Source organism: Roseateles subflavus (assembly GCF_030285365.1).
In the GTDB taxonomy this organism is placed as follows: Bacteria; Pseudomonadota; Gammaproteobacteria; order Burkholderiales; family Burkholderiaceae_C; genus Roseateles_B; species Roseateles_B subflavus.
Genome location: NZ_JASVDS010000001.1, coordinates 549,501 through 775,010, shown reverse-complemented (window position 1 = coordinate 775,010; position 225,510 = coordinate 549,501). Strand labels below are relative to the sequence as shown.

201 protein-coding genes and 1 other RNA gene (2 of these 202 running past the window's edge) are annotated in these 225,510 nt (G+C 69.1%); 93 read left to right on the top strand and 109 right to left on the bottom strand.

What is annotated here, in order from left to right; genetic code table 11:
- Positions 1-330: the final stretch of a TonB family protein gene (locus QRD43_RS03575; protein WP_285981097.1), read on the top strand. 1,596 nt of this gene lie to the left of the window's left edge; only the last 330 of its 1,926 coding nucleotides appear in the window; its start codon lies off the left edge, out of view; it ends in the stop codon at positions 328-330.
- A gap of 76 nt (positions 331-406) precedes the next feature.
- On the opposite strand, the gene QRD43_RS03570 is transcribed toward QRD43_RS03575, so the two are convergent.
- Positions 407-3,109 carry a TonB-dependent receptor gene (locus QRD43_RS03570; protein WP_285981096.1) on the bottom strand — a complete coding sequence of 901 codons (2,703 nt, stop codon included), beginning with the start codon at positions 3,107-3,109 and terminating at the stop codon, positions 407-409.
- A gap of 323 nt (positions 3,110-3,432) precedes the next feature.
- On the opposite strand from QRD43_RS03570, the gene QRD43_RS03565 reads away from it, so the two are divergent.
- Genes QRD43_RS03565 through QRD43_RS03540 form a run of 6 tightly spaced genes read left to right on the top strand, consistent with a single transcriptional unit; the run spans position 3,433 to position 9,935 of the window.
- Entirely contained in the window at positions 3,433-4,674 is a 1,242-nt protein-coding gene (locus tag QRD43_RS03565; protein ID WP_285981095.1) for a cyanophycinase, read from the top strand.
- A gap of 53 nt (positions 4,675-4,727) precedes the next feature.
- The gene (locus QRD43_RS03560) at positions 4,728-5,846 is read left to right on the top strand and encodes a succinylglutamate desuccinylase/aspartoacylase family protein (protein WP_285981094.1); all 1,119 of its coding nucleotides are present in this window, start codon (positions 4,728-4,730) and stop codon (positions 5,844-5,846) included.
- Between the two features lie 28 nt (positions 5,847-5,874).
- Complete coding sequence (locus tag QRD43_RS03555) at positions 5,875-7,263, top strand: YfcC family protein (protein ID WP_285981093.1); 1,389 nt, start codon at positions 5,875-5,877, stop codon at positions 7,261-7,263.
- Between the two features lie 13 nt (positions 7,264-7,276).
- Positions 7,277-8,260: a GlxA family transcriptional regulator gene (locus QRD43_RS03550; RefSeq protein WP_285981092.1), complete on the top strand. Its 984-nt coding sequence runs from the start codon at positions 7,277-7,279 to the stop codon at positions 8,258-8,260.
- Positions 8,257-9,276 carry an arginine N-succinyltransferase gene (locus QRD43_RS03545; protein WP_285981091.1) on the top strand — a complete coding sequence of 340 codons (1,020 nt, stop codon included), beginning with the start codon at positions 8,257-8,259 and terminating at the stop codon, positions 9,274-9,276. The genes QRD43_RS03550 and QRD43_RS03545 overlap by 4 nt, the downstream gene beginning before the upstream one ends.
- Positions 9,276-9,935 (top strand): arginine N-succinyltransferase, encoded by a 660-nt coding sequence (locus QRD43_RS03540; RefSeq protein WP_285981090.1) that lies wholly within the window; start codon positions 9,276-9,278, stop codon positions 9,933-9,935. The genes QRD43_RS03545 and QRD43_RS03540 overlap by 1 nt, the downstream gene beginning before the upstream one ends.
- A 44-nt stretch (positions 9,936-9,979) precedes the next feature.
- Here the strand turns inward: QRD43_RS03540 and QRD43_RS03535 are convergent, their stop codons facing one another.
- A complete protein-coding gene (locus QRD43_RS03535) occupies positions 9,980-10,138 on the bottom strand; it encodes a hypothetical protein (protein WP_285981089.1) in 159 nt (52 codons plus the stop codon).
- A 91-nt stretch (positions 10,139-10,229) separates the two neighbouring features.
- On the bottom strand, positions 10,230-10,655 hold the full coding sequence (locus QRD43_RS03530) for a hypothetical protein (RefSeq protein ID WP_285981088.1): 426 nt from the start codon (positions 10,653-10,655) through the stop codon (positions 10,230-10,232).
- Positions 10,656-10,765: 110 nt separating this feature from the next.
- Between QRD43_RS03530 and QRD43_RS03525 the strand changes: the two genes are divergently transcribed.
- The 5 genes from QRD43_RS03525 to QRD43_RS03510 all read left to right on the top strand — a co-directional run bounded on the left by QRD43_RS03525 (position 10,766) and on the right by QRD43_RS03510 (position 21,214).
- Positions 10,766-11,644, top strand: coding sequence for a LysR family transcriptional regulator (locus QRD43_RS03525; RefSeq protein WP_285981087.1), 879 nt, complete (start codon positions 10,766-10,768; stop codon positions 11,642-11,644).
- Positions 11,641-12,258, top strand: a complete 618-nt coding sequence (locus tag QRD43_RS22710) for a demethoxyubiquinone hydroxylase family protein (protein ID WP_350339827.1) — start codon at positions 11,641-11,643, stop codon at positions 12,256-12,258. The genes QRD43_RS03525 and QRD43_RS22710 overlap by 4 nt, the downstream gene beginning before the upstream one ends.
- A gap of 594 nt (positions 12,259-12,852) precedes the next feature.
- On the top strand, positions 12,853-14,730 hold the full coding sequence (locus QRD43_RS03520) for a hypothetical protein (RefSeq protein ID WP_285981086.1): 1,878 nt from the start codon (positions 12,853-12,855) through the stop codon (positions 14,728-14,730).
- Entirely contained in the window at positions 14,730-16,022 is a 1,293-nt protein-coding gene (locus QRD43_RS03515) for a hypothetical protein (RefSeq protein ID WP_285981085.1), read from the top strand. The genes QRD43_RS03520 and QRD43_RS03515 overlap by 1 nt, the downstream gene beginning before the upstream one ends.
- Before the next feature lie 68 nt (positions 16,023-16,090).
- Positions 16,091-21,214, top strand: a complete 5,124-nt coding sequence (locus tag QRD43_RS03510) for an FtsK/SpoIIIE domain-containing protein (protein WP_285981084.1) — start codon at positions 16,091-16,093, stop codon at positions 21,212-21,214.
- Positions 21,215-21,300: 86 nt separating this feature from the next.
- Here the strand turns inward: QRD43_RS03510 and QRD43_RS03505 are convergent, their stop codons facing one another.
- The 3 genes from QRD43_RS03505 to QRD43_RS03495 form a co-directional block, all read right to left on the bottom strand.
- Positions 21,301-22,917 (bottom strand): DNA cytosine methyltransferase, encoded by a 1,617-nt coding sequence (locus QRD43_RS03505; RefSeq protein ID WP_285981083.1) that lies wholly within the window; start codon positions 22,915-22,917, stop codon positions 21,301-21,303.
- Positions 22,918-23,297: 380 nt separating this feature from the next.
- Positions 23,298-24,449 (bottom strand): hypothetical protein, encoded by a 1,152-nt coding sequence (locus tag QRD43_RS03500; protein ID WP_285981082.1) that lies wholly within the window; start codon positions 24,447-24,449, stop codon positions 23,298-23,300.
- 97 nt (positions 24,450-24,546) lie between these two features.
- Complete coding sequence (locus tag QRD43_RS03495) at positions 24,547-25,431, bottom strand: hypothetical protein (RefSeq protein ID WP_285981081.1); 885 nt, start codon at positions 25,429-25,431, stop codon at positions 24,547-24,549.
- A 168-nt stretch (positions 25,432-25,599) separates the two neighbouring features.
- On the opposite strand from QRD43_RS03495, the gene QRD43_RS03490 reads away from it, so the two are divergent.
- From QRD43_RS03490 to QRD43_RS03470, 5 genes are all read left to right on the top strand, one after another.
- Positions 25,600-25,968 (top strand): hypothetical protein, encoded by a 369-nt coding sequence (locus tag QRD43_RS03490; protein WP_285981080.1) that lies wholly within the window; start codon positions 25,600-25,602, stop codon positions 25,966-25,968.
- Positions 25,969-26,201: 233 nt separating this feature from the next.
- Positions 26,202-27,398, top strand: a complete 1,197-nt coding sequence (locus tag QRD43_RS03485; protein WP_285981079.1) for a tyrosine-type recombinase/integrase — start codon at positions 26,202-26,204, stop codon at positions 27,396-27,398.
- Positions 27,395-28,936 (top strand): site-specific integrase, encoded by a 1,542-nt coding sequence (locus tag QRD43_RS03480; protein ID WP_285981078.1) that lies wholly within the window; start codon positions 27,395-27,397, stop codon positions 28,934-28,936. Before QRD43_RS03485 ends, QRD43_RS03480 begins: the two co-directional genes overlap by 4 nt.
- Complete coding sequence (locus QRD43_RS03475) at positions 28,929-30,977, top strand: integrase (protein ID WP_285981077.1); 2,049 nt, start codon at positions 28,929-28,931, stop codon at positions 30,975-30,977. The genes QRD43_RS03480 and QRD43_RS03475 overlap by 8 nt, the downstream gene beginning before the upstream one ends.
- The gene (locus QRD43_RS03470) at positions 30,970-31,422 is read left to right on the top strand and encodes a hypothetical protein (RefSeq protein ID WP_285981076.1); all 453 of its coding nucleotides are present in this window, start codon (positions 30,970-30,972) and stop codon (positions 31,420-31,422) included. Before QRD43_RS03475 ends, QRD43_RS03470 begins: the two co-directional genes overlap by 8 nt.
- 235 nt (positions 31,423-31,657) lie before the next feature.
- Here QRD43_RS03470 and QRD43_RS03465 read toward each other — a convergent pair whose 3' ends face one another.
- The 4 genes from QRD43_RS03465 to QRD43_RS22705 form a co-directional block, all read right to left on the bottom strand.
- Positions 31,658-34,225, bottom strand: coding sequence for a S8 family peptidase (locus QRD43_RS03465; RefSeq protein ID WP_285981075.1), 2,568 nt, complete (start codon positions 34,223-34,225; stop codon positions 31,658-31,660).
- Between the two features lie 135 nt (positions 34,226-34,360).
- Complete coding sequence (locus QRD43_RS03460; RefSeq protein ID WP_285981074.1) at positions 34,361-35,371, bottom strand: AAA family ATPase; 1,011 nt, start codon at positions 35,369-35,371, stop codon at positions 34,361-34,363.
- A 121-nt stretch (positions 35,372-35,492) separates the two neighbouring features.
- The gene (locus QRD43_RS03455; protein WP_285981073.1) at positions 35,493-35,807 is read right to left on the bottom strand and encodes a helix-turn-helix domain-containing protein; all 315 of its coding nucleotides are present in this window, start codon (positions 35,805-35,807) and stop codon (positions 35,493-35,495) included.
- A 261-nt stretch (positions 35,808-36,068) separates the two neighbouring features.
- Positions 36,069-36,347 (bottom strand): helix-turn-helix domain-containing protein, encoded by a 279-nt coding sequence (locus QRD43_RS22705; protein ID WP_350339828.1) that lies wholly within the window; start codon positions 36,345-36,347, stop codon positions 36,069-36,071.
- 115 nt (positions 36,348-36,462) lie between these two features.
- Here QRD43_RS22705 and QRD43_RS03450 point away from each other — a divergent pair, with 115 nt between their 5' ends.
- From QRD43_RS03450 to QRD43_RS03435, 4 genes are all read left to right on the top strand, one after another.
- A complete protein-coding gene (locus tag QRD43_RS03450) occupies positions 36,463-37,254 on the top strand; it encodes a hypothetical protein (protein WP_285981072.1) in 792 nt (263 codons plus the stop codon).
- Between the two features lie 166 nt (positions 37,255-37,420).
- On the top strand, positions 37,421-37,819 hold the full coding sequence (locus QRD43_RS03445) for a hypothetical protein (protein ID WP_285981071.1): 399 nt from the start codon (positions 37,421-37,423) through the stop codon (positions 37,817-37,819).
- 568 nt (positions 37,820-38,387) lie between these two features.
- Positions 38,388-40,997, top strand: coding sequence for an antiviral RADAR system adenosine triphosphatase RdrA (gene rdrA, locus QRD43_RS03440; protein ID WP_285981070.1), 2,610 nt, complete (start codon positions 38,388-38,390; stop codon positions 40,995-40,997).
- A complete protein-coding gene (locus tag QRD43_RS03435) occupies positions 40,997-43,729 on the top strand; it encodes an amidohydrolase family protein (protein WP_285981069.1) in 2,733 nt (910 codons plus the stop codon). The genes rdrA and QRD43_RS03435 overlap by 1 nt, the downstream gene beginning before the upstream one ends.
- Before the next feature lie 498 nt (positions 43,730-44,227).
- Here the strand turns inward: QRD43_RS03435 and ssb are convergent, their stop codons facing one another.
- The gene (ssb, locus tag QRD43_RS03430) at positions 44,228-44,776 is read right to left on the bottom strand and encodes a single-stranded DNA-binding protein (RefSeq protein ID WP_285981068.1); all 549 of its coding nucleotides are present in this window, start codon (positions 44,774-44,776) and stop codon (positions 44,228-44,230) included.
- Positions 44,777-44,961: 185 nt separating this feature from the next.
- On the opposite strand from ssb, the gene QRD43_RS03425 reads away from it, so the two are divergent.
- From QRD43_RS03425 to QRD43_RS03410, 4 genes are all read left to right on the top strand, one after another.
- Positions 44,962-46,479, top strand: coding sequence for a methyl-accepting chemotaxis protein (locus tag QRD43_RS03425; protein ID WP_285981067.1), 1,518 nt, complete (start codon positions 44,962-44,964; stop codon positions 46,477-46,479).
- A gap of 87 nt (positions 46,480-46,566) precedes the next feature.
- Positions 46,567-47,694, top strand: coding sequence for a sensor histidine kinase (locus QRD43_RS03420; RefSeq protein ID WP_285981066.1), 1,128 nt, complete (start codon positions 46,567-46,569; stop codon positions 47,692-47,694).
- Positions 47,691-48,458 (top strand): LytR/AlgR family response regulator transcription factor, encoded by a 768-nt coding sequence (locus tag QRD43_RS03415; protein ID WP_285981065.1) that lies wholly within the window; start codon positions 47,691-47,693, stop codon positions 48,456-48,458. Before QRD43_RS03420 ends, QRD43_RS03415 begins: the two co-directional genes overlap by 4 nt.
- Entirely contained in the window at positions 48,455-49,195 is a 741-nt protein-coding gene (locus QRD43_RS03410; protein ID WP_285981064.1) for a head GIN domain-containing protein, read from the top strand. Before QRD43_RS03415 ends, QRD43_RS03410 begins: the two co-directional genes overlap by 4 nt.
- 12 nt (positions 49,196-49,207) lie before the next feature.
- On the opposite strand, the gene QRD43_RS03405 is transcribed toward QRD43_RS03410, so the two are convergent.
- Positions 49,208-49,711, bottom strand: coding sequence for a cupin domain-containing protein (locus tag QRD43_RS03405; RefSeq protein ID WP_285981063.1), 504 nt, complete (start codon positions 49,709-49,711; stop codon positions 49,208-49,210).
- A 161-nt stretch (positions 49,712-49,872) separates the two neighbouring features.
- Between QRD43_RS03405 and recQ the strand changes: the two genes are divergently transcribed.
- Complete coding sequence (recQ, locus tag QRD43_RS03400) at positions 49,873-51,759, top strand: DNA helicase RecQ (RefSeq protein ID WP_285981062.1); 1,887 nt, start codon at positions 49,873-49,875, stop codon at positions 51,757-51,759.
- On the opposite strand, the gene QRD43_RS03395 is transcribed toward recQ, so the two are convergent.
- Complete coding sequence (locus tag QRD43_RS03395; RefSeq protein WP_285981061.1) at positions 51,720-51,866, bottom strand: hypothetical protein; 147 nt, start codon at positions 51,864-51,866, stop codon at positions 51,720-51,722. The genes recQ and QRD43_RS03395 overlap by 40 nt on opposite strands.
- Before the next feature lie 279 nt (positions 51,867-52,145).
- Positions 52,146-52,376, bottom strand: coding sequence for a hypothetical protein (locus tag QRD43_RS03390; protein WP_285981060.1), 231 nt, complete (start codon positions 52,374-52,376; stop codon positions 52,146-52,148).
- A gap of 177 nt (positions 52,377-52,553) precedes the next feature.
- On the opposite strand from QRD43_RS03390, the gene QRD43_RS03385 reads away from it, so the two are divergent.
- Entirely contained in the window at positions 52,554-54,251 is a 1,698-nt protein-coding gene (locus QRD43_RS03385; protein WP_285981059.1) for a DUF885 domain-containing protein, read from the top strand.
- Positions 54,252-54,363: 112 nt separating this feature from the next.
- Here QRD43_RS03385 and QRD43_RS03380 read toward each other — a convergent pair whose 3' ends face one another.
- On the bottom strand, positions 54,364-56,439 hold the full coding sequence (locus QRD43_RS03380) for a S46 family peptidase (protein ID WP_285981058.1): 2,076 nt from the start codon (positions 56,437-56,439) through the stop codon (positions 54,364-54,366).
- A 107-nt stretch (positions 56,440-56,546) separates the two neighbouring features.
- The gene (locus tag QRD43_RS03375; RefSeq protein WP_285981057.1) at positions 56,547-58,010 is read right to left on the bottom strand and encodes a cyanophycinase; all 1,464 of its coding nucleotides are present in this window, start codon (positions 58,008-58,010) and stop codon (positions 56,547-56,549) included.
- Positions 58,011-58,272: 262 nt separating this feature from the next.
- Here QRD43_RS03375 and QRD43_RS03370 point away from each other — a divergent pair, with 262 nt between their 5' ends.
- A complete protein-coding gene (locus QRD43_RS03370) occupies positions 58,273-61,005 on the top strand; it encodes a TonB-dependent receptor (protein WP_285981056.1) in 2,733 nt (910 codons plus the stop codon).
- A 12-nt stretch (positions 61,006-61,017) separates the two neighbouring features.
- Here QRD43_RS03370 and QRD43_RS03365 read toward each other — a convergent pair whose 3' ends face one another.
- From QRD43_RS03365 to QRD43_RS03355, 3 genes are all read right to left on the bottom strand, one after another.
- Positions 61,018-61,872 carry a substrate-binding periplasmic protein gene (locus QRD43_RS03365; RefSeq protein WP_285981055.1) on the bottom strand — a complete coding sequence of 285 codons (855 nt, stop codon included), beginning with the start codon at positions 61,870-61,872 and terminating at the stop codon, positions 61,018-61,020.
- 53 nt (positions 61,873-61,925) lie between these two features.
- The gene (locus QRD43_RS03360; RefSeq protein WP_285981054.1) at positions 61,926-63,881 is read right to left on the bottom strand and encodes a hypothetical protein; all 1,956 of its coding nucleotides are present in this window, start codon (positions 63,879-63,881) and stop codon (positions 61,926-61,928) included.
- Positions 63,882-64,139: 258 nt separating this feature from the next.
- Complete coding sequence (locus QRD43_RS03355) at positions 64,140-65,360, bottom strand: hypothetical protein (protein WP_285981053.1); 1,221 nt, start codon at positions 65,358-65,360, stop codon at positions 64,140-64,142.
- A 181-nt stretch (positions 65,361-65,541) separates the two neighbouring features.
- Between QRD43_RS03355 and uvrA the strand changes: the two genes are divergently transcribed.
- Entirely contained in the window at positions 65,542-68,472 is a 2,931-nt protein-coding gene (gene uvrA, locus QRD43_RS03350; RefSeq protein WP_285981052.1) for an excinuclease ABC subunit UvrA, read from the top strand.
- A gap of 110 nt (positions 68,473-68,582) precedes the next feature.
- Here uvrA and QRD43_RS03345 read toward each other — a convergent pair whose 3' ends face one another.
- The 13 genes from QRD43_RS03345 to QRD43_RS03285 form a co-directional block, all read right to left on the bottom strand.
- Positions 68,583-69,299 carry an MHFG family PEP-CTERM protein gene (locus QRD43_RS03345; RefSeq protein WP_285981051.1) on the bottom strand — a complete coding sequence of 239 codons (717 nt, stop codon included), beginning with the start codon at positions 69,297-69,299 and terminating at the stop codon, positions 68,583-68,585.
- Positions 69,300-69,608: 309 nt separating this feature from the next.
- Positions 69,609-70,028 (bottom strand): SWIB/MDM2 domain-containing protein, encoded by a 420-nt coding sequence (locus tag QRD43_RS03340; RefSeq protein WP_285981050.1) that lies wholly within the window; start codon positions 70,026-70,028, stop codon positions 69,609-69,611.
- Positions 70,029-70,297: 269 nt separating this feature from the next.
- A complete protein-coding gene (locus tag QRD43_RS03335) occupies positions 70,298-71,722 on the bottom strand; it encodes a sulfite reductase subunit alpha (RefSeq protein ID WP_285981049.1) in 1,425 nt (474 codons plus the stop codon).
- Positions 71,719-72,729 carry an FAD:protein FMN transferase gene (locus tag QRD43_RS03330; protein ID WP_285981048.1) on the bottom strand — a complete coding sequence of 337 codons (1,011 nt, stop codon included), beginning with the start codon at positions 72,727-72,729 and terminating at the stop codon, positions 71,719-71,721. The genes QRD43_RS03335 and QRD43_RS03330 overlap by 4 nt, the downstream gene beginning before the upstream one ends.
- 11 nt (positions 72,730-72,740) lie before the next feature.
- Entirely contained in the window at positions 72,741-73,565 is an 825-nt protein-coding gene (locus QRD43_RS03325) for a DUF4198 domain-containing protein (RefSeq protein ID WP_285981047.1), read from the bottom strand.
- A gap of 11 nt (positions 73,566-73,576) precedes the next feature.
- Positions 73,577-74,116, bottom strand: coding sequence for a DUF2271 domain-containing protein (locus QRD43_RS03320; RefSeq protein WP_434063819.1), 540 nt, complete (start codon positions 74,114-74,116; stop codon positions 73,577-73,579).
- 56 nt (positions 74,117-74,172) lie between these two features.
- Entirely contained in the window at positions 74,173-74,817 is a 645-nt protein-coding gene (locus QRD43_RS03315) for a PepSY-associated TM helix domain-containing protein (protein WP_285981046.1), read from the bottom strand.
- Positions 74,814-75,491, bottom strand: a complete 678-nt coding sequence (locus QRD43_RS03310; RefSeq protein ID WP_285981045.1) for a Fe2+-dependent dioxygenase — start codon at positions 75,489-75,491, stop codon at positions 74,814-74,816. Before QRD43_RS03310 ends, QRD43_RS03315 begins: the two co-directional genes overlap by 4 nt.
- Before the next feature lie 43 nt (positions 75,492-75,534).
- Positions 75,535-77,865 carry a catecholate siderophore receptor Fiu gene (locus QRD43_RS03305; RefSeq protein WP_285981044.1) on the bottom strand — a complete coding sequence of 777 codons (2,331 nt, stop codon included), beginning with the start codon at positions 77,863-77,865 and terminating at the stop codon, positions 75,535-75,537.
- Positions 77,866-78,043: 178 nt separating this feature from the next.
- Positions 78,044-79,147 carry an alpha-hydroxy acid oxidase gene (locus tag QRD43_RS03300; protein WP_285981043.1) on the bottom strand — a complete coding sequence of 368 codons (1,104 nt, stop codon included), beginning with the start codon at positions 79,145-79,147 and terminating at the stop codon, positions 78,044-78,046.
- The gene (locus tag QRD43_RS03295; protein ID WP_285981042.1) at positions 79,144-79,929 is read right to left on the bottom strand and encodes an energy transducer TonB; all 786 of its coding nucleotides are present in this window, start codon (positions 79,927-79,929) and stop codon (positions 79,144-79,146) included. The genes QRD43_RS03300 and QRD43_RS03295 overlap by 4 nt, the downstream gene beginning before the upstream one ends.
- Positions 79,930-80,197: 268 nt before the next feature.
- On the bottom strand, positions 80,198-80,911 hold the full coding sequence (locus QRD43_RS03290) for an autoinducer binding domain-containing protein (protein WP_285981041.1): 714 nt from the start codon (positions 80,909-80,911) through the stop codon (positions 80,198-80,200).
- Between the two features lie 120 nt (positions 80,912-81,031).
- Positions 81,032-81,433 carry a DUF4902 domain-containing protein gene (locus QRD43_RS03285; protein WP_285981040.1) on the bottom strand — a complete coding sequence of 134 codons (402 nt, stop codon included), beginning with the start codon at positions 81,431-81,433 and terminating at the stop codon, positions 81,032-81,034.
- A gap of 299 nt (positions 81,434-81,732) precedes the next feature.
- Here QRD43_RS03285 and QRD43_RS03280 point away from each other — a divergent pair, with 299 nt between their 5' ends.
- Positions 81,733-82,386 carry an acyl-homoserine-lactone synthase gene (locus QRD43_RS03280; RefSeq protein WP_285981039.1) on the top strand — a complete coding sequence of 218 codons (654 nt, stop codon included), beginning with the start codon at positions 81,733-81,735 and terminating at the stop codon, positions 82,384-82,386.
- Between the two features lie 109 nt (positions 82,387-82,495).
- On the opposite strand, the gene QRD43_RS03275 is transcribed toward QRD43_RS03280, so the two are convergent.
- A complete protein-coding gene (locus QRD43_RS03275) occupies positions 82,496-83,461 on the bottom strand; it encodes a TerC family protein (RefSeq protein WP_285981038.1) in 966 nt (321 codons plus the stop codon).
- Positions 83,462-83,782: 321 nt separating this feature from the next.
- Here QRD43_RS03275 and QRD43_RS03270 point away from each other — a divergent pair, with 321 nt between their 5' ends.
- On the top strand, positions 83,783-84,142 hold the full coding sequence (locus QRD43_RS03270; RefSeq protein WP_285981037.1) for a phage holin family protein: 360 nt from the start codon (positions 83,783-83,785) through the stop codon (positions 84,140-84,142).
- Between the two features lie 4 nt (positions 84,143-84,146).
- Here QRD43_RS03270 and QRD43_RS03265 read toward each other — a convergent pair whose 3' ends face one another.
- Positions 84,147-85,715, bottom strand: a complete 1,569-nt coding sequence (locus tag QRD43_RS03265; RefSeq protein ID WP_285981036.1) for a M48 family metalloprotease — start codon at positions 85,713-85,715, stop codon at positions 84,147-84,149.
- Positions 85,716-85,880: 165 nt separating this feature from the next.
- On the opposite strand from QRD43_RS03265, the gene moaC reads away from it, so the two are divergent.
- Positions 85,881-86,363 carry a cyclic pyranopterin monophosphate synthase MoaC gene (gene moaC, locus QRD43_RS03260; RefSeq protein ID WP_285981035.1) on the top strand — a complete coding sequence of 161 codons (483 nt, stop codon included), beginning with the start codon at positions 85,881-85,883 and terminating at the stop codon, positions 86,361-86,363.
- Positions 86,364-86,383: 20 nt separating this feature from the next.
- Here moaC and QRD43_RS03255 read toward each other — a convergent pair whose 3' ends face one another.
- The gene (locus QRD43_RS03255; RefSeq protein ID WP_285981034.1) at positions 86,384-88,138 is read right to left on the bottom strand and encodes a PglL family O-oligosaccharyltransferase; all 1,755 of its coding nucleotides are present in this window, start codon (positions 88,136-88,138) and stop codon (positions 86,384-86,386) included.
- 148 nt (positions 88,139-88,286) lie between these two features.
- Between QRD43_RS03255 and QRD43_RS03250 the strand changes: the two genes are divergently transcribed.
- The 5 genes from QRD43_RS03250 to QRD43_RS03230 are packed head-to-tail and all read left to right on the top strand — an operon-like array spanning position 88,287 to position 92,881.
- Positions 88,287-89,414, top strand: coding sequence for a glycosyltransferase (locus QRD43_RS03250; protein WP_285981033.1), 1,128 nt, complete (start codon positions 88,287-88,289; stop codon positions 89,412-89,414).
- A gap of 12 nt (positions 89,415-89,426) precedes the next feature.
- On the top strand, positions 89,427-90,182 hold the full coding sequence (locus QRD43_RS03245; RefSeq protein WP_285981032.1) for a class I SAM-dependent methyltransferase: 756 nt from the start codon (positions 89,427-89,429) through the stop codon (positions 90,180-90,182).
- Entirely contained in the window at positions 90,179-91,069 is an 891-nt protein-coding gene (locus QRD43_RS03240; RefSeq protein ID WP_285981031.1) for a lysylphosphatidylglycerol synthase domain-containing protein, read from the top strand. Before QRD43_RS03245 ends, QRD43_RS03240 begins: the two co-directional genes overlap by 4 nt.
- Positions 91,050-91,772 (top strand): class I SAM-dependent methyltransferase, encoded by a 723-nt coding sequence (locus QRD43_RS03235; protein WP_285981030.1) that lies wholly within the window; start codon positions 91,050-91,052, stop codon positions 91,770-91,772. The genes QRD43_RS03240 and QRD43_RS03235 overlap by 20 nt, the downstream gene beginning before the upstream one ends.
- Entirely contained in the window at positions 91,769-92,881 is a 1,113-nt protein-coding gene (locus tag QRD43_RS03230; RefSeq protein ID WP_285981029.1) for a glycosyltransferase, read from the top strand. Before QRD43_RS03235 ends, QRD43_RS03230 begins: the two co-directional genes overlap by 4 nt.
- Here the strand turns inward: QRD43_RS03230 and QRD43_RS03225 are convergent.
- From QRD43_RS03225 to recA, 17 genes are all read right to left on the bottom strand, one after another.
- The gene (locus QRD43_RS03225; RefSeq protein WP_285981028.1) at positions 92,850-94,007 is read right to left on the bottom strand and encodes a DegT/DnrJ/EryC1/StrS family aminotransferase; all 1,158 of its coding nucleotides are present in this window, start codon (positions 94,005-94,007) and stop codon (positions 92,850-92,852) included. The genes QRD43_RS03230 and QRD43_RS03225 overlap by 32 nt on opposite strands.
- Positions 94,008-94,074: 67 nt before the next feature.
- Positions 94,075-94,932: a glycosyltransferase family 2 protein gene (locus QRD43_RS03220; protein WP_285981027.1), complete on the bottom strand. Its 858-nt coding sequence runs from the start codon at positions 94,930-94,932 to the stop codon at positions 94,075-94,077.
- A gap of 50 nt (positions 94,933-94,982) precedes the next feature.
- Positions 94,983-96,800, bottom strand: coding sequence for a hypothetical protein (locus QRD43_RS03215; RefSeq protein ID WP_285981026.1), 1,818 nt, complete (start codon positions 96,798-96,800; stop codon positions 94,983-94,985).
- Positions 96,801-96,802: 2 nt separating this feature from the next.
- Positions 96,803-97,231 (bottom strand): pilin, encoded by a 429-nt coding sequence (locus tag QRD43_RS03210; RefSeq protein WP_285981025.1) that lies wholly within the window; start codon positions 97,229-97,231, stop codon positions 96,803-96,805.
- 87 nt (positions 97,232-97,318) lie between these two features.
- A complete protein-coding gene (locus QRD43_RS03205) occupies positions 97,319-97,729 on the bottom strand; it encodes a pilin (RefSeq protein WP_285981024.1) in 411 nt (136 codons plus the stop codon).
- Positions 97,730-98,171: 442 nt separating this feature from the next.
- Positions 98,172-98,948, bottom strand: a complete 777-nt coding sequence (locus QRD43_RS03200) for an MBL fold metallo-hydrolase (RefSeq protein ID WP_285981023.1) — start codon at positions 98,946-98,948, stop codon at positions 98,172-98,174.
- 235 nt (positions 98,949-99,183) lie between these two features.
- Entirely contained in the window at positions 99,184-99,837 is a 654-nt protein-coding gene (locus tag QRD43_RS03195) for an FHA domain-containing protein (protein ID WP_285981022.1), read from the bottom strand.
- A 79-nt stretch (positions 99,838-99,916) separates the two neighbouring features.
- A complete protein-coding gene (locus QRD43_RS03190; RefSeq protein WP_285981021.1) occupies positions 99,917-100,705 on the bottom strand; it encodes a Stp1/IreP family PP2C-type Ser/Thr phosphatase in 789 nt (262 codons plus the stop codon).
- Positions 100,702-101,820: a serine/threonine-protein kinase gene (locus QRD43_RS03185; RefSeq protein ID WP_285981020.1), complete on the bottom strand. Its 1,119-nt coding sequence runs from the start codon at positions 101,818-101,820 to the stop codon at positions 100,702-100,704. The genes QRD43_RS03190 and QRD43_RS03185 overlap by 4 nt, the downstream gene beginning before the upstream one ends.
- A gap of 18 nt (positions 101,821-101,838) precedes the next feature.
- Positions 101,839-102,570: a TerC family protein gene (locus QRD43_RS03180; RefSeq protein WP_285981019.1), complete on the bottom strand. Its 732-nt coding sequence runs from the start codon at positions 102,568-102,570 to the stop codon at positions 101,839-101,841.
- A 55-nt stretch (positions 102,571-102,625) separates the two neighbouring features.
- Positions 102,626-103,348, bottom strand: coding sequence for a TerC family protein (locus QRD43_RS03175; protein ID WP_285981018.1), 723 nt, complete (start codon positions 103,346-103,348; stop codon positions 102,626-102,628).
- Between the two features lie 187 nt (positions 103,349-103,535).
- Complete coding sequence (gene sucD / locus QRD43_RS03170; protein ID WP_285981017.1) at positions 103,536-104,429, bottom strand: succinate--CoA ligase subunit alpha; 894 nt, start codon at positions 104,427-104,429, stop codon at positions 103,536-103,538.
- Between the two features lie 20 nt (positions 104,430-104,449).
- Complete coding sequence (gene sucC / locus QRD43_RS03165) at positions 104,450-105,610, bottom strand: ADP-forming succinate--CoA ligase subunit beta (RefSeq protein ID WP_285981016.1); 1,161 nt, start codon at positions 105,608-105,610, stop codon at positions 104,450-104,452.
- Positions 105,611-105,634: 24 nt separating this feature from the next.
- The gene (locus QRD43_RS03160; RefSeq protein WP_285981015.1) at positions 105,635-106,189 is read right to left on the bottom strand and encodes a DUF2889 domain-containing protein; all 555 of its coding nucleotides are present in this window, start codon (positions 106,187-106,189) and stop codon (positions 105,635-105,637) included.
- Positions 106,190-106,412: 223 nt separating this feature from the next.
- On the bottom strand, positions 106,413-107,408 hold the full coding sequence (locus QRD43_RS03155; protein ID WP_434063818.1) for a regulatory protein RecX: 996 nt from the start codon (positions 107,406-107,408) through the stop codon (positions 106,413-106,415).
- A 77-nt stretch (positions 107,409-107,485) separates the two neighbouring features.
- Positions 107,486-107,956, bottom strand: a complete 471-nt coding sequence (locus QRD43_RS03145; protein WP_285981014.1) for a nuclear transport factor 2 family protein — start codon at positions 107,954-107,956, stop codon at positions 107,486-107,488.
- Positions 107,957-108,216: 260 nt separating this feature from the next.
- On the bottom strand, positions 108,217-109,272 hold the full coding sequence (gene recA, locus QRD43_RS03140) for a recombinase RecA (protein ID WP_285981013.1): 1,056 nt from the start codon (positions 109,270-109,272) through the stop codon (positions 108,217-108,219).
- A 170-nt stretch (positions 109,273-109,442) separates the two neighbouring features.
- Here recA and QRD43_RS03135 point away from each other — a divergent pair, with 170 nt between their 5' ends.
- Entirely contained in the window at positions 109,443-110,114 is a 672-nt protein-coding gene (locus tag QRD43_RS03135; RefSeq protein ID WP_183105499.1) for a response regulator, read from the top strand.
- A gap of 76 nt (positions 110,115-110,190) precedes the next feature.
- Entirely contained in the window at positions 110,191-111,708 is a 1,518-nt protein-coding gene (locus QRD43_RS03130) for a sensor histidine kinase (protein ID WP_285981012.1), read from the top strand.
- Positions 111,709-111,719: 11 nt separating this feature from the next.
- On the opposite strand, the gene rodA is transcribed toward QRD43_RS03130, so the two are convergent.
- The 6 genes from rodA to QRD43_RS03100 all read right to left on the bottom strand — a co-directional run bounded on the left by rodA (position 111,720) and on the right by QRD43_RS03100 (position 117,741).
- Positions 111,720-112,877, bottom strand: a complete 1,158-nt coding sequence (gene rodA / locus QRD43_RS03125; RefSeq protein WP_285981011.1) for a rod shape-determining protein RodA — start codon at positions 112,875-112,877, stop codon at positions 111,720-111,722.
- A complete protein-coding gene (gene mrdA / locus QRD43_RS03120; protein ID WP_285981010.1) occupies positions 112,874-114,976 on the bottom strand; it encodes a penicillin-binding protein 2 in 2,103 nt (700 codons plus the stop codon). Before mrdA ends, rodA begins: the two co-directional genes overlap by 4 nt.
- 19 nt (positions 114,977-114,995) lie before the next feature.
- Positions 114,996-115,517 carry a rod shape-determining protein MreD gene (gene mreD / locus QRD43_RS03115; protein ID WP_285981009.1) on the bottom strand — a complete coding sequence of 174 codons (522 nt, stop codon included), beginning with the start codon at positions 115,515-115,517 and terminating at the stop codon, positions 114,996-114,998.
- Positions 115,514-116,542, bottom strand: coding sequence for a rod shape-determining protein MreC (gene mreC / locus QRD43_RS03110; protein WP_285981008.1), 1,029 nt, complete (start codon positions 116,540-116,542; stop codon positions 115,514-115,516). The genes mreD and mreC overlap by 4 nt, the downstream gene beginning before the upstream one ends.
- Positions 116,543-116,563: 21 nt before the next feature.
- A non-coding RNA gene (locus QRD43_RS03105) (sX9 sRNA) lies at positions 116,564-116,648 on the bottom strand.
- A 49-nt stretch (positions 116,649-116,697) separates the two neighbouring features.
- Positions 116,698-117,741, bottom strand: a complete 1,044-nt coding sequence (locus QRD43_RS03100) for a rod shape-determining protein (protein WP_183102363.1) — start codon at positions 117,739-117,741, stop codon at positions 116,698-116,700.
- 364 nt (positions 117,742-118,105) lie between these two features.
- Between QRD43_RS03100 and gatC the strand changes: the two genes are divergently transcribed.
- The 3 genes from gatC to gatB are packed head-to-tail and all read left to right on the top strand — an operon-like array spanning position 118,106 to position 121,349.
- Positions 118,106-118,405, top strand: a complete 300-nt coding sequence (gatC, locus tag QRD43_RS03095) for an Asp-tRNA(Asn)/Glu-tRNA(Gln) amidotransferase subunit GatC (protein WP_285981007.1) — start codon at positions 118,106-118,108, stop codon at positions 118,403-118,405.
- A complete protein-coding gene (gene gatA, locus QRD43_RS03090; protein ID WP_285981006.1) occupies positions 118,402-119,889 on the top strand; it encodes an Asp-tRNA(Asn)/Glu-tRNA(Gln) amidotransferase subunit GatA in 1,488 nt (495 codons plus the stop codon). Before gatC ends, gatA begins: the two co-directional genes overlap by 4 nt.
- 2 nt (positions 119,890-119,891) lie before the next feature.
- Positions 119,892-121,349, top strand: coding sequence for an Asp-tRNA(Asn)/Glu-tRNA(Gln) amidotransferase subunit GatB (gatB, locus tag QRD43_RS03085; RefSeq protein WP_285981005.1), 1,458 nt, complete (start codon positions 119,892-119,894; stop codon positions 121,347-121,349).
- A 115-nt stretch (positions 121,350-121,464) separates the two neighbouring features.
- On the opposite strand, the gene QRD43_RS03080 is transcribed toward gatB, so the two are convergent.
- From QRD43_RS03080 to QRD43_RS03070, 3 genes are all read right to left on the bottom strand, one after another.
- Positions 121,465-122,205 (bottom strand): hypothetical protein, encoded by a 741-nt coding sequence (locus QRD43_RS03080; RefSeq protein ID WP_285981004.1) that lies wholly within the window; start codon positions 122,203-122,205, stop codon positions 121,465-121,467.
- Between the two features lie 20 nt (positions 122,206-122,225).
- Positions 122,226-122,897, bottom strand: a complete 672-nt coding sequence (gene pyrE, locus QRD43_RS03075; protein WP_285981003.1) for an orotate phosphoribosyltransferase — start codon at positions 122,895-122,897, stop codon at positions 122,226-122,228.
- 144 nt (positions 122,898-123,041) lie between these two features.
- Positions 123,042-125,297, bottom strand: a complete 2,256-nt coding sequence (locus QRD43_RS03070; RefSeq protein WP_285981002.1) for a TonB-dependent receptor — start codon at positions 125,295-125,297, stop codon at positions 123,042-123,044.
- Between the two features lie 205 nt (positions 125,298-125,502).
- Here QRD43_RS03070 and QRD43_RS03065 point away from each other — a divergent pair, with 205 nt between their 5' ends.
- The gene (locus tag QRD43_RS03065) at positions 125,503-126,297 is read left to right on the top strand and encodes an exodeoxyribonuclease III (RefSeq protein ID WP_285981001.1); all 795 of its coding nucleotides are present in this window, start codon (positions 125,503-125,505) and stop codon (positions 126,295-126,297) included.
- Positions 126,298-126,475: 178 nt separating this feature from the next.
- Complete coding sequence (locus QRD43_RS03060; protein WP_285981000.1) at positions 126,476-128,848, top strand: DUF7151 family protein; 2,373 nt, start codon at positions 126,476-126,478, stop codon at positions 128,846-128,848.
- A gap of 33 nt (positions 128,849-128,881) precedes the next feature.
- Here the strand turns inward: QRD43_RS03060 and QRD43_RS03055 are convergent, their stop codons facing one another.
- Together QRD43_RS03055 and QRD43_RS03050 are read right to left on the bottom strand one after the other, a co-directional pair.
- Positions 128,882-130,054 carry an HPP family protein gene (locus QRD43_RS03055; RefSeq protein WP_285980999.1) on the bottom strand — a complete coding sequence of 391 codons (1,173 nt, stop codon included), beginning with the start codon at positions 130,052-130,054 and terminating at the stop codon, positions 128,882-128,884.
- Positions 130,051-130,569 (bottom strand): Cd(II)/Pb(II)-responsive transcriptional regulator, encoded by a 519-nt coding sequence (locus QRD43_RS03050; protein WP_342399031.1) that lies wholly within the window; start codon positions 130,567-130,569, stop codon positions 130,051-130,053. The genes QRD43_RS03055 and QRD43_RS03050 overlap by 4 nt, the downstream gene beginning before the upstream one ends.
- A 43-nt stretch (positions 130,570-130,612) precedes the next feature.
- Here QRD43_RS03050 and QRD43_RS03045 point away from each other — a divergent pair, with 43 nt between their 5' ends.
- The 4 genes from QRD43_RS03045 to QRD43_RS03030 all read left to right on the top strand — a co-directional run bounded on the left by QRD43_RS03045 (position 130,613) and on the right by QRD43_RS03030 (position 136,962).
- On the top strand, positions 130,613-133,000 hold the full coding sequence (locus QRD43_RS03045) for a heavy metal translocating P-type ATPase (protein WP_285980998.1): 2,388 nt from the start codon (positions 130,613-130,615) through the stop codon (positions 132,998-133,000).
- A gap of 289 nt (positions 133,001-133,289) precedes the next feature.
- The gene (locus tag QRD43_RS03040) at positions 133,290-134,645 is read left to right on the top strand and encodes a peptide MFS transporter (RefSeq protein ID WP_285980997.1); all 1,356 of its coding nucleotides are present in this window, start codon (positions 133,290-133,292) and stop codon (positions 134,643-134,645) included.
- A gap of 181 nt (positions 134,646-134,826) precedes the next feature.
- On the top strand, positions 134,827-135,774 hold the full coding sequence (locus QRD43_RS03035) for a type 2 periplasmic-binding domain-containing protein (RefSeq protein ID WP_285980996.1): 948 nt from the start codon (positions 134,827-134,829) through the stop codon (positions 135,772-135,774).
- 66 nt (positions 135,775-135,840) lie between these two features.
- A complete protein-coding gene (locus QRD43_RS03030; protein ID WP_285980995.1) occupies positions 135,841-136,962 on the top strand; it encodes an MBL fold metallo-hydrolase in 1,122 nt (373 codons plus the stop codon).
- A gap of 8 nt (positions 136,963-136,970) precedes the next feature.
- Here the strand turns inward: QRD43_RS03030 and QRD43_RS03025 are convergent, their stop codons facing one another.
- Genes QRD43_RS03025 through QRD43_RS03015 form a run of 3 tightly spaced genes read right to left on the bottom strand, consistent with a single transcriptional unit; the run spans position 136,971 to position 138,353 of the window.
- A complete protein-coding gene (locus QRD43_RS03025) occupies positions 136,971-137,210 on the bottom strand; it encodes a DUF2798 domain-containing protein (RefSeq protein WP_285980994.1) in 240 nt (79 codons plus the stop codon).
- Positions 137,211-137,226: 16 nt separating this feature from the next.
- A complete protein-coding gene (locus QRD43_RS03020) occupies positions 137,227-137,793 on the bottom strand; it encodes a flavodoxin family protein (protein ID WP_285980993.1) in 567 nt (188 codons plus the stop codon).
- 47 nt (positions 137,794-137,840) lie between these two features.
- On the bottom strand, positions 137,841-138,353 hold the full coding sequence (locus QRD43_RS03015; RefSeq protein ID WP_285980992.1) for a DUF2938 family protein: 513 nt from the start codon (positions 138,351-138,353) through the stop codon (positions 137,841-137,843).
- 109 nt (positions 138,354-138,462) lie between these two features.
- Between QRD43_RS03015 and QRD43_RS03010 the strand changes: the two genes are divergently transcribed.
- Positions 138,463-138,948 carry a helix-turn-helix domain-containing protein gene (locus tag QRD43_RS03010; RefSeq protein WP_285980991.1) on the top strand — a complete coding sequence of 162 codons (486 nt, stop codon included), beginning with the start codon at positions 138,463-138,465 and terminating at the stop codon, positions 138,946-138,948.
- A 31-nt stretch (positions 138,949-138,979) separates the two neighbouring features.
- Here QRD43_RS03010 and QRD43_RS03005 read toward each other — a convergent pair whose 3' ends face one another.
- Together QRD43_RS03005 and QRD43_RS03000 are read right to left on the bottom strand one after the other, a co-directional pair.
- Entirely contained in the window at positions 138,980-139,999 is a 1,020-nt protein-coding gene (locus QRD43_RS03005) for a GGDEF domain-containing protein (RefSeq protein ID WP_285980990.1), read from the bottom strand.
- 107 nt (positions 140,000-140,106) lie between these two features.
- A complete protein-coding gene (locus QRD43_RS03000; RefSeq protein WP_285980989.1) occupies positions 140,107-140,790 on the bottom strand; it encodes an NUDIX hydrolase in 684 nt (227 codons plus the stop codon).
- A 162-nt stretch (positions 140,791-140,952) separates the two neighbouring features.
- On the opposite strand from QRD43_RS03000, the gene QRD43_RS02995 reads away from it, so the two are divergent.
- Both QRD43_RS02995 and pncB read left to right on the top strand, forming a co-directional pair.
- On the top strand, positions 140,953-141,789 hold the full coding sequence (locus QRD43_RS02995) for a cysteine hydrolase family protein (RefSeq protein ID WP_285980988.1): 837 nt from the start codon (positions 140,953-140,955) through the stop codon (positions 141,787-141,789).
- Positions 141,790-141,800: 11 nt separating this feature from the next.
- Positions 141,801-143,006: a nicotinate phosphoribosyltransferase gene (pncB, locus tag QRD43_RS02990; RefSeq protein ID WP_285980987.1), complete on the top strand. Its 1,206-nt coding sequence runs from the start codon at positions 141,801-141,803 to the stop codon at positions 143,004-143,006.
- Between the two features lie 16 nt (positions 143,007-143,022).
- On the opposite strand, the gene QRD43_RS02985 is transcribed toward pncB, so the two are convergent.
- The 3 genes from QRD43_RS02985 to QRD43_RS02975 form a co-directional block, all read right to left on the bottom strand.
- The gene (locus QRD43_RS02985; protein WP_285980986.1) at positions 143,023-143,445 is read right to left on the bottom strand and encodes a hypothetical protein; all 423 of its coding nucleotides are present in this window, start codon (positions 143,443-143,445) and stop codon (positions 143,023-143,025) included.
- Between the two features lie 304 nt (positions 143,446-143,749).
- Complete coding sequence (locus tag QRD43_RS02980) at positions 143,750-144,946, bottom strand: acetylornithine transaminase (protein WP_285980985.1); 1,197 nt, start codon at positions 144,944-144,946, stop codon at positions 143,750-143,752.
- Positions 144,939-145,556, bottom strand: coding sequence for a DJ-1/PfpI family protein (locus QRD43_RS02975; protein WP_285980984.1), 618 nt, complete (start codon positions 145,554-145,556; stop codon positions 144,939-144,941). Before QRD43_RS02975 ends, QRD43_RS02980 begins: the two co-directional genes overlap by 8 nt.
- Positions 145,557-145,687: 131 nt before the next feature.
- Between QRD43_RS02975 and QRD43_RS02970 the strand changes: the two genes are divergently transcribed.
- The 4 genes from QRD43_RS02970 (at position 145,688) to QRD43_RS02955 (ending at position 149,005) form a co-directional block, all read left to right on the top strand.
- Complete coding sequence (locus QRD43_RS02970) at positions 145,688-146,668, top strand: GlxA family transcriptional regulator (RefSeq protein ID WP_285980983.1); 981 nt, start codon at positions 145,688-145,690, stop codon at positions 146,666-146,668.
- A gap of 123 nt (positions 146,669-146,791) precedes the next feature.
- Positions 146,792-147,007 carry a hypothetical protein gene (locus tag QRD43_RS02965; RefSeq protein WP_285980982.1) on the top strand — a complete coding sequence of 72 codons (216 nt, stop codon included), beginning with the start codon at positions 146,792-146,794 and terminating at the stop codon, positions 147,005-147,007.
- A 113-nt stretch (positions 147,008-147,120) separates the two neighbouring features.
- Entirely contained in the window at positions 147,121-147,687 is a 567-nt protein-coding gene (locus QRD43_RS02960; protein WP_285980981.1) for a YceI family protein, read from the top strand.
- 181 nt (positions 147,688-147,868) lie between these two features.
- A complete protein-coding gene (locus QRD43_RS02955) occupies positions 147,869-149,005 on the top strand; it encodes a hypothetical protein (RefSeq protein ID WP_285980980.1) in 1,137 nt (378 codons plus the stop codon).
- Positions 149,006-149,021: 16 nt separating this feature from the next.
- Here QRD43_RS02955 and QRD43_RS02950 read toward each other — a convergent pair whose 3' ends face one another.
- Both QRD43_RS02950 and QRD43_RS02945 read right to left on the bottom strand, forming a co-directional pair.
- On the bottom strand, positions 149,022-149,990 hold the full coding sequence (locus QRD43_RS02950; RefSeq protein WP_285980979.1) for a hypothetical protein: 969 nt from the start codon (positions 149,988-149,990) through the stop codon (positions 149,022-149,024).
- Positions 149,991-149,998: 8 nt separating this feature from the next.
- A complete protein-coding gene (locus QRD43_RS02945) occupies positions 149,999-151,312 on the bottom strand; it encodes a hypothetical protein (protein ID WP_285980978.1) in 1,314 nt (437 codons plus the stop codon).
- Positions 151,313-151,672: 360 nt separating this feature from the next.
- Here QRD43_RS02945 and QRD43_RS02940 point away from each other — a divergent pair, with 360 nt between their 5' ends.
- A complete protein-coding gene (locus QRD43_RS02940) occupies positions 151,673-152,722 on the top strand; it encodes a Tle-like phospholipase domain-containing protein (RefSeq protein WP_285980977.1) in 1,050 nt (349 codons plus the stop codon).
- Positions 152,723-153,017: 295 nt separating this feature from the next.
- Here QRD43_RS02940 and QRD43_RS02935 read toward each other — a convergent pair whose 3' ends face one another.
- Both QRD43_RS02935 and QRD43_RS02930 read right to left on the bottom strand, forming a co-directional pair.
- Positions 153,018-153,383: a hypothetical protein gene (locus QRD43_RS02935; protein ID WP_285980976.1), complete on the bottom strand. Its 366-nt coding sequence runs from the start codon at positions 153,381-153,383 to the stop codon at positions 153,018-153,020.
- An 82-nt stretch (positions 153,384-153,465) separates the two neighbouring features.
- Entirely contained in the window at positions 153,466-153,930 is a 465-nt protein-coding gene (locus QRD43_RS02930) for a DUF4275 family protein (protein WP_285980975.1), read from the bottom strand.
- Positions 153,931-154,409: 479 nt separating this feature from the next.
- On the opposite strand from QRD43_RS02930, the gene QRD43_RS02925 reads away from it, so the two are divergent.
- The 3 genes from QRD43_RS02925 to QRD43_RS02915 all read left to right on the top strand — a co-directional run bounded on the left by QRD43_RS02925 (position 154,410) and on the right by QRD43_RS02915 (position 156,623).
- The gene (locus QRD43_RS02925; protein WP_285981530.1) at positions 154,410-154,892 is read left to right on the top strand and encodes a GreA/GreB family elongation factor; all 483 of its coding nucleotides are present in this window, start codon (positions 154,410-154,412) and stop codon (positions 154,890-154,892) included.
- 56 nt (positions 154,893-154,948) lie between these two features.
- The gene (locus QRD43_RS02920) at positions 154,949-155,698 is read left to right on the top strand and encodes a glutathione S-transferase (RefSeq protein ID WP_285980974.1); all 750 of its coding nucleotides are present in this window, start codon (positions 154,949-154,951) and stop codon (positions 155,696-155,698) included.
- A 274-nt stretch (positions 155,699-155,972) separates the two neighbouring features.
- Entirely contained in the window at positions 155,973-156,623 is a 651-nt protein-coding gene (locus QRD43_RS02915; protein ID WP_285980973.1) for an MBL fold metallo-hydrolase, read from the top strand.
- 182 nt (positions 156,624-156,805) lie between these two features.
- On the opposite strand, the gene QRD43_RS02910 is transcribed toward QRD43_RS02915, so the two are convergent.
- The 7 genes from QRD43_RS02910 to QRD43_RS02880 form a co-directional block, all read right to left on the bottom strand.
- Positions 156,806-158,209 carry a sensor histidine kinase gene (locus QRD43_RS02910; RefSeq protein ID WP_285980972.1) on the bottom strand — a complete coding sequence of 468 codons (1,404 nt, stop codon included), beginning with the start codon at positions 158,207-158,209 and terminating at the stop codon, positions 156,806-156,808.
- Between the two features lie 5 nt (positions 158,210-158,214).
- Positions 158,215-159,600, bottom strand: a complete 1,386-nt coding sequence (locus tag QRD43_RS02905) for a sigma-54-dependent transcriptional regulator (protein WP_285980971.1) — start codon at positions 159,598-159,600, stop codon at positions 158,215-158,217.
- A gap of 76 nt (positions 159,601-159,676) precedes the next feature.
- The gene (locus QRD43_RS02900) at positions 159,677-160,891 is read right to left on the bottom strand and encodes an ABC transporter permease (protein WP_285980970.1); all 1,215 of its coding nucleotides are present in this window, start codon (positions 160,889-160,891) and stop codon (positions 159,677-159,679) included.
- Between the two features lie 10 nt (positions 160,892-160,901).
- Positions 160,902-162,206 (bottom strand): ABC transporter permease, encoded by a 1,305-nt coding sequence (locus QRD43_RS02895; RefSeq protein ID WP_285980969.1) that lies wholly within the window; start codon positions 162,204-162,206, stop codon positions 160,902-160,904.
- A complete protein-coding gene (locus tag QRD43_RS02890; RefSeq protein ID WP_285980968.1) occupies positions 162,206-163,513 on the bottom strand; it encodes a TolC family outer membrane protein in 1,308 nt (435 codons plus the stop codon). The genes QRD43_RS02895 and QRD43_RS02890 overlap by 1 nt, the downstream gene beginning before the upstream one ends.
- 9 nt (positions 163,514-163,522) lie before the next feature.
- Complete coding sequence (locus QRD43_RS02885; RefSeq protein WP_285980967.1) at positions 163,523-164,251, bottom strand: ABC transporter ATP-binding protein; 729 nt, start codon at positions 164,249-164,251, stop codon at positions 163,523-163,525.
- Between the two features lie 44 nt (positions 164,252-164,295).
- Entirely contained in the window at positions 164,296-165,567 is a 1,272-nt protein-coding gene (locus QRD43_RS02880; RefSeq protein ID WP_285980966.1) for an efflux RND transporter periplasmic adaptor subunit, read from the bottom strand.
- Positions 165,568-165,993: 426 nt separating this feature from the next.
- Here QRD43_RS02880 and QRD43_RS02875 point away from each other — a divergent pair, with 426 nt between their 5' ends.
- Entirely contained in the window at positions 165,994-166,764 is a 771-nt protein-coding gene (locus QRD43_RS02875; protein WP_285980965.1) for a helix-turn-helix transcriptional regulator, read from the top strand.
- A gap of 956 nt (positions 166,765-167,720) precedes the next feature.
- Positions 167,721-168,362: a Crp/Fnr family transcriptional regulator gene (locus QRD43_RS02870; RefSeq protein ID WP_285980964.1), complete on the top strand. Its 642-nt coding sequence runs from the start codon at positions 167,721-167,723 to the stop codon at positions 168,360-168,362.
- A gap of 57 nt (positions 168,363-168,419) precedes the next feature.
- On the opposite strand, the gene QRD43_RS02865 is transcribed toward QRD43_RS02870, so the two are convergent.
- The gene (locus QRD43_RS02865; protein ID WP_285980963.1) at positions 168,420-169,373 is read right to left on the bottom strand and encodes a M48 family metallopeptidase; all 954 of its coding nucleotides are present in this window, start codon (positions 169,371-169,373) and stop codon (positions 168,420-168,422) included.
- A gap of 124 nt (positions 169,374-169,497) precedes the next feature.
- Entirely contained in the window at positions 169,498-171,108 is a 1,611-nt protein-coding gene (locus QRD43_RS02860; protein ID WP_285980962.1) for an AmpG family muropeptide MFS transporter, read from the bottom strand.
- 150 nt (positions 171,109-171,258) lie between these two features.
- Here QRD43_RS02860 and QRD43_RS02855 point away from each other — a divergent pair, with 150 nt between their 5' ends.
- Positions 171,259-172,179, top strand: a complete 921-nt coding sequence (locus QRD43_RS02855) for a TraB/GumN family protein (RefSeq protein ID WP_285980961.1) — start codon at positions 171,259-171,261, stop codon at positions 172,177-172,179.
- A 14-nt stretch (positions 172,180-172,193) separates the two neighbouring features.
- Here the strand turns inward: QRD43_RS02855 and QRD43_RS02850 are convergent, their stop codons facing one another.
- Complete coding sequence (locus tag QRD43_RS02850) at positions 172,194-172,640, bottom strand: hypothetical protein (RefSeq protein WP_285980960.1); 447 nt, start codon at positions 172,638-172,640, stop codon at positions 172,194-172,196.
- Between the two features lie 182 nt (positions 172,641-172,822).
- On the opposite strand from QRD43_RS02850, the gene QRD43_RS02845 reads away from it, so the two are divergent.
- Positions 172,823-173,371, top strand: a complete 549-nt coding sequence (locus QRD43_RS02845) for a flavin reductase family protein (protein ID WP_285980959.1) — start codon at positions 172,823-172,825, stop codon at positions 173,369-173,371.
- Positions 173,372-173,458: 87 nt separating this feature from the next.
- Here QRD43_RS02845 and QRD43_RS02840 read toward each other — a convergent pair whose 3' ends face one another.
- Complete coding sequence (locus QRD43_RS02840) at positions 173,459-174,319, bottom strand: ParB N-terminal domain-containing protein (protein WP_285980958.1); 861 nt, start codon at positions 174,317-174,319, stop codon at positions 173,459-173,461.
- Between the two features lie 147 nt (positions 174,320-174,466).
- A complete protein-coding gene (locus QRD43_RS02835; protein ID WP_285980957.1) occupies positions 174,467-176,377 on the bottom strand; it encodes a potassium transporter Kup in 1,911 nt (636 codons plus the stop codon).
- Between the two features lie 237 nt (positions 176,378-176,614).
- Between QRD43_RS02835 and QRD43_RS02830 the strand changes: the two genes are divergently transcribed.
- On the top strand, positions 176,615-178,168 hold the full coding sequence (locus tag QRD43_RS02830; protein ID WP_285980956.1) for a methyl-accepting chemotaxis protein: 1,554 nt from the start codon (positions 176,615-176,617) through the stop codon (positions 178,166-178,168).
- 28 nt (positions 178,169-178,196) lie between these two features.
- The gene (locus QRD43_RS02825; protein ID WP_285980955.1) at positions 178,197-178,802 is read left to right on the top strand and encodes a chalcone isomerase family protein; all 606 of its coding nucleotides are present in this window, start codon (positions 178,197-178,199) and stop codon (positions 178,800-178,802) included.
- A gap of 27 nt (positions 178,803-178,829) precedes the next feature.
- Here the strand turns inward: QRD43_RS02825 and QRD43_RS02820 are convergent, their stop codons facing one another.
- The 6 genes from QRD43_RS02820 to QRD43_RS02795 all read right to left on the bottom strand — a co-directional run bounded on the left by QRD43_RS02820 (position 178,830) and on the right by QRD43_RS02795 (position 184,280).
- On the bottom strand, positions 178,830-179,006 hold the full coding sequence (locus QRD43_RS02820) for a hypothetical protein (RefSeq protein WP_285980954.1): 177 nt from the start codon (positions 179,004-179,006) through the stop codon (positions 178,830-178,832).
- 111 nt (positions 179,007-179,117) lie between these two features.
- The gene (locus tag QRD43_RS02815) at positions 179,118-179,810 is read right to left on the bottom strand and encodes a response regulator (protein ID WP_285980953.1); all 693 of its coding nucleotides are present in this window, start codon (positions 179,808-179,810) and stop codon (positions 179,118-179,120) included.
- Complete coding sequence (locus QRD43_RS02810; protein ID WP_285980952.1) at positions 179,807-181,411, bottom strand: sensor histidine kinase; 1,605 nt, start codon at positions 181,409-181,411, stop codon at positions 179,807-179,809. The genes QRD43_RS02815 and QRD43_RS02810 overlap by 4 nt, the downstream gene beginning before the upstream one ends.
- 75 nt (positions 181,412-181,486) lie before the next feature.
- Positions 181,487-182,959 (bottom strand): hypothetical protein, encoded by a 1,473-nt coding sequence (locus QRD43_RS02805; RefSeq protein ID WP_285980951.1) that lies wholly within the window; start codon positions 182,957-182,959, stop codon positions 181,487-181,489.
- Positions 182,956-183,885, bottom strand: a complete 930-nt coding sequence (locus QRD43_RS02800) for an ABC transporter ATP-binding protein (RefSeq protein WP_285980950.1) — start codon at positions 183,883-183,885, stop codon at positions 182,956-182,958. The genes QRD43_RS02805 and QRD43_RS02800 overlap by 4 nt, the downstream gene beginning before the upstream one ends.
- Positions 183,882-184,280 (bottom strand): GntR family transcriptional regulator, encoded by a 399-nt coding sequence (locus tag QRD43_RS02795; RefSeq protein WP_285980949.1) that lies wholly within the window; start codon positions 184,278-184,280, stop codon positions 183,882-183,884. Before QRD43_RS02795 ends, QRD43_RS02800 begins: the two co-directional genes overlap by 4 nt.
- A gap of 618 nt (positions 184,281-184,898) precedes the next feature.
- Between QRD43_RS02795 and QRD43_RS02790 the strand changes: the two genes are divergently transcribed.
- From QRD43_RS02790 to QRD43_RS02780, 3 genes are all read left to right on the top strand, one after another.
- Positions 184,899-185,207 (top strand): DUF6980 family protein, encoded by a 309-nt coding sequence (locus QRD43_RS02790; protein WP_434063817.1) that lies wholly within the window; start codon positions 184,899-184,901, stop codon positions 185,205-185,207.
- Between the two features lie 79 nt (positions 185,208-185,286).
- Positions 185,287-185,997, top strand: a complete 711-nt coding sequence (locus tag QRD43_RS02785; RefSeq protein ID WP_285980947.1) for a M23 family metallopeptidase — start codon at positions 185,287-185,289, stop codon at positions 185,995-185,997.
- 26 nt (positions 185,998-186,023) lie between these two features.
- Positions 186,024-186,230 (top strand): hypothetical protein, encoded by a 207-nt coding sequence (locus QRD43_RS02780; RefSeq protein ID WP_285980946.1) that lies wholly within the window; start codon positions 186,024-186,026, stop codon positions 186,228-186,230.
- Between the two features lie 130 nt (positions 186,231-186,360).
- Here QRD43_RS02780 and QRD43_RS02775 read toward each other — a convergent pair whose 3' ends face one another.
- Positions 186,361-187,374, bottom strand: coding sequence for an NAD(P)/FAD-dependent oxidoreductase (locus QRD43_RS02775; protein ID WP_285980945.1), 1,014 nt, complete (start codon positions 187,372-187,374; stop codon positions 186,361-186,363).
- A 130-nt stretch (positions 187,375-187,504) separates the two neighbouring features.
- Between QRD43_RS02775 and QRD43_RS02770 the strand changes: the two genes are divergently transcribed.
- A complete protein-coding gene (locus QRD43_RS02770) occupies positions 187,505-187,726 on the top strand; it encodes a TIGR02450 family Trp-rich protein (RefSeq protein WP_285980944.1) in 222 nt (73 codons plus the stop codon).
- Positions 187,726-188,433 (top strand): SDR family NAD(P)-dependent oxidoreductase, encoded by a 708-nt coding sequence (locus QRD43_RS02765; protein ID WP_285980943.1) that lies wholly within the window; start codon positions 187,726-187,728, stop codon positions 188,431-188,433. The genes QRD43_RS02770 and QRD43_RS02765 overlap by 1 nt, the downstream gene beginning before the upstream one ends.
- Before the next feature lie 21 nt (positions 188,434-188,454).
- Here QRD43_RS02765 and QRD43_RS02760 read toward each other — a convergent pair whose 3' ends face one another.
- The 4 genes from QRD43_RS02760 to QRD43_RS02745 are packed head-to-tail and all read right to left on the bottom strand — an operon-like array spanning position 188,455 to position 190,478.
- Positions 188,455-188,913: a hypothetical protein gene (locus tag QRD43_RS02760; RefSeq protein ID WP_285980942.1), complete on the bottom strand. Its 459-nt coding sequence runs from the start codon at positions 188,911-188,913 to the stop codon at positions 188,455-188,457.
- 40 nt (positions 188,914-188,953) lie between these two features.
- Positions 188,954-189,352 carry a VOC family protein gene (locus QRD43_RS02755; RefSeq protein WP_285980941.1) on the bottom strand — a complete coding sequence of 133 codons (399 nt, stop codon included), beginning with the start codon at positions 189,350-189,352 and terminating at the stop codon, positions 188,954-188,956.
- A gap of 53 nt (positions 189,353-189,405) precedes the next feature.
- On the bottom strand, positions 189,406-189,831 hold the full coding sequence (locus QRD43_RS02750) for a hypothetical protein (RefSeq protein WP_285980940.1): 426 nt from the start codon (positions 189,829-189,831) through the stop codon (positions 189,406-189,408).
- Positions 189,828-190,478 (bottom strand): class I SAM-dependent DNA methyltransferase, encoded by a 651-nt coding sequence (locus tag QRD43_RS02745; RefSeq protein WP_285980939.1) that lies wholly within the window; start codon positions 190,476-190,478, stop codon positions 189,828-189,830. Before QRD43_RS02745 ends, QRD43_RS02750 begins: the two co-directional genes overlap by 4 nt.
- Before the next feature lie 131 nt (positions 190,479-190,609).
- Here QRD43_RS02745 and QRD43_RS02740 point away from each other — a divergent pair, with 131 nt between their 5' ends.
- The 4 genes from QRD43_RS02740 to QRD43_RS02725 all read left to right on the top strand — a co-directional run bounded on the left by QRD43_RS02740 (position 190,610) and on the right by QRD43_RS02725 (position 192,840).
- Positions 190,610-191,014, top strand: a complete 405-nt coding sequence (locus tag QRD43_RS02740) for a hypothetical protein (protein WP_285980938.1) — start codon at positions 190,610-190,612, stop codon at positions 191,012-191,014.
- Between the two features lie 8 nt (positions 191,015-191,022).
- Positions 191,023-191,376 (top strand): winged helix-turn-helix domain-containing protein, encoded by a 354-nt coding sequence (locus QRD43_RS02735; RefSeq protein ID WP_285980937.1) that lies wholly within the window; start codon positions 191,023-191,025, stop codon positions 191,374-191,376.
- A 109-nt stretch (positions 191,377-191,485) separates the two neighbouring features.
- Positions 191,486-192,157 (top strand): molybdate ABC transporter permease subunit, encoded by a 672-nt coding sequence (gene modB / locus QRD43_RS02730; RefSeq protein ID WP_285980936.1) that lies wholly within the window; start codon positions 191,486-191,488, stop codon positions 192,155-192,157.
- On the top strand, positions 192,154-192,840 hold the full coding sequence (locus QRD43_RS02725; protein ID WP_285980935.1) for a sulfate/molybdate ABC transporter ATP-binding protein: 687 nt from the start codon (positions 192,154-192,156) through the stop codon (positions 192,838-192,840). Before modB ends, QRD43_RS02725 begins: the two co-directional genes overlap by 4 nt.
- Here the strand turns inward: QRD43_RS02725 and QRD43_RS02720 are convergent.
- From QRD43_RS02720 to QRD43_RS02695, 6 genes are all read right to left on the bottom strand, one after another.
- Complete coding sequence (locus QRD43_RS02720) at positions 192,837-193,475, bottom strand: HD domain-containing protein (protein WP_285980934.1); 639 nt, start codon at positions 193,473-193,475, stop codon at positions 192,837-192,839. The genes QRD43_RS02725 and QRD43_RS02720 overlap by 4 nt on opposite strands.
- Entirely contained in the window at positions 193,472-194,368 is an 897-nt protein-coding gene (locus tag QRD43_RS02715; RefSeq protein ID WP_285980933.1) for an alpha/beta fold hydrolase, read from the bottom strand. Before QRD43_RS02715 ends, QRD43_RS02720 begins: the two co-directional genes overlap by 4 nt.
- A 33-nt stretch (positions 194,369-194,401) precedes the next feature.
- Positions 194,402-194,593: a hypothetical protein gene (locus QRD43_RS02710; RefSeq protein ID WP_285980932.1), complete on the bottom strand. Its 192-nt coding sequence runs from the start codon at positions 194,591-194,593 to the stop codon at positions 194,402-194,404.
- A 104-nt stretch (positions 194,594-194,697) separates the two neighbouring features.
- Entirely contained in the window at positions 194,698-196,383 is a 1,686-nt protein-coding gene (locus tag QRD43_RS02705) for an ABC transporter ATP-binding protein (RefSeq protein WP_285980931.1), read from the bottom strand.
- Between the two features lie 129 nt (positions 196,384-196,512).
- Positions 196,513-197,571: an ABC transporter permease gene (locus QRD43_RS02700; protein WP_285980930.1), complete on the bottom strand. Its 1,059-nt coding sequence runs from the start codon at positions 197,569-197,571 to the stop codon at positions 196,513-196,515.
- A gap of 163 nt (positions 197,572-197,734) precedes the next feature.
- Positions 197,735-198,673, bottom strand: a complete 939-nt coding sequence (locus QRD43_RS02695; protein WP_285980929.1) for an ABC transporter permease — start codon at positions 198,671-198,673, stop codon at positions 197,735-197,737.
- A gap of 248 nt (positions 198,674-198,921) precedes the next feature.
- On the opposite strand from QRD43_RS02695, the gene QRD43_RS02690 reads away from it, so the two are divergent.
- Both QRD43_RS02690 and QRD43_RS02685 read left to right on the top strand, forming a co-directional pair.
- Positions 198,922-200,784 (top strand): ABC transporter substrate-binding protein, encoded by a 1,863-nt coding sequence (locus tag QRD43_RS02690; protein WP_285980928.1) that lies wholly within the window; start codon positions 198,922-198,924, stop codon positions 200,782-200,784.
- A 91-nt stretch (positions 200,785-200,875) separates the two neighbouring features.
- Positions 200,876-202,714, top strand: coding sequence for an ABC transporter substrate-binding protein (locus QRD43_RS02685; protein WP_285980927.1), 1,839 nt, complete (start codon positions 200,876-200,878; stop codon positions 202,712-202,714).
- Positions 202,715-202,741: 27 nt separating this feature from the next.
- Here the strand turns inward: QRD43_RS02685 and QRD43_RS02680 are convergent, their stop codons facing one another.
- Together QRD43_RS02680 and QRD43_RS02675 are read right to left on the bottom strand one after the other, a co-directional pair.
- Positions 202,742-203,212: a carboxymuconolactone decarboxylase family protein gene (locus tag QRD43_RS02680; RefSeq protein WP_285980926.1), complete on the bottom strand. Its 471-nt coding sequence runs from the start codon at positions 203,210-203,212 to the stop codon at positions 202,742-202,744.
- 36 nt (positions 203,213-203,248) lie between these two features.
- Positions 203,249-203,746 carry a GrpB family protein gene (locus tag QRD43_RS02675; protein WP_285980925.1) on the bottom strand — a complete coding sequence of 166 codons (498 nt, stop codon included), beginning with the start codon at positions 203,744-203,746 and terminating at the stop codon, positions 203,249-203,251.
- 98 nt (positions 203,747-203,844) lie between these two features.
- Between QRD43_RS02675 and QRD43_RS02670 the strand changes: the two genes are divergently transcribed.
- The 8 genes from QRD43_RS02670 (at position 203,845) to QRD43_RS02635 (ending at position 213,961) form a co-directional block, all read left to right on the top strand.
- Positions 203,845-204,450, top strand: coding sequence for a TetR/AcrR family transcriptional regulator (locus QRD43_RS02670; RefSeq protein WP_285980924.1), 606 nt, complete (start codon positions 203,845-203,847; stop codon positions 204,448-204,450).
- Between the two features lie 91 nt (positions 204,451-204,541).
- Positions 204,542-204,667: a hypothetical protein gene (locus QRD43_RS02665; protein WP_285980923.1), complete on the top strand. Its 126-nt coding sequence runs from the start codon at positions 204,542-204,544 to the stop codon at positions 204,665-204,667.
- 4 nt (positions 204,668-204,671) lie between these two features.
- Positions 204,672-205,547, top strand: a complete 876-nt coding sequence (locus tag QRD43_RS02660) for an alpha/beta hydrolase (protein ID WP_285980922.1) — start codon at positions 204,672-204,674, stop codon at positions 205,545-205,547.
- A gap of 237 nt (positions 205,548-205,784) precedes the next feature.
- Complete coding sequence (locus QRD43_RS02655; protein WP_285980921.1) at positions 205,785-207,074, top strand: solute carrier family 23 protein; 1,290 nt, start codon at positions 205,785-205,787, stop codon at positions 207,072-207,074.
- Between the two features lie 104 nt (positions 207,075-207,178).
- Entirely contained in the window at positions 207,179-209,251 is a 2,073-nt protein-coding gene (locus QRD43_RS02650) for a GGDEF domain-containing protein (RefSeq protein ID WP_285980920.1), read from the top strand.
- Positions 209,248-211,359, top strand: coding sequence for a diguanylate cyclase (locus tag QRD43_RS02645; protein ID WP_285980919.1), 2,112 nt, complete (start codon positions 209,248-209,250; stop codon positions 211,357-211,359). Before QRD43_RS02650 ends, QRD43_RS02645 begins: the two co-directional genes overlap by 4 nt.
- 71 nt (positions 211,360-211,430) lie before the next feature.
- Positions 211,431-212,303 carry an MBL fold metallo-hydrolase gene (locus QRD43_RS02640; protein WP_285980918.1) on the top strand — a complete coding sequence of 291 codons (873 nt, stop codon included), beginning with the start codon at positions 211,431-211,433 and terminating at the stop codon, positions 212,301-212,303.
- Positions 212,300-213,961, top strand: a complete 1,662-nt coding sequence (locus tag QRD43_RS02635; RefSeq protein WP_285980917.1) for a SulP family inorganic anion transporter — start codon at positions 212,300-212,302, stop codon at positions 213,959-213,961. Before QRD43_RS02640 ends, QRD43_RS02635 begins: the two co-directional genes overlap by 4 nt.
- A 34-nt stretch (positions 213,962-213,995) precedes the next feature.
- On the opposite strand, the gene QRD43_RS02630 is transcribed toward QRD43_RS02635, so the two are convergent.
- Positions 213,996-214,652, bottom strand: a complete 657-nt coding sequence (locus tag QRD43_RS02630; protein ID WP_285980916.1) for a LysE family translocator — start codon at positions 214,650-214,652, stop codon at positions 213,996-213,998.
- Positions 214,653-214,866: 214 nt separating this feature from the next.
- Here QRD43_RS02630 and QRD43_RS02625 point away from each other — a divergent pair, with 214 nt between their 5' ends.
- The 4 genes from QRD43_RS02625 (at position 214,867) to QRD43_RS02610 (ending at position 220,420) form a co-directional block, all read left to right on the top strand.
- Positions 214,867-218,847, top strand: a complete 3,981-nt coding sequence (locus QRD43_RS02625) for a two-component regulator propeller domain-containing protein (protein ID WP_285980915.1) — start codon at positions 214,867-214,869, stop codon at positions 218,845-218,847.
- A gap of 22 nt (positions 218,848-218,869) precedes the next feature.
- Complete coding sequence (locus QRD43_RS02620) at positions 218,870-219,526, top strand: glutathione S-transferase N-terminal domain-containing protein (protein ID WP_285980914.1); 657 nt, start codon at positions 218,870-218,872, stop codon at positions 219,524-219,526.
- Between the two features lie 61 nt (positions 219,527-219,587).
- On the top strand, positions 219,588-220,121 hold the full coding sequence (locus QRD43_RS02615; protein ID WP_285980913.1) for a GFA family protein: 534 nt from the start codon (positions 219,588-219,590) through the stop codon (positions 220,119-220,121).
- 8 nt (positions 220,122-220,129) lie between these two features.
- On the top strand, positions 220,130-220,420 hold the full coding sequence (locus tag QRD43_RS02610) for a helix-hairpin-helix domain-containing protein (RefSeq protein ID WP_285980912.1): 291 nt from the start codon (positions 220,130-220,132) through the stop codon (positions 220,418-220,420).
- A 12-nt stretch (positions 220,421-220,432) separates the two neighbouring features.
- Here the strand turns inward: QRD43_RS02610 and QRD43_RS02605 are convergent, their stop codons facing one another.
- Positions 220,433-221,947, bottom strand: a complete 1,515-nt coding sequence (locus tag QRD43_RS02605) for an FAD-binding oxidoreductase (RefSeq protein WP_285980911.1) — start codon at positions 221,945-221,947, stop codon at positions 220,433-220,435.
- A gap of 164 nt (positions 221,948-222,111) precedes the next feature.
- Here QRD43_RS02605 and QRD43_RS02600 point away from each other — a divergent pair, with 164 nt between their 5' ends.
- The 5 genes from QRD43_RS02600 to QRD43_RS02580 all read left to right on the top strand — a co-directional run bounded on the left by QRD43_RS02600 (position 222,112) and on the right by QRD43_RS02580 (position 225,335).
- Positions 222,112-222,516, top strand: a complete 405-nt coding sequence (locus QRD43_RS02600) for a hypothetical protein (RefSeq protein ID WP_285980910.1) — start codon at positions 222,112-222,114, stop codon at positions 222,514-222,516.
- Between the two features lie 109 nt (positions 222,517-222,625).
- Positions 222,626-223,192: a GNAT family N-acetyltransferase gene (locus QRD43_RS02595; protein WP_285980909.1), complete on the top strand. Its 567-nt coding sequence runs from the start codon at positions 222,626-222,628 to the stop codon at positions 223,190-223,192.
- A 43-nt stretch (positions 223,193-223,235) separates the two neighbouring features.
- Entirely contained in the window at positions 223,236-223,631 is a 396-nt protein-coding gene (locus QRD43_RS02590) for a VOC family protein (RefSeq protein ID WP_285980908.1), read from the top strand.
- Positions 223,628-224,128 carry a GNAT family N-acetyltransferase gene (locus tag QRD43_RS02585; protein ID WP_285980907.1) on the top strand — a complete coding sequence of 167 codons (501 nt, stop codon included), beginning with the start codon at positions 223,628-223,630 and terminating at the stop codon, positions 224,126-224,128. The genes QRD43_RS02590 and QRD43_RS02585 overlap by 4 nt, the downstream gene beginning before the upstream one ends.
- Before the next feature lie 70 nt (positions 224,129-224,198).
- Complete coding sequence (locus QRD43_RS02580; protein ID WP_285980906.1) at positions 224,199-225,335, top strand: acyltransferase family protein; 1,137 nt, start codon at positions 224,199-224,201, stop codon at positions 225,333-225,335.
- Positions 225,336-225,404: 69 nt separating this feature from the next.
- Here the strand turns inward: QRD43_RS02580 and QRD43_RS02575 are convergent, their stop codons facing one another.
- Positions 225,405-225,510, bottom strand: partial view of an AMP-binding protein gene (locus tag QRD43_RS02575; protein ID WP_285980905.1) — the final stretch only. Its footprint extends 1,583 nt past the window's final position; only the last 106 of its 1,689 coding nucleotides appear in the window; the start codon falls outside the window, past its right edge — the gene reads right to left on this strand; it ends in the stop codon at positions 225,405-225,407.

Genomic DNA, 225,510 nt, shown 5'->3' with positions numbered 1-225,510 from the left:
CGCAGCGACCCGAACCCCGACCTCGTGGCCTACGGGGAGGCCTGGGCGCGCAAGATCCAGCTGGACACCGCCAGCTTCGAGCGCCTGCGCGAGCCGCTGCGCCAGCCGCACTTCGACGCCCTCGTCACCGTGGCGGTGCGGGCCGACGGCTCGGTGGAGTCCGTGAGCTTCGTGCGCTCCAGTGGTTCCCCGGCGCTCGATGCGGCCATCGAGCGCACCGTACGGGACCTCGCCCACTACCCGCCCTTCCCCGAGAAGCTGGCCCGCGACTACGACGTCATCGAGATCCGCCGCAGCTGGCACTTCGACACCGGCATCCGCCTGTACTGACGCGGGAAGCCCATGAAAAAAGCCCCGGGGCCAGGGCGGCACCGGGGCGACGTCGCGTCGGCCGACGGGACGAGGATCAGCGCAGCTTGTAGTTCAGGCTGACGAAGAAGTTCCGGCCCCGGGGATCGGTGTAGGTCGGATCGAAGGTCGAGAGGAAGTAGTAGGACTGGTTCGAGAAGGGCGGCGCCGTGTTCAGCAGGTTCTGGAGGCCGGCGCGCACGCTCAGGCGGTCGTTGAAGCGGTAGCTGCCGCTGAGGTCCCACAGCGAGTAGGCCTTGACCTGGCGCGGCTCGGTGCCCGGCAGGTAGCTGTCGTCGGTGTAGGCCGAGAAGTAGCTGTTGGCCAGCGTCAGCGAGAGCGGGCCGAAGTCCCAGTCCGCCGACACGCGATGGCGCCAGCGCTGGATGACCTGGTCCTGCAGGAAGCGACCGGCGTTCTCCAGGTAGGGCTCGTCCGCGCCGAACTGGCGCTTGTAGTTCATGACGTAGGTGCCGCTGAAGTTCAGGCCGAAGCGGCCGGCCTCCGTCGTGGCCGAGCGCCAGCGGGCCTCGAAGTCCAGGCCGGAGGTCTTGAGACCGCCCTGGTTCTCCTTGCGCAGGACCAGCGTCGGGTAGTCGTCGGCCGGGTCGCGCTTGATGTAGGAGGCATAGCGGTCGGCGTTCTCCAGGATGATCTTGCCGGAGAGATCGCTGATCACGTCGGTCTTGTGGATCTGCCAGTAGTCCACGCTCACCAGGCTGGTGCTGCTGGGCTCGAAGGCGATCCCGAAGGACAGCTGGCGGCTCTTCTCGGGCTTGAGGTTCGGGTTGGCGATCTTCTCGGTGGGGTACTGGTCGAAGGCGTCGTAGACGGCGTCATACAGGAAGGCCGGGCTCGTGCCGTAGGTCGTCGGGCGATAGAGCTCGCTGAAGGTCGGGGCCCGGAAGCCGGTGCCGGCGGAGCCACGGATCACCACCGCCTTGCTCGGCTGGTAGCGCAGGCCGAGCTTGGGATTCACCGAGCTGCCCACCTTCTCGTAGTGGTCGGCCCGCAGGGCCGCCTGCAGCTCCAGCTGCTTGGTCAGGGGCGCGCTGATTTCGGCATAGGCGGAGGTGATGTTGCGGCCGTAGCTGGTGGCCTGCGGCGCGGGGCTGGTGCCCGTGCTGTCGCGGTCGCCGCCGATGTTGTTGCTGATCAGCAGCGCGGACGGGGTGAACTTCTGGGTCTCGCGACGGAGCTCGGCGCCGACGGCCAGGCCGATGTCGCCGCCCTCCAGCGCGCCGAGGCTGCCGGTGAGCTTGAAGTCGAGGCCGGAGGTCGTGCCCTCGCTGCGGCGGGCGACGTCGTCAACGCGCAGGGAGTCGATCAGGCCGCGGCTCGATTCGGGCGAGGGGCCGAAGGGGTTGATCTTGCCGGCGCGCACGGCATCCAGCAGCTCGTTGAACTTGAAGTAGCCGTCGACGTAGCGGTCGGCCACCTTGTTCTGCGCATGGCTCAGCGCGGCGGTGTAGTCCCAGTCGCCGAACACGGTGCCGGTGGTGCCCACGACCACGCGATTCGCGTCACTGCGGACCTCGTTCGTGCGGTTGCCCAGCTCCTTGGCGCGGAAGCGGATCTCGAAGGTGCGCGCATTGCTGACCGGCTTGGGCAGGAAGGCGTTCACGGCGGACCAGCTCATGCCGCTGAGCGTCGTCGGGTTGGGCGAGAGCACGTACTCGGTGTCGGCGCGGGCCAGCAGCACTTCGCCGAAGACCTGGCGGCCTTCCCCGATCGACATCACGCCCCGCGTCAGGAAGGAGGTCTTGTCCGATTTCGGATAGATCTCGGTGTCGGCCATGTAGTCGTAGCCGCAGGCCTCGGCACCGATCTGGGTCGGCGCATAGACGGACGCCGGCGGGTTGCAGGCGGGCGCGAAGAGGTTCAGCGTGCGCTGGGTGTAGGGCTTGCCGTTGAAGGTGTAGCCCGCGGCATTGATGGCCGCGAGCTGCTCGGCGCGGGCCGAGGCGCTGCTGGCCAGGCGGATGTTGCCGGGGTAGGGACGGCTGGAGAGGTAGTAGGGCACGGTGTCGGCCAGCGGGCGCTCCTGGATGAACGCGCGCTGCGTGGAGCGCAGCGAGTCCAGGGCCTGCACGTCCAGCGTGGCGAAGACGTTGTAGCCGTCGCGCTGCAGGTCGCCCGTGCCGCCGGAGATGGTGAACGTGCGCTTGCCCGCGCCGCCCTCCTGCGTGCCGGAAGCGTAGGCGGACATGTCGATGCCCTGGTAGTCCTGGCGCGTGATGAAGTTGATCACGCCGCCGATGGCGTCGGTGCCGTAGATGGCGGAGGCGCCGTCCTTGAGCACCTCCACGCGCTGGATGGCGCCGGCGGGGATGCTGTTGAGATCGACGCCGGCAGAGTCGCCGGGCGAGGCGAAGTTGGCCAGGCGACGGCCATTGAGCAGCACCAGCGTCGAGGACACGCCGACGCCGCGCAGGTTGGCGCCGTTGAAGCCGCGCTGGCCGCCGGTGTTGTCCGAGATGGACGCGCCATCGCCCAGGTTGGCGGCCGCGGCGCTGATGTTCTTCAGCAGCTCGGCGGCGGTCGTCACGCCGGCCTTGGCGATCTCCTCGCGCTTGATGGTCTGCACGGGCAGGGCCTGCTCGCCCTCCAGACGCTTGATGCTGGAGCCGGTGATCTCCACACGTTCGAGCTTGGGAGCGGCGTCCTGGGCCACGGCGTGGCCGAGCAGGGCGGGAGCGGCCAGCGCCAGGGCGGCGGCGCGGGCCAGGATCGTCAGGGACGGTTTGCTTGCACGGGTCATGAGAACCTCAATGAAGGGAAGAGCGAGAGGAAGAGGATCGGGACGCAGAGACGGGGGGGAGCGGCAGGGTTGCGGGACGCGGATCGCTGCGGTGCTGAAGTCACTCTAGGGACGGGCCTCGTGACTTGCCTATGGGGTTTTGGCGCGGCGGTCGCTTGCAGGCAAGTGCCTGTCGCTTCCGGGCAAGCGCGCGTCGGCGGCGGCCCACGCCCGCGGCGGCCTCTTGCACCGATGCGACATGCACTTGCGTGGAAGGCGCGCCACAGGCCCGATCGAGGCCCAACCCGCTGGCTGGCCAGCCGACAGCCTGACAAGATGAAGTCATGCAACTCTCACGACTTCTTCTGAGCCTCGGCCTCGGCCTCAGCCTGCACGCAGCCCACGCCGGCACGGCCGTGGTGATCGGCGGGGCCCTGCGCACCGACAACACCGCGGTGTGGCAGCGCGTGGTCAGCGAGGCCGGCGGCCCGGGCGCACGCATCGCCGTGTTCGCCACCGCTGCGGCGAATCCCGAACGCAGCGCGCAGCAGATCGTCGCGGCCCTGCAGCGCGAAGGGGCCGATGCCCGCTTCATCCCCGTCGCGCCCCGGCTCGCCGGCAGCGACCTGGCCGCTCGGCTCGCGGACCCGGACCTCCTCGAGCAGGTGCGATCGAGCCAGGGCGTGTTCTTCTCGGGCGGCGCGCAGGAGCTGATCGTGGACACCCTGCAGCCCGGCGGCGAGCCCACCGCGATGCTGCGGGCCATCCGCGAGGTCTTCGATCGCGGCGGCGTGGTGGCCGGCACCAGCGCCGGCGCCGCCATCATGAGCCGCATGATGTTCCGCGATGCGCAGGACAACCTCGGCATCCTGCGCGGCCAGTGGCGCGAGGGTCGCGAGTACGACCGCGGGCTGGGCTTCGTCGGTGCGGACCTCTTCATCGACCAGCACTTCCTCAAGCGCGGCCGCATCGGTCGCCTCCTGCCGGCCATGCAGCGCCTGGGCTATGTGCTCGGGCTGGGCGTCGAGGAGAACTCGGCCGCGGTGATCAAGGACCGTCTCGTCGAGGTGATCGGCGCGCGCGGCGCCCTGCTGGTGGACCTGCGCGAGGCCCGCAGCGATGCGAGGCTGCCGCACTTCAATGTGCGCGGCGTGCGGCTGAGCTACCTGGACAGCGGTGACCGCTACGACCTCGCCCGCCACGTCGCCACCCCCGCGGCACACAAGCTGCGCGAGCCACGCATCGACCCCGCCGCCAGCGACTACAAGCCCTATCTGCCGCGCAGCCACTTCTTCGGCGACATCCTGGGCGACGGCGCCATCGTCACGGCCATGGCCCAGCTGCTCGACAGCCCGGCGCAGGAGGTGCGCGGCCTGGCCTACGAGCCGCCGGCCGCCGCACGCAACCGCAGCGCCCGTCTCGGCTTCGAGTTCCGCCTGTACAAGGCCGAGGGCCTGACGGGATGGTTCAGCGGCTCGCTCGGGGGCGAGGACTACACCGTGCTCAATGCGCGGCTGGACGTGCTGCCCGTCACCGTCGCCCACCCGCTGTACGTGCCCCTCACCGTGCCCGCGTCCCGCCCCTGAGGCCTCTTCCCGCCTGCGGGCGCCGCGTCCCCCGGGCGCCGCCCGCCCACGCCATGCTGACCCACCACCATCTCCTTCCCGCCGCCCATGCCGGCACGCAGCGGCAGCTGCGCAGCCTGCACTTCGGCCTGCGCCAGTCCGGGCGCAAGGCCTATCTGCAGGCCTCGCTCCATGCCGACGAAGTGCCGCCCATGCTGGTGGCTCAGTCCCTGATCCACCGGCTGAAGGCCCTCGAGGCCGCAGGCGCCATCGCCGGCGAGGTCGTGCTCGTGCCGCTGGCCAACCCGGTCGGCCTGTCCCAGGACCTGCAGGGCAGCGCCCTGGGCCGCTTCGACCTCGCCACCGGCGTGAACTTCAACCGGCACTTCCGGCATCTTGCGGACGAGGTCGCGCGGGCCGTCGAGTCCCGGCTGGGAGAGGACCGGGCCGCCAACACCCGCCTCATCCGCCAGGCCCTCGGCGAGCAGCTCGCGGCGTGGCAGCCCGCCACCGAGACCGAGGCCCTCAAGCGCCAGCTGCAGTGGCTGGCCCATGACGCCGACCTGGTGCTGGATCTGCACTGCGACAACCAGGCCGTCGTGCATCTGTACGTGGGCACGCCGCAGCTCGAAGCGGCGCGCCCGCTGGCGGGCTACCTCGGCGCACAGGCGCTGCTGCACACGGCCGTGGCCGGCGACGAGCCCTTCGACGAGACGCTCGCGCGGCTGTGGTGGGAGCTCGCGGCGCGCTTCGAGGGGCGACATCCCGTCGATCCCCACGGCGGCGTTGGCGTGACCGTGGAGCTGCGCGGCGAAACCGACGTCACCCATGCTCTGGCCGAGCAGGACGCCGACGCCCTGGTGGCCTACCTCCGCCAGCAGGGCCATGTGGCCGGCGAGCCGCCCCCGTCGACGCCCCCCTGCGAGGCCACCCCCCTGGAAGGCGTGGAGCCCGTGACCGCCCCCTGCGCCGGCATCGTCGTCTTTGCCAAGGCGCCCGGCGACTGGGTGCGCCAGGGCGAGCTCATCGCCGAGATCATCGACCCCCTGACCGACGAGCGCACGCCGCTGCACGCCCGCGCCAGCGGCCGCTGCTTCGCCCGCACCGCCCGTCGCTACGCCAGCCGCGGCATGCGTCTGGCCAAGATCGCCGGCGACCAGGCCTGGCGCAGCGGCAAGCTGCTGTCGCTCTGATCCCCACCACGCGCCTCCGGACATCCCCATGAAGCTCCGACTCCCCAACACCTACGTCCTGCTGGTCAGCCTCCTGGCGCTCATCGCGCTCGCCACCTGGGTCGTGCCCGGCGGCCGTTTCGAGACGGCCCTGGTCAACGGCAAGACGTTGATCCTCCCGGGCACCTTCCATCTCGTGGAGGCCCGTCCCCAGGGCCTGGCCGCCTTCCTCACGGCGCCCATCAAGGGCTTCGTGGAGGCGGCGCTGATCATCGGCTTCGTCCTGATCGTGGGCGGGGCCTTCGCGGTGCTGCAGAAGACCGAGGCGATCGACGCGATGATCAAGTCCGTCGCCCAGGCCCACCAGCGCTCGGCCGTGGTGCGGGCCCTGCTCATCCCCGTGTTCGTCACGCTGTTCTCGCTGGGCGGCGCGAGCTTCGGCATGGCCGAGGAGGCCATCCCCTTCGTGCTGATCTTCATCCCCCTCGCGCTGGCCCTGAAGCTGGACACCCTCACCGGCGTGGCCATCCCCTTCGTGGGCTCGCAGATCGGCTTCGCGACGGCCTTCCTGAATCCCTTCAACGTCGGCGTGGCCCAGGGCATCGCGGGGCTGCCCCTGTTCTCGGGCCTCGGCTACCGCGCGCTGTGCTGGTTCCTGGCCACCGGCATCACCATCGCCTTCCTGCAGTGGTGGGCGGCGCGCATCCGCCGCAACCCCGCCCTGAGCCCCACCTTCGAGGCCGACCGCGCCCGCCGCGCCGAGATGGACCTGGCCGCCTTCGAGCAGTTCCCCGGCATGACCCGGCGCCACAAGACCGTGCTGGCCCTCTTCGCCGGCGCGCTGCTGGTGATGATCGGCGGCGTGGTGCGCCTGGGCTGGTACATCGAGGAGATCGCCGCGCTGTTCCTGGTGATGTCGGTCAGCGTGGGCCTGGTGGCCCGGCTGTCGGCGGACGAGTTCATGGCCGCCTTCCTGCATGGCGCCCGCGACCTCGTCGGCACGGCGCTCGTGATCGCGCTGGCCAAAGGCACCGTCATCCTGCTGCGCGAGGGGCAGATCATCGACACGCTGCTGAACGCTCTGGCGCCGCTGGTGGCCTCGGACCAGCCGGTCTTCGCGGCGCACAAGATGTTCCTGATCCAGTCGGTCATCAACTTCTTCATCCACTCCGGCACCGGGCAGGCCGCGCTGACCATGCCCATCATGGCGCCGCTGGCCGACCTCGTGGGCCTCACGCGACAGACCGCCGTGCTCGCGTTCCAGCTGGGCGAGCTGACGACGCCCATCATCCCGACCTCGGGCATCACGGTGGGCGTGCTGGCGCTGGCCAGGCTGCCGCTGGGCACCTGGGTGCGGTGGATGCTGCCGCTGCAGGGCCTGTACCTGCTGATGGCACTGGCCGTGCTGAGCTGGCCGGCGCTGCACGGCTGGACTTGATTACAGTCCACGCATGCCGCCCACCTCCCACGCCATCGGATGCCTGCTGCTGCCAGGCTTCCCGCTGCGTGCGCTGGGCGCCTGGACCGACGGCCTGGCCACGCTCAACGCCCAGCAGGCGCAGGCGGTCTACGACGTGACGATGCTGGCGCTGGACGACGGCGTCGTGCCCGCCAGCGCGGGCGCCGCGGTCCTGGCGCGCCCGCCGGCGGCGACGGACCGCTGGCAGGCCGTCGTGGTCATCGGCGGCGAGCTGCCGGCGCCGGATCCCCGGGTCATCGCCCTGCTGCAGGCCTGGGACCGCGAGGGCGTGCTCCTGGGCAGCCTCGGCGGCGGTGCCGCGGCGCTGGCGCAGGCCGGCCTGCTGGATGGGCAGCGCGCCTGTGCCGACTGGCGCTGGCTGGATGCGCTCACCGCCGCGCATCCGTCCGTCGCCTGGTCCCAGGGGCTGTGGGACCTGTCCCTGTCGCGACGCCGGTTCAGCGCGGCCTCGACCGCCGCCGCCGACCTCGTCGGAGCCTGGGCCCAGCAGCTGCACGGCGAGCCCGTGCAGCAGGAATGGATGCTGGCCATGGACCTGCGCCAGGGTCGCCCCGCCGACGAACGCCAGCGGCGCGAGCGCCTCGAATCGCGCGATGTCGCCAACCCCAAGCTCGCCGAGGCCCTGTCGCTCATGGAGGCCAACCTCGCCGAGCCCCTGCCCACCGAGGAGGTGGCCCGCCTGGTGGGCGTCTCCCGCCGGCAGCTGGAGCGGCTCTTCAAGCAGCACCTGGACTCGCTGCCCTCGCGCCACTACCTGTCGCTGCGCCTGGAGCGCGCCCAGCACCTGCTGCTGCAGGGCACGCAATCGATCCTGCAGGTCGGGCTGAGCTGCGGCTTCGCCTCCGGCCCGCACTTTTCCAACGCCTACAAGGCCCATCACGGCCACACACCGCGCGAGGAGCGCAGCCGCCGCACGGGCTGGCTGGTCCGGACGCCCCAGGGAGACATGACATGAACGGCTGGGTCCTGCGACCGGTCGCCGCCAGCGACCTGCCCGACATGCAGCGGATGGCGGCGGCCAGCGCCGACGGCATCAGCTCGCTGCCCAATGACGAGGGCAAGCTGCGCGCACGCATCGAGGCCTCGCTGCAGGCCTTCGGCAGCCCGGACGACGCCAGCGGCGAGGAGACCTATCTCTTCGTGCTCGAGGACCGGACGGCGGGGCGCCTCGTGGGGTGCGCCGGCATCGCGGCCAGCGCCGGCTTCTTCGACCGCTTCTACAGCTACCGCAACGAGTTCGTCGTGCATGCCAGCGCCACGCTGGGCATCTCGCAGCGCCTGCACACGCTGCACCTGTGCCATGACCTGACAGGCGCGACGCTGCTGACCTCCTTCTACCTGGAGCCGAGCCACGAGCACACGCCCGCGGCGCAGCTGCTGTCGCGCGCCCGGCTGCTCTTCATCCAGGCCCATGCGGAGCGCTTCTCGGACCGCATCGCCGCCGAGAACCCCGGCCTCACCGATCCGCAAGGGCAGAGCCCGTTCTGGGACGCGGTCGGCCGGCAGTTCTTCGGCATGGACTACCCGCAGGCCGAGGCGGTGATCGGCGGGCGCAGCAAGGCCCTCATCGCCGACCTCATGCCGCCTTCGCCCATTCCCGTGGTGCTGCTGCCGGCCGCGGCGCAGCTGGCGCTGGGGCAGCTGCATCCGGTGGGCGAGGTGCCCTTCTCGGTGCTGATGGACGAGGGCTTCGATGCCGACACCTATGTCGACATCTTCGACGGCGGGCCGACGGTGGAAGCCGCGCTGGCCTCGCTGCGCAGCATCCGGCATCACCGGGCGCTGACGGTGCAGCCGGGCGCGTCTGCGGGGCCGCGTCGATGGCATCTGGTGGTGCGGCCGGCGCGCGCGGCCTTCGCCGCGGTATTGGCCGAGATCGGCGAGACGGCGCACGTCGAGGACCTCCCGGCGCTGACGCCCCGCATCGGCGAGACCCTGCTGTGCACGCCGCTGTGGCCGGAGGAGACGTGATGAGCGCACTGGACATCCAGACCCTGGCGGACGGCGTGTCGCTGCGCCTGCCGGAGGGCCGCGGCGGCCTGACGCTGGTGCCCCGGCTGGGCACGCAGCTGCCGCGTTATCACTTCCGCCTGGGGCGCGTCGTGCATGCGGCGCAGGAGCTGGGCCTGTTCCGCGTGCAGCAGACCCTGCTGCTGGGCAACGATCACACGGGCGAGACCGAGCTCACCGGGCTGTGGCTTGACGAGACGCTCGACACGGCCGGCCGCGAGGCCGCGCTGGCCGCGCTCGTGAACGGCGCCCGCGCCTGGATCGCCGAGCACCGCGCCGCGTGTGGAGACTGGCTGATTCTCGAGCTGCCCGGCTGGCGCACGCATGAGGGCCGTTCGCCGTTCTGGGAGGCGCTCGGCGCCCGCTTCCATCCGCGGGATGCCATCGCCGCGAAGGCCCGCTGGGGCGCCGCCTGGTGCAGCCATCTGGCCGCGCTGCTGCCGCGCCAGACGCTGTACCTCTCGTTCCTGGGGGACGCCGCCCAGCAGGCGTGCGGCCGCACGGATGCGGCGCACGAGCAGCTGCTGCCGGCGCTCCATCGCCTGGGCTTCCTGCCGCCCCTGCAGGTGCGCATCGATGACGGCGGCCCGGTGCTGAGCTGCCCGCTGCCTCGCGACTGACGTCGCCGTGCCGGCACGCGCACGTCCCGCAGGCGCGGCCCGGCCTACAGCGCCGCGGCCAGGGCCGTGCCCAGCCCCAGCGCCCCGCTGAAGGCACCCAGCAGCGCGACATCGCGCTTCTCATTGCCCATGCGCCAGGCCTGGAAGGTGACGCCGATCAGCGCGAGAGTCATGAGGCCGAGGAGAAGGGTCGGGGAGTCCATGCGATGTGGTCCTGATGGCGTGAAGCAAGGGGTGAGTCGGTGAACGGGTGAACGGGTGACGGAAGCCGGCGGCGTCCGCGGAAGGGACGGCTCAGGGCGCCGCGACCAGGACCCGGTTCTGGCCAGGGCCCGCTGCGGGCCGGTCCCGGCGCCACAGCGCCACGAGCCCGTGCAAGGCCGCCCCGAGGACCATCAGCACGAAGGCGCCCAGCCCCCAGACCAGCCAGGCCGCGAGCGTGAGGCCGCCCGCCAAGGCAGGCATCGTCTCCAGCAGCTGCTGCACGAGCGGCCCCAGCGTCGAGAGGGCGCTCTGCAGCAGCGGTGCCCAGCTCTCGGGCAGCCACGGGGCCAGCCAGTCCGGCAGGGCAGGCAGTGTCGCGGGGGCGCCGGCCTCGGGCGTGGCGAGGCCCCCCGCCTGCGTCAGCACCCAGGTGCCCAGCGCGTGCAGGGCCCAGAGCGCCAGCGACCACACGGCCAATAGCAGCGCGACGACAGACCAGCTGAGCGCATAGAACATGACAGGGCCTCCGGGATCGAAAAACGTGGAGCGAGTGTGGGCAAGATGGAACTTCGGATAAACCAGCTTCATTCGCACCTACGATTCGACTTTCCCGCACCGGAGTTCGCATGCTCAACTACCGCCACCTGCACTATTTCTGGGTCGTCACCAAGGAAGGCGGCTTCGCCCGCGCCGCGGAGCGCCTGGACATGGCCGTGCAGACCATCAGCGCCCAGGTGCGCGAGCTGGAGCGCGCGCTGGGCCATCAGCTGCTCAAGCCCGCCGGGCGCGGCGTGGCGCTGACCGAGGCCGGGCAGGCCGCCTTCGCGCGCGCCGAGGAGATCTTCCAGCTCGGCCAGGGCCTGGCGGACGAGGTGCGGGAGGCTGCCAGCGGCAAGGTGCAACGCCTGGCCGTGGGCCTGTCCGACGGCATCTCCAAGCTGGCCGCGCATGCGCTGCTGGCGCCCATCCTCGAGACGCCGCACCTGCGCCTCGTCTGCCACGACGGCGAGTTCGAGCAGCTCATGAGCGAGCTGGCCCTGCACCACCTGGACCTCGTGCTGGCCGGCCAGGCGCCGCCGCGCAACCCCAACCTGCGACTGGCCTGCGTGCGGCTCGTGGAGACGCCCATCGAGTGGTACGGCCCCACGCGCCTCGTCGGCAAGGCCGAGCAGGCGCGCTTTCCCGAATGCCTGAACGAGCTGCCCGTGCTGCTGCCCACCACGCATGCGGCGCTGCGGGGCAAGCTGGAGCACTGGTTCGAGAGCGAGGGCCTGCGCCCCCGCATCGTCGGCGAGTTCGAGGACAGCGCGCTGCTGGCCGTCTTCGCCGCGCGCGGCCTGGGCGTCTTCCCCGTCAGCCAGCTGGGCACGGGCGACCTCGGCATGCTGCGCGGCCTGCGCCGGCTGGGGCGCTGCGAGAGCGTGAAGGAGGAGCTCCACGCGCTGCACTCGCGGCGGGGGCAGCATCATCCGCTGGTGAGGCGGGTGATCGAGGCGGCGGGGTGAGCGCGCTGCCTGCGCGCGCCCAGGCCGCCAGGCACCCCGCACAGGGAAGCGGGGCTTGGAGACGGCCACCGCCGCTGCGGTCGGCGCTCCCATGGGTGAGCGCATCCTCGCGCTCCACCACGCGGGGGAGCACGGCGCGAGCAGAGCCCTGCCGCCCGGATGCGCGTCGCCCGCCTGACGACACCCGCCCTGGTCCTGGGCTCCTGGCGTTCAAGTCGCACGAGAAGCGCCGTCGAGCCCTCTGCTGGACGGAACTCCAGCAACGTGGCCGGCCCCGCTGCCCCAGCGGCCGGCTCTGCGGGTGGGGCGGGCGGGGGCGAAGCGTCGTGACGGCGCGGTTCGGCCGCTCAGCGATCGCGGCCACGACGCTCGCCGTGGAGCGCGTGGTGCGGCGTCATCAGCGCGCGCTGTGGGTGATACGGCGGGAAGTTGCCCCACGGGCAGCCGACGCCGTCCGTGCGCTCATGGACGATGAGCGGCGGCACCACGATCCGTCCGACGCCCGTCTGCCGAAGCCGCACGGGTGGACGTGCCTGCTTCAGCCGTTCGTCGCCTTGTCGACAGCAGCGTTCCTTGGGCTGGGCCTGAGGCTTTGCGCGAGAGCGGCTGGCTGACGGCCGCCGGCGCACGACCGCGCGGCATCGCGGGCCGCCCCCCTGCGCCGCAGAGGGGGCCCTGGGTCCTGCCCATGAAAAAAGCCCCGGGTGCGGGGCACTCAGGGCTTCTTGATCCGGTCAGCGGGATGACGGGGGGTCAGCACGCTTGTGTTGATGTTTGGGTTGTAAACAGCGAAAAGTCATTTTCTTTCAATCACTTGTAGAGCTGCGCGCTATTCATTGTCTACAAAGCTCGACCCAACTGCTGCGAACGCAAAGCGCATTGCTTTCTGAGCAACTTGCCTCCGTCACCCACGACTGACCATCGTCTTCCATACAAACCGTTCCTCGCGCGCTGGAGAGTTCAAACTCATGGGACTGACGCCGCCAATGGTTGAGCCCGTGCGCCGCCTTCAAATTCGCTCCAATTCAATCGTCGTCAAAAGTCTCTGCATTTGCGACCAAAGTGCGACTGAAACATTGTCGAAATAGCAGACCGCCTCCCGTGCGCGCCACGTCTTAAGCTGGTGGTCAGACTCCCTCTCTCTTTTTGCCGGCTCTGAGAGTGTTACAAATACGCTCCAGCGATTACATGAGCACAGAGGGAGACTGATGCCAGCGATTACCAACAGTCACGTCGTACGCTTACACCGCTTCTTACCTTTTAGCGCTGCGCACGATCAGATCTACGAGGAATACCAGACTGGGGAGGACAATCTCGACCTCGCCACGGTGGCCATTTCCTATGCGGCAGAAGCGGTCAGGGCAGGCGCTCGTTGCGTAATACTTACTGGAGACGCTGGTCACGGAAAGACCCATATGTGCAGACGGCTGATCGAGGCCGGCCTGCTGGGTCATGATGCTGCCAGCGCAAGGAGGTATCTCCTTGACAGCTGTGATGGCAGCTCAGCGATTCCCCCGGCGAGTGGCGTGGATTGCGTTCCACTGCGCATCCACAAGGACCTCTCAGAGATACAGCCACCTTCGAATGCCGTTCAGCTCCTAGAAGAGGCAGGCTCTCGAAGTGACGAAGCGCTCGTCGTTTGTGCAAACGAAGGGCGGTTGCGAGCGATCATCAATTCGGGCAATGCCGGCCCGGTCTGCCGGTCAATCTCCGCGCTATTCAAGGAATCATTCGAGCGCGGCGTTACGGCAAACGCTGCAGGCACGATTCACATCATCAATCTCAACTACCAGTCGGTAGCGGCTCGAACGAATGAGCGCCGTGGCAGCTTGCTCCGGCGAGTCCTGTCCAGCTGGGTATCCGACGGTCGACGTTGGGGCGAGCGTTCATGCGGCTCATGCGTTCACGAACCGCTGTGCCCAATCCGCCGTAATCGAACCCTACTCGCGGAACAAGGTGCGACCTCCGAATTGCGCATCAAGCGTTTGGAGGAAGTTTTCGAGGTGCTGGAGCGGCTTGGCCATGTGGTCACGATCCGCGAAATGCTGATGCTTGCGGCATACCTTATTACCGGTGGATTGACCTGCTCTGACGTGGATAGGCGCCTTGCATCCGGCAACCACACGAAGGGATGGCAGCATGCGTGGGCCTTCTACAACCTGCTGTTCCAAGCGCCGCCAAACCTACCAGTCGACCGCGCTGACAAGGGCATTCCGCTACTGGCCGCGCTTAGACGCCTAGATGCTGGCGCCGTCGCTGTACGTCGGGTCGACGAGAGGATCCTGAATCGCGGCGAGGTGTTCGAGCCAGACCAACTAGATTTGCAATTCCTTGCAGGTTCGTCCAATCGCGTCGCTCTTGTAGACGCGGCTCTGGGGATTGATGACTTCAATGGGAACCCTCAGACGCGTGCTGATTTGGTGCGCGAAGCCGAGACAACAGGCCTAGCGGTTGCTGCCCTAAGACGACGGGCCTTCTTCGACGATATAGACGGCGGGGACAGCGTCATGCTCAAGCTGGGCTTCAAGTTTGGTGACATGTTCCTCAAAGTGCTCGAAGGCCAGCTTCCGCCGCAGGACCGGGTCCGAGTCAAGAACACCATGATCGCCGGCTTGCATTCAATCCAGGGGCTGAGAATTGGCCGAGCCGAGACAATGCTCTACCTTGTCGACCCTGCATTCGGAAAGGCCAGCGCCGACGCTGCAATCGTGGCGCGACAGGTGCCTAGCAGCCGCATAAACCTTCACCCGGCCAAGGCCGCGTGGCTGGGTGGGCAGGACGACCGATGGTTCATGCCACGCTCAGTCGACTGGATAGACAGAAGTGTCATCCTGCGAGTCGATGAGCGGCTTGGTTCGCTCAAGGACCTTCAACTTGATCTGTTGTCGTTCGAATGCATTGGCCGCGCGGCTTCTGGCTATGTAAGCGAAGAGTTCTATGCCAATGAAATTCGGCGAGTTCGAACATTTTTGGGACAGCTCGCCGAAGGCGCAACCGAAGAGTCGGCGCAAATCACCGTCTTCACGCGCGGTCAGCTCCAGAACGTCTCTCTCGATCAGGGCGTCATTCAGGTTGGAGGCGAGTAATGGCGACTGCGTCTGTCCGTGCACCGGATATCACCACGAAGCTCTTCGGCGGCGTTTTCGACGTCGACGGATCCGGCCACTATCCTGGGCTGGAACTGATCAACTTTGTCGTCTGTTGTGCTGAAGGCACCTTGCCTGATACCCCAAAGGTTCACGTCCATCGTGCCGCGCATGACTTCGCACGACAGCTGATAACAGAACAATTGGACCCAGCGCGTAAGGCATCCGTCCTATTGAATGAGCACACCGCCGTTGCTGTTGGCCACCTTTTGCGCTGCCTAGAGCTTGAGGTACCTAATGCAGTTAAGGCCAAAGGGTGGGAGCGCACGCACTTCTTTCCGTACACACGGTCACTCGTGCATTGGGATGCCAGAAAGGGCCGCCAGGCCGGAGTTGACGTGCAGATCGAGCGGCGGTACTTGCGCGGCGCTGGTGCCTATGCGTTTGCGGTCCTTCGGCGGGATCCTGACCAGAACCGGCTACGGGCAATGCGGGAAGGCTTCGATGCCCTGTATCCGCGGGACCGAGACTCGCCGTTGGAACTTCTGGCAGCGACCCTTCGTTCAAAGGGCAGATGCGACCCCGAAGATGCCCCGTCTTTGGATCAAGTCGAAGCTGCAACAGAGGTACGCAACGATTCCTGGGAGGAGCTCTTCAGGGATGGCATGCGGAACATCCTCGGTCACATAGGACAGCCCGCTGTTCAGCGCGCTAGGGCAGTCATGGCATGGACGTCCATATGGCTCGCGTTAGTCCAAGCATCACGAGCGCTGGCACTTCAGGGAGGGGCCGGCATGGCCATTGTGGTCGACTGTGCCGGTACCCATCCCCAGCTGCGTCGAGCCGCTCAACGATGCCTGAAGGACATCGTTGGTGTTGTAGAGCAGGTGTCACGCGAAGAAGGTGAACGCCAAGGGCACCTCAGCGGTCAGCAGCTCGGCAAGATCCGCGCCTTCTTCGGAAATACGGCTGCCGCCGGAGGGCTGCTGAACTCTTGGAAAGGGCGACGCCACTTCACTCTGAAGCTTTCGGCGATCGAGGCGCTCGTACTCGCTGCGGTACCCGCGGGCACTGAGCTGGAATTCGAGAAATTCATGACTCAATGGCTGTTTGAAAGATGCGGCATCGTCGCTGGCCGTGAGGGGGCAGCTCGTGCGGGCATGCTGATGGCATTTGACGGAACCATCTTCGAAGAAAACGAACGACGCTTGGCGGACCAGATGCGCGCAGCTGGCCTGCTGAAGGTATTTTCAGATGCCACAAGGATGGTGTCTCCGGGAGGGCGTAACTGATGTCTAGGACTCTTGCAAAGGTGGCCGCCAGAGTCGCCACATTGGCACTAACGCGTGATCGTGCCGCCATGCACCAATGCTTCAGGATAAAGAATCTACACGCTGACGAAGTTGTTCAGTTTGTAGAGGCTTGGCCAGAGGCTGCTCGCACAGCACAGCTTGAACAAGTTCGTCTGGTTGTCGCAGATGGCTTGGACGGAGCCCTCCCCCCGCAGTTCGTTGCCGAATCGGGATACTCGATCACTCATTACCGGAATCACAACCCAAACGGTCTTGTCTACATCGAGAGCAGTGTCCAGAGCGACGAGCAGGGTCTGAAGGACATATTCAGCCTCCGCGACAGCAACTTCCTCGACGGCAGCTTTGACGACTACGCAAGGACGAACCGCGGCATTCCTGGCTTACTGATCGAGGAGGCTTGGCATAGCGCTGGCGGTACGAGTGGTGTTCCGCAACTCCTGCTCGAGCGCCTCTTACTGGTAATCCGGCTCGTGCATCCGGAAATCGAACCTGTTCCAGTGCGTCGCTACGTCGCATTCGTCGAATCGGTCTGTGCAAAGTGGCTCGGTCACGATAGGGTCATTGACGAAGCGCAGGCAGACCGTATCGTCGGGAGTTCACTCTGGGCAATGGACATGTTCCCAGACGAGCGCTGGAATGAAGGCGGTGCAGAGGCACGGTGCCGCCGCAGGCTAGAAATGAACGCTCGGCACGCCGACTTGCTTGATGGCACGACCGAGCTCGCTGCGGAAGAGGTCGCCGCTAGGTCCTTGGCGGCACGGTTCAAGCTGTCCGATGGCAGCCCGATGCCAACCTCCGACGCGATCAATTGGCGAGAGCTCTGCTCCAACTATGGATTGACGCCAACGGACGAACTCCGCAAGCAGATTCCCTACGAGATCTTCTGCCAGCTGTTTATTCGGGACACGGCAGGCCTTCGCCTAGGTGAGCGTGTTCGAGCCGAGCTCGAAAGTTCCGCACCCGGCCGTCTTGGAGAATTTGACGCCCTCGACGTGACCGCTGGATTGAACGCCAGGAACAGCCTAGACGCGAATCGTCTGCTTGAAGCGGTGCCCGCAGAGGGCACAACCTCCCTAATCGATGCCCTCACGGCCAGCACACGAAAGTCTGTCGAGCGGCTCGCCGCTCCACCGAGGAGACAGTTCTTCAATCCCGCGATCGAGATTGTGCGGCTTGTGCAGCGTGTTCGCACGGATGCGACCGCAGCCAGGGTGGCCAGTATCTCGATGGAGATTGGGCGGGAGGACGCATCTGGACAACCGATACATGGACTTTTCGCCTTTCTCTTCGGCGACACGCTGCGCTCCATTGCGGCGGGACTCGAAGGGCTGCCGGACGCCTGTCTGCTCGAGCTTTCTGACGAGCTAATCCATCCGCTCCCAGTGCCTCCGTTGCTAGACGACCAGTCTGACGAATCCGAAGATGTTGTGCAGCAGTACAGCTGGGACCCGCTCCCTTTGCGCTTTACGCTTCGCGATTCGAATGGCAAGACGCTAGAGGTCATCGACCAGATGGAGTGGCTGCCATCTGCTGTTGAGCAGTTTGCGCTCTTCTGGTTCCTAGCGGCCGCGCCAGAGTCGCCTGCACTGGATCTGCCAGGGACATTGAGGATCAATCAGCCCACAGACGGAGACGACTGGCGAACGCCGTTGGCATATAGAGAAGCCGGTCTGGATGGACTGACGCTGGACCCAGCTCATCGCCCCGAAACTAGTAGCCCTGTACTGGAAGAGCTTCTTGCATTGCGCCACGAGCTCCGCGACGCATTGCGTGAGCTTGGTCTAGCCGCCGATCGCATTCAGTCGTTTCTGGATAGCTGGCTTGCGCTCCTTCAACGAGCTCGCGAGCACTTCGTCCCAGATGGATCCCGTAGCAGGGAGTTCGATGCTTTCCTTGGCACAGATCTGGCTGCCATCGTCGGCTCCGAGCGGCGCCTGATGCTCCCCCTACACCCAATACGCCTGCGGTGGATTTGCAGATACCTGGAGCAAACAAGGCGACTAGCGCATGAGTTCCTTGCTGGCACTGCTAGTTTCTCCGACGGCGAGGGCGAGTTCTATCTCGACTGGCTTGAGAAGCTTACACCCCGTGAATCGCCACCGATTGCGGCTGGCAGCATGGGCCAGCTCCTATATTCCCGCTCCGAGTCCGGTTGGTGGGAGGACTTTTCTCCGCTCGAGGCAGTCAATGGAGACGTCTCGTTTGATGCAGCGGCCGTCGGATCGATCGCTGCTCGCATCGTCAGCTACCTCGATGCGCACCCCTACAAGCGAGACGGACTGTCACTTCTGGTCGTATTGCCCACCAATGACTCAATGCCAGCGGAGATCCTCCGTCGGATTACGGCGAAAGCAAATCGATATCTGCGCATCTCAATGCACGTGGCAGCTCCAAAGAGCAGATGGGAGGCAATCGCGAGGGCTGTAGAGAAGGTATCTGACGGGGGAGAAAGTAGCCCTCAAGCACGCCTGTTCCCTGACAAGGATCTCGCCCTGATCGACTACAAGGCAGGTGACAGTCTCGCCGGATTGTTAGCGGATCTCCAGCTAGACATAGCTGTGGTTACCCACGTCCTACAGGAGCAAATAGTCAGCCAACAGAACACAGAAGCGCCAGTTGAACGCCCCGGCGTTTTTGACCCCCTTCAGCACAGGCCCCTGCGCTTGGAGGCTGGGGGAGGCGGCGGGGCGATCTCGCTCGTAATGCTTCCAAAGTACCCAGACCCGGTACTTGAGTCATGGAGCACTTTGACGGTGCGAGCCAACCGGTCAAGGCCTGTCGCGCCTGGTCAACCGGAAAACACCGATTTGGTTGAACTGCGCGTGAACTTCCAAGACTCTGCTAGGCTCTTCAAGGACTTGCATGAGCACTGCCACTGGGTGATCACGCTAGAGCGGCAGATATCACGCGAGCAGATTGAATCTGCCGAGGCTGGCGCACCCGACGTCTTGAGCATTGAAGACGGCGTTGGTGCCAACCGCCTCAACACGCTGGTAGTTTCTTCGCGATCTGGACGCGAGCTGATTCAAGCACGCCTAGCCAGAAAGCTGCGACGGCTGATTCCACAGCAAACACTGTCTGGGGCTTCGCACGACTTGTTAGATCGACTTGCTGAAGGCATCTACGACTCTACTAGGCGACTAGCACCAAGACTCGCGCTGCAGGCACTGGGCGTAGCTCGCGTGACCGAGGAAATTATCGGGCTTACGGTTGCACGGAGCCTGGCAGAGGAAATCTACCCGGCCCGCTTGAGGAGCGGGCTTGTCGCGTGGATCAGTCTTGATGAACACACGGACTGGTTTGGCGGCCACGCTCAGGTGCGGGCTGATATGTGCCGTCTTTCACTGGAACGAGGCGACGACGGTGTCATAGACGTGGACGTCTTGGTAGTTGAGGGAAAGCTGCGCCAGCTATACGACGGCCACGGCGTTGTTCAGGTCCAGCGGACCTGTGAATTCTTCCGATCTGTGCTGGCTGCATCCGGCACCGATGCAGCGCGCAACGTGGACGAATCCATGTGGCGCGAGCAGATCGCGTCCGCCGTAGAAAACCTTCCAGTAGGCGCAATTCAACTTGTGGGAGCGGAGTCAAACGACAGCCGAAATGCGAGTCCCGACCTAATGCATCTCACGATCGCTGACTTGCGATCAGGATCAATCCGCCTTCGGTCTGTCAATGGTGTCTACTCGGCATGTCTGTGGGACACCGAGAGCCAAGATCTCCAACGATCGGATGTAGATGGGATCACTGTGCTCAGGTCAACAAGATTCCACTTGGTCGACCATGTTCAGCGCAGCGAGGGAATTACGACACGTCAAGCATCTGTCGAGCCCCCCCATCGTTCGCTTCAGAATGAAGGCGCCCCGTCCCAAGGACCGCTGCCCCTTGGCATTCCCGTGGCCTTCGAATCCGAGCGAAATGGGGCTGTAGCTGAGGCGGATCATCCGGTCGAGTCGGCTGTGCCTGAGCCTGCATCGGAGGGTCTCTCTCAAACGCTAGCTACCAGTGGGCAGATGTCTGCTCCGACAGATGGCACCGGAGCTTCGGATTTGCCTTTGGCGACCAGTCGTAACCGCGGGTTGTCGAACGAGGTTCTCCGGCGCACCTACGAGGACATTCTTGGCTGCTTCGCGATTCATGGAATCACCGTTTCGGCGGCGCAGGATGAGGAGCTTCCGTTCGTTGAGGGACCTGCTTCGATACTCTTCAAGGTTAGGCCAGGTCCGGGTGTTGACCCTCGCAAGCTCTCAGAGAAGGGTGCCGCATTGAAATTGGTTCTGCAGCTCGAGCAGGACCAAAACGTCACTTTCAACATCGACCGCGGGTTCGTGACCATTGACGTACCGAAGCGTGCTGAGCAGCGCTATTTCGTTGATGCTGTGGAAACTTGGTCCAGGTGGAGGCGACCACCTACCGCACTGACCGTGCCAATCGGAGAGGATCGCTTCGGCCAGCTCGTCGAGCTGAATTTCTCCTCGTCCAATAGCCCTCACCTCCTGGTCGCCGGCACTACCGGAAGCGGCAAATCGGAAGCTCTCAATACGATCTTGTTCGGCTTGACTCGACACTATCGTTCCGACGAGTTGCGCCTGATGCTTGTCGACCCAAAGGGCACAGAACTTGCGCCTTTCGACGGTTCCTCCTATCTCGAAGGGAGTATTGGTTGGGACGATGCCGACGCGATCGAGCTCCTCAAGACCGCCGTCGAGGAAATGCAACAGCGGTACCAAGCCTTCAAGAACGCCGGGAAACGGAATCTTGCCGAGTTCAATGCCGGAGTACCCGCCGCGGATCGACTGCCATGGTGGCTCGTCGTGCTCGATGAGTACGCCGACCTAACACACGATCCGATGGGAAAGAAAGAGATCGAGGCGGAACTCAAGCGGCTTGCTCAGAAAGCTCGCGCCGCAGGAATTCACGTCATCATTGCGACGCAAAAACCAAGCGCCGAAGTCATCAGTACGAACCTACGCAGCAACTTGCCCGCCCAGCTGGCGCTGCGGGTTAAGAGTGCGACGGAGAGTCGTGTCGTCATCGACGAGGCAGGTGCCGAGAATCTCAACGGCAAGGGCGACGGGTTACTGAAAGCTGATGGACGCCTTGTTCGTGTTCAATGCTCTCGCGTAGATCCTTCAGCATGGCCAGCAGCCCTGTCGGGCCCGGCAGCTTGAAGCTGCTGGAGCAGTAACGAGACACCCGTGTCCCCTGGCTAGAACCCGATTCGGCCTTCCTTCAGGAGACACGGGATTAGCCGTCATTAGGTAAGACCGGCCTGATTGAGGACTCGGGCAACTACATCTGCAATCTGATTGGCGAGCTTGGGGGGTACTGCATTGCCGACCTGCGTGTACTGTGAGGTCCTGTTCCCAAGAAAAACATAGGTATCAGGAAAGGTCTGCAAGCGCGCCGCCTCCCGCACCGAAAGACTTCGGCATTGCTTCGGCTTGTAGTGGATAAACGCGTGACCGTCCTTGGCGATATGGCTCGTGACAGTCATGCTGTGTCTGCTACCCACTTGCACCCTGAATCGATCTTTGAAGATCGAGTCTTTGACATTGTCGGGGTCGACATTCTTGTGCGCCGGCAGAAGGCACTTGGGAAAGTCGGCAAGCCTTGGGCTAGCCTCGGTCACTTTCCCGAATGCCGATACAAACATGTACCGCACTAGATCGCTCGGCATGTGAGCCCGGCTCTCATGGTTGGTGAGCAGTGACGTGTCGCGATCCCTATACCAATCTGCCAAGGCAGGGGCCTTCTTGCGCCGGTCAATCTGCCGGATGCGCGTCCGCTCGCCCCCCGACCCGGGTTCATACTGCCGGGCCATTAGTTCATCACGACATTCGCTCATAACGGCAGCGATTGCGCAGCTTGCATCTGAGCCCTCTAAGGTCAGCTCACGGATCGCTTGGTCAAAGATCGGCATAGAGAGCGCATCCAACCATGTCATGCCCTGGCCTTTGCGGGAGATCTGAGGACTGATGGCAGGCAAGTCGCCCAGTACCTGATGTACGGAGGGTGGGTCGGAGGCCTTGAGACCGATGAACTTATCTAGCTTGGCATGAACGTCCTTTCGGATGCCAACGATGATGACCCTATGACGTGCCTGAGGAATTCCAAACTCTTCGGCTTTGAGAATGAAGTCCGTCGGATCAGATGCTGCCTCAGTGGTAACGGTCCCGAGCGGCATCAGAATGTATTCCACCGGATCTCGCGAAAGTTCGGCGCATCCAGGCTGCTTAAGGTCAGCCATGATGCGCTCGAAGATGCGTCCGTCATCGACTCGCGACGAGAGAATTCCCTTGACGTTCTCCATGACGAAGACTGCCGGCCGGAACTCGGCAATGACGTGCAGGTATTCCTCATAGAGAAAATGTCGATGGTCCTTCTCAGCAACGTATTGCTTGGTGCCCTTGTTGCGCGAACGACCAACCACCGAATAGGCTTGGCAGGGTGGACCTCCGATGAGCACGGCATTGTTCGGCAGCTTTCCGCCCTTCAGATACGGCTCAAGTCGCTTTCGGATCTCCTTCGAAACCTCTTCCCGATTGCTTGGTCCGAGTTCGAGTTGATGGGCTTCCAGTTCGGCATGCTTGCATGCTTCGCGGATCAATGGGCTTTCGCAGCCTTTCAGTGAACTGAAGAGAATGTTCCAAGGCTTCGCTTCGACCATCTGGTCCCACAGATGCCAGTCCTCTTTGGTCGTTCTTGGATTCCGCTGCAATTCGCGATGAGCCGCGCGCAGCCTCAGCGTCTCGTGTGCCATTCCGTCTTTCTCAATGGAGATGGCAATCTTGAAGTCGGCACTCCGGGACTTCGAGAAGCCTTCTCCCAAGCCTCCTGGGCCGGCAAATAAGTCAATTACAGGAATGGTCATATGTAGTCGTTCTGGGACGCGCCTAATGGGAGCGTCGTTCCTACCCAGAATGCTACCAGGCTGTACGCACAGTTACCTCCGCTGGCGCCCATGGTACGAATGAGTTGCTAGCGGTAGACACTGTTGTGCCCACCGTTTGGTCAGGGTGAAGGGCTCTCCTACTGAGCGCGATACCAATCCTCATAGGAGGGGACCGTCTTGCTGCGTGTGGTCTAAGGATCTGCTTGCACGGAACCGACGGAACCTATCCTTTCCAAGTCGCCGGAGGTGCTGCAACCGTGCACGGATGCTCTTGGCATCCGCATTGGGTATCGGAGCGTCGAGCATCTGCGTGTGCCGAGGGAACATCAGGAGCAGGGAACGATTACCGCGGGCTCGAATTAGCCAATGATCTCCGCAAGGCTTGCCTTGAGCGGATCTAGACTGTCGGCCACCTGCATGGCACGCTCCGCCCATTGGCGAAAGTCATCAGCTCGCGGCCCTGCCACTTCTGGGTGCCGGCTCAAGGCCGTGACCAAGGCGCGGATCTCATTCGCTTGCGCCTGACGGTTTGCTAGCCCGACGATCTCATCACGGATCCTGGCCAGTTTCATGGCCGCCGCCGCTTGCCTCTGCTCTTCCTCTGCGCGCAATCGGGCCAATTCCGCCAAACGGTCGGCTTCACGCTGTTGAACCAAAAACTCATGGCGTGCGTATGCGGCCGCACGGAAGGACTCCTCTGCCCGCCACAAGAGGTATCGCGTGATTTCGGTGAGCTGGTCCTCCAACTTCCCCGCGTCGGAGTCTGTCCACTGCCTCGTGCCACCATGGGAACCCTTATGACCGACTTCGAGCGTGGTGGTCTTGACCGCTGACCAGTCGCGAAGGCGCTTGCTGTCGGTCGGTTCCCGGAACATCAGCCGCATGCCAGCGCCGCCAAAGTTCAGGCAAAGAGCGAGCCGGTGTACCGTGCCGAGACCCCGGATCCATTCGTCTTCTGACACGACAGCCTGGACTCCGTACAAAGGACGAAGCGCACGCGCCAAGCTGTTGAACAGCCGCAGTTGGCGTTGAAACACTGGCTCATCAAAGTGAGGCTTCTCGTAGCTCCAGACCCTATCCGGCCCCCGCCGCTTCTCATCAGCGGCGAGGAGCTTTGACAAGGCAGGGTCTGGAGCTTCCAGATCCCTGGTGCGGACAACCTTGCCAATGCGAGCAGCCGCGGCCGCCACCTGCGCGTCCAAGTCTTCCGAGAACGTTGGCGGGACAAGAGGCTCGTCCGATTGGGTCGGCCGGCGCCAATGGCCGATGTTCTCTTGCCCGATCACCACCCAGCAGTTTTGGCCGGGCAATCGCAAGGGAAGCGGTACTTGCTGCACCTTGCGGCCGACCTGCCGCTTTGCCCAGTAGCCCGGCGGCGGCGCAGGGATGTTCGCGCGTAGGCAATGCTTGTTGATCGCAACATTTGAAACACCGAACTCTTTGGCCAGTTCAGTGCGCGGCTTGGACCAGACCAAGTCATACAGGGCGTGACGGGATAGGGTGACGGGCATCTTGACTCCTAAAGGCATCAAACGAAGACTTGGCTCTCCCTAGCCGTAGCACTTGCGATGCATCACTCATACGGCTCGCTCTCCGCAAGGTGGCCCATCAGCCGCGCTCCCGTTCAATTCCATACCGCCAGAGTTGCGCAAAGAAATGACGTCGACTTCGCTCGGTGCGGCACGCCTGTGGAAGCCGCCCTCGCCGCTGCTCAAGATCCCAATGCTGCTTGAACATCCGCGAGAAGCGGTCGCCGAACTGAAACTCCCCCGCTGGGCTGTCCTCCCCATCCAACCCCATTGAATGGTCAATCAAGGCCATCAAATAGGTCAGTCGCACCCGATCCGTGCCGGCGGCACAGTGCATCCATAGCGGATCGTCCGGGTAGAGCACCGGCAACAACCAAAGAACTCGATTGAGCGCCGTTCTACGTGACGGCGTCGCTCGGGATGATCTCCGCTCGGCGGCAAACAGCATCAGGGCATCCAGGTAGCCCAGCTTGTCGAGGCGGAGCTCCTCCACCAGCCAAAGAGAAGGCTGCAACTCACTTGTCGGCATAGCCGACAGGGCAACGCCCAACGTTCGCCAGTAGTCCGGCATCGTTGCCTTGTATCTCCTGATCGTGCGCTCATCCAGATCCCGTTTCTCCAACCAAGCCAGCATGGGATGGTGAAGATCCAGGTGGAGGCCTGGGAAGACGCGCCGCACCTCCGCCACGACGGCCGGTCCAGGAATGTGCTCACCTCGTGACCGCGCATACCAAACGCGCAGGGCTTTTGCGTAGTCGTCGGCTGGCACCACCTTGCGCACAACTTCCGCGATGGTCTGCTCGCCTCCCTGCGCCCAGACTTCGGCAAAGAACGCGCGGACCAATTCGCGGCGAAAGGCCACGGCAAACACCTTGCGAAACTGATCAGCGGTCAGATTCTTTGCAGTCGAAATCGGCGCTTCACCAATGGCCAAGGGGGACATCCAGGTTGCAGCAGTCATCATGCGAAAGGCACAGGGCGGACACGCGGGCTTGAATCGACAGAGGGCAATGCGCTTCATAGCATCGCACTTGCCAAGCGATTGACCTATCGCTGTCAAGAGATTGCCCCGTTGACCAACTCCACACTTCGTTTCCCTGGCGTGCTGCGGACCTTTCGGGTCCGCCAGGGAATGCTGCAGAAGACCTTTGCGCATAGCCTGCGGCTCGATGCCGGGCAACTGTGCGCTGTCGAACGCGGCACGCGAGGACCATTGGATGCCGCGTCTCTGGAACGGGCCGCTGCGCTGCTAAGCCTGTCGGCTTCAGAAAGACGTGAGCTCGAATGGGCTGCTCGTCATGATCGGCTGGTGAAGCATGCGATCCGCGAAGGTGCATGGCGTGACGAGGTCGAGCTGTACTCCCTGTGCCTGGAAGCACTTCACAACCTGCGCCCGGAGCAACGAATCGGGCTGGTTCAACTTGTCCGAAGGTTCAACGACAGCGCCAAGGAGTTGGCATCCCTGACGCCTGTGAACCGAGACATGGAGGATCTCCCATGACCTAGAAGAGAAACGGCGGGCCACTGGGGCCCGCCGTCCTGGTTCGGTCGAGATTGACCTTGGTGTTGGCGCAGCAAGTGTCTTCCGGACTCGGCCGGTTCGTCAACATGCCTCGGCCCCTCTTGGCCTCCCATGCTCAAGTTGTAGACGTCGCAAAGGGAAGCTCACTCCGGTGATGGGACGACGGCATGCCACTCAGGCCCACCCCGCTTCGGCTGGGCCGGGGAAGACTCATGCCTTTTCAAATTCGGCTGCTCGTCATGGCGAGCGGTGAACGACTGCCACTTCTCTGCGATGCAGCAGGCCAGCCGCTTGACGCGCCCCTCCTGTACACCCTGACCGAGCTACGAGCCCGGGGCCTCTCCACAGCCACGATCCGGCATGCAGCGCATGCGATCAAGGTGCTCCTTCAAACCCTCGACCAGCAGAACATCGTTCTCGAGTTGCGCCTGATGCGGGGGGAATTCGTCCAACTGCATGAGATTGATCTCGTGGTCCGCGAAGCAGCTCAGGCAGCTGATTCGAGATCAGCAGACCTCGAGCGAAACATCTGCTCAACGTCAGCTGCCACGCGGCTGCACTACATGCATGCCTACCTCAGATGGTTGGGGTATCGCTACCTGCTGCGCCTCGAGCCTCAGGGCACACGCTACCTGGAACTGCGCGATCGCATCGACAAGGCATGCAAGGCCCTGCGGGCGCGGGCGCCAAGCGTTGGCGTCCGGAGCGACATCGATGAGCGTCAAGGGCTGGATGAGGCGGCGCTCGAACGCGTGGTCAATGCCAGCACGGGTTCGAACGAAGTCCGACTCTGGTGCCGCGCCCATGCTGAACAGAGAAACCGACTCATCCTCCGCTGGCTCATTGAACTGGGCGTACGTCGCGGTGAATTGCTGGGCGTTCGTGTCAGCGACATCGACTTTCAGCAAAACCAGGTCCTGATCGCTCGGCGGGCTGATGACCCCGATGACCCGCGTCCGACCCAGCCCCTGACAAAGACCAAGGCACGCATCCTCCCCTTGTCAGACGATCTGGCCGCGGCCACCCACGACTATGTAATGGGAGAACGCTTGCGCCAGAGAGGCAGCGGACGCCACGGCTTTCTGTTCGTCTCCGGAGGCTCAGGCGCACCGCTTTCCATCGCGGGACTGAGCAGGGTGTTCGCCGAAATGCGCAGGTCAGATCCCGCCTTGCCGGCAGAACTGACGCCTCACGTACTGCGGCACACATGGAACGACAGCTTCAGCCTGCAGATGGAAAAGCTCGCCGTGGACCCAGAGACTGAAAAGCGTATGCGCTCAATGTTGATGGGTTGGAGCATGACCTCGGATACCGCATCGACGTACACGAAGCGCTTTGTGCGCAAGGCAGCCTCCCAGGCCATGACGGCGATGCAGGAAGTCCTGAAATTCAAGGGGAGCACCCGATGACGCAGCCGAAGCGTGCGCCAGAAAAGGCGCAAACAGCGATCCCGGAAGAAGTGCGATTCACGCGCCTCGGAACAGCTTACCGATTCCATGAAAAGTCATGGCGCATCAGGGAGGGAGTGAGCCACGTTCACTTCAATTTCGGCCTCGTGGAAGCCTCCGTCACTCCCAGCGTCTTGGCAGGGCTGAAGCTGACCTTGTCTTGGCTGCTCGCCAACAAGGCCTCTGCAACTTCGTACAACACGTACAGTTCTTTCGTTCACATGCTGCGCGAGACAGCCCGCACTCCGTCCAAGCCCTTGAGTCAGTTGACGCGGTATGACCTGATGTCGTATCGCGCTGCTCTTTCGGACAAACAGGTCAACCGTCTCCACACCCTGGCAATCCTGGTGCGGAAATGGCGGGAGTTGAATGACGTCAGCGTGGCGCGTGATGCGATTGAGTTCCTGGATGCCATCCGACTCAAGACGCCGCCGCTCGGAGAGCCTGTCCGTACGCTCTGCCCCTTCCGTGGACCTCTGACAGCAGTTGAGGACGAAGCGTTCCAGGCGGCCTTGAACTCGGCCTTTGCGTCTGGACAGATTGGCGAGGACGCATTCTTTGCTTCGTGGCTGACCCGCGCGATTGGCCAGCGGCCCTCGCAGACGGCTGCACTGAAAGTGTGCGACCTGGTTGCCGAGCAGCGTGCTGATGGAGCGTTCAAGTACTCCCTTCGCGTCCCTCGCGCCAAGAAGCCGCATATGAAGCACGCCCGTGAGTCTTTGAAAACACGGCCTCTGGTGCGCCAGATCGCCGAGCCACTCCAGAGCTACCTCAAGGCAGTCGCTGAACGGTTCTCCGACTTGATGGACGATCCGACTCAAGCGCCCATGTTTCCAAGATCCACGCTCGCGTCCCCAGCAAGCGGCGAATTCGCATGGCACCGCACAGGTGACGAGTTAGCAGACCTCCTGGTGAAGACAGCCAAGAGCTTGGGGGCCCACTCTGAACGCACTGGCGAAGTGCTGCACGTCAGCCCTACACGGTTGCGCCGCACCGTTGGCACCCGAGCAGCGCAAGAGGGGCACGGTGAGATCGTCATTGCGGAAATTCTTGATCACACGAACACCGCAAGTGCCAGGTACTACGTTGCCAACGTGCCGCAAATCGTCGAACGAATCGATGCCGCCGTGGCGAACGCCCTGGCTCCGCTGGCTCGCGCATTCCAAGGCTTGCCACCCGCCTCAAGGCAGGAGCAGGGGCCTGATGTCCCCAACGAGATTCTGGACATGCGCAAGGACCAAAGTGACCGCGCCATGGGTCAGTGCACTGGCGGCGACTGCAGGTTCCTCGCTCCAGTGGCTTGCTACACCTGCCGTCATTTCAAGCCTTGGATTGATGGCCCGCACCAGGAGTTCCGCGACGAACTCATTGCACAGCGCAATGATCAACTGGTGCGCAATGCACCCAGAGTTGCAGCAGTTCATGACCGGACCATCCTGGCGATAAGCCAGGTCATTCAGATTTGCAACGGCCTGTCGAAGGAGAGTCGCCGTGACTGAGCTTCTGCATTTTTCACCTCGAGCACACCTCACGGCCCAGCAGAACCTGGACGACTTCGTTCTGGCCAATGAGCAGCAGTCGACCGTATTTGGCCCTGAACTGGATTTTGGCGCCGATGCTTGGGATGTATCGGCCTCTCTTGCGCCCAAAGCAAAGAGGTGTTCGACCAGGCTTCACTTCACACGATGGCACAAGAACCGCAACTTGCGAGGCACTCCCATGACCGAGCCCTTCAAGAGCTTCGCGAAGGCCTACATGCGGTACCAGCAGGGGCTGCGACCATCCAAAAGCTTGGTGGGCCGCCTGATCGCGCTACGGGCACTTCACGATGCAGTTTGCGATCCGCCCCTGAACGGCAGCCCAACGCAACTCCTGCCGCTGCACTTCAATCGCGCGGCTCAGCTGATTGTTGGCAGGGTTGCCATGAGCTCCGCTTACCAATACGGTGTGCAGCTGGAGTTGATCTACAGGACCATGGCTGATTGCCGGCTACTGGCCCATCCGCAGACGTGGCGGTCACCGATTCGCCGAGTCGAGGATGTTTCCAAGGTGGGGCCTGAGTTTGATGAGCGACGTATCTCGCGCCTGCCCAGTCCTGAAGCGTTGGCAGCCTTGGCGGCAATCTTCAGGGTTGCTTCGACGCCCTCCGATGTCATGGTCACCTCTGCTGCAGCGATCATGTGCGCAGCACCGGAACGAGTGAACGAGGTTCTTCGTCTCTCGATCCATTCCGAGGTGATAGCAGACGACGGGCCTGGCTCCAATGCTTACTATGGCCTGCGGTGGTACCCCTCAAAGGGCGCCGATCCACAAGTGAAGTGGGTTGTGCAGTCCATGGCAGATGTTGTGCAGCAGGCTATCGTCAAGGCGAAAGCTGTTTCCGCGCCAGCAAGAGAACTGGCCCGCTGGTACGAGTTGAATCCAACGAAGGTCTTCTTGCCAAAGGAGCTGGAGTACCTGCGCGCCCAAACCTGGCTCAACATGGCGGAACTCACGTCGGTCCTGTTCGAAGGAACGCCGCGCAGAACTGTCGCTCGACTGTGGTGCCAGACATATGGCGTGCCGACCGAACTTCGCGGCGGCAAGACCTACGTGCGATTCAGTGACATGGAGAGAGCGGTCATTGGCATGCTTCCGCGAGGATTTCCCTTTGCATATGCCGCACAGAAGTTGCGTTACTCCGATGTGCTTTTCATTGCCAGAAAGCACGAGATGCACGCGAACCGCGCGACCTACCAATGCATGTTCATCTGGGTCAGCCTGACGGACATCTACAAACGCCTCGCCTCTCGTGAGGACATCGGTCGAACGCTGTTTGAAGAATTCGGATTCCGTGAAGCTGACGGATCTGCCATACGGGTTCGAACCCATCAGCCGCGGCACTACCTGAATACCATCGCGCAGACCGGCGGGCTGTCGCAACTCGAAGTTGCCGTTTGGTCGGGCAGGAATCGCGTCAGTGACAACAAGGCCTACGACCATGTCTCCAACAAAGATGTGCTGGCGAAGTACCGCGAGCTGACCGCCGCGCAGAACCCACCAAGTGCCTTGCCTACGAAGGTCGATTCGCACGGCATGGTGCTTCGCGATCACTTCCCGAAGCTTTTTGTCCGCGCGGCACATACAACGGACTTCGGCTACTGCGGTCACGACTTCTCGATGCTTCCCTGTCAGGTGCACCAGGACTGCCTCAACTGCGACGAGCACTTCTGCCGCAAGGGCGAAACCTCCAAAGAGCAGCGCCTGTCGACGCTCCTTGAGGAAACCGAGTCGTTGCTCAAGCGCGCAGAGCAGGCCGTGAGCAGTGGGCTGTCCGGCGCGGATCGATGGGTCGCTCATCACCAAGGGACGATTCAGCGCATCCGAGACCTGCTGCAAATCGTTCAGGACCCGACGGTCGCCACTGGCGCATTGATCTGGATTGGCGCACCCCAGATGCCCTCGCCACTCGCAATGGCCCTGCAGGACCGACAGCGCTTGCTGGAGAGTTCACTGCAAGCAATTGGAGCGGAGAAGCAGGGGAGACTTCCGAATGCGTAAGCGCGGCCGGAACCTTGCCGACACGGATGTCGACATGATCGTGGGTATGCTCGATGGCTGGTCGGGCCCCTTGAGCTGGCAAGGGCTCATCGATGCAGTGGAAAAGCGGCTGTTCTGTGGCTACACCCGTCAAGCTCTCAGCAAGCACGACCGAATTGCCCAGGCTTTCCGGCTGTCCAGGATTCGGCTCGCTGAGGCTGGCGCGGCTCGAGGCCCAAAAAGAGCATTGACGCCCACGGAACAGGCTCTCTCCGAAAGGCTGACCCGGCGGGAAGCGGAAGTGACGCGGCTCAAGGCAGAGAACCAGCGCCTGCTCGAGCGGCATGTGCTGTGGCTCTATAACGCGCAGGCTCGTGGGCTCACATCGGCTGAGCTTGAACAGCCGTTGCCGCCGGTTCATCGGGGGCAGACGAAGGCAACGCTGCGTAGGGCTGGCGGCGGGTGAGCTGCGCAAGGGTCTACTGCGGTTGGAGGGCAAGGAAGCCTAGTTTGGACTTCTCTAGGCTGTTTGCTGACGCTCTAGCTGAATCGATTGTGTGACTGCACCTGCGCACGGGGCGGCCCATCGTGGTGCTCGCTGTAGCTGATGGCGATCCTTGTCAGGCACCGGGTATCGAAGATGCTTGTCGCTTCTCGACGTCACCCAACGCTATCTCCCATTTTGGTTCTGCACCCTCGCGTCACTCAGTCGCTTCGACTTCCACTTCGACCTCGTTGCCCTCGATCTCGGCTTCTGTTTGGGCCTGAAGTTCGGCGATCGCTGCGCGTAGCGGTTCGTAGATCGTGATTTCTCCGCCTAGGATTTCAAAGGTCACTGCGAGCACATAGCGCGCCGTCGAATCCGGATCATGGCTCCAACCTTGATGGCCCACCACGGCGATGCAGAAGTGGTCGGGCAGGCTGTTCGAGCGGACGACCGCCCAGTCTTTCTGCACCGTCCCGCTGTTGCGTTTGAAGTCTCGGATCAAGCCGTCCTGGGGCTTGTCATGCAACGTCCAAGGCAGTGTGGTCCCCGGCAGCGGCGCCTCGCCTTTCGATGCGTCCTTCATGGCGCGAACGCGGAAGTCGTGCAGCCCCTCGCCCAGCTTGCTGGCTTTCCAGTCCACCCAGGTCGAGAGATAGCGGCGCAGGTTGCGGCGCGTGCGCCGCGGCTGGGCAACATACGACAGGGTCACGTCGATGCGGATATCGAACTCGTCGGCCTGCTGACGCAACTCGGCCGGAATCGGCACTTGGTAGACATGGCACTCGCCGGCATGGATTTCGGTGTCGCCGCTCGTGATGAGCGTCGTTCGATGATCTGTGTTTGTGGTGGCCCGCGCTTCATCGGGGATGCCGAAGCCCAGGCAGCGAAAGGCGCTCGACGCTGCGGCGAACAGAGCCTGTTTTTCCCCAAGCGTCATGCCGGGCGGTGGATTGCGCAAGCGCGCCAGCAGGTCTTCTGCCCAGGCCGGCCACTGCGCCGATTGCACAACGAGGGCGCGATACAGGAGCGCCGGCTCGGCAGGCAAGACACGTTGCACTTGCGCCGCAATTCGCGCAACCTTGGGCGTTGCATAGGAGGTGCCGGCGGTGTCGCGATCAGCTGCTGGCCCGGGGCCATGCAGTGTCGAGCGGACCAGGTTGGGGCAAGCGGCAGGGATGACGCCACCGGCCTGGATGTCTGGCGGCGCGTTGTTCGTGCGCGCGGCGTCGCCGCCGTACTCCACAACTTCGGGCTTGATGACGTTCCAGATGCCGGGGCCTGTCCGCGAGAACGCCGAGGGGCCTGCGGGCTGTGTGGCAAAAGTACGCCATGCCCCCTGCTCGGCGGCGTCGTAGGCGATCGAGCCGACGGTCAAGGCCTGCAGGCTCTGGCCCGGGTTGGCGATGCGGGCCGCATTTTCTGCGAGATAGGCGGGATAGTCTCGGCCTGCAGTCAGGTGGTCGGCGATGCCAAGAAATGGGGGCGAGCCTTGCAGCGGCAGGTTGCCGGCGCTTTGCACGATGAGAATATCCCGTTCGCTGCACAACTGGTCGATCTCGGCTGCCCAGGACGACATATAGCGCGTGCGACAGTAGCTGCGCGCATTGATCGAGTGATTGAAGATACGGGTCTGGCGTGGGCCGTCGTTGAAGCGTTCGACGGCCTTGCGCAGCGCTTCGGGCGGGAACAAATCAACCGGCATCGTGTTCTGGGCGTCGAGCACGCGAGCGTTCTGAATCCAGAACGGTAACTGCGGTGCGCCGGCGACCGGCACCTTCTCGCCATACAGCACGGCGCCTGCGACGCGCGTGCCGTGGCCGCCCGGCGCGACTTCATCGGCGACTGCCGTCGCGGCCTGGCCCGGTAGAAAGCAATGGGACGTGGCCTGGTCGACGCCAGGCTGTAGCAGGACGTGCTCCTCTTGGATGCCGCTGTCAATGACGCAGACGGCTGGAGCGTCAGCATCGGGTGCGACCGGCGCGACAGCGGGCGCCGCTTGCGCGCCTAGCTGGCCTTGGTTTTGGGGCAGCGCGATGTCTTCCGGTTCGACGACCTCGAAGATGTAGGGATAGTTGAGGACGAAGTCCTTCAGCCCCTTGCCCGAGATCTTCAGCCGGACTGTGAAACTGTCCGGGAGCACGCCTGCATCGAAGTCGGCGCTGTCCCTCATATGGAGGATTTCGGCTTGATAGAACTCGGTGACCTTCTGGATGGAATTCTCGCGTTCGATCTTGATGTCGTCCCACTCGCTGTAGGCGCTGGCCCGCCGCTCCGACCACTCGTACTCTTTTGCCGCCCACTGGGCGTCGGTCGCGCGCTTGCCGCGCACTGGGCGCGGCGGAATTTCCTGAGTGCCGGCGCAGGCGATGCCGATATCGACGATGTAGAGCTGGTCTTCGTCGATATAGCCCCACGACGCCATCAACTGGTCGGAAAGAATGCGACCCAGCCGGTCCGTCTGGTTGGGATCGGTGAACAGCGTATGGACCTCAGCGATGGTCGCCGAGCCATGCACGGTGACAGCAAACCCTTGGGCCATGTTGCGGAACGCCGTCAGCTGAATGTCTTCAGACGCCACGATCACGTAGCCGTCTTCCTGCTCCGCCACGATCTCGAAGTCGAACTTGGCGCGCAGCGCGTCGAGGTCGAGTCCGGTGTCAATTTGCAGCAGGATGGGAATGCCCGCGGGGATGTCCGGTAAGGCCTGGCCTGCCGCCCGGCGCTGCGCCTTGCGGGCCTGCCAGTTCGCGCTAAGCGCTTGGGCCGCGGAGTCCAGCGCCACGCTGTGCGCTTGGCGTTGCGCTCCCTTGTTGGCTAGCGTTTGTGGCGACGGATCGCCGCCCCCGCGCAGGCGCGCCTTGCCTAGGTAGCGTAGCAGTAGCGGCAGGTGTTCAAAGCTGTGCGCCCCCGGCATGGCTTACGCCCTTTGTGCCGCGTCGTGCCGCTGCAGCTCTTCGACGGCCTTCAGCAGCTTGTCTTGCGACAGGGACGGGCGGCCGGCCAGCACAGCAGCCTTGGCGGCGTCCTGGGCGGCCTTTACGACCATCGCGGCCGACGAGCCTTCGAGTTTGGCGACTAGAGGCTCCCAGGCGATGGGCCTGTCCATCCGCACGCTGGACAGCGTCATCTTCAGCAACCTTTCGATCTCGGCCTTCCCGGGCAGCGGGATGGCGAACACATCGTCGAAGCGCCTGAACAGTGCCGGGTCCAACGCGGACTCCAGGTTCGTCGTCGCGACAAGCAGGCCAGGGGCGTCGTACTCCTCCATGAGCTGGAGCAGCGAATTGACGATGCGGGACACCTCGCCAATGTCCTTGGAGGCCGTGCGTGAACGTGCTATGAAGTCACATTCATCGAGTAGAAGCACGCAGGGCTTTTCGCGGGCACTGCTAAAGATTGATCGCAGGTTCTGGGCTGACTCCCCGAAGAACGAGGAGATCAGCACGTCGAACCGCACCTTCATTAGCGGCAAGCCGGTATTCCAGGCCAGCCGCTTGGCGCCCAATGATTTGCCACAGCCTGGCGGGCCGTAGAGCAGCACGGTCTTGCGGGGCTTGAGCCCAAAGGTGCGCAGTCGGTCACGTGCCGCGTACTCGGCTTCGATGCGGGCGAAGCGTTGTTCAACAACTTCTGGCAGCACCATGTGGTGCTCTAGTTGGTCATGCGGGATGAGCGTGGCCAGCGTCTCCCCGTGACGCCGGCTCATGGGCAGCTCTTTGAGCGTGCGCTCAAGCTCAGCTGACGGAGTCGGCAACGGCTGTGCACGTTTCGTCTTGGGTTGCTTGAGGATTGCCTCTAGCTGCTCAGCCAGTCTGACGTGGCCTGTCTTGCGTTCTGCTTCGACGATCTTGCCGGCGAGCCGGTCCAGATCGGATTGCGAACCATCGGCAATGGCTCGTACTACTCTCTTGAGAATATCGGCGTTCATGCGATATCACCTTTACTTGCGAGCCGTCGGACGAGTGGTAGCACGCCGACAGACTGGATTCCATTGCCCAAGCCTGGGCTGCATCCTTGCGGCTGGATCGAGTGCTGTAAGAGCATGGCAGTCATGCAACGGCTTCTAGGCCGCGTTTCTGAACCAGATGCAGCAGCTTGAGAGCAGTTCCCGCGGGCTTCTTCTGACCGATCTCCCACTTCTGTACCGTCGAGAGGCTCGTGTTGAGCAGACGCGCAAAAACCGCTTGGCTGACGTGCGAGCGTTCTCGGATGCGCTTGATCTCAGCGGGCTCCAACGGACCCACCGGTGACAGCCAGTGCGGGTCGAATTCACGCAGCGTGACCTGATCCATCACGCCAGCCTTGTGCAGTCCTTTGGCTGTGTCGCGCACGGTTTCAATGATTGGCGACCTCGTCTTGCTCATTGCAGTCAACCTCGGCTGGCCCGACGAAAGAAATGGAGAAGACTTCGCAGTTTATAGCACTTGGTGCTACGGGATCCCTGATTGGAGGGTGTCTGCCCTGCCGTAGATACGTCGTAGGTCTCGCCGAAAATCTCACGAGCCTTCGCGTGCCGGACGCTTCGAACGACCGGTGTTCTCTTGAGCGGTCTCTAGTGGCTTCCAGGCAGGGCGACAGCAACCGCTGTTTTGCTGAAAGCCGGGAGGAGCGTTTCGGGCGGAGGTCTAAACCGCAGGCACAACTGACCTCTTCCGCTTCAGCTGTCGATACCGCTCATCGATACGCCCCGCCAACTCAGCAAAGCTGAGATCAAGGCCCGTGGCCAACGCATGCAGGACGCTCAGGGACGGCGTCTTCTTGCCTGCCTCGAGCCGGGAGATGTAGGCCCGGTCAATGTTCGAGCGGAGGGCCACCTCCTCCTGGGAGCACCTCAGTTCCTGGCGGCGCGCGAGCAACTCCGTCGCAAACGCTTGAACCAGAACTGGATTTCCACTTGCCCGCATGTTGGGCAGCAGTCTTCCGCTTTTGTACACTTTAGACAGGTGGCCAAAATACACAAAATGACTGGGCGTTGTCCTTATGAAGAAAACCGTACGTGGCGCGAGATCTAAGAAAGGCATGTGGCTGGTCGCTGGGCTTGCAGGTCTCCTGGCCGGGTGCGGTACAACGAATCCGCCAACGCCCAAGGTGGACAGCGGCACAGCACTGAGCCGGCTTCAGATCCAACTGTCTGAAAAGTTCCCAGAAGCGAAGCCTTTCGATCAGTCAGGCGCTTCGACCCCTTTGAGTCGGTCGCTTGGCTTCGACGCTTGGGGCGATGCCGCGTACGCCCATGCAGCCTCGTCGTTCACCACCTGGTGCAAGTCAAGCCGGGGCGCTCTGTATGAAGTGCCGTTGAGGGGCCAAGTTCCCGCGCACGTGCGTGACGACATATCGGCGGCCGAACTTCGGTATCGGAATTCAGCACCGGGCCGCTCCCAAAGCCTGGAAGTGAGCGCCTGCGAGATCGCCGGGCAAACCTTCACGATGGCAAGTGGCGTTGATGCGAGCCGTCGACGCCTGGTTGCCTGGTTTACACCAGGGGAAGTGGAGCAATACCGCTCCGCAGCCAGGGCGCAGCGAGAAGCGGCCGATCGCCAGCGAAGAACAGAGGACGAACGGATCGCAAGGGAGAAGCGGATCCAGTTCCTTGCGGACTCACCGATTGGCACCCAGACCACCTGCTCGCAAATGCAGTTGGACGATCAAGTTCTGTCAGCCATGACCTATCGCTGCGACCAGCACCTGGTCCAGTTCAGCGAACTGAACAGGCATGGCTGGCGCGTCGTTTCGCAGACCATCATTCCGGAGCCGACCTTGGTAGGGCTGCGAAGGAATCGCGTGACGCTGCTCATCGAAAAGGTCCGCTGACCTCCACTCCGCATCGCCAACGCGCTGCATTCGAAAGTCCCCCGGCCACGCCAATGGCCATGGGTCGCCCTGCGCTCCAATTTCCTCGCCTATGTTCGTCTCACATCCCAGCTTCGAGTTCCCAATGCCGCCGGATCACAGCCAGCCCGGTGTGCAGCATTGGCGAATGCTGGAACTCACGCTACAGGCACCATGGTTCCTGCTCTCCGAGGAAGTCGGCGCGCCTGAATTCAGCGCAACCCAGACGCTCTGCATTGCGTGGGAATACGACCTGGCAGACGTCCTTCAAACGATGGATCCATCCCGTGTGAAGGGTCTGGTCTGCATGATGCCCGCGGAGCAACCTGACGCCCCTCCATGGTCTCCACGCGAGATTCAGGAGGTCTGGGTGCACAGCTCTGCAATGGGCCGGCATGTCGTGCTCAGCGACATCGCAGGCAATCAGTTCACTTGTGGTCTGACGCCTGACCATGTGGGCCCGATCAGGAAAGAGCTTTTGCTACGGCTGGCTTCAAGGCCGCTGTGCAAGCAATCAAGCAAACTGCGTGCGAGCAGAGCCAACTAGAGTAGAAGACGTATTCACGCTCCTAAGCACGCTGCAAAGGCATCCGTAGAGCATTGGCTGATCAGTACGCTTGTTTCAATCAATCAGGTCACTCCTACTACCCGAGTGGCAGCTATGCAGCGGGAGCGGTCGTACTTCGCGCTAGCCATGCGAGTCCGCAGTCAGCCAAGACCTGATGCTCACGAAAGTCAGCTTCGCCGCATGTTCTTTGCGCGCTGCGAAACCTGAGTATCGGCAAATGCGCGCTATCACTGCTTGACCGCGGTGCGGTTGGCCTCCACTCCCCCGTCGCTCTGGTTCATCTGCTGTACAGCGGCGAGCCCAGGCACTTGGTTGTCTCGGCCGGACTTACGATGTCTGCGACCAATCAGTGTCCGGCCTGTTCACGGGATGCTTGATCGAACGGCCGGTCCCTCGGGTACTGCTGCCATTTGCAATGGCTCGATGCGCCACGAGGAAAAGCCCACCTAGCTATCTGTTCGGCCTATCGCGGCGGGGTATGGGTGATGCAATCTGATGCGGCCACATAATCGCCGACTCACGAAGAAGTACGATTTAGGGAGATCGCATGTCGGAGAGCCAAGCGCCTATCTACTTTCCACTCGGCCAAGGTGAACGAGCCAGCCACCTGAGGGTCAATCAGTTGCTCGCGCGGACGGTGTACGAGCGCTTGGCACAGATGCTGCACGATTCCCTGCCTGAGAAGAGCGGCGAGGCGAGTAGCGAAATCGAGGAAGAGCGCTTCCAGAGAGAGCGCGCACATTCCACGATCTTTCTGGATGGTGACCGGGGAACGGGCAAAACAACCGTAATCGTGAACCTGCGGCGGTACCTGGAATCGCCGGAGGTGAAGGAACAGTTCCCTGAACTGGCAAACGACGTCCACATCTTCCAGTCCATAGATCCGTCACAGCTGGAGGACGGTGACAACCTGTTCCTGGACGTTGTCGTGGCGGCAGTGTTAGGAGACAAGCAGGTCAACGCGCAGCGAGATCATAAGCAGCAGGAGTGGCAGCTGCTGCACGGCAGTTTGCAAAGGCTGGGCAACGCGCTGCAGGGGAGCGAAACGCAGAATGTTGGCTTCGGGCTGGACAAGTTGCGTGCGTTCATGGGGTCGCGGGAACTGGCGGGCGCCGTCCACGAGTTCTTTTCCAGAGCAGCGACCTTGCTTGGCAAGCGTCTTCTCGTGTTGCCTATCGACGATGTCGACACGACGCTACACCGGGCGTTCGAGAACCTTGAGGTGGTGCGGCGCTACCTGGCGAGCCCGGTTCTGCTGCCTATTGTCTGTGGGGACTTGAGCTTGTATCGCGAGGTCACCTGGCGAGATGCGTTCAAGCGACTGACGAAGGACACGGCGGCCTATCACGAACAGGCAAAGCCCTTCGCCGACGAGCTGGCACGCGAGTATCTGCGCAAGATCCTGCCACTGCATCGCCGCGTGCCGATGCCCGGGGTCGACGATTTACTAAAGAACGAAGGGATCCTGCTCGGCACAGAAGACGAGGCGGCTACTGAGTCACTGCTGACCTTGCCGCAGTTCGGGGCCTGGCTTCAGGCTCTCCTGGCAGGCGCGGTGAACGGTCATGAGAACAGTAAACTTCTCATCCCGATCCCGACCGTGCGGGCGCTGTCGCAGCTACTGTTCCGGGTGCGCAACGAAATCCCCGAGCTTGAGCGGATCCTGGAGACCGCGCGGCAGCCCCTGCCGGAAACAGATTTGATGCGACGCATCTTCTCTAGTTCGATGGGTGCAACGCCAACCAAGGTAAGCATTGCAAAACCGCCTGACCACGACTATCACCCGAATCACGCGGAGTGGCTGCAGACGTGGCGCAATGCGCTGCTAGGCCATTTCGTGTACGAGGCGCGTGCGGGTGCCGTCTGCTTGGTGCTGATGGCTGCGCAGCATTGGCAGAACAAAGTCGCCTCGGTGTTGGCGACGCCACTGTTCGAACCCTTGAAGCAGCTTAATCAGCCGGCGCTGCGCTACATCGAAACAAGAACCGCACTCAATTGGAAGGCAGACCTAGAACTGCGCCTGCCCACACCGTGGGTGCACTCATTGCCCGACGAATCCGTGCTCCCCTTCGCCACGCCGGAGATAGGCCGCGCGGTCAGGCTTGAGCGCCGGAATCCGGACCTGATTGAGGCTGGCGGGCGAGTTCTCCAACTGGTGCTCGACCTAACGACCCACCGGAACTTCTACGCATCGTCCAAGCAGGCGACGCTGATTTGCAGTGGCCGCATCCTGGAACTGGTCGTGACAAGCCTCGTCCGCGACCCTACGTGGCGGGACATCGAACGAATTCAGAATAGCCCGCCCTTCCACAGCGCGGCTGCGGTTGCCGCGACGAAGCCCGTGCTCATCGACAACGATGAGGAGGAAGATGATCCAAACCTGGCTGCCGAGGAAGGGAATGAGGCCTTCAGGCGTGATGTAAACCTGCGTGTCTTCGTTGACGAAATTGTTGCTTGGCGAAAAAAGCATCGAATCAACGAGTGGGTGCAATCCCCTTGGCTGATCTACTGCGCGCTCAATAAGACGTTCAACCAGGCGCCATCCTTCAACAAGCCACTATCCGTGGGCCAACAACCCACGACCGAGCGCACGAGCCTCGTGGTGTCGTCAAGTCTTGCCGCCTTCAACGCGTTCTGGGCGGCCGTGGCGAGTTTCGAGAAAGGCCCCCTATTTAACCTGCCCTTGCAGCTTTCGAACGTGAACCTCAATCCTGAGAGCGACTTTGAAAGCAATGAACTGTTCCTGCAGAACATCGGCCCGCTCCTACGACATGAACACCTTGACGAAACAATCGAAAATGAGAGGGTCATCTCCGTCGCCCGGGCTCTGGCCCAACATCCACTCAGGGCGAAGTTGAATGAGTTGGCAGCGCTCTTGAAGAGGGCCGAGCCACCCCCTCCTTCGCGTCAGTCCCGGCAGGAGCCCTTGTTGACGGCGCGGGAGCGCTTAATTTCGGTCCTTGGCCTGCGCAAGGATCTCAAGCAGCTCAGGGTGGTCACCCTAGTCAAAGCAATTATCGCGCGGGCGGAAGCCAACAGCATGGAGGTGCGGGACTTTGCTAGGCAGGTCTACGACCTTATGGATACCCATCATCGCGGCGAGCCTCTGATGCACAACCTCGAGTCCGCTATGAGAGAGCTTAGCAACAAGCCCTGATGCTGCGCCGTTCCATTCCCGAGCGCGCCCTGGGTGCGCTGTTTGGCGGTGATCTGGCAGCCACCGTGCTCCGTCGCCACCTGGCCGGACTGCTCCGCCCCGACCAATGCCAGCTCAAGATGGCAGCGCTGAGACGGGACCTGAGCGTAGCGATCCAACAGGACATCGATCACCGAACAGGTGGCGTTCTTCGCCTGAACGAGACCTCGCCCGCTGTGCAGAGCTTGTGCGACGAGGCCCTGCTGCACGCCCCGGACATACCAACGCTTGACGCCGCATTTGACGCCGTACTCCAGTTCACCCCTGACGGCGCAGTCGAGTTCAAGGACGTCCGCGTCCAGCAATACGCGCAGACCTTGGCAGAGTTGGATCCCACCGTCCTGGTCGCCTGGCGACTGGTGTGCAGGTCTGAAGCGAAGGGCAACGGGAAGCAGGCGAGCCTTGAAACCGCCGTTGATCGACTCCGCCCGCTCTTCGTAGGCCCGCACTTCGACGGGCAGCCCTTTGCCGAAAATCACGTGCATCTGGCGGGTGTCACGGGAAGCGAACTTGTGCTGGCCCATGTCGTCCTAGGCCAGACGATCCCGCAGGCAAAGTCCGAGCACAAGGATGTGCTGCGGCGGGTCAGGAGAATCCGCCGGGTGCTCTCTTCGCTGGCGACCGACTTGTGGCCGGCGAATGGGGATGTCGACAAGGAGCTGATTAAGCGGTGGGTAGCCCAGGTCCTGCCAGCTATCCCGGACGGTGACAAGGAAGCCGTGCCGGACTCGCATGTGGACTGGGGAACGCTCGCCAGAGGCCTTTCCTCCAACGGAAACGGCCAGGCACAAGTGTGTAGCAACTGGCTGGTGTGGAAGCTGGGGGATACCGCATCTAGGGATCAGTACCAGGCCGCCTGGATTTGGCTGTTCATCGCGTTGTGGCGAACTTATCGCAGCGACAAGATGAACGTGACCGCCCGGGCTGTCATCTTGCTCGTGATCTCTGACATCATGGTGCTACGTCGCCGACTGCTGATGGATGGCAATGGCCTGCGCCGCTTCACCACTCAGTGTTTCGAATCTCCAGTACGCGACGTAGCGAAGCAGCGCGCGCGGTGGGAAGAGTCTTCCTCCGAGGAAACTGCGAGGCGGATATTTGCTCGGCGGGGCGACAAGGCTGCAATCAAGGTCAGGTTGGACAGCCTTGGTAAGGCATGGCTGCCCGCACTGGCGTGCAATGCGAACAAGGTCATCCGCATGCACGAGTGCGACTCGGCTCTGAGCCACGAGCAATCGCGCAACTACTGGCATCTCTGCGCCCACTTCAATCGCGTCAAGGAGGAGCAGCCGCGCCGCCAGCTCTGGGAGCTGGCGAAGACGCTTAGAGACGATCTGCACTCGTACCAAGCTTGGCCGATCACGAGGCCTGCAGGCCACGACGGCAATGGGCTTGAGCCGGAATTCGAGGTGTTCCCCTCGCAGATCATCCGCGGCCTCGACGTCGTTGGCGACGAGACACGTTGGCCCATCGAGCGCTTTGCGCCCATGCTTCGATGGCTCCGAAGCCCTGAAGCCGCCCCTGGGATACCGCGCAAGCTCCCTGAAGGGCCTGGGCAACGGCCCGAGCCTCAACTTCACCTCAGCATCCATGCGGGAGAGGACTATGCGCACCCGCTCTCAGGCTTGCGACATGTAGACGAAACCGTAGACTTTTGCGAAATGGGCGCTGGTGACAGACTGGGCCACGCGCTCGCCCTGGGCATCCCCCCGGACGAATGGCTGCGACGGCACGGCGACGTAACGCTGCCGTTGGACGAACATGTCGACAACCTTATATGGGCATGGCGTCGGGCCGTGGACCTGGGCGACCCGGAGGCCTCCAATCTGGACGAGGCAAGGTGCGTCCTGCCCAGGCTCAAGAAGCGCATCGAGCGCCTGTTGCCGCACGTCTCTTGGTACCCACCTGCCGGTGGCGACGCGCCGCTTACAGAGAAGCACTTGCAGCATCTGCACGAAGCCTGGGCCCTGCGAAAGAACTGCCCCTACAAGGTCCTCCAGCAAGCTGGCAATATCGTTGTTGAGGATACGGATCTGGCAATCGGGGCGCCCGACTGGTTACGCCTGCGGGCCGCACTGGACGGCGCTACCACGGACACAGCGGAAGGCCTGTACGTCCTGCGGGCGAACCACGAGGCGAACCCTTTCCTGGCCGAGAAGAAGCCGGCGTGGCGGGTATGCGTCGCTGCACCGCGGCATGGCCACGTCACGCGGCGCCAGCACGAACTGGAGAATCTCTCTACCGAGGCGATTACGGCAGAAGCCGAGATGCCCATCCCCTGCCTGCACGACCACGACGACGCCGACGACCTGCGCTTCATGCTCGCCTTGCAGGACGCATGCCTGGAGCGCTACGCGCAACTGGGCCTCGCTATCGAAGCCAACCCGAGCTCCAACGTTTACATCGGCCAACTGCAGACGCACAGCGACCACCCGATCTACCGCTGGAATCCACCGGACGCGGCGGACTTGAACAAGGGGCGTTGCTTTAACCTGTTTGGTCTCCGCTCCAAACCTATGCCGGTCACAATCAACACCGATGACCCCGGCATGATCCCGACTACCCTGCGCCTGGAGCACCACCTCATTCACGAAGGGGCAATCGACCGGGGATACTCAGAGCAAAAGGCAGCCGCTTGGATCGAGAAGTTGCGGCAGTTTGGCCTAGATCTGTTCGACGCGGCGCACAAGTAGTTCGCAAAATTTGCGCCGACCTATCCAGATGTGCTCGCTGCCTAGCTTCGTTCTCTTGAGCGCGCGCTGGTTTTGATCTGAGCGGACAAGTGCTGCGTTCACTACCGGAATGACTGGTTTTCGGGCGGCGAATCGGTGATTCGAAGCTCTGCTCAGGCCCGAAAGCTGTCGGCTGCTAAGCCCGCCTCAAGCGACAGCTTGCAGCCTAGTGAAGCCCTTTCGCACCTAGTTGCGACTCTGAGCAAGCAAGCAATGCGAGCAGTACGAACCGAACCTGTTAGTCAGCGTGGCCGGTACCAGCAGGAGGCAGGTCAGTTCCCTTGGCATTCACTGCTGCCTTCAAAAACCAGTGCAGCTGCGCCAGAAGTTGACACTTTCCCAAAGGTAGCCGCCAACAACCCAGAGGCTTCATTGGGCACTACTCATGAGCAACAAGAAAATAGCCCCCAGCCATGGGGGCTGGGGGCTCTTTGTTTACCGTTCAGGTAAAGGTAGATCCTAGAAGGGAATATCGTCATCCATGTCATCAAACCCGGTGGCCGGACGCTGGGCCGGAGCCGGCGCCGGACGGGGAGCCGGGGCGCGAGGCGCCGCGGCGCGCGGGGCGCGGGCTTCGCCGCCGCCGAAGTCGTCGCCACCGCCCTGCGGGGCGCTGCGCTCGCGGTTGTAGCCGCCACCGCCGCCACCGCCGAAGTCGTCACCGCCGCCGCTGTCACGGCCGCCCAGGAGCTGCATCTGCTCGGCGATGATCTCGGTGGTGTACTGGTCGCGGCCTTCCTTGTCCTGCCACTTGCGGGTCTTCAGGCGGCCCTCGACGTAGACCGGGCGGCCCTTCTTCAGGTACTCGCCGGCAATCTCGGCCAGGCGGTCATAGAAGACCACGCGGTGCCATTCGGTCTCTTCCTGGCGCTCACCGCCTTCGCGGCTCTTCCAGTTGCGGGTGGTCGCCAGGCTGATGTTGCAGACCGCGGCGCCGCTGGGGGTGTAGCGAACCTCGGGGTCACGACCCAGGTTGCCAATGAGGATGACTTTGTTGACGGATGCCATGGAAGCGCCTGCGGACTAAAGATTCAAAGCCCCGATTATGCCTGCCCCCTTCCAGACGGCAGATGCGGGAATCCGTCCGGTTCAGGAGCCTTTGAGGGGGCCTCGTACCCGCCGCGCAACACCGACGGCCGCCCCCCCCGCCCTACACTGGAACGCTCCATCTAGGTGCAAGTGAGGCCGGCGGCATGACTGCGATCGAGGCGTTTTCCCTGTGTGTCTGCGTGGCTCTGGGCGCGGTGGGACTGTGCTGCCTGAGCCTCTGGCGCCGCCTGGACGACCTCGTGTTCCGGCACTTCGCCATCGTCTGTCTGATCGGGGCCGCCTTCTACGCCGCGGACCGCGCCACGCTGCCGACCAGCCCCCGGCCCAATCTGCTGGCGGCCGCCATCGGCCTGGCCATGGCGCTGGCGCTGCTGTGGGGCACGGCCCTGACCCGTGCGCACCGCACCCCCCGACTCGTGCTGCAGACCCTCGTCCTGCAGGGTGTGATCGCCGTGGCCTGGTGGACCGCCGCCGCCCTGAGCAGCATGGACCGCCCCACCTTCTTCCTGGGCTACAGCCTGATGTTCGTCGCCCAGGTGGGCCTGTGGGGCGTCCAGCAGGGCCTGCGCTCGCTGATCGCGCACTGGCCGATGACGGCCGCGCTGCTCATGGTGCCGATCAGCGTGGGCTGGTCCTTCCTGACCCAGCAGGATCCCATCGTGCTGCGCTACGTCATGGGCCTGGCCGGCTTCCTGCTGGGGCTGGCCGTGATGGTCAACCGGATGCTCGGCGAGCGGCACGCCGCCCACCGCAATCTGCGCTCGCTGCGGTCCACGCAGGAGCAGCTGCACTCGGTGGTGGCGGCCATGGCCTCCGGCTCGGACGAGGTGGCGATGGCCGGCGAGCGCATGTCGCAGGGCGCCCAGCAGCTGGCGATCCGCACGGACCAGCAGACCGCGAGCCTGCGCTCGCTGTCGGAGTCCGTGCAGGGCTCGGTGGACCAGGTCCAGAGCACGGCCACCAACATCACCGCGGTGGACCGCCAGTGCGCTGAGCTCAGCACGCAGGCCCGCCGGGGGACGGACGTCGTCCAGACCGCGGTGCAGAGCATCGAGCTGATCAGCCAGCGCTCGTCGGAGATGCGCGAGGCGCTGGCGCTCATCGAGTCCATCGCCTTCCAGACCAACATCCTCGCGCTGAACGCCGCCATCGAGGCCGCCCGCGCCGGCACGGCCGGGCGCGGCTTTGCCGTGGTGGCCAGCGAGGTGCGCAGCCTCTCGGCCCGCACCACGGAGGCCGCCGGGCAGGTGAAGGGGCTCATCGAGCGCGCCACCCGGCAGTCGCAGCAGGGCATGGACCAGATCATGAGCGTCCAGCAGCAGCTGCGGGCCGTGCTGGAGGGCGTCAGCACGGTGGCCGAGCACACGCGCACGCTCTCGACCGACGCCCAGACCCAGAGCCAGGAGCTCGTCCAGATGATGCAGGCGCTGCGGGACCTCGCGGCCCTGACGGACGACAACGCCTCGCTGGTGGCGGAATCGGTGATGACGGCCGACAGCATGAACCAGAGCGCCTCGGCCCTTCGCAGCATGGTGGCCGGGCTGCAGCAGGCGGAATCAGGCCCCCACGGCGCCTCCCGCGCGGCGGCCGCGGCCCCGAGGCCGGCCCCCCAGCCCCCTGCGCCGCCCCCGGCCGCCACCAGCGCCGTGGACTTCTTCTGAAGCGGTCGCAGTCGCATCCGATGCCTTGATTCCCGCATTTGGGCCCGCCGCCCGCCCGCCGGGCCCGGCGCTGCCTAAGATGCCGGCATGGATCCCCTGATCGCCTCCGCCCCGCCGTCGCCCGCCGCCGGTGCCGCCGCGCCCGGCTCGCGCCGGCTGTGGCTGGGCTATGCCGGCATCTGCGCCTTGACCTGGGGGCTCTTCGTGCTGGCTGGCACGGAGTTCCAGCGCGGGCCGTGGAAGGTCTGGGAGGCGCTGCTGCAGGCGACGATGACGCTGTGGGCGCCCGCCCTGATGGGCGCGGCCGTCTATCCCTGGATGCGCCGGGTGAGCCGCCGCAGCCGGCCGGCCTGGCTGCTGGGGCTGATGCACGCCGGCGCGGCGGTGCTGTTCGCCGGCGTCTGGCTGCTGCTGGACTACGCCCTGGCGCGGGCCCTGTTCGGCAGCGAGCACGCGGATGCCCTGCTGGCCCAGTACATCCTGTGGCGCGCCATCTGGGGCCTGATCGTCTATGCCGCGCTGGCCACGGGCTTCGGCGCGGTCTTCAGCGCCCGACGCGCCCGGGCCCTGGCCGTCGCGGCGGCGCAGGCGGAGTCGGCCCTGGCACGCGCCGAGCTGTCGGCCATCAGCGGCAAGCTCAATCCGCATTTCCTCTTCAACACGCTCAACTCGCTGATCGCCCTCACGCGCAAGGACGCCCGGGCCGCCGAGCAGGCGCTGCTGCGCTTCGCCGGCATGCTGCGCTACGTGCTGGACAGCAAGCGCAGCGCCACCGACCGCGTGGACCTGCAGCAGGAGCTGGACTTCGTGCGCGACTACCTCGCCCTCGAGGCCCTGCGCCTGGGCCCGCGCCTGCAGGTGAGCTGGGCGCTCGACGAGGCCGTGCTGCAGGACGAAGTGCCGCCGCTCACGCTGCAGCCCCTGGTCGAGAACTGCATCGTGCATGGCCTGGCGCCGCGCGTGCAGGGCGGCACCATCCGCATCAGCGCACAGCGGGACGCCCTCAACGGCGGACTGAACCTGTGCGTACAGGATGACGGCGAGGGCTGCGACCCGGCCCGCCTGGACGCCGAGCGCCCCGGGCGCAGCGGCATCGGGCTGGGCGCGCTGCGCCGCCGCTTCGCGCTCGACTACGACGGCCGCGCCCGCCTGCGCGTCCACACGCAACCCGGCGCCGGTTTCCGCGTCGACCTCTGGATCCCGCAAGCCACATGAACGCTTCCCCCATCCGCACCCTCATCGCCGAGGACGAGCCCCTGGCCGCCGAAAGCCTGGCCGAGTGGGTCCACGCCCTGCCGCAGCTGGAGCTCGTGGCGCAGTGCAGCGACGGCCCGGCGGCGCTGGAGGCCGTCCGGCGCCTGCAGCCGGGCCTGGTCTTCATGGACATCCAGATGCCCGGCATGACCGGCCTGCAGGTCCTGCGCGCGCTCGGCGAGGCGGGCCTGGCCCAGAGCCCGGCCGTGATCTTCACCACCGCCTACGACGAGCACGCCCTGGCGGCCTTCGAGCTGCACGCCGTGGACTACCTGCTCAAGCCCTTCTCGCAGGAGCGCTTCGAGGAGGCCGTGCAGCACGCGCTGCAGACGGTGGGCCACCTGCAGCAGTGGCAGGGCGCGCTGGAGACCGCGGCCCTGCCCGGCGCCGAGCTGGAGCCGCTGCAGCGCATCCTGGTGCGGGACCAGGGCAAGATCTTCCCGCTGCAGGTCGAGGCCATCGAGTACCTGCGCTCCGACACGAAGTACACCGCCGTCGCCAGCCGCGGGCGCCAGTTCCTCGTGCGCCTGCCCATCACGGCCTTCGAGCAGCGGCTGGATCCGCTGCGCTTCCTGAAGCTGCAGCGCAGCTGCATCGTCAACCTCGACTTCGTCGAGTCCATGAGCCCGGACGAGAACTCCCAGCTGGTGGTCCAGATGCGCGACGGCACGCGCTTCACGGCCAGCCGCGAGGTCTCCAAGCGTTTGCGTGAGCAGTCGATATGAGCGCCTCCCACCTGCCCCTGTCTCTGGCCTCCCGGTGCCTGGCCCTGGCCTGCGCGCTGGCCGTCCTGCCCTTGGCGGCCCGCGCCGACGAGCCCGAGGGCCGGCTCTACACGCCCGGCCCCTTCGACCGCCTCGAGATTGCCGGCACCGCGCAGCTGCGCCTGGTGCAGGGCCCGCGGGACCAGGTCTTCATCGTGGGGGACGCCGAGCTGCAGAAGGACGTCACCGTCGAGCTGCAGAACGACAAGCTGCTCATCCGCCCATCCGGCACCTGGAAGTTCTGGAACAGCCAGCGCCTGCTGGTGGACGTGAGCATGCGCAATCTGCGCCAGCTGGTGATCTCCGGCGCGGTCGACCTGCGGGCCGCGGAGCCCGTCCGGCTTCAGCGCGTGGCCATCCATATTTCAGGTGCGGGGCAGGTGCGCTTCGACGACCTCGTGGCCGAGCAGCTGAGCTTCGGCATCTCGGGCTCGGGCGAGGGGCAGCTCAAGGGGCAGGTCCACGAGCTGAACCTGCAGGTCACCGGCAAGGGCAAGCTGCTGGCCGAGCAGCTGCGTGCCGATCAGGCCACGGTGGCCATCAGCGGCATCGGGCAGGCCAATCTGTGGGTCACCGACGAGCTGCGGGTGAGCGTCTCCGGCATCGGCACGGTCGAGTACTGGGGCGCCCCGGAAGTCAAGCGCCGCACGAGCGGACTCGCCAAGGTCAATGCCCTGGGCGAGAAGCCGCCGCGCTGAGCGCCCGGCCGCTCAGGGCTCGCCGTCCCAGTAGTCCAGGCCGGCGTCGCGGCGCTGCAGGAAGGCCGAACCCTTGCTGGAGAAGACGCCGATCTTGTCGGAGTCCGGGTACTCGCACACCTCCGGCCGCTCCTGCGTGCTGATCGACAGATAGGTGAGGTCCGCTGCCGAGGTGTTGAGGAGGTGGTGCGGGTAGTCCGGGCCGCAGGGGATGAAGATCACGTCCCCCGCCTTCACGGGCAGGCGCTCGCCGGCCACGCGCAGGGTGCCCTCGCCGGCCAGGATGATGAACATCTCCTCCTGCGTGTGGTGGAAGTGGTAGGGGCAGCTCTGCTTGCCGGGCGGCACGGTGTCGATGCCGCAACCGAGCTTGCGCGCCAGGGTGCCGTCCGACACGCCGGCCACGCGGCTCTCGTACAGCGGCGCGCGCTCGAACAGCTCGCGCGGCACCTCCTGGTGGTTGCGGATCAGCTTGCGGCGCAATTCGGCGGCGCGGTCGGGATCGGTCTCGCTCATGGCAACACTCCAGGCTGGCAAGCGGCCCATCTTACGCAGCCGCAGCGCCCGGCAGCGCCCGGGACAGGGCCGCGGAAGGCGCGCATTTCCGGCGGTTTGCCCCGCTCCACCGCCTTGCGGACGGGCGCGACGGGCGAAGCGCGTACCATTGCGCGCTTGCCATGCCCGCACCCGTCCCGTCCTCCCTCCCCTTGACCCTCCTGCAGGAGGTCTTCGGCTACAGCGCCTTCCGCGGCGAACAGGCCGCCATCGTCGACCATGTCTGCGCGGGCGGCGACGCGCTCGTGCTCATGCCCACGGGCGGCGGCAAGAGCCTGTGCTACCAGGTCCCGGCCATTGCCCGGCACCGCCAGGGGCACGGCGTGGCGATCGTCGTGAGTCCCCTCATCGCGCTGATGCACGACCAGGTCGGCGCGCTCGAGGAAGCCGGCGTGCATGCCGCCTTCCTCAACTCCAGCCTCAGCAGCGAGGAAGCCCAGCACGTCGAGCGCGAGCTGATGAGCGGCCGCCTCACGCTGCTCTATGCCGCGCCGGAGCGCATCACCACGCCGCGCTTCCTGGCCCAGCTCACCCACCTGCAGGAGAAGGGGCTGCTGAGCCTCTTCGCCATCGACGAGGCGCACTGCGTGAGCCAGTGGGGCCACGACTTCCGCAGCGAGTACCTCGCCCTGTCGACCCTGCACGAGCGCTTCCCGGAGGTGCCGCGCATCGCGCTCACCGCCACGGCCGACGAGCTCACGCGGGCCGACATCATCGAGCGCCTGGCCCTGCAGGACGCGCGGGTCTTCATCTCCAGCTTCGACCGCCCCAACATCCGCTACGCCATCGTCGAGAAGGAGAAGCCGCGCGAGCAGCTGCTGCGCTTCATCCAGGACGAGCACGAGGACGAGGCGGGCATCGTCTACTGCCAGAGTCGCAAGAAGGTCGAGGAGACCGCCGCCTGGTTGACGGGCGAGGGCATCCGCGCGCTGCCCTACCATGCCGGCCTCGACGCCGACCTGCGCATGCGCCACCAGGACCGCTTCCTGCGCGAGGAAGGCCTGGTGATGGTCGCGACCATCGCCTTCGGCATGGGCATCGACAAGCCCGACGTGCGCTTCGTCGCCCACCTGGACCTGCCCAAGAACATCGAGGCCTACTATCAGGAAACGGGCCGTGCGGGCCGTGACGGCGAGCCCGCCGACGCCTGGATGGCCTACGGCCTGGCCGACGTGGTGAACCAGCGCCGCATGATCGACGAAAGCCCCGCCGGCGAGGAGTTCAAGAAGATCCAGCGCGGCAAGCTCGACGCCCTGCTCGCGCTGGCCGAGGCCACCGACTGCCGCCGCGTGCGCCTGCTCGCCTACTTCGACGAGACCTACTGCGACCCGCAGGGCCGCCCGCTGCAGCAGTGCGGCTTCTGCGACAACTGCCTGCACCCGCCGGCGACGTGGGACGGCACGGAGGCGGCGCGCAAGCTGCTGTCCTGCATCTACCGCTTCCACCAGAACGGCGGGCAGCGCTTCGGCGCCGGGCACCTGATCGACGTGCTGCGCGGCAAGATGAGCGACAAGGTCGCGCAGTACGGCCACCAGCACCTCAGCACCTGGGCCATCGGCGCGGACCTGAGCGAGGCCCAGTGGCGTGGCGTGCTGCGCCAGCTCGTCGCGCTGGGGCATGTGTTCGCGGAGGGCGAGTACAGCACCCTCGCACTGGCCGACAGCGCACGCCGCGTGCTGCGCGGCGAGGTGAGCATCCGCCTGCGGGTGGCCACGCAGGCACCGAAGCGGGGCAAGGTCAGCCGCAGTGGCGGCACCGCGGCCAAGGGCGCGCCGGTGGACCTGGAGCCCGCCGCCCTCGCCCGCTTCGAGCTGCTCAAGGCCTGGCGGGCCGAGGTCGCCCGCGAGCACAGCCTGCCGGCCTACGTGATCTTCCAGAACGTCACGCTGGCCGAGATGGCCCGCCAGCGGCCGCAGACGCTCGACGAGCTCGGCCAGATCAGCGGCGTGGGCGCCAAGAAGCTGGAGGCTTACGGGCGCGAGATCCTCAGGGTGCTGGACGCCTCCTGAGTCTGGACCCAGGTCTTGAGCGCGCGGCCGTAGTCCAGGCCCAGCTGGTAGCCCTGCCAGGCCATGACGGCGCACAGGATGATGCGGGCGACGGTGTTGCAGCTCATGGGGCGCTCCTGGGTTCGGTGAATGTCGGTCCGTGGCGGCTGCCGTGGATCCATGAACTGAAGGATGCCGGGCGGAGGGACGGTCGTCGCAGCCCATGCGGCGAATGGCCGTCTTTGCGGATGAGTGGCGGGCGCCGGGCCGGGGTCGGCGTCCGATCGGGCATCGGGCATCGGCGCGCGCATCGGCCCGATCACCCGCCCGGGCGGTCCGGAAAAAGCAAAAGCCCGGCCGAAGCCGGGCTTTGCGATGGGATGGCAATCAGCGCAGGGCTGAGCCGTTCATGACACGCTGGAATCAGCGCGGCGGCCGTTGATGACGACCTGGGGCAGTTGCTGGATCTGGGCGACCTGATCGGCGCGCTTGCCCTGGATGAACACGGGTTCGAGCTTGACGATCTGGCTGCGGAACTCGGCGTCACGGTCGACTTGCACGCGCACGCCGGTGAAGAGGGCAGCAGTGGCGGCGACGCCGACGACGAAAGCGATGTAGCTGGTAGAGCGGGTGGTCATGGTGGAACTCCTTGCGTTGATTGATCCGGTGACTGAAGTTTCGTCAATAGGGGGCCACCCCGAAACCTGCAGGCGATGAAAGCGCAGCCGGTGCGGGTGAACTGCATCCAGCCGCGATGAACGAACGGCAGGGAGGGGCCGCGCTGGCAAGATGCAGCCTGCACCCCGGACGCCCCCATGACCTCTGACACCACCCTTCTCGCCTCCCGGCAACTGCAGGCCCTGCTCGATGCCACCTGGGCCCGCGACATGGCCGCGGACCCGCTGCTGGCGACCTACGTCGGCGAGACCGCCCACAACACCGCCTGGCCGGACCTGAGCCCCGCGGCCCGCGCCGCCCGCCAGGCCGCGGACCGCGACGCCCTCGCACAGCTTCAGACGATCCCGCGCGACGCACTGCCCGAGCAGGAAGCACTCACTCACGAGCTGTTCGAGCAGGAGCTTCAGGGCCGCCTCCGCCTCCAGGCCTTCTTCCACGAGGCCTATGCCATCACCGCCCGGGAAGGCCCGCAGAGCCTCAACGAACTGGCCGAGCTGATGCCGCTGGACACGCCCGCCGACGTGCAGGTGTGGCTGCGACGGCTGCAGGGCCTGCCGGGCTATCTGGCGCAGTTCCAGGCGCTGCTGGCCGAGGCGGTGGCCCGCGGCCACACGCAGCCGCGCTTCCTGATGGAGCGGGTGCTGGCGCCGCTCGACGCCCAGCTGGTGGACGATCCCACCGCGAGCCCCTTCTTCAGCGCCTTCCACGCGCTGCCAGCCGCCTGGCCCGAGGCCGAGGCCCTGCGCGCCGCGGCGATCGCCGTGATCCGTGAGCAGGTCGTGCCGGCCTATCGGCGCTTCCGCGCCTTCTTTGCCGAGGACTACCTCGGCGCCTGCCGCGAGAGCCACGGCATCTGGGACAGCCCCCAGGGCGAGGCCTACTACGCGAACCGCATCGCGCACCACACCAGCACGCCGCTCAGCGCGCAGGACATCCACCAGATCGGCCTGGCCGAGGTGGCGCGCATCCAGGACGAGATGCAGGCGGTCATGGCGTCCCTGGACTTCGAGGGCAGCCTGCAGGACTTCTTCGAGTGGCTGCGCACCGATCCACGCTTCTACGCACCGGACGCGGACTCGCTCTTTGCCGCCTACGTGCTGGCCTGCAAGCGCATCGACCCCGAGCTGCCCAAGCTCTTCGGCACGCTGCCGCGCACCCCCTACGGCGTGCGCCCCATCCCGGACACGAGCGCGCCGAACACGACGGCGGCCTACTACGCGGGGCCCTCGGAAGACGGCCGGCGCGCCGGCTACTACTACGTCAACCTCTACCGGCCGGAGATGCGCCCGCTGTACGAGGTGGAGGTGCTGACCACGCACGAGGCCGTGCCGGGGCACCACCTGCAGATCGCGCTGGCGCAGGAGCAGGGCGCGCTGCCCAAGTTCCGGCGCTTCGCGGCCTACAACGGCTATCTGGAAGGCTGGGCGCTGTACGCAGAGCGGCTGGGCTACGAGCTCGGGCTCTACCGTGATCCCTTCTCGCACTTCGGCCAGCTGACCTACGACATGTGGCGCGCCGTGCGCCTGGTGGTGGACACCGGCATCCACGCCATGCGCTGGACACGCGAGGAGGCCATCGACTATTTCCGCGCCCATGCGGCGAAGTCGGAGGTGGACATCGTCAACGAGATCGACCGCTACATCGGCTGGCCGGCGCAGGCGCTGTCCTACAAGATCGGTCAGCTGCACCTGCTGGCGCTGCGCAGCCGGGCCGAGCAGGCGCTGGGCGCGCGTTTCGACCTGCGCGCCTTCCACGACGCCGTGCTGGCGGGCGGGGCGGTGCCACTGGACATGCTGGCGCGGCGGATCGACGACTGGATCCGCCGGCAGGGCTGACGCCGGCAGCGGCGAGCGGGCAGGGCCCGCCGCTGCGCTCACGCCGCCCGCCAGCGCCTGGAGCGCGATGGCGCGAGCCGGGGTCAGCGCAGCGGGCGGGGCCGGGGGAGGCTCACTGCCCGCGCAGTTCCTTCGCCACGTGCGGCGCGCCGTAGACCTTCTCCAGCGCCTGGAGGATGGCGCGCACATCCACGGACGTGGCGCGGTTCAGGCGCTCGTCGTAGAGGAAGCGGCCGCCCAGGCTGTCGAGGTTGCCGTCGAAGATCAGGCCCACGAGCTCGCCGTCCTTGTTGACGATCGGCGAGCCGGAGTTGCCGCCGATGATGTCGTTGGTGGAGACGAAGTTCATGGGCACGCTCATGTCGAGCTGGTTCCGGGCGGCGGCCACCTTGGGCGCCACCTTGAAGGGCGGCACGTTGTCGAAGGCGTCGGCGCGGGCGAAGAGGCCGCCGAACACGGTCTTGTAGGGCAGGCGGTAGCCGTCGCTCTCATAGCCGGCCAGGCGGCCGTAGCTGAAGCGCAGCGTGCCCGTGGCGTCCGGCGACACGCTCTGGCCCATCAGCTCGAAGCGGGCCCGGCCCAGCAGCTCGGCGGCGCGCTTGAGGGGCTCGTCCACCTCGCGCTCCATGCGGCGCGACTGCTCGCGCTGCAGCGGGTAGAGCTGGCGGGCCAGCACGATGGCGGGGTCGGTCGAGGCGTCGATGGCCGCCGCGCCGCCTTCCAGCAGACGCACGCGCTCGGCGAGCTGGTCGAGGCGCGTGCCGTCGATCAGCGCCTGGGCGGCGGCGCCGGGCGTCTGCGGGCCCACCGAGGCCTTCACGAAGGGATGGTCGATGCCCAGCGCCTGCTGCGCGCGCGCCAGCTGCAGCGTGTAGCGGGCCAGCTCCAGGTCCTTGTAGGTGGGCACGTCGGCGCGCACGCGGCGCTCGGCGGCGGCCAGGCCATTGGCCGAATAGCCGCGCATGCGCTCGCCCTCGGGCAAGGCGCGCTCGCGGGCGATCTCGACCAGCGTCATGGCCGTCCCGAGCAGCGTGTTGAAGCCGGCGTTGGCGTAGGCGGCCTCGCGGGCCAGCTCGACCTGGCGGCGCGTGGCCGCCTCGACCTGCGCCCAGGGCTGGTCCTGGCGGCCCAGCTTGGCATAGCCCGCGCGGAACTGCGCCTCCTCCTGGCGCTTGCGCTCGAAGTTGGCGGGGTCCTGCAGGGACTTGAGCTGGCCGGTGTTGGCCTTGAGCGTGTTCTCGATGCCAGCCACCAGCGCGTGGGCGCGGCGGGCGCTCTCCGGGGATTGCGCGCCATAGGCCGCCAGCGTCTTGAGCTGCGCCTTCGCACCGGCGATGGCCAGCGGCAGCAGCGCGTCGCGCTTGGCCTCCAGCTGAGCGACGGTGTTCAGGCGGTCGGTGTTGCCGGGGTGGCCGATCACGAAGACCGGGTCGCCCTCGCGCGGCGCCTGCGAGGCCAGCTTGAGGTAGTGCTCGGGCTGCACCGGCTTGCCGTTCTCGTAGACGCGCAGCAGCGAGAAGTCGAGGGCGAAGCGGGGGAAGTTGAAGTTGTCCGGGTCGCCGCCGAAGTCGGAGGCGTGGCCCTCGGGCGCCACCACGAGGCGCACGTCCTGCCATTCCTTGTAGCGGTAGAGGTGGTACAGCGCCCCGCTGTAGAGCGTGACCACGTCGCACTTCATGCCGGTGCTGCTCTTGCAGTCCGATTCCAGCTTGGCGATGGCGGCCTTGCGGGCGGCGGCAGCCTCGGCGTCGCTCATGCCGGGCCGGGCGGCGGCGGTGACGGTGGCGGTGACGTCCTCCCAGGACATCAGCACGCGGGCATCGGCGCCCGGGCACTGCAGCTCCTGCTCGCGGGTCGCGGCGACGAAGCCGTTGGCAATCAGGTCACGCTCGGCGGTGGAGAGGCGGGCGATGCAGCTGCGCGCCACGTGGTGGTTGGTCAGCAGCAGGCCGTCCTTGGAGACGAAGCTCGCCGAGGCGCCGAAGCGCACCGCCGACTTGCGCACATGCTCCAGCCAGGCGGGGCTGAGGGTCAGGCCGTAGCGCTGCTGGATGAGCTGCAGCGGCGCGTTGTCGAAGGTCCACATCCCTTCGTCCGCCCGCGCGGGGCCGGCGAGGCTGAACAGGCCGGCCAGCCCGAGGGCGGCGGCCAGCGAGGAGCTGAGGAAGGAGGGGCAGGTCTTGCGCATGGTCGGTCTCGGTCAGCAGCGAAGCTGCCGAGTGTGCGCCCGGACGCGCCGCCGCCGCCAGCCTCAGGCGACGAGTGACGGTTTGCGGGCCCCCAAGCCCGCCCGGCTCACTGGTTCGTCGGCAGCTGCTCCGGCTGGACGTTGGCCCGGTTGGCGCCATTCCAGGTCCCGTACAGCGGATGCGGCATGTGCACCGGCGTGATGTCCAGGTACAGGCCGAGCACGGTGTAGTCCTCGGGGCCCAGCTCGTCCGTGCTCCAGCCCACGCTGCCCTTGCCCTTGTAGAGGCGGAACAGGAAACCGAGCTCGGCCAGCGGATCGCCCGGCTTGGGGATCACGTCGAAGGCCAGGCCGCGGACCTCGGGCTTGTTGCTGTCGATCAGGTAGGCCATGGCGTTGGCAATGGTCTGGTCGCCCAGCATGTCGAGGTGGAAGAGATCGTCGGTGTAGTAGGGCTTGTAGTCGGACGCGTAGGGGTCCAGCTTCTGCCCGCGCAGCTTGACGGGCGTGGGCGTGGTGATGCGGGTGCGCGTGTTGAAGCGGTCCCCGTGGTCCAGGTAGGTCAGGCGGGCGTTGGTGACGTTGAAGGCGCCCAGCGTGGGATCGGTCTTGACCTCGCTGAGGTCCACGATCATGGCGCCGCGGCCGCCGATGATCTCGATCTCGTCCCCGCGAATGACCGCGGCGCTGTTCTCCTCGACGCCCAGGCCCAGCTTGTAGCCCTTGGCCATCATCAGCGGGATCATGCGGCCGAAGCGGCCGCGCTTGAGGAAGTGCTGGTCCACGAACAGGTCCGGCCCCACGAAGCCGAGGCCGCGGTCCACCTGCTTGCCCTCGACCCACTTGCCTTTCATGATGTTGATGACGCTGGGCGCGTCACGGAACATCACCGAGCTCATGATGGCCGCGCCGGCGGAGGTGCCGGCCACCACGCCGCCCTTGCGGTAGACCTCCCAGATGGCCTCCAGCATGGGCGTCACGTTGCCGCCGGGCATCAGCACATCAACGATGCGCTCCTGCGAGCCACCCGTGAAGAACACACCCTTGGACGCCTTGACCTTGGCGATCAGCGCCGGGTCGCGCACGACCTTGTTGAGATCCACCCAGCTGAACTTGGGCGCCACGGGGAGGGCCTCGGCGACGGCACCGCGGCGCTGCAGCAGCTCCACGGCCTGCTTGGCGCTGGCCTCGGGGTCCTCCGAGGCCGTGCCGAAGACGACGAAGCGCGAGCCCTTGCCGCCAGCCAGCTGCACGATGCGGCCCCACACCTCCTCGTTGTCCGACTTCAGCGCGCCCCCGATGGGAATGGCATAGCCCTTGATCGCCAGCTCGCTGCCCGGCTGCGGTGCGCTGGCCGCCGGCGGCGGGGCCGCGGGCTTGGGCGGGTTGGCGCGCCCCAGGCCCGGAATGATCGTCCAGATGCCGCTGGCCGGCGGCGGCGTGCTGCTCGCCGGCGTGGAGGGCGTCTTCTTGTCGCTGCCCGCGGCCTGCACGGCAGGCGCGGTGGCCGCCATCAGCAGGGCCAGGATCGCGGACAGGACGGGCAGTGAGGTCTTCTTCGAGGCAGTCATGGCGGAAGCGTGTCAGGGCATCGGAACAGCAGGATGTCAGTATGCGGGCCCCGCGTGGGCCATCCGTTCGCAAGTCGCACAGCCCACACCACAGACGGGGGACAGGCGTTGTGTGCGATGCACAAATGCTGCCCGCACGGATTCACGCATCGGTCATCACGGTGCCATCATGCCGCAGACCGCCCACCTCGACGTGGGCAAGACCTGACCCTCGCACAAGCCCCGTCTTTCGCGAAGGCGCCCTTCGTCCCCAGGGAGTCCCATGAGCCAGATCCGCACGCCCCGTTCCACCGTCCGATTCACCCCGCGCGCCACGGCGCAGGCCGTGCTGCTGTGCCTGGCCAGCGCGCCGGCCTGGGCGCAGGCGCCCGTGGTCGACGCGCAGCTGCAGAAGGTGGAGATCACCGGCTCGGCCATCAAGCGGCTCGAATCCGAGACGGCGCTGCCGGTGCAGGTGATGACGCGCCAGGACATCCAGAAGCAGGGCCTCACGACGGCGGCGGAGATCGTGGCGAGGCTCAGCGCCAGCGCCAGCAACCTGACCGACGGCGGCAGCATCGCCTTCGGCGCTTTCCGCGATCAGCAGGGCATGAACGGCGCGAACCTGCGCGGCATCGGCGTGTCCTCGACGCTGGTGCTGCTCAACGGCCGGCGCATGGCCAACTTCGCCTCGCCGGGCGACGCGGCGGGGGTGGACCTCAACAACATCCCGGCGGCCGCCATCCAGCGTGTGGAGATCCTGCTGGACGGCGCCTCGGCGCTCTACGGCAGCGACGCCATCGGCGGCGTCATCAACTTCATCACCCGCAAGGACTACGAGGGTCTCGAGCTCAACGCCAGCGCCGGCAACACCAGCGAAGGCGGCGGAGGCAAGCGCACGGCCTCGATCGCCGGCGGCTTCGGCGACCTGGCGCGCGACGGCTTCAACGTGTTCGCGGTGGTGGACCTGCAGAAGACCACACCGCTGAACGCCAGCCAGCGCCAGTTCATCAACGACCTGGAGATCCCCAAGAACCTGCCGGACCTGCTCTCCAGCGCCGGCTTCCCGGGCAACATGATCCTGAGCAGCAGCCAGCGCAACCTGCTGATCGCCGACAAGTTCTCGACCAACGGCAAGACCGTCATCAGAACGAAGACGATCAACCCGGCGGCCGCCACGGGCTGCAACGCACCGGCCACGCTGTACCTGCCGGACGGCATCGGCGGCGTCGACGGCTGCACCTACGACTACATGCGGGACATCGAGCTCTACCCCAAGTCGAGCAAGAGCAGCCTCTTTGCGCGCGGCGTCCTGGACCTGGGCCAGGGGCACCAGTTCTTCGCCGAGGCGGCCCTGAGCCGCTCGCGCACGCTGTACTCCGGCACGCCCAACCGCGTGGATGCCGACATGGACGTGTCCAAGGTCAGCGCCCTCTCCAAGACCAGCCTGGCCGCGCTGGACGCCGACGACGAGGACCGCATCATCACCGTGCGCACGCGCCTGACCGAGGCCGGCCTGCGCACCAGCGAGCTGGTCTCCAGCGGCCAGCGCTACGTGGCCGGCATGAGCGGCGTCTTCAAGGGCTGGGACTACGAGTTCGCGCTGAACCACAGCCGCAACAAGGTGTCCGACCGCGACCACCAGGGCTATCTCAACAAGCAGACGATCCTCGACGGCTTTGCCGCCGGCACGCTCAACGCCTTCGGCCCTTCGGGCGCCGACGGCCTGGCCCTCTACGAGAAGGCCCAGATCCGTGGCGAGGTGCGCCGCGCCACCGGCACCATGAGCAGTCTCGACTTCAAGGCCTCCAGCGCCCTGGCCAAGCTCGCGGGCGGGGATCTGGCCCTGGCCTTCGGGGGCGAACTGCGCCGCGAGCGCCAGGACTACCACCAGTCCGAGGCGCTGGCCCAGAACCTGATCCTGGGGGAGACCTCCCAGGGCCCTGATGCCGACTTCGGCCGCTCGCGCCGCGTGAGCGGGCTGTACGCCGAGCTGAGCGCGCCCGTGACGCCGGAGATCGAGCTGCAGGCCGCCGTGCGCCGGGAGCACTACCAGCGCACCGGCAGCGCCGTGAGCCCCAAGCTGGGCATCAAGTACACGCCGGACAAGACCGTGCTGCTGCGCGCCTCGATGGGATCGGGCTTCCGCGCGCCCAGCCTGACGGACCTCTACCGCCCCGTCACGGAGGGCACGGCCGCCACCCTGGTCGACCCGGTCTGCATGGCCGCGGACCCCAGCAACACCGTCACGGACTGCTCCGACACCTGGACCACGCTGGCCTACAGCAACGCCGACCTCAAGCCGGAGAAGTCCCGCCAGTTCAGCTTCGGTGCCGTGTTCGAGCCCCGGCGCGACCTCATGCTCAGCGTGGACTACTGGAACATCGAGAAGCGCGACCTGATCGGCACCGTGGGCGTGGACGTGATCCTTGCCCACCTGGACAAGTACGCCAGCCTGGTCCATCGCAACGACGACAACGAGATCGACCACATCGACCTGCGCAAGGAGAACCGCGGCCGCCAGAAGCTCTCCGGCCTGGACTTCAGCGCGTCGATCGGCGGGCTCAAGAGCAGCGTGGGCACCTTCGGGCTGCACCTCAACGGCACGCTGACCCTGCGTTCCCAGCAACAGCCTGGCAAGGACGATCCCTTCTTCAGCAACCTCGGCCACTTCATCAACGACGGCGTGGTGCAGCGCTGGCGGCACACGGTCAGCGCGGACTGGGAACGGGGCGACTGGAGCGCCACGCTGTCCAACAGCTACCTCTCGGGCTACACGGACCAGACCATCGAGGGCAAGGCCGACCGGCAGGTGAAGGCCTACTCGCTGTGGGACCTGACCGGCGCCTGGAACGCCACCCCCAACCTGACGCTGCGCGCGGGCATCAAGAACCTGCTCGACCAGGCGCCGCCGTACTCGCAGCAGGCCTGGTTCTTCCTGTCCGGCTATGACCCGAGCTACACCGACCCGCGCGGCCGCTTCGTCTACGCCAGCCTGCAGTACCGCTTCAAGTAAGAACCAGGCGGCTCACCGGTAGCGCTGGAGCAGCCGCTCCAGGCTGCCGTCGCTGATCAGATCGCCCAGGGCCTGGTTGAGCGCCGGCAGCGCCACGCTGCTGCGAGGCGACAACGCGCACTGAGCAAGGTAGCTGCCCACCTGCAGGGGCGGGTGCAACGGCGTGCTGAACGCACCGACGCGCTGCTGGTACTGCAGATAGCGCTGGGTCAGCACGAGATGGTCGACGCGCCCCAGGGTCAGCTTGCGCAGGCTGGCGGCGCTGTTGGGGGCGTTGTCGCGCACGAGCTGCGGGCCGAGGGTCCGCTCCAGCTCGGGATAGGCATAGCCCCCGACCGTGCCGAGCGGCTGGCCGGCCAGCGCCTGCACGGAGGCCGGCGCCGGGCGGCTCTGGCGCGTGACCACCCAGATGGCATTGGGCAGGAAGCCCCGGCTCCAGGCGAAAGGACCCGGCAGCCATTCGGGAAGATAGTCGCAGAGCAGGTCCGCCTCCCCCGAGCTCAATGCGGCCGCCACCCGGCGGCGCGGCAGCATCAGGAAGCGGACATCCCGCCCGAGCCGCTGGGCCAGCTGCACACCGAGGTCATGGTTGATGCCGTCGACGAGCTGCCCCCGCTCCATGCGGGCGCTGGGCATCTCGGCGCTGTCGTCGACCAGGAACACCAGCGGCGCCACCGGCGACGCACCGGGCGGGGCAGCGGCCTGGGCCGCCGGAGCCCCTGGGGCGCTGAGGGCCAGGAGCGTGACAAGACCTGACCCCAGACCCGGCGGCCAACGGCGCCGGACGGCCCCGCGCCCTCCGGGCACGACGCCAGGGGCGGGCGGCTCACCGGCGGGACGGGCGATGGACGGGCACGGGAAGGACATGCCCTCGATCATGCCGCATGCGATGTGGTCGCCTGGCCTCAGTCAGTGCCGGATCAGCGGGCCGCCTGCCCGAAAACCTGGGACAGCTGGGCGGCGCGGCGGCGATCCCGCTGGCGGCCGGCGGACTCGCGCAGGGCCTCATCGGCCTGCTGGCGCTGCAGCACCGAGGGCACGGCCGACGCCGCCGGGTCGAGGTTGGCCAGCCAGCTCTTGCCTGCCGCCAGCGACTGCGGGGCGGCCAGCTTGTCCAGCTCGCCCGCCGGCACCCAGGGCATCACCTGCGACATCACCAGCGCCACGCGCGGCTTGATCCGGCTGTCGCCGACACGACCGCGCTGGCCCCAGCTGAGCAGGATGTTCGAGCTGGTGCTGCTGGACGTCAGCGCGGGCACCACGGCCACGTCGCGCTGGATGCCGAATCGCAGCTGCATCATGGCCTCCTCGGCCAGCATGGCGGCGTCCTCGCGGCCGACGTCGGCGCCGTCGGGCAGCGAGTAGTTGTACTCGTCCGTCGCGCGGTCCGGCGCGAAGAAGCCCACGATGTCCTGCGGGGTGTAGGCACGCTGCGTGGCCGTCGAGGCCTTGCCGAAGAACTGCACCTTGCCCAGGCCCACCATCTCGCTCGATTGCAGCGGCAGGCGCGCGGCCAGGTCCTTCGAGGCGGTGACGCCGGCATCGACCTCGTAGACACGCAGGTTCGGGTTGAGCACGGCGTGCAGGCGCGGCGGCGTGGCGTCGCCGGCATGGGTCAGCTCGTGATACAGCAGGCTGCCCAGGCGGGCATGCAGCGCGGAAAGCTCACGGCTCTTGCGCTCGGTCACCGGGTAGCTGCCGCCGGCGTAGTCCTTGTCCTTCACGTAGCGCCACAGCATGGTGTAGCCCAGGTCGCCGCCGAAGTCGGCGCGCGGGTCCGGCGTCTCGCTGACCGTGTCGCGCTGCTCGGGCGTGAGCCACAGATAGCTGGCATCCAGGTAGATGGCGCCGGTCGCGACCCAGAAGAAGGCCGGCCGCACGCGGGCGCCGATGACGACGGCGGTCGTCGCCTTCAGCAGGTTGCGGAAGTCGCCATGCGGGTCCTGTTCGCGCAGGTAGCGCTCGAAGACCTCGGCCATCCAGTCATGGCTGACGAGCACGCGGGCCATCACCTGCTCGACGGTGGGCGTGGCGCCGCCCGTCTCCGAGCCGAGCATGGGCAGGCGGCCGAGGCTGCACAGGCGGGCGCGGTCCACGGTCGGGCCGTAGATGCAGTCCGCCAGGGCGCTGGCGTGCGGGCTGCTGCGCAGGTAGGGATAGACGCGCGAGCTGGCGTTGCCGGCGTCGAACAGCGGCTGGCCCGTCGTGCCGGGCAGCGGCTGCACGAGCACGCGGAAGCCCTGGCTCAGCGACGTGCCGTTGGCGAGCTTCACGTCGACACGGAACTGCAGCGCCGTGTCGGTGCCCACGAGCGGTCCCTTGAACAGGATGCGCGGCGTGCCGGCGCCCTGCAGGCCCACGGCAGCCGGGCCCTCGGTCTGGGTCCAGCTGTAGGTGGCCGCGGCCGCGTCGGCGGCGGACAGGCCCGGCAGCCAGGCGCGCAGCGAGGCGCCGTCGCCGGTCCACAGCGAGGCGTCGCCGCGCACGACCAGGGCCTGCCCCGTGGCGCCGGCCACCTGCATCTGCAGGTCCTGCGTCTGGCGCTGGCCGCGGGCGTCCAGGTAGCTGAAGGTGAAGGCGTAGTTGCCGGCCGCCGGCTCGAGGCTCAGTGCCGCCGATCGCGGGGACAGCAGGGGCAGCGGCGCTCCTTGCGTCTGCGTCCATTGCGGATCACCGAGCGTGAAGCCGCAGGCCTGGGCCTGCACCTCGACGTTGTGACCCGCCTGCGGCACGCCGGAGGCCACCAGCGTGACGGTGCCGTTCGTGCAGGGCGTGGGCGTGGGGGTTGGGGTCGGCGTGGGTGTGGGCGTGGGCGTCGGGGTGGGGGTGGGCGAGGGGCTCGATCCGCCGCCACCGCCACCACAAGCGCTCAGCACGATCGCCGCCACACCTGCCGCCACACCTGCTCTCACACCCGGCCGCCATGCGGCAGCCATCCGGTTCAACACGCCATCCATGAAATTCCCTCGCTCCTGAAAACAATGGCGACGCACGGGACGCGGTCGCCAGCCTCGATGCCGCCAGGCCCGCTGTCACCGGTCGGCCTGGGAGCAGGCGCGCGGTGCAGCCATGATGAAGGTCACTGGCAGGCGGCGCGATTGTGGAGCGAATTCAGGGGACAGGGTATGCGGGGATCAGCCATTGACAACCCGCGCATGGAAGCCGGCGAGATCATCTTCCCGCAGGCCCAGGTAGATGGGATCGCCGTGGCGGCGGTGGATGTTGATCTTGGCGTTGTAGACGCGGTGCAGCAGGCCGTGCTTGTCCTGGATCTCGTATTCGTTGATGCCGTAGCTGCCGCCGAAGGCCGTGTCGCGCTGGCCCGTGAGGTAGCAGGCGATCTCGTCGATCTCCGAGCCCCCCAGCGCCAGGCCGTTGAGCGCCTGCAGCGGCGCGCGGGTGCGGTCGACAAAGTCCTTGCTGTCCACCATGAGCAGCTCTTCCCCGTCACGCATGGCGGTGTAGAACTTGCCCACGAGGATCTGGCCCGGCAGCGCCCGCTCGATCATGCGCGCCAGCTCGATCGTCACCTGGCCCACCAGGTAGCTGAACGATGTCGGGTTCAGGCCCTCGCTCTGATAGAACTCGTAGTGCGAGCCCACATGGAAGCAGGCGCGCAGCCGCGGCACCGTGCCCTTGCGCGTGGCGCGCTCGCGGGCGAGGGCGTTGTCGGCCAGGATGAACTGCAGCAGCTGGTAGAGCTCCACATTGGCCGCCATGCCGCGCATGCGGTTCCAGATGTAGAAGCCGTCGCCCGTGGTGGTGCGGGCGAAGTTGATGTTGATCTCGCGGTCCAGCAGCTTGGCGTAGGCCGCGTTCACCGAGCAGGACAGGCTGCTGAGCTGCACGACCTGCTCCAGCGGCGTCAGCAGGGAGAAGCCCACCGCGTCCAGCAGGATCACGGCGCGATCCTCGACCAGGCGGATGCCGTAGCGCTCGACGATGGCCGCCACGAGCCGCAGGCCCAGCCCCTCGCCGGGCTCGAAGGGCAGGGCGACGCACAGCGGCTCGAGCTCGAGCTCGTCCCCCAGGGCATGGAAGGCCTCGACGCTCAGGTGCTCCTGCTGCGCCAGCAGCGTCTCCAGCATCGTGGCGCGGCGCATGCGCTCGGCGCCGCTCGGCGCGCGTTCGGTGAACTCGGTCAGGAGGCTGTGGGGCGCGAGGAGCACGTCCAGGCCCCGCTCGCTGGGCGTCCAGGCATAGATGAGGTTCTCGCCGAGGCTCCAGAGCTGGTAGAGCTTCTGGTCCAGGAGCACGATGTTGCGCCGTGCCACGTCCTCGTCCAGCCCCTCCGGCAGCGGATAAGCCATGAAGCCATCCAGCCACGATTTGCGCTGACGGGTTTCTTCACTCAAGCTTGTCTCCAGAGGTACTGCGCAATGCAAACCATTGTCGGCGATGCTGCCTCAACCCGACAGCCACGGATCGGGGGATTAACACGGATGTCGGAACCTGCTGACAGACCTTGGCAGCTGAGGGGCGGGCGCCGCGCCACAGTCGGCCTATCATGGCGGGTTTCCCCTTGCCGCGACGCGCATGTCCACTGAGCACCCCACCCGCCCGCCGATGCCGATCGAAAGCCCCATGATCCGGGTCCGTGGCGCGCGCACCCACAATCTGAAGAACATCGATGTGGACCTGCCGCGCAACCAGCTGGTGGTGATCACCGGGCTGTCCGGCTCCGGCAAGTCCAGCCTCGCCTTCGACACGCTCTACGCCGAGGGCCAGCGCCGCTACGTCGAGAGCCTCTCGGCCTACGCCCGGCAGTTCCTGCAGCTGATGGACAAGCCCGAGGTCGATGTGATCGAGGGCCTCTCGCCGGCCATCTCGATCGAGCAGAAAGCCACCAGCCACAACCCCCGCTCGACCGTCGGCACCGTCACCGAGATCCACGACTACCTGCGCCTGCTCTACGCCCGCGCCGGCACGCCCTTCTGCCCCGACCACGGCCTGCCGCTGGAGGCCCAGAGCGTGGGGCAGATGGTCGATGCCGTGCTGGCCATGCCGGAGGGCAGCAAGCTGATGCTGCTGGCCCCCGTGGTGCGGGACCGCAAGGGCGAGTTCATCGAGCTCTTCCAGGACCTGCAGGCGCAGGGCTATGTGCGCTTCCGCATCGATGGCATGACCGTCGAGGCCCCGGACCTGCCGGCGCTGAAGAAGGCCGAGAAGCACGACATCGACGTCGTGATCGACCGCGTGCGCCTCAAGGCCGACAGCGCCGAGAGCCTGCGCCAGCGCCTGGCCGAGAGCTTCGAAGCCGCGCTGCGCCTGGCGGAGGGCCGCGCGCTGGTGCTGGACATGGATGGCACCGATCCCAAGAGCGCCGAGCAGATCTTCTCCAGCAAGTTCGCCTGTCCGATCTGCAGCTACTCGCTGCCGGAGCTCGAGCCGCGGCTGTTCTCCTTCAACTCGCCGGTGGGCGCCTGCCCCAGCTGCGAAGGCCTGGGCCACGTGACGGTGATGGACCCGGAGCGCGTCGTCGCCTTCCCCACGCTGAGCCTCGCCAGCGGCGCGGTGAAGGGCTGGGACCGTCGCAACGCCTACACCTTCTCGCTGCTGGAGTCGGTGGCGCGGCACTACCGCTTCGACCTGGACCTGCCCTTCGAGGAGCTGCCCGAGGAGGCGCGGCGCGTGCTGCTGCACGGCTCCGGCACCGAGGACATCGCCTTCACCTACGAGGCGGAAGGCGCCAACGGCAAGAAGCGCTCGGTGAAGCGCTCGCACCCCTTCGAGGGCATCCTGCCCAATCTGCAGCGCCGCTACCGCGAGACCGATTCCAGCGCCGTGCGCGAGGACCTCGCCCGCTACATGGCGCCCAAGGCCTGCCCCGACTGCGAGGGTTCGCGCCTGCGCCGCGAGGCGCGCCACGTGCTGCTGCAGCCGGCCGACCCGGCGGTGAAGGGCCGGCCCATCTACGAGGTCGAGCACGCCACGCTGCGCGAGTGTCTCGACTATTTCGAGGGCCTGACGCTCAAGGGCGCCAAGGCCGAGATCGGCGACAAGGTCGTGCGCGAGATCGCCGCCCGCCTGCGCTTCCTCAACGACGTCGGCCTCAACTACCTGAGCCTGGACCGCAGCGCGGACACGCTCTCGGGCGGCGAGGCCCAGCGCATCCGCCTCGCCTCGCAGATCGGCTCGGGCCTGACCGGGGTGATGTATGTGCTCGACGAGCCCTCCATCGGCCTGCACCAGCGGGACAACGACCGCCTCATCGCCACGCTGCGCCGCCTGCGGGACCTCGGCAACTCGGTGCTGGTCGTGGAGCACGACGAGGACGCCATCCGCGCAGCCGACCACGTGCTGGACCTCGGCCCCGGCGCCGGCGTGCATGGCGGCCGCATCATCGCGCAGGGCACGCCCGAGGAAGTGGCGGCCAATCCCGAATCGCTGACGGGCCGCTACCTGAGCGGCGTCGACCGCATCGAGGTGCCGAAGCAGCGCCACAGCCTGGCCGAGAGCACCGACCCGCGCACCCTGAAGATCGTCAATGCCCGTGGCAACAACCTCAAGGGGGTGACGGTCGAGTTCCCGGTGGGCCTGCTGACCTGCGTGACGGGTGTGTCCGGCTCGGGCAAGAGCACGCTCGTGAACGACACGCTCTATGCCGCCGTCGCGCGCAAGCTCTACCAGAGCCACCAGGAGCCCGCGCTGCACGACGAGATCGAGGGCATGGACGCCTTCGACAAGGTCATCAACGTGGACCAGTCGCCCATCGGCCGCACACCGCGCTCGAACCCGGCGACCTACACCGGCCTGTTCACGCCCATCCGCGAGCTCTTCGCCGAGATGCCCACCGCCCGCGAGCGCGGCTACGGGCCGGGGCGCTTCAGCTTCAACGTGGCGGGCGGCCGCTGCGAGTCCTGCCAGGGCGACGGCGTGCTGAAGGTGGAGATGCACTTCCTGCCCGATGTCTACGTGCCCTGCGACGTCTGCCACGGCAAGCGCTACAACCGCGAGACGCTGGAGGTGCTCTACAAGGGCAAGAACATCACGCAGGTCCTGGACATGACCGTCGAGGACGCCTGCGAGTTCTTCGGCGCCGTGCCCGGCATCGCGCGCAAGCTGCACACGCTGATGGACGTCGGCCTGGGCTACGTGAAGCTGGGGCAGAGCGCGACCACGCTGTCCGGCGGCGAGGCGCAGCGTGTGAAGCTCGCCCTCGAGCTCTCCAAGCGGGACACCGGCCGCACGCTGTACATCCTCGACGAGCCGACCACCGGCCTGCACTTCGGCGACATCCAGCTGCTGCTCAAGGTCCTGCATGCGCTGCGAGACGCGGGCAACACCATCGTCGTCATCGAGCACAACCTCGACGTGATCAAGACGGCCGACTGGCTGATCGACATGGGCCCCGAGGGCGGCGCAGGCGGCGGCCAGCTGCTGCTGGCGGGGACGCCCGAGGCCCTGGCCCGCTGCGAGCAGAGCCACACCGGGCGCTACCTCGCGCCGCTGCTGGCCCGCGGCTGAGGCGGGCGTTCCGCGGGCGGCGCCGGTCAGCAAGACCTGGCACGCCCGTCCGGAAAAAGCCGAAGGGCCGCTGCGAGGCGGCCCTCTCTTCTTCGGGAGGCGCGGGGCGGTCAGGCGCGCGAGCGGCGCAGCTTGAAGCCCATCGCCACGAGCCCGGCGAGGAACATCAGCCAGACCTGCGGCTCCGGCACCGGCGTGACGGAACCCGCGGGAATCTGCGGCGAGCCGCCGGGCGGCGTGAAGCCATTGCTGCCCGGGTCGCTCGGCAGATTGGCCACCTGCGCGAAGCTGTTGCGATTGCTGGGCAGGCTGTCGATCACACCGGCCGCCGGCGGGTCGATCAGCAGGGGCGGCTCCTCGGCCTCCGCCTTGGCGGCGATGATGTTCTCGGCCTGGATCGGCAGGGCGGCGACGGGCTTGGGCGGCAGGCGCTTGATGCGGCTCACGTTGCGGCACACCGTCGGCACGACGATGCACTGGTTGTCCTCGCAGTACACCAGGCCGCGCTCGGCATGCTCGGCCGTCCACTTCTTGCGCGTGACCGTGCGGCAGACGTTGCCGCTGGCACCGTAGTGCATGTCGCGGATCTCCGCGCCGTACTCGCTCTTGCCCTCGATCGCGTCACGCCGGATGGTGACCATGTCCTCGTACTGCCGCTCGCTCATGCGCTTCTTGAGCTTCAGCCGCGTGCTCTCGGGGATGTCCTTGTAGTCGTCGACGGCCAGGACCACGTCGCCCATGAAGGGATTGACCCCCGGGCGGTCCCAGGAGCAGTGGGGCAAGGTGAGGCCAGAGGCCGCCAGCGCCAGCGTCGCGATCAATGACATGGTAGGTCCCGTTCGACATCGCTCCCGGTACCGCTCAGGCCCGGGATGCTTGAGCCTGCCGGCATGGCGGCGGGCCCTTTGGCGTCAAGTGTAGGGGCCCGCGATGCGCGGCCCGGCCGCAGCCCCTCAATCGCGGGGCCGGCGGCGCATGCGGTATTCACGCTTTTGCGGCGACATGCCGGGGCGGCGCCTGCGCGCGTCCCCTCAAGCCATGTGCCCTCGAGCGTCCGACGCGCGGGCGAAAAAAAACCCGGCCAGGCCGGGTTTCATGCGGAAGCGGGGCCGCAAGCGGCCCCGCGTCACGACAGCTCACTTCAGGTGGCTGTTGATCAGCTTGGTCATCTCGAACATGTCGGCCTTGGCCTTGCCGAAGATCTCCTTCAGCTTGGCGTCGGCATTGATGACGCGCTTCTGCACTTCGTCCTGCAGCTTGTGCTTCTTGATGTATTCCCAGACCTTCTTGGTCACATCGGTGCGGGGCAGCGGCGTTGCACCGACGATGGCCGCCAGCGCGCTGCTGGGGGTCAGGGCCTTCATGAAGGCAGCATTGGGCGTGCGCTTCTTCGCGGGAGCGGCGGCCTTCTTTGCAGGAGCAGCCTTCTTCGCGGGCGCTGCCTTCTTGGCAGGAGCGGCCTTCTTCGCAGGGGCGGCCTTCTTTGCCGGTGCAGCGGCCTTCTTGGCCGGAGCTGCCGCCTTCTTGGCGGGCGCGGCCTTCTTCGCAGTTGCCATTTCGATTCTCTCCATCAAAAGTTGTTGATGTGCCGGGCCACGGGCGAAGGTCGTTCCTTCAAATCTCTCTAGCACCCTGCGCGGCCTATGGTACTGCGGGCCTCTGGCAATGAGAAGGCTTTGCGGGGGGAGGTTGCCCCTAAGACGGCCTCATTTGATGCCGTCACGATTGCTTTTGTCGCGGCGCTGCATCAGTTGCGCGGGCCGCAGCCCCCGAGAGGCCCATCAACACGGGCCTGTGCGGCCTGCGTCACGCGCCGGCACCACCGTCAATAGACGTCACGGCGGTAACGTCCTGATGCAATGAGCGCCTGCAGCCCGGCCTCACCGAGCTGCTCGCGCAGCAGCCGGTCGACGGCCTGCCCCATGCCCTGCAGGCTGCCGCACACATAGATGGCGGCACCGCGCGCGAGCCAGTCGCACAGGCGCTGCCATTCGGCCTGCAGCTGCTCCTGCACATGACGCCCCGGCAGGTCGCGCGAGTAGACGCGGTCCACATGCGCGAGCAGGCCCTTGCGATGCCAGGCCTGCAGCTCCTCCTCGAAATGCGTGTCGTGCCGGGCCTGCCGCTCGCCGTGCAGCAGCCAGACGGGTGCGCCCGCGCCCTGCTCGCGCCATTGCTGCGCGCGATGCTTGAGATGCGCACGCAACCCGGCGATGCCCGTGCCGTTGCCGATGAGGATCAGGGCCCGTTCCTCGTTGCCGGCCTGACGGAACCCCTCGTGGGCCTGCAGGCGCAGATCGAGGGACTGCCCCATCCCGAGCCGATCGCACAGCCAGGCGGAGGCCGCGCCGGGCCGGCCCTGGGCATCTCGCCGCTCGCGCACGAGCAGCTCGAGGCCGCCGTCCCTTGGCAGCGAGGCAATGCTGTAGGAGCGCGGCCGCAGCGGATCGTCCGGCGGAAAGACCTGCACCAGATCGCCGGCCTGCCACTCAGGCGCGGGCGCCCCCGGCGCCACGTCCGGCACGAAACGAAGCCAGAACAGCGGGGCGCCCTGGCTGCCGGGATTGAGGCAGCGACGCTGCTGCAGCGTCCAGCGCGTGCGGCCCGCGTCCTCGGCCTCCACCGCCTTCGCCGGCACTGCGGGAGCGGCCGTCGCCACGAGTCCCTCAAGCTGCGCCCACCAGCGGGCGAGGACGGCAGCGTCGCCGCAGTCGACCTCCAGCGTCTCGAACTTCAGCGTGGCACCGCATCGCGCGAGGCCATGAGCCACCGCGTGCCCGAAGGCGCAGAACGCGCGGTAGCGCCGATCCCCCAGGGCCAGCACGGCGAGCTCGAGCCCGGCCAGCGCCAGCGGGGGCGTGGGCGAGGCGGCCGAAGGCAGGCAGGCCTGCACAAAGGGCTGTGCGCTGTCCGGCGCATCGCCCTCGCCCGTCGTGCTGGCGACGACCAGCGCCAGGCGCGCCTGCTGCAGCGTGGCGGCATCGGCAAGGCCCAGCGGCATGAGACGCACGAGATGCCCGGCGGCCCGGAGCCGCCGCGCCGTCTCCTCGGCGAGGGCCTGGGCCTGCCCGGTCTGGCTTGCATGCAGCACGAGCACCGCGCCGGCCTGGCGACCTTCGGCGTCGAGCCGGGCCTGCTCGGCACGGCGCGCCTGCCGATGGCGCCACCACAGGCCAAGACAGCCTGCGGCATAGAGCGAGAGCAGCACAAGGGCGCCCGCCACCCGCGGTGCGCTGAGGAGCAGGCTCATGCGCCCTCCTCGTCCAGCAGCACCCGCAGCGCAGGGGAGAGCCGCTGGCGCCAGCCGCCAGCCTCGCGCACGACCAGGCGCGCCGCCAGCCCCTCAGCCTCCGCCAGGGCCAGGCCCTCCTCGGGCCCCAGCACCATCAGCGCGGTGGACCAGGCATCCGCCCACATCGCGTGTTCATGCAGCACGGTGACGAGGGCCAGGTCATGCGCCACGGGCTCGCCGGTGCGCGGGTCCAGGGTGTGCGACAGGCGCCGCCCCTGCGCGTCGATGCGGAAGCGTCGGTAGTCCCCCGAGCTGGCCGCGGACAGCTGATGCAGGGCGATGCGCAGCACGGGCAGGGCGCAGTCCGTCGCGGGCGGCTCGACGTCCACCCACCACGGCTGACCTTCCGGCTTGAGGCCGTGGCCGCGCAGCTCGCCGCCGATCTCCACCAGGTGGTGCGGCAGTCCCAGGTCCAGGAGTCGCCGCGAGAGGCAGTCCACCGCGTGCCCCTTGGCGATCGCCGAGAAGTCGAGCATCAGCCCGCCCGGCTGCGTGAGACGCCGGCCTGCGGCGTCCCAGCCCAGCTCGCGCCAGGCCTGCAGCGGGGCGCGGGACTGCGGCCCGGGCTGGCCCGGCGGGCCGAAGCCCCAGCGCTGCACCAGCGCCCCCATGCAGGGATCGAAGGCGCCACCGCTGGCCGCCGCGACGTGGAGGCCCGCCTCGATGACGGCGGCGAAGTCGGGCGGCAGCTCGATGCGCTCCCCCGGCGACAGCGCATTGAAGCGGCACAGCAGCGAGTCCGGCTCCCAATGGCTCAGCTCGGCGACGAGCCCCGCCAGGCGCTGGTCCAGCGCCGCCTCCAGCACGGCCGGGCGCAGCTGCGGCGGCCCGTAGCAGAGCACAGACCAGCTCGTGCCCATGGTCTGGCCGCGCAGGCTGTGCAAGACCTGCCCCCAGGCCGGCGCCTCGGGCACGATGTGCCGGGGAATGGCCAGCTGGGGCGCGGCGGCGTGGGTCACCGGCATCGAGGTCGTCCTCAGCGCGGCAGCACTTCGAAGCTGGCGCTCAGCGAGGCACGCCGCAGCGGCTTCTCGCGCGTGCCCGTCACGCCCGGCGCGGGCTTGTCGCCCTGGCTGACGCCGAGCCAGTAGCGGCCGGCCTCCGCCCAGTCGACGGTGAACTCGCCCTTGGCATCCGTCTTGATCAGCTGCTCGCCCAGCTTGTAGCGGTAGCGGTTGCCCTCGCGCAGCAGTCGCACCGAAGCGTCGGCAAGCGGCTGCCCGTCCAGCAGCAGGCGGAAGCGGCTGCGGTCACCGTGGCTCAGCTCGGTCACGGCGTCCAGCGGCAGCAGCTCCAGGCCCTGGCCCTCGGGGGCGAAGGCCGGCTTGCCCGGCTCTTCCTTGCTGACGAAGACCTGCTGGCGGTTGTGCACCTGCGTCAGGCCCTGCAGCTGCGCGCCGGCGGGCAGCTCCTGGTCGAGGGTCGCGGGCGTGGCGCGGAAGCGCTTGGTCTGACCGTCCTGCACATAGCTGCCCATCAGGGCCAGCTGCACATGGCTGACGCGGTAGGTGCCGTCCTGAGTCAGGCGAAGCTCGAAGCTCTCGCGATGGCGGGCGCTGCTGCGCTGCTGCGCCTCGGCCCGGCTGCCGTCCGGGGCCGTGATGACGATCTGCTCCAGCTTCAGCGCACGCTCGAAGACGAAGAGGTCCTCGGACACGGCCGCGTCCACGGACACCACGGCTTCCTTGCCGTTGACCTGGTAGGTGTTGGCCAGCAGCCAGGTCATGTGCGCCTGCGCCGGGGCGGCGGCGGCCAGGGACAGCGCCAGGGCGCTCAGCAGGGGTCGGGTCTTGCTCCACATGGGCTGGCTCCTCAGGGCTTGATGGACAGTTGGATGGCGCCGAGCTCGTGCTCGCCCTGCGCCTTGGCCTGCTGGGCGGCCTTCACCGGCCAGCTCATCGGCAGGCGCAGCACTTCGCGGCCGCCGGCCTCGCGGGCAGCCTCGACCACCAGCTCATAGTTGCCTGCCGGCAGCGAGGCCAGCGCGGGATGCCTGTCCAGCTGCAGCACGGCCTCGCCGGGCGCACGCGTGGCGCCGCTGACGCCATCGGCGGGCAGGCTCAGCGCGCGGCCACCCTGGCGCCACCACTGGCGCATGTCACGCAGCCACTTCGTGCCGCCGTTGTTGGGCTTCTTGAGGTCGTACCAGACCGCGAGCTGCGCGGCGGCGCCCGGCTCGCCGGCCTTTTCCAGCCACACGGCCACGTAGGGGCGGTGGTACTCGGCCACGTTCAGGCGCGGGAGGTCCAGCTTGAGCTGGACCTCGGCGGCCCAGGCCGACGTGCCGGCCAGGCCCAGCATGCCGAGCGCCCAGGGCGCTCCCGTACGCAGGGGAACAGACAGCTTCTTCATGATCTTTCCTTCTTGAATCCGTGCAGGCAGGGACAGGTGAGGGGGCGCTGCGGCGCTCAGTGCACCAGCAGCAGGGCCAGCAGCGCGGGCAGCACCAGGCCCGCGCCGACCAGCGGCCAGGTGCTCGGCCGGCGTCCGGCGTGCTGCTGCAGGATCAGCAGCCCGGTCACGCAGAACACCAGGCAGGCCCCGGCAAAGACGTCGATGAACAGGCTCCACGCACGGCCGGCGTGGCGCCCCTTGTGCAGATCGTTGACATAGGCCAGCCAGCCGCGGTCGCTGCGTTCGTACTCGACCGCGCCCGCCTGGCGATCGACGCGCAGCCAGGCATCGCCGCCGGGCCGCGGCAGGGCCATGTACAGCTCGTCCTCGGACCACTCGATGCTGCCGTCGCGCGCGAGATCTCCGTCCACCTCGCGGGCCAGCCAGGCCTGCAGGGCGGCCGGCACCGGGGCCTCGCCGCGCAGCGACGTGGCCGTCAGCGCGGGCAGCAGCGTCGCGGGCAGTTGCAGCGTGCGCTGCACCACCTGCGGCTTGCTCTCGATGTCCCCGGCGTGATTGAGCGTGAATCCCGTCACGGCGAACAGCAGCATGCCCACGAGTGACAGCGCCGAGCTGATCCAGTGCCACTGGTACAGCGTGCGCATCCATCCCGGGCGCGCCGGTGCCGTCCTGGCCTCGTCCCCCTTGCCAGCCATCATTCCGCCCATTGCTGCAGCAGCTTGTGATAGTGGCCGGTCAGCGCGGTGACCTCGGCGTTGTCCCCGATCCGGCCCCGCAGCTTGACGATGGTCATGTCGAGCTCGAAGAGCATGGCGCGACGCCAGGCGTCGCGCACCAGGCTCTGCGTCCACAGAAAGGAGGCGACGCGGGCGCCCGAGCGCACCGGCTCGACGCGGTGCAGGGAGGTCGACGGGTAGACGATGGCATCGCCCGCGGCCAGCTTGACCTCGTGCGTGCCATAGCTGTCCTCGACGATCAGCTCGCCGCCCTCGTACTCGTCCGGCTCGGACAGGAAGACCGTCGTCGAGACGTCGGTCCGCACGACCTGGCCGCTGCGGCGGTCCGTCTGGAGGGCGTTGTCGATGTGGTTGCCGTACTGCCCGCCACCCTGGTAGCGATTGAACATGGGCGGCAGCACATGCCGCGGCAGGACGGCGGAGACGAACAGCGGGTGGCGCTGCAGCGCCGCCGACACGCGCTCGGACAGCGCCGCAAAGGCCGGCGAATCCGGGCTCAGCTGCTCGTTGTCCTTGGCCTGAGCGGCCTGCGGTCCGGCTGTGGCAAGACCTGACACCCAACCCGCCTCATCCAGGGCCTTGCGCAGCGTCTGCACCTCGGCCTTGCTCAGTACTTCGGGGATGTGCAGCAGCATGGGCGACTCCTGGATGGGCGATGGCTGGGGGTCGGGGCCCGGTTCAGAACAGCAGGTTGGCGCTCAGCGTGACGCTGCGCTCCGCGCCCAGCTTCATGCGGGCGCCACTGTTGTTGAGCGAGGCGATGTAGGTCTTGTCGAACAGATTGCCCACGTTGAGCTGGAACTTCAGAGTCTTGCTCCAGGCGTAGGCCGCCATCAGATCGGTCACGGTGTAGGCCGGGATGGTGGGCATGTTCTGCGCCGCCGTGGCCGTGGTGATCGCACGCTTCTGCTCGGAGACATGGCGCAGGCCGCCGCCGACGGTCAGGTCGCCGAAGGTGTAGGACGTCCACAGCGTGGCGGTCCAGTCCGGGGACCAGCGCACGCCGACGGTCTCGGTCGTGCGGTCGCTGCTCCACTGGTCCGACTGCTTCGTCTTCATGCGCGCCACGCCCGCCGAGACCTGCCAGAAGTTGGTGATCTGGCCGACGGCCGAGAGCTCCAGGCCCGTCACGCGCGTCTTGCCCATGGGCAGGGGGTTCTTGAGGTCGTCAAAGGAGACCTGACCCTCGTTGCGGGTGTGGTACAGCGCCGCGCTCACGTTCAGGCGACGATCCAGCAGCTCCCACTTCGCGCCCAGCTCGACGTTGCTCGTCTTCTGCGGATCCAGCGCGGCATTGGCCTGGCTGGTGGCGCTGGACGACAGCACGAAGTTGTCGCCGCCTGGCGGGGTGTAGCTGTTGGCCAGCGACACGTACACCGTGCCCTCGGCCGCCGGCTTGTAGACCAGGCCCAGGTTCCAGCTCTTGAGCCAGTCGCTGCTCGAGAGGTTGCTCGGCACGAAGCTGCCGACGTCATAGCCCTGCGGCTTGTAGGTGGCCACATTGCCGCCGGTGCCGCCCGTCACGAGGGTGCTGCTGTGGGTGCGCAGGCTGTAGTGCTCGACGCGCAGGCCGGCGTTCAGCTTGAGCTGCTCGCTCAGGTGCAGCGTGTCGAAGGCGTACAGGGCCTGGGTGAGGCTGCGGCCGTCGGTGTCCGCGCCGGTGGCGATGGGCGTGCCGAGCACGTCGGCCACGTTCGGGGCGTACAGGTTGGCGTTGGGCAGGGCGATGCCCGGCACCTTCGTCTTGTTCAGCACGACGTCCACGGTGCTGCTGCTGCCGTTGGTGAAGCCGCGGTTGCTCTGCGTCTCCATCAGCAGCTCGACGCCGGCGCTGAGGTCGTTCTGCAGGCCACCCAGCTTGAAGCCGGTCACGACGTTGGTCTGGTTGCCCAGGATCTCGTTGCGCTGGTCCACGCGCTGGCGGGAGCGGGCCACCTCGATGGCCTGCGTGGTGGCATTGACGCTCAGAGCGTTGACGCCCGTCAGCACGCGGTCCATGTGGGTGCGGCCGTAGCGGGTCAGGCTGCGCAGCTGCGTGCCACCGCCGAGGTCCATCTCGAGGCGCGCGGAGACCATGTCGGCATCGACCTTCTCGTAGTCGGAGGCGCTGCCGTAGTAGTTCTCGCGGCGGACCTTGCTGGCCGCCTGGATCGTGGCGTTGGCGTTGTAGAAGCCGGCCATGCCCGTGGTGGGGATGGCGCCATCCGGCACGTTGTTCTGGCGCAGGTGCTGGGAGTAGAGGAAGACGCGCGTCGGCGAGTTCAGGCCGAAGGCGATCGAGGGGGCGAGGCCCCAGCCCTTGTTCTTGACGAGGTCACGGCCCTCGACGCCACCGTCCTGCACCATCACGTTGAGGCGTGCGGCGGTGCTGGTGCCCAGCTGGACATTGCTGTCGAGCGTGGCGCGCTTGCGGCTGGCGGTGCCGAGGCTCACGTTGAGCTCGTTGAACTGGTCGGCCTGCGGCTGCTTGCTGATCAGGTTGATGTAGCCGGCGCTGGCGCCCCGGCCGATGTCCGCGCCGGACGGGCCCTTGACCACCTCGACGGACTCCAGATTGAAGGTGTCGCGCGTCACCGCGCCCAGATCGCGCATGCCGTCGACGAAGGTGGCCGACTGCGTGGAGAAGCCGCGCATCTGGAAGGTGTCACCGGCCGAGGTGTTGCCGTTCTCGCCCAGCTGCATGGTGATGCCCGGGGTATTGCGCAGCGCGTCCATCAGCGAGGCCGCGCCCTGCTCCTGCAGCATCTCCTTCTTGATGACCTGCACCGTCTTGGGCGTGTCCAGCAGCGGCTGGGTCAGCTTGGCGTTGGCGCTGGTGTCCGCCTTGAAGCCGGACTCCGGCGCAGCCGTGGCCTTCAGGGTGGGCAGCACCTGCTCCTGCGCCTTGGCGGCGGGGGCGGCGCCTTCGGCGGCCAGGGTCAGACCGGGGAGGCTGCCAGCCAGCAGGGCCAGGGCCGTGGTGCTCAGGCGGACGGGCGCCGCGTGCTTGCGGCTCTTGATGTGGGACATGGACGCTCCGTTTCAGGGTTCGGGGGCGGCTGGCTACCGATGCCGGGCGTCTCGACCCCCTCCCGGCCTCGAGAGGCCCGGCGAGGTGCGCGAGGCACCCCGGCCGTTGAAACGGTTGGCTTGCTGCGACAGATCAATATTCTAGATGCGAAGCATTCGCATTTGCAATTGATTTGTGTCAGACAGACGCCGGACCGTGCGCAGGCCGCGCCCCACTCACCTCCCGGCAGCCGCACAGCGCCATCGTCAGGGCCAGCTCTTCCTGCAGGAGACGGATGACATGGGCGACACCCAGCGCGCCGGCCGCGGCGAGCGCATACACCCAGCAACGGCCCAGCAGGACGGCATCCGCCCCGAGGGTCAGCGCCTTGTAGACGTCGCTGCCGCGGCGGATGCCGCCGTCCAGCAGCACCGGGACCCGGCCACCCACGGCCTGCACGATGGCCGGCAGCAGATCCAGGCTGGCCGGCAGCCCGTCGAGCGTGCGGCCGCCATGGTTGGAGACGATCACCCCGTCCATGCCGGCCTCGAGGGCGAGGCGTGCGTCGTCCGGATGGGTCAGCCCCTTGATGAGCACGGGCAGCGCCGTCGCTCGCCGGAGGGCCTCGACGTGCTCCCAGCGCGGGGCGGCGGCCATCAGGCGATCGAAGACCGGATCCGTGCCCGCCACGGAGGCCGGCAGCGGCGCACAGTCCCGCAGGTCCTCGGGTGCCAGTGAGGGCGGCACGGCGAAGCCGGCGCGCTGTTCCCGGTTGCGCACGCCGGCCACCGGGGCGTCGACGGTCAGCACCAGGGCCTGGCAGCCGGCGTCCTCGGCGCGCCGGATGAGCCGCAGACTGTCTTCCCAGCGCGGCTGCGCGTACAGCTGGAACCACAGCGGCCCCGCCGCCTGCGCCGCCACCGCCTCGACGCCCAGCGTGGACAGCGTGCTGAGGATCATGGGGGTCTGCATCACGCCCGCGGCCAGCGCCGTGGCCGCCTCGGCATCCGGATGGAAGAGCCCCTGGTGCGCGACGGGCGCCAGCAGCATCGGATGGGGCAGGTCCAGGCCCATGAGCCGGCAGCGCGTATGGCCACCGCGCAGGTCGCGCAGCACCCGCGTCTGCAGATCGAGGCGGGCAAAGGCGGCACGGTTGGCGGCGGCCGTGCGCTCATCGGCCGCCGCGCCATCCAGATAGGCCCAGGCGGCGTCATCCAGGCGCTCGCGGGCGAGGGCCTCGTAGTCCCCGGCCGCCACGACATGCGGCGGAATGGCGCCCAGCGGCGGCGGGCGCGGGCTCACCGGCCCAGCTCGTACTGGATCGGCGTCAGCACCAGCATCTCGACGGGCTCGCCGTTCTCGGTGTGGGGCTTGAAGCGCGCCGCGCGCATGGCCTGCTGGGCCTGCTCGTCAAGGCGACTGAAGCCCGACGACTGCTGCACGCTGATCTGGCGCGGCAGGCCGTCGCGGTCCACCAGGACGCGCAGCACCACGGTGCCCTTCTCGCCCAGGCGGCGGGACAGGGCCGGCACGGCGATCGGCGGCGCCTGGAGATACTGGACGACACTGGCCGACACCTCGCGCGGCCCGGCATGCGCGGGGCCGGGCGCCACCACGGCAGCCGGCGCGGGCGTCGGGGTCACGGCGGCGCGCGGGGGCGGGTTCTCGGCGACCACGGCCGTCACCGGGGTCGGAGCCAGCTGGATGATCGGCACCTCCACGGGCGGGACGGTGAGTTGCTGGAACTGGGGCACGACCGGCGTGCGCACGGCAGGCGGCGGCGGGGTCTTGGGCGGCGCGACGCTCAGCAGCTTGACCTCGACCGGCGCCGGGCGCTTGGGCATGGGGACGACGCCCATCTGCACCAGCCCCCAGGCCATGACCGCGTGCAGCCCCAGCACGGGCAGCAGCAGGCGCTTGCTGCGCCGGGGCGGCCGCCAGTCCCCCAGGCCCGCCGAGGGCCGGGCATGCAGGGCCACCGGGGGCGTCGCGGCCTCGCGTGCCGGGCGGGGCGCGTCGGCCCCCCGCGGGGCGGCGGCCGTCGAGGAGTAGTCCAGCGGGAAGGAGGCAAGCGCTTGGCTCATGACGCGGGGGCCGCGCAGCCTTGTCAGCCGGGCGACCGGTCGGCGCCCCGCATCCCGCCACGCGTTGAATTCAGGATGATGAAGCCATCATACACAATGCGAACCATTCGCATTTGCTTTCACTCAAACAAATGACGGACATGATTCGCAAGCGGGCGGCCAGCGCCCGGGCAGGCCTTCCGCCGCGCGAAGGGCCTGTGGCCGGCGTGCAGGCCCGGCCGGTCTCCCGGCGGATCCGGCGTTCAGGACGGGGTGGACGGTGCGGGCGTCACCAGAGCAGGCCCAGCAGCGCGGCCCGGACGGCCGCCGCGGTCCGGTTGCTGGTGCCCAGCTTGGCGCAGGAGTTGCGCGTATGGAAATTCACCGTGGCCTCGGAGATCTGCATGATCTGCGCGATGTCGGTCGAGGTCTTGCCCTCGCAGGCCCAGCGCAGGACGTCGCGCTCGCGGTCGGACAGCTCCACGGCGGAATCGTCGCGCAGCAGGTCGCCCCAGACCTTGAGCATGCCGTCATGGCACAGCACCGAGAGCCAGTGCATGCGCTCGCGCTTGCTGGCCAGCTCCTCGGGAGAGACCTCGTCGTCGGAGCGCACGAAGCTCAGCAGGCTGACCATGCCCCGGGCATCGCGTCGCGGCACCGCCACGCCATGCCGCAGGCCATGCGCGGCGGCATCGGCACGAAGCGCCTGGGCGTTGGCATAGAGGGCGTCGTCCCAGACCATGATCTCGTCGGAAACGATGGCCCGCTGCACCGAGGGGTCCACGCGCAGATAGCCCATCTCCTCGTAGCGGCGCTGCCAGTCGGCCGGGTAGTTGCTGCACCAGACGACGCGCGGCGCGGCCAGCGGCACCGGCCCCTTCATCCCGAAGGAGCAGTAGGTGAAGCCGATGCGGTTGGCCTCGGCCAGCACCGTGTCGAACGTCTCCTGGGTGCTGGACGCATTGCTGATCAGACGCAGCTGTTCACTTTGCCAACATTTCATTGGGGCCCCGGCGGCTGGTTGCACGACGCCTCATTGGCGACCCGGCAGGGTGCCAAAGCGTGCGCATAGCGCCAACTAGGGGAATTCCCCTTGATGCCTGGCCGACGGCAGCTCGCGCAACTAACGCTGCAGCTGCGGGCTGGCCTGCTTGAGCGAGTGCAGGACGGTGTCCGGCCAGGGCCAGGTCTCTAGCAGCTCGGCCAGATGCAGCTCGGTGCGGGCGCGGCCCGCATCCGTGCCATCGGGCTCCGTGAGCATGATGTTGGTGCGGATGGAGTGGGCCTTGAGTGCCAGCAGACCGGACGGCGGCTGGACGACCCAGTCCCAGCCGATGGAATAGCCGGCACGCGCGCTGTCCACCCATTCGGTGTAACCCTCGATGCCCTCGGTCAGCCAGGCGCCTTCGCAGCGCGCCTGCAGGGCGAGGTCCGAGAGGTCGGCATCGACGTGCGACTCGAGATGCTCGAAGCGCAGCAACGCCAGCTGTGCGGCACCAAGCCGCCGGTAGAAATCAATGCTCATAGGTCTTGGACGGGCTCATTCAGTTCAACATGGTCCGCTCCTGCGAACCATCAGACTGCGGCCCGCTTCCTTTCTTTTACCAACGGGATCCCGGTCACGCGGGGCTGGCAGGCTCATTGGGCGGCCGCCATGCCCCACACGAACAACTCCTCGGGACGATTGCATCACCGCCCCGAAGGGAACTGTACAAGTCCTGCGGAGCCCCTGGCCCTAACAGTTCTGTTAGTTGCCGGAATTCGCACCAGCGTCTGAAATGCGATCCACACTCACACAGCCTGATGAGGATCGGAGGAGCCCGCATGAGAATCCATCGCTACGCCGACACGGCCCTCAGCGCCGCCACCCGCACGGAACTGGCGGCCTATCGGTATGACGTCTTCGTCGGACGCCTGGGATGGGATCTCCCCTGCCGCCCCGGTTTTGACCAGGACCAGTTCGACAAGGCCGAGGCCGTGCACCTGGTGGCCCGGACGGACGAAGGCCGGGTCGTCGGTTATGCCCGCCTGCTGCCGACCGAGGGCAGCTACCTGCTGGGTGACCTCTTCCCGCAGCTGCTGGGCGGGCACACGCCGCCCCGGGACGCCATGATCTGGGAGCTGTCGCGCTATGCCGCCATGGACATCCAGCAGCACGGCCTGCCCGGCGCCAGCGCCGCGGACCTGCTGGTTGGCAAGCAGCTGCTGCTGCAGGCCATCCGCACCGCCGCCCAGGAGGGCGCGAAACGGCTCATCTTCTGCACGACCGTCGCCATCGAGCGCCTGGCCATGCGCTGGGGGGTGGACATCCAGCGCCTGGGCCCGCCCGTGCGGAGCGAGGGCCAGCTGCTGGTCGCCGCCATGATCGAGTTCACCGACAAGACCTTCGATGCGCTCGTGCCGGCCACGCAGGCGCAGCAGCCGGTCGCCCAGCCCGTCCCTTACACGATCAGCGAACTGCTGCGGGCCGCCGCCTGACGCAGTGCGGCAGCGCCGCAGCGCCCGGCCGCCCCGACCGTCTCTCTCTTGTTCAGGCCCTCTCGTCGAGGGCCCTTTTTTTGGGGACGGGCCGGCAAGCCGGGGCCCGTCAGGCCTTCGGAGCGGGCAGCTTGGGCGCGGTGCGGACGCTGATGACCATGGTCACGGCCAGGATGCCGATCACGGCGGCCAGCGAGACCAGCACCGGGATCTTGATGACATCGATCAGCATCATCTTCGTGCCGATGAAGGCCAGCACGACGGCCAGGCCGTAGCTCAGCAGGTGGAAGCGGGCGGCCATGGCGGCCAGCAGGAAGTACATCGCCCGCAGGCCGAGGATGGCGAAGATGTTGGACGTCAGGACGATGAAGGGGTCGCTGGTCACGGCAAAGATGGCGGGGATGGAGTCCACCGCGAAGATGACGTCCGTGATGCCGACGAGGGCGACCACCAGGAACAGCGGCGTCGCGATGCGCCGGCCGTCCAGGCGGGTGATGAAGCGTTCGCCATCGAACTGCGGGCTCACCGGCAGCACGCGGCGCAGCAGCTTGAGCGCGGGGTTGGACTCGAGGTCCGGCTCCTGCCCGGCCGCCCACCACATCTTGATGCCGGTGAGCAGCAGGAAGGCGCCGAAGAGATACAGCACCCAGTGGAACTGCGCGATGAGCCAGCTCCCCACGAGGATCATCACCGTGCGCAGCACGATGGCGCCCACGATGCCCCACATCAGCACCCGCTTCTGGTAGGCCGGCGGCACCGAGAAGTAGGTGAAGATCATCAGGAAGACGAAGATGTTGTCGACCGCCAGGGACTTCTCGATGAGATAGCCCGTGAGGAACTCGAGGGCGCGGGTGTTGGCCAGGGCGGTGTCGCCGCTGCTGTCACGCACCGCCCACCACAGCAGGGCATTGAAGGCCAGGCTCAGGGCCACCCAGACCACGGACCAGCGCACGGCCTCGCGCACGCTGACCTCGTGGGCCCCCTGCTTGCGCAGCAGGACGAAGTCGACAAACAAGGCGCCCAGGACGGACACCACGAAGAAAACCCACAACCACAGGGGCGCGCTGCTGCTCATCAGAGACTCCCGCAAGACGTCAGACACAAGATACCTGAGCGGCCGGACAACGGCAGCCAGGACATCGACGGCTCACGAAAGGTCTTGCGGGGCGTGACCGGCACCAGAGGATGGTGCAGGCTGGCTGCGGGGCCCGGGCGCTCTCGCGAGCACCGTACTGACGGGCGGCCGCCTCGGCACCTGGGCCGAGCGCTACTCCCCTTTCGGAAGCCCGAATTGTGCACGAAGCCGGGCGCCCTTGAAAAGCCTCCGGATGATCCAGGGCAAGTCCGGAGCCGGGGCGCGCGCCAAATTCACGGTCGCACAGGTATGCTCGCCGCCATGAAGACGCTCACCCGTTGGCTGCTGCTCGCAGGCGCCCTGCTGCTGGTTGCCCATCTCTACCCTGGCGTGGAAGTGAAGAGCTTCGGCTCGGCCATGATCGCAGCGCTGCTGCTGGGCCTGCTCAACACGCTGCTGCGGCCGATCCTCGTGCTGCTGACCCTGCCCGTCACGGTGGTGAGCCTGGGGCTCTTCCTCTTCGTGATCAACGCCCTGATGTTCTGGGCGGCCGCGGGGGTGCTGGACGGCTTTGCCGTCACGGGCTTCGGCGCCGCGCTGGTCGGCTCGCTGATCTACAGCCTGTGCGGCATGCTGATCGACACGGTCGTCGAGCGCGTCTTCCCCTCCCCGATCGACTGAACCCTCAGGGCAGCTCGGCCCCGGGCGGCGCGCCGCGCGGGTACATCTCGAGCAGCAGCTGGCGCCGCTCGTACAGCAGCGCGCGCAGCCGCGCGTCGATCACCGAGGCCTCGAACTGGTCTGCGTCCTTGACGCGCGACAGCCGCAGGCCGGAACGCAGGCGGTCGATGGCGCCGTTGATGTCCCCCATCGCCGCGCGCGACTCCCCCAGCGCCCGGACGGCCCGCAGCGGCTGGTCGAGCTGCGTCCACAACTGGGACAGCAGGCCCCAGGCGCCGGCATCGGCCGGGTGCAGGCTGACGTGCGTCTGCAGCGACTCCGCCGCCGCGCGCACCCGCTCCGGCTGCTTGTCGACCTGGGCCAGCAGCCCGCGCATCATCAGCACGGCGCGGCTCTTCTCGGGGAGCGCGGAGAGCGCCACGTAGCCGGCCGTGGCATCGCCCCGGGCCTGGGCCAGCTCGGCGCGCAGGAAGGCGAGGTCACGCCGCGCCCGGGCGTCATCGGGCACCGTCTGGCGCTGCAGCTGCTCGGCCAGCTGCAGGGAGGCCTCGGCACGGGTGAAGTCCCGCAGCTTGATCGAGGCCAGCGTACTGGCGTAGCGCGCGGCCAGCTGCTCGTGGCCGTGGCTGAGGGTCTGGCGCACGCCGGCGTCCATGCCCTGCAGCTGGCGCCAGGTTTCGGCGCGCGGGTCCATCAGCACGCGCGAGCGCGCCGCCATCAGGGCGTGCTCCGGCGAGGTGTCGAGCGGAGGCGGCGCCTCCGTGCCCAGGCGCAGGCGGGCGTCGCCGATGCGCTCGGTGGTCAGCGGGTGCGAGCGCAGATAGGGGTAGGCCCCCGAGTCCATCAGGTGATAGGCCTGGTCCATGCGCTCGAACATGCTCACCATGCCCTGCCCCTGGTAGCCGGCGCCGGTCATGACGTTGAAGCCGACGCGGTCGGCCTCGCGCTCCATGTCGCGCGAGAAGTTGAGCGAGGCCTGCTGAGCCGCCGCCTGACTGCCCAGGATGGCGGCATTGGCCAGGTCCACGCTGCCAGCCTTGGAGGCCGCGATCAGGCCCAGCACCATGCCGGCCATCGCGGCCATGCTGCTGCGCGAGTCCCCGACGATGCGCCGCGCGATGTGGCGCTGTGTGATGTGGGACAGCTCGTGTCCCAGCACGGAGGCGAGCTCGTCCCGCGAGCTGGTGATGGCCAGCAGGCCCAGGTGCACGCCGACGTAGCCCCCCGGCAGCGCAAAGGCGTTCACGCTGCGATCCCGCACGAGGAAGGTCTCCCAGGCGAAGCGGTCGGTGGTGTCGTCGCCGATGTTGCCCTGGCGGCGTGCCGCCTCCACCAGCGGCGCCCAGACACCCTGCACATACTCCAGCAGCAGCGGGTCGTCGAGGTAGTCCGGGTCGGGGCGGATCTGCCGCATGATCTGCTCGCCCAGGTGCTTCTCGGCGCTGATGCTGAGGTCATCGGAGACGGAGTCCCCCAGCGCCGGCAGGTTCACCTGCGCGTGCAGCGGCGCGGCGGGCAGCAGCATCGCGCCCGCGCACAGCGCCGCCAGCAGGCGATGGTGCAGCGGCCGCACCGGCGCCCCATCACCTGGCGTCCTGTCTCGCTGCGCCTTTTCAGGCCGTCTGTTCTCCAACAATCCCGTCTCCCTCGGCCCTGGCAGAACCATGATGCGGGCCCGCCTGGCAAGCTGGGCCGATCGCTATCATGTCAGGCAATCCTTAAGCCAGTGTTGCTGCCCATGAATTCGCCCCTCACCCATTTTGACGCCCAGGGCCAGGCCCACATGGTCGACGTGTCCGGCAAGGCCGTCACGCATCGGGTGGCCCGGGCGACGGGCAGCATCCGCATGCTGCCGGCGACGCTGGCGCTCATCCAGGGCGGCCACGCGAAGAAGGGCGATGTGCTGGGCGTGGCGCGCATCGCCGCCATCCAGGGCGCCAAGCGCACCAGCGACCTCATTCCGCTGTGCCACCCGCTGCCCATCACGCGCGTGGCGGTGGAGTTCCGCATCGACGAGGCGGCGTCCACCGTGCATTGCGAGGCGCAGGTCGAGACCCTCGGCCAGACCGGTGTCGAGATGGAGGCCCTGACCGCCGTGCAGGTCGGCCTGCTCACCATCTACGACATGTGCAAGGCTGCCGACCGCGGCATGGTCATGCAGGGCATTCGCGTGATGGAGAAGAAGGGCGGCAAGAGCGGGGACTGGTCCGCCGAAGACTGAGCGCCCCGAGGGCGCCGACGTCAGCGGAAGTCCTCGAAGCGGTAGCTGCGCTGAGGCGCCTCGCACTGGAAGGGGCGCATGGCGTGGGCCGGCCAGCGCTCGCATTCGTCGAGCCAGTCGTCCGCCGCGGCGTTGTGGAACTCCCGCAGGCGCTGCACCAGGTAGCGCGCCTTGTCCGTCTCACCGACCGCGTGCAGGGACTGCGCCCACGCAATCATCAGCCGCACATCGATGAGGTTGTGCCCGGTGCGCTGCGCGGCCTCGAGCGTCGCCTGCGACGCGGCCGGCACGGTGGCCGCGGCGTAGTCCGCACCGGCCGAGAACAGCAGGCTCCGCTGCCCGCGCGCGATGCGCTCCTCCAGGGGCGGCAGGCGCGGCCCGGAGCGGTAGATGTCGACGATGTGCAGGTAGTCCCAGGCCGCGAAGAACGCGCCGGCCACCATGAGCGCGCCGCCCAGCTGCATCAGGCGCCGGCGCGGGTCCCGGGGCTCGACGGGGGTCAGGTCTTGCGTCACAGCGGCCGGCACGGGATCGGTGGCCAGCGCCAGCCCCAGCGCGAAGGCGGTGGGCAGCAGGAAGTAGAGGTACCACAGCGGGTACTCCAGCATGCTGTGCAGGCCGATCATCAGCACCACCATCAGCGCGCAGCGGCGCTGCAGGGCCATCGCGCCCTGCGCCCGCACGGCCGCACGGCCCGCCAGCCACAGGAGCCAGCCCAGGCCACCGAGCATCAGCAGGCCGAGCGGCCAGCCCATCTCCACCAGGACTTGCATCACGAGGTTGTGGCAGTGGTCGAAGAAGGCGACGGGGCGGTCCGGGAAGGGCGTGAGGGTCCAGGCGAAGTTGAAGTCCCCCCAGCCCACGCCGCGCCAGGGGTGCTGCTGCAGCAGGGCCCAGGTGTTCTTGAGGACGGCCACGCGCGAGGGCGAGCCGGCCCCTTCCGCCAGCCGCGCCTCGGCGCCGAAGGCATGGCCGCTGGCCGCCGACCACCAGTGCATGAACTGCCAGGAGGCGGCCGTCAGCAGGGGCGTGAGCAGCAGGCTCAGACGGGCCGGCCCGCTGAGCTGCCGGTCGAGCACGCCCCACAGCACCAGCAGCGCGACGCCGAACCACATGCCCGTGCGCGAGGCGCTGAGGACCACGCAGAACAGCAGCAGCCACAGCATGACGGGCAGCAGGGCGCGCAGGGCCGGCCGGCGGATGCCCCAGCTTTCGCTGAGCCAGACCGCCGCGATGCAGCCCCACAGCAGCAGGCTCGCGAGATGGTTGGGCTGCCGGATGTTCCCGACCGCGCGCCCCGGAATGCCCGACCGCGCGATCCAGGCGGCGTCCGTCCACTCCGGCACGAAGACCTGCACCAGCGACACGAGGGCGCCCCCGACTGCCGCCAGGAGCAGCCCCAGGGCCAGCCATCGACCCCAGGCCAGTCCGCCTGCCGACGCACCGGCCCGCGCACCGGCCAGCACCAGGACGCCGGCCATCGCCAGCGCCAGCGCGGGCAGCGCGGTGAGGGCCGTCAGCTTCACCCCCGCCACGGCGCCGAACACCGCCACACCGATGGCCACCAGGCCCCAGCGGCTGCGCGGCAGCAGGGCGGCGCCGTCGGAAGCAGCCCGGGGCAGGGCCTGCAGCAGCACGCCCCCCCACAGGCCGAGCGCCAGCAGCTGGTTCAGCAGCGTGGTCGAGGGCGAGAGGCTGTAGGCCAGCAGGGAGGGCAGGGTGGCGGCGAGGACGAGGGCGAGGGCGAGCGGATTCACGTCGCGCAGTCTATCCATTCGCGCGCAGGGAGCCACAGGGGTCACACTTCGTCACGGCACAAGGTGCGCAGGCGCCACGCGGGAGCGCTGCGCACACGCGACAATGTCGCCCTATGCCGCATGACCCGCCCCCGCAGCCCCGAGGACGACGCCCGGGAGCCCTCTCTTGAAGCCGCCAGCGATCGTCCTGGTGACCACCTCCTTCCCGATCGCCGGTGACGGCAGCGAGGCGGCGGGCTCCTTCGTCGGGGACCTGGCGCTGGAGCTCGCGCGCTTCACCGAGGTCCGCGTCGTCTGCCCGGGGCCGACGGACGGGCGTGAGCACTGGGGTCCGGGCGTGGAAGTCTTCCGCTTCGCCGCCCCGGCGCAGGCGCTGTCCACCCTCAAGCCCTGGAAGCCCACCGACTGGCGCTGGATCTTCCGCGTCCTGAGAGGGGGCCTGGCCGCGACCCGGGCCGCCGTGGCGGCCCAGCCCCGCTGCCAGCTCTTCGCTCTGTGGGCGCTGCCCTGCGGGGACTGGGCGCGCCGGGTGGCCCGCGAGCGCGGCATCGACTATTCCGTCTGGATGCTGGGCAGCGACGTCTGGAGCCTCGGCCGCATCCCCGTCGTGCGGCAGATCCTCGCGCACACCATCCGCCAGGCCCGGGGCGCCTACGCCGACGGCTACCAGCTGGCCGACGACGCGCAGCGCATCAGCGGCCGGGCCATCGAGTTCCTGCCGAGCACGCGGCGCATCGACAGCCGGGAGATCACCCCGCGCCGCAGCCAGGCGCCGCTGCGACTGCTGTTCCTCGGGCGCTGGCATCCCAACAAGGGCGTGGACCTGCTGCTCGACGCCCTGGCCCTCCTGAATGACGAGGACTGGTCGCGCATCGCGCAGGTGGACATCCAGGGCGGAGGCCCGATGGACGCCGAGGTGCGCCGCCAGGTCGCCGCGCTGGCCGCGGCGGGGCGACCCGTCCAGGCGGGCCGCTACCTCGCCAAGGCAGAGGCGGAGCAGGCCATCCTGGCCGCCGACTGGGTGCTCCTGCCGTCCCGCATCGAGAGCATCCCCGTGGTCTTCTCGGACGCGATCAAGCTCGGCCGACCGCTGGTGGCGATGCCTGTCGGTGACCTGCCCCGGCTGCTCGCCACCGGCTGCGGCGTGCTGAGCGAGGCGGTGAGCGCCGACGGCTTCGCCCGGGCCCTGCGCGAGGCCCTGCGGGGCGACGTCCAGCCCGATCCGCAGGCCATGCGCACGCTGGCCGAGCAGTTCTCCGTCGAGACCATCGCGCAGCGGCTGCTGGCACCCTAGGCCGGAGAACTCATGTCCGATACCCGCTCCACCTGGGAAGACCGCTCGGCCGCGTACGGCGATCAGCTGACGGGCGTCCTGTTCCGAGGCCTGTCCGCCAGTGCCAATGGCGCCATCGACCAGTGGCACTCCTGGCTGATCGCCACACGCCTGGCCCCGGGGCTGGCGCCGGGCGCCCAGGTGCTCGACGTCGGCTGCGGCTACGGGCGCAACTCGCGGATCCTGCTGAAGGCGCGGCCGGATGTGCAGGTCGTGGGCATGGACCTGTCCAGCAACTATTGCCGTCTGTACCAGGACGCGGGCGGGCGATGCGTCTGCGCCGACATGGCGCAGATGCCGTTCCCGACGGCCCGGTTCGACGGGCTCATGGCCATCACCAGCCTCATGTACGCCGGGCATCAGGCGGCGACCGTGCTCGCCGAGATGCACCGCATCACCAAGCCCGGCGCGCTGATGCTCCTCGTCGATCCCGGTGACGAGATCAACCGCCTGATCGCGCGGCTGCGCGGCGGCCGCGCCGCCACACCCACGGGCGGCTCGGGCTTTGCGCGCGAAGGCTATGTCGGCCTCATCGACAAGGCCGGCTTCGAAGTGCTTCACAAGGGCGGCAACAGCTGGCTCTCGGCCCTGCTGCTGGTGCCGGGATTCGCCACGGGGGAGCGCCCATGGATGCAATCGCTGCTGCAGGCCACGAGCCGCCGCGACTGCCAGGAGGCGGGCTACGCGGCGCATGCCCTGCATCGCTGGGTGATCGCGAGGCGGCGATGACGTTCTACGACACCCTGCCCGTGGCGCTCGAATGGCTGGTCCGCCTGGCCCTGTTCGGGGCCGTCTGCGGTGCCGTCCTGCTGCACTTCGTCATGGAGCCCGTCCGCTGGAGGCTCGCCTACCTGGACCGCACGCAGGGCCCGGCACAGGCGGGCCGGGTGCGCGACATCCTGTTCTGCACCACGGTGGCCACCTACATCTTCCCGTTCAAGATCGGTCTGCCGCTGCGCATGGGCCTGCTGAACCGGCTCGCCGCGATGAACGTCCGGTTCATCGGCACGGTGCTGGCTGTCGACGGCCTGATCTCGCTGGCGGTGTGGGTCCTGGCGGCCATCGTCTGCGTCTGGCTCGGCGCCTTCCAGTGGCAGCCGCCGGTGTATGTCTGGGTCGGCGCGGGCGTGATGCTGACGGTGGTCGTCGGGCTCGGCGTCCGGCGCAAGTGGGCCTCGGGCGGCAGTGCTCAATGGAGCCAGGCGCTGGCGCTGTTCCGTGATCCCTGGCGTCGCATGTCATGGGCCGGCGCCATCTTGCTGCTCGACGTGAGCCTCTACTGGCTGCGGCATGCGCTGCTCGTGCTGCTGGTCACCGGCCAGATGAAGTGGGCCCTCGCCGGCGGCTCGGCGGGTCTGGTGGCCACCTTCGCAGGCATCATCTCCGGCCTTCCGATGGGCCTGCTGGGCTACGACGCCAGCCTGCTGGCGCTGCTCGGCGCGGCCGGCGTGCCCATCGGTGACATCATCACCATCATCACACTCAATCGCGCGCTCAACATCGCCATGGCGGTCATGCTGGGCATCCCCGCGGGCATCCGGCTGGGCATCGGCACGGGCCTCGTCGGGATCCTGCGCAAGCTGAAGGACATTGGCAGTGGAAAAGAACGACCATAGAAGCTTCTACACCCAGGAAGCCACGGGCTACGAGGCCACCCGCTACGGCTCCCCGTACGGCCGGCTCTTCCGCGCCGCCCATCTGAAGACTCTGGACGAAGTCCTCGAGCCCGCACAGCAGGTGCTGGACGTGGCCTCGGGCACCGGGCAGCTGCTGCCGGCACTGGCCAAGTTCGGGCAGCAGGTGGTGGCCATCGACCTGACGCCCGGCATGCTGGAGGAATCCCGCAAGCGCCACGCCCACGACAGCCGGATCACCTACGCCGTCGGGGACGCCTCCCGGCTGCCCTATCCCGACCACGCCTTCGACATCGTGGCCAGCGCTCGCTTCCTGCATCTGTTCGAACCCGATCGGCAGGCCGCGTTCATCGCGGAGATGGCACGCGTGCTGCGTCCGGGCGGGCTGCTGGTCGTGGACTTCTACAGCTCCGACGCCCGCCGGCTGTTCTGGCTGCCGATCGCCCTCTACCGCTACCTCGCCCGCAAGCGCCCGGAGAACGACTACCGGGTGGACCTCGCGTTCGCCCGCAAGACCCTGGAGGACCTGGGGCTGCGCCCCGTGGCCACCCGCGGCCTGGGCAACTTCCTGATGCTGCCGCTGCTGTGGCTGCCGCTTCGATGGCAGGTCGGCATGGCCGTGTGGCTGGGCAAGCGCCTGCCGCAGCTCTCGGAGCAGTTCCTGATGGCTGCGCGCAAGCCTTGAGCGCCGTCGGCAAGACGCCAGGCACGGCGCAGGACCTGGTGCGCGTCGTGCTGCTGGCACCGGGCGTCTGGGAGCCGCTGACCGAGGGCCGCAAGCTCTACGTGACGGACCTAGCGGCACAGCTGCGCGCGTCGGGGCTGCAGGTGGAGGTTCTCAAGGGCGACCGCGAGGCCGGCGGGATGCGGGCCATCCTCCAGTGCCTGCGCCAGCTGCGCCAGCGCTGCGCCAGCCCTCAGCGCCCGGACGGCGTGATCGTCTTCCCCTACGGCACCTTCACCGGCGCGCGCCGCTGGGCCAACGAGCTCCTCCTGCGCGCGGCGGCGGCGATCGGGCGTCTGCACGGCGTTCCCACCGTGCCCCTGTTCTACAGCTGCGCCGGCCTGTCGCTCGACCACATCGACCGCCACTTCGCCCCCTGTCTGGCCGTCGGCGCCGCGCAGGGTCGCATCACGGCGGTGGAGCTGGCCATCTCGCGCCGGATCCAGCCCTGGCGGGTCTTGCAGGACACGCCGCGCCGGCTGCTGTTCCTGTGCGGCTACCAGCACCCCACCGAGGACGCGCTGCACGGCGTCCTGCATGAGCGGGGCCTGATGGACCTGCTGCAGGCCGGCGACGCCATCGCCGGCGACGGCTTCGAGCTCACGGTGGCCATCCCCTTCCTGCGTGACGCCGGCATGCGGGCTCGCCTGCAGGCGCTGGTCGCGCAGCACTGCCCGCGGCTGACCGTGCATCTGATGCAGAGCGTGGATGCGGGCGAGGTCTTCAGCGCCTTCGATGCCTTCGTCTTCCCCTACCACGTCAACCACGCGGTGTTCGTGCCGACCTCCCTGCTGGAGGCCATGACCGCCGGCATTCCCGTGGTGACCGCCGACCTGCCCATGTACCGCGCGCTGACCCGCGGCCCCGAGGGGCCTCGCTGCGGCCTGTATGCGCCCGGCGACATCCGCGGGCTGGCGGCGTGCGTGGCCGATCTGCGGCGAGACTATGCCGGCGCCGTCGCGCGGGCGGACCGCACGGCGCAGCGGCTGCGCGACCCGGACCGCATGGCCCGCAGTGCGCAGACGGTCCTGGATCAGCTCAGCCCAGGAGCTCGCGCACCGTCGCGATGATGCGCTCCACGTCCTCGTCGCTCAGCTTGGCCGACAGCGGCAGGCTGACCGTCTGGCGGCCGATGGCCATGGCATGCGGCCACTGCTCCGGGCGCCATCCGAAGCGGTCCTGGTAGTACGGATGCTCGGGGATGGAGAGGTAGTGGACGCCGGTGCCGATCCCGGCACCGTTCATGGCATCCAGGAACTCGTCGCGGGACAGCCGGCATCGCGCCGCATCGACCAGGATCGTGAAGAGGTGGTAGCCGTGCCGCGTGTCCGGCTCGGGCGCCGCAGGCAGGCCGATCGGCAGGTCCGCGAAGGCCTGCATGTAGCGGTCCCAGACCACCTGCCGGCGCTCCCAGCTGACATCGACGCGCGCCAGCTGGTGGATGCCCAGCGCGGCCTGCATGTCCATCATGTTGTACTTGAAGCCGCACTCGACGACCTGGTAGTGGCGGTAGCCCTTGTCGCCGAAGCGATGCCAGGCGTCCTTGCTCATCCCGTGCAGGGCCAGGACCTTGGCACGCGCGATCTGCTCGGCATTCCCGCCCAGGATCATGCCGCCCTCGCCCGTCACCACGTTCTTGGTCACGTAGAAGCTGAAGCAGCCGAAGTCGCCATGCGTGCCGGCCTTGCGGCCGTGGTACTCGGTCTCGATCGCGTGGGCGCAGTCCTCGATGACCACGAGCTGGTGCTTGCGGGCGATCGCGAGGATGGGGTCCATGTCACAGGAGCGCCCGGCGAAGTGGACCGGCAGGATGGCCGCGGTGCGCGGCGTGATGGCCGCCTCGATGGCCGCCGGGTCGATGTTCATCGTCACCGGATCCACGTCGGCCAGCACCGGCGTGAGACCCGCGTGGATGATGGCGTTCACCGTGGCGCAGAAGGTCAGCGGCGTCGTGATGACTTCCGCGCCGGGTGGCAGCCGGGCCGCGACCATGCTGACGTGCAGGGCCGCCGTGCAGGAGTTGACGGCGGCCACCTGGGAGGCCGGCACGCCCTTGTAGCGGGCGAAGTCCTGCTCGAACTGCGCGACGCGCGGACCGGTGCCCAGCCAGCCGGATTGCAGGCAGGCATTGAGCTCGGTGATCTCGTCCTCGCCGATGGCGGGAGAACCGAAAACGAGGAACTTCTTGGCATCCATGATCAGGGCCCTGTCGTGTCAGCGGTCAAGGGTGGGGGTCATCCGGGGCGGCGATGCCTGGCGGCATTCAGTCGCGCCCGCGGTACATCAGCGCGGTGATCTGCTCGGAGATCAGCCCCATCAGAAACACCATCACGCTGCCCGTGTACAGCAGCGCGCTCATGTTGGTGAACCGGCCGGTGTGCACCCACGTCCAGCCGTACCAGAACGAGGCCAGCGAGAACAGCACCAGCGCGATGGGCGCGAAGATCTTCAGCGGCGAGAACAGCGTGCCGATCTTGAAGATGATCAGCAGGAAGCGCGTCCCGTCGCGCAGCAGACGGATGTGGCTCTGCCCGATGCGGCGTGCCGCGTGGATGGGCACGTAGGCCACCGAGTAGCCGGCCCGGAAGAAGGCCATGGTGCTCGTGGTCGGGTAGGAGAAGCCATTGGGCAGCAGGTAGAGGAACTCGCGGAACTTGTCGGCGCGCACGGCCCGGAAGCCGGAGGTGAGGTCCTCCACCCGATGGCCGGTCATCCAGCTGGCCAGGCGGTTGTAGAAGCCGTTCGCCAGCCCGCGGCCCACGCTGGCCTGCGAGCCCTTCTGGCGGGCCCCCACGACGAGGTCATGCCCGGCTTCGATGAGCGCCAGGAGACGGGGGATGTCCGCCGGGTCGTGCTGACCGTCGGCATCCATGAACACGATCACGTCGCCGCCGGCCGCGCGGGCGCCCGTCTTGATCGCGGCGCCGTTGCCCTTGCTGTAGGGGTGGCTGACCACCCGGGCCCCGGCCTCCGTGGCGACCACCGCCGTGGCGTCCGAGGAACCGTCGTTCACGACCACCACCTCGGCCTCGGGCAGCAGCGCGCGCAGCCGGGCGACGGTCGCGCCGACGGCGGCAGCTTCATTCTTGGCGGGCAATACGACACTGAGGCGGGTCATCATGGGGCTCACAAGGCATCCGGTACATCATGGGGCAGCCTGCCCGGGCGGCGTCAGCCTGCCAGGTCCTTGCGCAGGCGATCCGCCCATTCTTTCATGCCGTGATCGGCAAGATCGCGCAGCACGGCCTCGATCATCGGGTCGCCCGCAGGAACCCGCCGCAAGGCCTTCAGGTAGTAGTCGTAGGCCTTCTCCGGCTCCTTCGACTGATAGAGGATGTAGTTCGCCAGATTGGCCAGCTCGACACCGGTGAGGTCGAACCGTGCGGCATAGGCCATAGCCACCCGCACCAGCTGGTGGGAGTCCAGGTCCACCCCCTTGCTGGCGTTGCCGATCATGATCCAGAGCACATCCCGGCCCTCCGGAGAGAAGCTGGCATGCTCGATCCGGTGCACCAGAGTCTCCCAGTCGGCGTCGGGCTTCGCCCCCTGCATGGTCTTGAGCGTGATCAGGTCCGCCAGCGCAATCAGCTCGTCGTGCAGATCGGCGGCCTTCTGGCAGCTGTTCACGGCCAGGCTGAACATGGGATGGTCCGTCTCCCCTCCGCTGCGCAGGTAGTAGGTCTTGCACAGCAGCTGCCAGGCCCGCCCGGACTGGGGCGCCCAGTCCGGCCCCTGAAGCGCGAACTGGAACGACGATCCCCAGATGCTGGCCCGGATGTACGTCAGCGTGCACAGCGTGGCCATCAGCGCAGCGACCAGGATGGCGGCCACGCCACGGGACGGCTTGAGGCGGTCCGCCAGGAGGCAGGCCCCGTCCGCCAGCGCCAGCAGGAAGCCGATCAGAGGGAAGTGGTTGCGGTGCTCGAAGGCCAGCTCGAGATTGAGCACATTGCTCGTGAGGAAGTGGCCCATGAAGAAGAGCATCACCCCGGCCGCGAACACGGGCCGGCGCGCCCGCAGGGCCCACGCCAGGCCCAGCAGAGCCGCCAGCAGCAGCAACGACAGCAGCGTCGTGGGAGGACTCAGCAGACCGCGCGACGGCTCCAGCTGGTCGTAGTAGAACGGCATGCTCTGCGGCAGCGGCCACAGCATCTGCCCCAGGTACATGACCAGGATGCGCGCTTCGGTCAGCAGCCGTTCGAGGCTCGAGAAATTGCGCCAGGCGTAGGGCTCGGAGGTCCAGTAGCGGGGGACGACGAGCAGCAGGAAGGCCGCGGCACCCAGGCCCACCAGCAGCTGATAGCCCCGGCGCCAGCGCGCCGCCACCGCGGGATCGCTGGCCCGGAACTGAAGCACCGTCAACTCCAGGATCCAGGTGTAGCCGGGCAGCAGGAGCACATCCTCCTTGCACAGCAGCCCGAGCACGCCGCTCGCTGCTGCGAAGATCCAGTAGCGCAGGCTGGGCCGGCCATCGATCTGGGCCGATCGGGCATTCAGGTAGGACCACAGGCCCAGCACCACGAAGAAGGTGCCTAACGTCTGCATTCGCTGCACCACGTACAGCACGGACGACACCTGCAGCGGGTGCGCGCCCCACGCGAACGCGACGACGAGCGCCACCACCTCCGCGCGCCGCGGCGCCCATTGGGCCACCAGCAGCAGCCGGCGGACCATCGCCGCCACCGCCAGGACGGTCAGCCCATGCAGCAGCAGATTGGTGTCCCTGAAGGCCGTTGCATCCAGGCCGGCGCGCAGGTGGTCCAGGGCGAAGCTGAGCATGGCCAGCGGCCGCGATCCATGGCCAGGTTCGTAGCTGAAGGTGGCGCGCTTCACGGCCGACCAGCTGAACTCCGACAGGTGCACCTTGGCGTTGTCGACAATGTTCGGATGGTCGTCAAAGAGGAATTCGGCGGTGCGGCCGGGCCACAGGACCGCGAGGGACACGAGACAGCACAGGCTCAGCAGCAGAGCCCAGTAGGAGCGTTTCATGTTCAGAGCGATGCGCACCCAGCGGGCTTGTAGAACCTGGCTTCGGCGTCAGACTTGCAGGCCCAGACACCGCTGGAGTTGCGGCTGTACAGGATCTTCTTGCCGGTGACGCCCGGCGTGCCCTTGATCGTGCAGGTGATGGCGGGATCGGCGTTGCCGGTCGATTCGGGAGCGACGACAGCAATGTCAGAGCAGTTGGGGGTCACGCCCTGCAGTCCCAGGTTGGCCGGCACGAAGTCGGTGTCAGGCCGATGCTCGTTGAGCAGGATCTCGTAGTTCTGGATGCCGGGCCGGATGTCGGACATGCCCGCACTCACGGCAGCCTTGCCGGCGTAGTCCTGGTAGACCGGGAACGCGATGGCGGCCAGGATCCCGAGAATGGCCACGACGATCATCAGCTCGATCAGGGTGAATCCTCGTTGTTCGCGCATGGTCACCTCCTGCCAGAACACTGTCACGTCTATAAAAAAAGCCCCGGACATGCCGGGGCTTCGTCATCCTACTGCGAAAGCAGTGGATCAGCAGCCGTTGGGCTTGTACTTGGCGTTCAGCGCGGCGGGGGTGGAGCAGGTCCAGGCGCCAGCGGTGGAACGGGTCAGGGTCACGGTGGTGCCGTTGACCTTGGGGTTGCCCTTCACGCCGCAGACGATCGTGCCGGCGCCGGTGGCCGGGGTGTACGTCGTGGTGACGTTGCAACGGGTCGTGGTGGCTTGCAGGCCGATGTCAGCGGCGCCAGTGATGGACTTGGCTTCGTTGACGCGGACTTCGAACTGGGTCTTGCCCGGGGTGATTTCAGCCAGGCCGGCGGTCACTTGCGACTTGGCCATGTAGTCCTGGTAAGCCGGCAGAGCGACGGCAGCCAGAATGCCGATGATCGCCACGACGATCATCAGTTCGATCAGGGTGAAACCTTGTTGGACGCGCTTCATATAAAACTCCTACGAGCAATGAAAGAGGGGTTGGGACAGCCCCCCTGGATGCAGGGGTCGTGCCAGCCAGCCATTGTGCGGTTCAGCGGGGAAATGTCACGCTCGTTAGCCCTTGAACTGACCAATTTTGTCAGTCCAGTTGGCGCGATTGGTCGAGTCGCCCGATCGCTGACAAAAATCGTCAGCGCCAGACGTTGCAGAAGGTAAGCAACGTCTCCAGACCCCACCCGCCCCGGCGAGCGCTCAGCCTCGCAGCGCGGCGGTCAGGCCTTCGCCGCGCGACTCCAGGAAACGCGCCCGCCGGACATGCGCGACACCCGATCAGGACACCCGGTGGGCGGCCATCGAGCGTCTGTCGGGCGGGAGTTTGTCGGGCGGAGGTCTGTCGGGAAAAGGAAGGCCGGCGAGGCCGGCCGGTCGCCGGAGGGCGACGAGCACCGGCTCACAGCTGCATCAGCTGCCCGGCGTACAGGGCCGTGACGCGGTGGCGCTCATCCAGTGCATGGATGGCCTGCATGACCGGCTCGATCTCGCCCGGCTTGATATGGGTGATGAACACCTCGGCCGGCTGAGACAGCTGGCGCAGCTCAAGCGCCAGCGAACGTGGGCACAAATGCTGTGAAATACGCGCCAATTCGCACTCATCGTCGCCGAACGCGGTCTCAATGACGAGTTGGGCCACTTTGATCTGGGCCAGCCGTGCCCACAGGGCGGGGTTCGGGCCGGTGTCACCGGTGAAGACCCAGTGCCCCGCCTCGCCGCCGTCGACGGCAAAGCCGCAGGCCGGGACGGTGTGGGAAGCGCTCAGCACTTCGACCGTGCGGCGACCAAAGGTGCGTCGCTCGCCGATGGCCAGCGGCCGCAGCTGCAGGGCCGGGCGTTCCGGGTCCGGCAGCCGGGTGAAGTCGGGCCAGATGACCCCGTTGAAGAGGTGCTGGCGCAGCGCCTCGAGCGTCTCGGGCAGGGCATGCACCTGGATGGGCGGGCGGCCCGCCTGCATCCGCAGACGCATCACGGAGTCCGCCAACAGGGGAATGCCCAGGACGTGGTCGAGATGGGAATGACTGACCAGAATGTGGTCGATCCGGGCCAGGGCCGCCAGTTCCAGGTCGCCCACGCCGGTGCCTGCGTCGATCAGGACGTCGTCATCGAGCAGGAAGGCGGTGGTCTTGTAGCCGGCGGCAATGGCGCCGGAACAGCCCAGGACGCGGATGTTCATGGAGGACTCAAGGCAGGGGCACGCGGGGATCCCGCCTCGGCGGTCTAGGCCGGCTTCAGTGCGGGATCGGGTGCTGGCAATGTACGCCGGGGGTTCGAGCCTGGGTAGCGCCGAAGTCCCGATTCAGCCGGCTAAATGGACGGGTGACGATTGCAGTCGACAGGGCCGTGAACTCCTGCACGGCCACCCGTCGGCCAGGCCTGACTCACGGGCCCGCGCCTGCCGGCAGCGCCGCTCAGGCCTGCAGGAACTGCATCTGGGTGCCGGCCAGCTCGATCACATCGCCGCTCTTGAGGGCGATGGATTCGCCCACGAGGGGGCCGCCGTTGATGGTCGGGCGGGCATGCCCTTCCACGTGGGCCAGCACATAGCCGCTGGGGCGCTTGGTGATGGAAGCCACCTGCACCCCCGGCTTGCCCACGGTGGTGACGACCTTGGTCAGGCTCACCTCGCGGCCCGCCGCCGCGCCGTTGAGCACCTTGATGGAGGCCGGGTTGGTGTTCGCGGCCGTCGGCATGCTGCCGAAGCCGGAGGGCAGGCCGAAGCCGGTCGGCGACGTCGCCCCCGGCTTCAGGATCATGGTCTTCTCGTAGTCGGCGTTTTCCTCGACCAGATACCGGATCTTGTACTTGCCGACCTCCACCACATCGTTGTTGGCCAGCAATTGCTTCTTGATGGCCTTGCCGTTGATGTAGGTGCCGTTGGTGGAGTTGAGGTCCTCGATGAAGACATCCGCCCCGACCATCTGCAGCACGGCATGCTCGCCGCTGACCGCCAGGTTGTCGATGACGATGTCGTTGTAGGGGCGACGACCGAGCGTGGTCTTGTCCTTGGTGACCTGGACTTCCTTGATCACCACGCCGTCGAGCGAAACCACCAGCTTGCCCATTGTTGACCTCAAATCTATTTGCTTCCAGGCCGGAGCCTGCTGCATTGTCTCAAATGCCTGCTGCCGGGTAAGCAGTCACTCACTTGCGTCCGAAAGGCCACCATGGCCGAGCGCCCGCTTTGGAGCGCCCCTCGGCCCGAGCCAGGACGATCGCAATATTATCCTTGCCGCCCATGTCATTGGCCGCGTCAATGAGGGACAGGGTCGTTTCGGACAACGAGGCATTGCGAAGCAGCAACTGTGCCAGGGCAGCGTCATCCAGCATGTCGGAGAGGCCGTCGGAGCACATCAGGAAGAGGTCGCCGGGCTGGACTTCGTGCTCATGCAGTTCCAGCAGCACCGTGTCCTCGACGCCGACAGCACGGGTCACCAAATTCTTGTTGCTGGAGAACACCGCCTCCTCCGGGGTCAGCAGGCCGGCATCGAGCTGCTCCTGGAGCAGGGAGTGGTCGCGGGTGAGCTGGGTCAGCTGGCCGCCGCGCAGGCGGTAGGCCCGGGAGTCCCCCACATGGCCCAGCAGCAGGGTCTCCCCGCGGAACACCGACAGCACGAGCGTGGTGCCCATGCCGGCGTACCGGGGGTTGGTGTTGGCGGCGTTGAAGATGGCGCGGTTGGCGTTGTCCACGCAGATGTCCATGGCACGCTTGACGTCCGGGACCGGCGCGGCGGCCCCGCCTTCGCGCAGCCAGCGCCCCAGCTCGGACTTGATGAAGCTCGTGAGCATCTGGCTGGCGACTTCGCCCGCGTTGTAACCCCCCATGCCGTCCGCCAGCACGGCCAGCTGGGCCGCTTCGTCCACGGCGACGGAGTCCTCGTTGTTGTCACGGGCTCGGCCGACATCGGTCGCGCTGAAGAACTCCAGACTCATGCTTGGGAATCTTTCGGTGGCTGGGAGGCGGCATTCTGCACCGGATCCTGGCCACTGAGGCGCAGTGTTTGTGCGAATGCCTCGGTACCAGGCGGGGTTTCCGACGCCTGCAGGGGCGGCGCGGGCTCGTGGGGCAGCGCCTGCAGGACGGCTTCGAGATCCTGCGCGAACTGCTCGCCGTTCGGGTAACGCAGCTCCGGGCGCTTCTCGAGGGCCAGCGCCAGCACCAGGGCCAGCGCCTCGGGGAGATCCGGCCGGAAGTTGCGCACGTCCGGCGGCACTTCGTTGGCGATGCGGTACATCAGCTTGGCCATGGACTCCGCCTGGTGCGGCAGATGCCCCGTGAGCAGCTGGAAGAGGAGAACGCCCAGTGAATAGAGGTCGCTGCGGCCGTCCACATGCAGACCCGCCAGCTGCTCCGGCGACATGAATGAAGGCGTGCCGAGCACCAGGCCCGTCCGTGTGCGGCTGCCATCGGCAATGCGCGCGATGCCGAAGTCCATCAGCTTCACGCTGTGGCTGACGCGGTCCAGCATGATGTTCGCCGGCTTGATGTCCCGGTGCACGACGCCGTGGCTGTGGGCGTAGTGCAGGGCACGCGCCAGCCGCGCCACGAGGGCCAGCACCTCGGCCACCGGCAGCAGCTCCGCGGGCCGGGTGAAGTGACTGAGATCGCGGCCCAGCACGTACTCCATGGCGATCCAGGTGTCGCCATCCGCCTCGCCTGCATCCAGGACCCGCAGGATGTCCGGATGGTGCAGGTGGGAGGCAGCCCGCGCCTCGCGCATGAAGCGGGCGCGGACGTCGGCCAGGTCCTCCTGGGAGAACTCGCGTTGCAGGGCCAGGCGCTTGACCGCCAGCTGCTGGCCGCTGCGGCGATCCGTGGCCTTGTAGACGATGGCCATGGCCCCGCGGCCGATTTCGTCGCCGAGCTCGAACCGGGCGCTGAACTCCGGGGACGGTGCAGGCAGCGCGGCCGAGGCCACCGCAGCCGGCACGCCGGCAGCGGGGAGCCGGCCCACGGTCGGCGAGGATGCTGCCAGCGCCTCGGGCGAGTCCACCCCCTGCGGCTTGCGGCTGCCGAACCAACGCTGGAAGAAGCTGGGCTGGTTCAAGGCAGGCTCTCTCGGGGGTCAGGCCGTCGCGGCGCGGCGATGTGCCAGCCACTTCCCGCTGACCAGAACCAGCACGGCGCCAACGGCACCGCTGAGGTACTGCATCCAGGCCGGCACGGAAGGCGTCGCGCCCGGCTTGCTGGGCACCTCATGGGGCAGGACCTGCAGCAGCGCGGGGTCGTCAATGGCCATGCTGCCGGCGATCCAGCCCAGCAGCATGGCGCCGAGGGTGATCACGAGCGGGAAGCGATCCATGAGCTTGATGACCAGCTGGCTGCCCCACACGATGATGGGGATCGACACCAGCAGGCCCAGCACGACGAGCACCATCTCGTTGCCCTCACCCGCCGACTCGGCGGCACCGGCAATCGCGATGACGTTGTCCAGACTCATCACGAAGTCCGCCACGATGACGGTCTTGACGGCCGCCCAGAGGCGGTCGCTGGCCTGGATCTCGTGCCCGCCTTCATCCTCGGGCAGCATCAGCTTGATGCCGATCCACAGCAGCAGCGCGGCACCGGCGATCTTCAGATAGGGAATCTGCAGCAGGGTCAGGGCGAAGAAGATCAGCACCACGCGCAGCAGGATGGCCCCGACGGTGCCCCACAGAATGCCCTGGCGGCGCTGCGCGTCCGGCAGCTTGCGACAGGCCAGGGCGATCACCACGGCGTTGTCCCCCCCAAGGAGGATGTCGATCATGATGATCTGGGCCACGGCCAGCCAGAAATCGGGGGTCAGGAAGGAATCCATGCGTGCGTCAGGTACTAGGGAGTGATCTTAGTGGTTCGGGCCGCCAGCGGGGCGATCAGGAGCCGGCGCCATCCTCTGCTTCATCGAGGCCGGCACGCCGCGCACGACGCGCCAGGGCCGTGCCCACCGCCACGACGCCCACGGCGCAGGTGATGCTCACAGCGTAGTCCAGGCCGTGCATGTGAGCCTCGAACCAGTCGTGGATGGCAAGGTCCGTCACCGCCATCTCGCCGGCGACAAAGCCGAGCAGGGCAGCGCCCAGCGTGATGATGAAGGGATAGTTCTGCATCAGCTTCAGCAGCAGCGTGCTGCCGAAGATGATCAAGGGGATCGACAGGCCCAGGCCCAGGATCAGCAGCAGGGTCCGGGCCTGCTCCGGCGCGCTGTTGGCGGCAGCGGCCACGGCGATGACGTTGTCCAGGCTCATCACGAGGTCCGCGACCAGGATGGTGCGCACCGCGGCCATCAGGCTGCTGCCCGCCTTCACGTCGTCGCCCTCGTCGTCACCGGCCAGCAGCTGCACGCCGATCCACAGCAGCAGCAGCGAACCGACGAGCTTGAGGTAGGGAAACTGCAGCAGGCTGACGGCAAAGAGCGTCAGCACCACCCGCAGCACGATGGCGGCGCCGCTGCCGGCGAAGATGGCCTTCTTCTGCTGATGGGCCGGCAGGTTGCGCGCCGCAAGGGCGATCACCACGGCGTTGTCGCCGGACAGCAGGATGTTCACCCAGATGATCTTGAGCAGGGCGATCCAGAAGGCGGCAGAGGTCAGGTCCATCGGGGAACTCCAGGAGCAGGCGGCAGGCCTGCGGGAAGGCTGGGCAGATTGTCGTGGCGGACGGCCGCCGCGCAGGCAGCCTGCAGTGTCGCCGCAGCGCCACTTTCGCCGGCTTCGTGCAACTACGCAGGCAGCGACGACAAAAAAAGCCGCCCGAGGGCGGCTTTCTCGCAGGAAGCGGCTGGGATTACAGCAGCGACTTCAGGATGCGGCCCATCTCGGACGGGTTGCGGGTCACCTTGAAACCGCACTCTTCCATGATGGCCAGCTTGGCGTCGGCCGTGTCGGCACCGCCGGAGATCAGCGCGCCGGCGTGGCCCATGCGCTTGCCCGGAGGGGCGGTGACACCCGCGATGAAGCCGACGATGGGCTTCTTCATGTTGGCCTTGCACCAGCGGGCAGCTTCGGCCTCGTCCGGGCCGCCGATCTCGCCGATCATGATCACGGCGTCGGTGTCCGGATCGTCGTTGAAGGCTTGCATCACGTCGATGTGCTTCAGGCCGTTGATCGGGTCGCCACCGATGCCGACGGCGGAGGACTGGCCGATGCCCAGTTCGCTCAGCTGAGCCACGGCTTCATAGGTCAGCGTGCCGGAGCGCGAGACCACGCCAATGCGGCCCTTGCGGTGGATGTGACCGGGCATGATGCCGATCTTGATCTCGTCCGGGGTGATCAGGCCGGGGCAGTTCGGGCCCAGCAGCAGCGTCTTCTTGCCGCCGGCAGCTTCCTTGGCCTTCATCTTGTTGCGCACTTCCAGCATGTCACGGACGGGGATGCCTTCCGTGATGCAGATGGCCAGGTCCAGGTCGGCTTCGACGGCTTCCCAGATGGCGGCAGCAGCGCCAGCGGGCGGCACGTAGATCACGGACACGGTGGCGCCGGTCTGGCCAGCGGCTTCCTTGACGGTGGCGTAGATGGGGATGTCCGAGAACTTCTCGCCCGCCTTCTTGGGGTTCACGCCAGCGACGAAGGCGTTCTTGCCGTTCGCGTAGGCCTGGCAGCCCAGGGTGTGGAATTGACCGGTCTTGCCCGTGATGCCCTGGGTGATGACCTTGGTGTCCTTGTTGATGTAGATGCTCATGGTTCTATTCCTTGCTGGGCTTACTTGACGGCAGCGACGATCTTGGTGGCCGCTTCGGCCATCGAGTCGGCGGCGATGATGGGCAGGCCGGATTCGGCCAGCATCTTCTTGCCCAGTTCTTCGTTGGTGCCCTTCATGCGGACGACCAGCGGCACGGACAGGTTCACGGCCTTGCAGGCGGTGATCACGCCCTCGGCGATGGTGTCGCACTTCATGATGCCGCCGAAGATGTTGACCAGGATGCCCTTGACGGACTTGTTCTTCAGCATGATCTTGAAGGCCTCGGTCACCTTCTCGGCCGTGGCGCCACCGCCGACGTCCAGGAAGTTGGCCGGCTCGCCGCCGAACAGCTTGATGGTGTCCATGGTGGCCATGGCGAGGCCGGCGCCGTTCACCAGGCAGCCGATGTTGCCGTCCAGGGAGATGTAGGCCAGGTCGAACTTGGAGGCCTCGACTTCAGCGGGATCTTCCTCGTCCAGATCGCGGTAGGCCACGATCTCGGGGTGACGGAACAGGGCGTTGGCGTCGAAGTTGAACTTGGCGTCCAGGGCCATCAGGTTGCCCTTGGAGTCGCAGTTCAGCGGGTTGATCTCCACCAGCGACGCGTCGGTCTCCATGTAGCACTTGTAGAGCTTGGCGAAGATGTCGACCGCCTGGTCGACCGAGCCGCCGGTCAGGCCGATGGCCGCGGCGATCTTGCGGCTTTGCGCTTCGGTCAGGCCGGTCAGCGGGTCGATCATCTCGGTGATGATCTTCTCGGGGGTCGAGTGGGCGACTTCCTCGATGTCCATGCCGCCTTCGCTCGAAGCGATGAAGGCGACCTTCTGCGTGCCGCGGTCCGTGACCAGCGAGACGTACAGCTCATTCTTGATGTCGGCGCCGTCCTCGATGTACAGGCGGCGGACCTTCTGGCCTTCCGGACCGGTCTGGTGCGTGACCAGCTGCATGCCCAGGATCTTCTCGGACAGGGCCTTCACATCGTCCAGGGTCTTGGCGACCTTCACGCCACCGCCCTTGCCACGGCCACCGGCGTGGATCTGGGCCTTGACCACCCAGACCGGACCGCCCAGCTTCTGGGCCGCTTCAACGGCTTCTTGCACCGTGAACGCGGGAATGCCGCGCGGCACCGGCACGCCGAACTGGCGCAGGATTTCCTTGCCCTGGTACTCGTGAATCTTCATGGGGAGGTCTCGCTTGATGGATAGTCAGGAAAGGTTGCCGTTACCGGCGGCAGGCGGGGTCACCGCCGCGCCGCGATACCAGCGAGGGTAATGAGTTTGCACCACCGCACCGTCGCTGCGAAGTGCATGGCAGCGGTCGATCTGGAAGGGTGGCGTGCCATCTTCCGCACCTTCGCGGACATCCAGCACCACGCCCGCGAAGGCCTGGATCACCGCGGTCGGGAGATGCTGGCAGAGTTCCGTGAGGTGGGTGCAGCCCTTGACGCCGGCGAGCCGCTGCTTGACCGCGGCCCGGAAGCCCGTCATCAGGTTCAGGCCCACCAGTTGCCGGTAGGCGTCGCCGTGCTGGTCGCACTGGCCGGGATAGGGCATCCAGCGGGTGCTGGAGCTGGCGGCCAGGATGTCCAGGTGGCGGTCGACCACCAGCCACAGCAGCATGTCGTGCACCGGCTCGCCGGCACGCCGGATGCCACCGGCCAAGGGGATGTCACGCGTCTTGCTGTCCTGCAGTTCCGCCTCGACCTCGAACAGGCCGTCGGCGCGCGAATACACCTGCACCGCGATGGCGCGGCGATGCATCAGTTGACGCTCGGGGCTGGGAGACAAGGACGACATGGTGCAGGGGCAGTGCAAAGGCGCAAAAAACGGCCCGCAGGCCTCGTCAGGCCGGCGGGCGCGCTTGCGCAGGGCGCCAATGTAGCATGTTGCGCTGCACCAAGCCTGTCACGAGGCTGTCGCGGTGCCTCATCCTGGTGCACTGACCGGGCCGGCGCCGCGGCATCAGGGCACCGTTCAAGGCGGTTCAATCGTCTTCCGCGCGCAACACCCGGCGCACGACGTCGGACGAAAAGCCCCGCGCGGCAAGAAAGCGCATCTGCTTGGCACGGCTCGCCGCATCCAGCGGCGGCTCGCCCCCGAACTTGCGACGCCAGACCTCGCGCGCGCGCTCCAGTTCACTGTCCTTGAGGCGGGCCTGCTGCTCCTCGTCCGGCGCCACACCCAGCTGGCGGAGCTCCTGCTGGATGCGCCGGTTCCCGTAGCGGGACGCCCGCGCGTTGATGCGGGACTCCACGAGGCGCGCCTCGCTCAGATAGCCCCGCTCCTGCAACCAGAGGAGCAGCTGCTCGACCGCTTCAACCCGCGCCTGCAGGCGCTCGTCGTCCCGGACGGCCGCCCAGGCCTCCGCGCTGGGCGCAGGGCGCGGCCGGCGCGCGGCCGCGCTGGCAGGGGGGCGAGCGCCCGGCACCGCAGGGCGTGGGTGCTCTGGAGCGAGCCGGCCGCGGCGGGTCTGCGCGGTGCGGCTCGCTGCGGCACCGGATGCGTCATCAAGGCAAGTCCGGCCCAGGGAGGCGGCCGCCGGCCCCTGGTGGCTGTCGTCATCCGGGCAGGCGCCCACGTGAGAACGCCGCTGTTCCGCGATCGCCTCCGCCCCCGTCTCGTCAGCCCAGTCCGCCAGGAAGGACTCGAGCTCGCCGTCGGCCCAGTCTTCGTCCAGGTCAAAGCTGCCCACGCCGTCGGCGGCGGGACGCGATGCCACACCCAAACCCTCGGCGGCACTCCCGCGACCAGCCAGGAGCGCGCCGGTCGGGGGCGCTTCGGCGGCAGGATGCGCGGGACCCGCCGACTGCGGGCGCCCTGGGCCCGGTGGCACCTCGTGCGCCTCGACCCAGGCCTGAAGTTCCTGGAGTTCCGCGAGACGCATCAGCTTGCGCCGCAGCTCGGCCACGCTGTGCTCGCGCTGGGCCAGCAGCGCGATGGCGCGGGCCTTCAGGCTCAGAGGGGATGATCGGCGGGCCATGGGCGGTTCAGTGAGTTCGACGGCCGAGCCAGCGAAGGGGCGTGCCCGAGCTCAGCACGTCGTCGGCCGGCAGGGCCTCAGCCGATGTCATCGGGGTGCCGAGGGCGCGCCAGCGCCTCGGCGGGCGCAGAGCTCGCGGGAGGCAGCAGCGGCAGGCCCTGGCGCCGGTCAGCGGGCATGGCGACTCGACCCGGCAACGGCGCCAGCGGATCGCAACGCCAGGCCGGGGCCGGCTGCTGGTCCGACCAATACTCGTCAATCTGCTGGATCAGGCCGTCACGGACATGGAAATAGCTATGGGCGTAGAAGTTGCTGCCATCCTGCTCCACACGCACGAGGCTCAGCACACGCCCATCCATCAGCGTCTGCAGGTCCAGCAGGTGGAGGGTCCAGCCTTCCGGGTACACGGCGTTCACGTGAACGATGGCCTCGTTCCCTCGAAAGCGCTCCAGCGTGGCCCACCAGAGACACTCGGCGTGCGGCGCCAGCAGTGCCAGGGCGTCGGTCCAGCGTCGCGCCTGGTAGAGCGCCCAGAAGCGCTGCACCATCGCTCGCGCCTCAGCGTCAGTCGGCGGTGAGGGGCGTCGGGCGGGGGACGAGGGTGTCGAGACCTCGTCAGACGGGCTTTGCGTGACCATGCCGCTTCATCGTGCCATGGAAGCGTTGAAGGACTGCAGCGACCGCCCGACCTGGCTTCCACGAGGCGGCGGCCGCTGCACCGGGTAGCGGGAATGGGCTCGCGAGGCGAGATTCCCCTTGATGAACACAGGCCGGGTGAACTCGGCCCGGCGACCGCGGATGCCGAGACTTAATCGGCCGCGCCCGCCTCTGCACCGATCAGCGGAATGCCCAGCGATTCGCGGATCTTGTTCTCGATTTCGATGGCGAGGTCCGGGTTCTCGCGCAGGAACTCGCGGGCGTTGTCCTTGCCCTGGCCAATCTTCTCGCCGCTGTAGGCGTACCAGGCGCCGGACTTGTCCACGACCTTGGCGGCCACGCCCATGTCGATGATCTCGCCCTCGCGGCTGATGCCTTCACCATAGAGGATGTCGAACTCGGCCGTCTTGAAGGGGGGCGAGACCTTGTTCTTGACCACCTTGACCTTGGTCTCGGAGCCGATGACTTCCTCGCCCTTCTTGATGGAGCCGATGCGGCGGATGTCGAGGCGCACCGAGGCGTAGAACTTGAGCGCATTGCCCCCGGTGGTGGTTTCGGGCGAGCCGAACATCACGCCGATCTTCATGCGGATCTGGTTGATGAAGACGACCGTGCAGTTCGTCTTCTTGATGGTGGCGGTCAGCTTGCGCAGGGCCTGGCTCATCAGGCGGGCCTGCAGACCGGGCAGGGCGTCGCCCATCTCGCCTTCCAACTCGGCCTTGGGCGTCAGGGCGGCCACCGAGTCGATGATGATGAGGTCCACGGAGCCCGAGCGCACCAGGGCATCCACGATTTCCAGTGCCTGCTCGCCGGTGTCCGGCTGGCTGATCAGGAGGTCCTGCAGGTTCACGCCGAGCTTCTGGGCGTACTGCACATCCAGGGCGTGCTCGGCGTCAATGAAGGCGCAGACGCCGCTGAGCTTCTGCATCTCGGCGATGACCTGCAGGGTCAGGGTGGTCTTGCCGGAGGATTCCGGGCCGTAGATCTCGATCACGCGGCCGCGCGGCAGGCCGCCGACGCCCAGGGCGATGTCCAGGCCCAGGGAGCCGGTGGAGACGACCTGGATGTCCTCGATCTTCTCGCCCTCGCCGAGGCGCATGATGGAGCCCTTGCCAAACTGCTTTTCGATCTGGGCGAGGGCGGCCTGCAGGGCCTTGGCTTTTTCGGGGTTGGCGGCGAGGTTTGCAGACTTAGCGGGGGCGTCCATTGATTGCTCCTGTGAGTGCCTGCATTATGGCCGAATCTGTATGTTTGTACAGTAGTTCATCCAGTGCCTGCTGACACGAGTTGGCAGGAGCCTGAGAACGATTCCAGTCCCTAGAATGGGGGAAAGCTGCCGCCCACGCCTCCCGGGCGACAAAGGCCAAGGAGACACCGATGCGCATCCTGATTGCGGAAGATGACCAAGTGCTGGCTGACGGCCTGCTGCGCGCCCTGCGCTCCAGCGGCTATGCGGTCGACCAGGTCTCGACCGGCACCGAGGCCGACGCCGCCCTCGCCTCGCATGAGTTCGACCTGGTGATCCTGGACCTCGGCCTGCCGCGCCTGCACGGGCTGGAGGTGCTGCGCAAGCTTCGGGCCCGCGGCGCCACGATGCCGGTGCTGATCCTCACCGCGGCCGACAGCGTCGAGCAGCGCGTCAAGGGCCTGGACCTCGGCGCCGACGACTACATGGCCAAGCCCTTCTCGCTGCAGGAACTCGAGGCCCGCGTGCGCGCCCTCACCCGTCGCGGCCTGGGCACGGCCTCCAGCATCATCAAGCACGGCCCGCTGTCCTTCGATGCCACCGGCCGCGTGGCCTACATCAACGAGCAGATGGTGGAGCTGTCCGCCCGCGAGCTTTCGTTGCTGGAGGTGCTGCTGCAGCGCGCCGGCCGGCTTGTCAGCAAGGACCAGCTGGTGGAGCGCCTGTGCGAGTGGGGCGAAGAGGTCAGCAACAACGCCATCGAGGTCTACATCCACCGGCTGCGCAAGAAGATCGAGCAGGGCCCGATCCGCATCGCCACCGTGCGGGGCCTGGGCTACTGCCTGGAAAAGATCCCCGGCTGAATGCGCCGCCGCCCCGCCCGGCCGCTGAACCCCGCCCGAGGCGAGGTCCCGCCTCCTTCGCAAAGGACCGCCGACGATGGCTGCTGACAGCGGTCAACGCTCCCTGTTCGGCGAGATCCTCGACTGGATGCTCGCGCCGCTGCTGGTCATCTGGCCGATCAGCGTCGCGCTGACCTGGCTGGTGGCCCAGGGCATCGCCAGCAAGCCCTACGACCGCGAGCTGGGCGAGATGGCCCGTTCGCTGGGCCTGCAGGCGGCCGCGGAGCCGCGCAATCCGGCAGCGGCCGCGGCACGTTCCCGCTACGCCCTCTCGCCCGAGGCGGCCGCCCTGCTGCGGGCCGACGAGTCCGACACCGTCTACTACCTCGTGCTGGGCCCGCGGGGCGAGTTCCTGAGCGGCGACAAGGAGCTGCCGGCCCCCAATCCCGACGAGGCCGTCGTGCCCTGGGAGCTGCGCTTCCGGGACGACGAGGTCAGCAACGAGAGCGTGCGCGTGGCCTATCTGTGGGTGACCCCCGAGGGCAATGCCAAGGGGCAGATGCTGGTGCAGGTCGCCGAGACGCTGGGCAAACGCTCGCGGCTCACCAACGAGATCATCAAGGGCGTGATCCTGCCGCAGTTCGTGATCCTGCCGCTGGCCGTGCTGCTGGTGTGGCTCGCGCTGGCGCGCGGCATCGCGCCGCTCAACGAGCTGCAGCGCCGGATCCGCTCGCGGGACAGCTCGGACCTCAGCCCCATCGACGAGCGCCGCATCCCCGACGAGGTGGCCCCGCTGGTGCACGCCATCAACGACCTGCTGCAGCGCCTGGACCAGTCGCTGAGCACGCAGAAGCATTTCCTGGCCGATGCCGCGCACCAGCTCAAGACGCCGCTGGCCGGGCTGCGCACGCAGGCGGAGCTGGCCCAGCGCGAGATCGACGAGGGCCGCAGCTCGCCGCAGGAGCTCAGGCGCTCGCTGCAGCAGATCGCGCTGTCCAGCCAGCGCGCGGCGCACATGGTCAACCAGCTGCTCGCGATGGCGCGGGCCGAGGATCAGGAGCACGCCTCGCGGCGCTCCGACATCAACCTGCCCGAGATCGCGATGGAGACGGTGCGGGACTTCGTGCCGCGCGCGCTCGACAAGCGCCTGGACCTGGGCTACGAGGGGCCGGACGACGAGCACAGCAGCCTGCGCATCCTGGGGCATCCCATCCTCATCCGCGAGCTGATCCGCAACCTGGTCGACAACGCGCTGCTCTACACCCCGCCGGGCGGCACGATCACCGTGCGCATCGTCGAGGACCCGTTCGGGCAGGTCTGCGTGCTGCAGGTGGAGGACTCCGGACCGGGCATCGCCGAGGCCGAGCGCGAGCAGGTCTTCCAGCCCTTCTACCGGGCGCTGGGCACGAATGTCGACGGCTCCGGGCTCGGCCTGGCCATCGTGCGCGAGATCGCCCAGCAGCACGAGGCCGAACTGACGCTCGATGACGCCCGCCCGCGGCGCCCGGGCTTCGTGGAGCCCGACGGCATGGGGCCGGGCGCCCGCTTCACCATCCGCTTCCATGCTCACCCGGCCGCCGTGCCGGAGCCGGGCAGCGACGGCGGCGCGGCCTGAACGCCGCGGCGTCAGCGCCGCTTGTAGCGCTTGGACTTGGCGATGCTCAGCAGGATGCCCAGGCTCAGGCCCAGCATCACCATCGCCGTGCCGCCATAGGAAATGAAGGGCAGCGGCACGCCCACCACCGGCAGGATGCCGCTGACCATGCCCATGTTCACGAACACATAGGTGAAGAAGGACAGCGTCACGGCGCCGGCCATCAGGCGGCCGAAGAGCGTGGGCGACTCGAAGGCGATCACGAGCCCCCGCAGGATGAGCACGGTGAAGCCCAGCAGCAGGGCTGCCGCCCCGAGCAGGCCGAACTCCTCGCCATAGGCCGCGAAGATGAAGTCGGTGGTGCGCTCGGGGATGAACTCCAGGTGGGTCTGCGTGCCCCTCATGAAGCCCTTGCCGGTCACCCCGCCCGAGCCGATGGCGATGCCGCCCTGGATGATGTGGAAGCCCTTGCCCAGCGGGTCCTTGCTGGGGTCCAGCAGCGTGCAGACGCGGTGCTTCTGGTACTCGCGCAGCACCGGCCAGGTCACGTCGGGCTGGCAGATCTGCTCCTCGCTCATGACGAGCGCCGTGATGCCGATGCCACCGGCGACCAGCACCGGCAGGATCAGCTTCCAGGACAGGCCGGCGAAGAAGATCACGTAGAGCCCCGCGGCCAGGACCAGCAGCGAGGTCCCGAGGTCCGGCTGCTTGGCGATGAGCCCGACGGGCACGGCCAGCAGCACGAAGGCGGCGACGAAGTCGGGCAGCCGCAGCAGGCCCTCGCGCTTCTGGAACCACCACGCCAGCATCAGCGGCATGGCGATCTTGAGAATCTCGGATGGCTGGATCTGCGTGATGCCCACATTCAGCCAGCGCGTGGCGCCCTTCTTGGTCACGCCGAAGACGGCCGTGGCCAGCAGCAGCAGCACGCCGACGGTGTAGAGCGGCACCGCGATCTTGACGAGGCGCTGCGGCGGCACCTGGGCCATCGCGAACATGAGGGCCAGGCTCAGCAGGCCGTTGCGCAGGTGGTCGACGAAGCGGGTGCCGTGGTCGAAGCCCGCCGAGTACATGCACAGCAGCCCGAGGCCCATCAGCCAGGCCACGGCCAGCAGCACGACCCAGTCCAGGCCCTCGGTCCAGGGGCGGATGTGGCCGCGCAGGGCCTGCAGGCTGAAGCTGTTGTTCATGGGCGGGCTCCGCTGGCGGCGAGCGCGGGCCGGGACGCGTCACGGGTCAGGGTCGATGAGGCCGCCGCCGCAGGGGCGGAGGCCGGCAGCACGCCCGATGCCGGCACCGCGGCCACCGGCACCGACCGCGTCGCCAGCGGCACCAGCACGCCCTGCCCGGGCAGGGGCACCTCGCTGGCCTTGCGCGGCGCGCCCACCGGCGCCATGGTCTTGCCCTGCTGGGTCTGGGCAATGTCTTCCTCGCTGGGGTACTGGCCCAGCAGCGCGTAGTCGAAGACGCGACGCGCGATGGGCGCCGCGGCCCCGGAGCCCCAGCCGGCGTTCTCCACGATCACAGCCAGCGCGATGGAGGGCTTGTCCACCGGCGCGAAGGCGACGTAGAGCGAGTGGTCCCGCTTGTGCTCGTCGGCCTTGATGCTGCTGTACTTCTCGCCCGCCTTCAGGCCGATGGCCTGCGCCGTGCCGGTCTTGCCGGCGCTCTGGTAGGGCGCGCCCATGAAGACCTGGCGCGAGGTGCCCTCCAGCGTCACGCCGTTCATGGCATTGCGGATGACGTCCACCTGCTCGGGCTTGAGCGGAATCGGGTCCAGCGATTCGCTGGCGATGCGCCGGCCCTGGTGCTGCACGACGTCCTCGATCTCGCGCACCAGGCGCGGCTTGAAACGCTGGCCGCCGGTCGAGAGCGTGGCGTAGGCCGTGGCCATCTGCAGCATGGTGAAGTTGTTGTAGCCCTGACCGATGCCCAGCGAGATGGTCTCGCCGGCGTACCACTTCTGCTGCTCGGCCTTCCTGAACTTCTTGCGCTTCCACTCCTGCGAGGGCAGGTCGCCCGTGACCTCGCCAGCCAAGTCGATGCCGGTCTTGCGGCCGAGGCCGAAGGGCTCGAGCTGGTCATGGATGAGGTCCACGCCCATCTCGTTGGCGAGGCTGTAGAAGTAGACGTTGGAGGAGCTGACGATGGCCAGGCGCATGTCCTTGGGGCCGGGGCGGTCGGTCTCGGGGCTGCCGAAGGTGCGGCCGCCGAAGCTGTAGGTCAGGTTGTCCATGATGACCGTGCTCGCGGCACGCTTGCCGCTGTTAAGCGCGGCCATGGCCATCAGGGGCTTGAAGGTCGAGCCCGGCGGATAGGTGCCGCGCAGGGCGCGGTTGAGCAGGGGCTTGTCGATGTCCTCGTTGAGCGCCGTCCAGGAGTCGGCGTCGATGCCGTCGACGAAGAGGTTGGGATCGAAGGTCGGCTTGGAGACGAAGGCCAGCACCTCGCCGTTGCGCGGGTCGATGGCGACGAGCGCCCCGCGGCGGTCCTTGAACAGCTCCTCGACGAGGGCCTGCAGGCGGATGTCGATCGAGAGCTTGAGCGTGTTGCCCGGCGTGGGCGGCTGGTGGCGCAGGCGACGCACGGCACGGCCGGCGGCGCTGGTCTCCATCTGCTCGAAGCCGGTCTGCCCGTGCAGCTCGCGCTCGTAGTACTGCTCCAGGCCCAGCTTGCCGATGTACTCGGTGCCGCGGTAGTTGGCGATGTCCTCGTCCGCCCACTCCTCCATGGCCTTCTTCTCGGCCTGGTTGATGCGGCCGATGTAGCCGATCAGGTGGCTGCCGACCTCGCCCAGCGGGTAGCTGCGGAAGAGCCGCGCCTTGATGTCCACGCCGGGGAAACGGAAGCGCTGGGCGGCGAAGCGCGCCACCTCGGCGTCCGTCAGCTTGGTGCGGATGGGCAGGGACTCGAAGTTCTTGCTCTCCTCCATCAGGCGCTTGAAGCGCTTGCGGTCGCGGCCCTGGATCTCCACGACCTCGGCGAGCGCATTGATGGTGGCCTCGAGGTCCGCCACCTTGGAAGGCGTGATCTCGAGGGTGTAGGCCGAGTAGTTGCTGGCCAGCACCACGCCGTTGCGGTCGACGATCAGGCCGCGGTTGGGCACGATGGGGACGACGGTGACGCGGTTGGACTCGGCGCGCTCCAGCAGCGTCTCGTGCTGCATCACCTGCAGGTAGACGAGACGCGCGGCGAGCAGGCCGAAGCAGAAAAGGACGAAGCCCGCGGCCGCGAGCACGCGCACGCGGAAGCGGGACTGCTCCTGTTGGACGTTGTGCAGCTGGGTCATGGGCGCTGGCAGAGCCGCCTCACAGCGGGCGGTGGTCGTCGCGGTCCGGCGGACGGCGCTGCGGGGCCAGCAGGATCCAGCTGGCCAGCGGCCACAGCAGGGCCTCGATGAACGGCGCCAGCAGCAGCGGCCAGCCCGGCCACATGCCGCCCACGGCCAGGCGCACCACCAGTGACACCGCATGGGCCAGCGCGAACAGCGGCAGCACATGCAAGGCCTGCCCCCACCGGGTGAACCAGGGCAGGCGGCGGTGAAGCGCGACGGCGCCGAAGCTCAGGCCGCTGTAGGCCAGGGCGTGCTGACCCAGCAGCGCGCCGTGGTGCACATCCACCAGCAGGCCGAAGAGGAAGGCCCAGCCGACGTTGACCCGGCGCGGCTGATGCACGTTCCAGAACACCAGCACGATGGACAGAAAGTCCGGCATCGCCGCCTGACGGCCGAGCGGCACCATGTCCAGCAGCAGGGCCACCAGCAGGCTGAAGGCGATGAAGAGGGGGTTGGCCGGCAGCAGCAGCTGGCTGGCGGCGCGCGGCATGATCATCGCGGCGATCCTCCCTTGCTGTCCTTGGCCGTGTCCTTCGCCGCCTCCTTGGCGGCCTCCTTGGCGGCCTTCTGCTCGGCCGCACGCTGCTTGGCCTCGGCCTTGGCCTGCGCCTTGCGCTCGGCCAGGGCCTGCGCTTCCTTGGCCGCGGCCTCGGCGGCCTCGGTGCGGGCCGCCTCATGAACGGCCAGGGGCGCCAGGACCAGCACGTGGCGCACGCTGTCCACCGGCACCGTGGCCAGCAGACTCACGCGGGCGAAGCTGGTGTCACCGCGGCGCTCGACCTGCGCCACCTTGGCCACCGGCAGACCGGGCGGGTAGATGCCGTCCAGGCCCGAGGTGGAGAGCATGTCGCCCGCCTGGATGTCGGCATTGGCCGCGGTGAAGCGCAGCTCGAGGCCGCGCTCGCCGCCGAAGGCCACGCCGCGCTGCTGGGTGCGGGTGTTGAGCACGGGAATGGCGGCGTCCTTGTCGGTGATGAGGGTCACCTCGGACGAGAACGTGTAGACGCGGGTGACCTGCCCCAGCACGCCGGCCTCGGTGATGACGGGGGAGCTCAGGTGCACGCCGTGCCGGCTGCCGCGGTCGATGCTGACGCGGCGGGAGTAGGGGTCCGGCGCCTCGTAGAGCACCTCGGCCGCCACCGAGCTCACGGCCTGCGCCTGCTGCATCTTGAGCAGCTCGCGCAGGCGCTGGTTCTCCGCCTGGAGCTGCTGCGCGCGGGACAGGCGCTCGGCCTGCGCCACCAGCTGCCGCCGGGCGAGGTCCTCGGCCTCCATCGCGCGCTTCATGCCGCGCAGGTAGTCACCCAGGTTCTCCCAGGCATCCACGGGCGACAGCAGCAGGCGCTGCGCCGGGCTCAGCACCAGCGCCACGGCCGTGCGCGCCGGCTGCGCCACCTTGAAGCGGGCATCCAGCACCATCAGGAAGATGGCGAAGGCCGCGCACAGCAGCAGCCGCGTCAAGGCCGAGGGGCCTTGGCGGAACAGCGGCGGCGCATTGCGCTCCAGGGTGCCGAAGGGCATGGCGTGCGAACTAGTGGGTCAGGCCATCACGGTGTATCGGGCCGTCGCGAGCGGGCGCCAGGCTAGGCGGACGGAGCGCAGGGACCGGAACGTACTGCAGGTACGTGAGGATCCCGAGCACCGCCCAAGGACGCATGGCGGCCGCGCAGCAGGCCTCACTCCGAAGCGAAGATGGAGCCGAGGCGTTCCATGTGCTCCAGCGCCATCCCGCACCCGCGCACCACGCAGGTCAGCGGGTCTTCGGCCACGAGCACCGGCAGGCCGGTTTCCTCAGCCAGCAGACGGTCGAGATCACGCAGCAGGGCGCCACCGCCGGTCAGCATCATGCCGCGCTCGGCGATGTCGGCGCCCAGCTCGGGCGGCGTCTGCTCCAGCGCGTTCTTCACGGCCGAGACGATCTGGTTCAGCGGGTCGGTCAGGGCTTCCAGGATCTCGTTGGACGAGATGGTGAAGCTGCGCGGCACGCCCTCGCTGAGGTTGCGGCCCTTGACTTCCATCTCCTTGACCTCGGAGCCGGGGAAGGCCGAGCCGATCTGCTTCTTGATGGCTTCCGCGGTGGGCTCGCCGATCAGCATGCCGTAGTTGCGGCGGATGTAGTTGATGATGGCTTCGTCGAACTTGTCGCCGCCGACGCGGACCGAGCCCTTGTAGACCATGCCGCCCAGGGAGATCACGCCGACCTCCGTGGTGCCGCCGCCGATGTCGATGACCATGGAGCCCGAGGCTTCCGAGACCGGCAGGCCGGCACCGATGGCCGCGGCCATGGGTTCCTCGATCAGTTCCACGCGCGAGGCGCCGGCGCCCAGGGCGGCGTCACGGATCGCGCGCTTTTCCACCTGGGTCGAGCCGCAGGGCACGCAGATGATGATGCAGGGAGACGGGCGCAGCAGCTTGGTGTCATGCACCATCTTGATGAACTGCTTGATCATCTGCTCGGTGATGACGAAGTCGGCGATCACGCCGTCCTTCATCGGGCGGATCGCCTCGATGTTGCCAGGCACCTTGCCCAGCATGGCCTTGGCCTCGCGGCCGACAGCCTGGATGGTCTTCTTGCCGCTGGAGCCGCCTTCGTGGCGGATGGCGACGACGGAGGGCTCATCCAGCACGATGCCCTTGCCACGCACATAGATCAGCGTGTTGGCGGTGCCGAGGTCGATGGCCAGGTCGGTGGAGAAGTAGCGGCGCAGGGACGAAAACATGGTGTGGGGCTGGGGCTTCAGGCCGGGCGGCGGCTGGGGTCACGCGGGCTCGGCACTGGCAAAACTCAAGAGGGGCCTCTGGAGGGGCGGCGGGCGTCAAACGAATGCAGCCGAAGCGACGGGCGCCAGCGGCTGCACGGGGGTGTTCGCACCATGTGCAACGAGGCTGCCTGGGCCTTGGCGGCCCTGCAGCCCCGTTACCATGGAGATAAGCGGAGATAATACTCGATCACCCCTTTGTTTAGACCCCTGACTAGCCCCTGACAGCCGCTGTTTTTGCAGTCTGTAAGCGGCAATGCATCGCGCGAGGCGTCGCTTTTTGCGGCCCGCCGCGCAGGACCTCCAACAAACCCCGGACCCGCCCATGGCCCTGACCCAGGAAGACGTGAGCCGCATCGCCCACCTCGCCCGCCTCGAACTTTCCGAGGCGGAGCAAGGCGCCTTGCTCGGCCAGCTCAATGGCTTTTTCTCGATCGTCGAGCAGATGAGCGCGGTGGACACCAGCGGCGTCGAGCCGCTCTACACCCCGCTTTCCGCTGTTCAGGACGTCCAGCTGCGCCTGCGCGAGGACGCCGTCACCGAGAGCAACCAGCGCGAGCTGAACCAGCGCAGCGCTCCCGCCGTCGAGGACGGCCTGTTCCTGGTCCCCAAGGTCATCGAATGAAGTCTCTCCACGACATGGGCGTGGCCGAACTGGGTCAGGGCCTGCGCGCCAAGGCCTTCTCCGCCACCGAGCTCACCCAACACCTTCTTGCACGCGTTACCGGCGCGTCGCAACTGGGCGCCTTCCTGCACGTGGACGCCGACGGCGCCCTGACCCGCGCCGCCGAGGCCGACCGCCGCCTGGCGGCCGGCGACGCCGGCCCGCTCGTGGGCATCCCGCTCGCGCACAAGGACATCTACGTCACCGCGGACATGCCCACCACGGCCGGCTCCAAGATCCTGGCCGGCTACCGCAGCCCCTTCGACGCCACCGTCGTGGCCCGCCTGAACGCGGCCGGCACCTTCTCGCTGGGCAAGCTCAACTGCGACGAGTTCGCCATGGGCTCGGCCAACGAGAACAGCGCCTACGGCCCCGCACTGAACCCCTGGGACCGCACCCGCGTGCCGGGCGGCTCGTCCGGCGGCTCGGCCACGGCCGTGGCGGCGCGCCTGGTGCCCGCCACCACCGGCACCGACACCGGCGGCTCCATCCGCCAGCCGGCCAGCTTCACCGGCATCACCGGCATCAAGCCGACGTACGGCGTGTGCTCGCGCTACGGCATGATCGCCTTCGCCTCCAGCCTCGACCAGGCCGGCCCCATGGCCCGCTCCGCCGAGGACTGCGCCCTGCTGCTGTCCGCCATGAGCGGCTTTGACGAGCGCGACGCCACGAGCATCAACCAGCCGCCCCAGGACTTCCACGCGCAGATGCGGGTCGCTCGCGACGGCGCCACGGCCGCACAGCCGCTCAAGGGCCTGCGCATCGGCCTGCCGAAGGAGTTCTTCCCGGCCGCGCTGTCCGCCGACGTCGACGGCGCCGTGCGCCAGGGCCTGGCCGAGCTGGAGAAGCTCGGCGCCACGCTGGTCGAGGTCAGCCTGCCCCGCACCGAGCTGGCGATCCCGGTGTACTACATCATCGCCCCGGCCGAGGCCAGCTCGAATCTGAGCCGCTTTGATGGCGTCAAGTTCGGTCATCGTGCCGCCAAATACACGGATCTTCTGGACATGTACAAGAAGACCCGTGCCGAAGGCTTCGGTGCCGAGGTCAAGCGCCGCATCATGATCGGCACCTATGTGCTGAGCCATGGCTACTACGACGCCTACTACCTGCAGGCCCAGAAGCTGCGCCGCATGATCGCCGACGACTTCCAGCAGGCCTTCCAGCACTGCGACGTCATCGCCGGTCCGGTCGCCCCGAGCGTGGCCTGGAAAGCCGGCGAAGGCGCGGACGATCCGGTCAAGGCCTACCTCGCCGACATCTTCACGCTGCCCGGCTCGCTGGCCGGCCTGCCCGGCATGAGCGTGCCGGTGGGCTTCGGCGAGGCCGGCATGCCCGTCGGCCTGCAGCTGATCGGCAACTACTTCAAGGAAGGGCAGCTGCTGCACACCGCGCACGCCCTGCAGCAGGCCACCGACTGGCACACCCGTGCCCCGAACGGAATCTGAGCATGAACAAGCCCAACAGCAAGCTGGTGCGCGGCTACGAGGTGGTGATCGGCCTGGAGAACCACGTCCAGCTGTCCACCCAGTCCAAGATCTTCAGCGGCTCCTCGACCGCCTTCGGCGCCGAGCCCAACACCCAGGCCTCGCCCGTGGACCTGGCCCTGCCCGGCACCCTGCCGGTGCTCAACCGCGCCGCCGTCGACCGCGCCATCCGCTTCGGCCTGGCCGTGGGCGCGAAGGTCGCGCCGCTGTCCATCTTCGCCCGCAAGAACTACTTCTACCCGGACCTGCCCAAGGGCTACCAGATCTCGCAGTTCGAGATCCCGGTGGTGCAGGGCGGCACGGTGGAGTTCTTCGTCGGTGACGAGAAGAAGGTCGTCCAGCTGACCCGCGCCCACCTCGAGGAAGATGCCGGCAAGAGCCTGCACGAGGACTACCACGGCCAGTCGGGCATCGACCTGAACCGCGCCGGCACGCCGCTGCTGGAGATCGTCTCCGAGCCCGACATGCGCTCCGCCGCCGAGGCCTGCGAGTACGCCAAGACGCTGCACGCCCTCGTGATGTGGCTGGGCATCTGCGACGGCAACATGCAGGAAGGCTCCTTCCGCTGCGACGTCAACGTCTCGGTGCGCAAGCCCGGCGAGCCTTTCGGCACGCGCCGCGAGATCAAGAACCTCAACAGCTTCCGCTTCCTCGTGGACGCCGTGAACTTCGAGGTGAACTGGCAGATCGACCAGATCGAGGACGGCCTCAAGATCCAGCAGGCCACGGTGCTCTACAACCCGGACACGGGCGAGACCCGCGCCATGCGCTCCAAGGAAGACTCGGCCGACTACCGCTACTTCCCGGACCCCGATCTGCCGCCGCTGGTGATCGCGCCGGAATGGGTGGAGAAGGTCCGCGGCGAGATGCCCGAGCTGCCCGGCGTGATGGCGAAGCGCTTCATCGAGGCGGACGGCCTGCCCGAGTACGACGCCACCATGATGACCCAGAGCCTGGCCACGGCCCGCTACTACGAGGCCGCCAAGGCCGCGGGGGCGGCCCCGAAGCTGGTGGCCAACTGGGTGATGGGTGAGATCAGCAAGCGCCTCAACAGCGATGGGCTGGAGATCGACGCCGCCCCGGTGAAGCCGGCGCTGCTGGCGGCGCTCATCGGCCGCATCAGCGACGGCACGATCTCCAACAACTCCGCCAAGCAGGTCTTCGACGCCCTGTGGGCCGGCGACGGTGCGGATGTGGACGCCATCATCAGCGCCAAGGACCTGAAGCAGTCCAACGACACCGGCGAGATCGAGCGCATCCTCGATGAGGTCCTGGCCGCCAACCAGAAGTCGGTGGACGAGTTCCGTGCCGGCAAGGACAAGGCCTTCAACGCCCTCGTCGGCCAGGCCATGAAGGCGACCAAGGGCAAGGCCAACCCGGCCCTCGTCAATGAGCTGCTGAAGAAGAAGCTGGGCGGCTGACGCGCCCACCGGCGGGCCGGCGCAGGCCCCCAAGCAAAAGGCCGCTGGAGACAGCGGCCTTTTTTGCTGGGCGCCCCGTCAGAGGGGCATGAGGCCAGTGGCTGGCGCCGCGACCTCAGCGGCTCGTGGCGGAGGCGGGCACCGGCGAGCTGCCGGGCTGGCCGGCGGCAGCTGCCGACACCGGGCCATCCAGGCTGCCGGGGGCCGCGCCGCCCCAGAGCTTCTTCAGGCGCACCAGCTCGACATCGAAGAGCTTGTTCACCCGCACGAGCTCGGCCTTCTGGTTCTCGATCAGCACGCGCTGCGCCTCGGCCGAGGCATCGTTGGCATCCAGCTGCTGCTTGAGCTTGGGCGGCAGCGTCTTGCCCTTGTAGAACTCGGCCTCGTCCTGCAGCGGCTTGCGCTCGACGGCCAGCTCCTTGATGCGGCGCTCCGAGACCTGCATGGCCTTGTTGATGTCGTCCAGCGCTGCCTCGCGGCCTTCACGGTGGGCCGCCTCGTTGCGGTAGCGGATCAGCAGGTTGCGGTCCCGACGCACGGCGTCCTGCTGCGCCGCGCGGTCGGCCGCGAGCTTGCGCTCCTTCTGCTCCTGGAGCACCTTCTCCTCGAGCGACATCGACGGCGGCAACAGCGACTTCACCGAGCCGTCCGGGTTGTGCACCTTCTGCTCGCGGGTGGCGCACTCGGCGATCGGGCGGTCGGAGGTCAGCCGGCGGCCGTCCGGGGCCACGCAGCTGTAGATGGCCTTGCTCTGCGCCTGGGCAAGACCTGCCCCCAGAAGGCTCAGCGCAACGCCCAGCATCCCGCCGGCCACCGGCAGTGACAGACGCAGGAAGGGCTTCGACCTCAACGACATGGGGCAGCGCAGAGAGGGCATCAGACTCCGTAGCGATCTCGGTAGGCCTGGACGGCTGCGGCATGGGCAGCGATGTCCGCCGAGCTGTTGTGGTGCAGATACTGCAGCAAGTCGGACAGGCCGGCAATGGCTACGACGGGCAAGTGCAGCTGCCGGTTGACATACTGGACGGCGGACCAGGGTTGCTCGACGCCGTTCTCGGCGGCCTTCTCCTGGCGGTCCAGCGCGATGGAGACGCCGCAGGGCGTGGCGCCGGCGGCCTGGATCATGGCGATGGACTCGCGCACCGAGGTGCCTGCCGAGATGACGTCGTCGATGATGAGCACACGGCCCTGCACGGGCGCGCCGACGAGCGTACCGCCCTCGCCGTGGTCCTTGGCTTCCTTGCGGTTGTAGGCGAAGGGCTTGTTGTGCCCGAGGCGCGCCAGCTCCATCGAGACGGCGGCGGCCAGGGTGATGCCCTTGTAGGCCGGGCCGAAGATCATGTCGAACTCGACGCCCGAAGCCAGCAGCGTCTTGGCATAGAACTCGGCCAGGCGGACGAGCCGGGCGCCGTCGTTGAAGAGGCCGGCGTTGAAGAAGTAGGGGCTCAGGCGGCCCGCCTTGGTCTTGAACTCGCCGAAGCGCAGCACGCCCGCCTCCACGGCAAAGGCGACGAATTCCTGGGCAAGGGGCGTGGACGGGGTGGTCATGACGGGGTCGGGCGGTCTGGAGGTGGCCAGCATTGTATTGAGCCCCAGACAGAAGGCCCGGCCCCCCGCCCCGTGAAACAAGGGGGGAGCCGGGCCTTTTCACGCCCCGGAACAGGTGGTGACGGGGCGGGAATCAGTGCCGCGTCAGAACAGGGCCTTGAACTGCACGCCGTAGGTGCGCGGGTCGTTGATGAAGCCCGTCAGGTTGTTGAAGTCGATGGCACCGGTGGCACGCACCTGGTTGGTGACATTGCGCACGAAGACGGCCGCTTCGTACTTGCCGTTGTTCCAGATGTAGCCGCCACGCAGGCCGCCTTCAGTCAGCGACTTGCCGGTGAACTCGGTCGCCTCATACAGGAAGAAGTTGACCTTGCTGCGGTAGGCCCAGTCCGTGTAGACGTAGAACTCGTTGCCGTCCGCCGTCGGGATCGCGTAGCGGGCGGTCAGGTTGGCCACCCACTTCGGCGCCTGGGGCAGGGGATTGCCGTCGATGCTGTAGCGGTTGGTGCCGGGCACCAGCGGGTCAAGCATGTTGCAGCCGCTGCCGCACTTGGGCAGGGACAGGCTGGCATCCTTGATCTTGGTGTTGTTGTAGCTCGCGCCGACGGTCAGCAGCAGCTGCTCGGTGGGCAGCAGCTCCAGGTTCAGCTCGAAGCCGTTGCCGTCCGCCTTGGCGGCATTCAGCAGGCGGTTGGCATTGTTGGTGCCCCCCACGGCCGTCAGCTGCAGGTCCTTGACCTGGTACTTGAAGGCATTGGCCGCCAGGCGGGCGCGGCGGTCCCAGAACTCCGACTTCACGCCCGCCTCGAAGGAGGTGACGTTCTCGGGCGTGGCCTGAGACTGACCGGCGAAGAGCGAGGCGCCCTGGATGGACGATGCGCGGAAGCCCGTGCCCACACGGGCGTAGAGGTTGGTCTCCTTGTTCAGCTTGTAGGTGCCGGACAGGTCCCAGTTCCACTTGGAGTCCTTCGTGCTGGCCGTGGTGCCGGTGGACGTGTTCAGGTTGGCGTAGCTGCTGGTGACGTCCAGGTCCTTCTTGTCCGAGGTGTAGCGCAGGCCGCCGCGCACGGTCAGGTCGGGGGCGACGTCGTAGTTCACCGAGCCGAAGAAGGCATAGGCACGGTTGGTCTGGTGGGTGTCCACATGGCCGGTGGCCAGCGTGGTGGCGCTGCTGTAGTCGGTGCTGATGGCGGTGTAGCGCTCATCGAACAGGTAGACGCCACCCTGCCAGCGCATCGGGCCGGCGGCGGTGGACTCCAGGCGCACTTCCTGTGTCAGCTGGCGGTGGCCCGACATGCTGCTGGAGGACTCGGAGGGGAACAGCGCCTCGCCCTGGTTGGCATAGGGCGGCGGGGCCTTGTAGATATAGCCACCGTCGATGTCACCGCGGCTGAAGGGCTGCACCGACTCGATGGCCGTGATCGAGTGGATGTTGAAGCCCTCCATCACCCACTTCAGGCGGGCGCTGCCACCGGTGGCATGCAGGGTCTGGGTGTTGGTGCCGTCGGTGTAGTTGACCTTGGGATCGAAGCCGTCCACCAGGTCGTTGGTGCCGGGCTTGATCATGCTGGCGCGGAACACGCGGGCGCTGCCCTTGAGCTCGCGGTTGTGCACGTTGAACAGGGCACTGAACTGCTTGTGCGGCTCGTAGAGCGCCTGCAGGCGCACGGCACGGTCGTTGTAGCCTTCGGTGTCCTGGGTGGCGCCCTTGGGGTTGGCGTTGTGGACCCAGTTGTCGCGGTGCTGGACCTGGCCGGAGACGCGGGCCGACCAGTCGCCGCCCAGCGGCAGGTTGGCGGCGCCTTCGACGTTCATGGTGCCGAAGGTGCCATAGGAGATGTTGAAGTAGCCATCACGCTTCTGCGAGGGCTTGACCGACTCGAACTTCACCACGCCGGCGGGCGTGTTGCGGCCGAACAGCGTGCCCTGCGGGCCGGCCAGCACTTCCACGGACTTCACGTCAAAGACGGGGAAGCCCTTCAGGATGGGGTTCTCCTGGACCACGTCGTCATAGACCAGCGACACGGGCTGCGAGGCATTGAGGCGGAAATCGGTGTTGCCGTAGCCGCGGATATAGAAGCGCGGGAAGGCACGGCCGAAGGAAGACTCGATGTTCAGGCTGGGCACACGGCCGGAGAGGAAACGCACGTCCTGGCCGCTGGAATTCAGCACGTCCAGCTTCTCGCCGCTGATGGCGGTGACGGCGTTGGGCACGTCCTTGATGTTCTCGACGCGGCGCTCAGCGGTGATCACCACCGTCTCGAGCTGCTTGTTCTGGCCTGCCGCACGGGCGGCCTCGCCCTCCTTGGTGGCGTCCTGGGCCTGGGCGGACCAGGCACTCAGGGCCAGCGTGACGGCCAGCGCCAGCGGGGCGCGGTGGATGAGGGGCTTGCGATTCATCGGGGAACTCCTAATGCGGGTATTCGAGCGGCAAACGTTTGGCGCTTGGGTGCCAGCAATCTAGCAAGTCTCGGGCCACCGCGTCACCATTCCGATGGCCTCGGCACCGCCTTGGCGCGAGGATGTTGCGGACCGGCATCAGACCAGTTCATCACCGCCTCACTGCGATACTCGCGCACATTCGACCCCTCCACGAGGAACCACCGTGCGCTTCATCACCGCCAACCTGAATGGCATCCGCTCCGCCGCGACCAAGGGCTTCTTCGACTGGCTGCCCCAGCAGCAGGCCGACGCCGTGGGCGTGCAGGAGGTGAAAGCCCAGCACGAGCATGTGGACCAGGTCTTCTGCAGCCCGGCCGGCCTCAAGGGCCACTTCCACTACGCCCAGAAGAAGGGCTACTCCGGCGTGGGCCTCTACACCCGCGACGAGCCCAGCGACATCATCACCGGCATCGGCGTGCCCGAGTTCGACGACGAGGGCCGCTACATCGAGAAGCGCTTCGACAAGCCCGGCCGCAAGCTGAGCCTGATCAGCTGCTACTTCCCCAGCGGCTCCAGCGGCGAGGACCGCCAGCAGGCCAAGTTCCGCTTCCTGGCCGCCATCTACCCGCATCTGATGGCGCTGAAGGCCGAGCGCGAGTTCATCCTCGTGGGCGACGTCAACATCGCCCACAAGGAAGCCGACCTCAAGAACTGGAAGGGCAATCTCAAGAACAGCGGCTTCCTGCCCGAGGAGCGCGCCTGGGTCACCACGCTGATCGACCCGGCGCAGGGCGGCCTGTTGGACGTCTACCGCCAGCTCCAGCCCGACACCACCGACGCCTGCTACACGTGGTGGAGCAACCGCGGCCAGGCCTACGCGAAGAACGTGGGCTGGCGCCTGGACTACCACTTCGCCACGCCCAAGCTCGCTGCCCTGGCGCAGCGCGAGTCCATCTACAAGGACCAGAAGTTCAGCGACCACGCGCCGCTGACGATCGACTACGACTTCGTCCTCTAGTCCCGCGCCGGCCCCTCCCTCAGCGTCCCCCGTCCGTCGATCTGGAGGGGGCAAGGCGCCCGCCCGCTCTTACGCTGCGCTAACGCCTGATCCCTAGACTTCGCGCCCGCTGCCCGACCGGGTGGCGGGACCGCTGCCGAACCCGCGGCCAGCGCGAACAGGAATCATGGTGGGATCAATGCAAGAACAATCAACACGGCCCGTCCCCACGAGGGCCTGGAGGCAGGGCCGGGCCCTGCTGGCCACGGCCTGGGCGGCGCTCGCGCTGGCCGGCTGCGGTGGCGGCAGTGGCAGCACCGGCGCAGGCGGCGGCAGTCCGTCCCCCGGCGTCACGGCGAAGCCGCTGGTCCATGTGAGCGTCGAGTCAGCGGGCGCGCAGTGCCCGCAGGGTGGCAGCCGCATCGAGTCGGGCCTCGACCGCAACAGCGACGGGGTGCTGCAGGGTGAGGAAATCACGCAGACGCAGTTCGTCTGCCAGAGCGGCCAGGACGGCCAGGGCCCGGCCGCGAAGCTGCTGCTGAGCACGCAGGCGGAATCGGCCGGCGCGGCCTGCCCGCAGGGCGGCATGCGCGTGCGTGCGGGCCAGGATGCCAACGGCAACCAGAAGCTCGACGACAGCGAGGTGGTGATCACCAGCTATGTGTGCACCGAGCAACTGGCGCCGGGCGCGCGGTACAGCCTCATGTCCATGGAAGCCGAGCCGGCCGGCCTGCATTGCGCCGCGGGCGGCACCCGGCTGAGCGCCGGCGAGGATCGCAACGCCAACGGCCGCCTCGATGCCGATGAAGTGGCCTACACCCGCTATGCCTGCGACACGCCCGCCACGGCCGGCAGCGCGGCCAGCCTGGTCGACATCGCCGTCGAGCCGCCGGGGGCGGTGTGCCCCGCCGGTGGCAGCAAGGTCATGACGGGCCTGGACGCCAACCGCAACGGCGTGCTCGATGCCCAGGAGGTGAGCAAGCTCCACACCTTGTGCAACGGCACGGAGGGCGGCAAGGCCCTGTCCACCCGCCTGGTGCAGACGCCGGTCCCCGCCGGCGCCCAGTGCCCCGCGGGCGGCGCGCGCATGGACACCGGCCTGGACCTCAACGGAAACGGGGTCCTGGACGGCAACGAGGTGCAGTCCACCGCCTACGTCTGCTCCGGCGCCAACGGCAACGCGGGGGCCGGTGGCCAGGACGGCATCGGCAGCCTGATGGCGATGGAGGACGTCGCCACGGCCCCCGGCTGCACCGGGGCCGCCGTGCGCATCACAGCGGGCCCGGACAGCAACCGCAACCACCTGCTCGACCCGGCGGAGGTGACGTCCACGCGCTACCTCTGCCAGGGTGCGCGCGGCAACGACGGAGCGACCGGCGCCAATGGCCAGGACGGCCGCACCAGCCTGTTCCGCATCGATGCCGAGGCCGCCGGGGCCAACTGCCCGGCCGGCGGCAACCGCGTCTCATCGGGCCTGGACCTCAACCGCGACGGCTCGCTCTCGGGGGCCGAGGTCAGCTCGGTGCAGTACCTGTGCCACGGCGCGAATGGCAGCAACGGCCTGAGCGCCCGGGTGCTCATGAGCGGTGAACCTGCCGGCGCGCACTGTGCCACGGGCGGCCAGCGCATCAGCGTCGGCATCGACGCCGATGGCGATGGCGCCCTGTCCGCCGGCGAGGTGCAGTCCACCAGCTATGTCTGCAACGGAGCGCGCGGGGACGACGGCCTGAACAGCCTGAGCAAGGTCGAGGCCATCGGGGCCGGCGCGGCCTGCCCGCAAGGCGGCAGCCAGATCAGCAGCGGGCTGGACAGCAACCGCAATGGCCTCCTGGATGCGGCCGAAGTGAACAGCATCGGCTATGCCTGCCATGGCGCAACGGGTGCAACGGGTGCAACGGGTGCGACAGGCGCGACGGGCGCCACCGGACCCGCGGGCCCCGCAGGGCCTGGCGCGGCCGTGTTCACGACCGCCGGCACCTATGTGGTGCCTGCCGGCGTGCACGCCGTGCTGATCGAAGGCTGGGGCGGCGGCGGTGCGGGTGGCAACGCCTTCAATTGCCGGACCACAGCCTGCGCGCAGGTCAGCACCCCGGCCTGGGGGGCGGGCGATGCGGCCGGTGGCGGCTCGGGGGCCTACCAGCGCGTCTACCTGGCCGTGAACCCGGGCGGCACGCTGACGGTCTCTGCCGGCGCGGGGGGCGTCGCGGCGAGCCCCGGCATCCTGAATGCGACCCCCTCGCCCCCGCCGGCATCGGGCCGGGGCGGCGACTCCAAGGTCGTCTACCAAGGGACCACCGTGCTCCTGGCCACGGGAGGCGCGGCCGGCACACACCACCTCTACAGCAGCGACGACGGTACGGAGGTCGTCGGCCTGCCCGGCATCGGCGGCAGCGCCTCGTTCGCCGCGCCGGCCCTCGGCCTGTCGTGGACCCAGGGCCTGGCGGCCAGCGGCACGCAGGGGGGCGGCATCCCCGGCACGCCCGGCGCGGGCGGCAATGGCTTCCGCCTGGCAGGCGAGACCCTGGCGACCCACGGTGCCGCCGGCATGCTGATCATCCTGCCGCTGAACTGAGGGCGGGCGGGGCGTTCAGGGCATCCCGGCCGTTCAGGCCGCGTTCGCCGCGACGGCCGGCTGGCGGCTGAACAGGGCCGCCACCACGTCCGACTGCGTGATCATGCCCACCACGCGCCGGGCCTCGTCCACCACCGGCATGTGGTGCAGGCCGCCGTCGGAGAAGGCGCCGACCAGCTCGGCCAGCGCCTGCTCCGGCCGGGCGCTGCGCACGCGCGCCGTCATGATGTCGGACACGCGCCGCGCCTCGGTCATGCGCGGGCCGCGCTCGAGCGCGGCCGGCTCGCGCCCGAGGAAGAAGTCATGCAAGGACACGATGCCCACCAGGCGCCGGCCGGCATCGACCACCGGCAGGGCCTTGACCTTGTGCCGTGCCAGCAGCGCCCAGGCGGTGTCGATCGGAGCCTGCGGGCCGACGCAGATGACGTCGCGGGCCATCACGTCGGCGCAGCGCACATCCGCCCATTGGCGCTGCCGGGCATGCAGCTGGGCGCGCACGAGGATCTCTTCCAGGTCATGCCGGTCGATGTCCAGCACCTCACCGAAGGACGCGAGCGCCGCGTCCACGTCCTCGGCCTGGAGCCCGCCGCGGCGGCTGGGCAGCGGGTCGGCGGTGCGGTGCACATTGGCCGGCGCGGCGCCCTGGTGCGGGTAGTGGCGGCCCGCCAGCCGGTTGAAGACCAGCGCCAGCACCAGCATCAGCAACGAGTTCAGGCCCACGGGCCAGAAGGCGTAGCTGTAGCCCAGGCTCTCCAGCGTCGGGCTGCCCAGCGCCGCGGTGACGGCCACCGCGCCGCCCGGCGGATGCAGGCAGCGCAGGGCGATCATCGCCAGCACCGCCAGCAACCCCGCCGCGGCCAGCGCCGGACCGGAGGCGCCCAGCACGTGGTGGCAGGCGACGCCGACCAGCGCCGAGATCACGTTTCCGCCGAGCACCGACCAGGGCTGGGCTAGCGGACTGGCCGGGACGCTGAACACGAGGACGGCCGAGGCCCCCATCGGCGCCACGAACCACAGCGCCTGCCCGGCGAGCGCGTGGCGGCTGATCCATTCCGTGCACAGGAGGCCCAGGCCGACGCCCAGCGCCCCCAGCAGCAGTTCGCGCCAGGGTGCCGTCAGCGGGGCCGGAATGAAGGTGCGCAGGCCGGCCAGCCCCGGGCGGCTCGCCCCGGCCCGGCTCAGGTCCGGGCGCCGGTCCGAGCTCATGTCCGGCCTCCGGTCTGGTCCCCGACGTCATCCCCCGCATGCCCATGGCAGGCGCAGGCCTCGCCATGGGCCGCGGCCACCAGTTCGGCGAGGATGCCGCAGCCATGATGATCGTGCCGGGCATCGCAGCGGCTCTTGAGCGCCTGCAGTTGCGCCTCCAGCGCCTGCATGCTCTTGAGCCGCGCCCGCACCCGCCCCAGCTGCGCGTCGACCAGCGCATCCACGTCCGCCAGCTGCTGGGGATCATGGCTGTTCAGGCTCTGCAGCAGGAGGCCGACGTCCGCCAGCGACATGTCCAGCGCCCGGCAATGCCGGATGAAGGCCAGGCGCTCCAGATGCGGCCGGTCGTAGTCCCGGTAGCCGTTGTCGCTGCGGGCCGGCGGCGGGAGCAGCCCGCTCTTTTCATAGAAGCGGATGGTCTCGATGTCGACCCCCGTCGCCTTGCTGAGTTCACCGATGCGCATCTGGACCACCACCGGCCTGCCGGCCGCCTTGCTTGGGAAGGTGCGCAGCATAGTCGCTTGACTCTGGAGTGGCTACAGGCTGTTCAATGACCCCATGGACCTGAAACACCGCCCTGTCACCGCCCACGACCGCGCCGCCACCGCGCCGACGGCCACCGTCGATGTTTGCGCCCACTCTCAAGAGAAGTCCTGCTGTGGCTCACACGAGCACGAGCACGAGCACGAGCACGAGCACGAGCACGAGCACGAGCACGAGCACGAGCACCCGCATGGCGCATGCGGCGGCGGCGCGAGCTGCGAACCCGTCCTTGCGCCGCCCGCGCCGCTGGCCGCGGTGGCCACCGGCCAGCAACGCCTGCGCCTGCACATCGCCGGCATGGACTGCCCGACGGAGGAAGCGCTGCTGCGCAAGCACCTGGCGGGCGAGCCGGCGATCCGCGCCCTGCATTTCGACCTGCTCGGGCGGGTGCTGAGCGTGGACCACGACGCCACGGACGGCACCGGCTTCGTCCAGGCCCTGCAGGCGCGCATCGGGGCCGCCGGGCTGGCCGCCGAGGTGCTGGAAGGCACGCGGGCGGCGCCCGAAGCGCCGGCCGTGCCCGTGCCGCTGCGCTGGCGCATGGGGGTGGCCGGCGTCGCGGCGATGGCGTCCGAGGGCCTGCACTACGTCGGCGCCGCCGAGCTGGCCGTGATCGCCTGCGCCGCGCTTGCCGTGCTGCTCGGCGGCCTGCCGACGCTGCGCAAGGGCTGGGTGGCGCTGCGCAGCCTCACGCTCAACATCCACCTGCTGATGAGCCTGGCCGTGATCGGCGCCCTCGTGCTGGGCCAGTGGCCGGAAGCCGCCATGGTGGTGTGGCTCTTCGGCCTGTCGGAGATGCTGGAGGCCCTGAGCCTGGCCCGCGCCCGCGACGCCATCCGCGCCCTCGGCGCCCTGGCCCCCGAGACCGCCTGGGTGCGGCTGCCGGACGGCCAATGGACGGAGCAACCCAGCGGGGCCGTGCCGCTCGGGGCCGTGCTGCGCATCCGGGCCGGCGAACGCGTGCCCCTGGACGGGCAGGTGATCGAGGGCCTGTCCAGCGTCAACGAGGCCGCGCTGACGGGCGAGAGCGTCCCCGTGCCCAAGCAGCCGGGTGACCCGCTGCTGGCCGGCTCGGTCAACGAGCTCGGCCTGCTGCTGATGACGGTGACCGCCGCGAAGGGGCAGACGCTGCTGGACCGCATGGCGCAGGCCGTGCAGGAAGCCCAGGCCCAGCGCGCGCCGACCCAGCGCTTCGTCGACCGCTTCGCGCGGGTCTACACGCCGATCGTCGTCGCGGCCGCGCTGCTGCTGGCCCTGCTGCCGCCGCTTTTGCTGGGCGACCCCTTCGCGCCCTGGGTCTACAAGGCGCTCGTGCTGATGGTCGTGGCCTGCCCCTGTGCGCTGGTGATCTCGACGCCGGTGACGGTGGTCAGCGCGCTGACGGCCGGCGCACGGCGGGGGCTGCTCATCAAGGGCGGGCTCTTCCTGGAGCAGGCCCACCGGCTGCGCAGCATCGCGCTGGACAAGACGGGCACGCTGACCGAGGGGCGGCCGGCGCTGGTCGGGCTGACCTCGCTGGGAGCCCTGGATGACGCCGCCCTGCTGCGCCACGCCGCAAGCCTGGATGCCGGGTCCCGCCATCCGCTGGCCCTCGCCCTGCTCGAGGCCGCCGCCGCGCAAGACCTGACCCTGCTGCCCCTGACCGGCTTCGAGACCCTGCCAGGCCGCGGCGTGCGCGCCTCGCTGGCGGATGACGCCTGGCAGCTTGGCAACGAGACGCTCGCCGGCGAGCTCGGGGCTCGCGATGCCACCGCCGACGCCGCCGCCCGCACCTGGAGCGAGGCCGGCTGCAGCGTGCTGTGGCTGCTGCGGCAGACGCCCACCGGCTGGCGCTGCGAAGGCCTGCTGGCGCTGCGCGACCGCCTGCGCGGCCACAGCGCCGGCGCGGTGAAGGCGCTGCAGGCGCGCGGCATCCAGGTGCACATGCTCAGCGGAGACCAGCGCGGCGCCGCCCTGGCCGCCGCCGGCGAGCTGGGCCTGCCCGAGGCGCAGGTCCAGGCCCCGCTCCTGCCCGAGCAGAAGCTGGAGGCGATCGCCCGCCTGCGCGAGCGCGGCCTCGTGGCCATGGTGGGCGACGGCGTGAACGACGCGCCGGCCCTGGCCCGCGCGGACATCGGCATCGCCATGGGTGCCGCCGGCACGGCCACCGCGCTGGAGACCGCCGACATCGCCCTCATGCAGGACGACCTGCGCCGCCTGCCCGAGCTGGTCGACCTCTCCCGCGACTGCAACCGCGTGCTGTGGCAGAACATCGCCCTGGCCCTCGGTCTGAAGGCCGTGGTGCTGGTCCTCACGCTCGCCGGGCTGGGCAGCCTGTGGCTGGCCGTCCTAGCCGACGCGGGCGCGGCGCTGCTGGTGGTGCTGCTGGGCCTGCGCCTGCTGCGCTGGCAGCCGCAGCGCTGAAAACGGTGCGATCAGCGCCCGATCGCCGCTGAATCGGGGCGCCACCCCTGTCGAAAGGCATGGGGTCTCGGGCCTGGACTTGGTAGGAACCCGCAGAAACACGCTGTAAACGCGCGGCGACAATCCCGCGTCCGCAAGCGGCACCGGTGTGGCTCGATGCCATGCAGGCGCTCCGCGGGTGCGAGCCGTCGCCACGCACCCTGCGGCTCTGCGGCCTCGCTGCCGCCCTGTGCCTGTTCCGCCCACCGGCGAAGCGGCCTGCCCCCGACCTGTCACCCAAAGGTTCTGTATGAGTTCTAACGTCCCGGCCGGCACCCTGCTCGGCCATCCGAAGGGCCTGTTCCTTCTGTTCGCCACGGAAATGTGGGAGCGCTTCAGCTACTACGGCATGCGCGCCCTGCTGGTGCTGACGCTCGTGGCCAGCACCACGGCCGCCAATCCCGGCTTCGGCTGGACGAACGCCGACGCCCTGAGCCTGTACGGCACCTTCACGGGCCTGTGCTACCTCACGCCGCTGTTCGGTGGCTGGATCGCCGACAACTTCCTGGGCCAGCGCAAGTCCATCATCCTCGGCGGCCTCATCATGGCCGCGGGCCAGTTCACGCTGTCCGCCGCCATCCCGGGCAACACCACGCTGTTCTATGTGGGCCTCGGCCTGCTGATCGTGGGCAACGGCTTCTTCAAGCCGAACATCTCGACCATGGTCGGTGACCTGTACGCACCGGGCGATGCCCGTCGCGATGCGGCCTTCACGATCTTCTACATGGGCATCAACGTCGGCGCCTTCATGGCCCCGCTGATCTGCTCCACGCTGGGCGAAAGCGCCGAATGGGGCTGGAAGTACGGCTACATGTCCGCCGGCATCGGGATGCTGGTGTCCGTCGTGACACAGCTGCTGCTGGCCCCGCGCCTGCTGGGCGACGTCGGCACGGAGCCGGGCGCCAAGCGCGCACTGCAGGCCAGCGGCGGCAAGAAGGAGCCGCTGACGCAGATCGAGTGGGACCGCATGCGCGTCGTCTTCGTGCTGTTCGTGTTCATCGTGATCTTCTGGACGGCCTTCGAGCAGGCCGGCGGTCTGCTGAACATCTACGCCTCCGAGAAGACCAACCGCTTCATCGGCGCCTTCGAGGTGCCGGCGGGCTGGTTCCAGTCGGTCAACGCCTTCTTCATCGTGCTGCTGGGCCCTGTCTTCGCCATGCTGTGGAGCCGCCTCGGCCGCGCCGGCAAGAACCCCAGCACCCCGACCAAGATGATCCTCGGCCTCGTGTTCACGGCCCTGGGCTTCCTCTTCATGGTGGGTGCGTCGATGGAGCAGTCCGGCAGCGGCAAGGCCGGCATGCACTGGCTGGTGCTGGCCTACCTGCTGCACACCATGGGCGAGCTGTGCATCTCCCCGGTGGGCCTGTCCATGGTCACCAAGCTGGCCCCGCTGCGCCTGGCGAGCCTGATGATGGGCGTGTGGTTCCTGATCAACGCCGTGGCGAACAAGCTGGCCGGCGTGGTCGGCGCCTATGCCGAGCAGGCGGGCGAGCTGACGATCTTCGGCGGCCTCACGGTCTTCCTGCTGGCCTTCGGCCTGGGCCTGTGGGCCATCTCCGGCAAGCTGGTCACCTGGACCCACGGCGCGGAAGACACCAAGGCCTGACGCCTCTACGCTTCACGAAAGGACGCGCTTCGGCGCGTCTTTTTTTTGCCCGGCCCACCCGCCGGTGCCCTCGCCAGCGCGGTTGGGCGGCTGTCAGGCACAGGCGCTATCCTGGCAGCGGACCCACAAGAAGGCCGAACGGCCCACGCCAGGGAGCGTCGCTACAAGCCGGAGACCGTCCATGCCGACCGTCTGCTCCCGCCGTTCGCTGCTGACCCGGGCCGGGCTTTCGCTGGCCGCGCCGGTCCTCGCGCCGATCGCCACGCCAGCCCGGGCCGGCACCGAGCCGCCGCTGCGGGTGCGGTATCCCCACATCGACGAGCGCCCCGCCGAGGCCTATGGCTACCAGGTGCTGCGCCTGGCCCTGGACCGTTCGGGCGAGCCCCACCGGCTGGCCGTGGCGGAGCAGCGCGGCTCGTCGCGCATGGCCATGCAGGCGATCCAGCGTGGGACGCTCGACATCGTGGACGCCGGCCTGTCACGCTGGATGAGCGATCCCTTCGACTACCTGCCCTTCCCGATCGACCAGGGCCTCGCCGGCTGCCGCCTGCTGCTGTGCCGGGCGGACACCGTGGCGCGCCTGGACGCGATGCGCGGCCTGGCGGATATGGCCTCGCTCGTCATCGGCCAGGGCGTGGGCTGGCCCGATGTGCACATCCTGCGCAGCGCCGGCCTGCAGGTGGTGGAGGGCGGCTTCCCGAGCCTCTGGCGCATGCTGCACAACGGCCGCTTCGACGTGCTGCCACTCGGCGCCGAGGAGGCGCACGAGCTGCTGCGCAAGCACCAGGCGGAGGCGCCCGACGTGCTCGTGCATCCGAACGTCGGGCTGTTCTATCCCTTCCCGCGGGTCTTCTTCTTCACCCGGGGCAACGAGCGCCTGAAGGCTGCCCTGCAGCGGGGCCTGGAAGCGGCACAGGCGGACGGCTCCCTGCGCGAGCTGCAGCTGCGCAGCCCCGGGCTCGGGCCGCTGCTGTCCGGCCAGCGGCGGGTGCCCGGCCACCTCGTCCCGCTGCCCAATCCCGGCTGGCCGGCGGCGCAGCCCTACCTGCCGCTGGACCGCTACCACCCCGCGCTGCGCGCGGCCATGCTGCAGCTGATGGACGCCCCGGCGGCCGGTCGCCCGCGTTGAGGGCGTGGGCGAGGGTGAGGGCCGCCCTCGCTACGATCGGGTCTTTTCACGCAGGAGCTTCCGCGCATGAAATCCATGGGCCAACGCGCCAGCGGCGCCCGCCTCGAACGCATGCAGGCCTCACCGCGCTGGGACGGGCAGGGCTTTCGCAATCTGCACCCGATTCCCCCCGGCCTGCGCGACGCGACCGGCCCGCGGGCCTCGATGCTGGAGATCCTCTGCCCCGATGGGCGACGCCGCCCGCCCGGCCCGCTGCCCACCGTGAACCCGCGCGAAACCTGGACGCACGCCCCGGCCAGCGGCCTGCGGGCCAGCTGGCTCGGCCATTCGAGCGTGCTCATCGAGATCGACGGGCTTCGCCTGCTGACGGACCCCGTGTGGGGCCCGCGCGTCTCGCCCTCGACGCTCGCCGGCCCCAAGCGCTACCAGCCGCCCCCCGTGCCGCTGCGAAGCCTGCCGCCGCTGGACGCCGTGCTGATCTCCCACGACCACTACGACCACCTGGACTACCCCACCGTCCGCGCCCTGGCCAAGCGGCCGCAGCCCTTCATCACCTCGCTCGGCGTGGGGGCGCACCTGCAGGCCTGGGGCATTCCGCCGGAGCGCATCATCGAGCTGGACTGGTGGGAGTCGCACACGCTGGCCGGCACCGACCTGCGCGTGCATGCGGCGCCTTCGCAGCATTTCTCGGGCCGGGGCCTGAAGGACCGCAACGCCACGCTGTGGTCCTCGTTCGTGATCGAGTCCCCGCGGCATCGGGTCTTCTTCAGCGGCGACACCGGCCTCAGCCGCGAGTACCTGGCCATCCGGGAGCGCTTCGGCCCGTTCGATCTCGTGATGCTGGAGGTGGGTGCCTACCACCCCTCGTGGGGCGACATCCACCTGGGCCCGGTGAACGCCCTGCAGGCCTGGGAGTGGCTGGGCGGCGGCGCCCTGCTGCCGGTGCACTGGGGCACCTTCAACCTGGCCACCCACGACTGGGACGAGCCCGCCGAGACCCTGCTGCAGCTGGCCCCCGCACGCGGTGTTCCCCTGCTGATGCCCCGCCTGGGCGAAGCCCTGGAGCCCGCGCGGGCCACGCCCGAGCCCGCCCCGTGGTGGCGGCTGGCGGGTCAGCCCACCACGCCGGCCGCCGCGCCCGCGGAGGCACCGCGCGTGCCGCGCTGGATGCCCTGGCCGCTGGACTGAGGGCCCCCTCAGCGCGGTGTCGTCAGCCAGGCCACGAGGCGGCGGGTCAGCGGGGCCATCAGCAGCACGGCAGGGAAGGCCACGGGCCAGGCATGCAGCCAGGCGCTGCGCCAGGCCAGGAGCCAGGGCCACGGATCCTGGATGTCAGCACGGGATGCGCTCCAGCTGGCGATGCCGGCGACCAGCGCGGACATCAGGCCTGACAGGATCAGGGCGAACAGGACCGGGGCGAAGCGGGCAGGCATCATGGCCGTCTCCCGCGCCTCAGGCCGCGCCCATGCGGTGCAGCGTCTCGGCCATGTGGCGGCCGAACAGGTGGGCGGTCTTGATGTCGCCAGGCTCGAAGGCATCCGCCGGCATCCCGTGGCCGGACTGCGCCATCAGCCCGGACCACGAGCCGAGCCGGTTGGCCGCCTCATGTTCCGGCACACCGGTGTGCTGCTCCGGCAGGATCGGATTGCCCACCCACACCATGCCGTGCTGCATGGCGAAGACGAAGAGCGAGGTCAGCGTGGACTGCTTGTCTCCCGAGGGCAGCGAGGAGACGGTGAAGCCGCCGGCCAGCTTGCCGCGCAGGCCTTGCTGGCGCCACATCCGCCCCGTGGCGTCCATGAAGCGCTTGAACTGCGAGGACACGCCGCCCAGGTAGGTGGGCGAGCCCATCAGCAGCCCGTCGTAGGCGGTGATGGCATCGGGGCTGTCGGCCAGTGTCTCGGCCTGCAGCAGGTCGACCTCCACGCCGGTCACGCCCCGCGCCCCCTCGACGATGTGGCGGGCGATGTGGGCCGTGTGCCCATGAGCGCTGTGATAGATGACGGCGAGCTTCTTCATGAGGGAGTACTCCTTGCGTTGGAATGAAGGGAAAAGGAAGACGGCACTCAGGCAGCGGCGCGCAGCAGCTGGATCGCCAGCGCGCTGAGGTAGAGGCCGAGGCCGAAGACGAGGTGGTTGACCGCGCTGCGCAGCACCTGGGGCCCCACCGGCCCCTTGCGCCGCCCCGCCAGGCCGGCGCCCATGGCCGGCTGCATGAGGAGCAGGGGCGCCGCCACGGTGGCCAGGCCCAGCAGCAGGGCTGGCGCCAGGCGGGGGGCGTCCAGCCAGGCGGGCCCCTGCCAGGCCAGCAGCAGGGCCGCGAAGAGCAGGCCCACGGCGTAGTGCACGAGCCAGCCCAGCGCCCGCTCGCCGCGCACGGGGCGGGCCTTCGCAATGGCCTCGTGCCGCCAGCGCCCCTGCGGCAGGTGCCCCGCCCAGCGGCCCAGCAGGGCGAAGTCCAGGGTCGCCACGCCGGCACGTCGCAGGCCCATGAGCCAGAGGTCCATCAGCGCCGTCGCCCCCGCGCCCAGGGCCAGGCCCTGCGCCAGGGTGGACAGCATGTCCGTCGATCCATTCATCACACACCTCCTGTGGATTGCGTCCTGCGCCCTCCGGCCACTTGACCTTCGAGCCCATGGAAGTCAGGATAGAAGTTGAAGTCAACTTCAAGTCAAGAGGTGTTCTGTGATGGATATCGCGGAGGTGGCACGTCGTTCCGGGGTGGCCGCCTCGACGCTGCGCTACTACGAGCGGCGCGGGCTCATCGCGCCGCTGGAACGTGAGGGGGCCGGCCGGCGGCGCTATCCGCCGGGCGTCATGAACCAGCTGGCCCTGATTGCGCTGGGGCAGGCCGCCGGGCTCTCGCTGGACGAGATCCGCACCATGGTGCTGCCCAATGGCGAGGCCAGCGTGGACCGCGGCCTGCTGGCGGCCAAGGCGGAGGCGATCGATGCCCAGGTGCTGCGCCTGCGTGCCGTGAGCCGCGGCCTGCGCCATGCCGCCGCCTGCCCGGCGCCCAGCCATGCGCAATGCCCCACCTTCCAGCGCCTGCTCAAGGCCGCGGCGGCGGGGGCGCTGGACCTGCAGCGCGAGGGCGGCGCGGCCCCGCCGGCGGAGCAGGCGCGGCGGGCCCGCAAGGCACGCCAGGCCCGGCCCAAGCCGCCAGCCGCCTGAGCGGCAGGTACCGCGCGGCGCCCCCTGCCGCTCAGGCGCGCAGCGGGTCGGCCGGCGCGTCCACCCGGGCCTTCTTGCGTTCGCGCTTGGACTCGTACATGCGCTGGTCGGCGCAGTCGATCAGCTGTTCGGCCTTGACCCCGTCCGCCGGGTGCATGGCGAATCCGCAGCTGGCCTGCACGGGATGGCGCTGGCCGCGGAAGACGAAGGGCTGGCGCAGGGCCTCCTGCAGGCGCAGCTCGAACCGGCGCACGCCGTCGGCATCGGACACCGAGGGCATCAGCAGCGCGAACTCATCGCCGCCGAGCCGGGCCACCACGTCCTCGCCGCGCGCCGTGTCCTTGAGGCGGCGGGCGAACTCCACCAGGGCAGCGTCGCCCACGCTGTGCCCGTGGTGGTCGTTGAGGGGCTTGAGCCCGTCCATGTCCAGCATCAGCACGGCCAGATGCTGCTGGGTGCGACGCGAACGCTGCAGGGCGCCGCGCAGCTGCTCCAGGAACATGGCGCGGTTGGCCACGCCGGTGAGGTCGTCATGGGTGGCCCGCTGGAAGAGGTCGTCCTGCCCATAGTGGGTGGCCCAGTACATGGCCGTGCCGACCACACGCGCCAGCAGGGTCAGCAGCTCGGCCTGCTTGGGCCCGAAATGGCCGACCTCGCGGGACATGGCCTTGAGCACGCCCACCGGCTGGCCCAGGTGCATCAGCGGCACCACGACCATGGAGCGCAGGCCCACGCGGCGGCAGGCGTCGCGGTCCACACGCGGATCCTCTTCGGCATCGGTGCAGGTCAGGGCTTCGTTGCGGCGCATGCATTCACCGGAGAGGCTGGCCATCAGCGCCACCTGCACGCCCAGCTGCGCGACGGCCGTGCCGCTGGCGGCGCGATAGCTGAGGCTGTCGCCCTCGGCGATCTCGATGACGGCGCCATCGGCAGCGACCAGCTCCAGGGTGGTCTGCGTCACCAGCTTCATGACGCCGGCCTGGTCCAGGCCCATCTCGGCCACCTGGCCATGGATGTCGATGATTCGAAGGAGTTCAGCCGCGGTCAGCATGGCGGCCTCCGGAAAGAGGGGGATGACTCCCTGGATCTGTCATCTGATTTTTGTTTGGAGACAATTTTAGACAGTCGCAGGACCCGCCGGCCACAGCACGCCCTCATTCAGGCCTTCAGCCCACGCCCCACGAGGCGCAGCCGCTGCCGGAATTCCTGCTTCAGCCGGTACAGCTGCGCCGGGCGGTGCGCCCCGTCCGCGCGCTTGCCACCGGGGACGGCGTCGAGGCAGTCCAGCTCGCCCATCTTGCGCCGGAAGCTCACGTGATTGACCGTCTCGCCCAACACCGCCTCGTAGACGGCCTGCAGCTCGGGCAGCGTGAACGGCGCCGGGCACAGGTGGGCCGGCAGTGAGGAATACAGGCTCTTGCCGCGCACGCGCTCGACGGCGGTCGCAATGATGCGCCCATGGTCAAAGGGCAGCGCAGGCAGGCGGTCCACGGGGCGCCAGTGGGCGGCGCGGACGGGCGCGCCCTGCGCGTCGAGCGTGCCCGCGTCCACCACGGCGAGGTAGGCCACCGACACGCTCCAGCCCCGCGGATCCCGCCCGGGGCCGCTGAAGGTGGCAAGCTGCTCCAGGTACAGGCCCTGCAGTCCCGCCTTGTCCTGCAGCACGCGCAGGGCGGCGTCCTCGCAGCTCTGGTCCTCGCCCGTGTGCACATAGCCGCCGGGCAGGGCCAGGGCGCCGGCAAAGGGCTCGCGGTCCCGCTTGAGCAGCAGGACCTGCAGCTGGCCCGCCTGGAGGGTCAGCAACACCAGGTCCACCGTGCAGATCAGCGGTTCAGGCGGCAAGGAGTAGTTTCTTGAAGTGCTCACCGAACACAGGATAGCGCTGTTCGGCGCTGGCGCCACGTCGGAACAAGCCCGATATCACGCGGAGATTCAGTTATTTGCATCATGAACTTAAGCAGGCGTATGATCGGGCCGTGACGCCAGAACCGCCCCGGAGGCCCCATGACCACCCAGCTGCTGCTCATCGATCCCCAGAATGACTTCTGCGACCTGCCCGAGGCCTGGCTGCCGCGGACCCCGGCGCTCGATCCTGCCGAGCAGCCGGCGCTGCCCGTGGCGGGGGCCCATGCCGACCTGATGCGCGCCGCGGCCCTGGTGGAGCGGCTGGGAGCCCGCCTGCAGGGCATCACGGTGACGCTGGACTCGCACCACCGCATCGACATCGCCCACCCCGGCTTCTGGCACGAACCGGCTCGTGCGGCCGCGCCGGCGCCGTTCACGACCATCACCGCCGCCCAGGTGCGCGCGGGGGCCTACGCCCCGCGCGAGGCCGGCGCGCTGCCGCGCGTGCTCGACTACCTGGACGCGCTCGAGGCCACGGGCCGCTACACGCTGATGGTGTGGCCGGTGCACTGCCAGATGGGCAGCTGGGGCCAGGCCGTGCATGCCGGCCTGCAGCGCGCGCTGGACCGCTGGGCGGACGCGCAAGGCCGCTCGGTGCAGATCGTCAGCAAGGGCGAGAACCCCTGGACGGAGCACTACAGCGCCCTGCAGGCCGAGGTGCCCGATGCGGCGGATGCGCGCACCCAGCTCAACGAACGCCTGCTGGCCGCGCTCGACGAGGCGGACGAGCTGCTCATCGCCGGCGAGGCGGGCAGCCACTGCGTGAAGGCGACGGTCGAGCACCTGGTCGAGCACCTGCCGTCCGGCCGCTGTACCAAGCTCGTGCTGCTGCGCGACTGCATCAGCCCCGTGGGCGGCTTCGAGGCGGCCCAGGCGGCCTTCTTCGCCGCCATGCAGGCGCGCGGCGTGCGCCTGGCCCTGAGCACCGACTTCTGAAGGATCCGCCCATGAGCGCTCCGGCCCCCGTGATCTCCAGCCTGCTGGACACCGACCTCTACAAGTTCACGATGTGGCAGGCGCTGCTGCACCGCCATCCGCAGACGCAGGCGGAATACCGCTTCGTGTGCCGCAACACGCCGGCCTTCCCGCTCAGCGAACTGAAGGCCGAGGTGGAGCGGGAGCTCGACGCCCTGTGCACCCTGAGCCTGCAGCCCGAGGAGCTGGCCTATCTGCAGGGCCTGCGATTCATCAAGAGCGACTTCGTCGACTTCCTGCGGCTCTTCCGCTTCCAGCGCGCCTTCATCGAGGTGACGACCGACGGCGACGCCCTGCACATCGTCGCCCGCGGCCCCCAGGTCCATGTGATGGGCTTCGAGATCCCGGTGCTGGCGATCGTCAACGAGCTCTACTTCCGCCGCCTGGACACCCCCGCCGTACGCGCCGAGGGCCAGCGCCGGCTGGACGCCAAGATCGCGACGCTGCAGGCCTTTGCCGACGAGTCCGCGCGCTACCGCCATCCCTTCGAGCTCTTCGACTTCGGCCTGCGCCGCCGCTACGCCGGCGCCTGGCAGCGCGAGGTGGTGCGCCAGCTGCGCGACGCCCTGCCGCAGCACTTCAAGGGCAGCTCCAACGTGATGCTGGCGCGCGAGCTGGGGCTCGTGCCCATCGGCACCATGGCACACGAGTACCTCCAGACCTTCCAGGCCCTCGGCACCGTGCGCCTGCGCGACCACCAGAAGGCCGCGCTCGAGGACTGGGTGCAGGAGTACCGCGGGGACCTCGGCATCGCCCTCACCGACGTCGTGGGCATGGATGCCTTCCTGGCGGACTTCGACCTCTACTTCGCCAAGCTCTTCGACGGCCTGCGCCACGACAGCGGGGACCCCGTCGTCTGGGGCGAGAAGGCCCTGGCCCACTACGCCAGCCTGCGCATCGATGCCCACACCAAGCGCCTCGTGTTCAGCGACGGCCTGAGCGTGGACAAGGCCATCGCCCTGTACCGCCACTTCGCGGACCGCGTGCAACTGGGCTTCGGCATCGGCACCCACCTGAGCAACGACCTCGGCCTCACGCCGCTGAACATCGTCATGAAGCTGACGCATGCCAACGGCCAGCCCGTGGCCAAGCTCAGCGACAGCCCGGGCAAGACCCTGTGCGACGACGAGACCTTCCTGGCCTATCTGCGGCAGGTGTTCGGGGTGAAGCCGCTGTGAGGCCGGCCGATGCGACTCAGCAGCCCTGGATGGTGTGCCCGATCACGCGCAGGGTGCCGCCCTCGACGATGTAGCGCACCGTGCAGCTGAACGCCGGGCGCTTGTCGCCGGTCGTGCGGCCGGACTTCGAGTACTGGTAGTCGAGCGCGCCGTCGTTGCGCAGGTCGATGGACTCCGGCTTGCCGAGCTTGCGGACGAGCTCCTGCACCGTCGCGCCATGCCAGGCATCGAGCGACTTGTCGAAGTCGCTGCGGCGCTGCTGGTCCGCCGTGCGCCCCGCCGGCGGCACCGTGCCGGACGGCGTGACGGAGGACGGTGTGCTGCATCCGCCCAGCGCGAGCGCGGTGGCCAGGCCCAGGCACAGCAGCGTCCGGGTGGTCGGCAGGCGGGGGGGCCGGGGCGCGGGGGTCGGCCGAGGCGGGTGGAGGATCGTCTTCACGCCTCGCAGCCTACGCTGCCACACGGCGCAAGCTCGTAGCGAGACGTAAATTGCGTGTGAGCTGGCTGCAGCCGGTGCGGACCTGCCCCGGAGCGCCGGATGCACACGCTTACAGCCCCGCCGGATCACCGCACCGGCGCCGCGTGCGGCGGCCTACCATTCATGCGCCCCTGTCGAATCAAGCGGGCCGGCAGACCCTGGCAGAGCGGCCTGCAGCCCGCCCACCCTCCGGAGGCGATCATGCTGAAGCACCCGATTTTCCGGGCCCCTCGCGCCGGCCTCGCGGCTCACCTCACCCCGCCTCTCATCCCCACACCTCGTGCAGCGCCTGCCGCAGGAGGCCCAGCGCGTCGTCGAGGTCCGCCGCGCTGATGTTCAGCGCGGGCATGAAGCGCAGCAGGTTCGGGCGCGGCGCGTTGAGCAGCAAGCCCGCAGGCGCGAGGGAGCTCGCCGCCTCCACGACGGCAGCCGCATCGTCGGACGGCAGCTGCAGCGCCCGCAGCAGGCCCAGGCCGCGCTCGCCCGGGCAGCCGAAGTCCCGTGCAATCGCCTGCAGGCCGCGCGAGAGCTGCTCGCCGCGCTGCCGTACGTCCGCGAGGAAGTCCGCACGGCACACCTCGTTCACGACGGCCAGACCGACCGCCGCCATCAGCGGATTGCCACAGAAGGTGCCGCCCTGGTCCCCCGGCTCGAAGCAGTTGAAGCGTTCCTTGCACAGCAGCGCGGACAGCGGCACGCCACCGCCGATGCCCTTGGCGAGCGTCATGAGGTCCGGCTCGATGCCGTACTGCTCATAGGCGAAGGCCGTGCCGCAGCGGCCGATGCCGGTCTGCACCTCGTCGGCGATCAGCAGCAGGTCGTGCGCCGTGCACAAGGCTCGCAGCTCCCGCACGAAGCCGGCATCGACCAGGTTGACGCCGGCCTCGCCCTGCACGAACTCCAGCATCACGGCCACCGTGGCCGGCGTGAGGGCGCGGCGCACGGACTCGATGTCATGGAGCCGGGCCTTCGCGAAGCCGGTGGGCATCGGCGCATAGAGCCGGTCCCAGCCGGGCTTGCCCGAGGCGCTCATCATGGCGAGCGTACGCCCGTGGAAGCCATCGTGGAAGTTGATGACCTCGTGGGCGCCGCCCTTCATCTTCTGCCCCCAGCGACGGGCCAGCTTCACGGCGCCCTCGTTGGCCTCGGCGCCGGAGCTGGCCAGGAAGACGCGGTCGAAGCAACTCAGCTCGGTCAGGCGCCGAGCGAGGTCCAGCATGGGGCGGCTGTAATAGGCCGGCCCGGGGTTCAGCAGCCGGCCCGCCTGGGAGGCCAGCGCCTCGGCCACGAGCGCCGGGCTGTGCCCGAGGCTGTTGACCGCCCAGCCCTGCACGAGGTCCAGGTAGCGCCGGCCGCTGTCGTCCACGAGCCAGGATCCGTCGCCATGGACGAAGACCCGTGGCGGCCGCTGGGTGATGGTGAGGAGATGGCGGTCAAGGGCGGGCGAGCGATCGTCAGTCATGGGATTCGGTCCAGTCGAAGTCGAGTTGTCGGGCGGTGCGCAGGGCCAGCGCGCGGCTGTGCAGCCGCTCCACGAGGTGCAGGCTCATGTCGATGCCCGCGGAGATGCCGGCGGAGGTGACCACAGGGCCGGCATCGACCCAGCGCCGCCCTTCCACCACACGCAGCCCGGGGCGCAGGCGGCGCAGGGCGTCCAGGTCCTCCCAGTGCGTGGTGGCCTCGCGCCCGTCCAGGACGCCGGCCTGTGCCAGCAGCAGCGCGCCGGTGCACACCGAGGCCAGCAGCGGGACCGTGCGGGCCTGCGCGGCGATCCACGCCAGCAGCGCGGTGTTGCCCAGCTCGGCGTCGATCACGCCCCCCGGGACGATGAGGCAGTCCAGCGGCGGATGCGCGTCCAGCGTGCCCTCCGGCTGCAATGCCAGGCCCGCGCGGGCCCGCACGGGGTCGGCCCGGCTGGCCAGCGTGCGGACCGTGAAAAGCGGCGGGGCGCCGGCATGCATCCGGGCGTGCATGCGGGTCGCGGTGGTGAAGACCTCGTAGGGCCCGGCCATGTCGAGGAGCTCCACCTCGTCGAAGATCAGAAGGCCGATGGTCAGGGGATGCGCAGGCATGGCAGGGCGGCCGCGGCGAGCCGATGAAGCAGGGGAGTCGTCAGTATCCGGATCCGTCGGCATGACTGCCAGGACGCTGTTCCCACCTTTTCTGCCATCCGCCACCGCGCGCCTGGATGCCACAATGCCGCATGGCCTGCCGCATCGTCTTCGTGCTCTTTCCCGGCTTCCAGCAGCTGGACCTGGCCGGCCCCATGGCCGTGTTCGAAGTGGCGCGGCTGGCGCAGCCGGGCAGCTACGACTGGCGCCTGGCGGCTCGTGCCCCCGGCCCCGTGCGCAGCTCGGCCGGGGTGGCCTGGCCCGTGGAATCGCTGCCGCGCGCCTGCGGCCGCAGCGACCTGGTCATGGTGATCGGCGGCGACGGCGTGGACGCCGCCTGCCAGGACCTGCCCCTCGTCCGGTGGCTGCAGCGGGCCAGCCGGAGCGGGGCGCGGATCGCCAGCATCTGCAGCGGCAGCCTGCTGCTGGCCGCCGCGGGGCTGCTGGACCACCGCGCCGCGACCACGCACTGGTCGCGCAGCCGGCAGTTCGCCACCGAACACCCGGCCGTGCGCCTGCAGCCGGACCGCATCTACGTGCGGGAACCGGCCACCCGCCGCCACCGCCCGCAGCGCCCCGAGCTCTGGACCAGCGCCGGCATGACCGCCGGCATCGACCTCTGCCTGGCGCTGGTCGCCCACGACTGCGGCGAGGAGGTCGCGCGCGAGGCGGCCCGGCAGCTGGTGGTCGAACGGCGCCGGCCGGGCGGGCAGTCGCAGTTCTCCCCGCTGCTGGAGGCGCAGCGGCCGGAGGGGCGCTTCGGGGCGCTGCTCGACTACGTCCGCCAGCACCTGCACCTGCCCCTCGGCGTGGAAGACCTGGCGGCCCAGGCCTGCATGAGCCCGCGCCACTTCGCGCGCTGCTTCCGGGACGAGACGGGCACCACGCCGGCCCAGCTGGTGGAACGCCTGCGCCTGGAGGCGGCACGCGCGGCACTGGAGGGCGGCTCGCCGTCGGTGCAGCGCATTGCGCAGGACTGCGGCTTCGGCAGCACCGAACGCATGCGCCGCGCCTTCCAGCGCTGGCTCGGACGCCCTCCCGCGGCCTTCCGCAAGGCCGGCGCCGGGCAGTGAGCCGGCACGCCTGAGCGGGCGTGGCAGCGCCGCCCTGCACCACGCTGTCAACGCCGGCACGGGCGGCGCCGTTCAGGACTGACCGATCCCCTCCACCGGTCGGCGCCTCCGGCACCCCTCACCATGACGCAACTGACCCTCACCTTCCACGGCACTCCCGGCAACGCCCGCCGGGCCCTGGGCGAACTGCTGCAGCGCTTCCGCTCGGCCTACTTCGTGGAACGCTCCAGCAACGAGTACCTCGTGACGGCCGACGACGTCACCGCCGCCGAGCTGGCCCGGCAGGCCGACTGGTCCGCCCGTCAGGCCCCGGCGCCGACCCGCCTGCGCACGCGCTGAGGTCGGCGGCCGTCCCGCAGCCAGTGCGGCGATGATGCGGTCCTGTCGAAACCCGCCTGCGTCGTTCGTCGTAGGCATGGCAACCCCGCCAGGCTTCACCCCAAGGACCGCCCATGAAACCGCTGCTGCTCGCCTCCGCCCTGCTCGCCACCGCCACGCAGGCGGCGCCCGCCACCTACGAGATCGACCCCACCCACACCTATCCCAGCTTCGAGGCCGACCACATGGGCATGTCCTACTGGCGCGGCAAGCTGAACCGCAATGCCGGCACCATCGTCTATGACAAGGCCACCGGCGCGGGCAGCGTCGACGTGCAGATGGACCTGGCCAGCATCGACTTCGGCCTGGAGGCCATGAACGCCTGGGCCCGCGGCAAGGACTTCTTCAACGTCGAGAAGAACCCCTGGGCCACCTTCAAGGGTCGCTTCGACGCCATCCAGGCCGGGGTGCCGACCCAGGTGCTGGGCGAGCTGACGCTCAATGGCAAGACCCGGCCCCTGACGCTCACCCTCCGCCAGCTCAAGTGCATGCCGCACCCCATGCTCAAGCGCGACTTCTGCGGCGCCGACGCCGCCGGCAGCTTCCAGCGCGACGAGTTCGGTCTCGCCGCCGGCAAGGACTGGGGCTTCAAGATGGAGGTCCAGCTGCGCATCCAGGTGGAGGCGGTGGCCCGCGAGTGAGGCGGCGCCCGTCGACGCGCTCGCACGGAAGGCTGCGGCTTCGCGCCGATTCGAACTGTGACGATGGGTTCTGGTCACTGGCTCACGCCATGAGCCAGCGGACGCTGACACTGACTTCACCCGAGCGCCATCGCCCCTGCGGCGGCCTCGGTCCACCGTCAACGTTCGGAAGGACCTCCTCATGATGAAGAAGCACGCGCTGCGCCTGGCCGCCATCGGCCTGACCTCCTGCCTGGCCTGGGGCCTGAGCGCCTCGGCCGCCCTGGCTGCCGGCTGGACGCTCACGGATCTGGGCACCCTGGGTGGGGCCAGCAGCGCCGCCAATGGCCTGAACAACGCCGGGCAGGTGGTGGGCTACGCGGAAGCTGCCGACGGCACGCCCTATCCCGCCATCTGGACCGGCGGCGTCGCCACGGCCCTCAGCGCCCGCCCCGGTCGAGCCCTGGCGGTGAGCCCCACGGGCGTCGCGGCCGGCAATGTGATGGACGCCGCCGGCCTCCGCCTGGACGCCACCTTGCTGAGCGGGGGCGGCGCCCTGGACCTGGGCACCTTCGGCGGAAGCTTCAGCACCGTCGCGGCCGTCAACGACCTGGGGCAGGTGGTGGGTTACGCCCGCACCGCTGACGAACGGGACCACGCCTTCCTGGCGACCGCCTCCGGCATGCGGGACCTTGGCACCTATGGCGGCCTGTACAGCTATGCCTACGGCATCAACCAGGCCGGGCTTGTCGTCGGCAGCGCCTATGACGCCACCGGCACGTCGCGCTGCTTCCTCACGACGGGCCAGGGTCTCGTCGATCCCGGCACGCTGGGCGGCCGCTTCTGCCACGCGATGGCGGTCAACGACGCCGGCCAGGTCACCGGCGCGAGCACCAACGGTGCGGGCCTCGGCCATGCCTTCGTGTTCGACAGTCGCGGCATGGTGGACCTCGGCACGCTGGGGGGCACCAGCAGCGTCGGCTACGCCATCAACCGGCACGGGCAGGTGGCGGGCTCGGCGCGCACACCGGCGGGGCTGCTGCACGCCTTCCTGCACGACGGCACCCGCATGATCGACCTCGGCACCCTCGGCGGAACCACCAGCACGGCATTGGGCATCAATGCCGCCGGGCAGGTCGTCGGCCATGCCACGCTGGCCAATGGCAGCCGGCAGCCCTTCCTCTACTCGAATGGCGTGATGCTCAACGTGAACACGCTGGTCCCCGGCCTGACGAACGTCGATGCCACCCGTCTGTTCCTGAACGACGCCGGCCAGCTGGCGGGGACCGGCACCATCGGCGGGAAGCAGCGTGCCTTCCTGCTGACGCCGATGCCGTGAGGGGGCGCCGGGCAGGCTAGGGCGTCAGCCTCACGTCCAGCCCGGCGAGGACCGGGCCGATCGGGTTGACATAGGCCACCCCGGTCTCGCTGACGGCGAAGAGCAGGCCCACGGCGGCGCCACGATCGTTCACCACCAGGGACCCGCTGTCCCCATGCGCCGCGAACGCGCCCGAGAGGCCGGTGACCTCGATCTGCCCTTCGAAGGCCGCCGGGCCGTTCTGGTAGTCGACAAAGAAGCGACCCATCTCGACGGCGGTCACGACGCCCGTGGTCAGGCCCGTGGTACGCCCCAGCTTCTTCACGACAGACTTCCTCAGGGCCTGTGCCGGGCCAAGCGTCGGGTCATAGAGATAGCCGGTGGCCGCCGGCATCTTGAGCGTAACCCCCGGGACCAGTCGTGCAACGGCGCAGTCCACCCGGTTCGCCTCGCCGGAAAAGTCCAGACTGACGCAACGCGCATACCTCGCGACGGTGCTGGTGTCGGGGCGGCCCCCATCGTCCGCGCCCGGGTCGATCACCGCGTCGTCCACGACGGCGTCGTTCTCCAAGGCGATGACATGGTTGTTGGAGAGCAGCATCGGCGCACCGGTGGAGCGGTCATACACCGGGCAGCCAATCGTGCCCGTCCCCGTCAGGTAGTGGGACACCGAGGACTCCCCGCTGGCCACGACCATCGGCGCGACGCCCACCGGAAAGATGCGCCCCACATAGCGCAGGTCGATGACGCCGGGCGCGTGCCGGCTCAGCACCTGGTTCAGGGTGTCGACGCGGTAGCCGTGGCGGGAGATCCGCACGGCCACGCGATAGTCGTCCGGTCCGTCGCCCTGCGAGATGCCCACGCTCAGCAAGGGAACCGCGGGCTTGCTCTTCTTCCATCGCTCGCCCGGCGCGCGATTGGCGAGCTGCTGGACGTGCTCGTAAAGCACCTCCCGGATGTCGTCCTGGACCAGCCGCCTGGCCTGGCGTGCAGCGTGGAGCTTCATGGCAAGCCCTAGAAGTTCTGACGCTTGATCGTTTCCCCCGTCGTGTGGAAGTCCGCGCGGATCCAGCCGCTGTCGCGGTAGAAGACGCGGTCGTAGGCCAGGTCGCCGCTCCGGTTCGAGACGCTGGCTCTCACGGCCAGCCCGCCGGCGAAGTCGACGCGGTCGTTCAGCAGCAGCCGCTTCGTGGTGAGGGCATAGCCTCCGGACTTGAGCAGGGTCAGCGTGAGCCGAGCGTCCGTCTCGAGCGCCTCCCGCAGCACTCGGAACTGGGCCGACACGATCATCGGCGACAGGCCGGACGTCGTATCCACCTGGTACACGGCATCCACATAGGCCTGAGCCTGGGTGACGAGGGCGGACACCTTGGACTTGAAGACGTCGAAGTTGGCGGGCGCCTTGCGGGCCTTGAGGGCTTCCAGCTGGGCCTTGTTCTTTGCGCTCGTCGCGGCAACCACTTCCGCCTCCAGCGCTGCGGCCGCGTTCAGCATCTTGGTCGCGGCTCCCTCCAGATCGCTGGCGAGGTCGCTCACGACCTTGACCTCGTTGCCGATGACCGCGACCTTCGCCAACAGCGCCTGGGCATCGCCGTCGAGGTAGCGAACGACCGGAGCGGCCGCATTGGCACCGCCGGCCTTGCACATGGACAGCGCGGCCGACACCTCGGCCGACGTCAGCACGTTGTCGGCGCCCTGGATCGTGCGCTCCGACTTGAACAGCCCGGCCAGGCCCGCCACCCCCTTGAGAAGGCCGGACGCCATGTCGATGCCGCTGGCGATGGCGGCCACGGAGGCGGCGCTGATCTTCGGCTGCTGGCTCGTGCCGTCCAGGCGCGCGGTCATCGCCTCGACCTCCGTCTTCGCGACCTTCAGCTTCACGGTGAGCTGCTCCCGCGCGCGCCGGGCTGCCTCGTCCTTCGCCGACGCCTCGACGGCGTCCTTGCCGGTCATGAAGGCCTTGGCCACGCCTTGCCGGGCCAGGTCGTTGCAAAGCGCCTGGGCCACACGCTCCAGCCCCTCGAGCGACACCATGTACATGGCGAAGCTCATCTCGTTCGCCCCCGTCACGGCCCCCGTCAGCGGCGTGACGCCGGCGGCGGCCGCGGGCGTCGCGGCCGCGACCTTGGCCTTCGCCAGCTCGTTCTGGGAGGTGATGAGGTCCTTCTCCTTGTCGGCAAACATCTTGGCCTTCTCCAGCTCAAACGCCCGCTGCTTCTCGGCCTCCGTCAGCTTCTCAGGGGGCACGTCCTCGGCCCAGCCCGGAGCGGGGAACAGCAGCATCCAGCTGCAGCTGATGGCGAGCCAGCGCCACGGCTTCTTCGTCAAGGTCTTCCTCAGCATCGCCATCTCCCCTGTTGATTCGGATCGCCCGGACTTTGAAGGCTGGTATCGCCGCCCACATCATCAAATTTGTGGATTCGCCCCTCGAACATCGGCTCGCATACTCCCGCCGGCCGCCGGTGGGCGGCAGGCCCCGCCCAGCGGGCAGGCGATGCGCGTCACGGCGACGCGCTGGGGCGGGGACGGCAGGACCCCCGCCTGCTCACGCCGGCAGATCCGCGATCCGTTTCGCCGGGCATTCGAGAGGAAGAAGCGATGAAATTCACACCATGGCTCCGTGCCAGGGCTGCGGCCCTTGCAGCCGGCTTGCTACTGCTTGGCGCGATCCCCGGCTGCGGCGCACTGATGACGCTCGAAGCCAGCCGAGACGCCTACAGCAAGCCGAACGGCCTCAACGATGTGACGGAGAAGAAGTCGGAAGACGACGAGTTCCTGGTGGAAACCTCGCGGCGCTATGGGCTCATGGCCCTGTTTGCCGAGACCGTCTACCGAGGCGAACTCCAGGCAGCCGCGCGTGACAAGCAAGGCTGCCAGTACCTCGATGCCGGCTGGAAGGGCGATGCCCAGTACGGCATGCCGCGGGCGGCCGGCGCGGCCGCGGGTTGGGCGCGCTGGATCCCCACCGGCCCGGGCGAGCCGCCCTGCATGAACCACCAGAACGGCCTCTTCTACGAGACGTATGTCTATCGCGACGAGCAGGGCGTCATGCAGGAGGCGGTCATCGCCTTCCGCGGCACCGAGAACCGTGACGGTCAGGCCTGGGCCGACTGGTCGACCAACGTCTCGGCCGCCATCGGCATCGAGCCCGCACAGTACCGGACGGCACGCGAGCATCTACCCCGTCTGATTGCCCGGCTCGTGGACCCCGCGCAAGGTCATCCCCACGTGAAGATCTACGCCGTCGGGCACTCGCTGGGCGGCGGCCTGGCGCAGCAGGCCGGCTATCTCTCGGCGCACGTGCGGGAGGTCTTCACCTTCAACACGACGCCGGTCACCAACTGGACGCACCTGCGGCGCGCCGGCGTGATCGAGCAGGGCTACCCCATCATCCATCGCGTCTATCACGGGGGCGAGGGCCTGGAGACGCCGCGCTTCATTGCCACATCGGCGACGAACGCGCGCTTCAGCCGGCATGATGTCGGCGTGCAGTTCGACCGGCGCCAGTTCGCCAAGGGCCACTCCATGAAGATCCTGGCGTGCAACTTCGCGCAGATCCTCAGCAAGACGCCGACGACGCCGGGCAGCCACCACTACGCCACGGACTACATCCACACCAGCGTCCTCAAGGCCGAGGATGCCGCGGCCTCGCAGGGCCCGCAGCGCGCCGCTCGCCGTGTCTGCGACGACGACCGGCCCGGGCAGGGCCACAACGGCGAGCAGTCCAAGCAGGGATAGCACGCCCGACTGGCGCCCGCCCATGAGCGCCGTCCCTGCGCGCGGCGCCGCGCACGGGCTCAGGGTCCTCTCCTGATTCGCTGCACGTCCCCCAGCATGCCGACCGCATGCCCGCCGCTTCATCACACGATTCGGAGGTGGCTCGCGCCGGCGCAGTCGGTCAACGTGGAAGCGGTATCCAGGCGGCGGCTGGCCGAGGCAAGCCGGCGCGACGCCCGTACCTCGAAGGGAAGCAGCGACACGAGGCCCGCAGGTGACGTGCCGTCGTGGGTTCGCCTGAACGATGGGCGAGGGCTCACGGCCGGGCCTCGCTGGCCCGCCTGGCCGCAGCGCCGCCCAGCGTCTGCAGGGCCTTCGCCCGCATGGACTCGGGGTCGCGTGGTGGATGGGCCCCAGCCGGGGGGCCGCCGTAGAGCAGAACCGCGCCAGCGACGATGGCCATGCTGCAGACCAGAGCGGCCGTTCCCCAGAAAAGGTGCCACCACTTGACCCAGGCCGCGCGCTGAGCGAACTCGGCATGGGTTCGTTGCCGGAACGAACTCGACAGCACGTACCGCCAGGGCCTGACGCTGGCGACAAGTACCAGCACCGCCATCTCGAAGACGCCGAGGAGGAGCGGCAGGAGGATGTCGGCCATCAGTGAGGCAACGCCCTCGATCATCACAGCGCCTGGCCTTTGAAGTGAGCCTCGAGCGGCGGCTTGCCGACGCCAGGTGGCTCGAATGAGCGCTCAGAGGACGGATTCAAGCCCACCCCTTGGCTCGGGCTGCCGCGGCCGCTTGCCTCTTCTTGAGCTGGGCGAGATTGGCAAGGTTCAGTGGCTCGAAGTTGGCGTGCTTGGCGAAGTACGGCCCAAGCCAGCCGGCCTCGTGGGTGAAAGCCATGGTCCAGGCGAGATTCGGGGGGAACACGTAGTAGTCGACGAATGAAGCGCTGCTCGGCAGCCGATCCGTGGCGAAGGCTGTCCTGCCGTCATTGGAGAGGACCACGTACTCGGCGGCCCGTTGTTGCCGATACTGGGCGATTGCTTCATCGCGCTCCACGCTGGGATAGCGGCCCGCACTGAAGATGTGCCAAAGGTAGTCCTTGGCATTCACGCCATGGCGATGGGCACCAAACGCAGCAAGCCAGGCCGCCCTCAATTCGGCGGCCTCGGTCGCCGTGCAGTGGCGCAGGATCACGCCGGGCTCGACAAGCGGTTGAGACATGCGAGGCATTGGGACTCACCTGACGACGGATTTCAAGTGGCCTTGGTCAGCCGCTGTGAAAGGTTGGCCCTCCTGTCCAGTCCAGCCACCGGGCCGCCACCGCCAGCAGGCCCCACAACAGCGCCAGGCAGAAGCAGACCCAGAGACCGCCGATCGGAGCTCGACAAAGGGACACCTCCGCAGAATGACGCAGAGCGGGCGCTTGGACGCGCATCCACCGACAGGCGGAGGGGCCGTGCGACGTGCCTCGGACTCGCTGCCCGGGTCTGCCAGTCCGCGAAGCGCTCATGGGTGATCGACCGCAACCCGGCCCAAGCCGACACCTGCGCGACCGCGGCGCCCGACCCGCGAGCCCCGCTGGGCGGGCCGGCGTCCGTGGCGTCATCGTGTCGCTTGCCGAGGGCCGCCGAAGCGCCGAGCGCGGGAGGAACCTTCGATAATCAGGCGCCCCCGATTGTTCGCGATGCCAACCTTTGATCATGGATAAATTCTTGCTGCAGCAGCAGGTGCTGCAACGGCTCGCCGAAGACCTGCAGCAAACCGAAGCGGCCGCGCGGGCGGCGCATGAAACGGCGACGCACGAAGAGAACATCGCCGAGAACAAGTACGACACCTTGGGGCTCGAGGCCGCCTACCTGGCCACGGGCCAAGCCCGGCGCGCGGAAGCCATCCGCGAGGCGATGGCCCAGTGGCGCCAGTTCCGCCCGCCCGCCTACGACGCCAGCAAAGGCATACAGATCGGCGCGCTGGTCTGCCTGGTCGATGCCGATGACAGGCAGCAGCAGCTGTTTCTCGGCCCGCTGGGGGGCAGCATGAAGCTGGTCAGCGGCGATCAGATCGTTCAGGTCATCAGCAGCGAGGCTCCCCTGGGCAGGGCGCTGCTGGGCAAATGCGAGGGTGACGAGGTGTCCCTGCAGATCGCCTCCGCTCGACAGACGTTCGAGGTGCTGCGGGTGCATTGAGCCGCAAGCACGTTCACGCCGACTTGACTTGATCGCTGCCTGCACGGCGCTTCCCCATGCCCACCTCGACGCTCACACCGCACGCGCCACACACCCCGCCGGGTCTGCCCGAGTTGCCGCGGCTCTACACCTTTCGCCGCTGCCCCTACGCGATGAGGGCACGGATGGCCCTGCTGCAGGCCGGGCGGGACTTCGAAGCGGTGGAGGTCCGCTTGCGCGACAAGCCTGCGGACTTGCTGGCCTTGTCTCCCAAGGCCACCGTACCGGTATTGCAGTTGCCTGATGGCCGCATCATCGACGAGAGCTGGGACATCATGCGATGGGCACTGGCCACGCCCGATGCGCAGGGCTGGTGGGCGCGGGCGCAGTCGCCGGGGAACCTGGACTTGCTGCAGCGAAACGACGGCGACTTCAAACTCCACCTGGACCGCTGGAAGTATCCCCAGCGCTACGCGGATGAGCCGCTGCCGCCAGAGGCGCACCGTGACCAGGCGGTGGAGGTGCTGCTGAGACCGCTGGAGGCGCGGCTGCACAGCGCCGCCTTCCTGGGAGGCGCCACGCCCTGTGCCACTGACTGGGCCGTGCTGCCCTTCGTCCGCCAGTTCGCCGCGGTGGAGCCGGCATGGTTTGACGCGCTGGACCTGCCCTCGGTACGGTCATGGCTGCACGGATGGCTCGGCCACCCGCTGTTCGCGGCGTGCATGTACAAGGTGCCCGCGGAAGGCGCCCATCGTTTTCCGCCATGCGAGGGCCGCGTGCTGGCCGATCAGCGGTCGACCAGGAGTCCCGGGGCTGGTGAGCGGTGAAGCGGTCGCGCGCCCGTACGGAGATCGAGGGGCCGCCTTCGGAGACCGCCGGCAATCGGCCGAGCCTGCGCACCGGCAGCCCGCCTGGGACCGCCCACTCGGCTGACAATCATCCCTGACAGGCGCCCGCGGACTTGACGGCAGGCCCCCCCCGACAGCGCCCCGTCCAAAGCCGCAAGCGCCTTCGCGAGGCGCCACACCGCGCCACGCCGCCCTCCAACACTTCGATAATTCGCCCGCCACTTCGACACGTTGTCATCAGCCGCCTCCTCCCATGCCCCTCCACCACCTCACCATCCCCGTCACGCCCTTCCAGCAGAACTGCTCCCTCGTCTGGTGCGATCAGACGCAGGAGGCGGCGGTGATCGATCCGGGCGGGGAGATCCCGCGGGTGCTGCAGGAGGTGGAACGGCGGGGACTCACGCTCCAGGCGATCTGGCTCACGCATGCGCACATCGATCACGCCGGCGGCACGGCGGAGCTGGCGCGGCTGAAGGGGCTGCCGATCATCGGGCCGCATGTGGGCGACCAGTTCTGGATCGACGGCCTGCCGCAGCAGAGCGCCATGTTCGGCTTTCCTCAGGTGGAGACGTTCACGCCCACGCGCTGGCTGCAGGACGGCGACACAGTGCAGATCGGCCAGGAAACATTGACGGTGCGGCACTGCCCCGGCCACACGCCGGGCCATGTGGTCTTCCACAGCGCGGCTGCCCGGCGCTGCTTCGTGGGCGATGTGCTGTTTGCCGGGTCGATCGGCCGGACGGACTTCCCCGGCGGCAACCACGCACAGCTGATCAGCTCGATCACGGAACGGCTGTGGCCCATGGGCGACGACACCGTGTTCATTCCGGGGCACGGGCCGGAGTCCACCTTCGGCGAGGAACGGCGCAGCAACCCCTTCCTGAGCCACGCACGCTGGGGCTGAGCACGCCGGACGGACCACGCAGCGCCAGCGGCGCCCACGCCGTCGTGGCGGCGCACGTGCGGACAACCTGCAGCTCTGCAGGGGTGCGCTCCGCGACGGGGTGACTCGTCGCCGCCCCTCGTGACACCGCGGGTGCTGCTCGGCCGATGGCCCCGATCGCAGCACCTCAGCACCTCAGCACCTCAGCGCGCTGGCAGCAGCAGGCTGACCCGCAGCCCGCCTCCCTCGTGCGACTCGCGGTTGGCGAGCAGGATGCGTCCGCCGTGGGCCTCGGCGATCTCGCGTGCGAGGGCCAGGCCGAGGCCGGTGCCGCTGCGCTTGGTGGAGTAGAACGGCAGCAGCGCCTGCGCCAGGACGACCTCGCTCATGCCCGGCCCGCGATCGCTGACGCTCAGGCACCACTCGGCCCCCTGGCGCTGCACGGCGAGGCGGACCTCCATGGCACTCCCCTGCGCCTCACTGGCCTCATGGGCATTCTTGAGCAGGTTGATGAGCGCCTGCTCGACCTGGGCACGGTCGAAGCTCGCGGTGCCCGCCGGCAGCGGGCCGTCGAGCTCGAAAGCCTGCTGGCTCTTCAGCTGCGCGATGAAGTCGGCCCACGGCACGGGCGCAAGGCGCGGCAGGGGCAGCTTCGCGACGCTGGCGTAGCCGTCCAGGAACTCGTGCAGGTGGCGGGCGCGCTCGCCGATGCTCTGGAAGACCTGGGGCAGGCGCTCGAGCTGACCGCGCCGCGCCAGCTCGGCACCGCTGTGGGCAAGCGAAGAGATGGGCGCGAGCGAGTTGTTGAGCTCGTGGCTGATGACGCGGATCACGCGCTTCCAGCTCGCCACCTCCTGGCGCGACAGCTCGCGGGTGATGCGTCGCAGCAGCACCAGGCGGTGCGCCTGCCCGAGCAGGTTCAGCGGGCGCTGCGAGAGGTGGAAGCTCTCGGGCTCGCCCTGGCCCTCGCCGACCTCGGGCAGGGTCAGGAGCTGATCCTCGCCCTGACGCAGCGCGTCCGCCAGCGTTGCGGGCAGCGGGGCCAGGACCTGGTCCCACGACTGCCCTGCCAGGCGGCGGCCATCGGCCAGGAGCTGGCGCGCGGCGATGTTGGCGTAGGCGACCTGCCCGTGCGCGTCGACGAGCAGCAGCGCGACCGGGGTGTTCTGCACCACGGTGTCCAGCAGCAGCTCGCGCTGGGCCAGCTGCTGGCGCTGGCCGCGCAGCGCCATGGCCAGCTCCCGGTGGGCTTGCAGCAGCGCCTGCACCTCGCCCTGGCCCTCGGCCGCCAGGGTGGTGTTGAAGTCCCCGTCGCGGTAACTGAGGACGGCGCCCTCCAGCGCCCGCAGCACCCGCCGCAGCGGCGCCAGGCACCACATCACCAGCAGGCCGGCCACCGGCAGCAGCAGCGCCAGGAGCAGCAGCGGGAGCCACAGCTGGCTGCGGACCAGGAAGGCGCCCCAGCCCCGCTCGCGCATCAAGGGCGGCAGCGGGCCGACACTGAAGACCGCATCGAGCCCCAGGGCCAGGGCGCTGATCAGCAGCAGGCTCAGCAAGACCCGCAGACCGAGGTACTGCAAGGCATGAACCTGGAGCCAGGCGCGCATGGGCGTCAGACCCCGCCCTCGCGGGGCAGGCCGTAGCGGTCCATGCGGCGGTACAAGGCCTGACGCGACAGCCCCAGCTGCTGCGCGGCACGCGCCACGATGCCCTGGGCGGACTGCAGCGCGGAGAGCACCGCCTCACGGCTGGGTTCGTCCAGGTTGCGATGCGCCATGAGGGCCTGCGCCGCCACGGCGGACGCGGCCGGCAGCGCAAGATCTGCCGCCTGGATCACGCCGTCACGGCAGAGCAGCGCCGCGCGGGCCAGGGCATTGCGCAGCTCGCGCACATTGCCCGGCCAGGCATGGGCCAGCAAGGCGGCGCGCGCCGCGTCGGAGAGCCGCACGGGCTGCCCGGTCTGGCGCGCCTGGCTGTCCAAGGTGGCTTCGGCCAATGGAAGGATGTCATCGCGACGCTCGGCCAGCGGCGCGAGGCGCAGCTCGATCACGTTGAGCCGGTAGTAGAGGTCCTCCCGGAAGGCGCCGGCGGCGACCATGGCGGGGAGGTCGGCATTGGTGGCGCTGATCACGCGGACGCGCGTGCTGCGGGTGCGCGTGGAGCCGAGGCGCTCGAACTGGCCGGTCTCCAGCACGCGCAGCAGCTTCATCTGCCCGGCCAGCGGGAGGTTGCCGATCTCGTCCAGGAAGAGCGTACCGCCGTCAGCGGCCTCGAAGCGGCCCTCGCGGGCCTTGCCGGCGCCGGTGAAGGCGCCGCTGTCCGCGCCGAAGAGCTCGGCCTCGATCAGGTCGGCGGGCAAGGCCCCGCAGTTCAGCGCGACGAGCGGCCCGGCCGCGACGGCGGAATTGGCGTGCAGCAGCTGGGCGATGCGCTCCTTGCCGCTGCCATTCGGGCCGGTGATCAGCACGGGCAGCGGCGCACGCGCCACCTGGCAGGCCATCTCGAGCGTGGCGATCATGGCGTCGGAGGCGAAGACCAGATCCCCCAGCACGTGACGCGCGCGCAGCGCCTCGATGCGCTGGCGGCGATGCCGGCGGGTCTGGCTCAGGGCCTCGTTGGACTCGGCCAGCTCCAGCAGGTTCTCGACGGAGGCCAGCAGCTTGAGGTCGTCCCAGGGCTTGGCCAGGTAGTCGGCGGCGCCCGCCTTCACCAGGGCCACGGCCTGCTCCAGCTGCGTCCAGGCGGTGAGCAGGATGACGGGCAGGTCCGGGTGGCGCTGGCGCAGCTGCTGGAAGAGCGCACGGCCTTCGTCGCCGGAGGTGGTGTCGGCGCTGAAGTTCATGTCCTGGATGACGAGGTCCACGCTCTCGCGGCCGAGCAGGGCCAGGCCTTCCTCGGGGTCGGCGGCGCACAGGGCACGGATGTCGTGCAGGGAGAGCAGCAACGCGAGCGCCTCGCGCACGCCGGGGTTGTCGTCAATGATCAGGACAGTTCGCATGAGGGGGCGAGGATAGCAAGCGAAGGGCCCCGCGGCGGCGGCGCGCGGGGCCGGGTCATCCCGAGGACTCAGGACGTCAGCTGCGCAGTGCGGCCACCGGAGGCAGGGCCGCCGCACGGCGGGCCGGGCCCAGGACCGCCAGCTGGCCGAGCGCCCACAGCGCGACCGCCCCGGCGGGCAGGTAGTGCCAGGGCAGGCCGGGCAGCTCGTACTGATGCACCAGCACGCTGCTCAGCGCCGCGGCCCCCAGCATGCCCAGCACGATGCCGGCGCTGCTCAGGACGAAGTTCTCGGTCTGGAAGTAGCGCAGGATCTGCCCCCGCGTGGCCCCGAGGGCGCGACGCGTGCCGATCATGCGGGTGCGCTGCTGGACCCAGAAGCTGGCGAGGCCGACGATGCCGAAGGCGGTCACCACGAGCAGCGCGACACACACGCCGACGAGCAGGCCGATCATGCTGCGGTCCTGGGCGTAGTAGCGGCTGCGCGCGTCGGCCCAGGTGCTGCTGCTGCGCAGGATGCGCTGCGGGCCAGCCTGCTCCAGGGCGGCGATGGCCGACTTCAGCACGGCGTCGCGCCGCTCGGCTTCCACCCGCAGCACGTACTCGCCGCGCTGGAAGTTCAGCTCGATGGGCAGGATCATGGCGAGCTGCTCCTCGTCCACGCCACCCGGGTGCGGCGAGATCATGCGGTCCACCACGCCCACCACGACGCTGGGGCCGGAGCCCACGCCCCAGACCTTCTGGCCGACGGCGGAGCCTTCCGGGAACAGGCGTCTGGCCGTCACGCGGCTGAGGACGAGGGCGGGGATGTTGATACCGTCCTGCTCGTCATAGGCCTTGCCGTCGCGGAACTCCTCCGGCGTGAAGTCGCGCCCCTCGACCAGGCGCAGGCCCAGCGTCTGCAGGCCACCCTGGCCAGCGCGGTACTCGGGCACGCCGACGCCCTGCGCCTTCTCGTCGTCCGTGCGGCGCAGGCCGCTGACGGAGAACTGCGGACCGTAGGGCACCTGGTTCACCAGGGTCACGCCCTTGACACCAGGCAGGCGGCGCAGCGCGGCGATGTCCACGGCGGTCTGCGCGTTGGGGTTCTCGTCGGGCGTCAGGCCGGCCATGCGCAGCGTGACGAGCTCCTCGTCGGCCATGCCGCTGGGCTCCTGGATCCGGTCGATGCGCTGGCTGATCAGGAACAGGGCATTGCACACGATGGTGCAGGTCAAGGCGACCTGCAGCACGATCAGGCCGGCGGCGGTCTTGTGGCGCTTCAGCGTCGCCAGAATGGGCATCAGTTCCATGAGGGCCTCCTCATTGCGTCTTGAGTTGCAGGGCGGGCTGCACCTGGCAGGCACGCCAGGCGGGCAGCAGCCCGGCCACGAGGCTGGCCGCCACGGCCAGCGCCAGGGTGGTCAGCAGCATGGGCAGGTCGAGGGTCACGGTGCTGGCGTAGTCGCTGCTGCCGTGGCGCACGGCCCAGATGCCCAGGCCCGTGAGCCCCAGCCCCAGCACGCCGCCCGCCAGCCCGAGGCTGCCCGCCTCGATCAGGAACTGCAGGAAGATCTGCCGGCGCGGTGCGCCGAGCGCCCGGCGCACGCCGATCTCGCCCGAGCGGCGCAGCGCCTTGGCCAGCTGCAGCCCGACGGTGTTGACCAGGCACACCAGCAGGAAGCCGAAGGAGAGCCACAGCTGCAGACCCACGTCATGGGGGACCACCTGCTGGGCCTGCAGCCACTGCGTCACCGTGCGCAGCCGCACATTGGTCGGGCGCTCGTAGCGGCCCGCCGTGCGCTGCTGCTCCGAGTACTGCTCCAGGTAGGCCTTGTAGGCCGGGGCATCGCCGGGCTGGGCCAGCTCCACCCAGTACTGCAGCCAGGCGCAGGGTGCCTGCAGGCCCCGCATGTCGTTGCCGACGTTGCCCCAGCAGTTCACGTTGCCGGAGCTGCCGAACTTCAGCGCGATGGCCGTGGACAGCGGGGCAAAGACCTCCGCCGTCTCGGCATAGGCGCCCAGGCTGATGTCGAAGTAGTGCGGTACGGGACGCCAGTGGTCCAGCACGCCGACGATGCGCAGCTCCTTGTCACGCAGGCGCAGCGTCTTGCCGCGGCTGTCGGCGCCGCCGAACAGCCGGTCGTTGAGCCTGCGCGACAGCACCACGACGCGGCCGCCATTCGTGTCGTCCTCGCGGGTCCAGCCGCCGCCGTACTGGAACGGAGCCTCGAACATCGCGAAGAAGTCGCTGCTGGCCCATCGGCCGCTCACCAGGAAGGGGCGCTCCTTGCCGTCAGGTGGCGTCAGGGCCGCGCCGCCGCCGCTCATCATCACCTGACGCTGGCCGCGGGCCTCGCGCAGCAGGGCCTCGGCGTCGAAGCGGGTGAGCTGGTAGATGGGCTCGCCGCCGGGGACGAAGCCGTCGCGCATCGGGCCGGCGTCGAGCTGCACGTTGAAGAGCCGCTCGCTCTTGCGCGGGATCGGATCGCGTGAGAGCACGTGGAAGATGGTCAGCGTCGTCATGCAGGCGGCCACGCCGATGGCGATGGTCAGCAGCATGAGCACGGTCAGGCCGCGGCTGCGCCGGAAGCTGCGCAGGGCCAGTTCGATGTAGTAGGCAAACATCAGCTTGCTCCTTGCAGGAGTTGGTTCACGCGGGCCAGCTCGGCCTCGCCCAGCTGGCCGACGGCGGCCTGCAGCTGCAGCGTGGCCAGCACGTAGGCATGGCGGGCCTGGGCGTGGGCATTGCGGGCCTGCGCATGGCTCTGGATGGCCAGCAGCAGGTCGGTCATCGTGCGGGTGCCGAGGGCCTGGCCGGCGCGGGTGGCGGCAAGTGCGCGATCGGCGGCCTGCACCGCCGCGGCACTGCTGGCCACCTGCTCGCGGCCCAGTTGCACCGCCAGCACCTGCGCCTGGGTCTCGCGCACCAGGGCCCGGCGCGTGGCCTCGAGCTGCTCGCGCTGCAGGTCCCGCTCCAGCACCGCCTGGCGCTGCTGGGACTGCGTGGCGCCGCCGGCGAACAGCGGCACGCTCAGGCGCAGCGCCACGGTGTTGACCAGGCGGCCTGCGTCCGCGGCCGGCACGCCGAAGCCGCTGCGCCGCTGGCTGTCCAGGCCCAGGTTCAGGGTCGGCAGATGACCGGCACGCGCCGCGTCGATGCGGCGCTCGCTCGCGACGAGGCTGCGCTGGGCGGCCTGCAGCAGCGGCTGCTGGCTCATGGCGCGAGCCACCCAGGCCTCGGGATCCTCGGGCTGCAGCACCGGCGTGGGCAGCTCGGCGCTGAGCACCTGCAACGGGCCCGGCAGCTGGCCGGTGATCTCGGCCAGCGCCTGGCGGGCGTCGGCCAGCTGCTGGCGCACCTGCTGGGTCTGGCCGCGGGAGAGGCCGTGATACGTGCGCGCCTGCTCGACGTCCACCAGCGCCGAGAGTCCCGCCTCGTAGCGGGCCTGGGCCTGGCTGACCTGCTGCGCGAAGGCCGCCTCGTTCGCCTCGGCCGTCTCGAGCGCCGACTGCGCGGACAGCACCTGGAAGTAGGCCAGCGCCACGCGGGCGCAGAGCTGCTGCTCGGCCGCGCGCAGGCGGGCATCCTGGGCCTCGAGGCGCGCCTCGGCGGCGTCCAGCGTGCGCAGCTGGCTCAGGTCCACCAGCACCTGGCTGATCTGGCTGCCGCTCGCATGGCTGCGCTGGCCGTCGCTGCGTTCCTCGGCAGCCGACAGCGACCACTGCGGCAGCAGCGGTGCCCGGCTCTGCACGAGCAGCTCGGCCTGCACGCCGCGCTGGGCGCGGGCCTGCGCCAGCACGGGGTCGGCCGCTCGGGCCTGCGCGTAGACGCTCAGCAGGTCATCCGCGCGGGCCGCGCCGAGCAGCGGGAGCAGCGCCACGGCCAGCGCGATGCGCCGCCAGCGTTTCAGTGAGGACAGGGTTCGATGCATGGAGCGTCCTCAGACCGTCTCGCGGACGACATCGCCCTGCGGATGCAGCATCTCGCCCAGACGCAGCTCGGCGGCGATGTCCACCACCTGGCCGTCCATCACGTGCACGTTGCGCTGCGCGCGCGCGGCCAGCTGCATGTCGTGGGTGACCATGACGATGGTGGCGCCGTCCCGGTGCAGCTCCTCCAGCAGGTCCATGACGCTGCGGGCCATGGCGCTGTCGAGGTTGCCGGTGGGCTCGTCGGCCAGCAGCAGCTTCGGACCGCCGGCCAGGGCGCGGGCGATCGCCACGCGCTGCTGCTGGCCGCCGGACAGCTCGGCCGGGTAGTGCTTCTCGCGCGCGGCCAGGCCCACGCGGGCGAGGGCCTCGCGGGCGCGGCGCTGGCGTTCCTCGCGGCCCATGCCGCGGTAGCGCAGCGGGACCTCGATGTTGTCCAGCACGTTCAGATCGGGGATGAGGTTGAAGGCCTGGAAGATGAAGCCGATCTTCTGGTTGCGCAGGCGCGAGCGCTGGTCGTCGTTCATGCCGCTGACGTCCTGGCCGTCCAGCTCGTAGGTGCCGCCGGTGAAGGACTCCAGCAGGCCTGCGATGGTCAGGAAGGTGGTCTTGCCCGAGCCGGACGGGCCGGTGACGGCGACGAACTCGCCGGGCTTCACCTCGAGATTGAACTGCCGCAGGGCGAAGGTCTCGACCATCTCGGTGCGATAGACCTTGGAGAGCGATTGCATCTTCAGCATGGGATGTCCTTTGATTCGCGGGATTCGGAAAGTGGGAGGCGCACTCACTGGGCGAGCGTGATGCGCTCGGCGCCCTTGAAGTGCTCGCCGCCGTTGACGACCACGCGCTCGCCGGGCTTGAGCCCCTCGAGCACCTCGACCTGGCTCAGGCTCTGCGCCCCCAGGCGGATGGAGCGGCGCACGGCCTCGCGGCCCTGCACCACATAGCAGAAGCGGCCACCGCCTTCGTCGATGAAGGCGCCACGGGCCACCTGCAGCACCTGCTCGCGGTGGTCCAGCAGGACGCGCACCGAGAGCCGCTGGTTCTGACGGAGCTGCCCGGGCTGGGCGCCGTCAAAGCGCAGCCGGGCCGCCACCTCGTTGTTCACGACCTCCGGCGAGACGGAGCTCAGCACGCCCTTCCAGGTCTGGCTCGGGCCACGGATTTCGCCGGGCATGCCGGGCTGCAGCTCGCGCGCGAAGCTCTCGGCGACCTGCATCTGCACCTCCAGGGCCGAGAGATCGACCACCGTCAGCAGCTTGGCGTCCTTGGCGACGCTCATGCGGTCGGTCACGAACAGCTGGCCCACCTGCCCCTCGACGGGCGAGCGCACCTTGAGCTCGTCCTCCTGGCGCGCCAGGTCGGCCACGACCAGCTGCTGGCGCTCGTGGGCCTGGCGCTTGGCCTGCAGCTCGAAGCGGGTGGCATCGTCCTTCAGGTCCAGCAGCTCGCGGGCCTGCTTCAGCGCGATGTCGGCCTTGGCGAGCGCATCCCGGGCCTGGTCGACCTGCATGCTGGCGGTGGCACCGGCCTTGAAGGCCTGCTCCTGGCGGGCGAGATCGTTCTGTGCCGTGCGGCGGGCGAGCTGCGCGGTCTCGAGATTGCTCTGGGCCTGCGCGCGCTGCTGGCGGGCGTCCGCCTCGGCGCGCAGCAGCTCGCTGCGCAGGGCGTCGGCATTGGAACGCTCCTGGCCGAGCCGCGCCATGAGGTCCGGGCTCTGCAGCTGCAGCAGGACCTGGCCCTTGCGGACCTGGTCCCCCGCCTGCACCTGGACGCTCACGGTGCCGGCGTTGCCGGCATAGAGCGTCGGGCTGACGGCGGCGACGACCTTGCCCTCGCCCGCCACGTCGCGGGTCAGGGGGCCGACCTTCACCTCGGCCAGCGTCAGGCGGGCCAGGCTGACGGAGGCGCCCCCACCCAGCGCCTGCAGCAGGCGAGGACCGGCCAGGCCGACGCCGGCCACGGCGAGGAGGCCGACGCCCCCCAGGAGCCAGCGGCGGTGGGACGACCCGGTGCGGGTGATGGGGCGGTCCTGGGCAGAGGTGTCTCGGATCATGGCGGACAGAGAAGTGCGGTGACCCCCTGTCTAACGCAAGCACCATGCCAGTTCTCGCAATGGAGGAAATTCCTTTCCATTCAACGGCTTGCTGATCCTCACCGCCGCCCGTCAGGTGTCCGCGGACACACCGGACACCCGAAGGGGTCCCCCGGACAGGCGGACAGCCCGCCCCCTGCCAAGCGCGGCAGCTGACGGGTATCTGGTGAATTCCTCACATTTCACGTTTTGAAGATTCACGGCCTGGGCGATAGCCGCCCTTCTAGGCTATGTCCTTCGCTGCAGAGCCTGTCATCTCTGCGGCGAAGGGCGCGAGGTCAGCGCCGTGTCCGTCACCGGCACGAGACCCGCGTCTGCTGCGTCCCGTCGGTGCCATCCAACAGGCGGGGCGCCTGCCGCGATCCTCGCCACATCAGGGAGATGAACATGTGGTCAAGCAATCCATCCGTGGACCTGGGCACCGGGCCGTCGGCCCCCCTGTCGGCCGGGGTCCTGTCCCATGCCGCCATGGCCCGCACCAGCGCGCTTCGCATCGCGGACCAGGTCATGAACGAGCTGCGCCAGCCGCTGCCGCGCACCGTGCCCCAGGAGCGCCGGCGGGCCGTCTCGCTCAGCACCCACTGGCTGCACCTCGTGCTGGAGGAGCTGGACTACGGCGTGCTGCTCGTCAGCGGCACCGGCCAGCTGCTGTACACCAACCACGCGGCGCGGCGCAGCCTGGACGCCACCTTCCCGCTGCAGGTGGAGAACGGGCACCTGCGCGCCCGGCTCGAGTCCGACGGCGGGCCGCTCTTCGACGCCCTGGGCCGGGCGGAGCACGAAGGCAGGCGCTGCCTCCTTCGCATGGGCGACGGCAGCACGCGCACCAATGTCGTCGTGGTGCCGCTGAACCGCAATGTGGAGCAGGCCGCGGTCCTGCTGGTGCTGGAGCGCCAGCAGCTGTGCGCGGATCTCGCCGCCCAGTGGTTTGCCCTGCGCTACGGCCTCACCCCCACGGAGACCGAGGTGCTCAAGCTCCTGAGCGACGGCGCCCGTCCCAACAAGGTGGCCGAGGAGCAGGGCGTGGCCATCTCCACCGTGCGCACGCAGATCCAGAGCATCCGCGCCAAGTCCGGCGCCCAGAGCATCGGTGAGCTCATGCGCCAGCTGGCCGTGCTGCCACCGCTGATGTCCGCGCTGCGCATGGAGCTGATCTGATCGCCCCGGGGCTTGCCTGGCATCAGCGTTCTCGTCGGCGTTCACATCAGCCCTCGCGTCGGCATTGGCGTCGGCCATAGCGTTGGCACTTGCGTCGGCACTTGCTTCGGCACTTGCGTCGGCATTCGCTTCGGCCCTCCCGTTGGCCCTCCCGTCGGCCCTCCCGTTCGCACTTGCACCGGTCCTCGCACCGTCGCCCGAACCTGTGATCTCACTTGTGATCGCACTTGTGATCCCACCGGAAATCGCAACCGAGCCTTCCCCGGTGGGTGGACGACGCAGCGCCCCGGTCCAGCGGGCGGGGCCGGCGGCGGCGCGGACCCACCCGGCGCCTGTCGCGAGAGCACCGTTCCTTCAGCGCCCGCAGCCTCATCCTTGCGAGCCGTACTGAGCAGGCCCCGGCCGTCGTCCGCCGAGGCAGCACCGGGCAATCCCTTGCCGCCGCCAGCACCCGCAGCACACAGCCGTTCATCGCCGGCCCCCGCAGTACCTCGTGGCCTCCTGCAGCAGCCGGCGCACGTCTGTCTTGACGGCCCGGCCCGCCACCGTGCACTCCACCGTGCACCCGATCTTGCACACGACCCTGTGCACGACCCGGCTCGGAGGCCGGCAGCAGGGGAAGCCTCAGGCCGGCCCGCCGTTGACACGAGACCGTCCCCGGCGCTCCCTCCGCGCCGCCACATCCGGGCGCTCGCCGCCGCAAGGCCCCCTGACCCTGGGACTTCTGGAGGGACGCCACAAGGCGGCAGCCAGACGTCATCCGCGTCGAGCCTGCCCATGAGCGCGCCGGTCACCCCGGCTGCCAGTCGCCAGTCGTCAGTTGCCAATCGCCGCCCGCCCCGGTCTCTCCAGGGAACGGGGGGCTCGCAGTCCATGCCGACCGCCCGGCGCAAGCCGCGGCGCTAACATCTGCCGCATCGCGGGTACCGTCCCGCGCGCCGCCCCGGACCCGCTTGATGAGCCCTGCCTCGACCTCGCACGCCCCCGCCCTGGCCGATTGGCCGGGCCTGCCACCGCTGCTGCAGCGTCTGGCGGCCCGCGGCGTGGAGCGCAGCTATCGCAAGGGCACGCTGCTGATCGAGGAAGGCAGCCAGGGTGACACGCTGTACCTGGTGCTCAGCGGGCAGCTCCGCGTGTTCAGCTGTGACCACCGGGGGCGCGAGATCACCTACGGCATGTACGGTCCGGGCGAGTACGTCGGCGAGATGAGCCTCGACGGCGGCCCGCGCAGTGCCAGCGTCATCACCGAAACGCCGTGCCGGTGCGTGCTGCTCACCCGCGCCAGCCTGCTGGAGCACATCCGCGCGGAGCCGGAGTTCGCGCTGGAGCTCATCGCCAAGGTGATCCAGCGTGCGCGCGCTGCGACGCTGTCCACGAAGCAGCTGGCGCTGAACGACGTCTACGGCCGGCTCAAGCACTTGCTGGAAGATCCGGAAACCGCGCAGCAGCGCCTGACCCACCAGGCCATGGCGCAGCGCCTGGGCTGCTCGCGGGAGATGATCTCCAAGCTCATCAAGGACCTGGAGCAGGGCGGCTATCTGGTGAAGGCCGAGCGGGGGCGCTACGAGCGTGTGCGCACCCTGCCGGCGCGGTGGTAGCGGCCACGGCCACCCTCACCGGGACGACGAGGCCGCACGCGGTCAGCCGGAACGAGCTCAGTTCGCGCTGCGGCTCTTCAGCGGCGGGGCCGGCTCGAAGCGCTGGGTGGGCTTGGGCGCCTTGTCGAAGAGCCCCTGGACCTTGGGCAGGTTGGACTCGATGTCCTTGATGCGCGTCGTGCCCGCCGGGTGGGTGGAGAGCCACTGCGGCGGCGCGCCCTTGGCGGCCTGGCCCATCTTTTCCCAGAGGCTGACGCCCGCCGCCGGGTTGTAGCCGGCACGCGCGGCGAGCTCCATGCCGACCAGGTCGGCCTCGGTCTCGTCCTCGCGGCTGAACTTCAGGGTCAGCAGCTGGCCGCCCATGTTCAGCAGCGCGTCGCCCGTGTTGCCGAGGCCCAGCAGGCCCGAGATCAGGCCGGCGCCCAGGCGCGTAGCCGCACCCTTGCCCATGCGCTCACGCGCATGCTCGCGCAGGGCGTGCGCCACCTCGTGGCCCATGATCATCGCGACCTCGTCATCGCTGAGCTGCAGCTTCTCGAGGATGCCGTAGTAGAAGGCGATCTTCCCGCCCGGCATGCAGTAGGCGTTGAGCTGGGCACTGCCGATCAGGTTGATCTCCCACTTCCATTCCTGCGCCCGGGGGTTCCAGGGCAGGGCGAAGGGGATGATGCGCTGCGCGATGGCACGCAGGCGGATCACCTGCGGATGGTTGGCCGGGGCCAGGGCCCGCTGCTGGGCCGCCTGGCGCATCGTCTGGACGTACTGCTGGGCCGCGGCGGCCTCCACCTGCTCGGCCGAGACCAGCTTGGTCGCCCAACTCTTCTCCCCGACTTCCACGCCCTCGCGGGCCAGCGCCGGCGCGGCCGCCCCCAGCGCGCCCAGCCCCACGAGGCCCGTGAAGAGCCGACGGGCGGGTTGGCGCGGCGCGCAGCCCCGGCAATCGCAGCGGCCGAAGCCATAGGCCGGGACGCCGTCCAGGGTGAGTTCGTGGTGAAGGATGAAATCGTTCATGGTGATGCAAGCCCTTGTGCGGCGGCCGGCCGGGGCCAGGGCCGCGATGCCCAGGCGATGACTGTACACAGGCAGGGGCGCCGGCTCGCCCACCCGGATTGAAGACGCCCCTGGCGGCGTGGGCTCACCCGCCCGAGGTGGCGTCGTCCGGCGCGACTTCAAGGGCCTGGATGGCCCGGCGCAGCGGCCCGAGCAGCATCGCCAGCGCCGGCAGCCCGAGGACGAAGGCCACGACGAAGAAGCTGGGCCAGCCGATGGACTCCGCCAGCACCCCCGCCAGCGGCCCCACCCACACGCGGCCGACCATGGCAAAGGCCGACAGCAGCGCGAACTGCGTCGCCGTGAAGCGCTGGTTGCACAGGCTCATCAGCAGGGCGAGCAGCGCCGCGGTGGCCATGCCGCCGCAGAGGTTCTCGTTGGCCACGGCCAGCATCAGGCTGACATCCACCGGCGTGGCCTGCGCCAGCTTCACGAAGCCCCAGTCGAAGGCCGGCATGACGATGCGGCCGAGCTGCCCCGGCCCCGCCTGCGCGAGCCACCACAGGCCCAGGGCGCTGAGCGTCTGCAGGCAGCCGAAGACCAGCAGCGAGCGCCACAGCCGCAGCTTGAGCATCAGTGCCCCGCCCAGCAGCGCGCCGAGGATGCTCAGCCACATGCCGATCACCTTGTACGCCACGCCAATCTCCGCGGTGCTGAAGTGCATGCCCTGGAGGAAGAAGGGCGTCAGCAGCGCCTGCGCGAAGGCATCGCCCAGCTTGTAGAGCACGATGAAGCCGAGGAAGGCCAGGGCACCGGGCTGTGCGAAGTAGTTGCCCAGGCTGTTGAGCAGGGTCTCGAAGCGCGCCCGGCGGGCCGCCCACAGCGCGGCCGGGCCGATCAGCGCGATGCCCAGCAGCAGCGTGAGGAAGTCCGTCCACTTGGCGGCCAGGGGCGCCGGCAGGCTGGTCTGGGCCCACAGCGGTGCCAGCGTCCCGCGCAGGGCCGGGGCCAGCAGCCCGTTGACGGCCGCCGCGCCAAGGCCCACGGTGGCCAGCACCGCGAGGAAGCCCAGCACGTCGTGGCGGGCCACACTCTGCGGCGCCTGGGCTTGGCGCAGGCGGGGCACCAGCAGCACCGCCGCCACCGCCGCGGCGACCATCAGCCAGGCCATGGCCCGGTAGACCTCCGGCCAGGTCCAGCCGCCGCCTTGCTGCGGGTCCACCCAGATGAAGGTCAGGCCGCCGGAGACGATCATGGCCAGCCGGTAGCCCGCCACATTGAGCGAGGCACCCAGGCCGCGCTCGGCGGGCAGCAGCACGTCGGTCCGGTAGGCGTCGATGACGATGTCCTGCGCCGCCGAGGCAAAGGCCACGCCCAGCGCGAGGAGGGCGAAGAGCCCCGTGTTCGCACGGGGCGAGCAGGCCGCCATGGCCATCATCAGGCCGGCGAGCGCCAGTTGCGTCAGCACCATCCAGCCCCGGCGCCGCCCGAGCACGGGCAGCTCGAAGCGGTCCATCAGCGGGGCCCAGAGGAACTTGAAGGTGTAGGGCAGCCCCACGAGGCTCAGCACGCCGATGGTGGCGAGGTCGAGCCCCTCGCCGCTCAGCCAGGCCTGCATCGTGGGCCCGGTGAGGGACAGCGGCAGGCCGGAGGCGAAGCCCAGCAGGGTAACGATGGCGAGGCGGTAGACGCTCTGCAGCCGCGCGGCCAGACCGGGCGCGACCGAAGGCGCCACGGGGGCGGGCGGGGTGGGCATGGGGCGGATTCTAGGGGCCGGTCCGTGCTGCCGGCCGCCGCGCGCGACCGCTCGGCCATCGCTTTCGACCGCTGGCCCCAGGGCGCGCTGCCGGCCGCCCTGCGCCTGGGCACAGTGCGTGCCGTCATCCACTTTCCCGCTTGCTGAACCATGTCCGTCCCCGTTCGATTCGCCCGCCGCGCCCTGTTCACCACCCTCATCGCGATCTCCGCCGTCTCCAGCCCCCTCGGTGCCGCCGCAGAGCCCGGCCCGGCCGCCAGGGCCACGCCGGTGCCCGCGGCCGACGACCGCCCGGCCCTGTGGTCCATCGAGTACCAGGGCCAGCACTCCTGGCTGTTTGGCGTGGTGCCCTGGGGCGAGGCCGGCCAAGACCCGCTGCCCGCGGCCGTGCGGGCGGCGATGCAGGCTTCCGAGCTGCTGGCCAGCGAAGTCCGCCAACCTGTCAATCCGATGGAAGCCGCCGCCCTGCTGGCGCCGCTGCGCCAGGCTGACCGCTCCTTCAAGGCGCAGCTCGACCCCACGTTGAAGGCCCCCTACGAGGCCCTGTGCACCCGCCAGCAGCTCCCCTGCGAGGCCCTGGACACGCTGCCGCCCTTCTTCGTCGTCGCGTCCCTCTACAAGATGATGGGCGCCAAGGCGGGCCTGCCGCTCAGCGACGACAACGCCATGAACGCCGTCCACCAGGCGCTCAAGGACCGGGACTTCCTGGAGCTGGAAGGCCTGCGCGCCGGCTTTGAGCTGATGCAAAGCGTGCCCGCGGCAGACCAGGAGGCCCTGCTGCGCCGTCTGCTGCGCGAGCAGGGGCAGGACAGCGTGCGCAGCTACGCCGCCTGGCAGCGCGGCGACACCGACGCCCTGCTGGCCAACATGGACAACGCCGCCTTCAGCCCCGAGACGCTGCACCGCATCCTCGGGCTGCGCAGCCAGGCCTGGGCGGACAAGCTCAGCCCGGTGCTGCGCCAGGGGCGCCGGGTGTTCATCTCGGTGGCGGCCGGCCTGACCGTGGGTCCGCAGGGGCTGGTCGCGGGCCTGCAGCGGCAGGGTTTCAAGGTGGAACGGGTGGCCTACTGAAGCGGCCGGCGGGCTCAGTCGTCGAGTCGGCGCAGCCCGACGGCGCGGTGCCGGGGCATGAACCACTGGCCCAGCTGGCCCTGGGCCGTGCGCAGGAGCAGCCAGTGGCCGCTGGTGACGGTCCGTTCGCCGAGACACTCCGCCACCAGCGGTTCCGAGGCCGGGCCGAGCAGGGCCACGCGCGGCCCGTGCAGGCCGGCCAGGGCCTCGGCCGGGGCGTCCGGCAACGTCTCCAGGTGCAGGTACTGCAGGCGGCTCAGCGGCACGCACAGCGGCCGGCGCTGTCCTGGCAGCTCCAGGTCCAGGGCGAGGTCGCCGTCATGGAAGGCGCTCAGGCAGCCCGTCAGCTGGCTGCCGTCGAGCAGCCAGAGCTCGCAGGGCCCGGACACGCCCCCCGGCCCGGCCGGCGCAAGCGCGACAGGCAAGCTCGGCAGCACCGGCCAGGGCGCGATGCCGGCCATGCTGGAGGGGGATGATGGGCGGTGCGTTGCCACGCCTGCAGTGTTTCAGCCCCGGGCTGGCGCCGCTCTGAGCCAGCGCAAGCTTTGGCGACCCGGCGCCGGCGGCGGCCCTGTGCAGGAGCGCACGCACGGGGCAAATCCCCCCGCGCCCGGGGAAACGGCCGGCACGCGACAATAGACGCATGTCAATTCCACCCGCGCCCCCGACACGCCTGGATCCCGCCACCGAGGCGCCGGGGACCACCACCGACCCGGCGGACGCCCAGCAGTTCCGGGCCGCCCTGGGCCTTTTTGCCACCGGGGTCTGCATCGTCACCGCCCGCGGCGAAGGCGGCTCGCTCGTCGGGCTGACGGCCAATTCCTTCAACAGCGTCTCGCTCTCACCGCCGCTGGTGCTGTGGAGCCTGTCGCGCCGTGCGGGCTCGATGCCGGTGTTCAGCCGGGGCTCGCACTACGCCATCCACATCCTGGCCGCGGACCAGAAGGCCCTGGCCCAGCGCTTCGCCACGCGGGACATCGACCGCTTCGCCGGGCTGGCCTGGAGCGAGGGCGCCGGCGGCGTGCCGGTGCTGCAGGGCTGCGCGGCCGTCTTCGAGTGCGCCAACCGCAGCCAATACGAAGAAGGCGACCACGTCATCTTCGTGGGCGAGGTCGAGCGCTGCTGCGTGACGCCGCAGGCCCAGCCGCTCATCTTCCACGGCGGCCGCTACTACACCGAGCTGCCGATCTGACCTCGGGCGGTCCGGCGCGGGGTCAGGTCATGCCTGCCCGCCACGCCGGTCCTCAGCGCCCTTCCCGAGCGCCCGGCCTGACCCGACTCAGCCCTGCAGAGCCGCCAGCTGCGCGCGCAGGGCGGCGTTCTCGGTCTCCAGCTCGGCCACGCGGGCCTGCAGCGCCTTGATCTGCGCCTCGGTGGCCGACTCGGCGGTGACGGGCGGCAGGCCGGCGCTGTTGAGCTTCTCCTCGCCACCCTCGCCCGCCTCCTTGGGCTTGGCCTTGGACTGGCGCACGCGCTTGGCGGCCTGCTTGATCTCGTCCTTGCCGGCGGCCACCACGGCCTGCTGCTCCTCGACCGGCAATGCCGCCACGGTGGCGGCGGTGTTGAGGGAGACCTCGCCGGAGCGGACGGCCGCCACCAGCTCGGGGGCCGCGCTCTTCTGGATCTTCTCGATCTGCTGCACCTGGCTGGCGCTCAGGCGCGCGGCGCGGGCCACGGCCTCGCGTGTGTTCAGGGCGGGCACGGGCGGCAGCTCGGCAGCGCCTTCCCAGGGCGCGTCCGCGGCCGGCTCGGCGGCGCCCGCCTCGCCCGGCGCGGCGGCCAGCTGCTCGGCACTCTCGGCCATCCGGCGCTGGCGGCGCTCGGTCAGGATCTCCTTCTTGCGCAGCGCCAGGACGCCCCGCTGGAAGTCCGAGACGCTGCGGCGGCCCAGGTGCTGGTCGATCATCCACAGGTGCACGTCCTCCATGGACTTGAAGTGCGGATGCTGGATGGTCTGGAAGGGCAGGCCGTGCTTCTGGCAGATGCCGTAGCGGTTGTGCCCGTCGACGAGCACGTCGCCCCACAGCACCAGCGCATCGCGGCAGCCCTCGGCCAGGATGCTGCGCTCGAGGGCGTCGTGCTCGTCGGGCGTCAGCGGGTCGATGTAGGCCTTGAGTTCTTCCTTGACGATGATGTTCATGAGGTACGCGGGAGGGGGACAACGGATTCGGCGGGCCGCGATTGTAGGCAGTCGCGCCGGCCCGGGCCCGTCAGACGGGTCTTTGCCGGGCCGGCGGCTGCGACCTCCTCCCTGAGGTCCCGTGACGCGCTGCCGTGGGCGACGGCGTCAGATCTGCACGCGGGTGCCCAGCTCCACCACGGCGTTGTCGGGCAGGCGGAAGTACTCGGCCGCGCTGCCGGCATTGCGGCTGAGCGTGGCAAAGAGGCGTTCGCGCCAGTTCGCCATGCCGGAGCCCGGGGTCGGGATGACCGTCTCGCGGCTGAGGAAGTAGCTCGTCTCGAAGGGCGGCACCTCGAGGCCCTGCGCCGCGCACAGCGTCAGCGCGGCGGGCACGTCGGGCACGTCCATGAAGCCGAAGTGCAGCGTGACGCGCCAGAAGCCCGGCACCAGGGGTGCCAGCACCACGCGCTCGGCATCCGGCACGTGGGGGCGCTCGGCGTAGACGACGGTCAGGATGAGGTTCTGCTCGTGCAGCACCTGGTTGTGCTTGAGGTTGTGCAGCAGCGCCTGGGGCACGGTGTCGGGATTGGCCACGGCATAGACCGCCGTGCGGCTGGCGCGGTGGATGCCCGCGTCGCTCCCCGCGATGCCCTGCAGGAAGGGCAGCAGGGCCAGGCCGTCGCGCTGGATGCCCTCCATCAGCAGCTGGCGGCCACGCGCCCAGGTGCTCATCACCAGGAACAGCAGCCCGCCCATGACCAGCGGGAACCAGCCGCCGTCCAGGAACTTGATCGCGCAGCCGGCCACCAGCAGGGCGTCCAGCGCCAGGAAGAAGAGCGTGGCGCCATAGGCCACCGGCGCCGGCAGACCCCAGCCGTGGCGCACCACGAAGAAGGTCAGCACGGTGGTGATCATCATGGTCAGCGTCACGGCGATGCCATAGGCGCCGGCCAGGGCGGAGGAGCTGCCGAAGTACAGCACCGCGGCCAGCACGCCGGCCAGCAGCGCCCAGTTCACGCCGGGCATGTAGATCTGGCCAGCCTCGCGGGCGGAGGTGTTGCGCACCTCCATGCGGGGCAGGAAGCCGAGCTGGATGGCCTGCTTGGTCATCGAGTAGGCCCCCGAGATCACGGCCTGCGAGGCGATCACCGCCGCCAGGGCGGCCAGCACGACGGCCGGGATCAGCCAGCTGCTGGGGAACAGGCGGTAGAAGGGGTTCTCGATGGCGCCGGGGTCGCGCAGCAGCAGGGCGCCCTGGCCCATGTAGTTCAGGGCCAGCGCGGGCAGCACGAGGCCCGTCCACGCCAGGCGGATGGGGCGCGCGCCGAAGTGGCCCATGTCGGCATACAGCGCCTCGGCGCCGGTCAGGGCGAGCACGATGGCGCCGACGGCCGCGAAGAGGTGCCAGCCGCGCTCCGTCAGGAAATGCCAGGCATGCACCGGGTTCAGCGCCGCCAGGATGCCGGGCTGCTGCCAGATGTGCCACAGGCCCATGCCCGCCAGCACCAGGAACCACAGCGTGATGACCGGCCCGAAGAGCCGGCCCACCACGGCCGTGCCGAAGCGCTGGATGACGAACAGCACCACCAGGATCGCCAGCGACAGCGGCAGGACGAGCGGCTTGAGCGTCGGCGTGATCACCTCCAGGCCCTCGATCGCGCCCATGACGGACACGGCCGGCGTGATGATGCTGTCCCCATAGAACAGCGTGGCGCCGAACACGCCCAGCAGCAGCAGCGCCCCGCGCAGGCGCGGCCGCTCGCGCACGGCCTGAGCCGCCAGCGCCGTGAGCGCCAGGCCGCCGCCCTCGCCGCGGTTGTCGGCCCGCAGGATCAGCAGGACGTACTTCAGGGACACGACCAGCATCAGCGCCCACAGGATGGTCGAGACGGCGCCGATGACGTTGGCCGGCACCAGGCCGACGCCGGTGGCCGGCAGGAAGACCTCCTTGACGGTGTAGAGCGGGCTGGTGCCGATGTCCCCGTAGACGACGCCGATGGCGCCGAGCGTGAGGGCGGCGAGCGCCTGGGGAGGATGGCCGTCGTGCGGGGTCGCGGCAGGGGTCGGGCTGGTCATGGGGAGGGCCAGGCAGTTGATCTGGCAGCACTGTCGCCTGGGCGTCATCAGGAACGCATAAGTGCCGATGGCGCCACAACAGGGCATGAAGGCACCAAAACAGCGCCATTTGTCACGTGCCGACACGTGCCAATCGTTACCAGTTATGAAAGACTGAGTGCCCACCCCTCGATTGCGGGGGGTGCCCGGCTGGGCTCGCCTTGGGCCCGCCTCGTCCCTCACCGAAGGTGTGCCGAGATGAAGTTCAGTTCCCTGCGAATCGGTCAGCGTCTGACCCTGGGTTTTGGGGTGGTGATCGTGCTGCTGCTGGTCATGGCCGGCATGGCGATCTCCGGCACGCGAGCGCTCAGCCGCGACGTGAACGAGGCCATCAGCCAGGGCTTCCAGAAGACCTTCCTGGCCAACAAGGCCAAGGCGGAGCTGGGCGATGCCTCGCGCGGCATGATGAGCACGCTCATCATGACCAACGACGACCAGATCAAGAAGGAGCTGGCCACCGTCGAGGGCCTGCTGCAGTCCCACGAAAAGAGCATCGCGGCGCTGGAGAAGCTCGTCGATGACGCCGAGGGCCAGGCCGCGCTGAAGGCCATGGCCGAGCTGCGCACCAAGTTCATGCCCGCGCAGGCCGGCTTCGTGAAGCTCGTCGCGGAAGGGGACAAGGACCAGGCCACGCTGAAGTTCCTCTTCTCCGTCCGGGCCCTGCAGGTGAAGTACCTGGCGACGATGGACAAGTTCGTCGAGTCCCAGAACAAGCAGATGGAGACGGCGGGGGCCGATGCCCAGTCCCTGGCCAGCCGCAGCATCACCGCCATCGCGGTGCTGGCGCTGTGCGCCACGGCGGCCAGCGTCTTCATCAGCGTGATGGTGTCGCGCGGCATCGTCGGCCCGCTCCGGGGCGCCGTGGCCGTGGCACGCAAGGTGGCCTCGGGCAACCTCAGCAGCGCCATCGAGATCCGCGGTCAGGACGAGACCGGTCAGCTGCTCGAGGCGCTGGCCGAGATGAACGAGGGGCTCAAGCAGATCGTGGGCCGCGTCCGCGACGGCACGGAGTCCATCGCCTCGGCCTCCGCCGAGATCGCCAGCGGCAACATGGATCTCTCGTCCCGCACCGAGATGCAGGCGGCCGCGCTGGAGCAGACCAAGCACTCGATGAACGACCTCACCGAGACCGTGCGCCGCAATGCGCGCAACGCGCACCAGGCCAACGAGCTGGCCCAGCAGGCGTCCGAGGTGGCGCATGCGGGTGGCGAGGTCGTCTCCCGCGTGGTGAGCACCATGGGCTCGATCGACGCCTCGTCCAAGAAGATCGTGGACATCATCAGCGTCATCGACGGCATTGCCTTCCAGACGAACATCCTCGCGCTGAACGCCGCCGTGGAAGCGGCCCGCGCGGGCGAGCAGGGCCGCGGCTTCGCCGTGGTGGCCGCCGAGGTGCGCAACCTGGCGCAGCGCAGCGCCGGCGCGGCCAAGGAGATCAAGAGCCTCATCAGCGACTCCGTGGAGAAGGTTGCGCAGGGCAGCCAGCTCGTGCAGCAGGCGGGCTCGACCATGGACGGCGTGGTGGCCAGCGTGCAGCGCATGACCACGGTGATCGGCGAGATCTCCATGGCCAGCGAATCGCAGACCGAAGGCATCGAGCGCGTCACGCGTACCATCCACGAGATGGACCAGAGCACGCAGCAGAACGCGGCGCTGGTCGAGGAGGCCGCCGCGGCCGCCGATTCCATGAAGAGCCAGGCCGAGTCCCTGGAGCAGGTCGTCAGCCTGTTCCAGCTGGACGAGCGCCGTTGACATCCCCTTTCCGACACAAGGAGCGACCATGCATCTTCGCCTCACCCCCCGCCTGAACCGCCGCACCCTGATCGCCGCGGGCCTGCTGGCCGCCGCGCTGCCCTGGAGCGCGCAGGCGATGGATGTCGCGGGCGTCAATGTCGAGCCCACCGCGAAGGTCGCGGGCAAGGAGCTGAAGCTCAATGGCGCCGGCGTGCGCACCCGCGTGATCATCAAGGTCTACGTCATGGCCCTGTACCTGACGGAGAAGAAGGACACCGCCGCGGCCGTGCTGGACGCGCCCGGCCCGCGCCGCTTCGCGCTGACCATGCTGCGCGAGGTGACCGGTGACGACTTCGGCCAGGCCTTCATGGCCGGCATCACCGCCAACACCGACAAGGCCGAGCGCTCCAAGTTCGTCAACCAGCTGGCGGCCTTCGGCGAGGTCTTCGTCAACCAGGGGACCATGAAGAAGGGCGACGTGCTGACCGCCGACTGGGTGCCGGGCACCGGCATGGTGATGGCCATCAACGGCAAGTCCGTGGGCGAGCCGCTGCCGGACGTCGGCTTCTACAACGCCGTGCTGAAGATCTGGCTCGGCGAGAAGCCGGTGGACACCTCGCTCAAGCCGGCCCTGCTGGGCGGCAAGGCCTGACCCCCGCGGCGGCCCGCGCCGCCGCCCTCAACGGCACAGCAGCAGCATCAGGGCCAGCCCCCAGCTCAGCTCGAGGGGCAGGACCGTTGCGACACAGGCGACCACCGCCAGCGCCGCGAGCAGCAGCGCCCCGGTGGCCAGCGCCCGCCTCCGCGCCGTCCCGCGCCGCCAGGGCACCGCCCCGGCTCGTCCTCGTTCGCCCATGGCCACGGATCCTTCGCGACACGACGGCCGCTCCTCGATGACGCGCAGCATGCGCGGCCGGGCATCAGGAACACATATGGGCGCGGTCCCGCTTCGACGTCAGCCTCGAGCTCAGCGAGGCTCCGCCAGCCGGTAGCCCACGCCGGGCTCCGTCAGCAGCAGCTTCGGGTCCGCGGGCTCCGCCTCCAGCTTGGCGCGAAGCTGGCCCATGTAGAGCCGCAGGTAGTGGGTGTGCTCGGTGAACTCGGGGCCCCACACATCGGTCAGCAGCGCGCGGTGCGTCACCACCTGACCGGCGCTGCGCACCAGGCGGGCCAGCAGGTTGAACTCGGTCGGCGTGAGGCGCAGGGCGGTGCCGTCCAGGCTCACGCGGTGAGCCTCGAGGTCCACGCACAGGCGGCCGTTCTCGTAGCGGGTGACGGCCGCGCGGGTGTGCACGCCGCGGTGGCGCAGGGCCACCCGCATGCGGGCCAGCAGCTCGCTGATGGAGAAGGGCTTCACGAGGTAGTCGTCCGCGCCGGCATCGAGCAGGCGCACCTTGGCGCCGTCCTGCTCCCGGGCCGAGATGACCAGCAGCGGCGTGCCCCGCTCGCGACGCAGCCGCTGCAGCAGCTCCTCGCCCTCGCCATCGGGCAGGCCCAGGTCCAGCAGCACGAGGTCCGGCGGCTCGGCGTGGCTCAGCAGGGCATGGCCCTCGGCCAGGCTGGCGGCCGTCTGGACGTCATAGCCTTCCAGCGCCAGTGCGTCGCGCAGGGTGCGGCGCAACTCGCGGTCGTCCTCGACCAGCATCACGCGCAGGCTCATGGCGCGTCCTCCGCAAAAGGTTCAGGGAAATCGGGCCGGGGCGTGGGTGCCTCGGGGGCGGGCGCCGGAGCGGCATCGGGCTGGGCCTGCACCGGCAGACGGCACTCGAAGCTGGCACCGCCATGGCTGCGGGCGCGCAGGCCCAGCGTGCCGCCATGGGCGATGGCGATGGCCCGGCAGGCGGCGAGGCCCACGCCGGCACCGCGGCGGCTGCCGGTGGCGTCCGGGCGCTCGCGGTCCAGCTCCTCGCCGCGCTGGAAGGGCTCGAAGATGCGGGCGCGCGCCGCCGGGGGCACGCCGGGGCCGCGGTCGCGCACGGCCAGCAGCAGGCCGCCCGGCTCGTGACGGACGAGCAGCTCGATCGGGCCCTCCGGGGCGTAGCGCAGGGCGTTGTCCAGCAGGTTGTCCAGCAGCTGCGCCAGGAGCACGGCGTCGCACTGCAGCAGCGGCAGCGTGCTGGCCACGCGCAGGCGCACGCGCTGGGCCGCCTGGGGATGGCGCTGCCGCACCCGGCGCAGCGCGGCGCCGACGACCTCCTCGGCCGCCTCCCAGTCCGTGCGCAGCTGCAGGCCGGCGCGCTCCAGGCGGGCGAGCTGCAGCGTGTTGTCCGTCATGCGGGAGAGCTGCCGGGTCTCGTCCAGCACCGTCGCCAGCAGCTTGTGGCGCTGGGCGGGCGTCTGGCGCTCGCCCTGGTCCAGCAGCGAGCTCGCCGCGCCCATGATGGTGGCGAGCGGCGTGCGGTAGTCGTGCGAGATGGCCGCCAGCAGCGCATTGCGCGTGGCCTGCCCCTCCGCCTCGTCGTGCGCGCGCCGGGCGGCGTGCTCGGCGGACTGGCGCTCGAGCGCAAGGCCCATCTGGTCGCACAGGGACTGGGCATGGGCGCACAGCTCCGGGTCGGGCTGGGTGGCGTCGGGCAGGATCAGCAGCGCGGCACCGTGGCTGGCCGCGCGCCCGCGCAGGGGCAGGTACCAGGCCGACAGCTCGCGGTAGCGGCCGGTGCCCGGGCCGAAGGGCACGCCCTGGCGCCAGCAGGCCCACAGGCCGGCGAGCTGGTCACCGTCGGGTTCACCGATCAGCAGGATGCCCTCGCCCAGCCGGTTCTCGGCCGGCAGCGGGCCGGCGCCCAGGAGCAACGGGGCGGGCGTCGGCAGCAGGGCATCCAGCTGCGTCTGCAGGAGCTGGGCGGCCTCCACCGGCGAGCGGCTGTCCCGCAGCGCCTGGCCCAGCGCCCGCAGCTGGTCCGCCTGCTCGGCATGGCGGCGGGCAGCGTCGGCCTCGCGGCGCAGGCGGCTCAGCAGCACCGCGACCAGCCACGACAGCGCCAGCATCGTCGCCAGCAGCCACACATGGCTCCAGCCCTGCAGCTCCATGCTGCGCTCGGGGCTCACGAAGCGCCAGTTGAAGGCCAGCACCGCCAGCAGGCTCAGGACCATCGACGCCATCAGCGGCAGCCACAGCGTGCTCAGCGTGGCGGCCAGCACCAGCAGCAGCACGAGGTTGGCCAGCTCCACATGGGCATCGACGCGCAGCATCAGGCCCCAGCACGCCGCCCAGATGAGGGCGGGGGGCAGGCAGCGCTTGAGCAGGGGCGGCAGGGTCATGGGGCGCTACGGTAGCAGGCCCCGCGTCAGGATGGCATCAGGAGGCGGCCGGGCACCGATCGACCGGCATCGGCCTCACGCCGCGCGTCGCCCCATCGGCAAGGCCGCCAGCGGCTCGCTGCGCATCCGGCGCAGGGCCACGAACCAGACCAGCGCCACGAGGCTCAGCAGGCCGCCCATCACGGCGAGCGCCACCGGCACCGGGAGCCTCTCGCCGGGCAGGACCTGCCATGCCAGGGTCACCGCCCCCATCACAAGCACCAGCGGCCCCTGGCCGGCCGATCGCTGCGTGGCCCAGGACCGCAACAGCAGCGGGCTGGCCAGCACGGCGCCGAGGCCCATGCCCTGCAGCAGCAGCGTCGGCCCCGGCAGTTCGGACAGCGTGATCAGCAGCAGGCCCGGCACGGCCAGGCCCAGCATCGTCAGTCCATGCCGCTGCAGCAGGCCGGCGCGCAGCCGCCCCTGCTGCGGCACGCCGGGCAGCAGCACCAGCAAGGCCTGCTCCTTGCGCGAGCGCTGCAGTGCCGTCCCCATGTTGAACAGCTGGCCCATCACCAGGCCCATGCAGAGCTGGCCGATCCCCAGCCACCACCAATGCACCGGCAGCTGCGGCGCCGCCTTGCGCAGGCCCGCCAGGTCCGGCACCAGCAGACTCAGAGCGGCCAGGATGCCCACCGCCACGAGCAGGACCGTGCCGAGCGTGCCCACGATCATGGTCCAGTGCACGGCGCCGTACAGCGGGTACTCCAGGCGGGCGAGGCAGTGGGCCGGCGTGGGACGCGGGTGTCGCAGCAGTCGGGCCAGGCAGCGGCGGGAGAGCGCCCCCATCGCCGCGTTGATCCGCTGGCCCCAGCGCCCCTGGTGGCGGGGATTGAAGCCGCCGGCGCCGTCCTTCATGGACTCGATCAGGCGCTGCATGCCCTCGTAGCGGCGCACATGGGCTGCGCGGCCATCGCCGATCAGCCGGACCTGGAACAGCGACAGCACCGCCAGCATCGACAAGGTCAGCGGCAGCGGACGCACGTGCCACTGCGCGACCAGCGCCTGCGTCAGGGACGCCGCCCAGGGCAGCGACTGCCACAGCGGCACCACCGCCGGTGGCAGCACGAACAGCAGCAGGAAGCTCAAAGGCCAGCGCACGAACGCCGTCATCAGGCTCAGCGACAGCCCGCTCAGCAGCAGCGCCAGCCAGACGTCGCCGCCGAGCATCGCCACGACCCCGCCCGTCACCAGCACCGGCACGCCCCACACCAGCCACACGGCCCAGCGCAGGTGCCGGACATGCCCCGGCAACAGCCGCGCCAGATGAGGATGGTTCTGCCGCTGCAGGCCCGACAGGGTGAGCAGCCAGGCACTGACGAGGAGGCCGCACAGGCCGACGCCCGCCACCACCACGGTCAGCGGACCGCCCTGGAAGTTGTAAATCCCCGCCAGGAACAGCGCCACGCCGAGCGCGCTGCCCCAGATCTGGCGCGCCGAGGTCTGGCTGATTCGTGTCCGCCAGGGCGCGCCCACCAGCCGCCCGAAGGTCCGGAGGGATGTGTTCATGCCGTCAGCTCCTCGAACAGGTCCTCCAGCTGCACCCGCTGCAGCCCGGCAGCGGCATCAGGCAAGACCTGACCCTCCGGCCACTGCAGCAGCCAGCGCTCCTGCCCGTCACCCAGCGCGCGGCGCGACAGCACGGTGGCGCCCCGCTGCTCCAGCGGCGCCAGCTCCATAGGCTGCCCCTGGGCGAGGCGGCACTGGTCCATCAGCCCGTCCAGCGGGGCCTGCAGCGCCAGCTGCCCACGTGCCATGAAGGCCACGTTGAAGGCGACGCGCTCCAGGTCCGAAAGGATGTGCGTGGAGAAGACGACGGTCGTGCCACGGTCCAGCACCAGCTCCACCAGCTCGCGCAGGAAGTCCCGGCGGCCCAGCGGGTCCAGCGCCGCGACGGGCTCGTCCAGCACCAGCAGGTCCGGGCCATGCGCCAGCGCGCGCACGATGGACAGGCGCTGCTGCTGGCCGCCCGAGAGCTTGGCGATGGGCTTGTCCCGCGGCAGCTCCCAGCGGGACATCAGCCCCTCGACCAGGGCGTCGTTCCAGCGCGGATAGAAAGTGCGGAAGTAGGCCAGCAGCTGCGTCGTCGTGAACTGCTCGAAGAGGTCCGACTGCTGCGGCACGTAGCCGATGCGGGCGCGCGTGGCGTCGTCCAGCGCGCGCACGTCGCAGCCGAAGACCTGGGCCGTGCCCCGCTGCGGATCCCGCAGGCCCAGCAGGCTTTCCAGCAGCGTCGTCTTGCCGGCGCCGTTGCGGCCCAGCAGCCCCACCACCTGCCCCGGCATGAGCTGCCAGTCGATGCCGTCGAGCACCGCCTGCCGGCCGTAGTTCAGATGCAGACCCTGCACCTGGAAGGCGGGCGACAGCGCGACGGACTGGCTGGCCAGCGGCGTGGCCAGCTGCAGGCCGGCGGAACTCAGCGTGTGGGTGCTCATGGGGCCTCTCCCTCTTCAAGAATGGTTCGGAACAGTTGCAGCGCCTGCTCGGGGCGCAGTTCCAGCTGCCGCGCCTCGGCGGCGGCCTTCTCCAGCGTGGGGCGCAGCAGCTCCACGCGCGCGCCCAGCGGCTGACGCCGCCCATGCTGCGCCGCCACCCGCATCGGCAGGCCGCGCTGGCGCTCCACCAGCCCTTCGGCCTCCATGAGCCCGTAAGCCTTGGAGACCGTCATCGGGTTCACCGCCAGATGCGCCGCCAGCTCGCGCACCGATGGCAGCTCCTGCCCCGCCGAGAGCTGGGCACTCGCCACCAGGCGCCGCAGCTGCTCCAGCAACTGCCGGTAGATGGGCTCGGTGGAGCCCGTCTGGATGTGAAAGAGATGGACGGTGGGCATGGGTGTATGCGTTGTGTATCAATACAGTAATACAGTTGAACGGAATGGGCAAGGTGGGGGAAGTCATGGTGAGAGCGGGCGGCGGGTGCCGTCGGGGTTGCAGCCCTGGGTGAACGGCGGGACACCGTACTTCTTGCTGCCCGCCAGGCGGTCCAGCGTGTCGTAGTCAGCGTCACTGGAAAGCGTCTGAGAGGGTCAGGTCTTGACCATCGATTTGAGATCTGCCCCCCTCGATGTCTCAGGACGCGGATCAGCAGGGCCGGGGCCTTAAGAGTTAAGGCCTGACTCCAGCCTCCCTTGACTCCAGCCTCCGTCGGGCGACGAGGCCCCGTTGGATTCAGTCGAGTGATCGCGACGGCGACACTGACGGGTTGCGACCAGGACCAGAAGGTCGCCAGAGGCTGCATTGCCGCCGCATCAGCGTGGGGGCTTGAGGCGTCGCATCAGTTGTAACCCGTGCCGCTTTTGCGAAATTCTTTAGTACCCTCGGCGCGACTGCAGATCGGGAGAAATCGCCGATGAATCAAAGGCTTGAGAGGGATTGCCTCGATGTTGTTTTACGGGCGGCACCGATGTTATGCAGCAGTGTCTATCTCCCCATAACACGTTGGGCCGCAAATGCAGAAACATTGCTGCGACGCGATGAACCGCCAAGTGGAGCTCTACAGCGCAGCTCACTCAAAGCCTGAGGCCTGCCCAGACGGGCATATTGGCTACTCCGACCGCTTCCGTGAGTACGGCTTGCTCATCCATGATGGAGGTTCAAGTTCCATGTCAATCCGCTTCTGCCCATGGTGCGGCTCCAAGCTGCCGGAGTCGTTGCGCGATCGTTGGTTTGAAGAGCTTTCCGCGCTTGGCTTCGACGACCCTTGGTCCCAGGAAATTCCGGAAACGTTTCGTACCGGTGCTTGGTATCGTGCGGCCTAACCAGTCGCTCGAGCCGACGCGCGTCGGCAAGCCGTCGCTCGCGGCTGAACTCCAACTTTAGGCATCACAAGGGATATCCATGTCACCCCAACTGTTGGAGGCACTCTCTGCCATCTCCACTCCGCTCGCATTTGCCTCACTCGCTTTACTGGTGTTCTCTGGTATTGGCGTGGCTGTATTGAAACTGAACATCTTCCCGAAACTCCTACGGACGCAAGCGCTCAGCTTGCTTCGCGTCTTGATCTGGCGTGCATTTCAACTGTCACTTGCAGCTGTCGTACTTGGCTTCGTCGCCTTCATGGCAATGCAGATAATCAGCGCGCGCAACATCGAGAACTCTCGGGCGACAATTCTCCCGGACAAGCTGATTCTTCCCATTCAGTCTGGATATTCGATTAGGTATGCGTCGCCTGCCACAAACCCAGCTCCGTTTGGTCTTCCAAGATCAGTTGCATTCTCAAAAGACAAAGCGGCCGTCCTCTTGGCGGATATCGGCTCACCGGTCGTCGCCGTCGCTGCGGGCGTGGTGGAAGTAGCCGAATTCGTGATTCCATACGGCCTGCAAATCAAGATTCGGCACGCGAACGGAATTGTGACCACCTATAGCCACCTATCTCGAATTTCAGTGGGGGACGGTGCATTCGTTGTGCGGGGGCAGGTCATCGGTAAGGTCGGGTCGACGGGAGTGGTAGGAGGACCTCAGTTGCGATTTGCAATATCTCTGAATTCTCAGCCCGTTGACGCGCTCTCTGCGCTGCTTTCGAATCTCTCAGCCGTTGACTCGAAGTGATGTTTCGCTTGCGTCTGGAAAATTCAATGCCATCGATCACCGGCATCGTGAGACTCGTTGCATTTGCGACCATGGCTGTCTACGTTCTTGTCCCCGACAGCGGCCTTGGCTCCGTCGCAGTTGCCGCGTTCATTGGCTTCCTGGTGGCAACGGTCATCTCGATGCGCAAAGCAAGTCGGCAGTTCGACCTCAAGGGGCTGAAGCGGCTTCGCGATATCTTTCCCAGGAAATGAAGCGGCTTGTTCAGCGCAAACGCTGGCTGCGTGCGGACAGGCGGGCTAACCCGTCGCTCGCGGCGCAGCGTCAACGTGGACCGACGGCCTCGAGGCGCCGGGTTCAGCCACTCGAAGCACCGCTCCCGCTTCACACCCGCCCTCCCTCGACGGCCCTCAGCCCCCCCTGCAGCACCGCCTCCGCCACCCGCCACCCACTGAGCCAGGCGCCCTCGACCTTGCCGCCATGGAGCCAGTCGCCACACAGCCCGAGGCCCGCTTCGGGCTGCCAGGCGCAGCCCAGGTCCAGCGCCGGGGCGCTGTCGGCGTAACGCCATCGGTGAAGGGACGCGGCGGTGGGCGGGGGGCCGCCGTGCGTGGCGAAGGCCTCGAGCAGCGGCGCCATCACCCGCTCGGGCGGCTCGGACAGATGCGCCTCGCTCCACTCCGCCTCCGCATGCAGCAGCCAGCTTTCGGCGCCACTGCGGCCCGGCTTGCTGCTGTTGCGCGCGATCCAGCGCAGCGGGCCCTGATTGACGAAGGCGGCGTCGAAGGGCAGCGGCAGCGGGGCGTCGTACTGCAGCATCAGCGCCCAGCAGCCGCGCATGCGCACGGCGGTGCACACCTCATGCAGCGAGGGCGCATGCGGCTGCAGCAGCGCGGCAGCCTGCGGCGCGGGCAGGGCGAGGACGAGCGCCCGGAACGCGTCGGCCCGCCAGCCAGCCTCGGCGGTCTGGAGCTGCCACGCGCCGGCCTCGGTGCGCCGCAGGGCCGTCACCGTCGACTCGGTGGTGAGCGGCAACGACGACGCCAGCCAACGCGCCGGCGCCGTCATGGCAGGCACGCCGACCCAGCGCCGCAGCCCGGTGTCGGGGCGATGGCCGCCGGCGCCGCCCAGCACCGCCAGGCGCGGTGACCAGGGGGCGGCCACGCCGGCCGCTTCCCAGTGCGCCACCTCCGCCTGGAAGCGCGGATCCCGGGCGGTGAAGTACTGCGCCCCGTGGTCGCAGGCCCAGCCCTCGCCTCGGCGGGTGCTCATGCGGCCGGCGGGGCCGCGGCTCTTGTCGAACACCCGGACGTCAAGCCCCGCGCGGCGCAGGGCGCTCGCGCAGCTGAGGCCGGCCAGGCCGGCGCCGATCACGGCGACGGGAAGAGAGGAATGCATGGAGGAATCCGGAACCGCAGGGGTGGCCATTGTGCCGAGCGCCCTGCTCGCGGCCGGCATGACCGACCGGGGGCGGGGTTCATTTCCCGCCGGCCGGCAAGGCAGCGCAGGCTGGGCTAAGGTGCCGCCGATGAACGCCGTGCACCCCAAGAAACTGCTGCTGAGCAAATGGACGGCCGTCGTGCCGCAGGACCGCGAGAAGCACTTCCTCGTCTCGGCCCTCGTGCAGCCGGAGCCCCCCGAGGCGACGCTGGCATGGGTGGAGATCGAGGCCGTGCATTCCGGCCGCGCCCGCCGCATCCCCTGGCGGGAACTGCGGGACGCCACCCGCTGGCAGCAAGGCTGGCGCTGATGGCGCAGACCCTGCATTCACTGCCCGAGGGCTACCAGGCGCTGGTGATCGGCGCGCGCGGTGCCATCGGCGCGGCCCTGCTGGACCAGCTGCAGGCCGATCCCCGCTGCGCCACGGCCCTCGGCCTGCACCGGCAGTCCGACCCCGCGCTGGACTTGCTGGACGAGGCCGGCGTCGCCGCCGCCGCGCAGCAGCTGGCGGAGCAAGGCCCCTTCCAGCTGATCATCAACGCGGCCGGACGGCTGCATGGGCCGGGCCTCATGCCCGAGAAGAAGCTGGGCGACCTGCGGCTGGCGTCGCTGCAGGCGATCTTCGCGGCCAACACCTTCGGGCCCGCGCTGCTGCTGCATCACTTCACGCCCCTGCTCGACCGGCACTGCGGCCGCCTGGCCATGCTCTCCGCCAAGGTGGGCAGCATCGGCGACAACCGCCTGGGGGGCTGGTACGGCTACCGCGCGTCCAAGGCGGCGCTGAACATGCTGATCCGCACGGCCGCCATCGAACTGCGACGCAGCCACCCCGGCGCCCTCGTCGCCGCCCTGCATCCCGGCACGGTCGCGTCGGCGCTGTCCGCCCCCTTCCGCGGCGGCGAACTCGGGCGCCCGCCGGCCACGGCGGCCGCGGAGCTGCTGAGCGTCCTCGACGGGCTGCAGTCGCCGGACAGCGGCGGCTTCTTCAGCTACACCGGCGAAGCGCTGCCCTGGTGATGCGACGACCCGCCGCGCCCGTCACTTCAGGCGGGTCAGCCTGAAGGATCCCAGCACCCGCTCACCGCCCTTGCCCAGCGAGACGTAGCGGCCCGTCCCCTGGGCCACGGAGCCCCGCAGCAGGCGGTAGGCATCGCAGGCCGCCACGCGGCCGAGGGTCAGCGCGTCGCCGTCCCGGGCGAAGGCGAGCGGGTCCTTGGAGGGGAAGAAGGCCTCGTCGGAAGCCGCCGCCGATTCCACGATGAGCTGGTGCCAGGGCAGCACCTTGACTCCCTCCCCCAGGCCCAGGCACGAGTCCGCCCGCACGTCGCTGAAGCGGACGGTCAGCTTGACCACGGGACGCTGCTGTGGGTCGAGGACCTCCAGGTGCCAGCGGCCGGGCAGGGGCTGGGCGTGGGTCAGCCCCCCCGCGAGCAGCAGCAGGCCGAGGAGGCCGACACGTCGGGAGAGGCGAAGCAGCGAGGTCACGGTCCAGGCCATGGCGGGCTCCAGTCAGCGAGTGAGGGGTCCGGCGGCGGGCTCAGGGCGCCGCGGGCGGCGGCGCGTGGCAGACGGCCTCGAGGTTGTGCCCGTCCGGATCCAGCACGAAGGCGCCGTAGTAGTGCGGATGGTAGTGAGGCCGCAGCCCGGGCGGACCGTGGTCCCGCCCGCCGGCGGCGAGGGCCGCGCGATGGAAGGCCTCCACCGCCGCCCGATCGGGCACGCGGAAGGCCAGATGGAGCGGCGTCGTGACGGGCTCACCCTGGCGGATCCACAGGTCGCTGCCGTCCTCATGGCAGAAGCCGGCGCTGGGCGAGGCCGCGCCCGGCGCCCCGGGCAGCTCGACGACGCGCGCGTGGCCGGTGGGCGCCAGCGCCTGCTGGTAGAAGGCCTTGCTCCGGGCGTAGTCGCGGACGACGAGGCTGAGGTGGTCGATCATGGGAACTCCTTGCAAGAGGGCTCATGGGCGGCTCGCGGGCCGCCACCGCCCGACTACGGCCCCGCCAGCAGGCCGACCAGATGGACACCGCCCACCGCCAGGCAGAGGGCGGAACTCCAGCGCCAGAATGCCACGCTGCGCGTCGGGTCCCGGTCCCGCGTCGCGAGGACGAAGCCCAGCGCGCCGCGCGCCAGGTACACGGCACAGATCGCCGGCAAGGCCTGCGCCTGCAGAGGCAGGGCCGGCAGCACGCCGGCGGCGGCGAGCGCATAGGCGGACCACAGGGCCAGCACGGCGGTGATCCCGAGGGTGATGCCGGTGGCCAGCGGCCGCCCGGCCGCGACGAGGCGCAGCATGGACTGCCCGGCGCCGAAGAAGCGATACCAGGGCGCCCCGAAGGCGATGCAGCCGAGGTGCAGCAAGGCGGCGAGCGCGCTGCAGGCGGCGCCGATGAGGAAGCAGGTGGCCGCGGCGTTCATACCCGCGGCGGCCGCTTGCGGGCGATGCAGTACCAGTCGCTCGTCTGCACCGTCGCGTTGACCGGGCAGGGCAGCGGGGCCTGGGTCTGCACGTCGAGGCCTGCGGCGTCCAGCCACGCCCCGACGCCCGCGGGGCCGTCCATGGGGTGGAAGTACACGTGGACGATGTCCCCGCGGCTGCTGCGCTGCGGGCCGGAGTCCTCCGGGCGACCGCCCTGCGTGCTGAGGTACAGGCACCCGCCCGGCTTCAGCAGCCGGGCCGCCTGCGCGATGAAGGCCTCGGCCTCACGGGGCTCCAGGTAGGGCAGGCCGAAGGCGCAGACGATGGCGTCCCAGCTGCCGTCCACCCCCGGCAGCGCGCGGCAGTCGCCCACCTCGAAGCGTGCCGACGGCACGGCCGCGCGGGCGAGCTCGACCATGCGCGGCGCGAGGTCCACGCCCAGCCACTGCAGGTCCGGACGCCAGGCCATGAGGCGCCGCGCCACCGTGCCGGGGCCGCAGGCCGCGTCCAGCACGCGCGCGCCGGCGCGCAGCGCGTGGGCGAGCCGCGCGTAGGTCTCGTCGTAGAGGTCGAGGTCCATGTACTTGCTCTGGTACAGCTCGGCCAGCTGGTCGAAGACGCGGGCGGATGCGGCGCTGGGGTCCATGTCTCTCCTGAACGGGGCAGCCTGCGGCGCAGGCGCGGACCCTGGAGCTTAGCGGAGGACCGACGCGAGGCCGTCCGCCCTCACCGCCAGCGGTGCCAGAATGCAGGCCTGTCCGATGAAAGGATGCCTCGATGACTGCCCTGTCTTCACGACTGGCCCTGGCGGCCGCCCTGACCCTTGCCGGCAGCACGGCCCTGGCCGCGCCCGCCGAGGAAACGCTGAGCCTCAAGTTCCAGGCCGCCGGCGGCGATGCAGCGGGCACGCTGCAGATCCAGTTCGTCGGCTACCGTGACCAGCGCTGCCCGGCCAATGTGCACTGCATCAGCGCCGGCACCGCCCAGGCGATGGTCTGGGTGCAGCCCAACGAAGGCGAGGGGCAGCTGGTGACGCTGCCCTGGTCCGAGGAGGCCGTGAGCGCCGGCGGCTACCGCCTGAAGCTCAAGAGCCTCGAGCCCCGCCCCGACACCCGCAAGCCGCCCAACCCGGCGGACTATCGAGTCGTGATCGTGCTGCAGAAGCTCGCCGGCAAGCCCTGAGCCGCGGCATGAGTGTCAGCAAACCCCAGCTCCGGCTGCGCATGCGCGTGACGGTGGACGACACCATCGCCATCGGCCCCGGCAAGATCGCGCTGCTCGAGGCGCTGGACGAGACGCGCTCCATCACGGCGGCGGCCAAGGCGCTGGGCATGTCCTACCGCCGGGCCTGGGCGCTGATCGACGAGCTCAACCGTTCCCTGAAGCAGCCGGCCGTGGTCACCGCCGTCGGTGGTGCGCAGGGCGGGGGCAGCGAGCTCAGCCCCAGCGGCCGGCAGCTGCTGGCGCTCTACCGCGGCATCGAGGCCGAGGCGCAGACCCATTGCCGGCCCCAGATCCAGCGCCTGCTGAAGCTGCTGGCCTGACACCGCGCCACCGCCACCGTTATGCGGGGCGGTATATTGCGAGGCTGCTCCTCCATCATCCGCGGTCCGTCCATGCCCCGTCTCGCCCGTCCGTCACGGCTCGCCTCCCATGCCTGAGGCCCTGATCGCCCTGGGCCTGTCGCTGAAGGTGGCGCTGTGGGCGACCGGCCTGAACCTGGTGCTGGGCACGGCGCTGGGCTATGCCCTGGCGCGCTGGCGTTTCCCCGGCCGCGAGCTGCTGGACGCGCTCCTGACCCTGCCCCTCGTGCTGCCGCCGACGGTGCTGGGCTACTACCTGCTGGTGCTCGTCGGCCGCAAGGGCTGGCTGGGCGCCTGGCTCTTCGACACCTTCGGCATCCGCCTCATCTTCACCTGGCAGGGCGCCGTGATTGCCGCGGCGCTGGTGGCCTTTCCGCTGGTGCTCAAGGCGGCCCGCAGCGCCTTCGAGCAGGTCGATCCGCAGCTGGAGCAGGCCGCGCGCGTGCTGGGCCTGAGCGAATGGGCCGTCTTCTGCCGCGTGAGCCTGCCGCTGGCCTGGCGCGGCATCCTGGCCGGCCTGCTGCTGGCCTTTGCCCGCGCCCTGGGCGAGTTCGGCGCCACGCTCATGGTGGCGGGCAGCATCCCGGGCCAGACGCAGACGCTCTCCATCGCCATCTACGAAGCCGTGCAGGCCGGGCAGGACGCCACCGCGCAGCTGCTGGTGGGGATCACCTCGATCTGCTGCGTGGCCGTGCTGGTGGCGGCGAGCCGCCTGGCGCCACCCAGCCGGGAGCGCGCATGAGCTTCGAGCTCCGGATCCGCCGCCGCATGCCGGCGCCGCGCGGCGCCATGGGGTCAGGTTTTGCCCTCGATCTGGACCTGCGCACCGCGGCCCGCCGCCTCGTCATCCACGGCCCCTCGGGCGCCGGCAAGAGCCTGACGCTGCAGGCCGTCGCCGGGCTGCTGCGGCCGGACGACGGCCTCATCCGCGTGGCCGGCGAGACGCTGTTCGACAGCGCACAGCCGCTGGACCGCCCGAGTCGCGAACGCCGCCTGGGCTACCTCTTCCAGGACTACGCCCTCTTCCCGCACCTCGACGTGCGGCAGAACATCGCTTTCGGGCTGCAGCAAGGCTGGCGCAACCCCTCGCGCACCGGGGCGGACGAGCGCGTGCGCCACTGGCTCGGCCTGATGGGACTCGAGGGCGTGGCCTCGCAGCGGCCGCACCAGCTCTCGGGCGGACAGCGCCAGCGCACAGCCCTGGCCCGCGCCCTCATCACGGAGCCGCGGGCGCTGCTGCTGGACGAGCCCTTCGCGGCGCTGGACCCGGCCCTGCGCGAGCGCCTGCGCCAGGAGCTGTCGGCGCTGCTGGAGCGCTTGCAGATCCCGCTGCTGATGATCACCCACGACGCCGAGGACCTTGAGCGCTTCGGCGAGGCCCGGGTGCAGCTGCAGGACGGGCGCGTCGTCGCCTCGACGCTCTAGGGCAAGGCCAGCGCGGCGCAGGCCTGCCGCAAATGGGCACGGGCGGGGGCGTCCCAGGCGGCGTGCAGCGCGTCGGTCACGAACAGGCGCGGCCGCGCGAGAAAGCCGGCCAGGATGCGATGGCGACCGGCCCGGAAGTCGGGCTCGGGCACGAAGGCGTACTCGGCACGGATCTGCCGCTCGTACTCGGCATAGCGCGCCGCCGGCGCCGCGAGCACGGCGAGGTCGAGGTCCAGCAGCAGGCCCATGTCGGGGTCCGTCGCGCGGTGGTCCTGCGTGGCCAGCACCAGCTGCGCCACGCGCTCGGCCTGATCGGCCGGCAGGCCCAGGGCCGGGAGCGACTGCCGCGCCCAGGCGGCACTGCGGGCCTCGTTGTCCCGCGCCTGCGGGTCGTAGACGGCGTCATGGAACCACAGTGCCAGCGCCAGCAGTTCGGGTGACTGGGCCAGGTGACGCCAGCGGTCCAGGGCCGCGAGGCACTCCTCAAGATGCTGCAGAGCGTGGTAGTGCCGCTGAGGCTCAGACCACGCTGCGATCAGGGCACGGCCCAGGGTCAGGTCTTGCCCTGCGCCGTCCCGCAGGCCCAGCGCCTCGCAGGTCCCGCGCCAGGCCTCGAGCAGGGCCGGCTCGCTCATGCGGCCCCGGCGCCATGGACCAGCGCCGCCACGCGCTCGGCAAAGCGCGGCCACAGGGCTTCGGGCAGGTCGTGGCCCATGCCGGGAATGAAGTCGGTCTGCACCTGTCGCAGATGGCGGGCCAGGTGCCGTCCGGCGGCGACGGGCACCAGCGGGTCGGCCTCGCCATGGATCACGAGGGCGGGCGCCGTCACACGGGTCACGAGCGGCGTGCGGTCGTCGTCGGCCACCACGGCCATCAGCTGGCGCAGCATGCCCTGCGGATGATCGCTGCGGCGCAGCGACTCGACGACGCGGGCCTCCAGCCAGCCCTCCGGTGCAGGATAGGCCGGGCTGCCGATCAGGCGGTACAGGGCCGCGAAGTGCTTCTGCAGCGTCGCCTCATCACGGCGCGGCGGGCGCGCCAGCAGGGCCTGGCGGACCGGCCAGCTGGGGCCGGGCAGGTGGCGCGCGCCGGTCGTGGTCATCATGAGGGTCAGGCTCTGCACCCGCTCGGGTGCCTGGTCCGCGAGGTGCTGCGCGATCATGCCGCCCATGGAGGCGCCCCACACATGGGCGCGGCGCAGCTCGAGCGCATCCATCACGCCCAGCGCATCGCGGGCCATGTCGGCGAGGGTGTAGGGGCTGCGCACCGGCAGGTGCAGGAAGTGCTTCAACGAGGCCCAGCCCACATGCGGCAGGCCCAGGGAGTCCAGGTGCTGGCTGAGGCCGATGTCGCGGTTGTCGAAGCGGACCACGCGCAGGTCGCGCGCGGTGAGGGCGTCCACGAGGCCCTGGGGCCAGCCGATCAGCTGCATGCCCAGGCCCATGATCATCAAGAGCGCAGGGGCCCCGCGGGGCCCCTGGTCGTCGACGGCGATTCGCAGGCCGTTGGCGGTCACATGGCTTTGCATGCAGCCATCATAGGCCGCATGCATGACAGCGCCTCACTTGCAGGTGAAGCTCTTGTGCGTCACGTCCTTGACGTTGCCGGCGCCGCAGGTCTTGATGGCCTGCTCGCTCATCTGCGTCAGGGCCTCGCGGTCGCTGATCACGCGCTCGCTGTTCGGGGCAATGACGCAGGCGGTGCTCAGCAGGGCGGCCAGGGTGACGGCGGTCAGGGTGGCGATGCGCTTCATGGGGTCCTCCGGGGAGATCAGTTGGAATGGCCGCGACTGTAGGGGAAGCCGCGCCCGCGCCGGAGGTCCGGGCGACGAATTGCCGCCCGGGTGGCATGGGCCGTTCAGCCTGCCGACGGAATGGCGCCCTGGTAGCCGCGGGGCACCGCGCCCAGCAGACGCCGGGTGTAGTCCTGCTTCGGCGCGGCCAGCAGCTCGGCGGTGCCGGCCTGCTCGACCACGTCGCCGTGCTGCATCACCAGCACCTCGTCGGAGATGAAGCGCACCACCGCCAGGTCATGGCTGATGAAGATGTAGCTGAGACCGAACTCGTCCTGCAGGTCCTTGAGCAGGTTCAGCACCTGCGCCTGCACGGACACGTCGAGCGCCGACACGGCCTCGTCCAGCACCAGCACCTCGGGCTTGAGCGTCAGGCAGCGCGCGATGGCGATGCGCTGGCGCTGGCCGCCGGAGAACTCGTGCGGGTACTTGGGCAGGGCCGAGTCGTCCAGGCCCACCTTCTTCAGCAGGCTGGCGGCGATTTCCAGCCGCTCCTCGTGGTCCGCGCCGATGTCATGGATCTCCATGGGCTCGACCAGCGTCTGGGCGATGGTGAAGCGCGGGTTGAGCGAGGCATAGGGGTTCTGGAACACGACCTGGATGCGGCGGCGCATCTGCTGCCAGTCGGCGGCGCCCATCTTGAGCAGGTCGCGCCCCTCGAAGAGCACCTCGCCGCCGGTCGGCTCGTGCAGGCGCAGCAGCGTGAGGCCCATGGTCGTCTTGCCGGAGCCGGACTCGCCGACCACGCCCAGGGTGTGCCCCTTGCGCAAGCGGAAGCTGACGTCCTTGACGGCCTGGAACTCCTTGCGGCCGAACAGGCCCTCGCGGAAGAAGAAGCTCTTGCGCAGACCGCGCGCCTCGAGGATGACGGGGGCGTCCGGGTCCTTGACGGAGACCGCCTGGCGGGCCGCGCGGCCGGCGATGTGGTCGTCGATCACCGTCAGCCGCGCCGGGTTGTCCTGCAGCGAGGGGCGGCAGGCCAGCAGCGCGCGGGTGTAGGCGTCCTTGGGAGCCTGGAAGATCTGCGCCACCGGCGCCTGCTCGCGGACGAGGCCGTGACGCATCACGACCACGTGGTCGGCGATCTCGCCCACGACGCCGAGGTCATGCGAGATGAAGAGCAGGCTCATGCGATGAGCTTCCTTCAGCCTCGCCAGCAGCTCCATGACCTGACGCTGGATGGTGACGTCCAGCGCGGTGGTGGGCTCGTCGGCGATCAGCAGCTTGGGGCCGCAGGACAGCGCCAGCGCGATCATCACGCGCTGCTGCTGCCCGCCGGACATCTCATGGGGGTAGGAGCGCAGGCGGCGCTTCGGGTCGGGGATGCCCACCTCGTGCAGCAGCTCCTCGGCGCGCGCCAGCGCCTGGCGGCGGCTCAGCCCCAGGTGCAGCATCAGCGGCTCCATGATCTGGTCGCCCACCGTGAAGACGGGGTTGAGCGAGCTCATGGGATCCTGGAACACGCAGGCGATCTCGCGGCCACGCAGGGCCTGCAGCTCGCGCGGCGCGCTCTGCAGCAGGTCCCGGCCCTGGAAGAGGATGCGGCCACTGCGCTCGGCGTTGTCCGGCAGCAGGTTCAGGATGGACATGGCCGTGACGCTCTTGCCCGAGCCGGACTCGCCCACCAGGGCCACCGTGCTGTTCTCGGGGACATCGAAGCTGATGCCCTTCACGGCCTGCTGGCGCTGCATCTCGCCGCGCAGCTTGCCCATGCGGAAGGCGACCTGGAGGTCTTGGATACTCAACAGCATGTCATCTCGCATTCGTTTCGGCCCCGACGCCATCGGACTCAACCGAGTGCAGCCCGAGGCTCCGGCTGTGCCGGGCCTGCGGGCTGGCCCCCGTCGAGGGGGCGCGCGGAGCGTGTGGGGGGTGGGTCATCACTCCAGACCGCGCAGCTTGGGGTCGAGCGCATCGCGCAGCGCGTCGGTGAACAGCGCGAACGCCGTCACGAACACCGCCATGCACAGGGCCACGGCGGTCAGCTGCCACCAGTAGCCGAGGATCAGCTCGCTCTGCGCCTCGGCCAGCATCGTGCCCCAGGAGACCTGGTCCACGCTCACGCCCAGGCCCAGGTAGGACAGGATCACCTCGGCCTTGATGAAGCGCACCACCAGCAGGGACAGCTGCACGAGCGTCACGTGGGACACATTGGGCAGGATGTGGCGGAACATGCGCGCGCCCTGCGAGGCGCCGATGGCCTCGGCCGCGCGCACGTACTCGCGGCTGGAGTGCTTCATGAATTCGGCCCGCACGAGGCGGTAGACGCCGGTCCAGCCCGCCAGGCCCAGGATCATCACCACCGGCAGCACGCCGCGGCCGAAGATGGCCGCGAAGGCGAAGATCAAGAGGATGTCCGGCACCGCGGTGAAGACGTTGTAGACCCACTCGAGGAAGTCCCCCACGCGTCGGCCGAAGAAGCCCGAGAGGGCGCCCAGCACCGTGCCGATCAGCGTGGCGACGAGGGCCGCCAGCACGCCGACCATGATGGAGACTTCGGCGCCCTTGAGCACCTTGGACAGCACGTCGCGGCCCAGGCGGTCGCCACCGAAGGGCAGGGTCTCGCGCTTGATGATCTCCTCGGTCTTGAAGGTGGCCGCCTTGGCGTCCCACTCGGCATAGCGGGGCGCGAGGGGGTCGATGTCGCTGAGGTCGACGTTCGGGCCCTTGGGTCCCTGCACCGCCTGGCTCGCCTCCGCGGGCGCCGGGCCCATGAAGGTGGGCGGCGCATTGGGCACGCCCACTTCCTTCTGCCAGCCCGAGGCGACGAGACCCAGGCCGGTGGCGATCACGAGAACCAGGAAGGCGGACACGATCCACAGGCAGGCCATGCCCAGGCGGTCGGCCCGCAGACGCCGCCAGGCCGCGGCCCACACGCCCTGGGAGCTGCGCGCCTCGGCGCTCGAATTCACAGGCAAAGCGTTCACAGTTGCACTCATTGGACTCATCCACGCAGGCCGCAAACCAATGCGACGCGAACGCTGTCGCTCAGCGCGGCGCCCGAGGATCCGGCATTGCCGGGCCAGCGGGCGCGCCCTCTCGAGGGGCCGGGCCTCTGGCCTGACGCGGCCTGCAAGGCCGGCGAAGCCGGTAGGGGGTGGCTCATTTCAACACCACCCGGGGGTCGACGGCCTTGTAGAGCAGGTCCGTCAGGAGATTGATCACCATGGTCAGCATGGCCAGGTAGATGGCGAAGGCCTGGATCACGGGGTAGTCGCTGCGGTTCACCGCCAGCAGCAGCTCACGGCCGAGACCGGGAATGGAGAAGAAGACCTCCAGCAGGAAGGAGCCCACGAACACGCCGGGCAGGGCCACGGAGATGTTGGTGAGGATGGGGATCATCGCGTTGCGCAGCACGTGCCTGAGCAGGATGCGGCGCTCGGGCAGGCCCTTGGCGCGGGCGGTGCGGACGTAGTCGTGGCCGATCTCGTCCAGGAAGAAGCTGCGGTACAGCCGCGTGTAGGGCGCCAGCGCCACGGCCACCGCCACCATCACCGGCAGCGGTGCGTAGGTGGTGAGGTTCGTCCAGGTGCTGCCGCTCCAGCCCTGCACCGGGAACCAGCCCAGGCGGAAGGCGAAGAAGTACTGGCCGACGATGACGTAGACCAGCAGCGAGATCGACACCGCCACGGTGCTGAGCACCATCACGGCGCGGTCGGTCAGCGAGCCGCGCACGGCGGCCACGGCCAGCGCGAAGGGGATGGCCAGCAGCACCTCCAGCACGAGGATGGGCAGCATGACCGTCAGCGTGGCGGGCAGGCGCGTGGCGAAGAGCGTCGCCACGGACTCGTTGGTGGCCCAGCTGTGGCCCCAGTTGAAGGTGACGATCTGCTTCAGGAAGATCAGCAGCTGCTCCCAGACCGGACGGTTCAGGCCGAGCTGCTCGCGGATGGCCTGGATCTGGTCGGCGGACGCATTCTGGCCGCCCAGGATCTCGGCCGGGTCACCGCCGAACCATCGGAACAGGAAGAACACCAGCAGCACGACGCCCAGCAGGGTGGGAATCATTTGCCACAGGCGCCGCAAGAGGTAAGCCGTCATGGCTGCTGGTCTCCAGGTCGGATTGCCAGCCCTGGCGGCAGCCAGAGCCCGTGAGAGTGCCGGCGGCGGGCGCAGGCCGCTCGGACTCGGGCGCCAGTCTAGTGCAGGCACTGCGCCCTGCCCATGTAGGTTTTTGCTGAGTCGATCTTCGATTTCTCCTAGGGAATTCCAGGGCATTTGGCGTCACAATCGCCAGCCCGTGCCGGCCCTGACCGGCCCGGCTGGTGGTTCTCGAGGGATTCCAAAGAATGCGCGCTGCTGCTGTTGCTGCTCTCCTGATGGGTGCCCTGGGCGCGTCCATGCCCCTGCAGGCCCAGGCGCCTGCGTCGGCCGCCTCCGCCGCATCGACGGCCACGGGCGAGGCCCCGCCGGCCGACGCCCCCCGGAAGGTGCTGCGCTATGCGATCCGCGTGGCCGAGACCGGCTTCGACCCGGCCCAGGTCTCCGACCTCTACTCCCGCACCATCACGGCCGGCATCTTCGACGCCCCGCTGCGCTTCGACTACCTCGCCCGCCCCGTTCGCCTGAAGCCCTCGACCGTGGAGGCGCTGCCCGAGATCAGCGCGGACTTCAAGACCCTCACCTTCCGCGTCAAGCCAGGCATCTACTTCGCGGACGACCCCGCCTTCAAGGGCCGCAAGCGCGAGCTGACCGCGGCCGACTACCTGTACACGATCAAGCGCCACTACGACCCGGCCAACAAGAGCAGCAACCTCTACATCCTCGAGAACGCGCTGCTGCCGGGGCTGTCGGAGCTGCGCCAGCAAGCCCTCAAGAGCAAGAAGCCCTTCGACTACGACCGCGAGGTGGCCGGGCTCAAGCTGATCGACCGCTACACCTTCCAGGTCCGCACCGAGCTCGGGGATCCGCGCTTCGTGAACAACTTCGCCGACGCCTTCCTGGGCGCCGTGGCCCGGGAGGTGATCGAGGCCTATCCCGGCAAGGCCATGGAGCACCCCGTCGGCACCGGCCCCTGGCGGCTCGCCGAATGGCGGCGCAGCTCGCTGATCGTGCTGGAGAAGAACCCCCACTACCGCGACGTCTTCTACGACGAGACGCCCGATCCGGCCGACCGGCGCATGGTCGAGGCCGCCGCGCGCCTCAAGGGCCGCAAGCTGCCCATGCTGGACCGCGTGGAGATCGCCGTCATCGAGGAGAACCAGCCGCGCTGGCTGTCCTTCCTGCGCAATGAGTTCGATCTCGTGGACGACGTGCCGCAGGAGTTCCTGCCCCAGGTGATGCCGCAGAACAAGCTGGCGCCCAACCTCGTGCGGCGTGGGATGCAGGCCGTGCGCTACTCACGCTCGGACCTGTACTTCTCCTACTTCAACATGGAGGACCCGGTGGTGGGCGGCTACACGCCGGACAAGGTCGCACTGCGCCGCGCCATCGCCCTGGCCGTGGACCTGGAGAAGGTGATCCGCCTGCCGCGCCGCGGCCAGGCCATCCCGGCGCAGGGGCCCGTCCCGCCCGGCACCTTCGGCTACGACCCCGCCTTCCGCTCGGAGATGAGCCAGCATGACGTCGGCCGCGCCCGCGCCCTGCTGGACCTCTACGGCTACGTGGACAAGGACGGCGACGGCTGGCGCGACCTGCCCGACGGCTCGCCGCTGGTGATCGAGTACACGACCGAACCGGACGGCGAGAAGCGCGCCCTGGCCGAGCTCTGGCAGAAGGCGCTGGACGGGATCCAGGTGCGCATCAAGTTCCGCTTCGGCAAGTGGCCGGAGAACCTCAAGGCCGCCACCGCCGGCAAGCTGCAGATGTGGGGCGCAGGCTGGAGCGCCACCGCACCGGACGGCGACACCTTCCTCGGCCTGGCCTACGGGCCCAACAAGGGCCAGGCCAACAAGGCCCGCTTCGACCTGCCCGCCTACAACACCCTCTATGCCCGGCAGAAGCGCCTGCCCAACGGCCCGGAGCGCCAGGCCCTGATGAACGAGGCCCAGCGTCTGGTGGTCGCCTACATGCCCTTCAAGGCCGAGGTCCACCGCATCTACACCGACATGGCCCAGCCCTGGGTGATCGGCTACGACCGCAACATCTACATGCGCGACTTCTGGGCCTACATCGACGTCGACACCGAGCAGCAGGCCCGCGCCCGGCCCTGAGCCCTGCCCCCTGAGATGGGGGCGAGGGTTCACCGGCAATCTAGGGTGAATACGTGCTCGCCGCCGAGGTCCCTTCCGCGACACTGCGGCCATGACATTCCGCGCCCCATCGGGTGGCCCCTCCCGACGTGACGTGCTGGCGCTGGCCGGCCTGAGCGGCCTGGGCCTCCCCGGACCCGATGCCCATGCGCTCACCCCGCCGAAGAAGGTGCTGCGCTACGCCTTCCGCGTTGCCGAGACGGGCTTCGACCCCGCCCGCATCAGCGACCTCTACTCCCGCATCATCACGGCCCACATCTTCGAGGGGCTCTACACCTACGACCCCCTGGCCCGGCCGGCCCGCCTCAAGCCGCTCGTGGCGGACGGCATGCCCGAGGTGTCGGACGACTTCAAGGTGTGGACGATGCGGGTGCGCCCGGGCATCCACTTCTCGGCCGACCCGGTCTTCAAGGGCCAGCCGCGCGAGCTCGTGGCCGAGGACTTCGTCTACAGCTGGAAGCGCTTCGCCGACCCGGAGGTGGCCTCGCCCTCGTGGTCCGAGCTGGAGGAGCTGGGCATCCTCGGGCTGGCCGAGTACCGCGCCTCGCTGCTGCGGACCAAGACGCCCTTCGACTACGACCGCCCCATCGAGGGCCTGCGCGCCCTGGACCGCTACACGCTGCAGATCCGCCTGCGGGAGACACGGCCGCGTCTGATGGAGGTCTTCGCGCAGATCGACACCTACGGCGCGGTCGCCCGCGAAGTGATCGAGGGCTACTTCGGCGAGACCATGGAGCACCCGGTGGGCACCGGCCCCTTCGTGCTGGCCGCGTGGCGGCGCAGCTCGCTGATCACGCTGAACCGCAACCCGCACTACCGCGAGCGCTACTACGACGCCCAGCCCGCACCGGACGACAAGGAGGGTCAGGCCTTGCTCGCGCGCTTCAAGGGACGGCGCCTGCCCATGATCGACCAGGTCCAGGTGGCGATCATCGAGGAGAGCCAGCCGCGCTGGCTGTCCTTCCTCAACGGCCAGTTCGACTTCCTGGAACGCACGCCGGAGGACTTCATCCAGCAGGTCCTGCCGCAGGGCCGGCTCGCGCCCAACCTGGCCAGCCAGGGCATCCAGGCCTACCGCGCGCTGCTGGCGGACGTGCTGTTCACCGTCTTCAACATGGACGACCCGGTCGTGGGCGGCTACACGCCCGCCCGCGTGGCGCTGCGCCGCGCCATCGCCCTGGCCACGGACTGCGGCCGCGAGATCTCGCTGGGCCGCCGCGGGCAGGCCATTCCGGCGCAGTCGCCCTACCTGCCGCACACCACCGCCTACGACCCGGCCTACAAGAGCGAGATGGGCGACTTCGACCCCGCGCGGGCCAAGGCGCTGCTCGATCTCTACGGCTATCGCGACCGCGACGGCGACGGCTGGCGCGAGGACCCGGACGGCCGCCAGCTCGTGCTCGAGAGCCTCACCACGCCCGACGGCTTCCAGCGGCAGATCGACGAGATCTGGCAGAAGAACCTCGCCGCCGTGGGCCTGCGGGTGCAGTTCCGCACCGGCAAGTGGCCCGAGAACTTCAAGGCCCTTCGTGCGGGCCACTACATGATCTGGAGCCTCGCCGTCTCGGCCGCCAAGCCTGATTCGCAGGACGCGCTGGCGAGCTTCCACAGCGGGCATGTCGGTGCCTCGAACTACGCCCGCTTCCGCCTGCCGGCGCTGGACCAGCTCTTCGAGCAGGCCGCCGGCCTGCCCGACGGGCCGCAGCGCCTGGCGCTCTTCCGGGAAAGCAAGCGTCTGGCCACGGCCTACATGCCCTACAAATACCGCGGGCACCGCTACGTCACGGACCTCGCCCATCCCTGGGTGCAGGGCTACCGCCGGCCGCTGTTCGCGATGCACTGGTGGGAGTGCGTGGACATCGTCGGCGCGCCGCCTCCACGGCCCGAATAGGCGCTGGCGTGGTCCTGCGGCCGGCCCTCAGGGTGCCGGCGGCGTGAAGCGCAGCCCGCCCGCGATCCGGTTCCAGGCATTGATGTGGCCGATGGCGGCCGTGAGATTGGCGATCTCGGCCACGCTGAAATGCGCCTGCAGGGCGGCATAGGGCCCGTCGCTGTCCGCATGCGCCGCCTGCAGCGTCAGGGCCTCGGCCCAGGCCAGGGCCGCCCGCTCGCGGGACGAGAAGGCCGGGGAGTCCCGCCAGCAGGCGAGCTGGTCGAGCTGCAGGGCCGCCAGGCCCAGGCGTCGGCCCAGGTTGAGGTGGTACTGCAGGCAGAAGGCGCAGCCGTTGAGCTGGGAGACGCGCACCTTGACGAGCTCGCACAGGCCCTTGTCCAGGCCCGAGGCGTCGACGGCGCGGCCCAGCTCGCGCAGCGCCAGCACGACGCCGCCCGCGTCCTTCTCGAAGGCCGCCCAGTCCAGGCGAGCCACCACCGTGTCTGCATCACTCATGACTTCCATCCCGCCGAAACGCCGGCGCGGGGCGGACTATAGGCAGTCGCCCGACCGCGCCAGCACGGATTCAATGAATCGGGCCTTCGCGGTGCGATAAGCGTCCTCGCCGGCCCCCGCGTGCCGGCGCTTGACCTCGTCATAGGCGGCGACCAGGGCGGGGTCGGCACGCAGGGCGTCGCGAAAGACCAGGAAATCCTCGAAGGCCGAGCCGCTGGCGATGACCTGCAGGGCCAGGTCATGCCCCTCGGACCAGTCCCCGGGCGCCAGGAGCATGCACAGCGCGGGCGTGCGCAGGGTGTCGGTCTTGATCTGGAATCCCGCCTCGCCGAGACGGGCCACGGCCTGCGCATGCGCCTCGGGTGGCACGATCACGGCAATGTCCAGGTCGCCCTTGGAGCTGGCACCCGGGATGGACGACGCGCCCACATGCTCCACCCGGGCCTGCGGGAGCAGCGCCCGCAGCGCGGCGGCACTGCGGTCGAACAGGGCCAGGAGGGCGGGCTGGTAGTCGGCGGCGGCCAGGATCTTCATGGCGGATCAGGAGGGTCGGCAAGGGAGGCCAGTGTCGCAAACCCTCGTGCCGGTCCGGGTCTCTTGCTTGTTCGCACGGTCGTGCTAAATTCCGTTCCATGGAAGCCAAGACCGAGCGCAGCGAGCTGACCCAGACCGCCATCGTGGACATGGCGCTGGAGATGGCCGCGCTGGAGGGGCTGGAGAGCCTGTCCATCGGCGAGATCGCCAAGCGCCTGAATCTCTCCAAGAGCGGTGTGTTCTCCCGCATCGGCTCACGCGAGGCGCTGCAGAAGGCCGTGCTGGACGAGTTCGACCGCCGCTTCCAGCAGGACATCCTGCTGCCGGCCCTGCGCGAGCCGCGGGGCCTGCCTCGCCTGGACGCCATCATGCGCGCCTGGCTGGCCCGTGCCTGCCAGCCGGGGCATCGCGGCAGCTGCCTCTATGCCGCCGGCGCCTTCGAGTTCGACGACCGGGAGGGGCCGCTGCGCGACATGCTGCTCTCGGGCGTCAGGCGCTGGCGCCAGGTGCTGCGGCGCAGCGTGCTGCAGGCCGTGGAATGCCAGCATCTGCGCGCGGACCTGGACCCCGATCAACTCGTCTTCGACCTCGACGCCATCTTCACCGCCGTCGTGCGGGAGACCCGCTTCCTGCGCGACCCACAGGCCCCCGAGCGCGGCTGGAGCGCCTACCAGCGCCTGATGCAAGGCCTGCGCTGCCCCTGACACGACCCTGAAGCGACCCGGCGCGCCTGAAGGCGCGCTGCATTTCCACCAACTTCGCACGATCGTGCGAAATAGATCGAAAGGCCTCACCATGCTCAGCCCCCTCCTGATCCTGGCCCTGTGCGGGCTGGCTGGCGCCCTCTGGCGCGGCTGGCAGGGCCTGCGGGCCCTGTGGCGCGCGGTTCCCGCCAGCAACCGCGACTTCTTTCTGGGGTGATGCCATGAGCCAGACCCGCCCCGCCGTCGATCGCTTCTATGCCCAGGGCCGCGTGCTGCAGGGCCTGCGGCTCAGCCTGGACCTGCTGCAGCGCCACGCCCCCGCCCAGGCCGCGCGCCTGGCCCTGCGGCTGTTCGACACGCCCTTGCCCCCGCGCCTGCTGCAGCGCCGCTCTCCGATGGCGCCCTGGCAAGGCCTGACCCTGCCCTTCGAGACCCGCCGCCTCCAGCTGTGGCACCGCCCGGACGGCGCAGCGCGCCCGCGCGTGCTGCTGCTGCATGGCTGGAGCGGCCAGGCCGGGCAGATGCGGGGCCTCGCGCAGGCCTGCTGGGACGCCGGCCTGTCGCCCTTTGTGCTGGACTGGCCCGCCCACGGCCGCAGCAGCGGCTCGCGGACCGACATCGCCCAGTGGCAGCGGGCCCTGCAGGTGCTCACGGTCGAGCACGGGCCCTGGGTGGGCATCGCCGCGCATTCCATCGGGGCGCTGGCGGCCGCCCACGGCGTGGCCCGGGGGCTGCCGGCACGCCGCCTCGCCCTGCTGGCCTGCTCCGCGCCGCCCCGGCATCTCCTGGAGGGATTCGTGGCCAGCTTCGGCCTGGGCAGCGCCGTCCGCGACCGCATCCGGCAGGCGCTGGAGGCGCGGGCCCGGCCCGGGCTGGCCGGCTTCGAGCCGGACTGGCTGGGGCGGCACCTGCGCCTGCCCGTGCTGCTGGTGCACGACCGCCAGGACCGCGCCGTTCCCGCCGCCTACAGCGAGGCCCTGGCCGCGGCCCTGCCCGACGCCACCCTGCAGCTCACCGAGGGCCTGGGCCATCGCCGCCTTCTGGACGACCCGGGGGTGCAGCAGCAGGTGGCCCGCTGGCTGTCCGCCGCGGTCTGACTCACCTCCTGATTCGATATATCCGCAGCATGGCTGGCGGGCCTCTCGTGAATTCGTTACAGAATGTGTAACTTTCTGCGTTGAGGCCACGCCCATATAGGGATATCGCCCAAGCCGGGGGGCGTCGCCCCCTCACTACACTCCGCGCACAGGTGCCGGAAGCCACGCCCCCTTGACCCAGGGAGGCGGCCGCCTTCCGTGCTTCAGAAGTCAAAAGCAGCCTGAGAGGAGTGCGTAGTGAGCTGGATCCCGACGTGGCGTGAAGTCTCTGCAGTGGATGGACAGGCGGTGGCTCCGGACGAGCGCCTGGCCTGGCCGCAGACGCTCGCGCTGGGCCTGCAGCATGTGGTGGCCATGTTCGGCGCCACGGTGCTGGCGCCGCTGCTCATGGGCTTCGATCCCAACGTCGCCATCCTGATGAGCGGCATCGGCACGCTCCTGTTCTTCTTCATGGTCGGCGGCCGGGTGCCCAGCTTCCTGGGATCCAGCTTCGCCTTCATCGGCGTCGTGATCAGCGCCACCGGCTACGGCGGCAGCGGCCCCAACGCCCAGATCGGCCTGGCCCTCGGCGGCATCGTGGCCTGCGGCGCGCTGTATTTCCTGATCGGCGCCCTGGTCCAGTGGCTGGGCACCGGCTGGGTGGAACGCCTGATGCCGCCGGTGGTGACGGGCGCCATCGTCGCCGTGATCGGCCTCAACCTGGCCAGCGTCCCGATCAAGAACATGGCCCCCACGCCCTTCGACGCCTGGGTGCAGGCCCTGACCTTCCTGAGCGTGGCCCTCGTGGCCGTGCGCAGCCGCGGCCTGCTGCAGCGCCTGCTGATCCTGGCCGGCCTGCTCATCGCCAGCGTGCTCTACGCCGTGCTCACCAACGGTCTCGGCCTGGGCAAGCCCATGGACTTCAGCGGCGTGGCGCAGGCGGCCTGGTTCGGCCTGCCGCACTTCGCGAGCCCCCGCTTCGAGGCCGGCGCGCTGCTGCTGATCGCCCCCGTCGCGCTGATCCTCGTCGCCGAGAACCTGGGCCACCTCAAGGCCGTCGGCGCCATGACGGGCCGAGACATCGACCGCGACATGGGCCGTGCCTTCATGGGCGACGGCCTGGCCACGATGCTCAGCGGCGCGGCCGGTGGCACCGGCGTCACCACCTATGCCGAGAACATCGGCGTGATGGCCGCCAACCGCATCTACTCGACGGCCGTCTTCGTGGTGGCCGGGCTGCTGGCCGTCGTGCTGGGCTTCTCGCCCAAGTTCGGCGCCCTGATCCAGACCATCCCGCTGCCGGTGATGGGCGGGGTCAGCATCGTGGTCTTCGGCCTCATCGCCGTCGCGGGTGCCAAGATCTGGGTCGACAACCGGGTGGACTTCAGCCAGCACCACAACCTCATGCTCGCCGCCATCACGCTGATCCTCGGCACCGGGGACTACACGCTGCACCTGGGAGGCTTCACCCTGGGCGGCATCGGGACCGCCACCTTCGGGGCGCTGCTGCTCAACGGCTTGCTGGCCCCCGGCCGCCCGCGTCGATGAAGGTCGAGACACCGTGCCGGATTGCGCGCTTTTTTGACTGACACGCCATGCCGACCGCCGTCGAAGCACCGCTGGCAGCATCCAATCGACAGCACACGCCGTCGATGAGTACACGCCCACGCTTCGCTCCCAATCGCTGGTGCCTCCGCCTGGTCTGCGGAGTGCTCGCGCTCGGTCTGGCGGCCTGCCAGCCGGACGCGCGCACGGACGCCGCCTCGGTGGCCAGCCCGGAGGTGCTCGCCCGGCTGGACGCCCTGGACCCGGACCTGCGGCTGCGCCCGCGCGAGATCGACGACGAACTGCGCGAGCTGTCCGCACAGCAGCCCCCCGGCAGCGCCTCGCGACTGGCGGTGCTGGGCCTGCGCGCCGTCGTGCTGGCCCGGGTCGACGAGGCCGCGCGCTACGAGGACCTGCGCGAGCAGCTGGCCCAGTGGCCCGGCCGCGAGGATCCCCGCGTGGCCACCACGCTGCGCCTGACCGAGGCCGTGATGGAGGCCCGCCGGGCCGCGCTGTCCAACCAGGGCCAGAAGCTGCGCAAGATTCTCGGCATCCTGGACGAGATCGACGAGACCGGCCAGCCGCAGCGCCAGCTGCTGACGCTGTGGGAGATGCGCGCCGGCGTCTTCACCGAGCAGGGCGAGTTCGACAAGGCCCTGCGCGCCGGGCATCGCGTCCTCGAGCTGTCGGACGGCCCGATCGCCACGCTCACCCGCCGCGTGTACGCACGCCTGCAGCTCGCCGCCATCTACGCCGCGGCCCAGCAGTTCGACCAGGCCGTGAAGACGCAGGCCGAGGCCGAGCAGCTGGCCGCGGGCGACAAGCGGCCGCTGCTGCGCTACTTCGTGGCCGTCAACCGCGGCTCCATCTACCAGGACCGGGACCGCGCCATCACGGAGGCCGCCTCCCAGGCCGCCCTGGAGGCGGCGCGCGAGACGGGCTTCGACGATCTCATCGCCAACGCCCTGGCCAACCGCGCGGACGACTTCCTGCGCAAGAAGGAGTGGGCCAGCGCCATCGCGCTCACCACCGAGGCCGTCCGTCTGGCCCAGAAGCGCAACGACGTCTATGCCGCCGCCCTTGGCCGCCACAACCTGGGCATCGCGCTGATGCACACCGGCCAGATCACCCAGGGTCGCCAGGAGATCGAGGCCGGCTTCAAGCAGGCCGCCGAGGCGGGCGCGGCCACCGGCATGGACGCGCTGTACGAGGAGTACGGCCGCGCCCTGCAGGAGGTGGGCCTCACGCAGGACGCCGTCCAGGCCTACCTGAAGGAGCGCCAGTTCCGCCGCCAGCTCTACCGCGATGACCTGCGCAAGACCGTCCTCGAAGCCCAGGAGGCGCTGGAGGCCGACCGCCGCAGCCGCGAGATCGAGCTGCTCAACCGCGACATGAGCCTCAAGAACGAGCAGCTGCGCGCCAGCCAGCTGGAGTTCCGCCTGTGGCTGCTGATGGGCGGCTGCGTGCTGGCCGCCGGCGTGCTGCTCCTGATGGCCTACCGCCGCGTGCGCCGCACCAACATGGCCCTGCAGAGCACCAACGAGCGGCTCAAGGTGCAGAGCGAGCGCGACCCGCTGACGGGCCTCGCCAACCGCCGCCACTTCCAGGCCGCCATCCGCCAGCGCGAGGAGCAGGACCTGCTGCGCGGCAGCGTCTTCCTGATCGACATCGACCACTTCAAGCGCATCAACGACAACTTCGGCCACGCCGCGGGCGACACGGTGCTGGTGGACGTCTCGCGCCGCCTGCGCCAGGCCTTGCGCGAGGATGATCTCGTCGTGCGCTGGGGCGGCGAGGAATTCCTCATCGTGATCAAGTCCAGCGACCCCGTCTTCGCCCAGCATCTGGGCCAGCGCCTGCTGGAGGCCATCGGCGGCCAGGCCGTCGTGCACGAGCGCCACACCATCCCGGTCACGGCCTCCATCGGCTTCGCGAGCTTCCCCATCGAGCCTCACGGCGTGTCGCTGCACTGGGAGCGCGCCATCGACATGGTCGACACCCTCATGTACATGGCCAAGGCGCACGGCCGCAACAAGGCCTACGGTCTGCAATGGGCCGATGCGGCCGATGGCGATGCCCTCCTCGCGCTGTCCGAGCAGATGGAAGCGGCCTGGCACGACGGCAAGGTGCGGCTCTCGACGCCGGCCGGCCCGGCTCAATGGACGGAGCCCCGCCCATGAAGCGCCTGCCGTCCCCCGCCCGCCGCCTGCTGCCGCTGCTGCTGGCCCTGGCCGCCGGCACTGCCCTGGGCGCGCCGGCCGCCCCGGCCGTCCCCGCCACCGGCCCGCTGGCCGCGCCCGCCCCGACGCCGTCTGCCGCCCCGGCGCCCCTGAACCGCGCCGAGTTGCGCCGCGACGGCCTGCAGCTCATGCTCCTGGCCTATGACCGCCCGCAGGCGGCCGTCAAGGCCCTGCGGCCGATGGTGCAGAGCGCCCATGCGGCCGGCGATGCGGCCCTCGCGGCGGAACTGACCCTGGACCTCGCTGCCGCCCTCACCGCCGGCCAGGGTGCCAGCGAGGCGGAGGCCCTCGCCCGCGACCTCGATGCCAGCTTCCCCGGCCACGCCCAGCTGATCCGCGCCATGGTGGCCGAACGGCAGGACCATCCCCAGGCCGCGAGCGAGCTGGCCCGCAAGGGGCTGGAGCTGCTGCATCCGCCCTGCCAGTGGGAACACCGCGAGCCCGAGCTGCAGGAGAGCCTGGCCGAGGGTTGCGACGCCACCGCCACCTGGCTGGGCCTGCGCCTGATCGGCCCCGGCCAGCAATCCGTGGGCGCGGGGGCCTCTGCCATCGTCGTGTTCGAGCGCCATGCCGTGCTGGCCCGCCTGCTCAAGATGCCCGCGCTGCTGGCGCTGAGCCTGGGGCGCCTGTCCGTGGCCGAGCATGAGCAGGACCAGGCCGAGGCCGGCCGCCTGCATCTCGCCCAGGCCCTGCAGGCCGCCCAGGCGGACCTGCCCACGCTCGCGCGCATCAAGGTCTACGAGGGCGGCATCGCCGCCATGCGCAAGGACCGCGGCGCCCAGCTGCGCGCGCTGGAGGAGGCGCTCAGCCTCGCCCACAGCGCCGGCGCCCCCCGTGTGGAGGCCGTGGTACGGGCCAATCTGGCGGACTTCTACCTCAGCGCCCGCCAGCCCGACCGCGCGCTCGCCCAGGCCCGTCAGGCGCTGCCGGCGCTCGAGGAGTTCCAGGACCGGCGCATGGAGCGCATCCTGCGCCACAACATGGGCCTGGCGCTGATCCTGCTGCGCCAATTCGACGCCGCCCGCCAGGAGCACCGTCGCCTGGACGCCATGCAGCCCGAGCTCATCGGAGCGGCGGAGCGCAGCCACGAGTTCGACGAGCTGGCCGACGCCTGGGCGGAAACGGGCCAGTGGTCCGAGGCCCTGAAGGCGCTCGTGGCCGGACGCCAGCTGAGCCAGCAGGTCCAGGAAGCCTCGCGCAAGGCCCAGCTCGACGAGCTCAAGCTGCGCTACGACAGCGACCGCAAGAGCGCCGAGCTCACCCTGCTGCAGCGTGACGGCGAACTCCGTGCGCGCCAGGTGGCCAACAGCGTGCTGGCCCAGCGCGTGGGCATGGCCCTGGCCCTGCTGACGGTCCTGCTGCTGCCGCTGCTGGTGATGATGCTGACCAAGGTGCGCCAGGCCAATCGCCAGCTCAAGGCCAACGAGGCCCTGCTGCGCGCCCAGAGCGAGCGTGACCCGCTCACCAATCTCGCGAACCGCCGCCACTTCATGGCCGTGATGGAGCAGCATGCCGCCAGCACCTTCAACGGCGCCCTGCTGATGGTGGACATCGACCACTTCAAGCACGTCAACGACGAGCACGGCCACTCGGCCGGCGACGCCGTGATCTGCGAGGTCTCGCGCCGCATCAGCCAGGCCGTGCGGGAAGAGGACCTGGTCGTGCGCTGGGGCGGCGAGGAGTTCCTCGTCTTCGTCCCGGGCGTGCCGCCGGCCCAGCTGCAGCAGATGGCCGAGCGCATCCTGCACGCCGTCGGCAGCGAGACCGTGCAGTCACCGGACGGCCCGCTGCATGTGACCGTCTCCGTCGGCTTCGCCCACTTCCCGCTGCCGCCCACCGGGCTGTCCCTGCACTGGGAACAGGCCGTCAACTGGGCGGACATGGTGCTCTACACCGCCAAGGCCCAGGGCCGCAACCGCGCCGTGGGCATCGCCACCATCGACGCGCACGACACCGAGGCCCTGACGCAGATCCAGGCCGACTTCGACGCCGCCTGCATCTCCTCGCGGGTGCAGCTGCTGCAGGTGCTGGGCCCCGCCGCGCCCTGACACCGGAGCGCCGGGGCGGCCGAGCGGGGCCGACCCCGCCCTATACTGCCCCGGCCCCTTTCGGAGCCGCCATGCCCGACACCCCGATCCAGGCCCAGATCCATGCCTTCTACGATGCGGCCACCCACACGGTGAGCCATGTCGTGGCCGACCCCGCCACCCGCCGCTGCGCCATCATCGACCCGGTGCTGGACTACGACCCCAAGTCCGGCCGCACGGGCACGCTGAGCGCCGAGCTCCTCGTCGCCTGGGTGCAGGCGCAGCAGCTGACGGTGGACTGGCTCCTCGAGACCCACTGCCACGCCGACCACCTCAGCGCCGCGCCCTGGCTGCAGCAGCGTCTGGGCGGCCGCATCGCCATCGGCGCGAAGATCACCGAGGTGCAGCAGGTCTTCCGGCAGCTCTTCAACGACCCCGGCATCCCCACCGACGGCCGCCCCTTCGACCGGCTCTTCGAGGACGGCGAGCGCTTCGCCATCGGCAGCCTGAGCGCCGAGGTGATGCACACGCCGGGCCACACCCCGGCCTGCGTCAGCTACCGCGTGGGCGACGACGTCTTCATCGGGGACACGCTCTTCATGCCGGACTACGGCAGCGCCCGCTGCGACTTTCCCGGGGGTGACGCGGCCACGCTGTACCGCTCCGTCCAGCGCCTGCTGAGCCTGCCGCCGCACACGCGCCTGCATCTGTGCCACGACTACCCGCCGTCCAGCCGGCCCGCCTGCTGGATCAGCACCGTCGCCGAGCAGCGCGCCCACAACGTGCACCTGCACGAGGGCGTCACCGAGGCCGCCTTCATCGCACGGCGCCAGGCCCGGGACCGCCAGCTCGCGATGCCGGTGCTGCTGCTGCCCGCCGTGCAGCTCAATGTGCGCGCCGGCCAGCTGCCCGAGGCCGAGGCCAACGGCCTGCGCTACCTCAAGATTCCCCTGAACGCGCTGTGAATGCCCTGACGGCGCTGCGCGCCTACGCCCGGGGCCCCTGGCTGGACGACCTGGTCGCCGCGGCCGTGGTCAGCGTGCTGCTGATCCCGCAGAGCCTCGCCTACGCCCTGCTCGCCGGCCTGCCGGCCGAGGCCGGCCTCTACGCCAGCCTGCTGCCGCTGCTCGCCTACGCGCTGTTCGGCTCCAGTCCCTACCTGGGCGTCGGGCCCGTGGCCATCGTGGCGCTCATGGTGGCGCAGACCACGGGCGCCGCACCGGCCGGCTACAGCCCGGGGCAGGTGGCCGTGGTGCTGGCCGCGGAGACGGGCCTGCTGATGGCCCTGGCGGCAGCGCTGCGACTGGATGCGCTCGCCGCGCTGATGAGCGTGCCGGTGCTGCACGGCTTCGAGACCGGCGCCACGCTGGCCATCGCCATGAGCCAGCTGCCCACCCTGCTGGGCAGCCCCGCGCAGGGCTCCGAGCTGCCGGCGGTGCTGGCCAGCGCGGCCGGCAGCGGCTGGGACTGGCACGCGCCCACGCTGGGTTTCGGCCTGGCCGCCGTCGTCCTGCTCCTGCTGGGCCGGCGCCTGATGAAGGGGCTGTGGGGGCGCCTGGCACCGCTGCTGGTGCTGCTGCTCACGCTCGGTGCCGCCTGGCTGCTGCAGGCCCAGGGCCAGGGCGTGCGCCTGATCGGCACGCTGCCGCCGCTGCACCTGCACCTGATCGCGCCGCCGCTGGACGCCGCCCTGTGGCTCGCGCTGCTGCCCGGCGCCCTGCTGATCGCGCTGATTTCCTACGTCAGCAGCCTCGTCGTCGCCGAGGCCCTGGCGCGCCGCCGGGGCGAACGCGTCGATGCCCGCCGGGAGCTGGCGGGCCTGGCCGCGGCCAACGTCGCGGCGGCCTTCAGTGCCGGGCTGCCGGTCGCCGGCAGTTTCTCGCGCAGTGCGCTGCTCTACGACGCCGGCAGCCGGACCCGCATGAGCAGCGTCATGGCCGCGGTGCTCATGGGCGCCGCCGCCCTGAGCCTCGCCCCGGCGCTGGCATGGCTGCCGCGCAGCGTGCTGGCGGCCACCATCCTCGTCGCGGTGCTGTCGGGCCTGCAGTGGCGGCCCTATGTCGAGGCCTGGCGCTACGCCCGGGCCGAGGGCCTGCTGATGCTCGCGGTGACGCTGCTGGTGCTGAACGTCAGCGTGGCGGCGGCCCTGGGGCTCGGGGTGCTCGGCTCCATCGCGCTCCTGCTGCAGCGCACGGCCCGTCCGCACGTCGCCCTCGTGGGCCGGGTGCGGGGGACGGAGCACTACCGCAATGTCGACCGCCACGACGTCGAGTGCCTGCCCGAGGTGATGGGCCTGCGCATCGACGAGAGCCTGCTCTTCACCAACGCCCGCAGCCTGGCGGACGTCGTCCAGGCCCAGCTCGCCCAGCATCCCGGCACGCGGCGCGTGGTGCTGCAGATGTCCCCGGTGAACGGCATCGACTACAGCGGCCTGGAGGCGCTGCGCGAGCTGCACGATGGCCTCGCGCGCCAGGGCCGGCGGCTTGATCTCTCCGAGCTCAAGGGCCCGGTGCTGGACCGTCTGCGGGCCGCGCAGTGGGAACGGTGGTTCCGGGGCCGCGTCCACCTCAGCCATCACCAGGGCATGACGGCCGACCAGGCCGAGGACTGGATCAGCCCCTGAGCCAGCCGCCCGAGGGCCAGGGGGGCGAGGCCCGTCAGCGCGTCTCGTCCAGCGCCAGTCGCAGGCCGAAGAGCAGGAAGAGCATGCCGATGCTCCGGTTCAGCGCCGTGACCCAGGACACGGGCAGGCGGATGCGGCGGCTCGCACCGGCCGTGAAGGCGGCGAGGCTCAGGCACCACAGCATGCCGTTGAGGTCGAAGACCAGGCCCAGCACCAGGAAGGCCAGCCCCTTGTGGGACGCGTCCGCGCTGATGAACTGCGGCACGAAGGCCAGGAAGAAGAGCGCCACCTTGGGGTTGAGCACATTGGTCAGCAGGCCCTGGCGGAAGACGGTCCACAGCGGCAGCGCCGGGACGCTGGCGGCCGGCGCGGCGGCCTGAACGGCACCGCTGCGGCGCTGCCACAGCATCCCGAGGCCCAGCCACACCAGGTAGGCCGCCCCCATCAGCTTGATCACGATGAAGGCCGTGGCGGAGGCCGCCAGCAGCGCCGAGAGCCCCAGCGCGCCGGCCAGCACGTGCACCAGCGTCCCCGTGCCGATGCCCAGGGCCGCGGCGGCGCCGGCCCGCCAGCCGTGGCTGGCGCTGCGGCTCATGATCAGCAGCGAGTCCGGCCCCGGCGTGATGTTGAGCAGCAGGCCGGAGACGATGAACAGACCCAGGTCGTGGATGCCAAGGCTGGATGCAAGCATGGGGAACTCCTGAAGACCGCCAGCATAGCCTGCCGCACCGCACGGCCGCTTCGGGGGGACACGGTGTTGTGCCCGCTGGTCAGCGGCGCGGGCATTCGTTACCCTCAGGGCTGCTTTGTGCAGGGGTGGGCTTGTGGTTTCATGGCTTCGGCGAATGCAATGGTCAGCAGCCAGGCTTGCCCTGATCGCCGGCCTTTGCGCGGGTGCGGCCCTGATGCCCCCCCCGGGCCGCGCGGCCTCGCTTCAAGCCTTGCCCTTCACGGCGCTGAACTCCGGCAGCGGCCTGCCCAGCGACGCCGTGATGGTCAGTCTGCAGGACCACCGCGGCTTCGTGTGGCTGGGCACGACCAGCGGCCTCGCGCGCTACGACGGCCGGCACGTGCAGGTCTTTCCCGCGCGGCCCGAGCAGCCGGACACCCTGAGCCACCCCTTCATCCACGCGCTCCTGGACGACGGGCAGGGCACGCTGTGGGTCGGCACCAGCGACGGTGTCGACCGCCTCGCGCTGGCCACCGAGAAGGTCCGCCGCGTGGCGCTGCCGTCCGGCCTCGCGCTGCAGCAGCGCCGGACCGTCGGGATCGCCGCTCACGAGGGTTCGCAGCTGTGGGTGGGCCTCGTGGCCGGCCTGTACCTGCTGGACCGCCAGAGCGAGCAGTTCACGCGCTGGGAGCCACCGGCCGAGCTGGCGCTGGCGGACGAGCGGCTGCGCGCCTTCACCGCCGACGGGCAGGGCGGTGTGTGGTTCGCGCAGGGCGACTGGATCCTGCACGTGGATGCACGGGGCCAGCTGCGCCAGCGCCTGCGCGTGAGCGCCCACCCGTCGGCCGCCGGTCGCGCGCCGGCCCAGCTCCTGGCCCGCAGCCTGCTGGTGGACCCGGGCGGCCGTCTGTGGGTCGGGACGAGCGGCGGCCTGCAGGTGTGGACCCTCGATCCCGACGGCCTTGGCGTGCGCCCCGACGCGACGCTGTCGGCGCTGCCGGTGCCGCGCACCACGGTCTTCGCGCTCGCGCAGGACCGCGAGGGCGGCGTGTGGATCGGCCTGGGCGACCACCAGGGCCTGCTGCAATGGCGGGACGACGGCCAGGGCCTGCGCCGCTATCAGCACCAGCCCGCCGTGCCCGACAGCCTGGCCTCCGACAGCGTGGCCTCGCTGATGATCGACCGCGACGGCGTGCTGTGGGTGGGCAGCTGGGGCAAGGGCCTGAGCCTGGCGGACCTGCGCTCCGGCGGCTTCCTGCGCTACCACCATGTGCCCGGCGACGAGCGCAGCCTCAGCGGCGACTCGCCCATGGCCTTCGCGCCGGACGACGCCGAGCACGTTTGGGTGGGCATCTACGGCGGCGGGCTCAACCGGCTGCACCTTGCCAGCGGCGATGCGGAGCGCGTCCCCGCGTCCCAGCTGCCCTTGCGCAACATCAAGACCCTGCTGCGGGACCGCGACGGCCTGCTGTGGGTCGGCGGCGACGGCGGCCTGATGCGCTTCGACCCCCGCCAGCGTCGCAGCCAGGCCGTGCCGCTGCAGGCGGCCACGCCATCCGCGGCCTCCATCAGCGCGCTGGTGCAGGACCGCCACGGCCGCGTCTGGGCCAGCAGCGCCGGCGGGCTCTACCGCATCGAGGGCGGCGGCCAGCGCGTGCAGCGCTACAGCGCCCGCCCCGGCATCGACCACGCGCTGCAGCACGACACCATCGACTGCCTGCTGGAAGACCGCGAGGGCCGGCTCTGGGTGGGCACCAAGGGCGGGCTCTACCTCTACCGCCCCGACACCGACGACTTCGACTTCGTGCTCACGGCCGACCGCGTGCTGACGCAGCCGCAGAAGCTGGCGGTGCACGCGCTGCGCCAGGATGTGCGGGGGCGCCTGTGGCTGGCGGGCAATCAGGGGGTCTTCGAGCTGCGCCAGGACGCCGACGGCTGGCGTCTGAGGGACTGGTCCGGGACGCCCGGACTCGGTCCCGGCTCCTATGACGCGATGCAGGACACGCTGGACGGCGAGATCTGGCTGGGGGCCGACGACGGGCTGGTGCAGCTCGTGCCGGACCAGCAGCGCGCGCGCCGCTACCCGGGGCGCTCGCGCTTCGGTGGCGGCGTCAATTTCGGGGCGGCGGCCCGCGGCCCGGACGGCAGCCTCTTCTTCGGCAGCACCGGCATCATCCGCTTCCACCCCAGCCAGCTGCGCGACAACCCCCAGGCGCCCGGCGTGGTGCTGTCCGACCTGCGGCTGCACAACCAGAGCCTGCTGCCCGACGCCGCGGCGGCGAGCAGCGCGCAGCGGGTCGGCTCCAGCGCCAGCGTCAGCCTGCGCGACGTCGGCATCACCGGCCCGCTGCATGCCGCGCGGCGGATGCAGCTGGGGCACGAGGAGGTCATGGTCAGCTTCGAGCTCTCGGCGCTGCACTTCGCGGACCCGCGGCGCAACCGCTACGCCTGGCTGCTCGAAGGCTTCGACCGCGACTGGATCCAGGGCCGGGGCGAGCAGGCCATGGCCACCTACACCAACCTCGACCCGGGGCACTACCGCCTCGTGGGCCGCGCGGCCAACCCGGACGGCGTGTGGAGCGAGCAGCAGACACTGATCGAGATCGAAGTCCTGCCGCCCTTCTGGCGCACGTGGTGGTGGCGCGGCGGTGTGCTGCTCACGGTGCTGGCGATGATGGCCTGGGCCTACCGCTGGCGCATGGCCGCCCTGCACGCCGCCCGGCTGAAGCTGGAGGCCAAGGTGGCCGAGCGCACGGCCGAGGTGGTCGAGCAGGGGCGGCAGCTGCAGATCGAGAAGCACCAGGCCGAGGCCCAGCGCGAAGCCGCCGAGAAGGCGCGCCGCAGCATCACGCTGCTGAGCGAGATCGGCCGGGACATCACCGCCACGCGCGACCTCCCGACCATCCAGCAGACGCTCTACGCCCACGTCAGCGAACTGATGAATGCCAGCGTGTTCGGCGTGGGCCGGGTGAACTGGGAGGCCGGCGTCATCGACTTCGAGTTCGTGATGCAGGACGGCCAGCCCTTCATGCCCTACCAGCGCAGCCTCTCGGCCCTGGAGCAGCCCTCGGTGCAGTGCGTGCTGGAGACCCGCGAGCTGATGATCGACAAGTTCGCCCATGACATCCGCCGCCTGGACCAGCACGTGCGCCAGCGCAGCGGCCAGGACGAGGCCCGCCTGGCCGACGGCCGCCCAGTCAACGAGGCGCACTCCGGCATCTACGTGCCCATGCAGCTCAAGGGCCGCGTGATGGGCGTCATCGCCGTGCTCAGCGCCGTGCCCAAGGCCTTCGGCGTGGCCGACCTCGACATCCTGCGCACCCTGGGCGCCTATGCCGCCGTGGCCTACGACAACGCCGAGGCCTACCGGCGCCTGCAGCTGGCGCAGGATCGCCTGGTGGAGCAGGAGAAGCTGGCGGCGCTCGGGGCGCTCGTGGCGGGTGTGGCGCACGAGCTCAACACGCCCATCGGCAACAGCCTGCTGATGGCCAGCACGCTGCGCGACGCGAGCCGGGACTTCCTCCAGCGCGCCCAGGGCGGCGGCCTGCGGCGCAGCGAGCTGCAGAGCTTCTGCGAGGGCAGCGAGGCCTCGACCACGCTGCTGCTGCGCAGCCTGGAACAGGCCGCCAACCTGATCGCCAGCTTCAAGCAGCTGGCCGTCGACCAGACCTCGGACCAGCGCCGCCGCTTCGACCTCGCCCAGACGGCCGAGGAGGTGGTCATGACGCTCTCCAGCCGCATCCGCCGCGAGGAGCATGAGATGAGCCTGGACCTGCAGCCGGGCCTGGAGCTGGACAGCTTCCCGGGACCGCTGGGCCAGGTCATCAGCAACCTGGTGCTCAACGCCATGCTGCACGGTTTCGAAGGCCGCAAGGGCGGGCGCATGCGGCTGACGGCCCAGGCCCAGGGCGTGGACCACGTGCTGCTCGAGTTCACCGACAACGGCGGGGGCATCCCGCCGGAGCACCTGCGCCGCATCTTCGAGCCCTTCTTCACGACCCGTCTGGGCCAGGGCGGCTCGGGGCTCGGACTGCACATCTGCTACAACATCGTCCACACGCTGCTGGGCGGCAGCATCCGCGTGCAGAGCGTGATGGGCGAGGGCACGCGCTTCGTCATCGAGCTGCCCCGCGTCGCGCCCGCCGAAGGCGCCGAAGCCCCGCTGCGCCCGCCCGCACCGCCCGAGGAGGGGTGGGAGCAGGGCGGTGGGGTCTGAGCGACCCGCCCAAGGAGAGGCCATGCACGTTCTTTTCGGCTATCCCGGTTCCGGCTCCGCGGCCGTCGAGTGCGCCCTGACACGGGCCGGGCTGGACTTCGAGCAGCGCCAGGCCGCCTCCTGGGACCCCCAGTCCGATCGCGAGGCGCTGGCGCGCGTGAATCCGCTGCAGCAAATCCCCACCCTGGTCCTGCCGGACGGCACCGTGCTCAGCGAGAGCGCGGCCATCCTGATCCACCTGGGCCTGACCCATCCCGCCGCCGGCCTGCTGCCGGCGGAGCCGTCGCCGCGCGCGCAGGCGATGCGCGGCCTCGTCTACATCGCGGCCAACTGCTATGCAGCGATCAGCATCAGCGACTACCCCGAGCGCTGGCTGCGGGACGCGGACCCCGGCAGCTGCGAGCGTCTGCGCGCCGGCACGCGGGACCGGCTGCATGCGCACTGGTGCCTCTTTGCCGACACATTCGGTGCCCTGCTGCCACCGGCGGACGCAGGCCCGCAGCCGCCGCCCGATGCCCTGGCCCTGCTGGCGACGGTGGTGTCGCGGTGGTCCGGCACCCGCCCCTGCCTGGCCAAGGAGCGGCCGGCCTTCCTGGCGCAGCTGCAGCGCATCGAGCGGCAGGCGTCGGTGGCGGCCATCTTTGAGCGGCACTGGCCCGCCACGCCCGAGACCCCCTGAAACCCGCACCCACATGGCCGATATCAGCAGCAGGACCGCGATGGCCCCAGGAGCAAACGCCGTGAATTCCCCCCCTGCCTATCCCGTCGAGGGCGGCTGCGACTGCCGCGCCGTGCGCTACCGCGTGCTCGGCGCCCCGCTGTTCGTGCACTGCTGCCACTGCCGCTGGTGCCAGCGCGAAAGCGGCAGCGCCTTCGCGCTCAACGCGCTGATCGAGGCCGAGCGGGTCGAGTGCCTGGGCCTGGCGCCGGAGCTGGTGGCCACGCCCTCGGAAAGCGGTGCGGGCCAGCAGATCGCCCGCTGCCCGCAGTGCCGCGTGGCCGTCTGGAGCCATTACGCCGGGTCCGGCCCGCTGGTGAAGTTCCTGCGCGTGGGCACCCTGGACGACCCCGATCTGCTGCCGCCCGACATCCACATCTTCTGCAGCAGCAAGCAGCCCTGGTTCTCCTTGCCGCCCGGCGCGGTGGCCGTGCCCGAGTACTATGACCGCCAGCGGTACTGGCCGGCGGACAGCCTGGCCCGCGCCGAGCTGCTCGCCCCCCGCATCAAGGCCTACCAGAAGGCGCTGTGGGGCGATCCGGACACCCTCGTCTGACGACCCCCATGCATCCCGCCAAAGTCGATCGCCAGCGCCTGCGCCGCCTCACCGACCTGCCCAATATCGGGCCGGCCATGGCGGGCGACCTGCGGCTGCTGGGCATCCAGGAGCCGGCCCAGCTGAAGGGTCGCGACCCCTACCAGCTCTACGAGGCCCTGTGCCTGCGCACCGGCCAGCGCCACGATCCCTGCGTCATCGACGTCTTCCTCTCCGTCACCCGCTTCATGGACGGGCACGAGCCGCGGCCCTGGTGGGACTTCACCGCGGAGCGCAAGGCGCGGCTGGCCTCGCGCTGAGCGCGCCCGCCCTCAGGCCCTCTCCAGCGGCGCCAGGACGCCCTGAGGATCCACGGCCGCCTTGATCGCCCGCAGCCGCGCCAGGTTCGCGCCGAAGAAGGCCTCCGCCGCGCGGCCCTGCAGCGCGTTGGGGTAGTTCACGTAGGCGCCGCCACTGCTCCAGGGCTGCAGACGCTCACGCATGCCCTGCGCCCATTGCTCGGCCCCCGCCAGCGTGCTCTCGGCAGTGCCGCTGACGTACTCGCACAGGTACTGCGCGCTGAAGAGCGCCCGGCGGTGAGCAAAGGCCGTGGCGTCCGGCGCCACGCGGGCGATGGCGCCGCCCATGAGGTTCAGCACGACCACGCCCGTGCCCTGGCGCGCCGCGACCCCGGCGGCCAGCGCGGCAATGCCCGCGGCGTCCAGCGGCCGGTCAAAGAAGTCGGAGGCGGCCGTCATCGAGACCCGCCTCAGCAGGCCGCCCTCGCGCTGGCTGGGCAGATGGCATTGCGGCAGGCTGTAGCCCTGGCAGGCGCCCATCATCACCGAGCCGTAGCTGCTGGCCTGCCAGCGCTCGAACGACGGGGCGCGGCCGATGCGCTGCAGCAGGGCCGTCCAGACGGGCTGGAGCGCGGCGCTCTCGCCCGCGGCCACGCCCCAGATGCGGAACTGCGGGCTGCCTGCCGGCAGCACGAACTGCGACCAGATCGCATCCGGCAGCCCCTGGCCCTGCCAGTCCTGCCAGGCGGCGAACGCCGCGGGCAGCGCGTCCAGCGGGAAGTCGGCCTCGAACTGCTGCATCGGCCCCACGGCATGCGTGCGCAGGCGCAGTTGCGTGAGCACGCCAAGATGGCCGCCACCGCCGCCCCGCAGCGCCCAGAAGAGATCGGCCTGCTGCTGGGCGTCGCAATCCACCAGGCGGCCGTCGGGCGTGACGAGCTGGGCCCCGAGCAGCTGGTCGCAGGTCAGCCCCTCGGAGCGGTCGACGACACCGAAGCCGCCCCCCATCGCGATCCCGGCAATGCCCACGCTCAGGCAGCTGCCCGACGCGACGCTGCGGCCCAGCGGGAGCAGCGTGCCGTAGACGTCCGCCAGCGTCGCGCCGGCGCCCACCACTGCCACCTCCCCCTGCAGCTGCACGCTGTTCAGGGGACCGACGTCGATCACGAGGCCGCTCCCTGTCGAGCTGCCGATGTAGCTGTGCCCCCCGCTGCGCAGGCTCAGGGGCAGGCGTCGGGCGAGCGCATGCGCCAGCCCGGCCTGGACATCCGCCGCGCTCGCGCAGCGCAGCACCGCCTGGGGCAGGCGGTCGTCAAAGCGGGCGTTGGCCACGCGACGCGCCGTGTCGAAGGCCGCCTGGCCCGGCAGCAGCAGCGGGCCCTGCACCTGGCGCGCCAGGGGCTCCCAGTCGGCGGGGAAGGGGCTGGGCGTGGGGGTCGGAGGGGGCGTGGGGGTCGGCACCGAGGCGCCACCGCCGCCGCCGCATCCCGGCAGCAGCCAGGCGGCCATCGAAGCGCTCGTCCATGTCAGAGCCTGGCGTCGTTGCATGCGGTGTCTCCCCTCGTGGCGGCAGGTTGCCAATTTAATACCAGTCTAATACCAACAATGCCCACCCGTGCCGGGGTTAGCCCCGAGCTTGAAATGCCGACGGCGCTTGCTATCGTCGGGGCCACCGCCCGGCCCGTGCGCCAGGCGGACCACCGGAGACCCCCATGCTGAGATCCCTGGCGCTTGTCATCGGCTGCTATGTGCTGTCGGTGGTGCTGGTCCTGCTGACGGACCCCCTGCTGTCGGCCCTCTTTCCGGGCGACTTCGTCGCCGGCCGCATTCCCAGCACGCCGCCGCTGCTGGCCAGCACCGGCCTGTTCATCCTCATCTCCATCCTGTGCGCGTGGCTCTGCGCACGCCACGCGCGCTCGAACGCCTGGCGCCACGTGCTGTGGTTCCTGGTGCTGGGTGAGCTGATGGGCATTGCGGCCACCATCCCCAACTGGAGCCGCGGCTGGCCGCACTGGTACCAGCTGTCCTGGCTGCTGAGCTGGCCCGTGAGCTGCTGGCTGGGATGGCGCCTGGCCACCCGCGCGCAGACAGGTGCCGACGCCGAACCGGTGCCCTGAGCCCGCGTCCTTGCATCCGCGCCGCCCGCGCGGCGGACTGTGCGCTGGACGGCCATCCCCTCGCGCGGCGCTTCCCACACGACACCCGCATGCCTTAGCCTGCGCGGCCATGCACGACACCCCCGCCACCGCACCACCGCCCCGGCTCGTCCGCGCCCGGATGGACCTGCACGGCCCGGCGCTGCTGGCGCTCAACACCGAGTACCTCACCTGGGTCTTTGCGGAGATGGCCCGGCAGTTCGGCGCCCTGCCGGCCGCCCTGACCCAGCAGCCCGTGTCCGCCTACGCCGCCGCGATGCTGGACAAGGTCTGTGCCGACGTCCCCCCGGCCGGCTGCTTCTACCTGCTGGAGCGCCCGGGCGCCGGCGGCCAGCCCGCCACCATCGTCGGCATGGGCGGCCTGCGCCGGCTCGATGCCCAGCGCGCCGAGATCAAACGCCTCTATCTGCGGCCCGACGGGCGCGGCCAGGGCCTGGGTGCACGGCTGCTGGCACAGCTCATCGACGACGCCCGCGCCTTCGGCTACCGCGCGCTGTGCCTGGACTCCGCCCCCTTCATGCACGAGGCCCAGGCGCTGTACCGCCGCCACGGCTTCGAGGACGCCCCCGCCTATGCCGGCACCGAGGTGCCCGGGCCGCTGCAGTCGCAGTGGCGCTTCATGCAGCGGGCCCTGTGAGCCCGCCCCACCGCCGTTCCATCCATTCACCAGGGAGCATTCCATGATCGACCACACCGGCATCGTCGTCAGCGACTTCGAACGCAGCAAGGCCTTCTACCGCCAGGCGCTCGCGCCGATCGCCTACCAGCTGCTGCTGGAGTTCCCGGCCGCCGTCACCGGCCACACGGACGTCGCCGGTTTCGGCGAACCGCCCAAGCCGGACTTCTGGATCAGCCGCGGCACGCCCAATCAGCCGCCCCTGCACATCGCGTTTCGCGTGAACACGCGGGCGGAGGTCGACGCCTTCCATCGCGCCGCCCTGGCCGCCGGCGGCACGGACAACGGCGCCCCCGGCCTGCGCCCCCACTACCACCCGGACTACTACGGCGCCTTCGTGCGCGACCCGGACGGCCACAACATCGAGGCCGTCTGCCACGCCCCGGAGCAGGGCGCGTGAGCGCCTGCCGCATCCGCCTCGCCGGCCTGGACGACCTCGACACCCTGGCGCCGCTCTTCAATGCCTACCGGCAGTTCTACGAGCAGCCGGACGACCTGGCGCTGGCCCGCGGCTTTCTACAGCAGCGGCTGCAGCGGGGGGAGTCCGTCGTGCTGCTGGCCGACGCCGGCACCGACACTGCCGAGGGTGCCGCAAGAAGCCTCGGCTTCTGCCAGCTCTACCCCAGCTTCTGCTCGGTGGAAGCCGAGCCCATCTTCACGCTCTACGACCTGTTCGTGACGGATGACGCGCGCCGCCTGGGCGTCGGGCGGGCCCTGCTGCGCGCCGCCGAGAGCCTGGCGCTGGAACGGGGTGTCGCCCGGCTGGACCTCACCACGGCGCGCAGCAACCACCGCGCGCAGGCGCTGTACGAGTCGGAAGGATGGGTGCTGGACGAGGTCTTCCTGGCCTACCAGCGCTACCCCGGCGCCCCCCGGCCGGGGCTGAAACGAGCGTAACGCGCCGAGGGCGCGGCCCGGCGCGGACGGCTCGCCACAATCCGCAGCCTCGACCTTCCGCCCCTCTGCCATGAGCCCCTCCCGCGCCCCCGGCCTCGACACCCTGCGTGCCCTGGCCATCATCCTGGTCTTCAGCTATCACTACCGCGTCTTCGTGAGCGCCACGCCGGACCTGGGCTGGCTCTCCAACGTCGGCTGGTCTGGCGTGGACCTCTTCTTCGTGCTGAGCGGCTACCTGATCGGCGAGCAGCTGATGGCCGGGCTTGCGCGGGGCGAGACGCTGTCGCTGCGCAGCTTCTACGCCCGCCGCGCGGCGCGCACCTGGCCCCTGTTCTGGCTCGTGCTGGCCGCCTACTTCCTGCTGCCCGGCGTGCTCGGCGGCCGGGAGCCCCCGCCGCTGTGGCGCTTCCTGACCTTCACGCAGAACATCGAGCTCACGCCCGGCACGGCCTTCTCGCATGCGTGGTCGCTGTGCGTGGAGGAGCAGTTCTACCTGCTGCTGCCCCTGGTCCTGCTGGCCGCCCGCGCGCTGCGCCTGAGCCGGCGACAGGCCTGGCTGGGCATCGCCGGGCTCACGCTGGCGGCCATCGCCTGGCGCAGCCACCTGTGGACGCTGTACGGGCGCTCGGAGGAGGAGATCATCGGCTACTACCAGCACATCTACTACGCCACCCTCGGCCGTGCCGACGAGTTCCTGCCGGGCCTGGCCGTGGCGCTGCTGCAGCACGGTCATCCGCAGCAGTGGGCGCGGCTGATGCGGCAGGGCCGGCGGCTGCTGGTGCTGGGCCTGGCCGCCGTGGGCCTCATGTGGACCGTGGCGGTCCAGACCTACCGCATCCCGGACGTCGGCTGGGGCTACTTCATGACGGGCTTCGGCTACAGCGCCATGGCCTGGGCCTACGCGCTGCTGCTCGTCGCCTGCCTGGCGCCGGGACATGCGCTGTCCCGCCGTTCACTGCCCGGGGCGCGCTCGCTGGCGCTGTGGTCCTATGCCATCTACCTGACCCACAAGCCGCTGGCCCATGTGATGCAGCCGCTGCTGCAGGGCTGGCCGGACTGGGCCGCCTTCGGACTCACCGCGCTGGCGAGCGTGGCGCTCGGGGCGGCGCTCTATCACGCCGTCGAGCGTCCGGTGATGCGCTGGCGGCAGCGGCGCTGGCCGAGCCAGTTCCGGCCGGCCGCGCCGCTGGGGGCGAGGACGGCCTGAGCGTCAGACTGGGCGTCCGCCTGGAAGACGGCAGGGGAGACGGCAGTTGGGCCGCCCCGCGGTCGGTGATCAGTCGCCGAAGATGATCTTGCGGCGCTCTTCCACCCAGGCTTCCAGCTTCGGGCCGAAGACCTCGTCGACGCGGTTGCGGCGCACCTTGAAGGTCGGCGTGATG

Bases quoted from the DNA above. Each gene is read 5' to 3' on its own strand.
- QRD43_RS03570 (WP_285981096.1), bottom strand. From the start codon at position 3,109: ATGACCCGTGCAAGCAAACCGTCCCTGACGATCCTGGCCCGCGCCGCC.
- QRD43_RS03565 (WP_285981095.1), top strand. From the start codon at position 3,433: ATGCAACTCTCACGACTTCTTCTGAGCCTCGGCCTCGGCCTCAGCCTG.
- QRD43_RS03560 (WP_285981094.1), top strand. From the start codon at position 4,728: ATGCTGACCCACCACCATCTCCTTCCCGCCGCCCATGCCGGCACGCAG.
- QRD43_RS03555 (WP_285981093.1), top strand. From the start codon at position 5,875: ATGAAGCTCCGACTCCCCAACACCTACGTCCTGCTGGTCAGCCTCCTG.
- QRD43_RS03550 (WP_285981092.1), top strand. From the start codon at position 7,277: ATGCCGCCCACCTCCCACGCCATCGGATGCCTGCTGCTGCCAGGCTTC.
- QRD43_RS03545 (WP_285981091.1), top strand. From the start codon at position 8,257: ATGAACGGCTGGGTCCTGCGACCGGTCGCCGCCAGCGACCTGCCCGAC.
- QRD43_RS03540 (WP_285981090.1), top strand. From the start codon at position 9,276: ATGAGCGCACTGGACATCCAGACCCTGGCGGACGGCGTGTCGCTGCGC.
- QRD43_RS03535 (WP_285981089.1), bottom strand. From the start codon at position 10,138: ATGGACTCCCCGACCCTTCTCCTCGGCCTCATGACTCTCGCGCTGATC.
- QRD43_RS03530 (WP_285981088.1), bottom strand. From the start codon at position 10,655: ATGTTCTATGCGCTCAGCTGGTCTGTCGTCGCGCTGCTATTGGCCGTG.
- QRD43_RS03525 (WP_285981087.1), top strand. From the start codon at position 10,766: ATGCTCAACTACCGCCACCTGCACTATTTCTGGGTCGTCACCAAGGAA.
- QRD43_RS03520 (WP_285981086.1), top strand. From the start codon at position 12,853: ATGCCAGCGATTACCAACAGTCACGTCGTACGCTTACACCGCTTCTTA.
- QRD43_RS03515 (WP_285981085.1), top strand. From the start codon at position 14,730: ATGGCGACTGCGTCTGTCCGTGCACCGGATATCACCACGAAGCTCTTC.
- QRD43_RS03510 (WP_285981084.1), top strand. From the start codon at position 16,091: ATGCACCAATGCTTCAGGATAAAGAATCTACACGCTGACGAAGTTGTT.
- QRD43_RS03505 (WP_285981083.1), bottom strand. From the start codon at position 22,917: ATGACCATTCCTGTAATTGACTTATTTGCCGGCCCAGGAGGCTTGGGA.
- QRD43_RS03500 (WP_285981082.1), bottom strand. From the start codon at position 24,449: ATGCCCGTCACCCTATCCCGTCACGCCCTGTATGACTTGGTCTGGTCC.
- QRD43_RS03495 (WP_285981081.1), bottom strand. From the start codon at position 25,431: ATGATGACTGCTGCAACCTGGATGTCCCCCTTGGCCATTGGTGAAGCG.
- QRD43_RS03490 (WP_285981080.1), top strand. From the start codon at position 25,600: ATGCTGCAGAAGACCTTTGCGCATAGCCTGCGGCTCGATGCCGGGCAA.
- QRD43_RS03485 (WP_285981079.1), top strand. From the start codon at position 26,202: ATGCCTTTTCAAATTCGGCTGCTCGTCATGGCGAGCGGTGAACGACTG.
- QRD43_RS03480 (WP_285981078.1), top strand. From the start codon at position 27,395: ATGACGCAGCCGAAGCGTGCGCCAGAAAAGGCGCAAACAGCGATCCCG.
- QRD43_RS03470 (WP_285981076.1), top strand. From the start codon at position 30,970: ATGCGTAAGCGCGGCCGGAACCTTGCCGACACGGATGTCGACATGATC.
- QRD43_RS03460 (WP_285981074.1), bottom strand. From the start codon at position 35,371: ATGAACGCCGATATTCTCAAGAGAGTAGTACGAGCCATTGCCGATGGT.
- QRD43_RS03455 (WP_285981073.1), bottom strand. From the start codon at position 35,807: ATGAGCAAGACGAGGTCGCCAATCATTGAAACCGTGCGCGACACAGCC.
- QRD43_RS22705 (WP_350339828.1), bottom strand. From the start codon at position 36,347: ATGCGGGCAAGTGGAAATCCAGTTCTGGTTCAAGCGTTTGCGACGGAG.
- QRD43_RS03450 (WP_285981072.1), top strand. From the start codon at position 36,463: ATGTGGCTGGTCGCTGGGCTTGCAGGTCTCCTGGCCGGGTGCGGTACA.
- QRD43_RS03445 (WP_285981071.1), top strand. From the start codon at position 37,421: ATGCTGGAACTCACGCTACAGGCACCATGGTTCCTGCTCTCCGAGGAA.
- rdrA (WP_285981070.1), top strand. From the start codon at position 38,388: ATGTCGGAGAGCCAAGCGCCTATCTACTTTCCACTCGGCCAAGGTGAA.
- QRD43_RS03435 (WP_285981069.1), top strand. From the start codon at position 40,997: ATGCTGCGCCGTTCCATTCCCGAGCGCGCCCTGGGTGCGCTGTTTGGC.
- ssb (WP_285981068.1), bottom strand. From the start codon at position 44,776: ATGGCATCCGTCAACAAAGTCATCCTCATTGGCAACCTGGGTCGTGAC.
- QRD43_RS03425 (WP_285981067.1), top strand. From the start codon at position 44,962: ATGACTGCGATCGAGGCGTTTTCCCTGTGTGTCTGCGTGGCTCTGGGC.
- QRD43_RS03420 (WP_285981066.1), top strand. From the start codon at position 46,567: ATGGATCCCCTGATCGCCTCCGCCCCGCCGTCGCCCGCCGCCGGTGCC.
- QRD43_RS03415 (WP_285981065.1), top strand. From the start codon at position 47,691: ATGAACGCTTCCCCCATCCGCACCCTCATCGCCGAGGACGAGCCCCTG.
- QRD43_RS03410 (WP_285981064.1), top strand. From the start codon at position 48,455: ATGAGCGCCTCCCACCTGCCCCTGTCTCTGGCCTCCCGGTGCCTGGCC.
- QRD43_RS03405 (WP_285981063.1), bottom strand. From the start codon at position 49,711: ATGAGCGAGACCGATCCCGACCGCGCCGCCGAATTGCGCCGCAAGCTG.
- recQ (WP_285981062.1), top strand. From the start codon at position 49,873: ATGCCCGCACCCGTCCCGTCCTCCCTCCCCTTGACCCTCCTGCAGGAG.
- QRD43_RS03395 (WP_285981061.1), bottom strand. From the start codon at position 51,866: ATGAGCTGCAACACCGTCGCCCGCATCATCCTGTGCGCCGTCATGGCC.
- QRD43_RS03390 (WP_285981060.1), bottom strand. From the start codon at position 52,376: ATGACCACCCGCTCTACCAGCTACATCGCTTTCGTCGTCGGCGTCGCC.
- QRD43_RS03385 (WP_285981059.1), top strand. From the start codon at position 52,554: ATGACCTCTGACACCACCCTTCTCGCCTCCCGGCAACTGCAGGCCCTG.
- QRD43_RS03380 (WP_285981058.1), bottom strand. From the start codon at position 56,439: ATGCGCAAGACCTGCCCCTCCTTCCTCAGCTCCTCGCTGGCCGCCGCC.
- QRD43_RS03375 (WP_285981057.1), bottom strand. From the start codon at position 58,010: ATGACTGCCTCGAAGAAGACCTCACTGCCCGTCCTGTCCGCGATCCTG.
- QRD43_RS03370 (WP_285981056.1), top strand. From the start codon at position 58,273: ATGAGCCAGATCCGCACGCCCCGTTCCACCGTCCGATTCACCCCGCGC.
- QRD43_RS03365 (WP_285981055.1), bottom strand. From the start codon at position 61,872: ATGTCCTTCCCGTGCCCGTCCATCGCCCGTCCCGCCGGTGAGCCGCCC.
- uvrA (WP_285981052.1), top strand. From the start codon at position 65,542: ATGTCCACTGAGCACCCCACCCGCCCGCCGATGCCGATCGAAAGCCCC.
- QRD43_RS03345 (WP_285981051.1), bottom strand. From the start codon at position 69,299: ATGTCATTGATCGCGACGCTGGCGCTGGCGGCCTCTGGCCTCACCTTG.
- QRD43_RS03340 (WP_285981050.1), bottom strand. From the start codon at position 70,028: ATGGCAACTGCGAAGAAGGCCGCGCCCGCCAAGAAGGCGGCAGCTCCG.
- QRD43_RS03335 (WP_285981049.1), bottom strand. From the start codon at position 71,722: ATGAGCCTGCTCCTCAGCGCACCGCGGGTGGCGGGCGCCCTTGTGCTG.
- QRD43_RS03330 (WP_285981048.1), bottom strand. From the start codon at position 72,729: ATGCCGGTGACCCACGCCGCCGCGCCCCAGCTGGCCATTCCCCGGCAC.
- QRD43_RS03325 (WP_285981047.1), bottom strand. From the start codon at position 73,565: ATGTGGAGCAAGACCCGACCCCTGCTGAGCGCCCTGGCGCTGTCCCTG.
- QRD43_RS03320 (WP_434063819.1), bottom strand. From the start codon at position 74,116: ATGAAGAAGCTGTCTGTTCCCCTGCGTACGGGAGCGCCCTGGGCGCTC.
- QRD43_RS03315 (WP_285981046.1), bottom strand. From the start codon at position 74,817: ATGATGGCTGGCAAGGGGGACGAGGCCAGGACGGCACCGGCGCGCCCG.
- QRD43_RS03310 (WP_285981045.1), bottom strand. From the start codon at position 75,491: ATGCTGCTGCACATCCCCGAAGTACTGAGCAAGGCCGAGGTGCAGACG.
- QRD43_RS03305 (WP_285981044.1), bottom strand. From the start codon at position 77,865: ATGTCCCACATCAAGAGCCGCAAGCACGCGGCGCCCGTCCGCCTGAGC.
- QRD43_RS03295 (WP_285981042.1), bottom strand. From the start codon at position 79,929: ATGAGCCAAGCGCTTGCCTCCTTCCCGCTGGACTACTCCTCGACGGCC.
- QRD43_RS03290 (WP_285981041.1), bottom strand. From the start codon at position 80,911: ATGAAATGTTGGCAAAGTGAACAGCTGCGTCTGATCAGCAATGCGTCC.
- QRD43_RS03285 (WP_285981040.1), bottom strand. From the start codon at position 81,433: ATGAGCATTGATTTCTACCGGCGGCTTGGTGCCGCACAGCTGGCGTTG.
- QRD43_RS03280 (WP_285981039.1), top strand. From the start codon at position 81,733: ATGAGAATCCATCGCTACGCCGACACGGCCCTCAGCGCCGCCACCCGC.
- QRD43_RS03275 (WP_285981038.1), bottom strand. From the start codon at position 83,461: ATGAGCAGCAGCGCGCCCCTGTGGTTGTGGGTTTTCTTCGTGGTGTCC.
- QRD43_RS03270 (WP_285981037.1), top strand. From the start codon at position 83,783: ATGAAGACGCTCACCCGTTGGCTGCTGCTCGCAGGCGCCCTGCTGCTG.
- moaC (WP_285981035.1), top strand. From the start codon at position 85,881: ATGAATTCGCCCCTCACCCATTTTGACGCCCAGGGCCAGGCCCACATG.
- QRD43_RS03255 (WP_285981034.1), bottom strand. From the start codon at position 88,138: ATGGATAGACTGCGCGACGTGAATCCGCTCGCCCTCGCCCTCGTCCTC.
- QRD43_RS03245 (WP_285981032.1), top strand. From the start codon at position 89,427: ATGTCCGATACCCGCTCCACCTGGGAAGACCGCTCGGCCGCGTACGGC.
- QRD43_RS03240 (WP_285981031.1), top strand. From the start codon at position 90,179: ATGACGTTCTACGACACCCTGCCCGTGGCGCTCGAATGGCTGGTCCGC.
- QRD43_RS03225 (WP_285981028.1), bottom strand. From the start codon at position 94,007: ATGGATGCCAAGAAGTTCCTCGTTTTCGGTTCTCCCGCCATCGGCGAG.
- QRD43_RS03220 (WP_285981027.1), bottom strand. From the start codon at position 94,932: ATGATGACCCGCCTCAGTGTCGTATTGCCCGCCAAGAATGAAGCTGCC.
- QRD43_RS03215 (WP_285981026.1), bottom strand. From the start codon at position 96,800: ATGAAACGCTCCTACTGGGCTCTGCTGCTGAGCCTGTGCTGTCTCGTG.
- QRD43_RS03210 (WP_285981025.1), bottom strand. From the start codon at position 97,231: ATGCGCGAACAACGAGGATTCACCCTGATCGAGCTGATGATCGTCGTG.
- QRD43_RS03205 (WP_285981024.1), bottom strand. From the start codon at position 97,729: ATGAAGCGCGTCCAACAAGGTTTCACCCTGATCGAACTGATGATCGTC.
- QRD43_RS03200 (WP_285981023.1), bottom strand. From the start codon at position 98,948: ATGAACATCCGCGTCCTGGGCTGTTCCGGCGCCATTGCCGCCGGCTAC.
- QRD43_RS03195 (WP_285981022.1), bottom strand. From the start codon at position 99,837: ATGGGCAAGCTGGTGGTTTCGCTCGACGGCGTGGTGATCAAGGAAGTC.
- QRD43_RS03190 (WP_285981021.1), bottom strand. From the start codon at position 100,705: ATGAGTCTGGAGTTCTTCAGCGCGACCGATGTCGGCCGAGCCCGTGAC.
- QRD43_RS03180 (WP_285981019.1), bottom strand. From the start codon at position 102,570: ATGGATTCCTTCCTGACCCCCGATTTCTGGCTGGCCGTGGCCCAGATC.
- QRD43_RS03175 (WP_285981018.1), bottom strand. From the start codon at position 103,348: ATGGACCTGACCTCTGCCGCCTTCTGGATCGCCCTGCTCAAGATCATC.
- sucD (WP_285981017.1), bottom strand. From the start codon at position 104,429: ATGAGCATCTACATCAACAAGGACACCAAGGTCATCACCCAGGGCATC.
- sucC (WP_285981016.1), bottom strand. From the start codon at position 105,610: ATGAAGATTCACGAGTACCAGGGCAAGGAAATCCTGCGCCAGTTCGGC.
- QRD43_RS03160 (WP_285981015.1), bottom strand. From the start codon at position 106,189: ATGCATCGCCGCGCCATCGCGGTGCAGGTGTATTCGCGCGCCGACGGC.
- QRD43_RS03155 (WP_434063818.1), bottom strand. From the start codon at position 107,408: ATGGCCCGCCGATCATCCCCTCTGAGCCTGAAGGCCCGCGCCATCGCG.
- QRD43_RS03145 (WP_285981014.1), bottom strand. From the start codon at position 107,956: ATGGTGCAGCGCTTCTGGGCGCTCTACCAGGCGCGACGCTGGACCGAC.
- recA (WP_285981013.1), bottom strand. From the start codon at position 109,272: ATGGACGCCCCCGCTAAGTCTGCAAACCTCGCCGCCAACCCCGAAAAA.
- QRD43_RS03135 (WP_183105499.1), top strand. From the start codon at position 109,443: ATGCGCATCCTGATTGCGGAAGATGACCAAGTGCTGGCTGACGGCCTG.
- QRD43_RS03130 (WP_285981012.1), top strand. From the start codon at position 110,191: ATGGCTGCTGACAGCGGTCAACGCTCCCTGTTCGGCGAGATCCTCGAC.
- rodA (WP_285981011.1), bottom strand. From the start codon at position 112,877: ATGAACAACAGCTTCAGCCTGCAGGCCCTGCGCGGCCACATCCGCCCC.
- mrdA (WP_285981010.1), bottom strand. From the start codon at position 114,976: ATGACCCAGCTGCACAACGTCCAACAGGAGCAGTCCCGCTTCCGCGTG.
- mreD (WP_285981009.1), bottom strand. From the start codon at position 115,517: ATGATCATGCCGCGCGCCGCCAGCCAGCTGCTGCTGCCGGCCAACCCC.
- mreC (WP_285981008.1), bottom strand. From the start codon at position 116,542: ATGCCCTTCGGCACCCTGGAGCGCAATGCGCCGCCGCTGTTCCGCCAA.
- QRD43_RS03100 (WP_183102363.1), bottom strand. From the start codon at position 117,741: ATGTTTTCGTCCCTGCGCCGCTACTTCTCCACCGACCTGGCCATCGAC.
- gatC (WP_285981007.1), top strand. From the start codon at position 118,106: ATGGCCCTGACCCAGGAAGACGTGAGCCGCATCGCCCACCTCGCCCGC.
- gatA (WP_285981006.1), top strand. From the start codon at position 118,402: ATGAAGTCTCTCCACGACATGGGCGTGGCCGAACTGGGTCAGGGCCTG.
- gatB (WP_285981005.1), top strand. From the start codon at position 119,892: ATGAACAAGCCCAACAGCAAGCTGGTGCGCGGCTACGAGGTGGTGATC.
- QRD43_RS03080 (WP_285981004.1), bottom strand. From the start codon at position 122,205: ATGTCGTTGAGGTCGAAGCCCTTCCTGCGTCTGTCACTGCCGGTGGCC.
- pyrE (WP_285981003.1), bottom strand. From the start codon at position 122,897: ATGACCACCCCGTCCACGCCCCTTGCCCAGGAATTCGTCGCCTTTGCC.
- QRD43_RS03070 (WP_285981002.1), bottom strand. From the start codon at position 125,297: ATGAATCGCAAGCCCCTCATCCACCGCGCCCCGCTGGCGCTGGCCGTC.
- QRD43_RS03060 (WP_285981000.1), top strand. From the start codon at position 126,476: ATGCAAGAACAATCAACACGGCCCGTCCCCACGAGGGCCTGGAGGCAG.
- QRD43_RS03055 (WP_285980999.1), bottom strand. From the start codon at position 130,054: ATGAGCTCGGACCGGCGCCCGGACCTGAGCCGGGCCGGGGCGAGCCGC.
- QRD43_RS03050 (WP_342399031.1), bottom strand. From the start codon at position 130,569: ATGCTGCGCACCTTCCCAAGCAAGGCGGCCGGCAGGCCGGTGGTGGTC.
- QRD43_RS03045 (WP_285980998.1), top strand. From the start codon at position 130,613: ATGGACCTGAAACACCGCCCTGTCACCGCCCACGACCGCGCCGCCACC.
- QRD43_RS03040 (WP_285980997.1), top strand. From the start codon at position 133,290: ATGAGTTCTAACGTCCCGGCCGGCACCCTGCTCGGCCATCCGAAGGGC.
- QRD43_RS03035 (WP_285980996.1), top strand. From the start codon at position 134,827: ATGCCGACCGTCTGCTCCCGCCGTTCGCTGCTGACCCGGGCCGGGCTT.
- QRD43_RS03030 (WP_285980995.1), top strand. From the start codon at position 135,841: ATGAAATCCATGGGCCAACGCGCCAGCGGCGCCCGCCTCGAACGCATG.
- QRD43_RS03025 (WP_285980994.1), bottom strand. From the start codon at position 137,210: ATGATGCCTGCCCGCTTCGCCCCGGTCCTGTTCGCCCTGATCCTGTCA.
- QRD43_RS03020 (WP_285980993.1), bottom strand. From the start codon at position 137,793: ATGAAGAAGCTCGCCGTCATCTATCACAGCGCTCATGGGCACACGGCC.
- QRD43_RS03015 (WP_285980992.1), bottom strand. From the start codon at position 138,353: ATGAATGGATCGACGGACATGCTGTCCACCCTGGCGCAGGGCCTGGCC.
- QRD43_RS03010 (WP_285980991.1), top strand. From the start codon at position 138,463: ATGGATATCGCGGAGGTGGCACGTCGTTCCGGGGTGGCCGCCTCGACG.
- QRD43_RS03005 (WP_285980990.1), bottom strand. From the start codon at position 139,999: ATGCTGACCGCGGCTGAACTCCTTCGAATCATCGACATCCATGGCCAG.
- QRD43_RS02995 (WP_285980988.1), top strand. From the start codon at position 140,953: ATGACCACCCAGCTGCTGCTCATCGATCCCCAGAATGACTTCTGCGAC.
- pncB (WP_285980987.1), top strand. From the start codon at position 141,801: ATGAGCGCTCCGGCCCCCGTGATCTCCAGCCTGCTGGACACCGACCTC.
- QRD43_RS02980 (WP_285980985.1), bottom strand. From the start codon at position 144,946: ATGACTGACGATCGCTCGCCCGCCCTTGACCGCCATCTCCTCACCATC.
- QRD43_RS02975 (WP_285980984.1), bottom strand. From the start codon at position 145,556: ATGCCTGCGCATCCCCTGACCATCGGCCTTCTGATCTTCGACGAGGTG.
- QRD43_RS02970 (WP_285980983.1), top strand. From the start codon at position 145,688: ATGGCCTGCCGCATCGTCTTCGTGCTCTTTCCCGGCTTCCAGCAGCTG.
- QRD43_RS02965 (WP_285980982.1), top strand. From the start codon at position 146,792: ATGACGCAACTGACCCTCACCTTCCACGGCACTCCCGGCAACGCCCGC.
- QRD43_RS02960 (WP_285980981.1), top strand. From the start codon at position 147,121: ATGAAACCGCTGCTGCTCGCCTCCGCCCTGCTCGCCACCGCCACGCAG.
- QRD43_RS02955 (WP_285980980.1), top strand. From the start codon at position 147,869: ATGATGAAGAAGCACGCGCTGCGCCTGGCCGCCATCGGCCTGACCTCC.
- QRD43_RS02950 (WP_285980979.1), bottom strand. From the start codon at position 149,990: ATGAAGCTCCACGCTGCACGCCAGGCCAGGCGGCTGGTCCAGGACGAC.
- QRD43_RS02940 (WP_285980977.1), top strand. From the start codon at position 151,673: ATGACGCTCGAAGCCAGCCGAGACGCCTACAGCAAGCCGAACGGCCTC.
- QRD43_RS02935 (WP_285980976.1), bottom strand. From the start codon at position 153,383: ATGATCGAGGGCGTTGCCTCACTGATGGCCGACATCCTCCTGCCGCTC.
- QRD43_RS02930 (WP_285980975.1), bottom strand. From the start codon at position 153,930: ATGTCTCAACCGCTTGTCGAGCCCGGCGTGATCCTGCGCCACTGCACG.
- QRD43_RS02925 (WP_285981530.1), top strand. From the start codon at position 154,410: ATGGATAAATTCTTGCTGCAGCAGCAGGTGCTGCAACGGCTCGCCGAA.
- QRD43_RS02920 (WP_285980974.1), top strand. From the start codon at position 154,949: ATGCCCACCTCGACGCTCACACCGCACGCGCCACACACCCCGCCGGGT.
- QRD43_RS02915 (WP_285980973.1), top strand. From the start codon at position 155,973: ATGCCCCTCCACCACCTCACCATCCCCGTCACGCCCTTCCAGCAGAAC.
- QRD43_RS02910 (WP_285980972.1), bottom strand. From the start codon at position 158,209: ATGCGCGCCTGGCTCCAGGTTCATGCCTTGCAGTACCTCGGTCTGCGG.
- QRD43_RS02905 (WP_285980971.1), bottom strand. From the start codon at position 159,600: ATGCGAACTGTCCTGATCATTGACGACAACCCCGGCGTGCGCGAGGCG.
- QRD43_RS02900 (WP_285980970.1), bottom strand. From the start codon at position 160,891: ATGGAACTGATGCCCATTCTGGCGACGCTGAAGCGCCACAAGACCGCC.
- QRD43_RS02895 (WP_285980969.1), bottom strand. From the start codon at position 162,206: ATGTTTGCCTACTACATCGAACTGGCCCTGCGCAGCTTCCGGCGCAGC.
- QRD43_RS02890 (WP_285980968.1), bottom strand. From the start codon at position 163,513: ATGCATCGAACCCTGTCCTCACTGAAACGCTGGCGGCGCATCGCGCTG.
- QRD43_RS02885 (WP_285980967.1), bottom strand. From the start codon at position 164,251: ATGCTGAAGATGCAATCGCTCTCCAAGGTCTATCGCACCGAGATGGTC.
- QRD43_RS02880 (WP_285980966.1), bottom strand. From the start codon at position 165,567: ATGATCCGAGACACCTCTGCCCAGGACCGCCCCATCACCCGCACCGGG.
- QRD43_RS02875 (WP_285980965.1), top strand. From the start codon at position 165,994: ATGTGGTCAAGCAATCCATCCGTGGACCTGGGCACCGGGCCGTCGGCC.
- QRD43_RS02870 (WP_285980964.1), top strand. From the start codon at position 167,721: ATGAGCCCTGCCTCGACCTCGCACGCCCCCGCCCTGGCCGATTGGCCG.
- QRD43_RS02865 (WP_285980963.1), bottom strand. From the start codon at position 169,373: ATGAACGATTTCATCCTTCACCACGAACTCACCCTGGACGGCGTCCCG.
- QRD43_RS02860 (WP_285980962.1), bottom strand. From the start codon at position 171,108: ATGCCCACCCCGCCCGCCCCCGTGGCGCCTTCGGTCGCGCCCGGTCTG.
- QRD43_RS02855 (WP_285980961.1), top strand. From the start codon at position 171,259: ATGTCCGTCCCCGTTCGATTCGCCCGCCGCGCCCTGTTCACCACCCTC.
- QRD43_RS02850 (WP_285980960.1), bottom strand. From the start codon at position 172,640: ATGGCCGGCATCGCGCCCTGGCCGGTGCTGCCGAGCTTGCCTGTCGCG.
- QRD43_RS02845 (WP_285980959.1), top strand. From the start codon at position 172,823: ATGTCAATTCCACCCGCGCCCCCGACACGCCTGGATCCCGCCACCGAG.
- QRD43_RS02840 (WP_285980958.1), bottom strand. From the start codon at position 174,319: ATGAACATCATCGTCAAGGAAGAACTCAAGGCCTACATCGACCCGCTG.
- QRD43_RS02835 (WP_285980957.1), bottom strand. From the start codon at position 176,377: ATGACCAGCCCGACCCCTGCCGCGACCCCGCACGACGGCCATCCTCCC.
- QRD43_RS02830 (WP_285980956.1), top strand. From the start codon at position 176,615: ATGAAGTTCAGTTCCCTGCGAATCGGTCAGCGTCTGACCCTGGGTTTT.
- QRD43_RS02825 (WP_285980955.1), top strand. From the start codon at position 178,197: ATGCATCTTCGCCTCACCCCCCGCCTGAACCGCCGCACCCTGATCGCC.
- QRD43_RS02820 (WP_285980954.1), bottom strand. From the start codon at position 179,006: ATGGGCGAACGAGGACGAGCCGGGGCGGTGCCCTGGCGGCGCGGGACG.
- QRD43_RS02815 (WP_285980953.1), bottom strand. From the start codon at position 179,810: ATGAGCCTGCGCGTGATGCTGGTCGAGGACGACCGCGAGTTGCGCCGC.
- QRD43_RS02810 (WP_285980952.1), bottom strand. From the start codon at position 181,411: ATGACCCTGCCGCCCCTGCTCAAGCGCTGCCTGCCCCCCGCCCTCATC.
- QRD43_RS02805 (WP_285980951.1), bottom strand. From the start codon at position 182,959: ATGAACACATCCCTCCGGACCTTCGGGCGGCTGGTGGGCGCGCCCTGG.
- QRD43_RS02800 (WP_285980950.1), bottom strand. From the start codon at position 183,885: ATGAGCACCCACACGCTGAGTTCCGCCGGCCTGCAGCTGGCCACGCCG.
- QRD43_RS02795 (WP_285980949.1), bottom strand. From the start codon at position 184,280: ATGCCCACCGTCCATCTCTTTCACATCCAGACGGGCTCCACCGAGCCC.
- QRD43_RS02790 (WP_434063817.1), top strand. From the start codon at position 184,899: ATGCAGAAACATTGCTGCGACGCGATGAACCGCCAAGTGGAGCTCTAC.
- QRD43_RS02785 (WP_285980947.1), top strand. From the start codon at position 185,287: ATGTCACCCCAACTGTTGGAGGCACTCTCTGCCATCTCCACTCCGCTC.
- QRD43_RS02780 (WP_285980946.1), top strand. From the start codon at position 186,024: ATGCCATCGATCACCGGCATCGTGAGACTCGTTGCATTTGCGACCATG.
- QRD43_RS02775 (WP_285980945.1), bottom strand. From the start codon at position 187,374: ATGCATTCCTCTCTTCCCGTCGCCGTGATCGGCGCCGGCCTGGCCGGC.
- QRD43_RS02770 (WP_285980944.1), top strand. From the start codon at position 187,505: ATGAACGCCGTGCACCCCAAGAAACTGCTGCTGAGCAAATGGACGGCC.
- QRD43_RS02765 (WP_285980943.1), top strand. From the start codon at position 187,726: ATGGCGCAGACCCTGCATTCACTGCCCGAGGGCTACCAGGCGCTGGTG.
- QRD43_RS02760 (WP_285980942.1), bottom strand. From the start codon at position 188,913: ATGGCCTGGACCGTGACCTCGCTGCTTCGCCTCTCCCGACGTGTCGGC.
- QRD43_RS02755 (WP_285980941.1), bottom strand. From the start codon at position 189,352: ATGATCGACCACCTCAGCCTCGTCGTCCGCGACTACGCCCGGAGCAAG.
- QRD43_RS02750 (WP_285980940.1), bottom strand. From the start codon at position 189,831: ATGAACGCCGCGGCCACCTGCTTCCTCATCGGCGCCGCCTGCAGCGCG.
- QRD43_RS02745 (WP_285980939.1), bottom strand. From the start codon at position 190,478: ATGGACCCCAGCGCCGCATCCGCCCGCGTCTTCGACCAGCTGGCCGAG.
- QRD43_RS02740 (WP_285980938.1), top strand. From the start codon at position 190,610: ATGACTGCCCTGTCTTCACGACTGGCCCTGGCGGCCGCCCTGACCCTT.
- QRD43_RS02735 (WP_285980937.1), top strand. From the start codon at position 191,023: ATGAGTGTCAGCAAACCCCAGCTCCGGCTGCGCATGCGCGTGACGGTG.
- modB (WP_285980936.1), top strand. From the start codon at position 191,486: ATGCCTGAGGCCCTGATCGCCCTGGGCCTGTCGCTGAAGGTGGCGCTG.
- QRD43_RS02725 (WP_285980935.1), top strand. From the start codon at position 192,154: ATGAGCTTCGAGCTCCGGATCCGCCGCCGCATGCCGGCGCCGCGCGGC.
- QRD43_RS02720 (WP_285980934.1), bottom strand. From the start codon at position 193,475: ATGAGCGAGCCGGCCCTGCTCGAGGCCTGGCGCGGGACCTGCGAGGCG.
- QRD43_RS02715 (WP_285980933.1), bottom strand. From the start codon at position 194,368: ATGCAAAGCCATGTGACCGCCAACGGCCTGCGAATCGCCGTCGACGAC.
- QRD43_RS02710 (WP_285980932.1), bottom strand. From the start codon at position 194,593: ATGAAGCGCATCGCCACCCTGACCGCCGTCACCCTGGCCGCCCTGCTG.
- QRD43_RS02705 (WP_285980931.1), bottom strand. From the start codon at position 196,383: ATGCTGTTGAGTATCCAAGACCTCCAGGTCGCCTTCCGCATGGGCAAG.
- QRD43_RS02700 (WP_285980930.1), bottom strand. From the start codon at position 197,571: ATGAGTGCAACTGTGAACGCTTTGCCTGTGAATTCGAGCGCCGAGGCG.
- QRD43_RS02695 (WP_285980929.1), bottom strand. From the start codon at position 198,673: ATGACGGCTTACCTCTTGCGGCGCCTGTGGCAAATGATTCCCACCCTG.
- QRD43_RS02690 (WP_285980928.1), top strand. From the start codon at position 198,922: ATGCGCGCTGCTGCTGTTGCTGCTCTCCTGATGGGTGCCCTGGGCGCG.
- QRD43_RS02685 (WP_285980927.1), top strand. From the start codon at position 200,876: ATGACATTCCGCGCCCCATCGGGTGGCCCCTCCCGACGTGACGTGCTG.
- QRD43_RS02680 (WP_285980926.1), bottom strand. From the start codon at position 203,212: ATGAGTGATGCAGACACGGTGGTGGCTCGCCTGGACTGGGCGGCCTTC.
- QRD43_RS02675 (WP_285980925.1), bottom strand. From the start codon at position 203,746: ATGAAGATCCTGGCCGCCGCCGACTACCAGCCCGCCCTCCTGGCCCTG.
- QRD43_RS02670 (WP_285980924.1), top strand. From the start codon at position 203,845: ATGGAAGCCAAGACCGAGCGCAGCGAGCTGACCCAGACCGCCATCGTG.
- QRD43_RS02665 (WP_285980923.1), top strand. From the start codon at position 204,542: ATGCTCAGCCCCCTCCTGATCCTGGCCCTGTGCGGGCTGGCTGGCGCC.
- QRD43_RS02660 (WP_285980922.1), top strand. From the start codon at position 204,672: ATGAGCCAGACCCGCCCCGCCGTCGATCGCTTCTATGCCCAGGGCCGC.
- QRD43_RS02650 (WP_285980920.1), top strand. From the start codon at position 207,179: ATGAGTACACGCCCACGCTTCGCTCCCAATCGCTGGTGCCTCCGCCTG.
- QRD43_RS02645 (WP_285980919.1), top strand. From the start codon at position 209,248: ATGAAGCGCCTGCCGTCCCCCGCCCGCCGCCTGCTGCCGCTGCTGCTG.
- QRD43_RS02640 (WP_285980918.1), top strand. From the start codon at position 211,431: ATGCCCGACACCCCGATCCAGGCCCAGATCCATGCCTTCTACGATGCG.
- QRD43_RS02630 (WP_285980916.1), bottom strand. From the start codon at position 214,652: ATGCTTGCATCCAGCCTTGGCATCCACGACCTGGGTCTGTTCATCGTC.
- QRD43_RS02625 (WP_285980915.1), top strand. From the start codon at position 214,867: ATGCCCCCCCCGGGCCGCGCGGCCTCGCTTCAAGCCTTGCCCTTCACG.
- QRD43_RS02620 (WP_285980914.1), top strand. From the start codon at position 218,870: ATGCACGTTCTTTTCGGCTATCCCGGTTCCGGCTCCGCGGCCGTCGAG.
- QRD43_RS02610 (WP_285980912.1), top strand. From the start codon at position 220,130: ATGCATCCCGCCAAAGTCGATCGCCAGCGCCTGCGCCGCCTCACCGAC.
- QRD43_RS02605 (WP_285980911.1), bottom strand. From the start codon at position 221,947: ATGCAACGACGCCAGGCTCTGACATGGACGAGCGCTTCGATGGCCGCC.
- QRD43_RS02600 (WP_285980910.1), top strand. From the start codon at position 222,112: ATGCTGAGATCCCTGGCGCTTGTCATCGGCTGCTATGTGCTGTCGGTG.
- QRD43_RS02595 (WP_285980909.1), top strand. From the start codon at position 222,626: ATGCACGACACCCCCGCCACCGCACCACCGCCCCGGCTCGTCCGCGCC.
- QRD43_RS02590 (WP_285980908.1), top strand. From the start codon at position 223,236: ATGATCGACCACACCGGCATCGTCGTCAGCGACTTCGAACGCAGCAAG.
- QRD43_RS02580 (WP_285980906.1), top strand. From the start codon at position 224,199: ATGAGCCCCTCCCGCGCCCCCGGCCTCGACACCCTGCGTGCCCTGGCC.